The following is a 230,686-nucleotide window of genomic DNA, read 5'->3' on the forward strand; positions in this document are numbered from 1 at the left end:
CACATGGCATTTATTTTTCGCAATTAGCCAACATCCGTAATCCACGACTTTTGCAGTCTTTAACGGCTTATTTACAGCAGCATCCTAAAGTTCAGATTTATGAACATTGCCCTATCCACCAATTAAACCGTTCGGACTATCGTATCCAGTCCATCACCACCGCAGATGGCAAACAACATACAGCTGATCAATTCGTTATTGCCACGGGCGCTTGGTCAGCCGCATGGAGTGAACAACTAGACATTCAGATACCCGTACAACCCGTACAAGGACAAATGCTTCTCTTTAAAACTCCGCAGAACTGGTTGCCGACCATGTGCATGAATAAAGTCATGTACTTGATTCCACGCCAAGACGGTCATGTGGTTTGCGGCTCAAGTATGCGCCAATGTGGCTTTGATACTCAGACAACAAATACAACCTTGCAGCATATTCAAAAATCCTGCTTTGACATGGTGCCAGAGCTTGCCAACTTTCCAATTGTGCAGTCTTGGGCTGGCCTGCGCCCATCTTCCCCTGAAGGGATTCCGTATATTGGGCAGATGCCAAATTACGACAATCTATGGGCAAATTTTGGGCATTTTAGAAATGGTTTATGCATGGGACCTGCTTCAGCTCAGCTATTGGCTGAACTGATGACTGGGCAAACACCTTCATTCAATGCAGACCACTATAGTCCGACTCGCCTGTTTCAAGATGCATTGTTAAGCGTCGAATAATGCTCAATAGGTCAATTTCAACTAAGCCAATAAATCCTGCAAAGCTTCTTTTAACGTCGGAAATTTAAACTCAAAGCCTTGCTGTAATAATGCGGCTGGCTGAACCAATTGACCATTTAAAATTAATTGCGATTGCTCACCTAATAAAATTTTAAAGATAGTTGCAGGCACATTGAGCCACGGCTTTTTCGCTAATTGACGTGCTGCAATCTGCGCAAACTGAGCCTGCGTCGTTTTTTCCGGCGCAACTAAATTAAAAATATGCGGATCGATTGGCGTGGGTTCAAGCAACCCATATTTTTTCTCTGCTTGTTTCATTAAAAACAGCATACTTCGGATCACATCTTGTATATGTATCCACACAAAAGGCTGCCGACCGGAACCTATTTTGTTGACCAAATTGAGCTGAATCGGTCGCAGCATTTGCGGTAAGATTCCGCCACCTTCAGCCAAGACCACACCTAGTCGTGTGATAATGGTATTTTGTTCAGGAAATTGGCGTGTGACTTGCTCCCAACTTTGGCATAGCTCTGACATAAAAATGGCTTGTGGTGCAGCATTTTCATCGCACACTTTTGTCCATTGTTCTTCAATATCAATACCATAATAACCAACAGCCGAACCTGAAATAATGCATTTCGGAAAAATTTTACGTTTACGTAAATATTGATACAGCGCTTCTGTGGTTTTGACCCGACTTTCTAATAATTGCTGTTTACGCGTCTCTGTCCAGCGACCTTTGCCGATACTTTCACCTGCAAGATTAATCACATAATCAATTCTGTCATGAGGAATTTGATCGAGCTGCTGTACCCAAGTTAAATGTGGTGATTTAGAAATACGCCCAGCCTTACGACTGAGCCCAATCACTTTATAATCCGCAGCTAAAAGTGCCTTGATGAGATGTGTGCCAATAAAACCGCTGCCACCCGTCATCAGTACTGTGGGCTGATGCATAATTTGTTCTTATCTATATGAAATAATACTATTATCTATAGAACAAGATCACCAAACGATCAAGCTTTATGCACCAAACTTTTGAGCAGCCATCCGCTGTGCTTGCGGACCATAAAACCAATAGGTTATTAAATACAAAGGGATAGCCATCAGTAACAACATGATCACCATTAAACTCATAAACTGAGGATGTTGAACATAGAGCATTAAATTTTGCCAAATTTCAGGATCTTTTCTTGAAAAAATTGCGATACCCAAAAGTACAAAAGCTAAATTATATAACCAAAAAATCAGGCTAAAACCTAAGGTAAATTTTTTACGCTCTGCCTGTGTCGGTGCTCTCTGATTTTTATTTAAAAACCTAAATAACACCACGATCATGGCAATCAGGTAGGGTACGACTGTTAAAATACCACCTACACCCTGTGGCAATAATGCAGCGATCACACCGCAAATACAGGTCATGATTAAACAAATGAAAAAAAACAATAAAAAATAACGTGTTAAAGACACCATGACCCTAACCCAAGAAGAAGTTGACACCTAGTATAAAAAAAAATGCATTTTTTTTCATTTTCATGTCAACCAATCTGTAATCGGCTACGTTATATAGGGTACAAGGTCTGTAGCAACCGATGATTTGGACGGCATCCACAATGTTTCGGTGACCTTTTTAAAAGCAATAAGTTTCATTTTGAATTTAAGTATGAACAGCAGCCATGACTTAAATTTGAAATCGATTTTTTGACCGACGATTTCATCATCACTCGAATCGTCGGTCTTTTATTTTGTGCCTCATGCATTTAGCATCGAATTTTATTCTTATATTCTACACCCAAAAAAAATCAGCCGATAAAATATCGACTGACTGAAAATTTTATGCAAGTTTAAAATAAGTCACAACTGCAAATCTATGTTATGCAGCACAGTAGCGATTACGCCCCTGTCTTTTGGCTACATAAAGGTTTTTATCAACTTGATCCAGAAATTGCATTGGATTATCCAGATCTGAAGGAATAATGGTTTTTACCCCCATGCTGAGTGTGACGAGTTCCGACACTGCTGAGGCTTTATGCGGTAATCGTGCAGCACGCACGGCATCCATAATTCTATCAGCCATCACTGCTGCTGCGGCTTCATTGGTCTCTGGTAAAATCCAAGCAAATTCCTCGCCACCAAAACGCGCAACTAAATCACGAGGTCGTGTACAACAAGATTCCAAACTTTTAGCAATTTGACGCAGACAGGTATCCCCAATCACATGACCATTCAAGTCATTGTATTGTTTAAAATAATCTAAATCGATCAAAATTAAACTCAGCGGCTTTTGCGTTCGGATTGCGTTTAACCATTCACGCTGGTAAAAGTCATCAAACAAACGTCGATTTGCAATACCAGTTAAGCCATCTTTATATGAATATTCTTCGAGCTGACGTTGCAATTTTTGTAGTTGTTCCTCTTGTTTTTTCCGCTCGGAAATATCAAACATAAAGCCGACAAGACAATCTACATCACCATTTGGTTTACGCACGACATGAACAACATCACGTATCCAAAGATATGAACCATCTTCTTTAAGTGCACGATAATCTGCTTCATGATCTATACCAGCCATCGACTGTGAAACACAATAATTCAGTACATAATTACGGTCTTCCTCGTGCATACGTGATGCCCAATCATCTACCGTTTTCCAACTACTTTGTTTCCAACCGAGTAACTTTTCAATTTGCGGTCCAATATAACTAAATGTTTTACTGTCCCAATCAATACACCAAGGAATGGCTAATGTAGACTCTAATAAAGTCTTATACACCATACTATTTGCAAGTTTTTCTTCATCAAAAGGATTATTTGGCATGTTGCATCTCCTGCTACCCCAAATGCAGGCAATATACCCGCTGTACAATAATTCACCTATATACAGGATTAGAACAACATTTTATATTCCTAGTTCTTGGTATTTTTTTAACCTAATTTCAGATCTCTACTATTTGAAATGTGTAATCCATCAAAGAAAATATAATTACAATGAACCAGCCTACTATTTTGAAATTCAAAGTTCTGATACCAAGCTTTAAGTTGTGTATTATTCTGCCGTTTTTGGTTGGTCATTTACACGAGTTACAGGATTCCCTAATCAGTAACCCCAGACTTCATGGTGACCTCTTAGAATGCTCTGTACAGCCTCCACCGATGCATTGCATTACCAATACATTTACTCGTAGTTTTGAAGTTAAAGATTTCGACCAAATCACTAAGAAAATTCTAGTACAAGATGGCCAAATTGCTATAGAAAAATTTGTGATACTTGGATAATACTAGCAAGGCTATTTCATAAATCCAGCCCATAATACTTTTTGCCTCCTGCAAGTAGATGCACATGCACATGCACATTAATGCAGTTATGACATAGTTTAGATTGGATACTTTGTAACTGTCGAAAACGACTTAGTTGGACTGATGAATGATTAATCTCCCTCGTAAACATAACCATCTGTGATACTTTATAGCCCAATCAATTTTTTGATTTTTTGGTGCTTGCATGACTGTTCGTTTTTTTCATACTTCTGATTGGCATTTAGGACAATTTTTCTATAACCACTCACGTGACTACGAACATGAACAGTTTCTCAATTGGCTGCTTGAACAAATAGCACAAAAACAGCCACATGCCCTGCTCATTGCAGGCGATGTTTTTGATGTGATCAACCCCGCTTCCAGAGCGCAAAAACAGTTGTATCAGTTTCTAGCAGATGCACATGAGCGGGCTCCGCACATGCAAACCCTGATGATCGCAGGCAACCATGACTCAGGCTACCGTATTGAACAAGTTGAGCCTTTATTAGAAAAATACCATGCCAAAGCTGTAGGCGTGGTCCATAAAAATACCGAAGGTCAGCTCGATTTAGACCGACTGCTGGTACCTATTTATGATGAACACAAAAATGTAGTGGCATGGTGCCTGACTTTACCTTTTCTACGTGCTGCCGAGATCACCGGTTTCAATGATCAAACCACCAATAGTCAAAATGCCATTGCCTATGTACATCAACAATTAATTGCTGAAGCCAATGCACGTAAAACTCCAGATCAAGCCTTAATTTTAATGTCCCATGCCCACATGCAAGGCGGTGAAACGTCAGACTCAGAGCGCCCGATTATTATGGGCAATGAAGAAGCAATTTCAACCGCCCTGTTTGATGATGTAATTGACTACGTGGCTCTTGGGCATTTGCATAAACCGCAAAAAGTTGGACAAACTCATATCCGTTATAGCGGCTCACCGATTCCCCTGTCATTTAGTGAAATCAATTATAAGCATCAAGTGCTTGATATCAGTATTGACCCGACTCAAAGCGATGAATCACGCTTTCAAATAGAGTCCTTAGCGATTCCGCGCAGCGTGCAATTGCATCGCATCAAAGGCACAATTCCAGAAGTTTTGGCACAATTATCCGCTTTGCCGAGCGGTGAAATTGAAGATATTGATCAGCGTGAATATGTCGAAATTGAATATCATACCGACACTCCGCCTGCACCGAATTTACGACAGCAATTTGAAGAAGCGCTAGCGCCAAACCGTTATCGTTTGGTGCGCATCAGCCGCCGTTATTTAAATTCAGATCAAAATAATCCGCAGCAAGCCGCAATCAACCTTGATCCGCCTACGCCTGAAAAATTATTCCAAAACCTTTGGGAAAAACAGGGCTACGGTGCTGATGACACCGTAATGAAAGATTTTTTAAGTTTGGTCGATGAAGCACAAAAATCACTTGAAGATGATGCGAACACTTAAGGAATTGCCATGAAAATTTTATCTATACGCATTAAAAACTTGGCATCTTTAGCGGGTGAGCATTTTATTGATTTTGAATCTGAACCCTTAGCAAGTGCAGGCTTAGTGGCAATTATTGGTAAAACAGGTGCTGGTAAATCGACTATTTTAGATGCCATGTGTTTGGCGCTGTTTAACCGTGTGCCGCGCTTAAAAGACAGCGATGGCAAACTCATCGATGCAGATGGTTCAGAGCTGCCGACCAACTCACCGCAAACAGTCTTGCGCCGTGGTACAGGCCAAGGCTTTGCCGAGCTCAGTTTTATTGCTCAAGACCAAAAAGTCTATTCTGCACGTTGGGAAATTAAACGTGCCCGTGAAAACCCAAACGGTAAATTGCAAAGCGTACAGCGCTCACTGAAATGCTTAACAGATGGCACTGTTGTTGCGGATAAAACCAAAGCGGTTGAGAGCCAAATTTTACGCATTACTCAACTCAGTTTTGAACAGTTCACCCGTGCCGTTTTACTGGCTCAGTCAGAAGTGACCGCTTTTTTAAAAGCGCGTGATAATGAACGTGGCGAGCTATTGGAGTATCTAACCAATTCCAGTATTTTCGGGAAAATTGGTCAATTGGCCTTTGAAAAAACCAAGCAAATTGCCAATCAGCGTAAGGCTTTGGAAGTTCGACTCGGTGATATTGAAATTTTATCGGATGAAGATCTTGCCTTATACACGGCGAATTTTCAAAGTCATACAGAGTCTTACCAAAAATTCGAAAGTGAAAAGCAGCAATTGCTCAAACAGCAGCAATGGTTTCAACACAAAGATAAACTGATTGCGGATATTCAGCAACGTGAGCAATATTTGGCTGTTCAACAGCAGCAACTCGATGCACTGCAGCCGCAGAAGCAGCAATTGCAGCAACTGGAAAAATTCGCCTCAATCCGTCCAAGCATCATTCAACGCAAGAATTTAAGTACTGAAATAGCAACGCTGCAGCCTCAATTGGCTCAAGCACAGCAGCAGTTCAGCGCAATTGAAATTAAGTTTAATCATGAAAAAACTCAATTTAAACAACTTGATCTACAGCAAAAACAGCAGCACCAATTTGAAGTTGATCATCAAGATCAAATTGATTTAGTACGTGCGCGAATTGCCGACCGCCGAGTGCTAGGCGATCAGCTAATTGCTGTAAAAGATGAACTCAAAAAACTGCAAGATCAGCATGCCCCGCTGCTTCAAGCCGAACAGCAATTGTTACAAGTACAGCAGCAGTTAGAACAAAATATAGCGCAGCAAAATACCCTACTCTCGCAAACAGCACATTTTCAAATTTTGGATGAAGCACTGTCTGCACATCTCAGCCCTTTACAGCGTTTTATTCAAAGTTATGTGCAATTTGAGCAGCAATATGGTGATGTCGCTCAAGCCACGCAACAAGTGGCACAAAAACAACAGCAACTTGACCAGCTCATTCAGCAATTTGGGCAAGACCAAGCACTTAACTCGAAAATTACGGGCTTGCGTACAGCGCGTGAAGACTTATTAAATCGCATCAATCAATTAGATATCACCAAGAGTCATTGGCAGCATTACCACGCCATTCATGTTGAACATCAGCAAAAATTGCAAGACCAGCACCAACTGCAAAGTGATCTCACACAGAATCAGCAGCAATGCAGCATGGCTGAAACTGAATTTCATGCACAAAAAGCAGCTCGAGAGAATTTGCAAACTGTACTGCAGCAGCAGCGATTACTGCATGCAGAAAATATTGAACAGCTCAGAGCAAATCTGGTTGCAGGTGAAGCATGTTTGGTCTGCGGCAGCACCGAGCACCCTTATACATATAACCAAGATGTGCTTTCCCATGAACTATTGAAACTGCAAGTACAGCAGGAACAGCAAGCACTAGCGCAGGAAAAAATAACGTTTGATCTGTGGCAGCAACTGCAAAAAAAATGCACACAGCAGTCCACTGCCTTTGAAGCCAATGCACAGCAACTCACCGCAATCAGCACGCAACAGAGCAATGCCCAAACCCAGCTTGAGCAATCACTTAATACACTGAATATTCCATACGATTTGCACTCAGATTTGAGCTTGCTTGAAACGACTATAACGCATCATATTGCACAAACACAGCAATCTTTGCAGCAAACAGAAGCTGATTTAAAAACCCATGAACAGGCGCAGCAAAACAGCCATACTTTGACTCAATACATTCAGCACACGACAAAGCAGCTGACAGAAATACAGCATGCGGAACAAAATATTCAACATATTTTGTCTTTATTGGATGACACTGAAAAATACGCATGGCAGCAGTCAACCCGCACCGCTGCTGAAGAAATTTATATTCAATTACAGCAACGTCTTAACACCTTAAAACAACGTAATGAACTAAATGCTCAGCTGAATCAAATAACACATCAGCTGGAACAGGCAAAACAGCGCAGTAAATTCAGTCTAGAGAATATTGCTGCAACTGAAAAACGCATTTCGACACTGTTAGAAGAAGGTAAACAAAATAGCGATCTTGCAATCCAAGCTATTTTTACCATGACTCAAGTAACTGTTGAAAAACCGCATGAATGGTTATTACAGTTTGAGCAAAACCGACAACAGCTGCAGACTCAGTTTAATACGGTACGTCAACAATTTGAGCAGCGACGCCAAGCCTTTGATACGGCACAAGCAACACTGCAAAAATATCAGGCACAGCAACTACAGTTGCAAACTCAACAAAATGCAGCCGCGTTGAGTATTCAACAGTGGTTAGCGCTGCATATTGATTTTAATGACGCCTTGTTACAGCAGCTCAGTGAAATTACACATGAGCAAGAGCTGCAACTGAAACAGCAAATTAGCTCGGCTGAACGTGCATATAGCGATGCTCAGTCTGCTAAGAAAACATTGGATGAGCAACTACAGCAGCACTTAATGCTGCAGCCTGAAATCGAATTTGAAGCATTACTCTCACAATTACAAAGTTTGGTTGAACAAATAACCCAAGTGATGGAACAGCGTGATGAAGTGAAACTCAAACTCGAAGTACATCAACGCAATTTAGCAAAACAGCAGCAATTTACCGATCAGATTCAACAGATCCAATCTGAGGAACATCGTTGGAATAAGATTTCGAGCTTAATGGGCGATGCAACGGGCAAGAAATTCCGTGATTTGGCACAGCAATATAACCTCGATATTTTAATTGAATATGCCAATCAGCAATTGGCGATGCTTTCACAGCGCTATACCTTAAAGCGCCTTGAAAACTCATTAAGCCTAGCCATTGTCGATCATGATATGGATGGTGAAACCCGCTCGGTCTCTTCGCTTTCAGGCGGTGAGTCTTTCTTAACCGCGCTCGCTTTATCCTTAGCCATTGCGAGCATGGCATCAGGTACAACAAAAATTGAAAGCCTATTTATTGACGAAGGATTTGGTACGCTAGACGCTTCAAGTCTGCACATGGTGATGAATGCTCTGGATCAGCTACAAAACCAAGGGCGTAAAGTCGTGCTAATTTCTCACATTCAAGAAATGCACGAACGAATCCCTGTGCAAATTCAAGTCAATCCTGTCGGAGCAGGTGCAAGCGCCATCCAAATCGTATCTTAAAAAAAGCCTGCTTAAAGCAGGCTTTATAATTTTTGATTCTCTAGATCATTACGTCCCGAGTGGACGTAGCGTTAAAATCTGTTCACTACGCCCAAATGGGCCATGGACATCATGCAATACAGAACTACTCAAACCAACACCATCCGCTCCATACTGCTGCACGGTTTCCAGACCTAACCACTGTCCCTGTGGTAAACGGTGCAAATGGATTTGTAGATCCAGATTTGGAAAGCCCCAGCCAAATGGCCAATCCTGACGCGGAACAATACCATTGGCGGTATCAACCATGCCCATTAAACGGACAAAATCAGCAGTCGGCTCACCTTCAACCATGTCATGCTGTGTTCTCAGCCACACAATGCCTTGACCTGCACGGCGCCCATGGCTTCTTGCTTCAATCGACTGAATATATCCCCCCGGCCACTGACGGATACCGTCCCAAATCGGCGCAGTTTCTGGCCCAGTCACATCAGCATCCTCCAAACCTTTCACGGACTGGCTATTTTGCGTCATCATGCGCCAAGTGCGTGCCACAATGCAGGTTTTGCCCTGAGCCCGCATTTCAGATTCAATCAGTTCAATGGTTTTTCCCGGACGAATCACTTGCGTGATTATTTCAAACTCGCCAGCAGGAATTAAGCCCAAAATATCGAGGCTAATGCGCCCGATACGCATATCATGACGTGGTGAAAAACGGTCTAATTCAGCACAAATAATGCCTGTAGCTGGTGCCATGTGTTGCTCATGTGCATTCCATGCACCTTGTGCTAAATTGGTCGAATGGTAATGTGCCGTGACACAGCCTTGCGCATCTACGTCGCGTTGAATCAACTGATAATATGCCGTCATGAACTTCCCTATTTGTCCAAGTGTGAATTACTTCAATATCAAAAACATCCTGATTATTTTGTACTCAACTTTAATGGAAAGTTCAAATTAAAAGGCTCACTTTGAACCCATAGGTTTCATCTATTGTGAAAATTTATCTGCTGTGCTTACACTTTATAAGCCTAGTTTTTGAAAGCAGGCTGAATCTTCTGTCCTATTTTGAATAATCACGTGCGCCAAACAATGCTGTCCCCACGCGAACCATCGTTGAACCCGCAGCAATCGCATCAGTCATATCGCCTGACATCCCCATACTTAATGTATCCCAATCTTCAGGTTTCGCATGCTGTGCTTTGACGTGTTCAAAGAGCATTTTGGCATCAGCAAACGCTTGCGGATTGTTTGGAGCAGGAATCACCATCAGTCCACGTAAGCGTAAATTCGGTAGCGTAGAAATCTGTGCGACCAAATCTGCTACTTCATTCGGCTGACAGCCATCCTTCGTATCTTGCGCATCAATATTGACTTGTAGGCAAATATTCAAAGGTGCTTGCGTCGCTTCTCGCTGGCTTGATAAACGCTCCGCAATAATCAAACGGTCTACCCCATGCACCCAAGCAAAGTTTGAAGCCAAATGTTTGGTTTTATTGCGCTGTACATGACCAATGAAATGCCATTCAATCTCTAAATCTACCAAAGCCTCAATTTTTTCAAGCGCTTCTTGCAGATAATTTTCACCAAATGAGCGTTGCCCCGTTGCATACATTTCTCTTAGCATTTCAGCAGGATGCGTCTTAGATACAGCCAACAATTCAACCGACTGCTGTGGTCGACCCGCAAGTTGGCAAGCCTGCTCAATTTGCTGCAAGACTTGATTTCGTGCTTCTTGAAGTTTATTCATTGACGGGGTTCTCATTTCATTCATCTTTTTTTGCATTGCCCTGCAACTAAGTGTTGGTTAAGCTGTGGGAAAGCCTTATTATTCTATCAAAATAATTAAGATTTAATTTTTATCTCGGGGATTTTATGGACATTACAGAACTATTGGCCTTTGCTGCCAAAAATAACGCTTCGGATTTACATTTATCTTCTGGTATGCCACCAATGATTCGTGTGGATGGTGAAGTTCGTCGTATCAACCTTCCTGCTCTTGAACACAAAGAAGTGCACAAATTGGTTTACGACATCATGAACGATAAACAGCGTCGTGATTACGAAGAAAAATTAGAAACTGACTTTTCATTTGAAGTACCTGGTGTGGCTCGTTTCCGTGTGAACGCATTTAACCAAAACCGTGGTGCTGGTGCCGTATTCCGTACCATTCCTTCAAAAGTACTAACCATTGAAGATCTTGGTATGGGCCAAATTTTTAAAGATATTTGTGAATATCCACGTGGCATCGTATTGGTGACCGGTCCAACAGGTTCGGGTAAATCAACCACGCTTGCTGCGATGGTTGATTACATTAACGACAACCGTTATGACCATATTTTAACGGTCGAAGACCCGATCGAATTTGTACACGAATCAAAAAAATGCTTGGTCAACCAACGTGAAGTACACCGTGATACGCACGGCTTTAACGAAGCACTTCGTTCCGCACTGCGTGAAGACCCGGATATTATCTTAGTCGGTGAGATGCGTGACCTTGAAACCATTCGTTTGGCGCTGACAGCTGCTGAAACCGGTCACTTGGTCTTCGGTACACTCCATACAACCTCTGCCGCAAAAACCATTGACCGTGTGATTGACGTATTCCCTGCTGAAGAAAAAGACATGGTTCGTGCCATGTTATCTGAATCACTTCAAGCCGTAATTTCACAAACCCTACTCAAGAAAAATGGTGGCGGTCGTGTGGCTGCGCATGAAATTATGATTGGTATTCCTGCGATCCGTAACTTGATTCGTGAAAACAAAGTTGCGCAAATGTATTCTGCGATTCAAACGGGTGCCAACTACGGTATGACCACACTCGATCAAAGCCTAAAAAATCTTGTCGCAAAAGGCATTATTAGTACGCAGACTGCACGGACTGCAGCGAAGCAACCCGAATCTTTCTTGTAATTTTTTTATTTTTTTGGGGCGATCGTTATGGATTTTAACGGCTTACTTGATTATATGGTGGAGAAAAAAGCATCGGATTTGTTCATTACAGCCGATGTTGAACCCTCGATTAAGATCAATGGGCAAATTTTGCCAATTGGCTCGACTAAGTTACCAGGGCCGACTGTCGGTCAAATCTTACATTCGATAATGTCTGAAAAACAGCGTAAGGAATTTGCCGATACGCGCGAATGTAACTTTGCCATTAGCAATACCAGTAAATCTGCTCGTTTTCGTGTCAGCGCATTTCAACAACGTGACCAGCCAGGTATGGTGCTGCGTCGTATCGAAACCGTCATTCCAACGATGGATGAGTTGAAATTACCGCCGATTTTAAAAGAATTAGCGATGACCAAGCGTGGAATTATCATTTTCGTAGGTGCAACGGGTACAGGTAAATCAACCTCTTTGGCATCTTTGATTGGCTATCGTAATGAAAATAGCAAAGGTCATATCATTACAATTGAAGACCCGATTGAATTTGTACACCAACACCGAGGCTGTATCATTACCCAACGTGAAGTGGGTATTGATACCGACTCTTTCGAAGTTGCCTTAAAGAATACGCTACGTCAGGCACCTGACGTGATTCTGATTGGTGAGATTCGTTCACGTGAAACCATGGACTATGCGATTGCCTTTGCTGAAACCGGTCACTTGGTTTTTGCAACACTGCATGCCAACAACGCCAACCAGGCCATCGACCGTATCATTCACTTCTTTGAAGCGGATCGTCATAGTCAGCTATTCATGGACTTATCTTTGAACTTAAAAGCAATGGTTGCGCAGCAGTTGATTCCAACCATTGATGGTAATTCACGTCGTGCTGCCATTGAGATTTTGATCAACTCACCTTTAATTTCAGATTTAATCCGTAAGGGTGAAGTGCACGAAATTAAAGACCTGATGAAGCGTTCTCGTGAACTGGGTATGCAAACCTTTGACCAAGCTTTATATGACCTTTATAAAGCCAAGCAAATTAGCTACAAAGATGCGCTCAAACATGCCGATTCACCGAACGACCTGCGTCTACAAATTAAATTGTCTGAAGAAGGCGGTGAGCATTTACTGCGTGCAAATTCAAATATTACCTTTGATGGTCAACATTAATTTTGCTTAAACGCTTTCGGAAATAAAAAACAGACTTCATATGAAGTCTGTTTTTTATTCATTCTCATCCGCATTGGATTATTTTTTACGATATGCTTCTTGGCATTCAGGCGCATCACAATAGCCATAAAGATTTAATGAGTGACCTGTAAGTTGGAAACCAAATTTTTCTGCCACTTGATGTTGCTCATGCTCAATCACATCATTAGTAAATTCCACCACTTTATTGCAGTTTTGACACACAATATGGTCATGGTGATCTTCTTGCATAATCTCAAAAACAGAATGATTGTTTTCAAAATGATGGCGTTGAATAATACCTGCAGCTTCAAACTGTGTTAACACGCGATACACAGTTGCTAAACCCACATCTTCACCTTGTTCAAGTAAAGTCTTATAAATATCTTCTGCGCTTAAGTGATGTTGTCTTGAATTTTCAAGCAATTCCAATATTTTAATTCGTGGAAGTGTAACTTTAAGTCCAGCTTTACGTAAATCTTGATTTGAAATAGGCATGAAAAAAGGTCTCTCAACAAAATTAAAGTTGGAATATGCAACAAAGTGTAGATGCAGTATGATCTATCCTTGGATCAAATGCATCATAATTAATTTGGGATAGTTTAGCAAAATGCAAAAAATCATGCTGACGTTATTCGTCACTTCATTGCTCGTAGGCTGTTCAACCTTGGGCGTTTATAAAGTTGATATTCCACAAGGTACACCTTTAACTCAAGCACAAGCGGCTAAAATTCAAGTGGGAATGAGCCACCAACAAGTTCGCTTTTTGCTAGGTAGTCCAACTGTTGCCGATCCAATGAATCCGTTACGTTGGGACTACATTTATAAGTATACCCCAGGAACATATGCTAAAAAAGCCAAGATTCCTGCTGCACATGGTCAACACTTAAAAATCTTCTTTGACCAAAACGGTATCGTTCAAAAAATTGAAGGCTTAGAAACCATTCCAGAGTCACAACCAGGCTTACCAGGTTCTAAAGAAGCGATTTTAACTGCGCCACCACTATAGTCGCTTTCAGATAAAAATAAACCCCTAAATTTAGGGGTTTTTTTTATAAGTACAATTGTTTGAAACGATTGCCTCGACAATAACGGCCGACGGGATTTTTCTTGGCGCGATTACGACGAATATCTTTCGGATTAATGGTTAATGCACGATAGATTTCGACGCGATCACCTGCTTCAAGTAACTGAGATGAATCGCTTACACGCGCCCCGAAGATTCCTAGTGTTAATACTTCTGGTAAATCCACTTGTTTTCGAATGCCACTTTGCACAATAGCATCTTCAACCGTCATACCGGGCTTAAAGCTCAGAGGAATTAATATCTGCTGTTCCACGCTCGCATAAGCGACCCATACTTGTAACTGAGCTGTCATTAGAATAACTGCCCAATCACAGCTACCAATGCCAATATTATTGACAAGGGCACTACGATACGTACGGCAATACGCCAAATATTATAAAAGGTTTCATGACTGAAGTTCATTGACTTACGTAGATGACTAATCTTCATAATCCAACCTGCGAAAATCGCATAAATCAGACAAATAATTAAGCCCCAAATCAACAAGGCAATATTAAATACTGGAACAACTGTGCTCAGTGCCCATACAAAAACCGCAACCAATAAAATCGCCCATTGCACCACTACGGCCAATTGGCGTTGTTGTAATTGTTCACGTGCCATCTGAATCAGCAATGCTGAGGCTGCGACTAAACCCACAACCAGTGCTAAAGCAGGTACTTGTGCTTTTGCTGCGAAAAAGGCAAAAGCAACCACTGCCAAAAGTTGAGCGATCCAAATTGGAAATACCGTTTTGCTTGCAATCTCTTGTTGCTTCACAGCTGGCAAACTTGACTGCCAGTACAAGCCCATCCCCAAACCACTTGCTACGAGCGCCAAGACGGTTGCATTGCCCCACTCACTAAATTCGAGCGCAGTCATTTTCCACTCTGGTAAGGCAGTTCCCATAACATTCGCTAAGACTACTGCAGCAATCACACCAATAGCGGTCAAAATCACTAAAAATTGGCGTGGTACAAACGACAATGCAAATGCAATGACCGCAAGGACAGCCAAAATAATGCTATAGGCAAAACCATTAGCTGTAAAAATTGCCACATATTGCGACGCGGCTGAAAGCATGGCACCTGCTAAAAATGGAATAAATACTACGGCAAGCCAACCGACTATACGCCATTTGGGTGAAGCATCCGCATCACGTGTTAGCGAAGACAGTGCTTGAACTGCTGTAATTTTTGAACGCTTTGCTAAAGCAATTTCCAAATAACATAGCGGTAAAGCTAAAATAAGCATTGTACCTAGCCACAACAGCCAGAAATCTAGCTGACGTTCAATTTGAATACCTGTTACCGGTGCTAAAGTTGCAATAATGATAAAAGATAAACAGAACGCCATCAGTGGCGATAACCATTTCGACATCGCATTGTCCTGCATGACAAATTCCTTTGAAAATTCTAGCGCTATTTTGCCTTGCTGTGCCTTGAAAATCAAAAACAAAAAGCAAATCACCTTAAAGGTGATTTGCTGCGCAAATGATATTATTAGAATTTAATTGTTTTTATTTCATTTTTTGAGGTTATGAAAAGAAACGTGCAAACCAATTTTTACCTTTTTTCTTTTCTTTTTCTTTGATGATACCCATCATATTTTCTTTAACAGCACCGACATAATCAGCATCATCGTGCTGGATATGGTTAATCAGCCATTTTGAAAGCACTTCATGTAATTCATTTTCAATCGCATGACCCATTTCAAAACGGTCGCGGTAAGATTCAATTTTTTTAATAAATAAATCATGTACGCGTTTATGTGGCACACGATATTTATAACCCGCTTCTTCTTGTAAAGATTCTTCGAAGGTAAAATGTGATTGCGTGTAATCAATAATGTTCTCCAGAATTTGTTTTACACGATCACGATCTGTATTTGCGTCAATGCCATCAATTTCATTGATGTAGTCAAGAATCCGTTTGTGCTGATCGTCAATCACATCGATACCAGTATTGTATTCTGGAACCCATTTCATTTTCATTACGACCACCTATAAATATGAAGGACTTATCACGTAAATTTCATCATATAATTAAAGGACTTAAATAAAAATGAAGTAAAAAGGTTGGTTTTAATTGAAATACTGCTATTTATAATGTAATCAATTGTTTTTATTATGTTAATTTATTTAATCCCGAGTATAAAGCTAAGATATTTTTTAATCAATTCAATATCTTATAAAATACGCCTAATTCAATAAAGTGTAAGATATTCATTTTTATAATGAATATCTTTCATTCAAAATTAATACTGATCTGCACGTGTGACACGTTTTAAAGATGGGTCCAGCCACTCACGTTCTAAACGTTCAACAACCGTCTTTGCAGCACGTATTGGACGACCATGTTGAAATAAAATCATTTCACCCGGCTCAAATGCTGTCCAAACTTCATTTTGCGTTAAGGGTTCCGTGGTAATCACGGCAACACGGTCTTCAGGCGTGGTGACTTCACTAAAATCGACTTCAACATCAATATCAATCAACTGTGCAGGCTGAAATGGGAACTCTCGAACCAGCCAATGCAGCTTGGTAATCGCATAACTAAATAGCGCCTGCCCATTCGACAAACAAAAATTAAAGGTGCCATGTTCTGCAATTTTCGGAGAAATTTCTAATAACAGATCAAACACCTGATCGAGTGTAGGTTCGGTATAACCAAAACGTTTCACCATTTGCTCGAGCAAATAGCAAAAGGCCAATTCACTGTCGGTATTGCCAACAGGGCTGAAGCGCCCCGTGAGCTCAGGCTGAAAGCCATGTAGGTCGCCATTATGCGCAAAAATCCACTGTCTGCCCCACAATTCACGACTAAATGGATGTGAGTTTTCAAGATTAATTTTGCCTTGTGTCGCTTTACGAATGTGTGCAATCACATTGCGAGATTTAATCGGATAGTTTCGGATCAGCTCGGCAATCGGAGACTCTACAGCAGATTGATTGTCGACAAATAAACGACATGCTTTATCTTCAAAAAAAGCGATACCAAAGCCATCACAATGATCTGAGGTAATTCCTGCTCGCTGCGAAAATCCCCGAAACGAAAAAGTAATATCGGTAGGAGTCGCACAATTCATTCCGAGCAGCTGGCACATATCGATCATTTCTGCAGTAAATCTATGATTTCTCTATTGTGCATGACAGTTTTAGTTGTTGTAAATCTAAAATCGGCGCCATTATAAGAGTTTTTATAATCCAACAGGGCAAATACATTATTTGATCTTTTCAAATCTCACTTAGCCAACTGATAAATAATAAAAAAGCCTCAAAAGAGGCTTTTTTATATCAAAAAATGCTAAGTATCTTAAGCTTTTTTCACATTGGTTCGATTGGTGATTAATGTACCCACACCATGATCCGTAAAGATTTCAAGTAATGTTGCATGAGGTACACGACCATCAACAATATGCGCGCTGATTACGCCACCTTTGACTGCATCTAATGCACAGCCAACTTTCGGAATCATGCCGCCATAGATCACGCCAGTTTCAATCAAACGATCGACTTCTTGGGTGGTTAACCCAGTCAGCAGATTTTTATTTTCGTCTAAAACACCCGTGATATTGGTCAATAAAATTAGCTTTTCCGCACCCAATGCTTCCGCCACTTTACCTGCAACCAAGTCAGCATTGATGTTATAGGTATTGCCGTCTTCGTCTACACCTAATGGTGCAATCACAGGAATAAAATCGCTTTGGGTAAACATTTCAAGTACGTCAGTTTTCACACCAACCACTTCGCCAACTAGACCTAAATCAATCTGTTTTACTGAACCATCTTCGGCAGTTTTTTCCATCAATAATTTTTGCGCACGGATCAAATTACCATCTTTACCGGTTAAACCAATCGCACGGCCACCGTGTTTATTGATTAAGTTCACAATCGATTTGTTCACGCTGCCGCCCAAAACCATCTCAACAACTTCCATCGTTGCAGGATCAGTCACGCGCATACCGTCGATACGATCAGACTCACGGCCTAATTGTTTGAGGAATGAATCGACTTGTGGACCACCGCCATGCACCACAATCGGGTTTAAACCAACCGTTTTCAGCAGCACGATATCACGTGCAAATGAGCTCTCAAGCTCAGGATCGGTCATGGCATTACCACCATACTTCACTACCAGCGTCTTACCCGCAAAACGTTGAATATACGGCAAAGCTTCCGTCAGGATTTGTGCTTTGTCGATGCCAGTATGTTGATGTGGCATTTGCCTCTCCTTATTGAGCATCTGGAATGTCATGAGCAATGTCTGGATAGTGCTCAACTAACATAGAAACAAACAGATCTCGTATTTCTTTTAAGCGTGCTGATGAATTGGCATCAAAGCGTAAAGTGAAATACTCACCTGTATTCGATGCTCGAATGATGCCAAATCCATCATCAAAATCAAGGCGTATTCCATCAATTTTACTGATTTGTGCTGGAATTCGCGCAGAATTGGCTTCAACCTGCGTTAAAACTTCCGCTGGATCATGCTGATGTGTACTGACATATAAATCTTCGGTACTAAAGCGCTCCGGATATTTCGCCAAAGCTTCTGACAATGTCAGTCCTTGAGCCTGAATATATTCTATAACTCTTAGTGCAGCATATAGACCATCGTCATAACCGCCGCCGCGGCCGTCATTAAAAACATAATGCCCTGCGTACTCTCCGCCAAAAACCGCTTTGCCTTTAGATTGGGAAATATATTTTCGCAAGAAACTACTGCCCGTTCGAATCATGACAGGCTGCGCATCTAAATCGCACACGGTATCTCGAATCATTGTTGAACATTTCACATCAAATACCACTTCTACATGTGGTTTTTGAGTCAAACAAATTTCAGCAAATAAACACAATAATCGATCTGCAGAAACCACTTTGCTAGTTTCATCAATCAGTACTAAACGATCACCATCACCATCTAAAGCAATACCAATATCAGCCTTTTGCAACTGTATGGCTTGGCGAAGGTGAGTTAAATGTTTTAGCTGTGATGGATCTGGAGCATGATCAGGGAAATGTCCATCAGCTTGGCAACGTAATGCCAAAACTTCACAGCCTAATTTATTTAATAATAAGGCTGCACAATGCCCAGCTGAACCATGCATGCCATCGATCACAACTTTAAGTGGTTGCTGTAAATGTATGTCATCTAAAATAAATTTCTGATAGGCCAAACAATATTCAGGCTTGATTTCGTGTGGCTCAAGTTCAGTCATCAAATGCACACGTTCCGATGAAAAACAATTTCGTGCTTCGACTGCAACGTGTTGAATCATCTCCGGACAAGGTGGCTCACCTTTGATAATCCACTTGATACCATTATCTGATTTAGGATTATGGCTCGCCGTCACCATAATGCCATTGCCTTGAAATTGTCCCGCAATAAAATACAACATCGGGCTTGAGCAGCAGCCAATAATTTCCGCTTCAAGGCCAGCCTCATGGCAGACTTTTTGAATTATTTTTGCATAGGTTGGACTGGTTAAACGCGCATCATAGCCAATGGCAAGTCTCTTTTGCCCTGCATCTAAATATTGTTTGACTAAGCCACAAGCAATTGACTGAACTAAATCAGCATTTAAGAGCGATATTTTCCCGCGAATGTCATATGCACGAAAAATATGTTGCGGAAAGTGACTAAACAGTGAACCCATACTATGTTCTTCTAATTACATCTTTATTAATTAAAAAATCTAAAATTCTATTGAGAATTTAAGCTTTTAATTAAAGGATAAAATCCTGAAAAAAAGTGTAGCTTTTTTTATAACAAATTTAGTTAACAATCAATTAATAATATTTAAATACTGATCTAAAAATTACACTCGCATTTATCCAATAATTTATTTTTAAAATTAAATCAATATCTTACGTTAATAAAAATATCAAATTATCATTTAATCTTAAATATTTTACTTTTCAAATATTTTTGATTATTTATTCAAATGTGTATAAATATAGTAAATCGATCAAATTTAAACCAATACACAAAATTCTAATTATTCTTTACCCTCACCCCTAAAATATAAACCAAGTAAACTCATCAGAATTAAAAATCCTTATAAGATCCAAAATACTCTAAATATAGATTTGAATTTGAATAAATTAAAATTTAAATAAAATGATATAAATAAAAACCATCACGAGGATGGTTTTTTATTAGCTACTTGATTGTAGGCATTTACTTGTCAACACACTGGATCAAAAGTCTCGCGCTGATTAGTTTTTACCTGTATGACCAAAACCGCCTGCACCACGTTCAGTGGCTTCAAACTCATCTACAATATCAAACTGAGCTTGTACAACTGGCACTAAAACATATTGTGCTAAACGCTCACCCGGCTCTAGGCTAAATGCAGTTTGGCTACGGTTCCAAACAGATACCATCAATTCACCTTGGTAATCTGAATCAATCAAACCAACCAAGTTACCCAACACGATTCCGTGTTTATGACCTAAGCCTGAACGTGGCAGAATTAAACCTGCATACTGCGTATCTTCGATATAAATCGATAGGCCTGTTTTTACCAGAACAGTTTGACCCGGTTCAATTACGGTGGTTTCTTCTACACATGCACGGAGATCTAGACCTGCCGAACCTGCTGTTGCATAAGTTGGCATTGGCCATTCCGTACCTAAACGTGTGTCGAGAACTTTAACTTGAACTTTCATGGTTCATTCCTGTTTCAATAAAACGAATTTCAAAAAAATAAATAAAATATTCTACGCATTAAGCTTTAACGCTTAATCAGCGCGCGTAAATTTTCTAAATAATGCTGTGCTTGCTGTTTAGGATCGATATCCCCAGCCAGCTTTTTCTTGCGCCCTAACCACTCCAATTCATCTTGTGGCAGTTCGTCCAAGAAACGGCTTGGTGTCATTTGTCGCATTTGACCACCGGCTTTACGTTGCTCTGCTAGAGTCATGGTTAAGCCTTGACGTGCACGAGTAATCCCCACGTACATCAAACGTCGTTCTTCCTCGACCGTGTCGGCAGCAATGGAATTTTTATGCGGTAGAATTTCTTCTTCCAGACCAATCAAATAAACGAATGGAAATTCCAGACCTTTCGACGCATGAAGTGTTAACAAATTGACTTTATCGGTGTCTTCTTCTTCTTGTTGCTGTTCTAACATATCGAGCAGCACCATTTTACGAATCACACTTTCAATGTTCTTTTCATCTACATCTTCAGCGCGGTTTATCAAACTTTGAATACTGCTATATAGCACTTCAATATTATCCAGTTTGGTTTTTTCCTGCGCAGGAGTAGCTGCAGATTCTTTAACATAGTCGATATAACCTGCTTCAATCATCATGCGACGAATGATCGGAACAGGTTCATCATCTTCTAATAATTCACGAGTAAAGGTCGAAATAAAGTCCGCAAATTCGGCCAATTGGGTTGTGGCTTTTTTCGGAATCGCCATGCTTAAGCGCTGGTCACCTGCCGCACTGAGTAAGGATAAATTACTTTCCTGCGCAAATAAGCCAAGCTTTTCCAAAGTCACAGGACCAATCGCACGTTTTGGCGTATTGATAATTCGTAAAAATGCACTGTCATCTTCAGGGTTGATGATCAAACGTAAGTAGCTCATCAAGTCCTTAATTTCAGCACGAGCGAAGAAAGACTGACCACCCGATAATTTATACGGGATCTGCATTTGGCGTAGCTGTGTCTCTAGAGCACGCGCTTGGAAATTACCACGGTATAAAATGGCGTAGTCTTTCCAATTTTTACCGTTCATCAGCTTGTGCGTAATCAAGTCTTTTACGACGCGTTCTGATTCATCATCGTCATTACGACAAGTAATCACGCGGATCACTTCACCATGGCCTTTATCTGACCAAAGCTTTTTATCGAAAATATGTGGGTTATTGCCAATAACTGTATTGGCAGCTTTTAAAATACGACTGGTCGAGCGATAGTTTTGCTCAAGCTTAATCACTTTCAGATTACGGAAATCTTCCTTCAATAAAGCCATGTTCTCAGGCTTAGCACCACGCCATGCATAAATCGATTGGTCATCATCACCTACCGCGGTGAACTGTCCCATGACACCCACGAGTAATTTCACCAAAATATATTGCGCGGTGTTGGTATCTTGATATTCGTCGACCAATAAATAGCGGATTCGATTCTGCCAACGATCACGCACTTCTGCATTTTCTTGTAATAAGCGCGTCGGCATGACAATCAAATCATCAAAATCCACAGCATTGTAGGCACGTAAATTACGCTCATACAGTTGATACAGATGTGCAAACTGAACGTCTTCTGCTGTTTCACAGGTGGTATGCGCTTGCTCAGGTGGAATCAGATCGTTTTTCCAATCTGAAATCATTTTCATGGCTTTGGCAATCAGCTCTTTACTTTCTGCACCGGATAAATTGTCGCGATGCATTAAGTCCATCAAAATGCGTTTGCAGTCATCTGCATCTAAAATTGAAAAGTTATTTTTTAGCGGTGTATTTTTTAATTCCAAACGGAGCATGTTTAGCCCGAAGTTATGGAATGTAGAAACCGACAGCCCTTTTGCCTCTTCACGGCTCATCAGCTTCGTCACACGCTCTTTCATTTCACGCGCAGCTTTGTTGGTAAAGGTCATCGCGGTGATACGGTGCGCAGGAATACCACAATGCTTCACCAAATAGGCAATTTTACGGGTAATCACCGATGTTTTGCCTGAACCTGCCCCTGCAAGTACTAACAAGGGTCCTTGAGTGTATTTCATTGCTTCAAGTTGCTTGTCGTTCAACTGACTTGCCAGTGACATAGTCTTTCCTCTTATTAATTCGAGGATGATTATAGTCATCTGAAACGATCTTGCCTAATGCAAAATGTATTTTATCGGTCATTAAAAATGCCATAAAAAAAGCCACCCGAGGGTGGCCTTTCGTTTCGAACTAAAACTTATTTAGTTTCGTAAACTGAGATTTCTACGCGACGGTTTTGTTCACGACCTGCAGCAGTTGAGTTATCCGCTACTGGAGAAGTTGAACCGTAACCACGTGCAGTAATACGAGTTGAAGAAATACCTTGAGACGCTAGGTAGTTTTTCACTGAGTTTGCACGGTTTTGAGAAAGTGGGTTGTTGATCGCATCAGTACCAGTGTTATCTGTGTGACCATGTACAACGATTGCAAGTTTGTTTGCAGTACCGTCTTCACGCAATACTTTAGCAACATCATTCAATGCAGATTGGAACTGAGATTGAATAGTTGAAGAGTTAGTTGCGAAAGTTACTGATGGCATAACAAGGTTGATCGAACCATCTGGATTACGACCTACGTCAACACCAGTACCAGCCAATTCTTGTTTAAGACGTTTTTCTTTCTTATCAAGAAGAAGACCTGCACCACCACCAACTACAGCACCAATTGCAGCTGCTTGACCCATTTTGTCTTTATCAGCATTAGAATAAGCAATACCAGCGCCTAAAAGAGCACCTAGACCAGTACCGATTGCTGCTTTGTCATATTCCATGTTTTGACAACCAGTAAGTGCCATTGCCCCAACTACTGCCGAAATTACTAGTGCACGCATTGCATGCCTCCTTCTTTGTGTTTTGTTGTATGGTTGAAATGATGAAGTAAAACAAATGGCTGAACCATTGATTTTTTGTTAATAATAAAACGTTTAGTTACAATTTGTAATATGAATACGAGATTTATTTGTTAATTCCATCACAATTTCTTCACAGTTCTGCAGATGCCCTTTTTTATTTAATCAACTCGAACTATATTTATTAGAATAAATCATTATTTGGACAATTTCCGCTAGGACTTTTTATATGTCATCTCAAACAAATAAGCAACCGACACTAAAAAAAATTAGCAAAGGACTTACCGTCGGTTCAGTTATGACAGGCAGTACTTTTTTCCATGGTCCTCCTGTACTTGCCCTTGGTCTAACCAAACTCTTTAAAAAATCAAAAAAGGTTGATGAAACCAATATAAAAATTACCAACAGTTGGCTCACGGTCAACAACTGGTTAATTGATCACGTTTTACCCAACACAAAATGGGATATCACCATCGATGAAGGCCTCGACTTAAATTTGCAGGGTCGCTATCTCATGACCTGTAACCATCAGAGTTGGGTCGATACAACAGTTAACCAATATTTTGGTTTAACCCGTATGCCACTGACGCGTTTCTTTACCAAATGGGAACTCATTTTCATTCCATTTGTTGGACAAGCTTTTAAAATTTTAGGCTTTCCAATGATGAAACGACACAGCAAAGAACAAATCGCGAAAAATCCTGAACTTAAATATCGAGATATGGAAGAAGCGCGTAAATCTTGTGAACAGTTATTGAGCCAGCCTTTTACCCTGCTGAACTATTTGGAAGGCACTCGCTTCACCCCTGAAAAACATGCGCAGCAGCAATCACCGTATCAAAACCTTCTTAAGCCGAAAGCGGGTGGTTTAGCACTAGCACTCAATATTTTAGGGGATCAAGTTGATGCTCTCGTAGATATGACCATCGTCTATCCAAATGGTGCACCAGCTTATGGCGAATTTTGGCTCGGTGAAGTTCCGCGTATCGCCGTGGATTTACGTAAAATTGAAATTCCAACGTGGGTGTATGGCGGCAACTATGAAGATGATGCAGAATTCCGTGAAAAATTTCAGCATTGGGTAGATGAGCTGTGGACGGAGAAAGACCAACTCATTACTCGTATGAAAGCTAAATACTCAGTTACTGAATAATTAAGAAGAAGTTTTATGTCGCAGAACAGCATGCCGCAAAACAAGAAATCTAAATATCATCATGTCAATCCAAACAGTTGGTCATTCAAACTGTTTTTGATTTATGACATATTCATGGTGTTTATTATTGTTTTTAACTTGTTCTGCCTGTGCATGAACTTTTTCCTCATGAGCAATCTTGGTAGTTGGTTCTTTAACAGTATCCACCTGCCCGATGTGCTGAGTTTTTACCGTGAACATTTGCATCCATGGGTGATTACCACCGAAGCGTGGTTTATTATCTTTTTGATTGTAGAATTGTTGGTGCGCTGGGCGATTGCTATTATCAACAAGCACCATCAGCGCTGGTTCTTCTTCCCGTTTATACATTGGTACGAAATTTTAGCCATTGTGCCGCATTTACGTTTCCTGCGTTTATTTCGCGCGGGCGTGATTGCCTATCGACTTTATGAAATGGGTTATCAGATTGTGCCATCGGCATGGCAAAAGAAAGCTTTGTTTTATTATCGTGTGGTGATGGAAGAATTGTCTGATCGAGTGGTACTCACCGTACTCGATGGAGTTAGACATGAGTTAAACACCAGTACCACACATAAAGATTTGATTAGCAATGTCGTTCAGCATCACCGCGAATTATTTACCCAAGTCTTGGCCGAAATTTTGCAAGAAAATTTAAGCAAAGAACTCCGTGCTGAACGTGAATTGATCGCCAAAAATGTCGGACAAATCGTCAGTCAGGCCATCGAAGACACCCCAGAACTCACGCAGCTATTGCGCTTAGTGCCAATCGTTGGCAGCCGCATTGAACAGCAGATTCAAAGTATCGGGCAACGTTTGGGTGAAAATATTACCCAAGGTTTAATTTCCCCGTTGGCTTATCCCAATACATCGACGGCTCAGAAACCCAATCTATATTTAGACATTTCACAGCGTGTTAGCCGTATTGAAATCGAAAATAATGCCCAGCTGGATGAGTTGGTTCGCTCTGCGGTTTTTGAAAGTCTAGAAGCTATTCGTAAGCAAGTGAAAGTAAAACAGTGGCAGCAGATTATGCAGGAGCAGGACCAAGCTACAGAATAAACACTTAGTCAAAAATAATTGCGAACTCCGCTAGAGTATTCATGCAAATTGTTCTAGGATTTGCTCTATTTACAACATAACTACTTCGGCACAAAAGTAATAGTTAGAAGTCTCAAGGATTCAATATGGCTGATATACGGATAAAAGGCAAAATGGTCAATGCGATTCGCATTCACCTCGATACCAATGATCATGATGCGATCCGCCAGCAACTTACTCCAATGTTCCAAAAGGCTTTTCCACCCGGAACATTAGCCGTGATTGAAAGTACGGTTGATCAAGAACTAATTGCACTGATTCAACTACTCATTAGTATTGAAATTCAACCGATTGGTGTCACTGAAGGTCCGCTATCGGACCAAGCACGTGCCATCCAATTTCCCGTAGTTCCTGCGGATCGTAAATTACAACAAGTTAAACCGACACGCGAACAAGTGGTTGAAGAGCCCGCGCCTGCAGAAGAAAAAACCGAAGATAAAATTGCTGCAGTCGAAGTACCGACCATTCGTCATGCTACGTCGTATCACAATGAAATCTTGCGTACAGGTCAATGTTTAGTCCAAGACCATGGCGATATCATTATTAATGCTGGTATTAATAGCGGTTCGGAAGTCATTGCTTCAGGAAATATACATATTTATGGTAGTGCTCGTGGTAGAGTCATTGCCGGAGCTGGTGGGAACACGGCTGCACGTATTTTCTGCCATTCATTAGAAGCTGAATTGGTTTCAATTGCAGGGACTTACTGTGTCGCTGATGACATTCCACCTCATGTGGTCAAACAGCCAGTACATATTTATTTGAATGACCAGCAAGAGCTAGTATTTGAAGCTTTGCAATTTTAATGTATAAATAATCACCAAACCCCTAATTAAAAAAGGGGATTTAAACCATAACAGGAGTGGATTCGGTGGCGAAAATTGTTGTCGTAACATCAGGTAAAGGTGGCGTAGGTAAAACAACTACAAGCGCATCTTTTGCAACAGGTTTAGCCCTTCGCGGCCACAAAACTGTTGTGATCGACTTTGATGTGGGTTTACGTAACCTTGACTTGATCATGGGCTGTGAACGCCGCGTTGTATATGACTTTGTAAACGTATTGAATAACGAAGCTCGATTACAACAAGCGCTTATTCGCGATAAAGATATTGAAAATCTCTACATTTTGCCAGCATCTCAAACACGTGATAAAGACGCGTTAACAGATGAAGGTGTAGCACGTGTGATGGACGAACTTTCTCAAGAGTTCGATTACATTATTTGTGACTCACCTGCGGGTATTGAACGTGGTGCAATTTTAGCAATGTATCATGCTGATGAAGCGATCATTGTGACGAACCCAGAAATTTCTTCGGTACGTGACTCTGACCGTATTATTGGTATGCTCGACAGCAAAACCAAAAAAGTAGAACAAAACGAAGGTCGTATCCGTAAGCATCTCTGTATTACACGTTTCAATCCAGAACGTGCGGATAAGCAAGAGATGTTGACGATTGATGACATTTCAAAAGATATTTTACGCGTACCGACTTTAGGTGTTATTCCTGAATGTAAAAGCGTTCTACAAGCATCAAACGAAGGTAAACCAGTGATTCTGTTTACAGAAGAAGCGGCTGGCCAAGCGTATGATGACCTTGTTGCACGTTTCCTTGGTGAAGAGCGCCCTTACCGTCATATTACGGTAAAACCTAAGGGTTGGTTAGCACGTCTATTTGGAGCGTAATCATGGCAGGATTCTGGAGCAAACTTTTTAGCAGCGACGAGAAACCGTCAAGCGCACAAACGGCAAAAGACCGTTTAAAAGTCATCGTGGCATCTGAAAATGGTTTAGGTAAACGCCTCAGCCAAGATAAGATTGACATGATGAAAAAAGAAATCATGCAAGTGGTAAACCGCTATGTTCGTGGTGTAGATGAGCAACATATTCAAATGTCTGTTCGTTCTGAAGCGAATATTGAAATGCTTGAAATGAATATCAATTTGCCTGAAGAACGTTAATCTGAATTCTGATTAGCCAAGTAAATTGAATCAAGGCAAAATGTGAGGCTGGATCAGTAAAGCGCTGCTTTACCCAGCCGCAAGATGAGAAGCTTTGCTTCGAGTGGGCTGGATTAGTTTTATTCCTTTGTTAGATCAAAAGCTTTGCTTCGAGTAAACGGGATAAAAAATAACTTTTGATCCAACCATAAAATGAGTCGCTTAACTTAGAGATGGCGAATAAAACCATTTTACTTGCGTACTCATTTTTGCCTTTTTTGTATTTTAAATCAGCAAGGAGATTGCGATGGCATTATCTCAGCCAGCAACGTTCAACGAAGAATGGTCAGATGAGCGTGTTTTTGCCTACCTTACTCAGCTTCCTCCTGAAGGAGTGAATGGCGACTTTCACGTGCTTTACCATGCTTTCAAACATATGCGTCCAAATGACTATGAGCGTCTTTTGACTCAATTCGTTGCCGATGGCCGTGATGTGAACGCAACTAATCCTGAAGGTCAGCGTATTCATGACGTGATTGCTCAATACCCACGTCAAAGCGCAGGTTTCCTCGAAGTATTGGCAAAATTTGCTTAATTTCGAGTAACAAAAAAAAGCCCGCATCATGCGGGCTTTTTTTATCTGATTTAAAATCAGCGTGATAGTATTTCATCATGATCAATGCACGATCAACATGAGCGATGGAAACATCAAGCCAAAACCAATGGTTTGTACACTAATAATGGCCGCCATCAGTTGTGAATCACCCTGATAATAGCGTGTCAAAATATAAGACGATGATGCAGTCGGCAAAGTAAAAAAGACCACTAAAATCATCCGCTCAAAATCAGTCAAACCCATCCAAGTACTCAATAGATAAGCAATACATGGCATTAACATGAGACGCCCTATCGTATTTAAACTTAAACGACGTATATCGGCGCGCATTTGCTGAAACTGTAATGCTGCCCCAACGGAAAGTAGTCCGAGCGGTAAACTCATGGCTGCCAATATTTTTAAGAATTCAGGTAAGCCTTTAAATAGACTCAAGCCTGATAAATTAAACAATACCCCTGCCACACAGCCTAAAATTAAGGGATTTTTTGCGATGGACTGACAGGTCTGCCCCAATTGCTTCAGGCTTAAATTTGAAAAGGCCAATACTGAAATAATATTAACTAAGGGCACTGCAACGGCAATTAACATGGCAAACATCTGCATGCCTGTAGAGCCAAATAAAGCGCCCATAAGAGATAAACCAATATAGGTATTAAAACGGATATGACTTTGGATATACACGCCAAAACGCTGCACGGGGATATGCATAAACTGCTTGATCCCCCACAACACAATGCTGATCAAACTGGTGCCCGCAACCAGTACTGTCAACATTCGTGAAACCGTGTTCATATCCAATTGCACGGCTGATACATTCAAAAAAAGCAGCACAGGAAATAAAACGTAGTAATTGAGTTTTTCTGAATTTGCCCAAAATTCATCCTGAACAAACTGTGTGTATTTAAGCACATAGCCCATCGCGATTAATGCAACGAGGGGAAACAATGCGACGACGATATTCATGCTGTACGCCTTGAAATAAAGTAGCTATTTCATCTTTAACCATTTATGTAGCACAATATAATCCTCATCTAGACTCATAACAAAATGAGTAATTACTCATGGCAATGACATTTTCTCAGCTTGAAATCTTTATTAAAGTCGCAGAACAACAAAGCTTTACTCTCGCTGCTCGACAGCTGGGAATTACTCAGTCAGCTGTCTCTCATGCCCTAAAGTGTTTAGAGCAACATTGGAATGTCAGCTTATTTAGCCGTGAACAAGGCGAAATTAGCCTGACCCACATTGGTCAGCAGTTATTGCTGCATGCCAAAGAAATCATCAATACGGCACAAATCATGCAACAAGAAGTGCATGCCGCACATGGTATTCAACAAGGAACGCTGAGAATTGGCTCTTTTGGTTCTTCTAGTTCGATTCATCTGCTTCCAGAGCTATTAAAGGCATATAGAGAGCGCTATCCGCACATTGAGATCTATGTCGAAGAAGGTACCGATGCAGAAGTGTCTCGTTGGATTTCTGAACGTCAGATTGATGTGGGTTTTGCCGTACTCCCTAAGCCGCAGCTGTTCACCTTCCCGTTAATTCAAGACATTTTCATTGCCTTGATTCCAGATAGTTATTCAGTTTCCAAACACAGTCATTTAAATATCCAAGACCTGCAAAATTACCCCTTTATTATGACCCGTGCGGGCAGCCAGTCCCATGTCGAAAAACTGCTTAAACAACACCACATACAACCTAAAATCACCTATCAAATGTCGCAACTGTTAACCATTTTAAATATGGTTAATTTACAGGAAGGGATTGCTATCGTTGCAGATATGGCGATGCCTGCTGAGCTGTTGGCGCTACATCCACATGTGGTCAAACGTCCACTCTTTCCAAATACCCAACGGCAAATTGGACTCGCCGTAAAAAATCAAAAACTCATGAGCCCTGCCTGCAAAGCCTTTATCGAACTGGCCCAGTCCATGTTCTACCAAGAAGAGTTCTCAATCTAAAAATAAAAAAACCTGCCGAAGCAGGTTTTTTGTTTTAGGACTTAGACCAAGATATCTCGTTTACCATTTGGCCCCATCCCACTGACGATGCCATTTTCTTCCATCTGATCAATAATCCGTGCAGCACGGTTATAGCCGAGACTGAATTTACGCTGTAAAGATGAAGTCGATGCTTTACGTGTTTCCAAAACGAAACTAACACATTGATCATACAGCGCGTCACGGTCTGATCCACCATCACCATCTTCAAAACCGCGAGATGTCGGCTCTTCATCATAAGGCGTGAGGATCTCATCGACATAATTCGGTTCACCGCGCTCTCGCCATGCATCACAAATACGGTTCACTTCATCGTCTGAAATAAACGCGCCATGTACTCGTTCAGGTTCAATTTTACCCGGTCCGAGGAATAACATATCACCATGACCCAGTAAGTCTTCCGCACCACCAGCATCTAAGATAGTACGTGAATCCAGTTTACTGTTCACACGTAACGCAGCACGGGTTGGAATATTGGCTTTGATCAAACCTGTCACCACATCTACGGTTGGACGCTGTGTCGCCAACAGCAAATGAATCCCTGCCGCACGTGATTTTTGTGCAAGACGGGTAATCATTTCTTCAGCTTTTTTACCCACTTGCATGATCATATCGGCAAATTCGTCGGCAACAATTACGATCAACGGCATCGGCTGTAAACGTGGCGCACGACTTTGCGTTGCAGAGTCATCTGGCTTCCAAGTTGGATCGATCAGATCTTCACCATTGGCCATTGCTTCTTCAATTTTGCGGTTAAAGTCAGTCAGCTTACGCACTTTCATCAAAGACATTAGCTTATAACGACGCTCCATTTCATTCACACACCAATTCAATGCACTCACTGCATCTTTCATGTCGGTTACAACAGGCGTTAATAAATGTGGAATATCGTTATAGTTAGCAAGTTCCAACTGTTTTGGGTCAATCATGATGAGTCGCAGTTGCTCAGGTGTATATTTCAACAACATCGATAGCAACATGGCATTGACAGCGACTGACTTACCAGAACCTGTAGTACCTGCCACCAACATATGCGGTGCTTTCGCCAAATCTGCCAAGACAGGATTACCGGAAATATCTTTACCCATCGCCATACTAAGCAAGGCATTTGGATCACGGTATGCCGGCGTTTCTAACAGCTCAATAAGACGAACCATTTCACGTGAACTATTTGGGACTTCAATCCCGATATACGGTTTACCCGGAATAACTTCCACCACACGTACAGAAGCCATAGACATCGAACGCGCCAAGTCACGTGAAATATTGGTGACTTTAGACGCTTTCACACCAGGTGCCAAATCAAGTTCAAAACGTGTTACGACTGGCCCCGGCTGTGCCTCTACAACTTTGGCTTTGACATTAAACTCTTGCAGTTTAATTTCTAAAAGTTCAGACAAGCGAGACAATTGCTCTGCAGTGAAATTGACTTTCTTATTCGGATCAACCGGATCTAATATTTCCAAGCCTGGCAAAGTCGGTAAATCCAAGCGTTTTTGTGCCACTTGCATCGCACGTGACATTGGACGACCAGAAGCATCAGTTAAAGGTGCATCAAAGTCAAAATCATCTTCGAGATCTAAATCGACGTCTTCAGGTTTGCCCGCTGTTTCTTGCCACACTTCACGGAAAGCATCTTTATTCGAGCTGATTAAGGCTTTTTCATCATCAGATACAAAAGTCTGCGGCTGTGTATTGATTTCAGCACGAACCAAAGGCGTAGATTGCGCATAACTACTGGTTGTACGAACTGGCTGTACCTGTTCTATCACTCGCTCTGCTTCTTCAACCAGCAAATCATCGAGATCATTAAATTCGGTTTCAACACTGATATTTTTCGGTGTGCTCAGCGGTGCAATCTGTGCAGCAGCTACGCCTAAACCTGCAACGGTTGCAGCAGCACCTGTAGCAAATTCATTTGAATGCGTTGCAGGACTTTCACTTTGTGCTGTATTAAATGGGCTATGCACATCAGTCGCTGTTTTACCATTTGGAACAGCGGCTAACAGCTCATCGAAGATCTCATCATCATCCCAATCCACAGATTTTTTAGCTGCCGGCGCCGCTTCTGTCGGAGAAGTCAAATGCACATCTGCTGCTTTATTGAAATATTCAGTTTGATTGGCAGGCTGCTCTTCTTCTGCAGCTTTCAGTAAAGCATCAATATCTTGTTTATGCCTTTGGTCATCATTTGAATGCAAGGCACGCCAAACCTCTCCTGTCGCAACAACACGTTGTTGATCTTGCTCAAACTGACGCACTTTCGCCAAAGTATGTTCAAAATCATCATCGGATGGTGTAGCAGTCTCCATCGAATCTACCGTAGATAAATGCTGTACATTGCCTTCTTTGTCTGCCCATTCTTTATCAGCAATATCATCAAATAAACGCTCAGCAACACGATCGCGTACTACAGGGTCAACCTCTACAGCATGATGCTCATGGGCGGGTGTAACTGGTGCAACCACTTTTGATGCATGCGCAGCAGCACTCTCTTTTTTAGTCGTTGGTACTGTACGGTCAAATGCGGTGTCGCCTTCAGGCACATTGCGATAGAACAAATCTTGGAGATAAGCAGGTGTCGATTTCATGGTTGCCCATGTCTTATTCCACTTGATACCAAAGGCCAAAGTGAACAACATGATCCAAAATGCAATGAGAAATACTGCTGCACCATAGACCGTTAAAATTTGTTCAAGACTTTGACCCAGTTCATAACCAATAATCCCGCCCGATGCATTTTCTAAAGTATCTTCGGGAACATTCCAAAACAGGAAAAGTAAACTTGAAGTTGCCAGTAAAATAAAGAACTGAGCGGCATAGCGAAATGGACGGTTTAGAAAACTACGTGGCCACCAGACTTGAATTGCTTCGAGAAATAAATAGACAGGTATCAGCAGACTTGCCCAACCTAAAAATCCATAGAGTAAGTCAGCTATCCATGCGCCCGCGACGCCGCTGGCATTTGAAACTTGCTGAGTATCACTGGATAAATGCATCCATCCCGGATCAAATGGCGTATATGTGACTGTTGCAAGGAACAGATATATCCCAAATGAAACAAGGAATAATGTCATTATTAAGCGCTGTGCATATGCACCCGACACCGCTGTCATATACGTTCCTGTAACCAATTCTTCATGAATGTTTTTGTCATTACCCACAACAAAAATGGGCTGAATCTAAACCTGTTATTATGCACCTGTTCAATAAAAAAGATGCAAGATAATTTAAGTATAGTTGTTAACTTTATTGTATATAGCTCAAAACGATTTTGATGATCAATAATATCGACTTTAATCTCACACAATCGTTTCAAACTTTGACGTATAATTCCACAAATTATCATATAAAAAAAGGATTCTACGGATGAGCGCTCGTCACTCACGTCTAATTATTTTAGGTTCTGGTCCTGCAGGTTATAGCGCTGCGGTATACGCTGCCCGTGCGAACCTGAAACCGACACTCATCGCAGGTATTCAATTAGGCGGTCAATTGACTACAACGACAGAAGTAGACAACTGGCCAGGTGGTGCAGAAGGTTTAACAGGCCCAGCCCTAATGGAACAAATGCAAGCTCATGCTGAACGTTTTGGTACAGAAATTGTGTATGACCATATCAACGAAGTGGACCTCAATGTTCGTCCGTTCGTGCTTAAAGGCGATATGGAAGAGTTTACTTGTGATGCATTGATTATTTGTACAGGTGCAACTGCACAATATTTAGGTCTTGAATCAGAAGCTGCTTTCATGGGTCAAGGCGTGAGTGCATGTGCAACATGTGACGGCTTCTTCTACAAAAACCAAAAAGTTATGGTTGTCGGCGGCGGTAATACTGCTGTGGAAGAAGCGCTTTATCTTTCAAACATTGCTTCTCGTGTCACTCTTGTACACCGTCGCGACACTTTACGATCAGAGAAAATTCTGCAAGATCATCTTTTTGCAAAAGAAAAAGAAGGTAAAATCAGCATCATCTGGAATCACCAAGTGGATGAAGTGATTGGTGATACGACGGGTGTGACTTCTGTACGTATTAAATCTACGCAAGATGATTCAACTCAAAATGTTGATGTCACTGGTATGTTTGTGGCTATTGGTCACAAACCAAACAGCGGTATTTTTGAAGGCCAATTAAACTTACGTGACGGCTACATCCAAGTTCAAAGTGGCACAGCGGGTAACGCAACACAAACGTCTATTCCGGGTGTATTTGCTGCGGGTGATATTGCCGATAGTATCTACCGTCAAGCGATTACTTCTGCAGGTTCAGGCTGTATGGCTGCACTCGATGCTGAAAAATACCTTGATGCACTCGGCGAATAATCTTTTGCTTAAGTCATTTGCTTAGCTAAATAGTTTTAAAAATTAGTCGACCTGATGGTCGGCTTTTTTATGTATGATAAATATCCGTGTACCTCAATAAGAAGCTTGGCATGCCGATACTCCCTCCTTCTGAATTTACTTTCCCCGATCCAGTTGAATGCGATCCCGAAGGTGAAGGCTTAATTTGCATCGGTGCTGACCTTTCCCCTTCCACACTGTTTGAAGCCTATAGTCACGGTCTTTTCCCATGGTTCAGTGAAGGTGATCCGATTTGTTGGTGGTGTCCTGAACCCCGCTGCATTATTCAACCGCAGGACTATCATCCGAGCAAATCGTTATTACGCAGCATGAAAAAAATGGACTATAAGATCACCATTAATCATGCGTTTGAAACTGTGATTCGCTCATGTTCACTGCCGCGTAGTTATGCCAATGAAACATGGATTTCAGAAGATATTATTCAGGGATATTCTGCGCTGTTTGACGCAGGCTATGCTTATAGCATTGAAGTTTGGGAAAACGAGATCGTTGTCGGTGGCCTCTATGGCGTTAATATTGGTCATGGCTGCTTTGGCGAGTCTATGTTTAGTACACGAACAGATGTCTCTAAAATGGCGTTTTACACCTTAATGCTCATCGGGCAAGAGAATCAACTACCATGGATTGATTGCCAATTAGTCAACGATCACCTCTTAAGCTTAGGTGCGAGTACACTTTCTCGCCAACAATACCTTAATTCGTTACAAGATGTTGTTAAACAACCCTCTATCGATTGGAAAAAGTATCAGGACAGTGTATTTTCAAGTAAAACAATAGCGCAATGGGCAAGTCTCAGCGCATGACAATAAAAGAGGGATATTACGATGAATTCCTATCAACCGAAGTCCCTGTTGAACGAATTACAGTACTACATCACGCCTCCGCATGATTGTAGCTACTTAGAAAATAAATCTGCCCGGATGGTCTTTCTTGATCCTGTCCATCGTATTGATGTGGTCACGTTATCTGAACTTTCCCGCATGGGTTTTCGTCGTAGTGGGGATTTTGTCTACCGCCCTGAATGTCATCTTTGTCGCCAATGTCTGTCCTCTCGCGTTCCTGTTCATGAATTTCAAATGAACAGCGTGCAAAAAAAAGCGTGGAAACGGAATCAAGATTTAACGGTGAAAATTAGCCGCCCTCAAGATGCCGATGCAAAGCATTATGCCCTGTACGAACGCTACATTAATGAGCGGCATGCTGATGGTGATATGTACCCACCCAGCCAAGATCAATTTGAAAAATTTTTAATCAATAGCTGCACTGACAGTTTCTTTTTAGAGCTGTGGTTGGATGAGCAACTGATCAGTGTATCTACCTGTGATCCACTCGATGATGGTATTTCAGCGGTATATACCTTTTTTGATCCTGATGAAAGCCGTCGCTCACTAGGTACTTTTGCCATTCTGAAACAAATTGAGCATGCACAAAAGCTTGGACTGCAATATGTTTACTTGGGCTATTGGGTGCCCGATTCGCAAAAAATGAATTATAAATCTCAGTACATTCCACTGGAACTTCTGCTTGATGGACAATGGCGTCGACTCAACCGACCACTGACCCAAGAAGAAATTAGCCAACTGGGGGATTCCCTGATGACCACCTTACCTTCCGGCTGGAACAATCCTATTATTAAATAAAAGGGATCAAACAAAAGATATTCAATAAAATAGCATCCGTTTATTCACGGATGCTTTCTTTAAATTTGATCACTCTTCACCGCTTTTATTTAAATAAAGCTGCAAAATCATCACCACAAGTCTTCACCATAATAATGGCGTGCTCACGAGTTCCATCGGCATTTGGATAATAATTCTTTCGCAAATCGATTTGATGAAAATCCGCTTTTTCATATAAACGGATCGCTGGTTGATTACCTTCTCGCACTTCTAAGAAGATTTGAATGGGGTTATTTTTGAGTAAAGCAATAGAGTCATCGAGTAATTGAAAACCTAATCCTTTGCCTTGCTGGCTCGGATCGATCGCCATTAACAATAAATTTGCTTCATCTAAAACGGGTTGTAAAATGCAAAAACCTACAACTTTTCCTTGTCGCTCAATCACCGTACTTTGATAGGCAGCAATCGATTCTTGAAATTGTTTTATGGTCCAAGGATGGCTTTGTACACGGCGCTCGATATCGTAAACCTGCTGGACATCAGCGTCTTGCATCAAACGAATCATCTTCGTTTATCTTTCTATAGCTAGGGTATGCGCATTATAAAAAGTTTGTCTATAAAGTTGAATAAAAAAAAGAGCGATTTACATCGCCCTTCTAAAAAAGTCACCAAAGCGCTGTGATTAGAGACCCAAATATGCTTTCCACGTTTTTAACAAACCTGAAGTATCTAAATCATTCGGGTGAAAACCTGGTTTAAAATACATCAGCATTTCTTTACCCATACCAGTGATGATGCCTTTTGAAGGGCTATAACCATAGGTATAAATATCTTTTAATGCTTCAAAATTAAGCTTGTTATCTTCTTTTAATAAACGAGCGACAAAATAACTTTGTACGAAGAATAAAGTCACCATTGCGCCAATCAATGAACCTGTACGGAGTGCGTAGGCCTTTATTCCCTGACCAAAGACACCTTCAAATACATCATAAGCTACGGCTTTATGCTCATTTTCTTCAATCGCATGCCATAACCACATATTTTTCATGGTTTCATCAGTCATTAAGGCTTGAATATGTGGGTTTACCAATAACTGTGAAGCAATCGTTGCAGTGAAATGCTCAAGTGCCGTAGTTGCAGTAAGATCCACCATTTCTTGAGTAATACCAACAGGTTTACCAATACGTGCAAAGACTTTACGCACACCTTGGATAACACGACCCGTTGCCTTATCAAGTGTTTCGACATCATGACCGTATTTTTGTGCAGAAGCATTAAAACCCTCATGCTCTTGCGTATGCATTGCTTCTTGACCAATGAAAGCACTAATTTCTTTTTGTAGGGCTTCATTATTTGCGATCGCGGGGTGTTTACGTACTGCACGCACACTATCAATAAAGAACATTTCACCCGCGGGAAATAAAGCAGACAATGCGGTCATAAAATGTGTCAAACCTGCTGAGCCATTCATCCAGTACTCTGGTACCGCATCAAAATCAAAATTCATGCGACGTACAGGGAAACTTGCACCTGCTCGATTAGTAATCTTTACTTTAGCGTTCATGCCTAACTCCTTTTTGAGTTATGAAATACTCAAACTTTTATTGGTTTTCTTGAGTTCATATTACGGTTTTATTGAAGCGTAATTATTTCAGTTAAGGACAGTGAATTATCACTAAAGGACAGCTTTAAAAAATATTGTCAGACAATTTCCCTATCACATTGAATAAGCATAAAAAAAAGCGCCTCAAAGAGGCGCTTTTTTACACACATTTAGTGATTATGCAGTTACTTTAGAAACTACACCCGCACCAACTGTACGACCACCTTCACGGATCGCGAAGCGTAAGCCAGCGTCCATTGCGATTGGGTGGATTAATTCTACTGACATTTCTACGTTGTCACCAGGCATAACCATTTCAACGCCTTCTTTAAGCGAGATCGCACCAGTTACGTCAGTTGTACGGAAGTAGAACTGTGGACGGTAACCGTTAAGGAATGGAGTATGACGGCCACCTTCGTCTTTAGAAAGTACGTATACTTCTGCGTCGAATTTAGTATGCGGTTTGATTGTACCTGGTTTAGCAAGTACTTGACCACGTTGAACGTCTTCACGTTTAGTACCACGTAGAAGAACACCACAGTTCTCGCCCGCACGACCTTCGTCAAGAAGTTTACGGAACATTTCTACGCCAGTTACAGTTGTTTTAACTGTATCTTTAATACCAACGATTTCAACTTCTTCGCCTACTTTCACGATACCAGTTTCAACACGGCCAGTTACTACTGTACCACGACCTGAAATTGAGAATACGTCTTCGATTGGCATAAGGAATGCTTGGTCGATAGCACGTTCTGGTTCTGGGATGTAAGAGTCAAGAGCTTCAACAAGAGCAACTACAGCATCTTCGCCGTATTGACCAGCTTCACCATTAAGCGCTGCAAGAGCAGAACCACGGATTACTGGAGTGTCGTCGCCTGGGAAGTCATAAGTAGAAAGAAGTTCACGAACTTCCATTTCTACTAATTCAAGAAGTTCTTCGTCGTCAACAAGGTCGCATTTGTTTAAGAATACAACGATRTAAGGTACACCTACCTGACGAGAAAGCAGGATGTGTTCACGAGTTTGTGGCATTGGACCATCAGTCGCAGCACAAACAAGGATCGCACCATCCATTTGCGCAGCACCAGTAATCATGTTTTTAACATAATCGGCGTGACCTGGGCAGTCTACGTGAGCGTAGTGACGGATTGGAGAATCGTATTCTACGTGTGAAGTATTAATTGTAATACCACGTGCTTTTTCTTCTGGTGCAGAGTCGATTGCAGCGTAATCTTTCGCTTCACCACCGAATTTTTTTGCACACACAGTTGCAATCGCAGCTGTTAAAGTCGTTTTACCATGGTCAACGTGACCGATTGTGCCCACGTTAACGTGCGGCTTATTACGTTCAAACTTAGCCTTAGCCATGCTTTTCTTCCTCGTTTACGTCGAACACAATTCTGAGTAAAACCCAGCTCCGACATATCGCCTAAAAAAATAAACACCCAATACTTGAAAAGCAGACTAAAAAGCCTGCTTCTGGAATCTTGCGCAACATTTAAAGTTGCTAAACTGTAAAATCTGGAGCTCTTATCGAGATTTGAACTCGAGACCTCTCCCTTACCAAGGGAGTGCTCTACCACTGAGCTATAAGAGCAAATATAAGCACTTCAATAGATATGGAGCGGGAGACGAGGGTCGAACTCGCGACATGTAGCTTGGAAGGCTACCGCTCTACCAACTGAGCTACTCCCGCACGATGTTGGTACAAACCACTTATTGAAGTCTTAAAATTGGTGGTGAGGGAAGGATTCGAACCTTCGAAACTTTCGTAGCGGAGTTACAGTCCGCCCCCTTTGACCGCTCGGGAACCTCACCATTTTACACTTACTTCAGTGTTGTTCTTTCTACTCACTCTCAAACTTTCTAAGATGGTGCCGGCACACGGATTCGAACTGTGGACCTACTGATTACAAGTCAGTTGCTCTACCAACTGAGCTATGCCGGCGTTTCCTAGTGTTTCGTACGTTTCGTATCGGAACGGTGTGCAGTTTAGCAAATCTTGAAATCCTTGCAAGTGTTTTTTCTAAAAAAAACGTGAAAAACTCATAAAATCAATCCATTTGATGATAATTCAACCGCTTTGATCACTGCGCGAGCTTTTATTTGGGTTTCATTCCACTCTGATTCAGGATTTGAGTCGTACACCACCCCTGCTCCAGCTTGAACATAGACCTTATTTTCACGAATTACACAGGTACGAATCGCAATCGACATGTCCATTTCGCCATGCCAGCCTAAATAACCAACAGCACCACCAAAAATTCCACGTTTTACTGGTTCAACTTCGTCAATAATTTCCATAGCACGGATTTTTGGTGCGCCTGAAAGCGTACCCGCAGGGAATGTTGCCTTAAAAACATCCAAAGCATCGACATCATCACGTACTTCACCTTGCACATTTGACACAATGTGCATGACATGCGAATAACGTTCGATCACCATTTGATCAGTCACGTGAACTTTACCGATTTTAGAAACGCGTCCAACATCATTTCGCCCCAAATCGATCAACATCAAATGCTCTGCAATTTCTTTTTCATCAGATAGCAAATCTTTTTCTAGCGCTAAATCTTCTTCTTTTGTTTTACCCCGTGGTCGCGTTCCCGCCAAAGGACGAACTGTTGCCACACCATTTTCTAAACGGGACAAAATTTCAGGTGATGAACCGACGATATGAAAAGGAATGTCATTTTCTAGTGTCTGCCCTTGCACCAAGAACAAATATGGCGATGGATTGAGGTGACGTAGTGCACGATAGACCTGCAAAGGCTCACCATCAAAATCGGATACCATACGATGGCCCGGCACAACCTGCATCACATCACCGGCCTTAATGTACTCTTTTACTTTCGCAATAGAGTCAATAAAGTTGTCATGTCCAGTGATGGATTCAAACTGTGGTGCAGTATGCTTATTTGCTTTGAGTGCAATTGGGGTTGCCAAAAGTTCTTCTAGCTCATCCAATTGCTGCTGCGCCTTGGTATAGGCCTCAGCATCATTTACATCGGCATGCACAATTAAGAATAAGGTATCCTTAAGGTTATCAAAGACGATGACGGTTTTTGATAGCATCATCCAAATATCCGGAATCCCGACCGGGTCAGCTTCTGGAACGTTATTGAGCTTTGGTTCGATATAACGTACAGCATCATAACCAAAGTATCCAACCAATCCACCGGTAAAGCTCGGCAACGCTGGCAAATCTTGCTGTGTAGGCACTTTATATTGTGCTTGGAAGTCACGAATGTATTGAAATGGGTCAGCACATTGTTGTTTTTCAACCGAGCCATCAGCATGTTGAACGGTCAACTGCCCTTCATTACACGAAAATACGGTGGACTCGCCCAAGCCAATAATGGAGTAACGCGCCCAGTTTTCGCCACCCTCTACAGATTCAAATAAATAGGCTTGTTTATGTTGTTTTAATCGCGCAAAGACAGAAAGTGGAGTTTCTGTATCCGCCAAGCGCTGACGATATACTGGAATCAAGTTATATCCAGCAGTTTTCAGTTGTTCAAATTGAGTTTGTGTAGTCATTTGGGTTTCTCTATATTTCGCGTGGTCAATTTCAGTTAATTTCTTCTCATGCTGATTGAGTGACGCCATCGAAATACTACACACTTGCTCATTTTCACTTCCTTAACCCTACTTATTTCAACCCAATAATTCTTTTAAGTTATCAACCACGTGCTGCGGCTGACAATCTCGAATATTTTCACCATGATTATAGCCATAGCTGACCACAATACAATCAATACCCGCACGACGTGCTGCCTCTACATCATTGACAGAATCACCCACCATCAAAATTTGCTGTTTCGGCAAGGCATAATGCTCCGCACAATACTCTAGCTGCTTGGGATGTGGTTTACGCTCTTCAAAACGATCTCCGCCAATCACATCATCAAAGTATTCATGCATACCTAGTGCCTGCACAATACTGCGTGCCGGTTGCTCTGGTTTATTGGTCACACAAATCAGAATTTTCTGTTCTGCTTTTGCCCAATCCAAGAACGCTAGAATGCCATCAAAGGGCTGCGTCAAGACACAAGGATCTGCATTGTAAATCTTTAGAAAAGTTTCCAGTAAAAGATGGTGCTGTGCGGCATCCACCTTCCCGGTCAAGTATTCAAGTACGCTATGACAAAACAATGAAGTTCCTTTCCCAATCCAGTTTCGCACCTGCGCTTCTGTGACCAACGGTAATTGCAACGCATTTAAACTCATATTCATCGCACGATGTAAGTCAGATGCTGAATCGACTAGCGTTCCATCCAGATCAAATAAAATCATTTGGCGTTCTGCTAAACGAACTTCAAACATAATGTCCCTCTATTTTTTTGTAAATTTTCCCCATAAAAAAGGCATGCCCATGCATGCCTTTTGAGGAATGTCTCGGTTTATTTAAACAAGACCCATGCAATAATTGCAAGAATGATTAAAACAATGACTGAGATTAAGCCCACAGAGGCATTTTTTTGCGCTTCACGCTCTTGCTCTACACATGTCGCTGGAATTTCTACATCACATGCTTCATTTTTCGGAACAGCAGTTACGTCAATTCCCTCAGGAATTGGTGCAGGTTTAGGCACACCTACATTGGTCGGCATACCATCACGAGTCAATTGAACCGAACCATCTCGCTCTTTCAACTCTGGCATACCTTGATCATTCATTTGTTGTGCTGCGGTTTTAACGACAGGCTCTTGTACCTTAGTTTCAGACGTGTTTGCTACAGACTCTTGTGCCACAGTTTCAGAAACTGCAACAGCTTCAGACGGCTGCTGAACAGATGTAATTTCTTCTGTTTGCAATGCTTCAACGCTTTGTTCGATATCCGCTGGGATCTGAACAGCTTTAGCTGGAGCCAATAAACTAAACTTCACACTGGCAAACTGTACAATATCACCTTCTTTTAAAAGTGATTCACCAGTCAAACGGACATCATTAATAAACGTCCCATTGGATGAATTAAGATCTTGCAACCAGAGTGCCTGATCTTTCAGTACAAAGGCAGCATGTTTACGCGATACATCAGATTCTTGCAAAACAATATCTGCTTGTTGATGGCGACCCACCAACATATCTCGCTCAATACTAATTTCCTGTCCTGTTAAATCACCAGAAATTGCTTGAATTTTCCAAGTCATGAAGTTAATTCTCTATTGCTCGTTTTTTTCATCATAGCATGCTGTGGTTTCAAAGCTAAACCACTCTGCTGTCTAACCTAAGGCATGCCCGCCACTTTGCCATTCGGTACGGTAATGGTTTGGCGCTTCACCGCAGGTTCAATGGCGACTGGCGTGGAGACCACTGCCGCTGGCTGTGTCATTTGTGGTGCTGTCGGTACCGTCTTATACACAGGGGCAGGTGCTGTACCTTTTGAAACAGGTATGCGCTGTTGATACACATCATCCACATTTTCAGGTAATTTCGCAAAATTACCGTCATTATCCAATGCCAGTTGCAGACTATAGAGCTGACTGTAGCGCTGCTGAGACATTTTCTTCACATCAGCAGAATTTCCAACAATAGTCGGATGAATAAAGATCAGTAAATTGCGTTTACTGTTGGATTTTCCTTCCGAGCTAAAGAGTTTGCCCAGTACAGGAATAGCCCCTAGCCCAGGAACAGATTGACGCCCATGCAATGTATTGTCAGAGATCAACCCCCCCAACACAATCGTTTGACCATGCTCTGCCAAGATCGAGGTTTTGATCGCGCGTTTAGTCGTAACCAAATCCGACGCTTGGCCTTTATTGTCTTTTACATCAGAAACTTCTTGCTCTACCTCTAAACGCACCGAACCACCGTCGCCAATATGCGGCACAACTTTCAACGTCACACCGACATCTTTACGCTCAATCGATGTGTATGGATTGGCTGTGCCACCATTGGTGGTGACCGAACCTGTCACAAATGGAACGTTTTCACCCACCACAATATAGGCTTCTTCGTTGTCCATCGTCACAATAGACGGTGTAGATAATAAATTAGATTTGGTTTTTTCTTTTAGGGCCTGAATCATCGCACCATAGAGTTTGCGTGAACCATCACTGCCTTCACGATAATCACCAAGGACCAAAGAAGTACCCGCACTCACCGCGCTACCTACACCCGCAGCGCCACCAGTTAAATAACCTGCGGCAATATTCTTTAAACTAGAACCAAAGTTATCAAAGTTAATTAAGCCGATACCACTACTGATATCACCCAACGCCCATTGCACACCGAGTTGATCGGTATCCGTGCCTTCGACTTCAATAATCGCCGCTTCAATCAGCACTTGCTGACGACGAATATCCAGCTGAGAAATCGCAGATTCAATTTCACGCATGAGCTGCGGATCTGCTTTCACAATCAGTGCATTTTGTGTGGTATCGGCAATAATACTGACGCCATTGGCATTAAAACTTGAAATACCTTTTTGCGTATTATTGGAAGAGTTATTGCTGTTGAGGTTAATGCCAGAACTGGTGTTGTTTTGTGAACTGAATGACTGTGAATTCGAGCTGTTATTATCATTCATTAAGCTGTTCATCGTGCTGCTGTTTGAGCTATTCGACGAATTCGTACTCGAAACAGCCTGCCCCGTGACCAAGCCTTGTAAGATTTCTGACAGGTTTTTGGCACTTGCATACTTCAAACGGAAGACTTTCAACCCACCCAATCGATCTGCCGCAGGCACATCTAAAGTTTCAATAATCTTACGAATGCGTTTACGTGTCGCTGTATCACCTTTAATGATAATACGATTGGTTCGATTGTCCGCAATAATACGAATTCGTGAACCTTTCGGATCTTTTGATGCGCCGGTCGAACTCATCGACTCTAACAGTCCAATCATTTCTTCGGCCTGACTCGATTGCAGCGTCACTGCTTCGATATCATTTTGACCCGTTCCATCTAAATTACGAATAATCGTTTCGAGCTGATAAATATTACTTGCACGATCTGAGACGATCAGCGCATTGGTCCCCGCCACTGCTGACAAATGTGCAAATTGCGGCATCAATGGGCGCAACGCTGGAATTAAGTCGTTGGCATTAGTGTTATCAAGCCAAATCACTCGAGTGACAATTTGGTCTCCAGACGCACGGTGGCGCGCATCATAAGGAATGCCCGAGCTTTTTACATTACTGTCTGGAACTAGTTTAATGGTGTTGCCCGATGGAATCGCCACCACGCCATTGACATTCAACACACCGAGAAACAGGTCATAGACTTCATTTTTATTTAAAGGCTTATTGGAAATAACCGTTACATTTCCTCGTACCCGTGGATCAACTGCAAAATTTTTCCCCGTGATATCTGCGACTTCATTAATGAATGCCGTAAGATCTGCATCACGTAAATTGATTTTCCATGTTTGTGCATAACTTGCTGTGCTGACCATAGCAACCAAGGGCACCATGGCATAGGCAGCTAAAGTTGAACGGTTATTATTAAATAAAGCCATATACGCCTGTGTTTCCTAACCCTATAAAGTGATGAAACATCACTAAAAATCCTGTTGTATGGTCATCACTTGATCACCACGTTTGACTTCAAGTTTCACCTGCCCTTCACGGCGGGCTTGTTCTAATAATTGCGCCTCAGATTGTCCTGCACCGACCGCCTGCCCATTTAAAGACATGATGCGGTCACCCGGCTGCAAACCCAATTTATTTCTTAAGGCTGCAGGTGTTCGATTTGAAACTTCAAACCCACCATTAACTGATGGATTTACCCCCATTTCCTGCATATATTGTTCACGATTTTCAGTCATGCGTTGTACGGCCTGACCAATCGCGGACTGCGTTGTGCTTTGCCCTAAATTTGCAGGATCAGTTGTATTTTGCATGCTGTTATTCTGCAAAGATCCGCCTGATGTTGCATTGGCTGTAGGGACAATCGGTTGATCTAATCCGTTTTCAATACCTTGGAACGCCAATTCACGCCGTGCACCATTACCCTGCGTTAAAATCACCTTATCCCAATAAACTTCAGCTAGTTGATATGATGAACCTTGAATGGTTTCTCCAACCAAGTAGCGATCTGAACTCTCATTGACCTTAATCACTGCCGACGAGTAGCGACTTGGCTGTCCAACCACCACACCTTGTAACACCATATTTAACTGCGCGTCAGCTGCTAAACTGCGATTTTCCTGAAACAAGGCAAAAGAACTAATATTAGGAACTTGCGTTTGCTGTGAACCCAATTCAACTCGGTCTAACTGCATGGCTTGTGGCGGTGCAATCAATAACCAAAATAAAGCGGCTAACTTCCAGCACAGGTACAAAATTATTAAAACCAAGACCACAGGTGCAAGTCGATCTGTTTGCTTCCAATTGATCTCGCGGATTTTTTCTAAATAGTCAGCCATCAGTTCACCCCACTCAATAGAGGTTGACGCGAACTAATCACATACGTATCTAATCCAGCCTTACCTTCATAGGAAGCAACATTCATCAAAAAGCGCTGGGTTAATTGCACATCCAACATGAGGTCTGGCTCAAGTGACAAATTTATCATTTTTTGTTCACGTTGATCTCGAACATCAATCGACAATTTGCCATTATCATCTTTTAATTGGGCCAACATGGCAGGCACATTCATTGACTCTTGACGCTGTGCAAAGCTAAAGGATAAATCCCCGCCTGCCCACTGCATCTCACCTGATGACTGACTAAATCCCTGTTGTGGCTTATATTTAAACTGCACATCTTTTAATTGAATGGCATTCGTTGGCCATTGCCAATCGGCAAAACTTTTTAAGGTTTCAGGGGCAATTTGACCCTCTAAGTTTTTGATGCTGATACTTTTGCCAAAACCATACCCCATCACACCTTGCAGTTTGGTATTGCCACTATGAATTTCAACATTTGCACCCAAGCGCAATAAAATCAAGTCCCACGGGCGCGTGTTCCAGTTTAACGAGCCTTTCAAATTTCCTCGTGTCCAATCTGCTTGCCCGTGCCAAATATTGCCACTGACGTTATGTAGCATTTGGTTATTTTTATAAAACTTTGTAATGAGCCACGCTGCTGGTACTTGCAGCATAACGAAAATTAAAAAACTGATCGCAGCAAAAATGAGCCACCGAATATTATTAGTTTTATTGATCATCCCACCACAACCGATCCATCAATTTTTTTCCATCATTTAAACATTTTTCTTTATAGACACATTATGCATACTTTTTCTGCATAGCCAATTCAAAGAGATAAAAAAACCAGGCATTTGCCTGGTTTAATTATCCTGAACTCAGGATATGACGATTTCATGAATTATTCTTAAATTAAGAAATCTTCTAGTTTCGCGCCTTTTTCCAACTCAGCCACTAACCAACGTGGTTGCTTACCACGACCAGTCCAAGTGTCATCTGCATTGGTTTTGCTACGGTAACGTGGCTCAACCGCTTTACGAGTTGATTTTTTACGTTTGCTTGAACCAAATTCAAGGATTTGTTCAACGCTTAAATCTAAATTTTCTGCAATTTCAACAATACGGTTGTACGCATCTTCAATCGCTTGATCTTTTTTAGATGCAATCAGTGCTTCAGCTTCTACTTGAAGCTTCTTTAACTCTTCAACTGATAAATTACTAATATCAGGCATAATCTTTAACTCCGAAATTTCATTTTAATAATGCTTATGAAAACTCGCTCATAATATTATAATAAAATTTTTATTCAATAAATAATTTTCATTTTACTACAATATTTTAACACGACTCCTTAAAATATATAAAGTTAAATTGTATTTAAATATTATTTCCCACTGAAATCTCTAAAGCTTTTATTTTAGTTTTTATACTTTCTGGAATTGAAGTTTTTTGTAGGGTAGTTTTATCCACGCACACAATAACTGCATCGCCTGTTGCAACGATTTTTTGTTGCTTTTCACTCCATAATATATAACTCATACGAAATGCACTATTCCTTAATTCTTCAACGCGCGTTGCCACTTTTAAAATATCAGGATAAACCACTGGGCTTAAATATTTACATTGGCTTGAAGCCACAACCGTAACCACAGACTGATTAAATATATCCAACTGATCTAAATAACCAATCCGCGCACTTTCCATATAACGATAATAATGCACGTTATTTACATGACCAAAAGCATCCATATCCCCCCAAGCGACGTGTTGAGTATGAACCAATGAATATTGAGCTAAATCTTCTTGCATATAATGTCCTTATATTCGAATTTCCATAAAATTGGCATTATTTTCAAATATTAAATTTAATTGTTTGATCAAGTCATCCTGCTGATTTAAGGCTGACTTGATGCGTAAATAACTCATTAATACATCATTTGGATATAATTCTAACAATGCATCTGCTTCAGCTTGACGTGCTGTCGCTTGGTAAATATTCCATTTTGCAAAACTAAAAACAGGCAGCGCAGGATACTTTTCTTCCCAACGTTGAATCTGCTGTTCTACAGCCACATAGTCAGGGTTTTGCTTCAGCATTTTTTGCTGGAACCACAAAAAGAACACTTCTTTGTTAAATTGCTGTTCCAGCAAATGAATGGCCAATTGCTCATGCTCCTGACTCATCTCTGGCATACGAGACAAGACTTTCAACCATAGCACCTTGACCGCATATTTACGCTCTGTGATTTGATCTTGCAAATCCAAATAACGCTGCTTTAAATGCTGTAAGTCATCGACATCAGCTTGATCAAATGCAGATAATAATTGTTCCAACCAAGCTTGTTTTGTCAGCTCATCTAAATGTCCATAACGTGTCGAACGCAAATACAACCAAGGAAACTGCAACGCAAACATGCCCCATAGCGTGGTTAGGCGCTGCTCATAGGCACTACTGACTTTTTGCAACCATGGCGATAGTTCATGTTGATTTAAAAATTCAAGATGCGTTAAAGCCTTTTCACCCTCTTGTTGGGATAAATAAATTTCAATCCGTTGCAATTCTGCAAGTTCAAAAGCCATTGGATTGGTCTGAGTTAATGCATTTAGTGCTGTTTCATATTGCTGCTGAATCCAATATAAACGCGCATCGATCACCCCTTTTAATAATCCAGACTCAGTAAAAGCTTGCTGAATAAAGTTTTTTTGATCTTGTGCAGCATTTAAAAGCCAAATGACAGCCAATTGCTCATAGGGATGTAGTTTATTAAAACTAAAGACCGTTTCAGATTTACGTTGTTCTCGACTTAAATAGCGTTTAACCGCATACCAAAGCATTTGCACGACTAAACTCAGTAATGCTAGCAATAATGCTAAAAACCAAATATTGGATTGAACTTGCCATTCACGCCAGTATAAATACACATAACCTGCACCATGTCCAAAACTCAGCAAACTAATAATGGCGACAACCAATAAACTAATAAATAAATAGGCCAATAAAATATGTTTCATAGTCGATTATCCTATGAGTGCCCGAGTATTTAACAGCGGTACAGAAATAACCGGAATGTCCTTTAATTGTTCTAAACGTTGGCGTATCAATTTTAATGAAGCATCTGGCAATTGCTGCATAATTTGCATAATTTCAGTGATTTCTTGTTGAAATTGAGGATATTGTCCTTGATTTAAAACCTGCTGAGCCAAAATTAAACGTAACTGCATTTCTTTTAATACCAAGCTACGCTGCATTAATACGGGACTCGGTTGTTCGACTGATTCGACTTGAATCCATTTTTGCCAAAAAGAAAGACCTTTTTGCTGCTCTTTTGAACTATAGGGCTTTAATATTTCTTTTTCTAACAATTGATCGATCGATTGCAGAGTATTTTTCACTTTATCAGACTGCAACTGACGCTCTGTCACATATTGCTTTAAGGTTTCACGGTCTTTTTGAATTACCTGATGCAAACTCATGCGCAGTGCAGGTGCCAAGCTCAACTGATCTAATTGTTGATCTAATTGGTTTAATTTTTCCAAGGCGACAGCAAATTGTTGTTGCTGCATGGCAAATTCAACCAAATCAAGTTGCTGGTCCACAACCAACATCGGCTCAATACTATGGGTCGCCTCAGCAGCAATCGAAGCATTCGATGTCTTTGCAGCCGACATCTCGGTCGTTGTGCCGCTCAACTGACGTTTCAAAGCCACGACCTGATCATTCAAACCTGCATTGCGCTGTTGCAATAAAGTTTGTTGTTGCATCAGTTCGGTTTGTTGAGCATTGACCTGAAACAAATCAAAACTGAGTTTAGCCAACCAAAGTACGGCGACAATGACCACAACGACAAACAACTTCTTCATGTATTTCCCTGCACGACTTGCACATGCTGCAATATGTGTGTCGCGTTTAAATCTTCGAGTTGAATAATTTTAAAATCTTTGTTCAGTGTTATACGACTTTGCTCAAGTAGCTCGAACAACCTTACACCTAAAACTAAAAAATGTGCATGACTCAGCACTGATAAATGCGACTGAATCAGGTCAAGCCAATTGAGCCAACTGGCCTCACTGGTGATCAACATACAATATGGAGATGACAACTGATGTTCAGAAATGAGTGTTTTTACTTTTTGAGTGGTCTCTTCCGGTAGATGCCGTTCGTATAGCACAAAATTGAGAACCTGAATGCCACGTGCTAGCAACTGCTGCATCATAAATTGACGACCGCCTTCACCGCGCCAAAATGCAACGCAAGCCCCGGCCTCTAATTGTTCTAAATGGCTTAAGGTGAGCATTCCCTCCGAGGTTTCCACCTGCGGTACGACACTGTGAATGCCATAATCAGCTAGCTTTGCTGCGGTTGCATCACCGACTGCAACCCATTGAATATGTTCAAGCTGATCAAGTAAAATGCCTGCCTTACGCAAACCCTGCATACCAAAGGTGACCGCAGATGGGCTCACCACAACCAATACATCCGCAGCACTCAACTGGGCGTAGCACGCTGCCAATGCTTCTGACCATGCCCGTGGCTTGAGCTCAAGTAATGGAAGCTCAGCCACAGCAACACCCGCAGAGCGCAGCGTCAAGCTAAGCTGCGTTGCACGATCTGCTGGACGTGTATTGATAAAAAGCATGTATTAATACAGTGCCTTTAAAATTTCACCTGCACCTTGGGCTAACAAGTCTTGTGCCAATTTGACACCGAGCTGTTCAGCTTGTTCAGGAAGACCTACTTGCTGTGCTTTCAACAAGGTTTGACCGTCAACACTACCGACACGACCTTCCAAATGAATCTGACCATTTTCTAAGGTTGCATAACCTGCAATCGGTACTTGGCAGCCACCTTCTAGATATGCATTAAATGCACGTTCTGCGCGTACACAGGCATTGGTCTCTGTATGCATTAAGGGCAAAATTAAATCCAATACAGTTTGATCTTGGCTACGACATTCTAGGCCCAATGCACCTTGGCCAACTGCAGGTAAACTCACAACAGGCTCAAGAGTATGACGAATACGCTCTGCTAAACCCAGACGCTTCAACCCTGCACTGGCCAAAATAATCGCATCATAGTTACCCGCATCGAGTTTAGATAAACGCGTACCCACATTGCCACGCAGATCAATAATCTCAAGATCAGGACGTTGTTTTAAAATTTGGCATTTGCGGCGCAAGCTCGACGTTCCCACCTTCGCACCCTGTGGCAACTCATCAAAACTGTTATAGGTATTTGAAACGAAAGCATCTAATGGATCTTCACGCTCACAAATCACGGCCAAGCTTAAACCTTCAGGCAATGCCATCGGCACATCTTTCATCGAATGAACTGCTAAGTCTGCACGACCATCCAACAACGCCGCTTCTAATTCTTTTACAAATAATCCTTTTCCCCCAATTTTGGCTAAAGGGGTATCTAGAATCTTGTCACCTTGAGTCACAAAGGTCACCAACTCAACTTTCAAATTTGCATGAAGTGCTTCTAAGCGTGCACGAATATGTTCCGCCTGCCAAAGTGCAAGCGGGCTTTGTCGAGTTGCGATCTTAAGGATATTCATAAATTTTAAAATACAGTCTATAGGGCTATTATTCTAAACTTAACTTGCTCAGTTGAAAATGCAAGCTTAATTCGCAATGTGCTTTAACCCTTGCCCTATAATTTTTGTATTCGCTCGCGTAAATTCGGTAAATGCCGACGGCTGACCGACAAGCGCTCGTCTAAATCTCGACAACGCACTTGATATTGCCCTGAGCTTACAACCTCTAAACCATCTAAAAAGCTCACAGACACCAAGGCATTACGATGGATGCGTATAAAGCGATCACCAAATTCATGCTCTAAATCTTTCAGCGTTTCATCAATGAGTACGCTGCCATTTTTGTGCCGAACAGTGACATATTTCTGATCTGCAAGAAAATAGTAAATATTTTCCACAGGTACCAACTCTACACCACGATAGGTCTTTGCCGCGATTTGATGGCGGCTGATTTTAATTTCGTCCATATTTTCTTTTTGTTTTATCGTGCTCAATTGAGCTTGGGTTAATTTAGTTAAATGATCTAAAACCTGCTGCAATTCCTGTTGCATAACCGGTTTTAGTAAATATCCCTCTGCATTCGATTTAAATGCATCAAGTGCATGATGATCATATGCAGTGCAAAAAATAATAGCGGGCATGGGGTCTAATTCACGCAACAATTTCGCGCAAGTCAACCCATCCATTTCAGGCATTTGTATATCTAGTAAGATGACATCAGGCTCGAGGCTTTGAGCCAAGTCAATCGCTTGTTGACCATGTGAAGCTTTCGCAACCACTTGATGTCCAAGTTGAGTGACTAAACGTGACAATCGCTCTACTGCTAGAGGCTCATCATCACAGATTAGGATGTCCATTTCTCCTCCTTATCTCGTTAACGTCATTTATTTTTATTGGTCAACTGAGATTTCTATTTATATTGATATTGCACCACAGTCGTATACATTCCCTCGCCTGCGTAGGTTTGAAAAGTGACATGCTGACCAAAATATGCCTCAAGTCGCTGTTTCACGTTTTCGATGGCAATACCATTCCCCTGACGTAATTTAATTGTATCCTGTGTATAGGGATTTGTAATAACGATATTAATTTGATTTTGTAATATTTCAATCAATATATTTATCGTACTCTTTGTCAAAATCTTTTCAACTCCATGAAAAATACTATTTTCTAATAAAGGTTGTAAAGTTAATAGTGGAATTTGTACTTGAGCGTATTGTTCAATACCTTCTAGTTTCCACTCCACCTTAAGCCGATCACCTAAACGCATTTGTTCAATGGCCAAATAACGCTGACACAGATCGATCTCATCTTTGAGGCTTACCAACTTCAATTCTTGAAAACTTGCACGGAACAATCGAGATAAATTCAGTAGCATTTGCTCCGCTTTATCTGGGTCAATCGCAATCAAGCTAATCACATTGTTTAAGCTATTAAATAAAAAATGTGGATGAATCCGAGCTTGCATAGCCTGAATGCGTGAGTTTAATTCACTATGATGTTGTCGACCCCACTGTTCTCTTAAATATAAATATCGAAAACAAAATGCCCCAAGTAATACCCCATAGCTCAGATTTAAAACCACGCCAGCAGTTAAAACGTCTACACTCAAGCCAGCTAAACTGAAATTTTCACCCAAATAGATCAAAACATTTAAAGGTATGGTGGTGAATAACACCAAAGCTTGCAATAAAACAAACCCGCTAAACATGAGCATTTTCATGCTTAAACCACGCGTCTTGCTCTGCAAAAGCTCTGAAAATGCTGCAAATGCCAATAAAATCCAGTTAATAAACAACACATGCTGCATGACACTGGAAACACTTAAGGCATGCCACGATTGAGCTTGGGCCAAGGCCAAGACCAAAGCCACAATATTGCCCGCAAGAAACAGCTCCCACAGATAGTGCCAGCGGCCCATTTTTCCTGAAAATACAGAAATTGTCATAGACCTAAACCCTGTCTAAAAGTTTGATCAACTTGCCCTTCGGCAACTGGGTTCGAATTTGCTATACTCTTGCTCAGTTCTATGCTTTTTATCTTATTGAGCCGACATGACCACATCTTCTAATTCCTCAAATCCGTCACAAGCCCAAACTTCAGGCATGTGGGGCGGTCGTTTTTCCGAAGCTACTGACGCTTTTGTTGCTGAATTTACAGCATCTGTACAGTTTGACCAACGCTTTTATAAACAAGATATTGCAGGTTCAATTGCACATGCAACCATGCTTGCAAAAGTTGGCGTTCTAACTGAACAAGAGCGTGACGATATTATTAATGGCTTAAACACCATTAAAGCAGAAATTGAAGCGGGTAACTTCGAATGGCGCATTGACCTAGAAGATGTGCACATGAATATTGAGTCACGCTTGACTCAACGTATTGGTATTACAGGTAAAAAACTACACACCGGTCGTAGTCGTAATGACCAAGTTGCAACCGATATCCGTCTGTATGTTCGCGACGAAATCGATGCGATTTTAGAATTATTGAAAAAATTACAAAAAGGCATCCTAGGCTTAGCGGCGAAAAATACCAATACCATCATGCCGGGCTTCACGCATTTACAAACTGCACAGCCAGTGACTTTTGGTCACCATTTAATGGCATGGTTTGAAATGCTGGTACGTGACTCAGAACGTTTAATTGACTGCCGTAAACGTGTAAATCGCCTACCTTTAGGCTCTGCTGCACTTGCAGGTACAACCTATCCAATCGAACGTGCGTATACAGCAGAACTCTTAGGTTTCGAAGCTGTCTGTGAAAATTCATTGGACGCCGTGTCTGATCGTGATTTTGGTATTGAATTCAATGCTGCAGCATCGCTGATCATGATGCATTTATCACGTATGTCAGAAGAAATGATTCTTTGGACATCGGCACAATTCAAATTTGTGAACATTCCTGACCGTTTTTGCACTGGCTCTTCAATCATGCCGCAAAAGAAAAACCCAGACGTTCCTGAGTTGATCCGTGGTAAAACTGGCCGTGTATATGGTGACTTGATGAGCCTATTGACCCTGATGAAAGGTCAACCATTGGCATACAACAAAGACAACCAAGAAGATAAAGAACCGCTATTCGATGCAATCGATACTGTTCGTGGCTCACTCATGGCATTTGCCGACATGATCCCTGCACTAGTACCAAACATTGACATCATGCGTGAAGCAGCTCTTCGTGGCTTCTCAACTGCAACTGACCTTGCCGACTACCTCGTTAAAAATGGCGTGGCATTCCGTGATGCACATGAGATTGTGGGTAAAGCAGTTGCTCTCGGTGTTCAAGAAGGCAAAGACCTTTCAGAATTAACCCTTGAGCAACTTCAACAGTTCTCTGACTTGATTCAAGCGGATGTCTTCGAAAAAGCTTTAACACTCGAAGCATCTGTCAATGCACGTAACCACATTGGTGGTACTGCACCTGCTCAAGTTGAAGCAGCAATTGAACGCGCGCATGCACGTTTAGAAAAACTTTACGCATAACTTTTTCAAGTTAAATGGAGTATTGATATGTCTCGACAAGTTTTTTGCCGTAAATATCAGGCTGAAATGGAAGGTTTAGACTTTGCACCATTCCCGGGTGCAAAGGGACAAGAATTGTTTGATACGGTATCTAAACAAGCTTGGCAAGAATGGCTAAAACACCAAACTACGTTGATCAATGAAAAACGTTTAAACGTGTTTGAAGCTGACGCGAAAAAGTTCCTTGAAGAGCAACGTGAAAAATTCTTCAGCAATGATGAATCTTTAGAAAAAGCCGAAGGCCTAAAGCCTGAGGCGTGATAAAGCGGAGCACTGCTCCGCCACGCCGCAAGACAAGCAGCTATGCTGTGCGTAGGCTTTAATTGAAAAGAATCTCCAATCTTGGGGATTCTTTTTTATTGCTCTAAAAATTACGCAAGACAAGCGAAGCGCTTAGCTTCAAATGTCATGAAGGAGTCCAAAGGGGCTCCTTTTTTTGTGCTTCGGAGCACTGCTATTTTCGCAAAACAAAGATGACGTCTGTGTAAGCTTTCATTGGGAAATGATCTTCATCATTGCTGAAATATCTTTTATCCATTGATCAATTTTATTTAAACTTAAATAAATGTATTTATTATTTAAATAATGTTAAATGTATTTTTATCATCACATATATCGATTTTCATTGTTTAAATCCAAACAAAACCTACCAAAGTTATCGGCCAATTTGTATCAAAAATTCTTAATGTAAATTTGTGATACATTTCTCAATAAAACACAACATTACACTACAATAAACTCCATGTATTTCTAAATCTGCTTTCCTATAATAGCAATCAAGAAGATGGAAACATCTTCCATAATAGCGATAAGTAACCCCGATTTTCCTTCCCAGATTTCCCCCAAAATCTGGGAATTTTTTTATCCAAAATTTGCGCCAACGTCTCACATTTAACTTCAAGCTCTAATCAAATGAAGCGCTGTTCAAACTAGTCAAACCCTCAATTTTTTCTAAAAACTCGGCAATAAAAAAGCCCCGATCACGGAGCTTTTAATAACTTACTTTAAATCAAGGTTGCTTTAAATACGGCCATGCGGCTTTCAAATATATAAACATCGACCATAACGTTAAAACTACGGCTGTATAGAGCAATCCATACGCCAACATTTCTAGAGGTTGCCAATTCAGCAAGAATACTGAAATCGCAATCATCTGAAATGCTGTTTTATATTTACCAACGGTTGAAACCGCAACACTGGTACGTGCGCCTAATTCAGCCATCCACTCACGTAGCGCAGACACCGTGATTTCACGTGAAATAATTACAATCGCTGCAAAGGCCATCGAAATGGTCGGTTGCCATTGCACCAAGACGATCAACGCAGTTGCGACCATCAGTTTATCTGCAACAGGATCGAGAAAACGCCCAAATGCTGAAGTCTGATTTAAACTTCTCGCAAGGTAGCCATCAAACCAGTCCGTGACAGCTGCGATCACAAAAATAGCGGTCAGCAATATATGACGTGACATGCTTGCAGCATGCTCACCCACGCCCATTGCAGGTGGCCAGTACGCCACCAACAAAAACACAGGAATTAAAGCAATTCGTGCCAATGTTAAAATATTAGGAATATTCAGGATTCGACCTGTTGTCATAGACACCCCAGTTTTCCCCTCATGCACGATGAAAATGCAAAATAATTTGAGGATTTATCCATCGTTAGTTGCACTCACTTTATACGAAATGCCCCTCAGTGTCACTAGGCAAACACCGTAACAGTCTGTCGCGCAATCGCTATCAACTGGTTATTTTCATCCCATAAATGAGCATATTCTGTAGCGTATCCATCCGCTGCATAATCGGTAAATACTTTATATTTAAACCAATTATGCAAGCTTGATTGCAAGGGATGTACATAAGTCAATGTCCACGTTAAAGAACTCGCAGGTGCCATGGTTTTGTACATAGGCAGTACACCGGGCGGCCACATATCCATCGAGACCAGTAAATCAGCGACGGTCATCTTACGGTTATCATGGCGTTCTGGATTAAAACGCATCCAACCACTAAAGTCAGGCTTTTGACTTGCTGTACACGGATACTGCCCATCTACCCAGGCCAAATCCATTTGCTGAAAGCACTGGGGTGCAAGTGGATGATGTTCGGCTATCTTTAAGCTGCTCACTTCAGGAAAATCGGGTGCTTGACGCTCCTGATTGACGACAATGCTTGATTCACGTGGAACACCAAAGCTCGCCAATAAAATGCTTTGTACGGCATCATCTTGCCAAAGTCGAACTTCAATGGTGGTGACGGATTTGCCCTGTCTTAAAATTTCCGCACTTAAACGCACGGGCGCCAATTGTACTGGCCCAACAAAGGTCACATTACAACTGAGTAAACGTCGCTGCGGATCTGCAATGAGGGCAACGGCTTTGTGCATCATCATGCCAGCCACTAAGCCGCCATAGATCGTACGTCCTTGCAACCATCCTTCTGGAATCTCAACCCATTCATTGTGTTCAATATGTTGATACAACTGCGCGAGTGACATCATCATCCCTGATCATATTTTTGATTTTTATATCATTGTATAAAAATCAAATGATGTGAATGATCAGTGACTCATGCGTCAATGAGCATTTTGGCAAATTCAGACTTGATGCGTCATCGATTGAACTTAGTTCGCTCTATTCATGCAGGATTTTATAAATGGTGCGCGCCATCACATCGCCTAATCCCGGTACAAGTTTTAAATCATTTTCAGAAGCCTTCAACACCCCTTGAATGCCACCAAAATGGGTCAGAAGATCCCGACGACGTTTTGGCCCTAAGCCCGGGATCACCTCAAGTACCGAAGAGCCGCGCTTTTTATCTCGTTTCGCTCGGTGTTTGGTAATGGCAAAGCGGTGGGCTTCATCACGAACCTGTTGAATCAAATGCAGGGCTTTATGGTCTTCGGGCAATTGGATTTTTTCACCATCGGTAAAGTGCAATGTTTCCAGACCCGGTTTACGCCCCTCACCTTTGGACACCCCGACCATAAAGGCGTCAAGCTCGAGTTCTTGCATGACTTCCATCGCCATGTGTAATTGACCTTTACCCCCGTCAATTAGTAGCAAATCGGGCAGCATATGCTTTTTATAGCGGCGGGTCAGCGCTTGACGCATTGCAGCATAATCATCGCCTTCGGTAATGTCATTGATGGAAAATTGGCGATAGTCGCGCTTTCTTGCACCGCCAGCATCAAAGACCACACAAGACGCGATAGTTGCCTCACCCATAGTGTGAGAAATATCAAAACACTCAATACTGTCAATCGGCCGCCCAACGACTTGCTCTAACTGATGAAAGCGCTCATTCAATTCAAAATGATCAGCCAATTTACCTTTAATGGCGTGTTGCACATTCATTTGTGCAAGCTCTTGCCACTCTGCACGGGTTTCACGCACTTTATGTTTGATTTGAATTTTTTTATCAAAGTGCTGATGTAGTGCATCTTCCATGTCTTTGCGATCTGGAATATCGACATTGATGATGAGTTCAGTTGGAATCTCATCTGCAACTTGAAAGTAGAAATTGGCAATGAAGTCCGAGAGCATTTGACCTAGATCATCACCCTGCATATCAGGGAAATAACTCTTTCCGCCGAGCATTTTGCCATTGCGCACATGCATGATTTGCACACAGGTCACACCGGCTTGATAAGCAATGGCAATGATATCAGCCTCACCTTTGACTTTATAAATCGCTTGCTGAGTTTGCACATCACGCAGCAGCGCCATACGATCACGATAAAACACCGCCTTTTCAAACTCGAGTGCTTCGGCCGCAGCTTCCATTTTCCCAATCAGCTCTTGATTAAGCTCTTTAGTGTCGCCTTGTAAAAACCGAATCGAGTTATTGACATCTTCTTTGTAATCTTCGGGTGAGATCAAACCCACACAAGGCGCGGAACAGCGTTTAATTTGGTATTGCAAGCATGGTCGTTTGCGCTGCGAAAAATAGCTATTTTCACACTGACGCACATTAAACAGTTTTTGCAGCACCACCAACGTATCACGCGCGTTATAAGCACTCGGATAAGGTCCAAAAAACTTACCAGCTTGATGCTTACCTTTCCCACGTCCTGCGGCAATTCGCGGATAGGGTTTATCGGCAGAGATAAAAATATAAACATAAGACTTATCATCACGCAGCATGATGTTATACGGCGGACGATGCAACTTAATCAGGTTTTGTTCGAGCAATAGGGCTTCCGTTTCAGAACGCACCACCAAACTTTCAATATCATAAATACGGGCAACCAAAGCCTGCGTCTTGGGATGCTCAATAGTTTTCACAAAATAACTCGACACACGATTTTTTAAATTCTTTGCTTTACCCACGTACAGCAACTCACCGTCTTTACCCAGCATGCGGTAAACACCGGGTAGAGTCGTCATATTGGCAAGAATTTTTTCAATATGTTCGCGTGCGTTTTCGTTCACTTTTGCCTTGTTCCGTCTTCGATATTGCTCTTTGACATGATGTGATGCTTTTACCTACATTTTCAAGCAATCCCGCAAATTTATTGTTGCTCATAGCAATGATCTGATTGCTAAAAGCTATTAATGCAAAATTCTAAATTTGCTATGCTCAAAACATCACGCTTTAGGAACATGATGCATGACGAACGCCAATCCCGCCATCCATGTCGTACACCCGACAACTTCGACGCAGAGCACTGCTGAAAAAAACCGTTTGATGGGTAAGCCGCGTTTTCATTTTGAACCGCATGACGTTATGCAACGCTTAAAGCAACGGATCATTGGACAAGAAGCAGCATTAGACGAAATTGAAAAAATGCTGCATGTGGTCAAGGCTGATTTTTCCAGTCCTGAACGACCGCTCTCCGTAACCTTAATGCTTGGACCGACAGGTGTTGGTAAAACCGAAACTGTGCGTTTAATCAGTGAAGTGATTTATGGCCGACCTGATGCCTTTTGCCGTATTGATATGAACACGCTCGCACAGGAACATTATGCGGCTGCCATTACTGGTGCGCCTCCGGGCTATGTCGGTTCTAAAGAAGGTCATAGTTTATTTGATGAAGTTGCCATTGCAGGTAGTCATACCCGTCCGGGCATCGTGCTTTTTGATGAACTGGAAAAAGCGTCAACCGAAGTGCTTCGCGGCTTAATGAATGTGCTAGATAGCGGAAAATTAACCCTAACCTCAGGTACAAAAACCATCGACTTTCGTAATTGTATGATCTTTATGACCAGCAATGTAGGTGCACAAGCGGCACAGCAATATCTAGATAAGTTAAATTTTTTACCCGAAAAAATACAGAAGGTTTGTCTCAAACGCGTGCCGGTCAGCAGCATTATTGAAAAAGTCATGCAACGTAAATTCGACCCTGAATTTATTAACCGTATTGACCGTGTACTGCAATATCAACCCGTTCAAGATGATGCCTTGCCCCGTTTGGTGGAGATTGAACTGGAAAAACTTAATCAACGCCTACAACATCAAAAACGCAGTATCAAACTCACAGATGCAGCCAAAGCACATTTTTATCAGAACCATGATATTCAGTATGGCGCACGGCATTTAGCACGAAAAATGCGGGTCGAGCTTGAGCCTATTTTGGCGGTGTATTTTTTGAATCATCCCGAACGAACTAAAATACACCTAGATGCACAACTTGGACAATTGGTTATTATTAAATAATTCACTGGTCTTTAAAAGGCATGCTCACATACCTTTATGCAGCATTCTTATATTTATTGGATTGGAACACCAATCGCTTTAGCAAAAGCTTGCGGATCTTTCGGTGAAACCATGACGAATTTGCGTTGTCCATTCTGTATATATTCAATTTTTAACCGTTTAATGGAAAGCGCAGGTGCCGCAGACAAATCCTGACTTGCACTGATGCGTTGGATATCCTGCAAAGGAATCTGCCAACGTAGAAACATGCTACGGATATTTAATTCTGTAGCGGAAATTTGATAACGTGTATTGAATATTGGCCACCACAGCAATAACACCGTCAAAATATACACCGCGGTATGAAGAGGATATTGTTGCATCGTGCCTTTGGCATGCATGGTGAGTAATAATTGAATGAGTAAACCGCTCATACAAACAATAAACGCCACCACCCACCAATCTTTTTTTGAACGAAAAACTTGCATCTTATCCCCCATCAACTGCTTTTATTCTATACAAGATTTTGAAGGATGCATCTGCTATTTCAGCTTTTATTTTTGCAGGAAATAAGCGTATTTATCACATTATTTTCAAGAATATAGAGATCCATTTAGCTCAAGTTTCGCTATTCATCTATTGTTATTTTTGGCGTTCTTTAAGCTCGGATCACGCTTCTTTCGGAAAGGGTTGTTCCTGCAAACGTTTATAATTCTTTTTCTCTTGATACATTTTAGCATCGGCTTGTTGTACCAAGCTCATGGCATCTACATAGCCTTGTTGATGGTCTGTTTGGCACAGCCCAATACTCAAACTCAAGCCACTTTCCATTTCTTCCACGGTTTCAAGTAATCGCGGGATAAAACTCCCTTCCACATGCTTTTCACTGCAACCAGGCAAGACCAAACAAAATTCGTCTCCGCCATAACGGAAGCAATGATCATCTAAACGTGCAACCGACTTTATGGCCGCAGCAACCGTTTGTAGTACCTGATCTCCACGTGGATGACCTTGTTCATCATTGATCTTTTTAAAATCATTGATATCAATAAACACTACTGTTACGGGTTCATGATTACGCTGTGCGGTATATAAAATACTGGTCAATAAGGTCGATAAATGCCGGACATTTAACAGTCCTGTTAATGGATCGCGCTGTGAAAGTTCTTCCATTTCTTGTGCACGAAACTCTAGCGCATGCGCATACTGTTCCATTTTTTCACGGGAGACCTTCACCTCATTAATCAAACTCCATACATAGGTTTCCACCACCAATGTAGTGTCGAACATAAAGAGCTTTTCCAAGGTGTTAATAATCCGCTGATACTGTTCCGTATCATTAAAGGTACGCTGAATTAAGCGGAACAACATAGTCTTTAGGGTATGCACCGCAGAGAGATACAATTTCGGCTCTACACCTATACGCTTATGAACCAAACCAATCCGTAAACGGTTATTCACATAAGCGCTGTCATAGCGTCCCGAAAATAAGTCCAATAAATACTGGTGCTGCGCGCGTTGCAAACGCTTCAAGGTATCAAGATCACCAATCAAAGTGGCAATTTCTGGAATTGAGGTCTGATTTTCATAAAATTCATCGACCATACTGTCGAGTATTGGCGCCACAATTCCACCAATCGAAGCCAGTTCCGCCAGCTCTAAATCAGTCAAGCCAAGCAACTGTTTACGTCGTTCTATATCTTGCATCGAAATATGCATTTGATGCATCAATGTTTGGTTGGTTGCTTTCATGAATCGGATACCCTTCCCGCCAAATCAATCCCTTCAGGCGTTTACACAGGGTTTCTATGCAGTAGGTCTTCATGCCTGCATGCAAAGCTTCCACCGTTTTCACCCTTGGGTTTTGGCTATCATTGATGATGACGCTTTTCTTTCAGCTCAACGGTTTTGCATGGGCTTAAGTTCGGACGTCAACATCATATTCCTCGTCTATTGGCTCATTTTTTCTGGCTTATTCTGATTCTGGCTTATTTTGGCTAACACGATTCCTGTATTTAGCTGATTTGCTCTGCATAATTATTTTTATTCTGCTTCCACGATAACTGATATTTCACTGACTGTCAGCATAAAAAAACGCCCCTAAGGGCGCATTTTTTCGATATTTATTACACTTTTAAAATAAATATGGACGTACAAAAATCAGGAAGAACAGCCCCAACATCAGGAACCACTTTAAAAAGTAATACAGTGAACGATTGGTTTTTTTCAAGGCTTTGGCTTTTATGCGAATTTGATAGACATAGCCAAATACTTTATTTAAACCACCTGTTTTATCACCGCTTTCATTCGGTGAACTTGCAGCAGTCATGACATTTTTACCAAACCAATGGTTAAAAGCTTCCATCCACTTTGACTTTAATGGCCGTTCAACATCTGCAAAGAAAATGATCCGGTTCTGATCCGTTTTATTTTCAGCATAGTGAATATAAGTTTCATCAAACACCACACTCTCGCCGTCACGCCATGAGTACCGCTGACCATCGACATCAATAAAACAACGGTCATCATTGGGCGTCAGTAAGCCCAAGTGATAACGCAATGAACCTGCATAGGGGTCACGATGACGAACTAAACGACTGTCGGGCGCCAACTCAGTAAACATCGCGGCTTTAATAGTGGGTAAATTTTTTAACAAGGCCGTAGTTTTTGGGCAAAGTTCAGCAGCCGAAGGATGGGCTGAGTCATACCATTTTAAATAAAAGCGTTTCCAACCTGTTTTAAAGAACGAGTTAAATCCAAGATCATCATAAGTACTCGATGCTTTGATGCCCCCTTTTTCATACAAGGCCTTGGCTTCATCACGAATCATTTCCCAGTTTTCATCTAAGACTTTTAAATCTTTAAAATGCTGCGTGTCGATATAGGGTTGACTCGGCACTTTTGAAAACATGTACATGAGAAAATTGATCGGTGCGAGCAATGTCGAATGATCAAAAAACTGACGATAAAATGAATGACGGACTTTACCGCGTTGCTGAATATAAAACGCAGAAATGACAAAGACCGCCAGGATAATCCACTTAATCATATGAGGACCTGGTGCTAATAAGCATTGTGCTTAATGAAAAATTAACTTTTGAGAACGCGGCGAGTATAGCATAGTGCTCAGTGATGCCTAAATAAGCAGCATAGAACACTGTGTCTCAGCAAAGATGGATGACAATGTTAAAAGTGAATTGACCATTCTGCCGAAAAATACACTTGTTTTTTTCTTGAATTTTTCATTCGCATCTCAATCTATAGCTTACATTTATAAAAAAATGTGAACTGAAACATAAGCTTCAACATATTTAATTAGAGCGATAGCGTTTAAAGGCAGATCCAAAGTCTATTTCCAAAAGAAATTTTGATGACCCTAGCGTCACGGCTTGATACAACTTGTTATGTTCTTTTTAGATATAGTTATCGTAAGATTAGCGAGGCATAAAGTGTACGCAGGAACCGCGTACTCGCTTCACAACATCAACTTAGAAGTCCTCCAAAATAAAGGAGATCAGGCATGATCCACGCTGGCAATGCCATTACCGTCCAAATGCTTTCGGACGGAATTGCAGAATTCCGCTTTGACTTACAAGGTGAGTCGGTCAACAAGTTTAACCGCGCAACAATTGAAGATTTTAAAGCTGCAATTGACGCTGTTAAAGCAAACGGTGACATCAAAGGTTTAATCGTTACTTCAGGTAAATCTACATTTATCGTGGGTGCAGATATCACTGAATTCGGTGACAACTTCGCTCAAGGCGAACAAGCGATTGTGGATTGGGCATTGCCTGTTCACGACATCTTCAATGCGTTTGAAGATCTAAACGTTCCTAAAGTTGCTGCAATCAATGGTATGGCATTGGGCGGCGGTTTTGAAATGTGCTTAGTGTGTGACTATCGTGTGATGTCAGATGCTGCACAAGTTGGCCTTCCAGAAATCAAACTGGGTATCTACCCTGGTTTTGGTGGTACGGTTCGTTTAAGCCGCGTGATTGGTATCGACAATGCGGTTGAATGGATGGCAATGGCTGCACCGAAAAAGCCGGCTGCTGCGCTCAAAGACGGTGCTGTTGATGCAGTTGTTGCTGCAGACAAACTACAAGACGCTGCAATTGACCTTGTGAAACAAGCAATTGCTGGCCGTGTAGACTGGAAAGCAAAACGCCAAGAAAAATTAGATCCTGTTAAATTGAACATGCTTGAACAAATGATGGCATTCAATACAGCGAAAGGTGCAGTGCTTGCAAAAGCAAATCCTGCTCAATACCCAGCGCCAAAACTTCTTCTAGACTCATTACAAGCAGGTGCAAGCCTTCCACGTGATGAAGCATTGAAAATCGAAGCGCAAGGTTTTGCTAAAGCGGCTGTGACTCCACAAGCAGGTGCGTTAATTGGTTTATTCCTTAACGACCAAATTGTGAAGAAAACTTCGAAGAAATATGAAAAAGGTGCTCACCCTGTCAACCAAGCAGCTGTATTAGGCGCGGGTATCATGGGTGGTGGTATTGCTTACCAAGCAGCAAGCAAAGGCACACCAATCATCATGAAAGACATTGGTAACCCACAATTGGCGTTAGGTATGTCTGAAGCGAACAAATTGTTGACTAAACAAGTTGATCGCAAAAAAATGACTGCGGCGAAAATGGGTGAAACTCTTGCGCGCATCCGTCCGACTTTAAGCTATGATGAGTTTAAAGAAGTGGACATCGTGATTGAAGCAGTAACGGAAAACCCGAAAGTTAAGGGTATCGTACTTGCTGAAACTGAAAAAAATGTTCGTGAAAACACGATCATTGCGTCTAACACGTCAACCATTTCAATCACACGTTTGGCTGAAAACCTACAACGTCCTGAAAACTTCGTAGGTATGCACTTCTTTAACCCAGTTCACATGATGCCATTGGTAGAAGTGATCCGCGGTGAAAAGACTTCTGCTGAAGCGATTGCAACGACTGTAGTTCTTGCTCAAAAAATGGGTAAAACCCCAATCGTTGTCAATGACTGCCCGGGCTTCCTTGTAAACCGCGTATTGTTCCCTTACTTCGGTGCATTTGACCTTCTACTGAAAGACGGTGCTGACTTCCAGCAAGTTGATAAAGTGATGGAAAAATTCGGCTGGCCAATGGGTCCTGCTTACCTCATCGACGTTGTGGGTATCGACACAGGCGTACACGGTGCGGAAGTAATGGCGGAAGGTTTCCCTGACCGCATGAAGCCAGACTACAAAGGCGCAACTTTAACCATGTACGAAAACAAACGTCTTGGTCAAAAGAACGACGTTGGTTTCTACAAATACGAACTTGACCGTAAAGGTAAGAAAGCCAAAGTGGTTGATCCTGTGGCTTACGAACTTGTGGCTTCTGTTGCAACTGCGGAAAAACGTGAATTTGATGCTCAAGAAATCATTGACCGTATGATGCTGACGTTCTGTAACGAAACTGTTCGTTGCCTAGAAGACAACATCGTAGCGACTGCTGCTGAAGCAGATATGGCGATGATCATGGGTGTAGGTTTCCCTCCATTCCGTGGTGGTCCATGCCGTTACATCGACCAAACAGGTGTCGCTGAATACGTAGCGCTTTGCGACAAATATGCGTATTTAGGTAAGGCTTATGAAGCGCCACAAATGTTGCGTGACATGGCTGCTAACAACAAAAAATTCTACGGTTAAGGAGCAACGTGAATGGCTACTTTAAATCCACGTGACGTTGTCATCGTTGATGGCGTACGTTCAGCAATGGGTAAAACCAAAAATGGTATGTTCCGTAACGTCCGTGCTGACAGCTTATCTGCTGAATTAGTACGCGCGCTTGTTGCTCGTAACCAGTTTGATACCAATGAAGTTGAAGACGTAATCTGGGGCTGTGTAAACCAAACCCTAGAGCAAGGTATGAACATTGGTCGTAACATTGCGTTATTGGCTGATCTTCCAAAGACTGTTGCAGGTCAAACAGTGAACCGTCTTTGTGGTTCTTCTATGCAAGCAATCCACACAGCGGCTGCGCAAATTGCAACCAACCAAGGTGATATCTTCATCATTGGTGGTGTAGAGCACATGGGTCACGTTGGCATGATGCACGGCATCGACATCAACCCTGAAGCGTCTAAGCACTATGCAAAAGCATCTAACATGATGGGCTTAACAGCTGAAATGTTAGGTCGTATGAACGGTATTTCGCGTGAAGAACAAGATGCGTTTGGTGTTGAATCACACCGCCGTGCTTGGGCTGCAACACAAGAAGGTCGTTTCAAAAATGAAATCGTGGGCGTTGAAGGTCACGATGCGAATGGCTTCAAAATTCTGTGCGATATCGATGAAGTGATTCGTCCTGATGCAAACCTTGAAGCATTCCAAGCTTTACGTCCAGTATTCGATCCGAAAGGCGGTACAGTAACTGCTGCAACATCTTCAGCTTTGTCTGATGGTGCTTCTGCAATGTTGCTGATGTCTGCTGAACGTGCTCAAGCTTTAGGTCTTAAGCCACGTGCTGTGATTCGTTCTATGGCGGTTGCAGGCTGTGATGCTGCGATCATGGGTTATGGTCCTGTACCAGCAACTCAAAAAGCGCTTAAACGTGCTGGCTTGTCAATTGCTGACATCCAAACGTTTGAATTGAATGAAGCGTTCGCTGCGCAAGGTTTGTCTGTTCTTAAAGGCTTAGGCATTTATGACCAACAAGACCGTGTAAACTTGAACGGTGGTGCAATCGCTTTGGGTCACCCATTGGGTTGTTCTGGCGCACGTATCACAACGACTTTGCTGAACGTTATGGAACAGCAAGATACACAAATCGGTCTTGCGACCATGTGTATTGGTCTAGGTCAAGGTATCGCAACAGTGATTGAACGTGTTTAATTCTTAAATACGTGACTAAAAAGAACCCCGCTTTTGCGGGGTTTTTTAATAAAGATTTAATTAGATTATTAACACAATTTATGCATAATATGCATAGAAATCAAACAAAACCAAACAAGAGTTTCTATGAAAAATATTGTGTTACCACTGATCGCCAGTCTTGCATTTACAGGTTGTGCAACAACAAAAATCTCCGAAGAGTCGCGCCAAAAATTAAATCAGACCCAAGCTGCAATCCAAGTAAAACCTGTAGCGATTTTTGTGAACTCATGCCTTTTAACCAATGAATTAGGGAAAGATTTAGTACTCATCGAGCCTACTAAACTTACAAGTGAGAAGTTTATTCAAACTTTTACACAACAGTTAAACCAACATAATGTCACTGTTAGTACCTCTGCTACGCCGTTTATTTGTGGTTCAATGCCTGAAGAACAGCTTAAAAAATACGAATTTCAGGTTGATAGCAATTCTAAAAGAGCGCCTATCAGCACATATCCTCTTCTAAATCAAAATAGCAATATGACTGATGATCAACGTGCAGCAGCATTTGCACTTACTCAGTTTATAGCCAAAACAGATGCTGTAAATTTATCAAATGTTCGAAATAGAAATGCAAAACTAGATATGCCTCAGCTTGATGAAACAACTGTCAAGACTTTAAAAGAATGGGCAAACTCAAACTATATTTTTTTAGTTTCGCTTGATGGATTGAATGCATCTGTAGGAAGTAAATTTGCAATGGGTGCCTTAAGTGTAGGTGTAACACTAGCAACTATGGGTGCAGGTGCTGGAATAGTTACAGCATACATGCCTAAGGAGGGTCAGCAATACTCAGTTCGTTTATTAGACTTAGATAAGCAAACATTCGAATGGCATAAAGCTGACTTACTTAAAGGTAGAATCTACTCTACTAATAACCATAATTTACAAGCAGACCAAATCCTTAATCCATTGTTTGAAACTAAAGTAAATTAAGTTCAGGCTCAGATATAAAGTTGCATGCTGAGTACAACGCTTTTCAGCATGCAACAACAGAGATTAAGTGTTCAAATTTACCACATTTAGGCTTAACAAGGGTCAGCTCTAAATAAGTTTAAAAATTCATTTCGTTAAAATATTCTATGACCACTAAAAAATAATCAACATCATTTATTAACCTAAATTACTAATTTGGTTACATTTTATTAAATTACTCGACCTAAATATAAATACTGCCAAACTAACTCAAAAATGTTTCCATTATTTCAGTTTAAGTAAAGTAAGTGTTGAGTTGATCCCCAACTCTTCAACTCAACATCCTAAAATACTAGGCTTAAATTTTCTGCGCCAACAACGTCGCAAAATGCTGTTGAATTCGATTTCCCTCTGCATCCACCCGATGCAACTCACCGACATTTTCATTGTATTTCACGATCTTCCAGCCCTCGTATAGCGCACTTAACTCCCCTGCTTTAAACGTAAATGGAAAGTCAGGCTGTGCAGGTAAATCAGGCGTATCCATCGCGCAAACTATAAGGTTATAACCATTGATATTTGTCGCTTTCTGAATCTGCTGAATCAGCGGCTTGACTGTATTGGCCTCTAAAAACATCATCACCACAGTACAGCAAATAAAGTCGTATGTACCTATAATGCTTGGGTCAGCGTTTAGATCACGCTGCTGTACATGAATATTTTCAATGCCTTCCGCAGCGATCACCTCTTGCAGCTTATGCAAACTGTGTGGATTGACATCCCATGCATCCACCTCAAAACGCTGCTCAGACAGCTGACTTAAGTACAGCGAATTACGCCCCTGCCCACAGCCGACATCCAAAGCACGACCACCTTGCAAATATGGTGTTGCTGCCAAAATTTCTGAATGTGTTGGACTGAGCTGATACTTCTTATAAAAATAATCCTGTGCTAAGCAATAAAAACTTAACTGACATTGCACATCGTCACTCGCAGACACAATCTTGTGCCACGCCTGCGGTTCTATAAACGGTGGTGGCTGGTCTGGACTAAATACATGCGTGGAAAGGACATTTCCTGACGCATCTAACATGGCAAAATTTACTTCACCTTGCAGCACGGTGAGTTTTGCCCATGTGCCTGCTTTGGTATTGTGCTGTTGTTTAAAACCGTGTGGAATCGACTGCTGCGTCCACACAGGGAACTGTTTATAACAAATAAGCTGCTGCATCTGTAGTTATACCTCATGCGACGTTATTTTTATGCCATACCAATAGCGGAAATGTATATTCACCATAACGGCTTTAACAATGATTTTAAATCAGCTTTGAATTGAAAATTTCGAATGCTGTGCAATGTACGCTGTTTTTGTTTGTTTTTCTGCGTTACACCATGTTATCCGTTTGTAACATTGGGGGAATATTCACACAATCAAATCTCTTACTCTGTGCAGTGTAACCTAAGGGCTGTTGATAAGGCATAAAATTTACAATGCCTTATTTTAACTAAGTTTTATAGAGTGATGACTATGAACGCGATCAAAACTACTTTAGCTGTTGCTTTAGTTGCTGCTACAACTTCTGCTATGGCAACTACTGCTGTAGAACAAAAACCTGCGACTGCTGTTGAAGCTGTAAAAGCTCAAGCTGCACAAGCGAAAACTGCAACTGTAGCTGCTGCTCAAGCAACTAAAGATGCTGCTAAAACTCAAGTGGCTGTTGCAGAAAAAGCGACTCAAACTAAAACTTTAACAGTAAAAGAAACCACTAAAGCAAAAACTGCTGACATGAAAAAAGCAGTTGTAGAAAAAGCAGCAGCAACTAAAGAAACTGCAGTTGCAGCAAAAGATGCAACTGTAGCAAAAACTGTAGCGACTAAAGACGCTGTTGTTGCGAACACTGTTGCAGCAAAAGACGCGACTGTAGCAAAAACTGTAGCAACTAAAGATGCTGTCGTTGCAAAAACTGTTGAAGCAAAAGATGCAGCTGTAGAAAAAGCAACTGATGCAAAAGAAGCTGTTGAAACTAAAACTGAAGAAGTAAAAGCTGAAGCGAAAAAAGACTGCGCTAAAAAATGTGCAGAGAAAAAAGCTGAAGCAGCAAAAACTGAGAAAAAAGGTTTCTTTTCTTGGTTCAAAAAAGCAGCTTAATCGTTGATTAAATGCTAAAAAAAGATGCCTTCACGGCATCTTTTTTTGCCCATTTAGACTGCAATACTGCTTTCTGCTAACGGAATAATCTTTTGATAAACAAACTGATTTTTCCCCTGTGATTTCGCCTGATATAGGCAGGCATCGACATGCTGTAGAGTCGTGGAGTAATTAGACAAACTCAACTGTTGAAACTCGGCCAAGCCCATACTAAAGCTGACATCTAGCCTTAATTGATCTTTTCGAAACGGTACATGTTCGCAGCGTTCCAAAATTGTTTCACACAACATTTTACCCTGCTCCAAATCGGCACCTTCGAGCAAAATTAAAAATTCTTCACCGCCCCAGCGACTGATAAAACTCGCGCGAGGACTACAATTTTTTAAGATTTTTGCCAAATGCACCAAAACACTGTCCCCCATTTGGTGTCCATATTGGTCATTAATTTTTTTAAAATTATCGACATCGAGCAAAATGACACAGCCTTTATCAACCGCACCCTCTATAAATATTTGTTCTTTAAAAGCATGGCGATTTTTCAGCCCCGTCAACTCATCGCAAAAACTTACACGTTGCAAAGCCAAATACAGGCGTTTATTTCGTGCATATAGCTCACAAATAAACAGAAAAATGATCAGATAAATACCCAATGCCAAACGATAAGAACTGATCCGCGAGAGCATATGTACTTGTGCATCCGACCAATATTCCCCAGCCAATGGCATGGCACCATACCAGCCACAGATCAGCGTCATTAAACCAATCAGCCAGCAAAAGGTTTTGAGTTCGTATTTGATCGCGTAATAACACATCAATAAAGGCAAGACCATGCAAGCATAGAAGATCTGATCATTTGAGATCACATATTGCACGGCCAGTGCCACGATCAGATAGCCATAATCTATCCACGGCACATTCACCCAACGCTGAACACCAAATAATAAACATACCACAGCCAAACTTGTTGCAAATTGCTCTAGAAAATAATCAACAAAGGCAAAGTATTGGTTGTCCATCTGAAAGCACGCTACAAACAAGAGACTGCCTGCAAAAGCACTCACGATACTCGGAACAGCTAACATTAGGGTTCGCTTAAAGCGGCGTTTTTTTAAATGGCTCAGTGCCAAATAGGCTTTAATAAATACCCAAATTTGAAATGCCGAAATCGCACACAGGAGAAATTTATCCTCTAATGTCTTGGCGGGATCGACCATCAGCGAAGCCACAAAAATCGCACTAAAAGCATAGAGTACGATCAGTAAATCGTGGCTTAAATGCTTCCGCATTAAAATCATGCCATAGGCAGCGAATGCATTTACCACCCAAACAGGGCTAATGAATAATTCATAGGTATAGCCTATCGACACCAATGAAACCGCACATATGGCAAGCCATAGCAGTATTAATTTTTTCATACGCTAAAAAAAATCGTCTCTAAAAATGGCGATAAACCTTTCATTCAAAGCCAATCGGTCTAAGGTTAGAATGCTTGCAAGTTCAATACAGCTCAGCTTCTTATGCGATATGGGCTGCTGGCTAAAAATTTATGTTTAAATTTTCGGCGTATTTTAAGTGATTTAAGTCACACTATTGATTAATAGTTGTATTAAATTTGCAATTTAAACAATCAAAGACTGTTTTAAAGCCAATGTTTTTTGCGTTATTCATGCTAGTTCGGAACTCAGTTCCCAAAATGATGCTCGATAACAACAAAAAAGCCATCCGCTAAAGGATAGCTTTCACTTGTATAACATGTCTTGAAGCTGTGCTGAATAATTTGAATGAAAAGGACTTATTTTAATATTTGTAATTGTTCCATCAACCAAGCCATGTATTTGTCTTGATCCATAAAGTCAGGCGCCGTCCCTGTATCCAAACTATAAAATTGTTGATTAAATTCAATCACAATCTGTTCAGTCAGATGCCAATCTTCAATCATGCGAAAATACTGACTGAAGAAAAAACGGTTCTTGCCCCAATTGTTTAAACTTTCCAAACGTGGATATTGGCGGTTCGCGATAAAGTCGATATAGACCTGCTGAATATCATCAAAAATCTGAATAGCTCGCATGAGCATGGACCTCTATATGATGTAAAACCCTGCTATAAGCCACTTTATCGCGCAAATTTGAAAGAGTGATGACAGTCAGTTAAAGCTTTTGTTTCAACTCTGAACGGTTCTTTTGGCGGATTTCATCCATTTGCGCATTGAGCGCTAACATCTCTGTATAAAGCTGATTAAACTGCTTTAAAGGCGCATCTTCATAGAACATAAATAATTTATTTTTCTTTTCCCATTTATTGGCTTTCAGCACAGCAAAGAGCTCATCAGCCTTCGCCAAGCTTTGCTTTTCTAACTCAAATAAAGCATGCGACTCATCACTATCACGACTGTCTCTTAAACTCTGGGCAATTTGCTGACGAAACACCTGTTTGACCGCCAACTGTTTGGCCTGAGCTAAACCATTTTCCTCTTGCTGAGTGGTTTTTTGCTCATAAGCATCGACCACAGCATGCACCTGTTGCAACATTTGCTCAGTCTCTTGATATTGGTCTTTTTTATCTTTTAATAAGCGATCGATGTCGAGAAATTTATCCCAATTCAGTGCTTTAAGATCACGAATATATTGATTTCGCGCTTCTGCACGCTGCAGCATTTGGCTCAAAATAAAATCCGACATGATTTTATAATCACCCGTTAGCCGTGCATCTGTCACATTAAGTTGTATCGGTTCTTCCCAGTGCTGAGCTTGCTGAAAAATTTGCTCGGTTTTTTCGCGCAAAACCGTTTCATAGGTCGAGAGTTGCACAGCTTCTTTTTGCTGTACTGAATATTGATAAAACATCCATCCAAAGACCAATACCGTAGCACTGGCTAAGACAACAAAGATACGCGGCATAATGAGCTCCGAATGCCCTTTTATTCAGTTTAACCAAAAGTTTGAAGACTGACGATAAAATAGCCATGCTTTTTAAGGAGGCTATTTGAAATCATCAATATAGAAAGTCTTAAATTGCGCATGTCATCAAAACGAAAATTCATGGATAAAACATGAATTTTCGCCTTCAATTTGCTGTAGAGATGTATTCGATTATGGGGTCTTGATCGGATTGGTATTTAACTGACGGTCAATATTGCCAAGATTAATTTGATCACGACTGATTTGCACATTGGTCGCATTTCGGTCTATCCCAAAGGGTTGCAACATAATATATAAACCATTGCGTGGGTCAGAAGACTGCAAACCTGCGGCAATATCTAAAACATGCTGCTGCATCAAAGGTGATAAATTGGACATATCAGGCACTGCTGTCGCAGGCAAGACATCTACATTTGACACGATTGTTGCATCGACACCTTTGTTTTGCGTATCGCGCTCAAGTTGCATTACCCGTTGCTGTAAGGCTTTACGGCGATCGACCTGCTCTTGATACTCAACAATGCCCGTCTCTGCACGCATTTCACGCTCTGCCATAATGGTTAAAGCAGGCATCTGAATAGCTTGTTGTTCGGTATCCTCAGCTTTTGTAGTGGCTTTTTCCGCAGCCAAAGTACTCATAGCCGTCATTGCTGCACTAACAAAAACCAAAACGGAAACAGATTTAGGGAGATTCATCATGTTCATTCCGAGAGATTTAAAAATAAAAAATTGAAAAAATTTACACTGCTATTATTGTACAACAATTAATCAATTTACTAGATTTAAGCCCGACAAACGGCAGGAGAGCACAGCTTATTTAAACCTCACGTTGCTCATTCTAGACTTGAGATATCATCTTTTATCTATCTATATTGCGGCTACTTTTTCTTTTTTATACGGTCCCGATTCTTAACAGCACAGGAAATGACAAAGCAAACTCTTGCTGCGGATGACAGCTAAAGAAGTCATGCAAAGCTGCACATGGCTGAAGTGTCGGATGTTGCTGTTGGTAGTGTTTTAACCCAGACCATGTTTGCAGATAGTCTAAAATTTGCTGTGAACGCCACCTGTAATTTAAAAACAGCTGAGGTGTCGCTAACTCCTGAAATGGAAACGGAATACTACGATATTCTTCATCGATGTAACGACGTTCAACGTCCCAATAGCCCTTTAACGTGACAAAATACAGATCCAGTAAAAGCTGGTTTAATTCCGCATGTTCAAATTGCATCAGACCATAGCCCACAATGGCGATGTGACCATGGGGTTTCAATACTCGTCGTACTTCCGCATAAAAGGCAGCAAAATCGAACCAATGAATCGCTTGCGCAACTGTGATTAAATCCACTGAATGGTCAGCAAGCGGACAATGTTCTGCGCTGGCTTGCTCATAACGTACATTGTCTAAATTGGGTGCTTGTGCCAATTGTTCAGCACTCAGATCTGTCGCTAAAACCTGTTGAAAATAGGGTGCCAAACCTTTGGTAAATTGACCTGAACCTGCACCGCAGTCCCATGCCAGTTCACGCACGGCAACATGCTGCAAGATGCTATCGACGACTTCAGCAGAATAACTTGGACGTGCTTGTTGATACAGCGCACTCCCTGTAGAGAAAAGGTCTTTCATTGCGGAGATTCATTAGTTGTTTTTTTATCAGTTTAATCGAATTTTTAGGGTCGGAAACTAGCACTTAAGTCATAGCTTCAGCGATAACATTTGAGCTTCAAATATTTACTCAATCACTCAGCGATAACATTTGAGCTTCAAATATTTACTCAATCACGTGCTGTATATAAAAACTGGTCTGTGCAATCGGGCTTAATTGATCATTCATTTGATAATATTTCACATCATAATGACCAGTTTTCCATCCAGTCATAGGATAGAAACTCACCCAGTTTTGTTGCTGTTGCTCACTAACTTTGCGTGGCGTAAAGAGCAGCACTTCACCGCTATCACGATGCGTCCAACGCACCATAACTTGCGTATTGTTTGGAACTTTACCCATGGTATCAAAATGTGCATACAACGGCTGTGTGACATAGATTTCACGAGGTAAAACTTGATCTACATCTGTCTGTGATTGATCAGTCACATACGCTTGCCCTGCCAATCGCTGCTGCGGATCATTTTTGGCTTGTAGAAATTCGTCTAACATCTGCTGCGCAAACTGCTGCTTATTTTGAATCCCTGCAAAACTGTAATTGGGAAATGCCTGCTGTAAATATTGCCCCAATTGTTGATCTGAAGTCTGCTGAATAATCCTCTTTAGCTGAAGATGTTGGCCTTTGAGTTGTTGCTGTATATCTTTAGAATGAGGCTGATCCGAGGCATCTCGATCTAAAGCCAAGAGTGCCACAGGATTATTCGTCGCCAAAGAGACAAGCGAGTGCTCAGGTGGCGGTGACGTCAAGCTTGGTTGGTCATTCCACGATGCCGCAATATAGCCCAGTGCAAAACAGAGCAGTCCAAGCGCCGCATATTGAAGTCGCTTCACCTGTCACTCCACGAACCTATGTTCATTTGATTAAAAGCCACAGCGGAGCACTTCTGTGCCGACAATATACTCACCAGAGCTCATCGTAGTACCCGTATTAATCACCTGATTTAAGCTAAAGTTAGATCCAACTTTTAATTTAAGCAGACCATTATCACATGCTGCAGTTATTCTGCTGCCCGATTTCATATTGGATACACAGCCCGTTTTGGTCACGGCATAAATTGTTTGCCCCGCAGAAATACTGGTGCTGCATGATGCTGTAATTATTTTATCGAGCGATGATTCACATGAAGAACAATTGCCATTATCACAAAGCGCTGCTGCATTTTCACTTTTACATTCATAGGTCACACCATTTTGGATAATGGTTTTAGAATAGGAAGAATCGACATTACTGCCGCCCCCGCCACCACATGCGCTCAGCAAGGCACTCATACCGATCAAAACAGGAAATAATATTTTTTTCATAACCTTAACCCTTATTTTTTAATAATTTTCTTATAGCCATTGGGCTCATCATCTGGCATCGATTGTATCAGTTAAACTGTGCGAAATATCAACAACTAAAAAACAACAGACGAAAAAAAACCTCAAACAATGGTTTGAGGCTTTTTCGAATATGGTGGCGAGACCCAGGATCGAACTGGGGACACACGGATTTTCAATCCGTTGCTCTACCTACTGAGCTATCACGCCGATGCGGTGTATTAAGCCGTATCTTAGTTAATTAGTCAATCATATTTATAAAAATATTTTTTGTATGCATATTTTTTAGGCAAAAAAAATCCCTGATGGGATCAGGGATTGATAAACTGAAAAATCAGTTTTGAATATGGTGGCGAGACCCAGGATCGAACTGGGGACACACGGATTTTCAATCCGTTGCTCTACCTACTGAGCTATCACGCCGATGGGGCGTATTAAACAATTTAAGCTGTATGCCGTCAAGTATAAGCATGGGCTTTTTTCTCAAATGTTTATTTTTAAATCAATATTTCACACTAATCGCTTACTTTTTGTCTTATTTACATTTAAGTCTGAGTCAATTTAATTATTCAGACGAAAAAAAGACAGCACGGAGACTGTCTTTTAAAAATTGAACTTTACTCAACTACGTCAATTTTACCAATGTGTGCCAAACAGCGGTGGATCGCGCCACAACCCGGCTCAAAAGTCTTCACCCCTTTTTCTTCTTCCATACGTGTCGCTTCACTCACTAGACGTTCTGCAACACCACGCCCACGATTTGCAGGGTGTACCACAATATATTCAAGGGTTTTGCTTTCGCCTTGGCCTGTACACCAAATCGCGCCAATCAATTTTGTATTAAATTCTGCAGTGTAAACTAAGGTATACTGAGCTAAGTTCTGCTCAAGTTGTTCAATGGCATCTGAACCGTCGCTAAACTCAGGGCTGGTGTCATACAGTCGCTCAAGCTGGCTGCGCACTTCATCATTTTCCAAAGAAGTATAGGCATGTACGGTAATAGGCATTGATAAACCCTCCTGAGCAATCTAATATGCGGTGACTTTTCGTCACAGCGAAAATATTTTTTACATCAATCATTTTGACGTATTTGAGGAACGTGTCTATGACAGATCGTATCAGTGAAGTGGTAAGAAACACCAACGAAACCAAAATTCGAGTTCGTGTGAATCTTGATGGTACTGGTCAAGGCACTTTAAACACTGGTGTTCCATTTTTAGATCATATGATTGATCAAATCAAGCGACATGGTCTGTTTGATATTGATATTCATTGTGATGGCGATCTTGAAATTGACGATCATCATACCGTAGAAGACTGTGGGATTACACTTGGCCAAGCCTTTGCTCAAGCATTGGGCAATAAAAAAGGCTTACGTCGCTACGGTCACTTCTATGCGCCACTTGATGAATCACTGAGTCGTGTTGTGGTGGATTTATCTGGCCGTCCGGGTCTTTGGATGGATATTCCATTCACTCGCGCGCGCATCGGGACTTTTGATGTGGATCTTTTCTCTGAATTTTTCCAAGGTTTTGTGAACCATGCGTTAATGACGCTGCACATCGACAACCTAAAAGGTAAAAACAGCCACCACCAAATTGAAAGCGTATTTAAAGCCTTTGCCCGTGCATTACGTATGGCGTGTGAAGTTGACCCTCGTGCCGAAAATACTGTTGCGTCTACCAAAGGAACATTGTAATGACCCGTATTGCCCTTCTTGACTATGGCATGGGAAATCTTCACTCAGCAGCAAAAGCCCTTGAACACGTGGGTGCAACTGTTGATGTCACCAATGATCCTAAGCTGATTGCACAAGCAGATAAAATTGTGTTCCCCGGTGTGGGAGCAATGCGTGACTGTATGCAAGGCATGCATGATGCAGGGATTGATGAAGTCGTCCGTAAAGCGGCATTTAATAAACCTGTGCTTGCGATCTGTGTCGGCATGCAAGCCCTAATGCAGCATTCCGAAGAAAATGGCGGTGCAGATGCATTGGGTATTTTTGAAGGTTCGGTTAAACGCTTCCCTGATGTAGAGGGATTAAAAGTGCCGCACATGGGCTGGAACCAAGTGCATCAGGCAGACCCTAGCCACCCGATGTGGAAAAACATTGAGCAAGATGCACGTTTCTATTTCGTACATAGCTTCTATGTAGAGCCGCAAGACTCAAGCATTGTTGCTGCAACCTGTGACTATGGTTTGGAATTTTGTACCGCAATTCACAAGGAAAACTTGTTTGCGACACAATTTCACCCAGAAAAAAGTCATACAGCCGGTCTGCAATTGCTGAAAAACTTTGTGGAATGGGATATTTAAAATTCCTTCGCCGCAAAAAAGCCCGCTCCTTGCGGGCTTTTTTGTACTGTTTATTTTTCATTCTTTTATTTTCTATATATTCATTTTAGAATTTGCCTACTTATAAAAATACCAAAGCCTAGGAATAATAATGAATACCTTCACATCTGACTCACCGACCCAAGCCAGTGGTCGCTTTAGCCGTCGCGCTTATCTTGCATGGAATCTACTGCTCGGCATTATTTTTACACTAATTGCTGTTGTAGTCGGCCTGCTCATACCCGGCGCGCAAAATGCGCTGACTGAGGGTGCAATGTCGACGCCACTCATGATTATTTTCTTTATCATGTATGCCATCGTCATTTATTACAGCGTCATTTTCTTAATCCGTCGTTTACATGACCGAGACCATTCTGGATGGCTTGCACTGCTGATCTTAGTTCCTGTAGTGAATATATTGTTTGCGCTCTATGTGTTATTTGCGCCGGGTAATAGCGGTAGCAATAGCTTTGGACAACCACGCCCGACCAAAGGCTGGGAAACAGTACTCGCTGTTTTGTATATCGTGGTGTTTATACTCGGTATACTCGCTGCGATCATGATTCCGTCTTACCAAAACTATGTGATCCGCTCTCAGCAAACCACGATTCAACAACAATAATGATAAATCATTAGATGCCGCCTAGATCGCTCTAAACAGTAATACATCTACTCAAACAAGCTCACACATGTGGGCTTTTTTTGTACTTTACCTTTATAATCAACGCGCTTTTTATGTTCAGGATCAAATCCTGTACTTTTTCACATTTTTATGTCGTTTTTAGCTCAATTTTTTTGCGGCTAAAAATGAATGATAACTATACTTTTTACGATAATTTAAGATCATTTAATATGAATAATTCACCCAATATAAACTCTGGTTGGAACCGTGACGGTCGTTTTAATCGCATGTCTTTTATCGGTTGGAATGTCTTCTATGGCCTCATGCTAAGCATACTGATGCTACTGATCGTCAGCATGATGCCCAATACCCTCCATGCCCTAATAGCTCATGCTGAAAATCCAATGACGCAAGTGATTGGATTGATCCTAAATATTTTAATGCTGATCCCTTTGATGATTTTTTCAGTGCGTCGTTTGCATGACTTTAATCTCTCAGGCTGGTTTGCACTCTTAGAGCTGATTCCGTTGCTCAATATCGTTATGTGCATTGCGCTGATGCTCATCCCGGGGTCTGCAAATGCCAATCAATATGGTGAGCCACGTGAATCCAAAACATGGGAGGTGGTCCTCGCCTTTCTCTTTATCGGTTTATTCTTACTGATCTTGGTAAATGTATTATTTACTGCGCGTTTTCTGTTTTAAGTTACTGTCTTTAAACCTCTTGGTCACTGTGTTTAAGTGCCCTCGTCACTGTCATAGCAACGCGCTATGACAGGCAGGTGAGTCAATGGCTCATGCTCAACGCCACATCTCGGTATTTGCATTTCCCTACTAAACGCTCTAGGCTGCAACAACAAGCCTTTGAATTGAATCACAATGACTGATGCTCTACTGACACCTATTTTGCCAACAAAAGAACAGATTAAAGATTTTCCATTGTTCCAAAATTTAGTGCCAGAGCAGATCCATGTCATTCACAATGCCGAACAATGCCAACACTGGTCCGATGAATTACAGACAACTGCCTTATTCGGTTTCGACTCTGAATCTAAGCCGACTTTTCGTAAAGGTGAGGTCTCTACCGGTCCACATTTAATCCAACTCGCTACGGCGCAACAGGCGTGGTTGTTTCAAATGAACGAATGCACTTGGGAGTTTTTAAAGCCGATCTTGAGTAATCGTGATCAAATTAAAGTGGGTTTTGGCTTAAAAAATGATGCGCATTTATTTCGTAAAAAAGGCATCGAACTGAATAGTGTATTGGAACTCTCCAAGTGCTTTGCTTCTTTTGGCTTAAGCCAACCCGTCGGTTTAAAAAATGCCATGGCACTGCTTTTTCGTGTGAATTTTCCAAAATCTAAATCGGTCAGCACCTCGAATTGGGCCAAAAAGCGCTTAAGTCCGGAGCAAATTCGTTATGCCGCTGCCGATGCCTATGCCCCTGTTTTGGTCTTTGAAGAATTATTACAACGTGGCTTATTACCCAAAACCATTCCCAATACGTCTCTCAAACTAAGAATTCGTCCGCACATGAATTTATAAATCCTTAATTATTTTAATGATTTAATTTATATTCAGCGATGTAACCGCTCTGTAACTGGATATTGCCCCAATCTATGGCATGACCAAGTGCAAAGATCGGCTGAAGAGTGCCAATGAATTTGCAGTTTATTTGCACTAGAGATTTAAACAGTACGTTATTGCCTTAAAAATAGTCACAGCACAGTCTAAAAAAAATAAAATCGCACCTTTTAAGTACATTTATATCTTTGATTTAGCTCATTTTAATTACATTAATATACATTTATATTTTTATTCAACTAAGGTTTTGATCTCTCTAAGTTTTCTAGCAGAATTACATGATTTATCTCATTCTTTCTATACTTTCATAATTTGTTTTCATCAATCTCCTTTTGCTAAAACAAGTCTGCCAAATACATAACACATCATAATTTAAAAGCTTGGAGAACCTGACATGTTGAACTTATTTACAGGAAAAATCAGCGGTGTACTCAGCCTGACTTTACAAGGGATCAGTAAAGCGGTTGGACTGGTTTTAAATACTGTTTTGGATACAGTAGACACCGTATTAGAGACCGTAAGTAGCTTAACAGTGCCCTTAACGAATGCACTGACTGAGCTTCCGCTCATTGGTGGGACCATCGAAAAAGTACTCGCGGTTGAAAATCAGTTGGTCGGCACCTTAGGTGATGGCTTACATGCGGTAGCCGATCAACTAGCGACAGGTGATCTTCTCGGCGGTGTACAAACCGCTCTCAATGGTGTAACTGGTGTGGTCGGTCAAACCGTGACAGAAGCTGCAGGTTTGGTTGATCATATAAGTGGTGTTGCTGCACCAATCACAGACGCACTTTCTGACTTGCCATTGCTGGGCGGTCTATTGGATGCAGTAGGCGAAACTACGGGTAATTTAACTGGCTTGTTGGCTGAAACGGGCGACTATGTAGCCAGTATTGATCCTAGCGAATTATTAACAGCCGTCCTGAATGATCCATTAGCAAGTGTGGGTGGTGTCGTGCAAGATGTTTCAGGCACTTTAGATACCTTACTGGATGACATTGCACCGATTACATCGATTGCTACTGAACTTCCTGTGGTCGGTGATCTCGTTCAAGTGGTCGGTGAAAGTACTACAGCCCTCAATCAAGGCTTATACGATGTCGGTAGCTTACTTCAATCCGTAAACATCGATTTATTACACACAACCGCTTATGTTTAATGACTAAAAACACTAATACACAGCGCATTTTTATAGACCAACAATAAAATCCAATCCTCTATTTACACTGGCCTGACACATGTCAGGCTTTTTTAATTCATCAATTCTGATATTAGCATTTAGTGAATAGCCGTTTATTTGATAAGATTAGGCACAAATTCATTCTTAATTTGATTGAGCAAGGAGCGAAAGCATGCTGATCATCCCTGCAATTGACCTGAAAGATGGCAAATGTGTCCGTTTAAAACAAGGTCGTATGGAAGACGATACCGTATTTTCTGACGATCCAGTGGCAACTGCACAGCATTGGGTAAATGAAGGCGCGCGTCGCTTACATTTGGTAGATTTAAACGGTGCTTTCGCTGGTACACCGATTCATAAGCCTGTGGTTGAAGCGATTGCTAAAGCACAGCCTGAATTGCCAATTCAAATTGGTGGTGGTATCCGCTCTCTTGAAACCATTGAACACTACCTTGATGCAGGCGTCTCGTTTGTCATCATTGGTACAAAAGCGGTAAAAGAGCCTGAATTTGTTGAAGAAGCGTGCAAAAAATTTGCAGGCCATATCATTGTCGGTATCGATGCCATGAACGGCATGGTAGCAACGGATGGTTGGGCAAATGTCACTGATGTGAAAGCTACTGATTTGGCAAAACGCTTTGCAGATGCCGGCGTATCGAGCATCGTCTACACCGACATCGCACGTGATGGCATGATGCAAGGTGTGAACGTTGAACAAACCGTAAACCTTGCAACATATTCAGGCTTACCTGTTATTGCATCGGGTGGCGTGACCAACCTTGACGACGTGCGTAACTTAAAAGGCCAACCGGGCATTTTAGGTGCGATTACCGGTCGTGCAATTTATGAAGGCACATTGAACCTTCGTGAAGCTCAGTTACTGCTTGATCAACAAAGCTTGTAATATACCCGAGCAGAAAAGAGGTCTTCGGGCCTCTTTTTTATTTCTCCTCTTCGAATAATCAAATACACATGCCAACCGTACAATCTGCTTGGAAAGCCAAGTTTCCGCAGCTCGCACTCATCCTGATTACCATGATTTGGGGCGCCAGTTTTATCACCGTGCAATACGGTTTAAATTTTAGCAGTCCCGTGCTGTTTGTCGGTCTACGTTTTGCCGCAGCAACACTGGCTGTGAGTCTTTTATCACTCAAATATCTTAGACACTTTTCTCAATATGATGTCATTGCGGGCGCAAGTATCGGCGCGGTGATTGCGATCGGCTATGCGACGCAAACAATCGGCCTGCAAAGCATCAGCAGCAGTGAATCGGCTTTTTTAACTGCATTGTATGTGCCACTGGTTCCGATTTTTATGTGGCTGTGTTTTCGGCATAAACCGCATGTGATGACATGGCTAGGTGTGTGTTTGGCTTTTGTTGGTTTGGTCTTTTTAACTGGTAATGGTTTTGGCGCCATTCAGCTCAACTTTGGACAAATCATTACGCTGCTCGGGTCGATTGCCATTGCCTTTGAAATTATCTTGATCAGTTATTTTGCACCCCACGTCAATCTACGCAGAGTGACGGTTCTACAACTGGCATTTGCCTCACTGTTCTGTTTTTGCTTTGCTCCACTGGTAGGTGAAACCACATTGCCCAAATTTGAATGGCCATTAATCGCTGTACTCTGCGGATTGGGGCTGGCCAGCGCCGTGATTCAACTGGTGATGAACTGGGCGCAGCGTATGGTTGATCCTGCACAGGCGGCAATCATCTATGCAGGTGAACCGGTTTGGGCCGCAATCATTGGGCGACTTGCGGGTGAACGCTTAACACCGCTCGCTCTCATTGGCGGACTGTGTGTAGTGCTCGGTGTGATTGTGAGTGAATGGCGGCCGAAATGGTTAAAGAAACGCTAATTTCAGCTTCCTCTCTTAAATCAAAAAAGCGGCCCATACAGCCGCTTTTTTGATGCCAAGATTTTTATGCCAAAAAGTTCTGAACTCGCATTAGTCATACATCGGTCTGTTGTCATTGACACGAATTAAACCTTTAATCGCGCGGTACACAATCCATAACCAAGACAGTCCGATCACCGTGACACAGAAGGTACTCGCTCCCAGTGCCACACCCGCAAAGGCATTGGCATTATTGCCGGTAAAGAACAGAAAAATAAAAGGCACGAAAGCAATGATGTTCCAAATGAGATACCACCAAAACGTACGGATCTGCCAAATGAAATGGCTTTCAAAAATCGTGCCTCGGACATCACTGCGTTTGACGTAATTGATAATCAGCGCGAGGACCGCAAGCAAGCCGGCAGAAAAAATCGCCACAATATAAAGAATATACAAAATAATCGTGAGCAGGCGGTTTGGATCTTTATCAATGGAATAATTCATTTCGCTCTCCGTCATGATGATTTTGCGGATCATTCCACCCTAGATATGCAGGATATTAAATGGTGAAATTAGCCATAAAATCAGTAATATGTTAAAGGCTATGGTACAGAAATATATTTTTCGAAACGGTTGTTTTTGTGTTTTATGCCGCAAACGTTGCTGAGCCAGCCATGCCGCTGGCCACCCACCTAAAAAAGACAAAAGATGCAGCGTATTTTCTGGCACGCGTCGGTTCCCCATTTGCGCAGCTTCTTTATCTTGAGCATAGAACCAATAGGTCAGGACATTAATAATACTTACAAAAAGCAGCACCATGCCACTAAGCAAACCCGCCACAGACAAGCCCGCCAAGACTAGAATATAAATGATGCACACGATTTGCATCGGCTCTGCCTGACGCGGCATCTGTACCACATTTTTTTTATTGGGCCGTTGTGCAGCTTTGGTTTGTGAGGCTTTTAAATAATGCACTTGCTGCGCACGAAAGCGTCCGCGTTCGTCTAAGATCACAGCATAATCCAACGCGCAGCCCACGATTGGTCGTGGGCCGGGACGGGAAAAGTCTTTAATGTGCAAAAATACGCGATCTTTGGTGCTATCGTTCGGTTGAATGAAGCCGTAGCCCTTGTCATCAAACCATTCTACTAAGCGTCCTTGATCACGCATGCTTTTCCCTCTCGTTGTTTTTAAAATTTATGCAGTGACGAATTTTAATCGTTCAATCAGCATATTACGCATTTCAGCAGGGTTTTTCTGCAAAATATCATCACCTGTACGACCTTCTGCCGCATTTTTCTGTGCCACCTGTAAACGCATCATCCAGAAGCGACCCGCCGCCATCGCCAAATATAACTCTAGGCATGATTTTTCATCTGCGGTTAATGGACGCACGCTTTCATAGGCATTTAAAAAGGCAATGGCTTTGTCTTCATTCAAATGTACATCCGGATATTCAGTACAAAAGTCATTTAAAGTAATAGCAATATCAAACAAGAGTTCGTCTTTATTTAACTCATAAAAGTCTAAAATGCCGTTGAGTTGATCGCCGTCAAATAGAGTATTGTCACGGAACAGATCAGAATGAATAAAACCGGTAGGACGGTCTGGATACATCGCCGTTAAGATGTCATATAAGCCCAACAGATTGTTAAGTAACGTGGTATCTGCTTCATTTAATGTTGGACGAATATCACGTGAAACTTGTAACCAATAAGCATGATCACGATATTCTGCACGTTCCAAAGGGAAATCTTGTAAAGCCACATGCATTTTCGCTTGGGCTACAGCAATCGCTTCTGCTTGCGCTAAGCTCGCAGGCATGGGATGTTGACCTTGCATGCGTGGCGCAATCTGTGCAGGTTTATCCTTTAAGCTATGAATCGCTTTACCCGAATGATTCAGTGGTACAGGCACAGCTAGACCAGCCTGCCCCAAGTGTTCGAGTACAGGCACCAATTCCCCTGCACCTTGCTCGTCCATCTCTTCAAAAACGGTTAATACATACTGCGTGCCATTTTCGCAAACAATAAAATAGTTGGTATTTTGAATACCGCCTTGAATCGGAATCAGGTCAATCACCTCCAGTCCATAAGGTGCTGCAAAATCCTGAACTTCCTTTAAAGTCAAAGTGGTATAAACCGACATAGAAAACCTGCGAAAAAACTTACATATTTTTGATAGAATAACCGCTCCGACTACTAAGGTGTAGCATCTAAGTCGCGAAGTTTCATAATCGGCTGTTATTTTTGGAAAAAATTATGCTTGCTAAACGTATTATTCCTTGCCTCGACGTGGACAACGGTCGTGTAGTGAAAGGTGTTCAATTTCTTGATATTCGTGATGCAGGCGATCCAGTTGAAGTTGCACGCCGTTATAACGAACAAGGTGCGGACGAAATTACCTTCTTAGACATTACCGCAACCTCAAATGGTCGTGATACCACTTACCGTACAGTAGAGCGTATGGCTGAGTCTGTATTTGTGCCATTAACAGTCGGTGGTGGCGTGCGTAAAGTAGAAGATATCCGCCTGTTATTAAATGCCGGTGCGGACAAAGTTTCGATTAACTCTGCGGCTATTTATAACCCTGAATTTGTACAAGAAGCCTCTCAGCGTTTTGGCGCACAGTGTATTGTGGTTGCTATTGATGCGAAAAAAACCGGCGACAATAAATGGGAAATTTTCACCCACGGTGGCCGTAAAGAAACCGGTATCGATGCCATCGAATGGGCAGTAAAAATGGCGGACTTCGGTGCAGGTGAATTACTCATCACATCGATGGATGCTGATGGAACCAAAGCTGGTTATGACATTGAACTGATGCGTAATATTAATGACCGTGTGACCATTCCAACCATTGCTTCTGGTGGTGTCGGTAATCTACAACATTTGGCCGATGGTATTTTAAAAGGTGGCGCAGATGCGGTGCTTGCAGCCTCTATTTTCCACTTTGGTCAACACACCATTCCTGAAGCGAAAAAATATCTAGCAGAACAAGGCATTGAAATGCGCCTTTAATTGATTCATTTTCAATGAAGATTGAAGAAGAGCGATGATTCGCTCTTTTTTTTGCCTTGTTGCTTTGATGCCACGTCATTGACGTTGTAGCAGAGCATCGTCCATAAAATTCATTTACTATAGACATAAAAAAAGGAGCCTTGTCGGCTCCTATAAACCAAGAAAAACTACAGCACTTGGTCTGATACTTAAAACAAATGAAAAAATATACATAGCAACTTCATCAATCAACTCGTCGTGTACAAGCCTTTTGATGATTTAAATATAGGGCATTTGCACTGCATTTGATTGACAGTAGATTCATAATTTATTGACAAATTGCGACAGCTCAATTGAATGGCAAAGCTAGTTGTCAAAACCCATAGTGCGTTCATATTAGACCGTTTCAAAAAGTGCAGTTGGCTTTTCACGCTCAGCGACCCACTTTGCAGGAAATACCCGATTGACCCAGTGTGACAATGGTTTCGCAATCGCTGTCGGTAGTAACACACCTAGTGGATTCTGTTCCTGTAATTTCGCCGAGGAGATCACTCGAGTCCCTAAAATATAGTCAAACCACGGCTTAGTCACACACCAATTGGCATCCTGATTTGAGTTCATATGGTGGTCATAGTGCCATGGAATCTTTTTCATCGCCCACTCTGGCTCAAGATGTGCGCGACGATGGATATAATAATAATTCCCTGCGCAATACAGCACAGACAAACTCATTCCTTTGGAAATGGGATAAAACAGCGGGACAAATACCGCTGAAACTGCCACCAGTGACAATATTTCATTTTTCGTGCGCCAGTTCTGTACACCTTCAACATAGCCATGATCATGAAAATCTGTTTTTCGAACTTCACGATGATGCTCCCAATGTGATTTCATGCTTTTCGGTACTGGACTAAAACGTGGCTTGCCTGGCCGATGTGTCCCATGCAAAACATATTTATGTGCGAACCATTCAAAGGCATTGGCGACGACCAACCCTGCAATAAAACCTTTTAACATGACCAATATCTCCTTTTCTTAGCTCCAATATAGGTAATGAAAAGGGCTAGATATTGACCGTTTTTTTTAATATTATTGACAAAACACGACAAAATTTAGAATTAAAAAAATATGCATCAACTCAAGGACTATACAGGATCGGTCTATGGAGGACTGGGCCATTTGCTCTATGCTTATCATCAAGCTCAAGGCATTGCTATTCCTGAAAAACTGAATAAAGTTCAAAACTTAGAGCGTTTTGATTATGCCATTTGGCGTGATTTATTGATGGATTTAGATCAAAAGATCCAAAAGCCGGCGCTGGGTTTAGAAATTGCAGAACATGTTCAACCCAAACATATTGGCATTATTGCGTATATTGCCCTGTCCTGTGAAAACTTGGGCGAAGCGCTGCTCCGCTACCATGATTTTCATCGCTTAATCTTCGATGGCAGTCCATTGCTGATTGATATTCAAAATGATTTTTTTTCGATCGGTTGGAATGATTTACCCATGAATATGGCCAATCAATTGACCGATGAAATTGCGATTGCGTTAATGCTGCAGTTTCTAAAATTATTCATGCGTTTTGAAGATATCAATTTACACGAAGTGCATTTTCATAATCCTGCACCGAAAAATGTCGCTCAGTATGAACAATATTTTCGCTGCAAAGTTCGTTTTTCCCAAGAAAAGTCGAAGGTTATCGTTCCCATTCAAGAACTGTCTCGCCCTTTTTCCCAAGGCGATCAGACCTTACAAAAACTGTTGATGCAACAGGCACAGTCTTTATTAGAAAAACTGCCGAATACCACGCAAATCGACCAACGCTTACAGCAAGCCATCTTAATGGGTTTGCAAAAAAATCAGTTCCAAATTGAACATGTCGCTACGCAACTCAATCTTTCCGTCCGACAATTACAACGCCATTTACAACAACAAGGCAGCACCTATCAGCAACGTATGCAGGAAGTCCGCTGCATGATGGCTGAAGAATTTTTAAGAGACCCGCATTTAAGTTTGCAAGAAATTGCGTTACTGCTGGGTTATTCAGAACAGAGTGCGTTTCAACGTGCGTTTAAACAATGGCGAAACTTAACCCCACAGCAATGGCGCTTATCGCAAATTGAAGCAGCAAGTTAAAAATGTGACACAGTTATCATTTTAAATGTTGTGATTTTCAGCAAAATCTATTAAATCTATGCATATTCAATAAATGAATAAAACAACACTTCACAACTAGATTGCACTCATGCTGAGTGAAAGATTGAAAATCTATTCCAAATGACAAAAACAAATGGAGTTTTAAATGAATAAATATTTAGCAGAACTGATCGGTACCTTTTGGCTGGTCTTTGGTGGTTGTGGTAGTGCGGTCTTGGCTGCAGCCTTTCCTGAACTTGGCATTGGCTTCGCTGGCGTGGCACTGGCCTTCGGTCTAACCGTATTAACGGCTGCTTATGCGCTGGGTCATATCTCAGGCGGACATTTTAACCCTGCAGTGAGTATCGGCTTGTGGGCAGGCGGTCGTTTTGAAGCAAAAGAACTGGCTCCATATATTATTTCTCAATTACTGGGTGCAACCCTCGCCGCATTTATTCTATTCATCATTGTACAAGGTCAGGCCGGATTTATCGGTGTCGGCGGTTTTGCCACCAATGGCTATGGTGAGTTATCTCCTGGCAAATACTCTATGCTCTCAGCGTTAGTTATTGAAATTGTGCTGACGGCTGGCTTCCTGATTGTGATCATGGGAGCAACAGATAAACGCGCTCCTGCTGGATTTGCCCCAATTGCGATCGGTCTTGCGCTTACATTGATCCATCTCATCAGCATTCCCGTCACCAATACTTCAGTTAACCCAGCACGTAGTATGGGTGTCGCATTCTTTGCTGAAACTGCCGCGCTGTCACAAGTTTGGCTGTTTTGGGTAGCCCCTATCATTGGCGCGGTGATTGGTGCGGTCATCTATAAACTGATGGCAAAAGACGCATAAATAGAAAAAGACACCATAAAAAAGCTCACAACCTGTGAGCTTTTTTTCATTCATCCCGAATTGAGCATTGCGTCCTTCGACAGCCGATAACACAGCATTAAAGAAATGGATTTTCCACTTCGTTGTCTTCACCGCCCTGCGCTATTTTTTCAGCTAAGTTGGTTTCTGCCTCAAGCGTGGTCACCACATCATTGAAAAATGCCTGTAAAGCTTTCGCTGCAGCTAAACCTGCTTGGTCTTTCGTCACCTGTAAGTTGCCATAAATATTAATTCGATCTTGGCCATTTTCTAGTGTTAAGTCATGAATTGCATGCGACGCTGTGTCATTTTCAAATGCTTTAAACATGTTGGATATCCTTCTTTCTTTTTGTAGTGATGCAGCAATAGAAATACGTGAAAAAGATTTCAACTGCAAGCAATGATCCTCTTCATCACTCGCAGTTCAGCGCTATTAGCTGCTCGATTATTTCAAAATCTGTAGCAGATATTGCAAAATTTCTTCAATCAATTGTTTGACCAAGGCATCTTGATTGTTGTCATTTTCACTGCTTGCCATGGATGTCTCTCCCACAGAACCACCACTCGATTTAAACTCTTTTTGCAAACTTAAAATCTTGTCTTCTGCGACATCTGCAGCACACTGGCTTTCAGCATCCCAATGCAAATAAGCGATATCTTGATTTGCTTTTACTTGGGTGGCTTTGAGTGGCAAACGGTAGGTATTACGCTTTTGGTCTTCAGTTAATTCTGGAAAGAAATTAATTCCAGTCAGTTCTTCTAGCGCACAAATACTCATGACTTTGACTGTCGGTGCCGTATCTCGCAAGGTATTGTCTGCATAGTACACGCCTGCAACACCTTTTTTCGGCAAATAGATCGCCTTATAAGTAGCGGTCGGCACGATGACCCCTTGCCCGATGGTTTTTAATTTTTTCGCACTATATACCGGCCCCGTTACCACATAGACATCTTGCTTTTGTTTGGTCACTATCGCCCGTGTGGCTTCTTCTAACTCACGCCACACTTGCTGATTATTTTTTGGAGCTTGCGGCACCATATTGGCCAAAGAAAAACTGTCTAACTGCGCAGCTTTATTGGGCATATCGGCATTTGGCGCCATGTGTCCACGGTCATAGCCTGAAGATTTATAGTCTGAAAGCAAAGCCCGATATTCAGACGGCACGCGAGTCTCTTCATGAAAGTTATCTTCACGCGGAATTTTTTGACTCAGGCGTGCGGGGGTTAATGCTTCTGCAACCCAAAGCGGTGTCTTGGATATCCCTGAATACATGACATTAAAGCCATTAAAACACAGTGGAAAACTGTTTTTATGTAGGCTTTCACGGACCAAATAAGGTGGCACTTCACGATAAAATTGGTCCAAACAGGCGCTATTTGAAGTGCTGCTCATAGAAACAAGTTGTTGAATTTTTTCTTGCCCGAAAGCAATAGCAAAGCTTCCTGTTGCCACCAGACCCAACAGCACTTTTATGCCATTTTGCCCAAATAACTGTGAAAGCGGATTTGCTGAATTGCGTTTCTTTTTGACCATGACTTACAACAATGACTTCTAAAAGGACTATTTTTCCGCAGCTTAGCAAGGGTGCAAATTTTAGTACACTTTTCTTTTTTAATTTGCTTAACAATCACACAAATATTGTTTAACAAAGCAGCAGTTGATGTAACTTTATGTCGCAGTTGTGCAGTTCTTTATAGGAGGTCATGAAGCAGTTGCGTATGTTTCATTGAATTCGCCTCAAGAATTATGACAAGGTAAAAATACGAAAAATTGCGATAAAAATATACGGAGTGATTATGCATTCTAAAATTTTAGGTTTAGGTTTAATTTCAGGTTTAATGAGCGCAGCAGCATTTGCAGAGCCGCCGATTCAACCCGGTGATACATTAGAAAGCTTATCTAAAGTCAAAATTGTGACCACCGTGAATGGTCAACCTGGTTCCATTCAGGACTTAGTTTCAAGTGGCCAAGTTCAATTGGTTGAAGCTCCTGCCGGACAAGTCAATGCCGCTGCAACAGAACAGCCCTTAAACCCTGAACAGGCTCAGGCAAACCAAATCGATCCGAATGCCCCTGCAGTCCCTGCAAATGCTGAACAAGCCGTGACTGAAGCGGAAAATGCACTCGCAAATGAACAGCAAAGTGTAGCTGCCGCACCTACAGAGCAGTCTGTGCCAACTGAACAAACAGCAGTGGCCAATACACCTGAAGCCGCGGTAACTGAAGCACCTGTGGAAACAGCACAGCATGTACCTGAAGCCGTATCAACGGATGCCAACGCTGCACCCGTCATTGCCTCTTCTGCAGAAGCGCCAGTGAATGCCGATAGCGCATCGGCTGCATTACCTGAAGCCCCTCAAGCACAACAGGATGCTTTTATGGCAGCACCTGAAACTCAAAGTGCAAATCCTGCAGATGCATCAATTCAAGCCAACCCAGAAGCACCTGTTGCTGACGAAGCCATCCAAGCTGCGCCTGAAGCCTCTGCAGATGTAGACGCGACAATCAACTAATCAGCGTATTTTCAAGGATGAAATAACGCAACATCTTCATTCTGTTGTTTTGCTCGCATACTCCTCCCAGGAAAAAGCAACAGAATGATCTCTATGTCTTTGGACTAAAAAAGTTTAATTATTACAGATAAAAAAAGCCAGAATTGATCTGGCTTTTTCGTGTCTAACTTTTAAATCTATGCCTAAAAGTTCAATCTGCGTCTTAAATTTCAATCTGACTGCCCAACTCAACCACACGGTTGGTTGGAATTTGATAAAAATCGCTGACTGGACTGGTATTTCGCTGCATAGAGATAAACAGCTTTTCTCGCCAAGGTGCCATGCCTTCACCCAAGGTATGAATAATACGGTCTCTGGAAATAAAGAAACTGATTTGCATTAGATCAAATTCAAAGCCCAATTCACGATACGCATGCTCCAAAGCGGCAGGAATATTCGGCTGATCTTTAAACCCATAAAACATCGTGATTCGATAGAATCGATCATCTAGTTTTTCCGTGATCACCCGCTCATTTTCGGGTACAAATGGCACATCTCGGGTGTTGACCGTAACCATAATATTGCGTTCATGCAGAACTTTGTTGTGCTTAATATTATGCAACATGGCATGAGGCACGATCTCAGGCGTTCCTGTCAAGAATACGGCATCACCTGGAACAAACTTGGTTTCACTACCCATGCTGACACTGCGAATAAACAGGTCAATAGGCAAAGCATCTTTACCGAGTCGATTGAGCACCAATGCCCGACCATCTTTCCACGTCATTAAAATCGTAAACAATACCGCACCAATCAGGATTGGAACCCAACCGCCCGCTGCAATTTTTAATGATGTCGATGCAACAAAGATCAAATCAATCAATAAAAATGGCACTGCAAAAATCGCCACTTTCCAAACCGGCCAACGCCATAAACCATAAGCTAAAACTGAGATCAAAATCGTACCGCAGAGCATGGTCATGGTCACAGCTACGCCATACGCACTGGCCAAATTCGCACTGTTTTCAAACAGCAAGATCAAGATCAGCACCGAGATAAACAATGCCCAGTTAATAAATGGCAAATAAATCTGACCACGTTCAACTTCAGAGGTATGTTTCACTGTCAAACGCGGCAAATAACGCAATTGAATCGCCTGATTGACCATAGAGAATACCCCTGTGATCACCGCTTGAGAGGCAATCACCGCGGCCGCTGTTGCCAAAGCAATCATTGGATACAATGCCCATTCAGGAATCAGCATATAGAATGGATTGGCTAAAGCTTCAGGATTACGCAGTAGCAAGGCACCTTGGCCCGCATAGTTCAACAGCAAGCACGGCATCACCACAATAAACCATGCCAAGCGGATTGGGAGTCGGCCAAAATGGCCCATATCGGCATAGATTGCCTCACCACCCGTCATCGTCAAGATGACCGCACCCATGGTTAAAAACGCAACATAGGGCTGCTGTACCACAAAATTGAAAGCCCAATGCGGACTGATCATGGTCAACACAAATGGCGTTTGCGAAATACTCCATAGTCCAAAACCGCCAATGGATAAAAACCACATGAGCGTCAAGGGACCAAAGAATTTACCCATCGTGCCTGTGCCATGGCGTTGCACTAAGAATAGCCCCGCTAAAATACCAATCGATAAGGGTTGCAGCCATTGGTTAAACATCGGCGTCGCAATACTTAAGCCTTCAATCGCGGATAACACAGAGATTGCGGGGGTAATGATTCCATCACCAAAGAACAAAGATGCCCCAATAAAGCCAAGGGCGATCAGGTAAATTTTTTTGTTTTCGGCAATTCGTGTGGTTCGTAGATTCAAGGCCAACAGCGACATAATGCCGCCCTCGCCATTGTTATCTGCGCGCATGATGATGCTGACGTATTTAAAACTAATCGTCAGCATGATGCACCAGAAAATCAGGGACAGAATACCCAGCACAGACGCTTCGCTAATCGCCAAGTGTGCTGTGAGGAAACATTGGCGCAGCGCATATAACGGGCTCGTCCCAATGTCTCCGAATACTACGCCCAAAGCTGCCAAGGTGATGGCAGGCAATGCGGCTTTTTGTGCAGTACTTTGCATATAATTGTCTTCAATTTAGACAGGATTTTTGCGAATCATAGCACCGCTCAAGATGTTTTTGTCTAATTCAATTGTTTCTCTTGGCAGAATATATTTTTTTCGCTATTATCCACCGCGCAAAAGGTGAAGTGTCCGAGTGGCTGAAGGAGCACGCCTGGAAAGTGTGTAAACGTTTATAGCGTTTCGAGGGTTCGAATCCCTCTTTCACCGCCAAAATTCATAATTATGCAGCTACATGATGTCTTAATAGGCTTAAATCTAAAGGGTTTAAGCCTTTTTTTGTTGTCTCATGCAATCTCATAGCATTCATTGCAATCCCCCACTTTGAGGGGGATAATTGGGGGATACATTATCTCAGCGGATTTTCGTCCCCCAAATTGTATGGAAGCGCCTCAAAATGCTCACAGATGCTCAAATTAGAAAGATCAAACCACTTGAGAAGAAGAAACGCTATTCAGATGAAAAAGGCTTATATCTAGAAGTTACTCCTGTGGGCGGTAAGTTTTGGCGCTTAAAGTATCGTTTTAATGGTCGTGAAAGCACTTTAACTATCGGAAGCTATCCAGAAATCTCACTTGCCCAGGCCCGTCGTAGTCGCGATGAAGCACGTATTCAGTTGTATCAAAACATTGATCCTAATGCGGTGAAGAATCAACGCTTACAACAAATTGATGAAAGTATCCTTTTTAAATCACTTGCGATGGAATGGATGGATGACCGTAAGGGTGTTATCAAAGAAGCTACCTATTTACGCGACCTTTCCGTTTTTGAAAAAGATTTATTTCCAGCTTTAGGCAATCTACCTATTGATCAAATCAAAGGTAAAGATGTGCTTGCTTGTGCTAAGAAAATTGAGGAACGTGGTGCACAGGAGATGGCTAAGCGCTCTATCCCTCTAGCAGGCCGTATTTTCCGTTTTGCGATACGTAAAGGCATAATTGAACATGATCCTACTCCTCACCTACAAGAGGCTCTAAAGCCCCGTAAAGTGAAGCATATGGCACGTCTAGATATTTCAGAGTTCCCTGCTTTTTTACTTCGCATGGATAACTACCACGGCAACATTTTGGTTAAAACAGCTTTATTAGTAATGACATTAACTTTTGTCAGAACGTCTGAGCTTATCAATATGGAATGGAATGAAATTGACTTCGAAAATAAATTATGGCGCATTCCTGCTCATAAAATGAAAATGGCTCTACCTCATATTGTCCCACTCTCAAAACAATCCTTAGAACTAATAGAAGGCTTAAAACCTCTAACAGGTAATAAACAATTTGTATTCTATAATCACAGCACGGCAAAACCGTTGAGCAACAATGCATTATTAAGTGCTATTCGAACTATGGGCTATATGGGCAAAATGACAGGTCATGGATTTAGAGGACTTGCATCTACCACCTTACATGAACAAGGCTATTTGCATGATGCAATTGAAATTCAGTTAGCCCATCAAGTCGGTAATGCGGTGTCTCAAGCCTATAACCATGCCCAACATATGGACTATCGAATAAAAATGATGCAGGAATGGTCTGATTTCATAGATAGTTTAAGGAATAATGTAATCCCATTCCCTAAATATAGAGTCTCATAACATGTCAGATATATTGCCATACACCTTTGAAGAGGCACTAAGTAAATTAGGTCATGGCTTTGATCTCGCAAAATTACTGGATCATATTGCCAACGGTGATTTAAAAATATGCTTTAGATATGATGGTGTAATAGGTTTTTTGAACCAATTTCTATCTTTTATGCATCCTCAAATGTCATCAGATGAATTAAGAGGTGAGCTAAGTGGTTCTATGGAGTTTCATGGATGGCTAACTATTGATTGCGGTTCTGAACAAACGAATGAAATCTTATATGGTGAAAAGACAGGCATTGATATCAATTATTCAAATGAGAAGAATCCAAATATTGATGTTCATAATAAATTTGATTTCATTCTCTTAAATGAAGACTTAGAGCTTTATAATTGTAATGGGCAAAAAGTTGAAACGCCTCGCATTTTTTCTAAAAAGATTTACTTTCAAGATCTTAGGATCACTCAGAAAAGTTTCAATTCATTCTTTCAAGAAAAATTAAAATTAGAAAATGATAATGAATATTCAAAATTACTAACAAAATTCAAAGAGCTTGAAAGTGAATACAATAATCTGAAAAAAGAATTAATTAATGCAAAAAGTAAAAAAAGCTACGATCAAGCCATCTATTTGTTATGCCATTACCCCGAAATAATCGACTTAAATCAGAAACCTTATTCTAATTATGAAAGAGTAGCCAATCATTTTTCTCAACAAAGAATCACTCCTCCAATTCCTACAGATGAAACATTTGTAAAAATTTTACGTTCAGCGAAAACCGAATTTGATAATTTTTCTCCGAAATAACCCGATATCGGACATCAAAATTTAAGCCTTTTCTAGAATACACCTATCCCATGCAGTTACAACTAATTGCATGGCATTCCAACAACTTACATTGATAGGTGTAAACCATGTTTCAAGAAGAATTCTTGAGAATGAAAGATCTTGCCAATCGACCCGATAGCAAAGGACTGATTGGCGTCTCCTCCCAAACACTTTGGCGGTGGATTCAACAAAAAAAATTCCCTGCTCCCACAAAAATCGGTTCTAACATTTCTGTATTCAGAATGTCTGAAGTTCAGGCATGGATGAAGGCACAGGGCTAGAAATGACAGAGTCAAAAATTTACAACCGTAAACAGGCGTCTGAACTTCTAGCAAGCCATTTACCCCACAAAACGGTGGATCAATGGCATCACTGGCTTGTTAGAAACATTCGACAGTCAAAGCATGTTTACAAATTGACGTTTAAAGAAATTGGAAGGCAAATCTGTTACTCAGAAAACAGTTTGCTTGCCTTCATTAAATCGTCAATAAGACCCTACAATCAAATGAACAAAGGAGTTCAACATGGACGTTAAAACTAAAATTCTCAGCGCCGTAGTTTCACAAGTCGTTGCGGATTTAATGAATCACAAAGACTGGGATTCATTCATGGACTACACAGATTGGACAGCTTTCCAAGCTGAAGTAAATAACAAGGAACTTACTTCAAAAATTCAACGACTACTCCAATGTCCTGAATATAAGCAAATCATTCAATATGGCAACAAAGTCTTTAATGATGAAATGAGTCGACAATCGGAGGAATTCAATCAAATGATTCAAAACATCCCTTGTTAACACATACGTATTGAAGAACGGCTCTAAGAGCCGTTTTTTATTACATTTAAATTTAAAAGGAATACAGAAGCCATGAATGATATTCAACTGAGTCCAAAATACCAACAACTTATGAATCGATTGGATCATTTAGATTCCATTGATCCATTTCACAATGATTATTATGCAGAAATGCAAGCCATCAATTTTCAGCGTGCATTTCTCAAAGCTCAATCCGCGCGGCAGCTACATCTACCATCGACAACATCCCAAGTTTTGAGTCTCTCCATTTACACGCCGCATGCTGAAATGACCAACCTTATGAATTCATTAGATCAAATTTATGCCGAAAATGCTCAGTCGGCGATTGATTTAGAAACCTTTATTTACTCAAACATTAATAACTATGATTTCAAGGAAATGAATATTATGGTTAAAGCTCAAGTCGATTTTTTAGACCTATATTTTGAAATTGAAAAACCTTCTACACGGCATGACATTAAGAAATATTTAACGGAAAAAACTGGGATTACTCACTACATTTCAGAACATAAAAAAGGTTTCATCATTCGCCTGCATGATATGAATTCTTTGCACGAATTACGGTGCCGTATCCAATATTTAGATCATTATAAATGCAATAAAGACAGCTTTCGAATCATGGAACTTGAACTGGCAATTGATTTCTATCGTTTTAAGCACAGAGCGCTTGTTACAGCCCTTTTTAAATCTATTTGCCTCCCTAGTACAGCTGAGAACTTCCGTGTTTTTAAGAACCAATTAGGCGTATTCACCCCTATTCCGTTAACCCCTCTCACAATGATGAAAAAAATTGAAAGTGGGTATAACATCGGAATCAATCACAAAAAAGCAGATGAATACTGGCATCTTTATGTCAAAACAACGGATCAAAACAAGCAACCGTTGCCTGAACACAAATGGCGCATCCGCGCAGAAAAGAACATTAAGCTTAATATTCTAACTAAAATGAATAATCAACTGAATAATTTAAAAGGTCTATTGTTCGATGGGTTTAAAGGACTGAGCTTTACGCAATTAGTGAATAATGCGCCCCAATCTGTGAAAGATATCTATAAAGAATCGATTCTACCTTTTGGGATGGAGCAAAAAATCTACTATGACAAATCTCGTCATAAGAGGACTTTACAAGGATATATCAAAAAAAATGCAGATTTGAACCGACTCATTTCCAATACTGTTCATAATTTACTTCGCAATTTTGCTATCAGTCCTTAACAATAAGGATTCTACCGTAAGCTTTAATCCATAAGGCTTACGGTCTAAATCGTTAGTTTGATCTGCCTAATAACTTATATACCCTATATACAAGTTATAGATATGAATAAGCTTAACATTTACTTAATCTTAACTTAACAATTTTCATGCAAATGAGCGAAGTCTTAGGAAATTAGCAAAATCGTGTACGGAGACCATTTATAAAAATTGGGATTTGAAGAAAATTCTTATACTTTAAAAAATATAAAACTTCGAAAAAATATGTTAAATACATATTATTCTCATTTAAACTTTATAAATTAGATTGGAACACCGACCAAATATATATAGAATCGACAAAGTTTTTCGGAGACACTCATGCCTATTTATGTCGACAAATCCAAAGTTCCTTATAAAGGAAAATTTTGGTGCCATCTTATGGCTGATAGTCTAGAAGAATTACATAGTTTCGCAGCTGATATTGGTGTTAAAAAATGCTGGTTTCATCGCTCAGCATCTTATCCCCACTATGATATTACAGTTGAAAAAAGAGATTTAGCCTTAGTACTAGGAGCATCACTTGCAGATAGAAAAACAATTATAGCTTGTGGAAAAAAACTAAAAATACAGTTAGATATGTATAAAAACAAAACTTATAATAGGTCGCAAATTGAACTATTTTAATGATGAAATATGCATATTAAAGAAGAATCTATAGATGATTTACTACATAAAACTTATCAATATATTTTAGAACACGGAGAAAAAGTCACTCCTACGAGAGGAGCTAATCAGGAAGTCCGCAATTGCGTACTAACTCTATTAAATCCAAGATCTCGGGTTAGTTTATCTGAGGTAAGAAGCAGAGTAATTAGCTGTGTAGGAGAGTTTCTTTGGTATTTATCAAACTCAGACTCAATCGATTTTATTGAGTATTACATCAAAGACTACAGAGATCGTATTAATTTCAATGAAGAAACCACAGATCCTGTTCCTGGTGCTTATGGTCCAAGAATATTTGGTCAACCATGCCAATTTGAACATATTGTAAAATTACTAGAAAACTCATATTCAAGTCGCCGTGCGGTTATAGCTCTCTATTCTAAGACTGATCTAACGGGAAATGACACTAGAGATATCCCATGTACCTGCACCCTACAATTTTTTATAAGAGATAATAAATTACATTTAACTTGCTACATGCGTTCAAATGATGCTGCATTGGGATTAGTACACGATATTTTTAGCTTTACCCTTTTTCAAGAGCTGATGCTTGCTAGATTAATATCAACGTATCCTAACCTCGAATTAGGAGAGTACACTCATATAGTTGGTAGTCTCCATATTTACGATGATTCTTTACCTCAAATACATCACTATTTGACTAAAGAAGGTTGGCAATATCACGCTTCAATGACACCAATCAATCCTATAGTGTTAGAAGATAGTTTAAAAAAATTATTAGAAATTGAATATGATCTTAGAGTTAATAAAAATTGTGATGTTAGCCAGTTAGATCTTTTAACAGATCCAATATTTAAAGAAATGGCTATTATTCTATTTGCCTATTTTTTTATTAAATTTGAAGAAACCAATATCTCAGGTTTACAGGCTCTAGAGACTAAATGCTCGAGTCTCCCCATTAAAGCATTTATCAATAAGCGCATCCAAAACTTGTTAAGTAAGGCTATTTAAATGAATTTTAATCAAAAAGATGTAATGGCTAATGCAATTGCTATACAAATTAATGACTTTAGTCAAAATATAACCTCTATACCAGCTGCTGCATTCCCGATCGAAATAGATGTTTTAAGTCGACAATTAGTGGATAGTATCAATCGTGTTTACTATTTTCAATTAATTCAATCTAGACAAATAGATATAAAACGTACAGATCCGAATTGCTCACTATTTGATCCTCTTCGCGCGATTTTATACTACAAAAATAATAACTTAGATGAAGCATTTTGGTTGGCATTTTTAACAACTCATTTTGGAGAAAATTACCATTCCAATTGGATTCTAACTAAAAATTTTTATAACAATTTAGGTCAGTCACCTCGTCTAACCTGGGCGAATGTCAGTAATAACCCAACGTTTGTAGACGACTGGGTATCTCGCTATAACTCGTCAGGCATGAAACTAAAATTTGGTAATCACAGAAAATATGAGTCATTCTCTCAATTAAGAGATGTTATAGATACCTACATCGATATTGTAAATAATAGCGGTGGACACCAACAGCTATTTCAGCCAAATCAAAATGAACAACCAAAGGAACAATTCAAACGCTTATCTAAAGAATTAAAATTTTACAGATTCGCAAGATTAGGTATGTTTGATTATCTATCATTAATTTACAAGACTCAGCTAGCTCCTATACAAGCTAATTCTTGTCATATAGCAGGATCAACAGGACCCAAAGCTGGAGCTAAAAGGCTTTTTGGACAACTTTCCAACCATGATCTAGATCAACTTTCAATTCAATTGGCAGATCACTTAGGTGTCGGCTATCAAGAATTCGAAGATGCTATCTGTAATTGGCAAAAATCGCCTGATAAATATGTTTCATATACAGGCTAATCATAAAATATTCTGATGCCTATCCGAATAGTAAGAGTAAGGGATCAGTGCCATTTTTTTTAATATACCTGTTAAGAGGCTAGCGGAGATATTAAGCTCTCTAGCTTTTTTACATATTTCCTTCCAGCCTTCTAATTTACTTCTTCTTATTAGTCTTAAATCAACATAGTTTTCTAAGTCTTCATGATTAATTGGATGAAGTAACGTATTAAACATGAAATGATCTGCTTCTATCTCAATAGATGCTTTCCCTTCTTGTGTATCATCTTCATCACAAAATATCATTTCATTTTCATGCAATATTAAATGACCAATTTCATGGAATAGTGTTTGCCAAAATACATAGTCTCTATTGTATTTAGGTGTTAATGCTATAATAGCCTTTCCATTTTCTAAAAATTTGGCCAATCCACAAATAGGTGTTTTCGAAAGTGTTGGGGCAAAAACTAAAGCCACACCGCATTGATTTAATATATTAATTAGCTCGGGAAGAGTATCCAATATATTACGACTTTTAGTGAGTTCTTTTATTTCACCTAGTTTTAATAAAAGTTTATCTTTATTCCAAATTAAATTACTAAGACCGAACTGTTTTCTCGCCTCAAGCTCAACTTTCCTAATGTAAGTTGCTAAATTCAAATCAGAAACTGAATATTTTCCAATAGTTTTAAGTTTAGAACCCAAAACATTGGATACTATAGTCTTGCTTTCTAAAGCCTGAAACTCACTAATTCCATAAAAAGCTTTTAAATTGATCTGATCCAAATAATTTAAATCAGTCAATGGTAGCCACTTCTCAGACTTTAACTCACTTATAATATTTCTAAACTCATTAAAATTTGGGTCAATTTTTTTATGTGAAAACCGCTCAACATGTTCATCATATTGATATTGTAAATTCAACCAAAACTCATCTGATCCACCAAAAATTTTAGATAAAGTATCAATATTTCTTATATTAATTTTTTCTTTTTCTGTTTTAATTTTTTCCAATAAATCTAAGTCATCCTTGCTAATTGATTTAAGGTCAATATTAGATAAAAGAATATATTGATTAATTACTTTGCCAGGGGATTGAATCCAATTCGGCTGAAAACCATTAATTAGCATTTTTTTCCCCTATATTGATTAATTGCAAACGAGAAATCACATCCCAATTGATTGTACCACTTTGAGTCTTTGGAGGCTTCTCATGGGCAATACTAAAATGTAAAACAAAATTATCAATATTAAGTAAGATATGGTTTTCTTTAGTGTAAATTACCTTACTCACTAAAAAAAATGGCAGATCCTTCAAACTTGTAGCAACGCTGAATGATGTTAAAATTGTTTTTAAGATTGCTAATGATTTCGGAGGGTAGTGTTGCATTCCCAGAAACTCATTGATTGCATTATCTCGTAATTCTTTTGATCTAAATGAAATTATCATATCGGTCGAAAAACACTCGTGAACTGAGGTTTAAGTTGAAATATATTGAAGTTGTAGCTGCCGTTGTAAGAGACGATAATAAATTTTTATGCGCCCAACGTAAAGACAATAAATTTGATTACTTAGCATTCAAGTTTGAATTTCCTGGAGGCAAAGTCGAGCCTAATGAATCTTTAGAAGAATGTTTGATCCGAGAAATAAAAGAAGAACTTAATACCTCCATACATTCTTTGAGTTTTTTACTGGATGTTTATCATCACTATCCCGATTTTAGTGTTCATATCACCTTTTTTGAGGGTTTAATCAATAATAAACAAATTACTTTATCTGACCATCGAAAAATTCTCTGGCTATCAACTAATGAATTAAAAGGCTTAGATTGGGCTGAAGCAGATCTACCTGTTGTAGATTTGCTATGTAACAATTACCTACCCTAAGACAGTCTGGGGGGACAATCGGGGGACAAAGAGCAGAAGAATAAAAATAAAACAATATATATTAAATACTTAAATTAAAAATACGACTCCCTCTTTCGCCAGAATAAACTGCTATACCAAGCAGAACGAAGGTCTAAATTGATAAAATTTAGGCCTTTTTTAATTGTAATATCCTCAATATTAAATATCCCCCTAATTCATCTTTTAGCCTTTTAGCTCAATAACTTCACAGTATTTAAGTCCTGATTGATGGATTTAAATCACACGTTTTTTTCGTAATGCACGACTTATGGATTTTTTATTGGCAGCAAGAAAGACACGTTTATTTACAAATACAAATTTTATATTCTAAAGACAATTACTTAAGCCTATGCTAAAAATTAATCATCCTCTCAATATAGGTGCTATTCAAAAAATTATTCATTAATTTAAACATCATAGAACTGAAACGCGATTGCGGTACTTTTAACTTGATCAACGAAAAACTTAAAAAACACCTTTCATATATCACTGCTATTCGGGAGAGAACATGAATAACAGCCAGAATTATGTTAAGCAGATCAAGAACGCCAAACGTGGTGGCTATACCCCAACCCTTGCCAAAGACATCAATAAACATAAAATTCAAAAAGCACAGCGTCTGATTGACGAATGGCGAAAGCTCGCCAATGAACTCCGCCCCCAAATGCAACTGGAGATGGCATATACACTTGAAGAATGCGCACAGGATCTAGACCAAATTTTAAGAATGAAATAGCACCCAACGTTCATCTATCCTACTTTTTCGCCCACATCTTGTGGGCGAAACATTGCCTAATTTTATTTCTCTGGTTTTTAGAGCCAAACATCGGTCGAATGCTGAATAAATCAAACGTATAAATTACATTCGATTTGCTGTTTTTTTAACTTGCACCACTTCAAAAAATCTGTAGAATGCATTCCACAACGCCGGCATAGCTCAGTTGGTAGAGCAACTGACTTGTAATCAGTAGGTCCACAGTTCGAATCCGTGTGCCGGCACCATTTCTTAGCCTCGCTTTTTAGTGAGGCTTTGATGTTTTTAGAGCCGCTCTTTTATGGCTTCCTCGCGCTAATCTGCACATAACGAATCAGCCCGTCTCGATACAACTTTTCGCACAATTTTGCCGTCATCTTGATTTTGAATTGATCCACATGACTCAGGCTCATCTGACTTTTTTGTTCTTGAATATAATCGGCAAAACCCTGAAATACGAATTCGCTGATATCTTCAATCTGGATATTTTCGAAACCTGCCTGTTGCACTTGGTGTTGTAAATTTTGCTTTGAATTTAAATTTTTCAAATTCACATCTGCTGCTTTCAACAGACTTTGATATTTCAGTCGCTGTAATGAATTTAAATTCAAAAACGCATCGGATAACATTAAATAGTGAAAAGCAAAGCGTCCTTTTGAATTCAAAACATCAATGACCGATAAAAGCAATAAATTCAAATCACTATGATACGCAGCATCAATACACAGTACGGCATCCATACAGTTTTGTGGATAAATATTTTTTAAATTCAAAAATGAATCTTGTTGTATTTTGATTTTTGAATTTAAATTTTTTTGGATTTTTTCCACACATTCGGTTTGCAATTCGACTGCGGATAAGTTTTGAATTTGAAAATGTTCCATCCAAAAAACCAAGCTCGCGCCCTGCCCACAACCAAGGTCTAAAACACGATCTGTAGATTTTAATTGAATGGATTCGGCAAGATGGAAAGCGAGTTTTTGACAAGCTGCAGGATAGGATGATTTTGCATCATCCCAATAGCCCAAATTACTCCAAGCAAGTTCCGCATCATCTCCGAGTAGTCGACTGTTAATCGCATATTTATGGCTAGGGATGTGCTGACGAATTGCTTGAAGCCATTTCATGTTAGTAACCGAGTTGAGGGGCAACCTCCACTTTAGGTTTTAAACCTACAAACGGCAATGGCGCACCAAAAATTTCTGCAATATGCATAGCAGACGTTACCGCAGATTCTAAAATCGGCAGACCGTCACAAGACCATGAGCCACAGAAGAAGACTTTACGCTCAGGCGATAAATGTCGTTGCTGTAACTCTTTATTCAGCGCCACGGTATGAGAATCCACCACTGCGCGTGTCAAACTAACCGAAGAGATCACTTTTTTAGGATCAATCGGTGTCACTGGCTGCCAAGTTTGGAACACTGGAGTTTTACCCACCAAGCTCGGCTCGATTGAGTTCAGCCACACGGTAAATTGCTGACGAGTAAATTTACGATCCATCATATAACTTAGTACAGACCAATCTTTGCGCTTCGGCGGCATCACGGTTTGATCGGTGTGAATCACCAACTGACCTTGCTCAAATTTAAATTTCTTTAAGAGCTCAATATCATCAGCAAACTGGGTTGGATCTAAAAATTCTTCCGTATTGGTGGTTGGTGTCGCAACAACCACGCGATCGAATAGATGATGTGCTCCGGCCTCAGTTTCCACCAAGACCTTATCGTTTTGCTCGTGCACTTTGGTAATTGCCGTACCACTTTGAATATTTAAACCTTCAATCAGCTTATCAACCAACGCAGGTGTACCACCTTGGATACGCAACAAGGCATCGCCATTGGTCAATTGACGCAAGAAAATCAACAACGGTTTCGCAGGCCATTCCCCAATCGTTTTCGGGTTACAGGTGCAAATGGTATACAACACAGGCATGACCGCACCATGCCAAAATACTTCTTCAATTTCATTTTTATTAATGAACTCGGCAAGCGTGATGTCCTGATTTTTTGATTTAAAAAATCGAGTGATCGCGGCTTTGAGTTGCAACATCCCTTTGACTAAACGCCAGCCATATTGTTGTAAGCCTTTACGGTTATTAATAATTGGGAAATTACCAATACGGCTACGACTGGTGGTCAACCACGTTTCTGTACGATCTTCAAAGAGCCAACTGCATGCCATATAGGTACGGACGGGGAAGGTTTTAATCCCTAAATGGGTCGCCAAACTTAAGGTATTTTTCCAGAGGTGTGGATTCATCACACGCAAAGGGGCATCGATCAAGCCACCTTCAAACTCAGTGCTGTGGCTATCCATACCACGACCAGGCAGAGCTTCGAAAATTGTAATGTTATGCCCTGCGTCTTTAAGAATTCTTGCGGTAGCCAGCCCAGCCATGCCACTACCGATGACTGCAATTTCCAATTTTCTTTTCCATCTATAAAACACAGTTTAAAAGTATGACTGATCAGAAGTTAAAAATAGCTATTAAAAAATACCAGATTCGCATTTTTTGTATGGATTTCAGTACAGCGGTTTTTAAGTTAAATTTACAAATATTTACAGTCAAAAAGCACACAATTTAAGCTTTGTTTTTTAAACATATTTTTCTTTAAAATTTTAATTACCCTATAAAACCAAACAATTAAATTAACCATTTTTATAACTTTCGGTTTACTTTAAAGCCAAGTACCGCTAAGATGCGCCACATAAGAAAGTGATAAATTCATCACAATTTATAAAAAGTAAAATGATATTTAAATCATGACAACAATAAATACTACAGCGCTCAATAAAAAAGCCTCTGACTATTCAGAGGCTTTTTTTTCGGCTATTTCAATGTCATGAATTTCGCTTAAGCTTCATGCGCCACTGCAATTTCACCAAATTTTCCGTTATTGAAATCATCAAAGGCTTGAATGATTTCAGCTTTGCTATTCATCACAAATGGGCCATAACCTTGAATCGGCTCATTTAGTGGCTCACCGCTAAGTAACAGAAATTGTGTGTCCTGCAACGCTTGTAGCTGAATGGCGATATCGTCTTTGGCAAACATGACCATCGAACTGTCTTGCACTTTATGGCTTTCATTCACCACAACCTCACCCTTCAAGACCACCAAAATGGTGTTATGCCCTTCAGGTACATGTAAGGTGGTTTCATATTGAGCTTTCAACTCACCATCCCAGACATTCACTGGACTAAAGGTCTGTGCTGGCCCAAGGTGACCACCCATTTCACCGGCAATCACCCGAATATGGCCTGCACCTTCATCCATGTCTATGCGTGGAATATCTTGGCGCGTGATCGCTTGATAACGAGGCTGAGTCATTTTGTCTTTTGCCGGTAAATTCACCCACAATTGAACCATCTCAAAAAGACCACCTGCTTGAGCAAATTCAGGCGAATGAAATTCTTCATGTACCAAACCCGAACCTGCGGTCATCCATTGCACATCGCCCGTTTGAATTGTGCCGCCACCACCACTTGAGTCTTTATGAGTCACTTCACCGCTGTAGGCGATAGTCACGGTTTCAAAACCACGATGTGGATGTGAACCCACGCCATGCTGTGCAGTGGTGGGATCGAACTGATAAGGTGCCGCATAATCCAAAAGCAAAAATGGGCTAATGGCCTGACCTAGACGATCATAGGAGAATAAGCTTTTGACTGGAAAACCATCACCCACCCAATGCATTTGCTGATTACGATAAACACCAATTACTTTTTTCATTTCTTAGCTCCTATATTCATACGATAGGATGAACATAGCGCTTATTTTAAGCTTTGAAATACTTGCTGACCATCATCCAAATAGCATTATATATCTCAAATATAGAACAATAATCAGTAATACAATCTAAAATCCACTCAAAAACAAGCATTGATTTGGAAAATATAGGGGTTTAAGTCATATTCAACAATGAATTATCCCAATATTATGATTGTTTTTCTCATTTAAACCCATTCCATTATCCCATTTTTATAGCTATGCTAAATCGAGTTAACACGCAGACTTCATCTGATCCTGCGTACTTGCAAACAGGAAAGAGGACAATAAAATGGGCAAACCTTACGTTCGTTTAGACAAAGATAATGCCGCGGTACTTTTAGTTGACCATCAAACGGGTCTACTTTCATTGGTTCGCGATATTGATCCAGATAAATTTAAAAATAATGTGCTCGCACTTGCTGCAGCTGCTAAATATTTTAATCTTCCAACAATTCTCACCACCAGTTTTGAACAAGGTCCAAACGGGCCATTGGTTCCAGAACTCAAAGAAATGTTCCCTGACGCACCTTATATTGCACGACCAGGTCAAATTAATGCTTGGGATAATGAAGATTTTGTGAAAGCCGTCAAAGCAACCGGCAAAAAACAATTGATTATTGCCGGTGTAGTGACTGAGGTTTGTGTGGCATTCCCAACCTTGTCTGCTTTAGAAGAAGACTTTGACGTCTTTGTGGTGACCGATGCTTCAGGTACTTTCAACCATTTAACCCGCGACTCAGCGTGGGAGCGTATGACGCAAGCGGGTGCACAGCTCATGACGTGGTTTGGTACCGCATGTGAATTACACCGCGACTGGCGTAATGATATTGAAGGTTTAGGTGCGCTTTTCGGCAACCATATTCCAGACTACCGTAACCTCATCAACAGCTATACGCAAAATACTGAAAAGAAATAATCCTCCAGTAGTAAAAAGCGGCTTCGAGCCGCTTTTTTTATACCTGATGTATAAATTGACGTATGATAATTGGAATTGAAATAATTTTTCACTGCATAAGGTGATCCATGCATTCATTTGATGACTATTACTACTTTTATTTGGTGGTGAAACATGGCGGTTTTAGCGCTGCAAGTGAAGCATCGAATATTACAAAATCAAAATTAAGCCGACGTATTTTAGATCTCGAAGCCAAATATAATGTCACCCTTATTCAGCGTTCTACCCGACACTTTAAGGTCACGACATTAGGCCAAGAATTGTATGAAGAATGCATAAAAGTGATCGAACAAGTCGAATGTGCGCATCAGGTGCTCTTGAAGCAAAAAAGTGAACTTGAAGGCTTGGTTAAAATTAGCTGTCCACCAGTCATGATGGAACATCAAATTCGCCCCTTGTTAAATCAGTTTTTAAAAGATCATCCCAAAGTTCAGGTCGAACTCGAGCTGTCTAGCCGCCGTGTGGATGTCTTACATGACGACATTGATTTGGCGATTCGCACCAATTTTAGTAAGAATGAAGACTCGAGCATTATTGTACGTGACGTGATTAAAACCGTGCATTGCTTAGTGATTAGTCCTGAACTTTTACAAGGACGCGAGTTAAAGCATATTACCGAATTGACAGAATTTCCGAGTATCGTTTTGGGCACACAGAAAAACCGCTATCAATGGCATTTGCATCATACAGGACAGCAAGAACAGATTGAAATTGCCTTACAGCCTCGGATTAAAAGCAATGACTTAGCCGGTACTTATTATGCAGCACTCGATGGTTTAGGCATTGCAGACTTACCCTATTTAACCGTGCAAGCAGATATTGAGGCAGGTCGTTTAATTCACCTCTTCCCCGAATGGTGCTCAAATGTCGGTACGGTGCAATTGGTATATGCTTCGCGCAAAGGTCAACGCCTAGTCATGGAAAGATTAATTGACTATTTAGTGGATGGAGTTCGTAGCTATGCTCCAGAACATGATGGCTATTTAGTCTAATGATCTAAACCACAAAAAAGCCAGAACTGAGTTCTGGCTTTTTTAAATCTACGGTTGGATCACCAAATTAGATTTTACCCACTAGGTCGATCGATGGTGCAAGCGTCGCTTCACCTTCTTTCCATTTTGCAGGACATACTTCACCTGGGTGTGCATGTACATATTGAGCAGCTTTTACTTTACGCATCAATTCAGAAGCATCACGACCAATACCACCTGCATTGATTTCAACGATTTGGATTTTACCTTCAGGGTCAATTACGAAAGTACCACGGTCAGCAAGACCATCCGCTTCAATTAAAACATCAAAGTTTTTCGCAAGTGTCCAAGTTGGATCGCCAACCATTGGGTATTCGATTTTCTTAATTTCTTCAGAAGAATCGTGCCAAGCTTTATGCGTGAAGTGTGTATCAGTAGATACTGAATAAATTTCTACGCCCATTTTTTTGAATTCAGCATAGTGATCAGCAAGATCGCCTAATTCTGTTGGACATACAAAAGTAAAGTCAGCAGGATAGAAAAACACCACAGACCATTTACCGTAGAAGTCTTTTTCTGAAACTTCAATAAATTGACCGTCTTGGTAAGCGGTAGCGTTAAATGGTTTTACTTCAGTATTAATTAAACTCATTTGATATTCCTCTAACTCATTTCAGGGATTGCTTATCTGTTGAAGCTAGAATACGACTTATCAAATCATAGGTAAAACCGAACTTTTTTATAAAAACTATCGGATTTTTAGATTTATTATTTATATTAATATTAGATTTTAATCGACGCTACCAATCAATAATCTATTCGCTCAATGCTGAACACAGTACTGGCAAACATTTAGATACACATAAAAAAACCCTCAAGATTGAGGGCTTTTTTTGATGATGATCTACCGTTTTAAACGCTGTGTTTAAGGTTCATTAAAACGGTAAGTCATCATCTAAATCTGCTGCTGCAGGAGCCGGTGTCGGTGCAGGCTGTTGTTTTGGCGCAAAACCACCTGGGTTGTTATTGCCATAGCTATTGCCTTGAGCCGGTTGGTTATTGCCATAACCGCCTTGGTTTGAGCTATTACCGTAGCCACCTTGGTTTTGGTTATTGTTATAACCACCTTGTTGATTATTAAAACGAGGCTGACCAAAATCACCGCCTTGACCTTGTTCGCCTTGTTGGCGATTATTATCAAGCATTTGCATTTGTTCACCACGAATTTCAGTCGTGTAACGCTCTTGACCGCCTTGATCTGTCCACTGACGAGTACGTAATGAACCTTCAATATAAACTTTAGAACCTTTGCGCAAATATTGCTGTGCAATTTCACCTAAGCGGTTATGTAACACAATACGGTGCCATTCTGTTTGCTCTTTACGTTCACCTGTATTTTTATCTGTCCATGAATCACTCGTTGCAATTGAGAACTGAGTGAGAGAACCACCATTTGGGAAAGTTTTTGTTTCAGGGTCACGACCCAAAGTACCAACTAAAATGACCTTATTTACACCACGCATCAGACGTATTCTTCCTATTTGTTTCTATTATTTACTTTATAAGAGTTATGGTTAAATGGCTACCTCTTTCCCTAACAAGTGCGTTAAATGTTGTCGCGCAGATTCATCCATCTGCTGCTTATCCACTTTTACATAAGCCACTTGCTGGTCAGACATCACCACAACTTCTTCAATACCACGAATTGCTAAAAGCTGAGAAGTCCATTCATCCGTTTCTTTATCTTCAGGCAAACTAAACACCATAGACGATAAATAACGCGGCTGAGCCAACCCAAAACTAATGATCAACCATAAAATGGCTAGCCCTGTCAGGATGCCCCATCCCATTGCCGTATCATTTAGCAACAGAAGTTGCCCACCAATCATACCACCAAAAAATGCCCCCAGAAACTGACTGCTGGCGTTCACCCCCATGGCAGTCGCTTTGGATTGAATTGGAGCTGCTTTCGATAACCATGACGGTAATAATGCCTCCATCACATTAAATGCGATAAAGAATAAACCTAAGCCTGTCAGCAAAATATATTTTGATTCGAAACCAAAAATTAAGATGCCCAATCCTAAAATAATGCCACCAATGGCGGTCAAGAAAATGCCGCGCATTTTGCGATATTTTTCCGCCAAAATAATACTTGGAAAGGCAAAAAACAGGCTCACGACCAAAAGCGGCAAATACACCAGACCATGTGAATGTAATGGAATATTGGCAAAGTTAATCAACTGAGACGGCACATAGATAAACATCGCTGTGAGCAGTAAATGCAATGAAAAGACTGAAACATGTAAACGATTTAGATCAGGCATTTTCAGTACTTGCTTTAACTGCGTCAGATAACCTTGTTGAAAATTTTTATGATGACGCGTTACTTTCGGTACCAATAGCAACATCGCAATCGCGGCAAGTCCCATGATGGTGGTCACCCAAAATAAACCCGAGATGCCGACTAAACCTGTGAGCCAAGGCCCAAGGCTGAACGCGACCACAAAGGACAAACCGATACTCATCCCCATCATGGCCATGGCTTTAGTACGTTGTTCTTCACGTGTGACATCGGCTAACAAAGCCATCACTACGGCAGATACAGCACCACCACCGGCAATCGCACGCCCGATAATTACGCCATAGATGCTATCGGACATCGCCGCAATTGCACCGCCTAAAGCAAACAACAGCAGCCCGATCACCACCAACGGTTTACGGCTATAACGGTCTGCAATCAAACTAAACGGAATCTGTAAAATCGCTTGGGTCAACCCATAGACACCCACCGCTAAACCAATGAGTGCCGGTGTTGCCCCTGCATATTGCTGACCTGCCACAGAGAAAACAGGAATAATCATGAACAGCCCCAGCATACGTAAGGCGAAAATACTACTCAAAGCAAAAGTTGAGCGTCGTTCAAGAGCATTCATCATAGCTGGTTAAAAATTCATTAATCTTGGAATGGGATTATAGGACATTCAGCTTAAAGCGAAGCAGGATTTTTATTGATTTTAAATATCCTGATGATTGGACAAATAAAAAGCGCAGCTGACGCTGCGCTTTTTGGGAGATTTTAGGCAAATTTAAATTAGCCTAGATTTTCTTGACGCTTTTTATATTGAATTGAGGCAATCACAGCCCAAACAATAAATGCCACACCAATTAGACCCGTTACCACTTCAGGGACATGAAGACCTGTGCCACTCGCCAACATAATGAAGGCCAAAGCACCAATCGCATAATGCGCACCATGTTCAAGGAAGATATAAGCATCTAAGGTGCCTTTATCCACTAAGTAAATGGTCATTGAACGCACGAACATAGCACCAATAGCAAGACCGAGCATAATGATTACCACATCAGAGGTAATCGCAAATGCACCAATCACACCATCAAAACTGAATGAGGCATCGAGTACTTCAAGGTAAAGGAAACCACCAAAACCTGCTTTGATCACGCCCGTCGGTACGCCATTTGCGTCATGTCCAACCGCATTACCGTTTTCATCAACTTCAGGTTCACCACCCAATAAATGACTCAGTACTTGGACACCGATATACACCACGATCCCCCAGATACCCGCCATCACTACCGCTAGACGAGAGGCTTCGGCCACGTTTGCTGCCATTATCAATAACGCAATTAGGGCAATAAACACGGACATCGCAGGAACGTTTGCAAGATTGGCCAAACGGCGCTCTAGCCAACGGAACCAATGGGTATCTTTCCCTTCATCTAAGAAGAAGTTCAGGAACACCAACAATAAGAAAGCACCACCAAAGGCCGCAATTTCTGCATGATGGGCCATCAATTTTGCAGAGTATTCAATTGGATTATTCAATGCCAATTGCACCACTTCCATAGCGCCCATGTCTGCAGTAACAGCCACGATCACAATTGGGAAAATCAGACGCATACCAAAGACAGCAATCACGATCCCGACGGTTAAGAAAATCATTTTCCAAAAATGATCCCAACCACGGAGTACAGATGCATTGACAACGGCATTGTCAAAAGACAAAGACACTTCCATCACCGCTAAAATGGCAGTGATGGTCAGTGCTGTCAGCATGGCTTGCACACCTGCATTTGGGCCATGATTCAGACCCCAATATGCAGAAATGGCAAGACACACGATCGTAAAGACGATTGAGAAACCAAAATGTTTCATCATGATAGATCGACCTATTCATTCAATAAGATTTCAAAATGAGGGAATACCCAGTTTGAAGCTAAGTTTATGGCGCAATTATGCCGCTTTTCAGGATTGAAACCAAAAATTATTCGTTACATTTTGAATAAACACTCTAAGATGGAGGCTCTCAATTACATCGCATCATGGTGTAGACCCGTCTTTCATTTTTAACGACAGGAATGTTCAATGCGTTTTTCTGAAGAAGTTTGGCAACGTAATACCGCGTTATATCAGCAGATACTCCATCTACCTTTTAATCAGGAATTGGCTCAGGGCAGTTTAAGCCGCGACGCCTTTTGTCACTATGTCATTCAGGATGCCCATTATTTATTGGCCTATGGTCGTGCACTTGCAGTGTGTGCAGCCAAGGCATTTGATGCCGACGATGTGATTCAGTTTTCTGAAGCGGCAAAAATTGCCATCGTGGTGGAACGCAGTCTGCACAATGACTTTATGCAAGGTTTCAATATTAGCAAAGAACAGTTTGAAAATACTCCACTGACCCTTGCCTGCCATCATTACACTTCATTTCTAACAGCGACAGCATGGTCAGAAAGTTACCCTGTGGTCCTTGCCTCACTCCTGCCTTGCTTTTGGATCTATGCTGAAGTCGGCAAAGCCATTGTCAGCCAATCTGTGCCTAATAACCCTTACCAAGCATGGATCGACACCTACTCAGGTGAAGACTTCAATACTGCTGTGCAAAACGTGATTCAAACTATTGATCGAGTGGCGGCTCGCTGCGATGCAGATACACGTGAAAAAATGCATGCGGCTTATACGAACGGCGCAAAATTAGAATGGATGTTCTGGGACAGCGCGTATCAACAGCGCACATGGCCCGTTGAATAAACCTGTGATTTAAGCTGTATAAAAAATTAAGGATCTAAAATTGCTTTTAGATCCTTTTTTAATATGGTTAGATTCGGTTTTTAGAATGACCTTGCACGATCATTTTAGGCATTAGCGTTTAAAACGATACCATCCGAGAAAAATCCCCATCGCGATAATCACCAAAAAAATCGCAAAACGTGCTTCACGCAACTCACTGCGTGCTGCTTTGCGTTCCTGCATCTCTTCTGAATGAAATTGTGATTTGATCATCGGATCTAGTTGAGTAATAGCCAATAAATCCTTAGGTTTCTCACCTTTACCTAAAATGAAATACAGCCCTTTCACCTGCATTTCATTGAGTTTACCCAGTTCAATATTCAGTTGGGTAGCTTGTGCATTATAGTCAGGCACCCAATCTTCTACGCGGGCATATACATGGGCACGACTAATATCAAAGAGCGATGCATCCTGCACTTTCTTGCCAGTTTGATCTTCCAGTTGTTCACTCAAATCGGAGAATTGGGACAGTACATAGTCTTTTTTCTGTGCCAACTGTACACCATCAAAAGCATACTCTTGTATTTTTTGTGCAGGATTATTTTTCGATAATAAACCTTGGGGAACGACTTTAAAGTCCAGAACAGTATTGTCAGGGACTTGGTTGGTTTGCAGCACCATATAGACCACAGACCATAGCTGTTCATTTTGCCCGACCGCAGGCACGCTCACGCTATAACGCTGCTCGGCTACCGGGTCAATAAACTGTTCAAACGCGAGGATTTGACTGTCTTCAGCCCACAAGATTTGGCTTGAAAACATGAGGCAGATGATCACCCAAAATTGTTTTAACATTATTTGCTCTTATCATGATTATTTGCTGTTCTGTCAGAATTATAATTAATTATTCAAATACTTACATTTAAAATCACACATTTAACGATTGGAAATTCATCATAATTTTAGCCAAATCTATAGTTTTATAAATGATCTGAATCAGTACCGATATTGGCTTTGCTGCTTACTGAAAACTCTGCCATGCATAAATCAAAACAGCCGCAGCAAGCACCCAACTCAACGTTGCTACACTCAAACATGCCGTTAAACTCATACGTGTTACGAGCAGATACACCATCAATAAATAAATGAAATAGGGGATGAGAGACCAGAGTCCAAACAGTGCAGTTTTTTGTAATGCGGCTGCACCCTGATCATTTGCCACGATCACATGGGCAATCAACGCAAAAGTCGGAAACAACGGGACCAGTCCTGCAATATAAAATGCCTTACTTTTAGACAGCAAAGCAATTAATACCACAACAAAGGCACCCATTAAGCTTTTGAAAAATAAGGACAACATGGCATTCTATAGTTTCGAGAAAACTGCATTTTACGCCTTTTCTGCGATAGTCCTGAGATTTTCCAATGGATTGTTATGCGCATGACACAGGAGATTTAAACGATGAACTCAAAACAGTCACAGCGCTTTTATATTTATGCACCTTTACACCACAGGCTAGATGTAAAGCGCGCCTTTTGTTGCTCAGCCATTTGCTTAAACTGCGCTTGAACTTTTAAATCTTCAGTACTCATCAAATGTTGATTGTTTTCAACAATTGCCAAAACCAAATCAAACTGTTGAGGAATTTTTTCGCAAGCCAGCTGCTTTTTTTCAGCTTCTGTTTTGGCTTGACCTAATTTCGCAATATATAGATCAATTTTTTCACTTTCGGTATTCAGCGCCAAAGTTGCTTGTTCTAAGCTGTCATATTTTTGCGCTTTCGGTGTGTGGTTCGGGGTACATGCACTCAAAAACACACTACACATCAATAAACCCATCACACCTAATGTTGGATTGAGATGAAGTTGCCATTTCATGTTAAAAGTCCTAGATTGCTGATTTGCAGATGTTTTAGGGCATCAGCACAGACAGCTATATTTTGATTCGGCCATTTTTCTCACAAAGTCACGCATAAATCTAGGTTTAAATTACACTTGAACATTTTTCATGCGCTATCATATATAGGTTTTTCGATGAATATTTTAGGACCCCTTGCATGAGCCAAAGCCATATCCGTATTCGAGGCGCACGTACCCATAACTTAAAAAATGTGTCACTCGATATTCCACGCGACAAGTTTGTGGTCATTACGGGTCTTTCTGGTTCAGGGAAGTCCTCTTTGGCTTTTGATACCTTGTATGCTGAAGGTCAACGTCGCTATGTCGAGTCCTTATCTGCCTATGCACGCCAATTCCTTTCGCAAATGGAAAAGCCCGAAGTTGACTCGATTGAAGGCTTGAGTCCTGCGATTGCCATCGAACAAAAATCAACGAGCCACAACCCACGCTCAACAGTGGGAACAATCACCGAAATTTACGACTATTTACGTCTACTCTATGCCCGTGTCGGCACGCCGTATTGTCCTGAACATGACCTCCCGATGGTGGCTCAGACTGTGTCTGAAATGGTTGATACCGTCAAAGGTCTAGAAGAAGGTACGGCGCTTATGTTGCTTGCCCCTGTGGTCCGTGACCGTAAGGGTGAATACACCAACTTATTTGAACAATTACAAGGTCAGGGTTTTGTCCGTGCCCGTGTCGATGGTGAAGTTATTGATATCGACACACCACCCGAATTAGACAAAAAGAAAAAGCACACCATTGAAGTGGTCGTTGACCGTTTTAAAGTACGTGATGATCTTGGTAACCGGATTGCAGAAAGTTTTGAAACGGCTTTACGCATGGGCGGCGACATTGCCATTTTGTCGTGGATGAAAGGCGAACAAGAAGACCGTGTCTTCTCTGCGAAACACTCCTGCCCTGAATGTGAACGTGCCGTAGGTGAACTCGAACCGCGTCTATTTTCCTTCAACAATCCATTCGGTGCCTGCCCTGTTTGTGATGGTTTAGGCACACGCAGCCATTTTAGTGCTGACAAATTGATTCCTAATAATGAAGTTTCGATTAGCCAAGGGGCGATTCGCGGTTGGGACCGTCAACGTCCGTATTACTATAGCATGATCCAAAAAGTTGCCGATCATTTTGGTTATTCTTTAGACACACCGTGGAATGAACTCGATGCCGACACCAAAAAGAAATTCCTTTATGGTACAGGCAAGGAAAAAGTTGACCTCAGCTATATTGATGAGCGTGGTCGTTCGCACAAACGTGTGCAAGCCTTTGAAGGGATTCTACCTCACCTAGAGCGTCGCTACCGTGAAACGGAGTCAAACTATGTGCGTGAGGATTTAGCACAGTATTTATCCAATGCTGCATGTGATGCTTGCGGTGGCTCACGTCTCAATGAAATTTCACGTCATGTCCGAGTTAAAGATAAAACCATCGCGCAAATCACCAAGATGTCGATTGGCGATGCTGAAAGCTATTATCAAGACCTCAACTTAAGCGGTGCCAAAGGCGAAATTGCTGACAAGATTTTCAAAGAGATTCGTGAACGTTTGCACTTCCTCGTCTCTGTCGGTTTGAACTATTTAAGTTTATCGCGCTCGGCAGAAACACTGTCGGGTGGTGAAGCACAGCGTATCCGTCTGGCTTCACAAATTGGCGCGGGCCTTATGGGCGTGATGTATGTCCTTGATGAACCCTCAATTGGTCTACATCAGCGTGATAATGACCGCTTGCTTGAAACCTTAGTTCGCCTACGTGACCTTGGTAATACCGTGCTCGTCGTTGAGCATGATGAAGATGCAATTCGAGCGGCTGACCATATTATTGATATTGGCCCGGGTGCAGGTGTGCATGGCGGTCATGTGATTGCCGAAGGGACGTATGACGAAATTTTGGCAAATCCAGATTCATTAACCGGTCAATATCTATCAGGAAAACTCAGTATTGATGTGCCGAAAACACGAACACAACCGCCAAAACCTGAAGAACAAATCAAATTGATGGGCGCTGCGGGTCATAACCTAAAAAATGTCGACCTGACCATTCCTTTAGGGGTAATGACCTGTGTGACAGGTGTATCAGGTTCAGGTAAATCGACGCTGATTAACCGTACTTTGTTACCACTTGCAGCAACTCAATTAAACGGTGCAACCACACTGACTGCGGAAAAATTTGACTCGATTGATGGCTTACAGTTCCTCGATAAAGTCGTCGATATTGACCAAAGCCCAATTGGTCGTACACCACGTTCAAACCCAGCAACTTACACTGGTTTGTTCACCCCTATTCGTGAACTGTTTGCCCAAACCCCTGAAGCTAAAGCACGTGGTTATGCGGCGGGTCGTTTCTCATTTAATGTGAAAGGTGGTCGCTGTGAAGCCTGCGAAGGTGACGGGATGATTAAAGTCGCAATGCATTTCTTACCTGATATGTATGTGCCTTGTGATGCCTGCCACGGCAAGCGCTATAACCGTGAAACTTTAGAAGTTGGCTATAAAGGTCGTAACATTTCTGATGTATTAGAAATGACGGTTGAAGATGCAATGCATTTCTTTGACGCTATTCCTGTGATTCACCGTCGTTTGGAAACATTGAACCAAGTGGGCTTGGGCTATATCCGTTTGGGTCAGTCTGCAACCACACTTTCAGGTGGTGAAGCACAGCGTGTGAAATTGGCTCGTGAGTTGGCAAAACGTGATACAGGTAAAACCTTGTACGTGCTTGATGAACCGACGACAGGTCTGCACTTCCATGATATTGCCAAATTGCTCGACATCCTGCATGAGCTACGTAATAAGGGTAATACCATCGTGGTGATTGAGCATAACTTGGATGTGATTAAAACTGCCGATTGGATTGTGGACTTAGGCCCTGAAGGTGGTGCAGGTGGCGGTATGATTATTGCTGAAGGTACACCTGAGCAGGTGGCTAAGAATAAAGTGTCGCATACAGCGAAGTTTTTAAAGCCGATGTTGAAATAACGCGATTTATTGTACTTAATCCTCCCCAACCCTCCTTTAAAAAGGAGGGAGTTTCAATTACCAGCAAAATGCTGTTCCCCTCTTTGAAAAAGAGGGGTTAGGGGAGATTAAAAATAAAATATAAGATTAAAATTTTTGGGGAAAATAATGCGGTTTTCAGAACGATATGGATATAAACCTGTACGAGAGATTATTCAAAAGGAAAGTATGGATGATCACTTAAAAAATGGATTATGGAGTCTTTTTGATACTTATATTTGGAAAAAAGTTACTCATGAATATTGGCAATACAAACATACCAACAGCTCTAACATATATACTCTCATTTATAATTATTACTTTAACTTTTTTAAAAAACCTACTGATTCCATTCCCCTTTTAACAGCTGATACTCTAAAACAAATTCGGGAATATTTTTTTAGTACAAACTGGCATGAAATTTATAGCTTCCTCGAAGAAACTTTACAAAATTATCCACCCTCTTTAATAAAGCAAAAAATAGATTTCATACATTCAATCAACAATATTTTAGAAAGAGAGAATAGTGCCTATCGCTTAATTGGTAATGAAATAACTCCTATTACCTCCGAACAAGAAATCCAATCCATCGAAGAAACATTAAAAAGCACCAATTCATATTCAGTTGTTCAGCAGCACTTAAATCAAGCTTTAAAATTGATGTCAGATCGTCAAAATCCTGATTATCGAAATTCAATTAAAGAGTCCATTAGTTCCGTCGAATCTATTTGTAAGATCGTCATGAAAAATGATAAAGCAAGTTTAGGTCAAGCTTTAAAACTTATTGAAGATAAATATGGATTGCATGAAGCATTAAAGAAAAGTTTAAGTCAACTCTATGGGTACACTTCTGATGGAGATGGTATCCGCCATGCCATGCTTGAAGAATCGAATTTAACTTATATAGATGCTAAATTTATGCTCGTTGCATGCACAAACTTTATTAACTATTTAATTGATAAAACCAAAGATCAAAACTGAAATTCAATCACATGACGGCGACATGGATGTCGTCTGTTTGACTGGGGCAGCACGGATGTGCCCTCAGTCAAACAAAAGCATTTTGCTTACTTTTGTGCTTTCAAAAGTAAGATAAATCCTACGCAATGGAAACTCAAACCCAATGCAAAGCGAGGACGTGCCAACTCAAAATTCAAAATTCAAAAAATTAACGTAAATAATGAAACACACCCAACTTATCCAACACATCCAACGTCAACTGCTTACGCTCCGCCACATCATCCCCTGCAGCCATCTGCAAATTCAAACTAAACGCCGTGATCTTGCCATGACCATCATCTACCCAACCGGTATACCACCCAACTTGCGGCTCTACATCCATACCCCAACCACTCTTGGCATATAACTTCGCATCCCCACGGCTTTCAATATAAAGCATATCTTTGACTTGCTTTTGTACCGCGACATCAAACGGTAATTTCTCTGTCGCAAGCTGATACGCAAATTTGACTTCTTGTTCAGGCGTAATCTTTAACGGCCCAACCAACCAAAAATTATCCACCTGTTTGCCAATATTGGCATTGCCAAAACCGACCCGTTTGACTTCTTGTTGCATTAACGCCAAACCTATTCGCCTTGCCAGTTCCTGATATACAGGAACTGCAGATGCTTGCATCGCTTCACCCAAAGTCAGGTCTTTTTCCCATGACGGGAAAGCACGTTTTTCACCTTTCCATTTAAAAACTTCAGTGGCTGTCGCCTTCTGATGCTGTAAACCAATTAATGCATTTAACATTTTAAAAGTAGATGCGGGAATGTATTCGGTGTGGGCGCGCTGTAAGTCATTGCCATAATGGCTCAAACGCTGACCATCAAATGTGACAAATACCGCCTGTGTCTGTGCTTGATTAAATAAAGACGGAATCTCTCTCACCCGTGAATTTACTAAATTGGCTTGAGCCGTTTGTTTTAAGTGTTGAGATGAATCCAACATGCCTTCATTTGTTGTACATGCTGACAAACTCAGGACAGTCATCAACGATAGATATATTTTTTTCATTGCACTATTTTTATGGCGTTTAAAGTCCACAGTATAAGATGAAGTTCAAACCTGAATTGTGTACTTTTCAACAGTCTTGTATCTGTTGCAAACTTAGCATATCAACTATTTATTTTTAAACAAAACATCCTTATGATGACGCCTATCGTGAACTCAACAACGAATAATTTTTAACTTTTTAAAATATAAAAGCATACTAACAATGAATAAATTTATCTTAAGTTTCAGTCTCTTATTATGTCCAATATATAGCTTTGCCGATGGCTATCTAAACGAATACATGGTGCTGTTTGTCTCACAAGAAGACCCTGATCTTAGCCCATGGAAAGATAAGCCGCAGTGTAAAGCCCTCAGCACCCCGACTTCACACAAAGGGATCTATGAAAATCAATATGTCTATGCCAATGGCAATGCCCTAACCACCATCTTTCTGAGCAACAGCAAAATTAAAAATGGTGAATGTGAACATCTCATTCACTTTCCAGATGGTATTCAAGGCTCAGGCGTATTTGAAAGTTTCTTCCCCAACGGTAAATCCCGTAGCCGCATTGCCTATAAAAATGGGGAGTACGAAGGCAAACTCGAGTTTTGGTTTGCCAATGGGATAAAAGAGCAAGAAAGTAGCATCATCAATGGTGAATCTCAGGGGGATTACAAAATTTGGCATCCGAATGGGCAACTGGCTTTTTCTCAAAATTATAAAAATGGTATCGAAAATGGCCTGCGCCAACGCTGGTATAGGGATGGTAAACCATGGACCTATGCCAATTTTCAAAACAATAAACTGATTGGCGAGCTGAAAATGTGGTTTGAAAACGGCAAACTAGAACGCCAAGGTTATTATCGTAATGGCGTTCGTCATAACAGTTATAAAATTTGGTATGACGATGGGCAACCTGAAGCGGTGCTTCAGTACGATTTAGGCAAAATTACCCAAGCCCAGTGTTGGAATGAAGACGGCAGTCAAATGAACCAACAAGCCTGCAATAAATTATATAAAGATGAAGATTAATTCATTTGTCTGGCTAACTTTATGAATCTGCCAAGCTGCGTTTAGACTGAAACACGATCACGCCCCGCAGCTTTGGCTTTAAACAATGCTTGGTCTGCTCGCTCTAATAAATCGATCCAGTTTTCAGCCCCCACTGCCACACCAATACTCACCGTCACAATGAGATCGGCTTCGTCCTTTGCCAAATTAAAATTCACATTCTGAATATCGTGCCGTATAGTTTCGGCAATGTGTTGGGCTTTGAGCATATTAATCCCCTCGATCAGGACTAAAAACTCATCTCCTCCATATCGCACCACCAAGTCGGATGAACGAATATGTTTTCGTAATTGATTGGCAACATGTTGAATCACCAAATCGCCGACAATATGCCCATAGCGATCATTCACCTGTTTAAAGTGATCAATATCAATCACGATCAGTGCTGTATGTAAAAAGCCTGAATTTTGGCTGTCGCGAAATTTAATATATTCATCTAAGGCAAAACGATTGGCGACATTGGTGAGTGAGTCAGTATTGGCAATATGTTTAAGCTGAAATTCAAAGGCATCACGCTGTTCCAGCATGTTTTCAATATGCTGAATGGCATCAAATAAACTGAGATAACCTACTTTGGCAGGTTCAATCACACCTTGATCCATTTGTCGGTGCCGAGCCAGTTTAAATAACTGATTACGAGCACGAATTAAAGGTTCAAACACCCATTTCTTGGCATAGAACATCGTTAATAATGCAGTCAGTAATGACACGAGCGAGACAAAAAGCGTAAAGATCAATTTATTTCGCGCTTCACGTTGTTCATCCGCAGCTACTTTGAGACTGTAATCTAAAATATAACTTTGCAATTCCACCACTGTGACAAATTTATTGACCATTGCATCAGTGAGCTGGGTGCCATCCATGTGATAACGCTGATGTTGAAGACTTTTTTGAGTCAAACCATCAATAATTGGCAAACCTTTATCTAAAAATTCCGTCCTTACCGCATGATGTAACTGTTTAAACTCGGGAGTTTTGTCATGTTCAGACTGCACGACATTGATCAATTCCCATAGATAGCGTGTTTGACGCTGGGTTTGTAAACTCCGCGCTAAATTTTGCTCTGGAATTTCCTGTTGAAATGATACCGCAGCCATAATATTTGATGCGACTCTTCCCGCCTGATCACGTAATTCTGCCAGTAATAAAATCAGCGTGTAATAATTCGATACACGAGTATCTTTACCATGAGAATGATTGACCAATTTCTGCATGGCAATATAGCTTTGATCCCAAGCTTGGAACATCGCCAAAATGGCATGATCCAATTTTTTAGCTTCACGTTGTTGTGTCGGCAGCGCAATATATTGATCGACCGTTTTGCGACCCTGCAACAAATATGGATATAAATTGGACTCTAACTGCTGGGCGATCGGTGCAAAGCCCGTTTCTTTTAAAACTTTCAGTGTATCTTGATATTGCCGATCAACGCCTTGACGATATTCAGCCAACTCAATAATTTTTTGCTCGCGCTGTTCACCTTGACTCGACATTGCACTGTTAGCTGGCGCACGTTCACGGGAAATTTGGTTGGTTAAATCTGCCACCATTTTCAGCATCTGAATTTCTTTCAGCGCTTCGGCACTTTTGAGGTAATGTTGATTGCTGCTCACAATCAATGGAACACTGATAAATACGATAGACAAGACGATTACTAGCATCGCAAGTTGCAAGCGCTTACTAATATGCTCTGTTCGTAATGTTTCCATCTATTTTATGCCCCACACTTGTTGCATACCCCAACCCACTTCTCAACTAAACGCGGGAATATTTAAATTAATGACCAATAATTTATTAATTTGTAAAGTGAACATTTATAGCTCTAAATTCTATATAAATGTGCTTAATCTGTCACATTTTTATCACTTTAGAACGAGATAATTTGCTAAAAAACAGCAGCATATTTCAAAGCGAAATATTTTTTATTAACTTGTTTAAATAAATATTTACAATTGCAATAAATTGGTGCAGAATGCACCGTATTAGGGCACACTAGATTTCTTCCTCAGCAGAATATTTTAGTTTCCCGAAAATTTTGGCTAAAAAATCCTGATTTTCCTTGAAAATCAGGATTTTTTTTGTCTATATCACTTTAATTGAAAGATAAATAGAATTATTAACGCACCATAAAAGTGCATTTATTTCTACAAGATATTTGCTTTATATTTTATCTTTAATATAAAGTTGCATTTTTGAATAAAAAAAAGCCCAACCTTGGGGAAAGCTGGGCGAATAAAAAACAATAATGGAGAATCAGGGTCAAAGTCACACTTTTAAACCGTGTGACGACTCGATTGGCAAATTATGAATCAAATAAAACCTGATGTAAAGCCAAGTATTTCACTAGGATATTAAAAATATCACAAAGACACATATTTAAGTGACATATCCCTCAAACTTAAAACAAAAATGTCTATTTAATATACAAATAAGTGGTTTTAGCCCAACAATTCAGCAGTCAAAGTCCCGATTTATTACCTCAAATGCGTGAAAAGCGTTAGAATTTACCCACTACAATAAATGTTATTTTGAATTAAAATAACAATAATAATTGTTATTTTAGATTGAAAAGTTGTGTATTTTTTCAAGTGTATTTTTTTAATTAAGAATTTAATCAAACTTACTTAATTGTTCTCAATGATTTTTTTTCAGTGACTTATTAGTTAGAGTAAAAACTGAATTTCTTATTATGAAATAAAGATCTGAGTCAGAGACTGAATAATAACCTTTAGGATCATTGACTTAATATATTGTTACAATACAATGCTCAATGTTTAATCCATTTGTAACAACTGGTAGAAAATCATGAAAAAACTCGGTTTAGCCACTGCTTTATTATTAGCCATGACCGGTGCTCAAGCTTACCAATTTGAAGTTCAAGGCCAAGCAGAATACATCGACACAACTGCAAATGACAAAGATTTCATTGGTGGTGTTCAAGGTACTTACTACTTCAAAAATGTTGACTCTACAAAAGGTCCTTTAGCAGAAGCTGCATTCTTAAACCAAGCTTCTAACGTATCTGTTGCTTACAACTACGGTGAAGTTGGTTCAAAAGGTACTGACGTAATTGCTCATAACTTCGGTGCTAAAGCTGAAGCTTACGTTCCAACTAAAGTTGTTCCTGTATACGCTAGTGCTTCTTACAGCCACACTATCCTTGACAGCAAAAATGCAAACAATACTGATGACAACGGCGACCGTTATGCATTAGAAGTTGGTGCACTTCCAACTCAAAACTTCTTAGTTGCTGTTGGTTACACTAGCGTTGCTGACCAAGCTGCTGTTGACGCGTTCAACGTTATGGGTAACGGTGTTGCTAAAGCTGTTGCTGAAGCTACAACTATTGGCCAAGACCAAGACGCAATCACTGCACGTGCTAAATATGTTGGCGCAATCGACGACACTAACATGGCAATTGGTTTCGAATCAGGCATCATCTACGGTGATGACACTGCTTACCAATTCAAAACTGATCTTTTCGTAACTCCTAAATTAAGCGTTGGTGCTTCTTACGCTGAATCTAGCTTTGCTGGTACTCCAGACTCAGCTTGGGGCGCGAACGTAAACTACTTCATCACTCCTGCTGTTGCAGTTGGCGCTAGCTATGTAAATGCTAATGCTGAAGAAGTTGCGCTTGACACTCAAACTGTTGGCGTAAACGCTAAATTCCGTTTCTAATTCATATTAGATACTGAATACCAAAAAGGACGCATTTGCGTCCTTTTTTATTCTGCCATTATTTGTCTTTGGGCTCATGGCGTTCCGGTAAATGGGCAATATATTGCAAAGCAATTAAACGTGAAACGATGAGAGCCAAATACATCACCCCACAGAACATTTGAAGCATAGCTAAGACCCGTGCTGGCGCACTCACAGGCATGAGATCCGACAAGCCCGTGGCAGACTGCAAACTAAAACTTAAAAATAATAAATCTAACCACGACTGCATGTCCGGCTCTGCAGGATTTACAAAACTATCCGGATAAATCAGCTGACAAATACTATAGAGAAAAGCAAAACCCCATGCGATGAGGGTAAATACTGCCCCTGCTGCAAAAAGTTCATCTTTGGTTAAATAACGATCGGCAAACATATAGCGTAATAAGCCATAGGCTGCACTAAAATACGCACAGGCTTCAAAACCATGCGCAATAATTTGAATATTGGGATGATTTACACCGAGCATAATCAAAGTAGAAAACAATACGGCGCAGCCAACAAAACTCAGTCCTAGAATCGTAAACATTGGAGTTTGGCGAATCACTTTGGCAATGATCAATAGTACCGACACCCCAAGTACCCAAATTAGCGCACGAAAAGACAGACTTTCTCGGGTAATCGCGGTTAAAGCCAAGATCAGAAACTGCACGAGTAACAGCCATGCTGAGGGTAAAAGTCTAAAGCTTTTCCAAAAATCTACAAAACCTTGCATTATTTTCAATCTCTATATTTTTTTCATGCGCTGAAATGATTGATCTGAAGCATCATCAACTGATTGATTTTAAATTAGCACGAAGTGAGTTTTTTTTATTGCAAAAATTTGTTGATCTTAATCTGAAAAAGCATCCATATGAGCACTGTTCTAGCTGGGTTTCTTATTACCAAAGAGGTTCAAAAAGCCTACTGTAAGTTTCAGTTTTCAGGCACATATTCAAAGGAATCTCCTACGTGGTAGATTTCATTATGAAAAAACATCTCGTATTTGCACCTCTCTGTCTGCTCATGCTCTCTGCCTGTACACAAAACAGTCCGCTCCTCAAAGGCCATGAAAATTATGTGGGGACTTGGCAAAACAACCACAGTGAATTAGTGATCAAATCGTCGGGCGAAGTGACGTATTACCATCAAGAACATACTGAAAAAAGTATTGCCAACCAAACCTTCAGTGGTGCTGAACAGTCGCGAATAAAAGCCCATTTGAGCAGTTTTGGTGATCAGGGCTTTAGCATCGGTCAGGATGATTTCTCTCAACAATTCACCATTCAGCGCTCGCCTTATCAAGATGATCAAGGCCATTGGAAAATGTCGATCAATGGAGAAAATTATACACGCAAATAGTACAGAGATTTGTCTACAAACCTCTGCGTCATATCATTCACTCAAATATAAAAAAAGCCCCTTATTAGGGGCTTTTTAGGCGATTCAGATTAGTGATCTGAAGCACCAGAGATACCAATGCCAGTTTGTGAACGTACATACTGTGCATCGAATGCTTTACGCTCAGCTTGTGCTTGTGCTGAATTATCAGTTATAGAGAACAACCAGCAGCAGATGAATGCCAATGGCATTGCAAAGATAGCAGGACCATTGAATGGGTTAATTGGTGTTTCAGAGATTGCGAATGTATCTACCCAAACTGCTTTAGACAATACAATTAGAATCACGGCAGTTGCTAGACCAACCACACCACCAATCACCGCACCACGCGTCGTTAAACCTTTCCAGAACATCGACAATACAAGCACTGGGAAGTTTGCACATGCAGCTACAGAGAATGCAAGACCGACCATAAATGCAACGTTTTGTTTCTCGAACAAGATACCTAAAATCATTGCGAAGATCGCAAGACCTAAAGTCGCGATTTTAGACATACGAAGTTCAGATTCAGGTGTAGTTTGACCTTTCTTGAATACGTTTGCATACAAGTCATGTGAAATTGCTGAAGCACCTGACAATGTTAGACCTGCAACTACTGCAAGAATCGTTGCGAATGCTACCGCTGAAATAAAGCCCATGAACAAGTCACCGCCCAATGCATCAGACAAGTGAACCGCTGCCATGTTGTTACCACCAACAAGTTCTAACTTGCCAGTTACCGCCATTTTCGCTACATCAAGAAATTGTGGGTTGTTCGATACATAAAGGATCGCACCAAAACCGATGATAAAAGTTAATAGGTAGAAGTAACCAATAAAACCTGTAGCAACAACTACTGATTTACGTGCTTCTTTTGCATCTTTTACAGTAAAGAAACGCATCAAAATGTGTGGAAGACCTGCTGTACCGAACATCAATGCAAGACCTAGAGAGATCGCATCAATTGGGTTGGCTGCAAGTTTACCTGGACCCATAATGTTTGCAGCTTCAGCTAAAGATACGTCATGTACTTTAGAGAAAACTTGGATCGATTGAGTGAACATTTCAGAGAAGCTGAAGCCCACGCCTTTCATGACCATGAATGCCATGAAGCTTGCGCCAGAAAGTAGCATCACTGCTTTAATGATCTGTACCCAAGTTGTTGCCAACATACCACCGAAGATTACATAAGCCATCATCAGTAGACCAACGATCACAACCGCAATGTTGTAGTTCAAACCGAATAGCAGTTTAATCAACTGACCTGCACCCACCATCTGTGCAATCAGGTAGAACGCTACAACCACAAGCGAGCTTACTGCTGCAAGGGTACGGACAGGTTTCTCAGCTAGACGGAATGACACCACGTCAGATAAGTTGAACTTACCTAAGTTACGCAGACGCTCAGCCACCAAGAACAATACAATTGGCCAACCTACCATAAAGCCCAATGAATACAGCAAGCCGTCAAAGCCTGAACTGAATACCATTGCGGAAATACCGAGAAACGATGCTGCTGACATGTAGTCACCGGCAATCGCTAAACCATTTTGGAAACCCGAAATACCACCACCGGCAGTATAGAAGTCTGCAGTGTTAGTGGTTTGCTTCGCTGCCCATTTGGTAATAAACAAAGTCAAGCCAACAAAAATTGCGAACATGATAATCGCATGCCAGTTGGTCGCTTGTTGCTGTGCTTCACCTAAATCTGGCCCAGCCATTGCCATGCTTGACATGAGCAGAGCAGGAGCCGCTAATACTATTGCTTTCAATGAATTCCATTTCATCTTAGTGCGGTCCTTTTTCTTGAGTAATTGCTTCTACTTCACGCATTGCTTCTGCGTTTAATGCATCCAACTTGTTGTTTGCAATATACGAATAAACACCACACAGTAAGAATGACAATACGATAATGCTTAGACCTAATGGCATACCAATCGTGGTCACACCACCACTCACGGATTGCATCAAGAACTCTTTGTTATAGCCCACAAGGAGCATAAAGCCGACATAGACCACCAACATGATGATCGTCAAAGTCCAGCTCAACTTACTTTTACGGCTGACCATTTCCTTAAATTTTGGATTCTGTAGAATTTGTTCTACCTGTCTCTCATCCATAATATTCTCCTTACGCCGAACCTTGGCGCGCAATTTTTTAATTCGAATTATTTCGAAGCTAAACTTACCAATGTTCCTTATCTCTTGTAATTTAGACTTTGGTCGTTAAATTTTGAGCAATAACCTCCCTAAGCCTATGGATGCGTTATCATTAAGCGAGAATTAATATGCTGCAGGCTTTATGAATAGTTGGCTTATCGTCGGGGTATTGGCCCTTTACATCGCATTACTCTTTGTATGTGCATTCTTTGGTGAAAAGCATGCCAGCAGGCTCAGTACTCGCGGCAGAATGCTTCTCTTTAGCCTAACTTTAGGGGTTTACTGTTCATCTTGGACATTTTATGGCGCAACAGGTGCCGCCGTTCGTGAGGGCATTATTTTCCTGCCAATTTATCTGGGACCGCTGCTATTTGTTGCGCTCGGCTATGATATTTGGCGACGTTTAGGGCGTGTCCGTCAGCATCATGCCATTTCATCGATTGCCGACTTTGTAGCAGCACGATATGGTAAAAGTGGCCCCTTAGCATCACTGGTCACGATCCTTGCCGTAATTGCCATTATTCCCTATTTAGCCTTGCAGCTACGTGCGATTGCCTTAAGTGCAACGGTCATTTTAGAACCGACCGCTGGTCTGACAGGTACCACCAATAGTGTGCTGTTTTTGACCGGTGTATTGGCGATTTTGGCGATGATGTTTGGGACACGACAGATTGCCAATACTGAACAGCACGGCGGCTTAATGTTGGCTGTGGCATTTGAGTCTTTCGTCAAGCTGTTTGCACTACTTGCAGTCGCATTTTTCTTTGTTTTTGAATCACCTGAAAACATGGCGCAAATCAGCCATGACATTAGCAGTACATTTAAAGATGTCCAGCTCAAAGGTGTGCCAGAAAGCTTTTGGATTCAAACATTATTGGCTGCTTTAGCGATTATTTGTCTACCACGTCAGTTCCATGTCGCGGTGGTTGAACTACGTGATGAAAAGCATATCCGTGGTGCTCGTCGTTGGTTCGCCATTTATCTGATTTTAACCATTATCGCGATCATCCCGATTGCCAGTTGGGCGCTGCATGCAGCGCCTGCCTACTTGGCAATCCCCGATGTTGCTGTGCTCTCACTACCTTTGAGTTATAACCAAGACTGGTTGACCTTACTTGCCTTTCTCGGCGGGTTTTCAGCTTCGACAGGTATGCTGTTGGTGTCTTCAGTGGCCTTGTCGATTATGCTCAGTAATGACTTGATCATGCCTGCACTGTGGCGTACACGCTTATTGTCACGTCATGACAAACGCCTACCACTCGTACTGAAATTCACACGTCGTGTGTGTATTTTAGCGGTCATGTTATTGGGCTTCTTGTTCTTCCATTTCTTCAATGACATTGACCAATTATCAGTATTTGGCCTATTGGCCTTCAGTGCTGTGGCACAGTTTGCACCGGCGCTAATTGGTGGTTTGTATTGGCGTGGCGGAAGTAAGCAAGGTGTATATGCGGGTCTGTTGGTCGGTTTTGGCATGTGGGCTTATACCCTGTTATTACCAACCGTATTGCGTAGCTTACCTGAACAATTTAAAACATTTACCGAAAATCTTTTAAGTCAGGGTCCGCTAGGCTTGAGTTGGTTACGTCCTGAAGCACTGTTAGGGTTTGAATCTTTCGATCCACTTACCCATGGCGTAGTTTGGGCGCTCGGTTTAAATATCACCCTCTATATTTGGATTTCCCGCGTCTTCCGTCCAAGTGTTGCCGAGCAAATTCAGGCCGAAAGTTTCTTTTATTATGAAACCAAGCCGCTCCCTGCTCAAAGTACATCAAACGACATCAGCTATATTCACCATGATGTGGCGCGTCTAAAAGTAGGTGATTTGATTACCTTGGCAAAACGTATTACCGGTGAAGGTCCAACCATGCGTGCCTTCAACCAGTTCTGCGCACAAAACAATGTCGTTTTAAATGAAAATAGCAGCGCCAACGGCATGTGGTGGCGTTTTACCGAACAGTATCTTGCAGGCACCATCGGTGCGGCATCTGCCCGTACCTTACTCACCACAGCCATGGTCAATAATGGTTTAGCACTCGGTCAGGTCGCCAATATTCTTGACCAAGCCTCACAGTGGCAGCGCTTTAACCAAAACCTGATCATGACCATGATCGACCATATGACTCAAGGTGTGTCTGTGGTTGATGAAAATATGTGTTTGGTGGCATGGAACAATCAATACCTCAAACTGTTTGATTATCCAAAAGACATTGTCTACGTCGGTTGCCCAATTTCAGATTTGATTCGTTATAACGCTGAACGCGGCGAATGTGGTCCCGGTTCAGTCGAGGAACATGTGCGTAAACGCATGCATTGGATGCAAGTCGGCAGCGCACACGAATTTGAACGGATTCGTAAAGATGGTCGTGTGATTCAGATGCGCGGCAACCCAATCGAAGGCGGTGGTTTCGTGACGACCTTTGCCGATATTACCGCATTCCGTGAAAATGAAGCCTTGCTTGAAGGGCGTGTACAAGACCGTACCCAACAGTTGGCAGATGCCCTGTCAGAACAACAATTGGCACGTGAGCAAGCCGATAAAGCCAATATGTCGAAAAGCCGCTTTATTGCTGCTGCAAGCCATGACTTATTGCAACCGATGCATGCTGCGCGTCTGTTTAGTACCGCCCTCGAGCAAAGCGTACAAAATGACGATGATCGTAAAACGCTTCAGCAACTTGATCGTGCGCTGCATGGTGCGGAAAGTATGCTCTCTGCCCTCTTGGACATTGCTCGACTCGAAGGCGGAACGATCCAACCGAAACGTCAGCCTTATCCACTACATGACTTACTCAGCGATCTTGAACTGCAATTTAAATCGATTGCAGCACAGCGTAATATCAAACTGACCGTACATGATGCTCAGTTCTGGATTGACACCGACCCACAGTGGATTCGTCGTATTATCCAAAACTTCGTCAGCAATGCCCTACGCTATACGGCGCGTGGTCGTGTTGTGGTGGGTGTGCTACGTTCAGCACGTCCGGGGCATATTCGTATTGGCGTTTGGGATACAGGTCCTGGGATCGCGGAAGAACAGCGCATTAAGTTGTTCCAAGAGTTCGAACGCTGTGGACACACCTCTCCATGGGGCGAACAGGGTCTAGGTTTAGGTTTAGCCATCGTGCAAAGAATGACCAGCCTACTCGACTATCCTGTGCATGTGTTCTCAGAACTTGGTCATGGTTCGTGCTTTATGATTGAAGTGCCGGTGGTCGCTGCGCCAAAAGTGGTCGCTGCACCGACCCAAGCGGTTCCGCTGAAAACCAAAGCCTATAAGATTCTGTGCTTAGACAATGATGAAACCATTTTGGAAGGGATGTCGACCTTACTGACCAAATGGGGCTATCAAGTCTTTAAAGCCACTGAACCTGAACAGGCCATGGAGTTGATTCAACAAGAGAATATTCAAGTTTGGTTGGTTGACCAACACTTGAATAACAACAAGATCGGTCTCGACTTTATTTTAGATAACCGTCAGGAAAATGTCCCTGTGGCACTGATTACTGCAGATTCTGATCCTGAATTACCGCAACGTCTAAAAGAGTTAAACATCGTCTTACTGAAAAAACCGTTGAAACCGGCTTCACTGCGTTCATGGTTATCTGGTTTGAAGATTTCAAATCAGTAGCGCTGTTACAGGATACCGCTCTGTGAAAAATAGCCCATTTCATTCACATGAAATGGGCTTTTGTTTACCTTACTTTTACTTAAACTTACCTAACTGGCAAAAAAATTTGTCTCAGCGGCAAGATCATTCAAAATAGCCCCGATATTTCGTCTATTTATTAGCCATAAATATCAAATTTTGATTGCCTATGGCAAAAGATATCGAATGCATGAGTGAACACTTGTACACTTAGTTACAATTAAAAATATATTTGATTTAAAAAAGATTTTTACAAGCAAAAATAAAAACTAAAACTTTAGTCTTATATTTAGCTGCCGCCATTCGTTTTAAAAATATTCATAAGAAGTTGATCAGTTTCAAGCCAATTCAAGAAGCGTCATAACTCAACACTTGAGAAGCTGATCTCCCCCGCATATTAGGAGTGATCTTGTGAATATTTCAGAAACAATGCCGCATGGTTTTGATCAAAATCTACAGTTTCATCGTCAGTATGGTGCCAATGCCATTTTGCCAGAGATCGATTGGCGTCAGCTATTTAAGTTCAGCAAATTAAGTGATGTGCATGTCGAAGCGCTAGAAACGCTCTATCGCAGTGCCGTTCCTCTCGCGTTGCAGGTGTTTGACGAACTGAATTTTGATGTCTTTGCACCGAATGCCTACAAACCCCAAGGTCTTGGCTTATTCGATCGACTGGCAGAACAGGAAGATCTACTACTGCAAAATTTAGAAGCAGAATCCAATTGCTTAGGTTTGGACACCCGTCATCAGATTTGGAGCATGCTACTGCGCGGCGGTGCGGTATTGGTGTTCAAAGCTTGGCTCGGTAAAGTCAAAACCGACCAAAACCAGCTGGATAAAACACAGTTTGATGAATTATCCGATTTACTGTTTATTAAAACAGCGCCATTTGAATTGGCACAACGTTTAAATGTCGATGCCAACTCCAAGCAAGACCATATCTTCCTGATGTATGACAATGATGTCTATCTGGACCGTTTTAACAGTTTAGAAACTGCAGCCCTATTTGTGGATTTGGGCGTTTATGACGCTGCCTTTTTGAGTTTACGTGATGACCGTGTCGCGGATTATCTCAAAGCGCGCGGCTATGTGACCGATGAACAAATTGATGAATTGCAATGTGCGCTCAACCCTTTGTACTGTACCGATCTGACGCCTAAGCAAGACTATATTGCTTAAGTTGAAGTGGTCTGTTTAAGTCATTGTTAAGTTGCATTGCTCTATTGCATTTAAACCGCATGTAAAGACCAAACGGCATTTAAAATGCGAAATGATCATGCGCTAGCATTAGTACTTAAATAGCATAAAAAAAGACCTCACGATGGAGGTCTTTTTTTATGGAAAAAATCCTTAGATTTTCTTTTCTTCAATATTCAATGCATTAATTGCCAATACAGCTTGAGTTCGGTTTTGTACGCCCAACTTACGGAAAATCGCCGTTACATGCGCTTTAATGGTTGCTTCAGACACATCCAACTCATAGGCAATTTGCTTATTCAACAAACCTTCCGCCACCATCATTAACACACGGAATTGTTGCGGTGTTAAAGACTGAATACGTTCTGCCAATGCCGTTTCATCTGCAGCACGTGGATCAAAGTTCATATTGGCTGGTAAATTTGGTGGCAACCAAATCTCGCCTTCTAAGACTTGACGAATCGCTTCACCAATGTGACTTGGATGCGCAGATTTTGGAATATAACCCATCGCGCCATGTGCAATCGCACGTTGGATAATCGACGCTTCTTCATGCGCAGAGACCACAATGATTGGAATCGATGGATATTGTGCGCGAATATGCACCAAGGCAGAAAAGCCTGAAGCACCCGGCAAGTTTAAATCCAATAACACAAGATCAGGCTCAGGGCCATTTTCAAGACGTTCATAGCATTCATTGACTGCTGCAGTCTCATGAATTTGCGCCTGAGGCAAACTATAACGAACCGCCTGAATTAAAGCATGACGAAACAGCGGGTGATCATCAACGATTAAAATATTCATAAGCAACGTGAGAGATCTTGTGCACAATGACCCTATTCTAACCACACATGCTATGTGAAGGATATGCAAGAACTTATTTTTTTGCATTTAAAATGTAGATTTTCACCTAAAATGCGTCTTTTTTCGCATTTTCTATAAATCTTTAAATCTAATCATATTTTCATATAAATTTTATCAACACAGTAAAAATGCTTATATCTAAGCATTATATGTTGAAATATCAACAGTTTAAAATTTGAAATTTCACGAATCTTGTGGTTTTTCCAACATATCTAAAAATCAGATAACTTTTCTGATTTTCGTTATTTTACAGTGATCCACCCGTCGGGATTAATAAAAGGCATTCCGAGAAACCACACTTTTAGGTTTAAAAAATGTCTCAAGTTAATCTACAAAAACCCCTGAATATTGTTGCTGTATCAGGTGGCCTAAACAATCCATCTAAAACTGAAGCTTTGGTGCAAGCCATTGTTGATGAACTCGGTGATGCGACTCCAATCAATGTGCATTTTATTAAGTTTAGTGAAATTGGCAATTTATTAGGTGGCGCGATTTACCGTAACCAATTGCCACAACGTGTACAAGATGACCTTGCTGCCGTTGAAGCTGCTGATGCACTGATTGTTGGAACGCCAGTTTACCGTGCTTCATTTACAGGCCTGTTTAAACACTTCTTTGACTTTGTCGAACAAACTGCATTGGTGGATGTACCTGTCTTGCTTGCAGCTTCGGGTGGTTCTGAACGCCATGCTTTAGTGCTTGAACATCAATTGCGTCCATTGTTCAGTTTCTTCCAAGCGCAAACATTACCAATCGGAGTCTATGCAACAGACCGTGATTTCACCCCTGAATATACCATTCATAGTGAATTACTCCGTGACCGCATTACTTTAGCTGTAGCACGTGCGCTGCCGATTTTGGAATGGGCTCCAGCCAAAGGTCAGCGTGCTGAAGTGGTGAAAGCCAAGTCTCAACAAGCCAACCAAAACTTGGGCATTAATAAACAAATCGAGCAAGAAGAAGTCCTTCCTTCTGCAGCTGTTCCAAGTTTGGATGCCGCTGAAGCTCGACTGCATAGTAAAAAGCCAAAAACGCAAGTGGCCTAAACACCACAGCATAACAATTCGATCCCGAGGGTTTGCAAAATGTCAGTACAAGAAAAAAACATTACATTTGCGTACTGGGTACCAAACGTGAGTGGTGGTTTGGTGGTCAGTAATATTGAACAGCGTACCGATTGGAGCTATGACTATAACGTGCGTTTGGCACAAGCTGCAGAAAAAAGTGGCTTTGATTATGCGCTGACTCAAATTCGTTTTACCGCAGGTTATAACGCAGAAAATCAACACGAATCGGTTAGTTTCAGCCATGGAATTTTGGCCAAAACTGAAAAACTCAAAGTCATTGCAGCGATTTTACCCGGCCCTTGGAAACCGGCTCTGGCTGCAAAACAATTGGCGACCATCGATCATCTTACCAATGGCCGTATTGCAATCAATGTTGTAAGTGGTTGGTTCCGTGGAGAGTTTGATGCGATTGGTGAAGAATGGCCCGAGCATGATCAACGCTATGCGCGCTCTGAAGAGTTCATTCGTAGCCTAAAAGGTGTTTGGACGCAGGATAACTTTAGTTTTGATGGTAAATACTATCAATTTAAAGACTACACTCTATCTCCGAAACCGGTACAAAAACCGCATATTGAAATCTTCCAAGGTGGCAGTTCACGTGCAGCACGTGACATGGCATCACGTGTTTCCGATTGGTACTTCACCAACGGCAATACCCCTGCTGAGTTGAAAAAGCAGATCGATGATATTCGTGAAAAAGCCAAGGCCAATAACCATCAGGTCAAAATCGGGGTGAATGCCTTCATCATTGCCCGAGATACTGAGGAAGAAGCCCAAGCGGTGCTTCAAGCTATTATCGACAATGCCAATACTGAAGCGGTCAATGCCTTTGGCGATGCAACTCGTGAAGCAGGTGCATCCACAAAAGAAGGCGAAGGTAACTGGGCAAAATCTACTTTTGAAGATTTGGTTCAATATAACGACGGCTTTAAAACCAATCTGATTGGCACGCCACAACAAATTGCCGAACGCATTGTGGAACTCAAAAGTGTAGGTGTCGATTTGGTTCTCTCAGGTTTTCTCCACTTCATTGAAGAAGTGGAATACTTTGGCGAAAAAGTGTTGCCACTGGTTCGTGAACTGGAAGCTCAACAGCAGCAAGTTGTGCAGGCTAAATCAGCATAATTGTTGATGGAGTCACAGCTCATGTAATCAGCATAATAATCACAATCGGCTCACTTCACTTTCCTCCCCTAAGGCTCGGCTTAGGGGATTTTTTATCTCGAGTACCATTTAAAGACATGCTCTGATTCTAGAAAATGAGCTGACCTGTAGACAAAGAAAAAGCCCGACATCCTGTCGGGCTTTTTCTATATGGATACTTAAGCATGACTCCTGTCTTGCTTCACAGTCCTGATGGTGAACACTTTGTTATTGTTTTATGTTCCGGAACATCCTGTTCCTGTATGAGTTCATCTTAGGTAAAATTTAAAAGTGCGCCTAGCGTCAAAAACTTCGTTGCTTGTACGCTTAAGCTGACAGCATTGTGCGCAATCGGTTAAGTTAAACCATAGATATTGTATGGTTTTTTTATAGAAATCGATTTTTTAGATAATTTCATTACCAATAGATACCCCCGTAATTCTGGTGATATTTCCAACAAAACGAGGCAATAAACATGCAACTGGTTTGGTTTCGACAAGATTTAAGACGACATGACCATAGCGCACTGTGGCAGGCGACACAGTCTGGTCAAACGGTTGCATTTATTGCGCTTTCTCCTGAACAATGGGCAAGGCATGATGATGCCCCCATTAAAATCCATCGCTATCTTGCCCAACTGGAACTTTTGCGACAGCAATTGGCTGAACTAAATATTCCACTGATTATTCAGCATATTCCCCATTGGTCAGACATCGCCACTGAGCTATTAACCTTATGTACTCAGCTCAATATACACACTGTTCATGCACATATTGAACATGGTGTGAATGAGCTTAAACGAGATTGCGAAGTACAACAGTTATTAGAACAGCAGCACATCTCTGTTGAGCTGTACCATGACCGCACCCTGTTTCCTGTTGGCAGTATTCGCAATCAATCTGGACATCCTTATCAAGTTTTCGGTGCATTTAAGAAAAATTGCTACGAAAAATTGAGCATCAGTTTGCCTACTTGTTATCCCGCTATTAAAGCCCAAGCGGCTCTCGAACCGCATCCGCTGTGGCAAAATCAATTTGATTTAAGTCCTTTTTATCCCACATCGCTGTTAGCTACTCAAATCGAGCTTTGGCCGATTGGAGAAGATCACGCACTACAGTGCTTAGATGAATTTATTGAACAACATCTGCATCGTTATGCTGATGATCGGGACTTTCCTGCGCTCAATGGAACCAGTCGAATTGGCATGTATTTAAACTTGGGCATCTTGTCTATTCGCCAATGTCTGCAAGCCCTGTTTCGTGAACAAGGCGGCTATTTCCAGATCGACCACAGAGGACAACAAACTTGGCTCGATGAGCTGCTTTGGCGTGAATTTTACCAGCACATTTTATTTGACTACCCGCAAGTTTCTCAGCACCAGCCGTTTCAAACCAAAACCTTAAAAATAAAATGGCGCCATGCACCACAAGACTTTGCTGCGTGGCAATACGGCCAGACGGGCATTCCGATCGTCGATGCAGGGATGCGTCAACTACTGGCTACGGGTTGGATGCATAATCGGGTGCGGATGATTTGTGCCATGTTCCTCAGTAAGAATCTACTGATCGATTGGCGGTTGGGGGAACAATGGTTTATGCAGCACCTTGTCGATGGTGACTTAGCAGCCAATAATGGCGGTTGGCAATGGTGCGCCTCGACGGGTACAGATGCTGTACCTTATTTTCGGATTTTTAACCCGATCAGCCAATCTCAGAAATTTGATCCGAACGGAGATTATCTACGTCAATGGCTACCTGAGCTGGCAGATTTGGATGCAAAGCAAATTCACCAACCCTTTGCCAAAAATCCTCAATTGGAATTGAACTACCCTCAGCCGATCGTTGACTTAAAACAGTCTCGCCTAGCGGCAATTGAAACATTCCGAGCATTGTAGGCCATTGCCAAAATCGAACTGCGACAGATCAAAATGCTGTACTGAAATGGTCACTCTAAGGCATAGCCGAGCGTTCGTTTTGTCCCTACAATACAGAAAACGCAAATCATTTTAGAGACGCTCCCATGTATACAGGCATCGTGCAAGGTTTAGAAAAAGTCTTAGAGATTCGTCAAAGTAATGGCTTCACAACCTTGGTGATTTCAAATCATCAGAATTTTTTTCATGATGTCTTTATCGGGGCAAGTGTGGCGATTAATGGCGTGTGTTTAACGGCTACACATATTGATTTGGCAGCCAACCAAGTGCATTTTGATGTCTCTGATTTGACCAATCAACTCACCACATTAAAAGCACTCAAGGCCGGTGATGAGGTCAATGTCGAACGCTCAGCCAAAGTTGGAGCAGAAAATGGTGGTCACAATCTATATGGTCATATCGAAGGCACAGCCACGATCAAAAACTTAGAGCATCGCGGGGAAACCTTTCATCTCGATATTCACATTCCGGCAGGCAATATTAAATATTTTTTTCTCAAAGGTTTTATTGGGCTCAATGGTTGTAGTTTGACTGTGAACCGTGTTGATCGTGCCAGCAGTGAAATTTCAATCGATCTTATTCCTGAAACACTGCGCCTCACTACATGGAAAGATGTCCAAGTCGGTGATGCCGTGAATTATGAGATTGATCAAACAACGCGAACCTTAGTCGATACCTTAGAAAATATTCATCAGCGTTAAGATCGACTGAAATTACATTGCAAAAAAGCCTCCAAAACGGAGGCTTTTTATTGGCTCATTTGCAATATACGTTTAAGAATAAAAACTTGGATCTGGCACTTTGGCTGTGAGCACCCATTCACCGACCTCCTGATATTTATAATCAATCGGATCGTGTAAGGTCTGGGTACGTACATTGCGCCAGAAGCGATCTAAATTTAGTTTGGCAGTTGTGGCACGTGCGCCCATCACTTGGAAAATATTTTGCGTAATGTATAGCGAGCTATTGGTGGCTGCTATTTTGGCTGTTGCAATCGCAATAGAGACTTCTCCACGTTGTTCCGCCGTCAAAGCTTCACCAATCTCCCAAGCCCATTGCAAACTCTGAACCGCTTTATCTGCCAATAAACGTACACTTTCTAATTGCACATAAAACTCAGCAAAATGCTTTTGAATAAATGGGTCATTCACAGCATTTTCAACCAATGATTTTGACCATGCTTTTTGGTTTTGAATCGTCTGTTTTGCTGTTTCAAAAGCCCCTTCTGCCACCCCTAAAAACATATGCACAAAGATCAACTGTGCAATCAACGGACGTAAGCTTGAATACGGTGTACTCAAAGGCCCCGGGTTCAGTAGTAATTCATCTTTGGAAATTTTAACTTGTTCAAAATGGCTACTTCCACTGTCGGTTTGACGTTGTCCCATATTGTCCCAATCGCCGAGAAAACTGACGCCTTCACGTGCTGTAGGAATCACCCCGATCAATAATTTTCCATCTTCATTGAAGCCAGAACACAGCAAAATGTCTGAATCCATAGAACCCGAACAGAAGCTTTTATCGCCATGAAAGACGTATTCGTGTTCAGACAGTTGCGTCACTGTAGTACGACGGTCTAAGGGGTTTAAGGTATTGCCCCAAAATAAATGCTCACGTGCAGTCTGTTCAAACCACGGGCCATATTGCTCGGGCTGCGCGAACAACTGCACGGTTGCAATCAATAAATGATGAAAACCATAAACATGCGCCAATGAGCTATCCACTTGAGCAATGGTTTGAATGGTTTTAAAAATCGTCTGCCAATCTGCACCCTGTCCACCGTATTGCTGTCCAATGGACAATGCAAGTAAACCACTTTGACGAATCAAATCACGTTCAGCTTTGGGATTTCCCCCCTGCTTATCACGCTGAGCAGCCGTCGTGGCAAATTCTGCCGCCAGTTTTTGGGCAATATCGATCGGATCTTGAGTCAATGGAGTTGAAGCATTCATATGTCTGTCTGATTATTCTGTTACAGTTTTAGCTTAACAAAGTAGAGGCATTCAGCTTATCTCAATGCCTGCAGTCTATATCTGTAAAATCTATATCTAATGAAATCTAAGTCACCAACATTCAAGCGACTCATGGCTTGGTCTTTGTTATCCGTCGTATGTACGATGGATAAAATGCATCATGAACGGCCCTTCATCCTAATCAACTTTTCTAGGGGAAAGGACGTTCAATATTGCCTTAATAACCCATCGCATGAGCGATAGTGAACTTTCATCAGAACGCTATCACTCACGCTCAAATGGTTCTTATGACTTCGGATAAACCGTAGCAATCAAATGTTCAACCACTTGAGGTTCTGCCAAGGTCGAGGTATCACCTAAAGAGTCCAATTCATTGGCCGCAATTTTTCTTAAAATACGGCGCATGATTTTACCAGAACGGGTTTTCGGTAAGGACGGCGCCCAATGCAGTGCATCTGGCGTTGCCACTGGTCCAAGGACTTTGCGTACCCAAGCCACCAGTTCCTGACGTAACTCATCCGTCTCTGCTGTCCCTGCTTGTAAGGTCACAAAGGCGCAAATCCCTTGCCCTTTAATATCATGTGGCATACCCACCACAGCAGACTCTGCCACAGCATCATGTGCAACCAGCGCACTTTCAATTTCAGCCGTTCCCAATCGGTGTCCTGAAACGTTCAAGACGTCATCCACACGACCCGTAATCCAATAGTAGCCAGACTCGTCACGACGTGCGCCATCACCTGTAAAATACGTCCCCGGATAAGTGGAGAAATAGGCCTCAATAAAGCGCTCAGGATCACCCCAAATGGTTCGCATTTGTCCCGGCCAAGAATCCTTAATCACCAAGTTACCTTCTACGGCGCCTTCAAGCTCATTGCCTTCAGCATCGACAATCGCAGGTTGTACACCAAAGAATGGACGCGTCGCTGAACCCGGTTTTAAATCGGTTGCTCCCGGCAATGGCGTAATCATGAAACCACCCGTTTCTGTTTGCCACCATGTATCTACCACTGGGCAGCGGCTTTCACCTACCACGGTGTAGTACCAATTCCATGCCTCTGGGTTAATGGGTTCACCCACTGAACCTAGTAAACGCAGACTACTGCGGTCACTTTCTCGGACAAAGGCATCCCCTTCTCGCATCATGGCGCGAATTGCAGTCGGTGCCGTATATAAAATAGTGACGTTGTGTTTATCGACAATATGTCCGGTCCGAGCCCAACTTGGATATTGTGGTACACCTTCAAACATCACGGTCGTGGTGCCATTCGACAATGGCCCATACAACACATAAGAGTGTCCCGTAATCCAACCAACATCGGCAGTACACCAAAACACATCATCTTGTTTAAGGTCAAAAACTTCACGGAAGGTACAATTCACATAGGTTAAATAGCCGCCTGTGGTATGCAATACACCTTTCGGTTTTCCTGTTGAACCTGATGTATACAAAATAAATAGCGGGTCCTCGGCATTCATGGGTTCAGGTGGGCAGAGATCATTGACCGACATGATTTCCATGTGATACCACAGGTCACGCTCAGGCTTCATTTCAATCGGGTTACCTGTACGGTGCACCACAATGACATTTTGAACCGAAGATGTGCCTTCAATGTCGAGTGCAAGATCGACATTTTCTTTGAGTGGAATGGGCTTACCACCACGCATCCCACAATCCGCAGTAATCACGACTTTCGCCTGACTATCATCGATACGACTTGCCAATGAGTCTGGTGAGAACCCGCCAAAAACCACGCAGTGTACTGCTCCAATTCGGGTACAGGCCAACATAGCAATAGCCGCTTCGGGCACCATTGGCATATACAGCACCACACGGTCGCCTTTGCCCACGCCATGTTTTTTCAGCACATTGGCAAAACGGCAAGTTTCATCATGCAGTTCTTCAAAAGAAATGATTTTATGCCGTGAAGGATGATCACCTTCCCAAATAATGGCCGGTTTATGTGGATGTTCTTTTAAATGTCGATCGAGACAGTTGGCACTGACATTCAGTTCACCATCAGCAAACCACTCGATCTTAAAATCATCTTGCTTAAAATTTGTATTTTTAACTTGGGTAAACGGTTTGATCCAATCGATCTTTTGCGCTTGCTCCGCCCAAAACTCATCTGGTTGTTCAATCGATTTTTGATAACGCTCAAAGTACTCCGACTCGTTGATGCGTGCGGTTTTTTTGAAACTGTCAGGTACTGGATAGATCTCTTTCATATTGTATTTTCCTTGATCTGATTCATCTCATCACGAGATGCCATGCCACATTTCTACTTTTATAATTCCTGCATCACAGCAGTATGACGATTAATTTTTAATCGCAGCAATCATGCTTTGGTCGTATTATTCTTTCCCATTTAAAGCACATCTATAACCAAAATTTCAACAAAAACATGTTTTAATTCAGTATCTGACCAGTTCAATTAAACCTATACTGCAAAGGTAATTTTACTCAGCACTCCGCTTTTTCATTCTTTCATATACGTTGAGTTGATCCGATCATGAACACCAATGACTCTTCTTTCTTTTCCCGTCAGACGACCACTACATCGGATAATCCCCTGAAACCTGATGGACGTTTTGGTCGACTGAGCATGATTGGTTGGTATGGCTTTCTCAATATCATCAGCTTTTTTGCCATAATCGCTTTAAGCCTTGCCGTGGGTATTTTTAACATCAATACCATGGCGTTAAATGAGCAATTTGTTGGCATATTCACCGGGGTATCTGGCCTCGCCTATTTGGCAATTATTATTCTCTATATCTATTTCTATTGTGTCTTTGTCGTCCGTCGACTGCATGACCTCAATAAAGCCGGTTGGTTGCTACTGCTTTTATTTATCCCCGTGATCAATCTGTTCTTTATCCTATATTTATTATTAGCCTCAGGTACACCGACCGTAAATCAATACGGCGCGCCACGCCCTGCTGCAGTTTGGGAAAAAATTCTGGCATGGTTGATGATTTTAATCAGTGTCTTGTCGCTCTTGGCTACAGGTAGCATCACCTCGTATATGATGGGTAGCGGTGAAATTGAATCGCCGACAGAAATCATTCAACAAGGCACTGAATATTTCTAAGCCACTGACCGAATCTGAGCCTGTCTGAATTTTGATACATCTGTTCGCAAGCCTGTAAATGAGGGTTATTTTCGCCACTAATTTCAGGCAAAATAGCGAAAAACCGGAACATTTGGAAAACTCGTGGCTGAAAAAGAAAATGCCCTGAGTGATGTCACTCAAGGCACGACTCAACTTTTGCAAGAGGCAACAGAAAAAACCGCACAAACCGTGCTGGAACATACCTCTAAATATAATGACGCATACTCAACGATCGATAAATTTGTCGATGGATTTTGGGAACGCCTGCCATATATTTGTATCGCATTAATTGTTTTTACGATCTTCTATCTACTGTCTAAGCTCTTTAGATTCTTTGTTCGTAAAGCGCTCACTGACCGTTCTTACTCAAAACAAAATCTAGTTTTGGTCCTGAACCGTGTGGGTAGCTCAGCCATTATGTTCTTCGGTTTCCTAATTGCAATGGTCATTGCGATCCCTGGTTTCACACCGGGTCAGCTCATGAGTGCATTGGGGATTGGTTCGGTCGCAATCGGTTTCGCGTTTAAAGATATTTTCCAGAACTTACTGTCGGGTATTTTGATTCTCCTCGGTGAACCTTTCAAAATCGGTGACGACATTATTGTGTCAGGCATGGAAGGTACGGTTGAAGATATTCAGATCCGTGCAACCTTCCTACGTTCTCCAGATGGTCGTCGTATCGTGATTCCAAACGCGACGGTTTACACCAGTGCGGTAACGGTGAATACCGCTTATCAGCGTCGTCGTTGTGAATTTGTGGTGGGGATTGGTTATGAAGATGACATTCAGAAAGCTAAAAATATTGTTTTGGCTATTTTGGACAAAGACCCAACCATCTTGAGCCAGCCTGCATTTACCGTAAACGTGAATGCTTTGGCTGATTTCTCGGTCAATCTGAATGTCCGTTGGTGGGTAGATACCACTGAAACCACCACTGCAAACTCAATCAGTGAAGTGCAAGAACACGTTATCCAAGCATTCAATCAAAATGGTATTTCAATTCCTTACCCTGTACAGGAAGTTAAAGTTTACCGTGGTGATCAAGCTGAGACAGAAGCTTCAACAGCTAAATAATCGCCCTAAAACGTACGGAATCACAGTTTCTGTACGGATAATTCGGTTGCCTAAGCTGACTGCTTGGCAACCGTTTTTTATGAGTAAATCGACCTCATAAGGGATAAATCCACCTTCAGGTCCAATGATGATCGTACATCCATGTTGAATCCCTGCAGGCATCACATCTTCGACATAAGGGTGCGCCACATAAGCGGGATAGTCCGATGAAATCATGCTCGGCAAAACATCCTCCACAAAGGGTTTAAAACGTTTATACAGTTCAATTTTGGGCGCAATGGTGTCACCTGCCTGCTCCAAACCCAACGTCACATAGTGATCGAGCTGCTGTAAAAATGGTGTCTGCCAATAGCTTTTATCCACGCGATAACTGTGCAGCAAAATGATTTTTTCTACACCTAAGGTGACGGCATCCATGATCAGACGGCGCAACACTTTCGGACGAGGCATTGCCACAATTAAAGTCACCGGATGCTTTGCAGGTACTTCTTCTTCTTGTAAGGGTTTAAGTTGAATGCGCTCATCACTGATACTGATGATTTGGGTTAAATAACGCTTTCCTTCCCGAATCCCGACTTTGAGTGTATCGCCCACTTGTACATCGACATGGGTTTTTAAATGCTCAATTTGACGTTTGGCGCTAATACTCCAAAGTTCAGATTCAGTTTGACGAGGATCAAGCAAGACGATGTTCATAAATAACCATATCAATTCACGCAAAGCATATGTCATTGAGGACAGGCGACATGGATGTCGCCTGTGCGCTGAGGTACAGGAAGTACCTTCAGCGTACAGAGGATTTTTGCTACTTTTAATCCTTTAAAAGTAGATTATGCCTACGAATAGGATGTTCAACGATCACCATAAAATAAGGCCGTGATAAAACTTGCCTAATAAAAATTAATGTATCGCAAAATTAAAACTTAAAGGTACTGATCAATCACTTGAATATGTTGAGCCAATGACCCTGTATTCTTTTGCATAATCTGCTGCGCTGCAGCATTCAAACACTGAGCTTGAAGCTTATCTTCGATTAACTCAAACAACACCTGAGCAGCCTGTTCTGCATCTTGCACTACTCTCACGCCTTGAGCAGCAACGAACTCATCCACAATGGTCTGGAAATTAAAATAATTCTTACCCAAAACTGTCGGCACATTTAACGCGATGGGCTCCAAAATATTATGTCCACCGCCCGGTTCATTTAAAGACCCGCCGACAAAGCAGGCCTGACTCATTGCCAGCCAAAGCCATAACTCACCCATACTGTCTGCTAAATACACTTGTGTATCAGGCAAAATGGTCTGATTAAGGCTGCGGCGCTGTGTGCGTAAATTCAGTTTCTGCGCTTCTACAAAAACTTCATCAAAGCGTTCAGGATGCCGTGGTACGACGATACATAACAGCTCAGGCTGTTGTTGCAAAATTGGCTGCAGCGCTGCGAGTAGTTTTTGTTCCTCGGGCGCATGCGTACTGGCAATGGTGATGATTTTACGCTCTTGCAAAGCCCAATCTTGACGCAACTGCGCTGCTTGTTGTACAAAGCTATCAGGCGCATGAATATCAAACTTGATACTACCGACGACTTGACTGGTATGGGGGTTTGCACCCAACTCAATAAATCGTGCTAAAGTTGCCTGATCTTGCGCCAACAATTGTTTCAAACTCTTTAGCATCGGCTGCGTCAAACTCGGGACTTTGCCATAACCCTTCGCCGATTTTTCAGATAATCTGGCATTAATCAATAAACACGGAACGTTGGCCTGATCGGCTTCAATCATCAAATTTGGCCAGAGTTCAGTTTCGACCAGAGCCAACATTTTCGGTTGATATTTTTCGATAAAACGACGGACTAATTTTTTTTGATCTGCTGGCAGATACACGGCCTGAAATAGCGATTCATACGGTGCTTTTAAAAATAATTGTTTCGCACGCGCTTGTCCGGTTTTGGTGGTATTGGTAACTAAGACCGGATGACCTACTTTGAGATAATGTTCAATCAGCGGCTGCGCAGCGTTAGTTTCTCCGACGGAAACCACATGAAACCAAATTGCATTACGGTTTTTAACTGGCTGAAATGGCCCAAAGCGCTCAAGACACTCTTGCTGATATAGTTGGAAATCTTCAGCACGTTTTTTGATGCGCCATTGATATAGCGGCTTAATCAGCGCCAAAGCTGCGTTATACCAAAAAGGAGTAGTCAAATTATTACGCTCAAAAACGGTTTGAATCGGCAGAATATATCAGAGCATTATCCACATGTTAATGGATAATGCGTATTCAAGTGTCGATTAATAGGTTGAACGACCTGAACCAAATTTATTTTTCATGCTTGGATAATCAATATAGCCTTCGGCAACATCTGTTCCAATCATGTTTTCCAACTGCAATTCATTCAATGCAGCATTCGCCATTAAACGTTCAAACAAATCTGGATTGGCAATATAGGCTTTACCAAAAGACACCGCATCGGCTTTACCTGAGGCTAATAAATCTACAGCATCTTCACGGCTTAAACGCATATTGGCAATATATGGCACACCATTTGAGCGCTGTTTCAGATAATCACTAATACTGTCATCCGCCAGATATTCACGGGTAAAGAAAAATGCAATCTTCCTCTGCCCCAACTGCTCTAAGGCATAGCCAAAGGTTTCACGTGGATCATGATCGCCCATGTCGTGTTCATCACCACGCGGCGCAAGATGCACACCTACACGACCTGCCCCCCACACGTCAATCAGCGCATCCACCACTTCAAGCAATAAACGTGCGCGGTTTTCTACAGAACCACCATACTCATCTTCACGTAGGTTGGTTTTGCTTTGTAGGAATTGATCGATCAAATAACCATTGGCCGCATGCAATTCCACACCATCAAACCCCGCTTCTTTGGCTTTGATCGCAGACTGTTTGTATTGTTCTACAATGCTTTTGATTTCTGCAATCTCTAATGGACGTGGCACGACATATTCACGTTTTGGGCGAAGCAGACTGACATAACCCGCCTGTTGTACCGCACTGGCAGAAACTGGTGTATCACCATTCAAAAGATCGGGATGTGAGACACGTCCGACATGCCACAATTGTGCCACAATTAAACCTTGCTGTTCATGTACGGCTTGGGTCACCAATTTCCAGCCCTGAACTTGAGCATCGGTAAATAAACCCGGCGTCTGCAAATAGCCATTAGCTGCTTCTGAAATGACTGTTGCTTCTGAAATGATTAATCCAGCACTTGCACGCTGTGCATAATATTCAGCCATCATCGGCGTTGGAACACGGTCAATGGTTGCACGACTACGGGTTAGTGGCGCCATTACAACGCGATTTTTGAGGTGTAAATCACCCAAAATGAGAGGAGTATTAAGTTCAGCCATATATGTCTCGCCTGACACTTCAAATGCGAAAAATGATTTAAAGTGAGTTCTGCAGATAATCAATATATTGCTGAATGAGTTCTTCATTGCGCGAAAAATACGACCATTGACCATATTTCTCGGCTTGAATTAAGCCCGCCTGTTGTAACACAGACAAATGATTAGACATCGTAGACTGCGAAACATTACCGAGTTTTTCGATATTGCCAGCGCATACACCACGATTAAAGCCGCCACATTGTTCTTCTGACAAAAACTGTTCAGGTGTTTTCAACCATTCCAAGATTTGACGTCGAGTCGGATTGGCAAGTGCTTTAAAAATTAAATCAATATCCATAATTTAAACGGGTTTAATTAAATAAAAATTTGGACAACAAAGTTCTATTCAGCATCTTGAATACACTATATCGTATTTTTTCGATTTTTATATCGATTTTTATAGATATATTAATCAAAAACAGATAGAACTTTGTTTTCTATATAAATTTAAATTACAAACCTTGTTTGAGGCTGGCTTCAATAAACTTATCTAAATCGCCATCAAGCACTGCACCGGTGTTTGAACTTTCTACACTGGTACGTAAGTCTTTAATACGCGAGTCATCTAAAACGTATGAACGAATTTGGCTGCCCCAACCGATATCTGACTTGGTGTCTTCCAACGCTTGTGCCGCATCATTACGTTTTTGCATTTCAAGTTCGTACAATTTTGCACGTAACTGTTTCCATGCATGGTCACGGTTGGCGTGCTGTGAACGTTGGTTCTGACATGCCACCACAATCCCTGTTGGAGCGTGAGTTAAACGTACCGCAGAGTCTGTTTTGTTAATGTGCTGACCACCCGCACCAGATGCACGATAGGTATCAGTACGAACATCAGCAGGATTGATTTCAATTTCAATATTGTCATCAATTTCAGGCGATACAAAAACCGCTGAGAATGAAGTATGGCGACGATTACCCGAGTCAAAAGGTGACTTACGGACTAAACGGTGTACACCAGATTCTGTACGTAACCAACCATATGCATACTCACCTTCTACACGGATCGTTGCAGACTTGATCCCTGCCACATCACCATCAGACTCTTCCATCACTTCTGCTTTAAAGCCATGACGTTCAATCCAACGTAGATACATACGCAGTAACATCGATGCCCAGTCCTGTGCTTCAGTACCACCTGAACCTGCTTGAATTTCGACATAGCATGGGTTCGGGTCCATCGGATTACTGAACATACGACGGAATTCTAATTTCGCAAGTTCTGCTTCCGCTGAAGTTAACTCTGCTTGTACATCTGCGAGTAAGCTTTCTTCTTCTGCTTCAACCGCAAGATCCAACATCGCTTGGGCATCTTCTAGTTGAGTTGAAAGCCCTTCGAGCACGTTAATGACGTTTTCGAGTTCACCTTTTTCTTTTGCCATTGCTTGCGCACGGCTTTGATCATTCCAAATTGCTGGGTCTTCCAGCTCACGTAGAACCTCTTCTAAACGCTCTTTTTTCAGATCGTAGTCAAAGATACCCCCGTAATGTTTGACCACGGTCGTTTAAGTCTTTTAGCTGTAATAGATACGGATTAATTTCCACGTGAATTACTCTCAATCAAAAAATTTGGCTTAAATAGCCGCCTATTATATCACAGAGAATTTGCACAGTTTCAGCCAGATTGAGCATCCAAATCATTGACTTCAATGCACATAATATGAACAATACGCTCGCATTACTATTTATTACATTTTTTTTACAACAATAATGTTTCGAGGGTTTTATGAAAAAGACATTACTTGCACTAGGATTAGCTGTTATCACTTCATCAACTTTTGCTTATGATGCGCAAATTGATGGTGGCTATACATATACTGATTGGGATGATGACTATACAGATTCAGATCATTCTGTTGATGTAAAAGGTACATTGTACTTTGAGTCAGTAAAAACTGGTAATGGTCCGTTAAATGAAGCCGCATTCCTTGGGCATAATAGCAACGTCTATGCTCAATATGCTTTTAATCGTAAAGAAAGCGTTGATTACGCAATTTTTGATGGCGTTGAACTTGGTACTGAAACTGATGAACAAGATGTACATTCAATTTCGGCTGGTATCGAATACTACTATCAACAATTTTATGTAAATGGTGAAATTGGTACTTCTCGAGTTAAGTACAAAGAAAACTATAAATTCCCAAGTTGGTCAGGTTCTGATAAAGACGACTATGATGTAACGACTTATCGTGCATTGGTTGGCTTCTTACCTGTTTCTAATTTACTTTTAGCTGCTGGTGTTGACGGCGTTAAAGTTGAAGATGGTGATGACGATAACCGTTTTGCTGTAAAAGCAAAATATGTTGCTCCTCTTAATAATGGTCAATACATCAACCTAGAAGCAGATGGTGCTTTTGGTGATTTAGATTCTGTTACGATTGGTGCAGACTACTACTTCGACCAAGCTTTTAGCATTGGTGCATCTTACAACATCGAAGATGATGGTGATGAAGACACGGATTACTTCGCTATCCGTTCAAAATACTTCCTTAACCCGAACCTAGCAATCGGTGGTCAAGTTGGTTTTGGTGACGACGTTCAAGCGTTCAACATCAATGCAACTTTCCGTTTCTAATTTCGTTTGAATTAGGAATGTGCATAAAAAAGCACCTCAAAATTGAGGTGCTTTTTTCTTTTGGATGTAATATTTACTTTAAAAAAAGTCGAGTTATTGACCAAATAATCTACAAATTCATAATATCTACACAGTTTTAATAAAACAAAACATTAATAATAATTATATATTTTTCAACATCTTAAGTAATTGAAATTACATAAAATTACCGAATACACAGTTCTGCAACTTTGCAGCGATTGACCATCTTTAAAAATTCTCTAGACTAAAACTTGTAACAAAAAATGTATTAAATTTAGCCAAACAATTTAGAGGGGTAGTTTCCATGAAAAAACTCGCAATTGCTTCAGCACTTCTTTCTGCACTTGCTATTACAGGTACAGCTCATGCTTATCAAGCAGAAGTAGGCGCTTCAGCTGGTTACATCGACCCAGATAATGGAAGCTCTGGCAGTGAATTTGGTGTAAACGGTACTTATTACTTCAACCCTGTTCAAACGCGTAACGCTCCTCTTGCAGAAGCTGCATTCTTAAACCGTGCAAGTAATGTAAATGCACATGCAACTTTCGCTGACCGTGGCGATGTTGACGACAATACTTATGGCGTTGGTATCGAATACTTTGTACCAAACTCAGATTTCTATGTATCTGGTGATGTAAGCCGTAATAATGTCGAAGTTGACACTCCATTCGGCACAGTAGACAACGATACAACTTACTACGGCGCTGAAGTCGGTTATCTTCCTGCACCAGGCTTCTTAGTTGCAGCTGGTGTGAAAGGTTGGGATAACGATGAAGATGATGGCGTAGATCCAACTTTACGTGCTAAATACGTAACAACTTTAAGCAATGGTAAAGACATCAACCTTGAAGCGGGTGCAGCATTCGGTGATCTAGATGAATTCAATCTAGCAGCGGATTACTTCATCGACAAAACATTCAGTGTTGGTGCTGACTACTACAACAACGATGTCACTGATCGTAACGAAGTAGGGATCAATGCACGTAAATTCTTCAACCAACAAGTAAGCCTTGAAGGTCGTGTTGGTTTCGGTGAAGTTGGCAACAATGACTACAATTCATTTGGTGTAGCAGCGAAATACCGCTTCTAATCCATTGAATTCAAAACCATAAAAAACCGCTCTTCTGAGCGGTTTTTTATTTGCCTGTAAAAATAGAATTTATTGAGCCAAGTGTAGAACTCTCAATTGAACACTGACATTTCCTCTAAATTCATTTTTATCGAGTTCGTAGACCAAGCGGATTTGATCTTGCATAGGATTAAATTCATACTTTTCTGCCGCATTAAATGCAATTGCGTCCACCATTAAGCCATTATCTAAAGCAAGTTTTAATTTCAGATGCACATCTTTCAACCAACGATAATCTAAAATTTTAAATAGACCTTCATAGACCGGTGCAGGAAATTTTTGTCCCCATGGACTTAAATTTTGCAGAAGATCGACAGTTTCGACATTAATGGCTGAATCAGGCAATTCACCATCTGTCCAAATAGTCGCCTGAAATAAACTTTCATCTTGCGCAGCGATCAGTGCCTCAAAGGCAGTTTTAAATTCAGAAAAATGCTGCTTTTGAATGGTTAGTCCTGCCGCGGCAGCATGCCCACCAAAATGACTCACCAAATGCGGATGTAATTCAGCAATACGCTCAATACTGTCTCGAATATGAATACCTTCAATCGAACGCGCAGAACCTTTAATATGTACGCCATCTTCATCTGCGGCAAAGACGATTGCAGGTCTATGGAATTGTTCTTTTAAACGCCCTGCAACAATCCCAATCACCCCTTGATGCCAATGCTGTTCAAACATGATCAAGGCTGCAGGTAGATTATCCTGATCAAGCTGAATATGTTCTAACTCAGCCAGAGCTTCCTGTTTAATCTGCCCTTCGACTTGGCGTCTTTCAATATTGAGTTGATTCAACTGCTGCGCAATCGGATAAGCCGTACTTAAATCCGCCGCAATCAGACACTCAATCCCAATATCCATGGTCTCCATACGCCCAGCGGCATTGAGTCGCGGGCCGACCACAAAGCCCAAGTCCTGTGCTTTTAACTGTGCAGGATCACGACCAGCGATATCCAATAATGCACTGATCCCTGGACGACATAGTCCTTGCTGAATCCGCTTCAAACCAGCATCGATCAAAATCCGATTATTCAGATCTAGACTTGCAACATCGGCATAAGTGCCTAAAGCCACCAAGTCCAAATATTGGCTGAGGTTGGCTGTGGATTTAGCATTTTTTTTACGCATACTGGCCAAATTGGCCAACACATAAAATGCAACACCTACGCCAGCCAAGGCTTTACTTGGAAATTCACATCCCAACTGATTCGGATTCACCACCGCTTCTGCTTGTGGTGTTTCCTTCGTAGTCAGGTGATGGTCTGTAATGATCACCTGCATACCATGCGCCTGTGCCTGTGCTACACCAGCATGGCTCGAAATACCATTATCGACTGTAATCAGCACATCTGGGGTAAAACTCACGAAGGCTAAATCGGCAATGGCGGGTGTCAGGCCATAACCATACTTAAAACGGTCTGGAACCAGATATTCAACATCCGCGCCCATGTCACGCAGTGCCAAGACCATCAATGCAGTACTGGTTGCACCATCGGCATCATAGTCGCCCACAATGACAATTTTTTGCTGTGCATCAATGGCTTGGTCGATCAACTCTATGGCTTGCTGCATGCCTTTTAAGGTCGGGGCATGTAAATGCTTAAGCTTCAATTCCAGTTCTTGCGCGGAAGAAACCCCGCGACGTGCCAATAAATCCGCAATAAACGGCGCAACGCCCTGAATACCTTCAGGGCGCGTCAAATAGGGTCTTTGTTGAATTAAAAGTTTAGACATTTATGGCATCAGTCGCTGTAGAACCCATTGACCATCCTGTTGTTCATAACTCAAGCGGTCATGTAAACGATTCGGACGGCCTTGCCAAAATTCATAATAATCCGGAACTAAACGATAGCCACCCCAAAACTCAGGTTTCGCCAATACGTCTTTGCTTTCCACTTGATCATGCAAATTTTGGAACCGCAGTTGTAATTCTTCACGACTGGCGATAACACCACTTTGTGGAGTGCTAATGTGTGCTGCGATTTGGCTGTCACGCGGTCGTTTATGGTAATAATCCGTCGATTCTTCAAGAGAAATCTTTTCCACACGACCACTGACCCGAATTTGACGTTCCTGCTCTTGCCAATAAAACAATAATTCTGCATAAGGATTATCGAGCAGATCATTGCCTTTTTGACTGCCATAGTTGGTGTAGAAGTCATAACCTGCATGGGTCGCACCGCGCAACAAGACCGTCCGCACGTGCGGACGACCTTGGGCATTTGCCGTAGCCAAAGACATAGCATAGGGTTCATGCAGTTGTGCTGCTAAGGCATGGTTAAACCATAATAAAAACTGCTCATGTGGATCACGGTTCACCTGATCTTCATGCAACTCACCTTTTTGATAAGTTAAACGCAGTTCACTTAAGTCCTTAATCACATCATTCATGCAATTTCCCCTCTTGATTTAAGCTGCATTGGCACGAACAGCATCAGCCAAATGATTTGCCAAAGCGGTGACTTCTTCAAGGTCATTACCTTCAACCATGACACGAATGACCGGTTCTGTGCCTGATTTACGAATCAAGATGCGACCACGCCCTTTAAGCTGAACTTCAGCTTTTTCAAACTCGCTCACCAGTGCAGGTACAGCGTAGGGATCAAACATCGCAGCCAAGCGAACATTTACCAGAACGTTAGGTAATAACTCAAAACCTTCCACCAATTCATGTAAGGCTTTACCTTGCTCAACCATTACCGTTAACACCTGAAGTGAAGCAATGATCGCATCACCTGTGGTGCTCTTGTCCAAAGTCAAGATATGACCTGATGGCTCACCGCCCGTTACCCAACCCTTTTCTTCTAGGCCTTGTAGAACATAGCGGTCACCAACTTTGGCACGAAGCAACGGCACTTTGGCTTGATCTAAAGCAATTTCAAGCGCCATATTGCTCATTACGGTACCCACGATACCCGCAGGTTTTTGACTCGCTTGAGTGGCTAAAATATAAAGAATATGGTCACCAGTAATTTGCTGACCGTTTTTATCGACCATAATCACGCGGTCGGCATCACCATCAAAAGCGATCCCTAAATCTGCCTGATGTTCAACCACTGCTTTTTGTAAAAACTCAGGATGTGTCGAACCACAGTCTTTATTGATGTTTAAACCATCCGGTTCGTTAAACAGCGCAATCACTTTTGCACCGAGTTCACGATACACCGAAGGGCCGACGCTATAGGCTGCACCATTGGCACAGTCCACCACAATTTTTAAGCCTGTCAGGTCAAAATGGTACGGGAAGGTTGATTTACAAAACTCGATATAACGACCATTGGCATCTTTTACACGCACACTTTTACCTAAGTTTGCAGGGTCTTCGATCACCAAGTCATTTTCAAGTTCTTTGTTAATGGCTTCTTGAATTTCATCCGGCAATTTTTTACCTTCGCTCGAGAAAAACTTAATACCATTGTCAAAATACGGATTATGCGACGCCGAGATCACGATGCCTAAGCTGGCATGTAATGCACGGGTTAAATGGGCAATTGCGGGTGTAGGTAATGGACCCAACAAGTGAACATAAACACCTGCTGCGTTTAAACCGGCTTGTAATGCTGACTCTAAAATATAGCCCGATAATCGGGTATCTTTACCTAGTACAACGATGGGCTTTGCTTTTTTACTGTATTGTTTTAATACTTTACCTGCGGCAAATCCTAGTTTTAATGCAAATTCAGGGGTAATAGGCAATTCACCGAATTTGCCACGAATGCCATCTGTACCAAAATAACTCATGTTGTACTCACTTCTTAATGGTGATCTTAATCATCACTTTTTACTGCAAATACTTTACACCAAAAACAAAAAGGCCGTCATATTAATGACGGCCTTTTCGGCTAAAAGCTACTAAATATCAACCAACACGGTAGTTTGGTGCTTCTTTAGTAATAGTCACGTCATGTACGTGAGATTCAGACATACCTGCCGCAGTAATTTTGACAAACTGTGCATTTTTACGTAAGTCATCGATCACCGCAGAACCGGTATAACCCATAGATGAACGTAAACCACCCATCATTTGATGAACGATGTTACCCATTGGGCCTTTGTAAGGTACGCGACCCTCAATACCTTCTGGTACAAGTTTTTCAGCGCCTGCTTTTGAGTCTTGGAAATAACGGTCAGCAGAACCTGTTGCACCTGCCATCGCACCCAATGAACCCATACCACGATAGGCTTTGTAGTAACGACCTTGGAAGAATTCAACTTCGCCCGGTGCTTCTTCTGTACCCGCCATCAATGAACCTACCATGATGGTACTCGCGCCTGCACCAATCGCTTTTGCCATATCACCAGAGAAACGGATACCACCGTCTGCGATCAATGGAATTTGATCTTTTAGTGCATTGGCAACGCTGTCAATCGCAGAGATTTGCGGCATACCAATACCAGCCACAATACGTGTAGTACAGATTGAACCCGGGCCAATACCCACTTTCACTGCATCTGCGCCAGCATCTAATAATGCAAGTGCTGCATCACCAGTCGCGATGTTACCGCCAATCACTTGAACTTGTGGATAGTTGGCTTTTACCCAACGTACACGTTCAATTACACCTGCAGAGTGACCATGTGCTGTATCAACAACAATCGCATCAACACCCGCTTCCACCAATGCTTCTACACGGCTTGGTGTTTCTGCACCTGTACCAACTGCAGCACCAACGCGTAAACGACCTAAGTCATCTTTGCAACTGTTTGGATAGTTTTCAGCTTTACGGAAATCAGTAACCGTGATTAAACCTTTCAGTTCGTTGTTGTCATTTACAACAAGGACTTTTTCAATACGGTGTTTTTGAAGTAATGCTTGGATGTTTTCTTTTGATTCGTTTTCACGAACAGTCACCAAACGATCATGGCCTGTCATGATGTTACTAACAGGTTGCTCAAGATTGGTTTCAAAACGAGTGTCACGACCAGTAACAATACCCACCACTTGACCGTCTTTCACCACTGGTACACCGCTGATGTTATTTGCTTGAGTTAAAGCAATCAGCTCACGTACAGTCGTTTCTGGTGTAACGGTAATTGGGTCTTTCACCATACCTGCTTCAAATTTTTTCACGCGGCGAACTTCTGCAGCTTGTGCAGCAATATCCATGTTTTTATGCAGGATACCGATACCACCATTTTGCGCCATTGCAATCGCCATACGTGATTCAGTCACAGTATCCATTGCAGCAGAAACAAGTGGAATATTCAAATTGATGCCACGTGTGAAACGTGTCTTAAGAGAGACATCTTTTGGGAGAACAGTAGAATAGGCAGGGAGTAATAAGACATCATCAAAGGTTAGGGCTTCTTGAACGATGGTCAACATAACAGTCTCGCTGGTAATTTCCGTGAGCCATTATATACAAATTTCCGTTCAATTTTCATTTTAATTGCGGCAATTCTTTACGGAGTTTTTAATATTAACCATCGAATATGCTGTTTTCAGCAAGAATACTCTGGGGGTTGGTCAGCATCCAGTGCAATATAGGCAGAATCCGAAGATTCTACCTCTTAGATTTCAATAAATTTATTCTGGAAATAAAGCCTTAACTGACTTGATCGAAATCTTCGTCATTTTCAGCGTCATGCAGTGGAATACTGATCAATGGAATCATTTGATGCGCGATGCGTGCTTTATTACATTGCTCATCGGCGATTTGAACTTCTTTACAAGATGAACTACGTGCCTCATACATGTTACAACTCACCTGTTTGCCTACTTCTCCACCCAAAGCAATACAACGTGGATTTGCCTGATTCGTACCCACCATACATGAATACACCGATGTCACAGGTTCCGTATAATGTTCAGGCATATTTAGCCCTTCTGCCCAATAAAAAGAAACGCGATAGTGGGCACAACATGCTCCACAGGTTAAACATGCATCCTGAGTCGGTATTTGAGACAACATTTTTATCTATTCTCGTCATCTAAAAGCTTATTTTATGGACGAAAAATATTAAAAAATGTTATCTGCAAACTCAATTATTTTTTGAAATTTTCAAGTCATTATACTGGGCAAGTAAAAACTGTCTCATCCATTAAATCGACACCACATTGTAAGGTTTCGATCCAATCTAAGAATTGGTTGATCTGTTCTTTACCAATAAATGGCGTGCCGTGCTGCGGTACGATCATTTCCACATCCATCGTCCGTACCATGTTGACCCACAGACGGATCACTTTGTTTGAACACATATAGCGCTGATGGAAGCCTTTCATTTTAGGAATATGAGCGGCAAAATTTTCTAAAGGTTTAGAGGCATCATCCACCATAGATGCGCCCATATCCCCTGAGAATAAAATTTTGGCAATCGGGTCATAAAATTGGAAGTTACCAACCGAATGTAGGAAGTGTGCAGGAACAGCCACCAAATGGCTGTTGCCTAATGGAATCACCTGCCCATGATCTGGCAGTTCGATCAGACGATCCAACCAGTTGCCTTTCATGCGGTCACTCATGAATGCAGAGTTTAAATGTGGTAAGAAACGCGCCCACAGTTTAGATGCCACCACTTTGGCGTCGGTATAAACCAACCAACGTGGCATCGAAGTAATAATGTCAGGGTCCTGATGCGAGGCCATCACATAGTCAAGATTGGTCAAACGGGTATATTTATTCAGTTCCATAGTCAGTGGGACATAGGTCAAGTCACCACCCGGATCGAGCACCGCTGCGCGCTCATTATCCAAAATCAGGAACTGGTTCGCCTGTACGCCCTCGCCTTTTACCAAGCTGGTAAAGCTAATACATTTATGCTTTCCATCATCATAAAGTACCTGTGATGTTGTGCGTTCGAAAGCCATTCCCATTCCCCAAATTTTTTATCAAAAAATATATATTCTATAGGTGAATAACATATATTTATTTAGGGAAACTTACAATAAATATTCAGTCAATATTATCTGAAATATCAGTGAATTGGGTCTCATTTATTGGCAAATAATCCTGAGTTTTTAACTCAGGATTTCATGTATTTTTAATATGGTGAGATCATTATTTAAAATAAATAGTGTTGTGCCAACGCAGCCAAACCAATCACCAAGAATACCAAGGCGCCAATTTTATGAATCAGTGAAATCGGTAGTTTTTCTGCTAGTTTGTTGCCAATAAATACCGCAGGCGCATTAACCAACATGATGCCTAATGTCGTCCCCAAAGTCACCCAGCCAATACTGTCAAAGCGTGCAGCCAGTGCAACAGTGGCAATTTGGGTTTTATCTCCAATTTCAGCCAAGAAGAACAAAACGAAAGTGGCGCCGAAAACCCCATATTTTTGCCACTTATTGATACTTTCAGATTCATCATCCAATTGATCGGGGATCAACATCCACACCGCCATGGCAATAAAGCCCAGAGAAACGATCCACAATAAAACGATTGGGCTTAAAACGGTGGTAATCCATTGACCCAGCACAGCAGAAACCCCGTGGTTCACCACAGTCGCGAGGAAAATTGCAATTAAGATCGGAACGGGTTTACGAAAACGTGCAGCAAGCAGTAAGGCAAGTAGTTGTGTTTTATCGCCCATTTCTGACAGGGCAACAACAGCAAGGGAAATGAAGAAAGCGGTTAACATGGTGCATTTCTCTGGCTAGCAATAACATATACCGATGACTTATCCCTCCTGCTAGCCAATGTGCAGAGTGATAAATCAAAGGTCTTGCCAACAAAAGAAAGCTACGAAGAGCTCATTTGGTTCTTTGCTATGATGACCATGCTCGTTTTAGAACAAATATGTTGACCATCACCTTTTTACTTTGCGTAAAAAGCGGCTACTCCCCAATGAAGTAATGCTATTCTAGCGAGGAATGCATGTTTTCGCAATTTTAATTTTCGATGACTCAATTTGATATGCAATACAATAATCAAAAATTTCAAGAATTTATTCAACACTATATACATGTGCAGGATGTATTAATTATTGCAGGTGGTCCATCTCAGCTCAATTTCGACTTAACCACCATTCAGCCCTCAAAAAAGCTGCTAATCATTTGCTGTAATCAAAGTTTTCTTCAACTTCCTCAGGCTCAAATTGCCCATCATTCAGACTATGCATGGTGGTTGCAGTATCAACCCATGCTTAGTGCATTCTTTCAAGGTGACATCATTAGCGGATGTGGTTTAGGTCACAACCGTCCATATCCTGAACATGAAGTGATTAACTTTAAAACCGTGCGTATCGATACGCAAGCGGAGTTATTTCATTCACCGTACTTTGTTTATGGTAATAATTGCGGCCTTCAAGCCTATTCACTCGCACATCTCTTTCAACCGCAGCGTATTTGGCTGATGGGCTATGACTTTCAGCATCAACACGGTCAAACACATGCATATCAGCATCAACATGTGCAAGAACTTGAGCATTATGAAAAGTTTTGGGGCTTATTTTTAAAAGACTTCCAACGCTTTGAACATTTACGACATAAGCTTTGGTCGACAGCGCACCCGCATCATACGCTTCCACTCACCTATAACCTCAACGCAAACTCAGCATTAAAGCTCTACCCCTCACCCATTGAGCTTCCTGACTGGCTTCGTCAGCCCACCACCACGACACCATAAAAAAACCCTGCCAACGCAGGGTTCATTTTGAAACTTAAACAGGTCAGATTAGATCAACAAAGTTCGGATATCTTTGAGCAGCTTCGTCAGTTTATTGGCAAAACGTGCAGCGTCCGCACCATTAATTACACGGTGATCGTATGACAATGACAGCGGCAGCATCAAACGTGGATCAAAGCTTTCACCATTCCATACTGGCTGCATGGTTGCAGGTGAAATACCCAAAATCGCCACCTGTGGCCAGTTGACCAACGGTGTAAATGCCGTGCCACCAATTGAACCCAGACTGGTAATGGTAAAGTTCGCACCTTGTAGATCTTTTGGCGACAGTTTTTTGTCACGTGCTTTTTGACTCAGTTCACCCAGCTCAATTGCAATCTGCTTAATCGATTTTTGATCTGGATTACGCAGTACAGGCACGGTCAAACCATCAGGCGTGGCAACGGCAATCCCCATATGGATTTCATTACGTAACAATACTGACTTGCCATCATCAGACAAATGACCTGCAAATTCACGCTCTTCTTTCAACAAATAAGCCACTGCTTTGATGATGAAAGCCATAATGGTTAAGCCAATACCTTCTTTCTTAAAGTTAGCTTTTAAATCATTACGCCAAGCTTCAAGATCAGTAATATCCGCTGCATCGAACTGCGTCACTTGCGGGATAAAGTTGTTTAAAGACAATTGCGGAATCGACACTTGTTGTAAACGTGTCAAAACTTTCTCTTCGACACCACCAAAAGCATCAAAACTTGGCAATTTCGGCAAGCCTGAAACCTGTGCCACAGCTTGCGCTGCTGGCGCAGCTTGCGGAGTGGTCAAACGGGTTTTCACATAAGCGAATAAATCTTCTTTCATTAAACGCTCATGCGGACCAGATGCTTTGACTTCTGCTAAAACCACACCCAATTCACGTGCAAGCTTACGAACGGCCGGACCTGCATACACTTTGGCATTGGCAGCATTTTGCTCTTTGGTGAGCTTATCTGCGCCTTGTGGTTGCGGTACTGCTGCTTCAACTTTGCTTTCAGCTTTAGGTGCAACTGTCGCAGGCTGTGCTACAGCTGGTGCAGGTTTCGCTGCTGGCGCGGGTGCTGCAACAGCTTGACCTTCAGCTTCAATCGTCACTAAAGCGACGCCTTCAGAGACACTTTGCCCTAACTGAACATGAATCGCGGTGATTTTACCAGCTGTAGAGCTTGGCACTTCTACCGTTGCTTTGTCTGATTCCACCACGATGATGCTTTGGTCTTTTTCAACCACATCACCCACAGCGACTAAAATTTCAGCCACTGCTGCTTTATCAACACCTAAGTCAGGCACTGCAATTTCAACAGGTCCAGACGCTGTAGCCGTAGACGGCGCTGGTGTTGCTTCTGCAACAACAGGTGCAGCAACAGGCTGTGCAGTTTCTTGCACAGCAGCCGATTCAACCGCAGCAGATGAAGCCGCCGTTTTCACCGTTAAAATCACTACACCTTCTTTCACTACATCGCCAGCACTGATCGTGATCGATTCGACACGGCCTGATACAGTACTTGGGACTTCGACTGTCGCTTTATCTGATTCCACCACGATAATACTTTGATCAACATCAATCTCATCACCAACAGAGACCAAAATCTCACTTACCGTAGCTTTTTCTACGCCAATATCAGGGACTTGCACATCGACACTTTGCGACTGAGGAGCATTGGCTGCAACAGGTGCTGCTGCAGCTTGTTCTGCTTCCACAACCGGAGTTGGTTCTGCTGCTTGGTCTTCAGTTGCATTTTGTACTGGCTCAGCGGTAGCAGTACTTTGACCTTCTGCTTCCAACTCGATCAGCACAGCACCTTCAGCAACACTGTCACCTAGATTAACTGCAATGCTTTTCACCACGCCTGCCGAAGTGCTTGGCACTTCAACAGAGGCTTTGTCAGACTCTAACAACACAATGCTGTCATCAACGCTAATGGTGTCGCCGACTTTCACTAAAATCTCAGCGACCGTTGCTTTATCTACACCAATATCAGGAGTCGTAATTCGCATGATTAGTTCTCCTCTTTGTAGTCAGCCACAGCATGCAGTTCCGGCGTTTCCTGCGGAGCCCATGCCACTGGACGGTCAGTATCTAGTTCAAAGCTTGAGATGGCATCTTTGACTAAACGCGCATCAACTTCGCCTTCATCCGCGAGTTTTTTCAATGTTGCTACCACAATATGTGCGGCATCAACACCAAAATAGCTACGTAAGTTGCCACGTGTATCTGAACGACCATAACCATCTGTGCCTAATGCAACGAACGGACGATTGTCTGGAAGATAAGCACGGATTTGTTCGCTATAAGCACGCATGTGATCGGTTGCCGATACCACAATACCGTCTTTTTCACGAAGTAATTGAGAGATCCAAGCTTCTTTCGTATCTTCAGCCAATGGATGTAGGCGGTTGTATTCTTCACACGCCATACCATCACGAGCTAATTCGTTAAAGCTAGTGACGCTCCACACATTTGAATGAATTTGATATTCATCACGAAGGATTTTCGCTGCTTTAATCACTTCACGCAGAATCACACCTGAACCCATCAACTGAACCGTTGCTTTCTCATCTTCTTCGAAGAGATACATACCACGTTTAATGCCTTCTTCAGCACCTTCAGGAATAGCTGGATGTTCGTAGTTTTCATTCATTACTGTTAAGTAATAGAACACGCGCTCTTGGTTCACGTACATGCGTTTTAAACCATCATGTACGATCACTGCTAGCTCATAACCAAAACATGGGTCATAAGAGATACAGTTTGGAATCGTATTTGCCAAGATATGTGAATGACCATCTTGGTGCTGTAAACCTTCACCATTCAGTGTTGTACGACCCGCAGTTGCACCTAACAAGAAACCTTGCGCCTGTGCATCACCTGCCGCCCATGCAATATCACCAATACGTTGGAAACCGAACATCGAGTAGTACATATACATCGGAATCATTGGCAAGTTATTGGTTGAATAACTGGTTCCTAACGCAGCCCAAGCACTCATCGCACCCGCTTCGTTAATCCCTTCTTGTAACATGTGACCATCTTTGGCTTCACGGTAATGCATCAACTGTTCTTGGTCTTCAGGGGTATATTTTTGACCATGCGCAGCATAGATCCCTAACTGACGGAACATACCTTCCAAGCCGAAAGTACGCGCTTCATCTGGCACAATTGGTACGACACGATCTTTAATGGCTTTTTCTTTCAATAATGATGAAATCAAACGTACCATCAACATGGTCGTCGATTGCTCTTTACCGCCACTGCCTTTGAGTACCGCATCAAACACAGACAATTCAGGAATCGCCAGCTGTTCACTTTCTTTACGACGTGCAGGTAAATAACCACCCAATGCCTCACGACGCGCCTTCATGTATTTCAATTCAGGCGAGTTTTCACTCGGACGATAGAATGGCACTTCTTCAAGCTGTTCATCGGTAAATGGCAAGTTGAAACGGTTACGCACGTATTTCAACGACTCAAGCTGCATTTTCTTGATTTGATGCGTCTTATTGACTGCTTCGATCTCTTCCGACAAACCATAACCTTTGACTGTTTTTGCCAAGATAACTGTTGGCTGACCTGTTTCCTTCATCGCTTCGGCATAAGCCGCATACACTTTGAATGGGTCATGACCACCACGGTTCAGGTTATCAATATCTTCATCGCTTAAGTTGCGCACCAACTCTTCAGCTTCAGGATACTTACCAAAGAAATGTGCACGCGTATACGCACCACCTTTCACTTGATAACGCTGGAAGTCACCATCGACCGCTTCTTCCATCACCGCTTTTAAGGCACCTGAATCATCTTTTGCCAGTAGCGGATCCCAATGACGCCCCCAAACCACCTTAATTACGCGCCAGCCTGCACCACGGAACAATGATTCAAGTTCTTGAATAATTTTACCATTACCACGAACTGGGCCATCAAGACGCTGTAAGTTACAGTTCACGACCCAAATCAGATTGTCGAGCTTTTCACGACCTGCAAGTGAAATGGCACCTGTACTTTCAGGTTCATCCATTTCACCATCACCGAGGTAAGCCCAAACTTTACGATTTTCTTCTTTGATCAGGCCACGATTCATCAAGTACTTTTGAATGTGTGCTTGATAGATCGACATGATTGGACCTAGACCCATCGATACGGTTGGGAACTGCCAATAATCTGGCATCAAATATGGATGTGGGTATGAAGGCAAACCTTTACCCCCCACTTCGCGACGGAAATTATTTAAGTGTTCTTCAGTCAAACGACCTTCTAAGAACGAACGTGCATAGATACCCGGTGCACAGTGACCTTGATAATAGATCATGTCACCGCCAAAGCTGTCGCTATTGGCACGGAAGAAGTGGTTAAAGCCCACGTCATATAAAGTTGCAGATGATGCAAAACTTGCCAAGTGACCACCTAAGTCATCACCTGTTTTATTGGCACGCAGTACCATCGCTAAGGCATTCCAGCGGATCAGCGCACGAATACGGCGCTCCATATCCGAATCACCCGGCATAGGCGGTTGTTCTTCAACTGAAATGGTATTTAAGTAAGGAGTATTTAGTCGCTGAATGGGAACGTGCTTAGCAATCGCTTGTTGATAGAGTTTTTCAAGCAAAAATGCAGCGCGGTCAGTTCCCATGTGCTGTAAAACTGAATCAAATGCGTCCTGCCATTCTTGGGTTTCTTGCGCATCTGTATCGCCATAAAACGCCATACTTCACCTATCCTATGTGCTAAATATATGGCTCTATTAGTACCATATTTTGGCTAGGCTCAGTTATCGCCACAAATGAATACGAAATAGCTCTGTTATTTATTTACTAAATACTCATTGATTAACAATTACACAAATTTACATTTTTGGGTCAATTTTCGCCATTTTTCATACAGACAATATTTTTTAAAATGATAATTTTATAGTTATTAGCGATAAATAAAAAAGCCATTGTCTGTAGAGGTTCAGACAATGGCTTCGTATATAGATGTTATATGTGCTTATGGCAACATCGCTAAATACGTTGATGGGTTTTTACGTTGACCATCTTTCACTACTTCGTAATGTAAATGTGGGCCAGTACAACGACCAGTACAACCAACGTTAGCAATATGCTCACCCGCAGCAACACGGTCGCCTACACGTGCTATTAAGCGTGATGCATGTGCATAACGTGTCAGGTAACCATTACCATGGTTAATTTCAACATATTGACCATAACCTGTGCCCCAACCTGACTTTGTTACAATGCCTGGACCCGTTGCATAAATAGGTGTGCCACTAGCCGCAGAAAGATCTAAACCTGAATGATTTTCTGCACGGCCACCCATGGTACGACCACCATAGTTTGAACTTACACGCTTCATGTCTGGAAGTGGGTGGGCAATTAACCATGAATATGGATTATTTGAACTTGCTGAATAGTTTTTAGAGGAATTGCTTGAACCGTATTTTTTTGCGATTGTCGCATTGTTGAGCTCAATTGATTTTTCACGAATTTTAACATTCAACTTAGTTTCTGCTGGAATATCAATATCATTGCTTTCAGAGTAAGCACCTTGAGACAAAGTGCGAGTTAACTGTTCAATACGATCTGATGATGAATCTGCTTGATTTAATTCAACTAAATCTGCAAAAGCGACTGAAGCGGCCGAAGCAGCCAATGAAAACGCCAATAAAATACGTCGTAAATGCATAAAAAACCTCTATAAACTGTTCTCTTTTGTTCCTTGTGTGATTTCGTCCTTGATATCAGCCAAAAGGAGCGCATAAGATTAAGACATAAACATGTAGGAAATATGTATGTCAGAACCTGTCAACGTCTTTCAACCAACAAGAAAACACATAAAAACAGGAAACTTTTCGTTTCTCTCAACGCAAGTTGCTGCATGGCAGAAGCTTACGAAAATTGTCCAACCGCTATTGCCCCAACCGGATCAATGGCAAGTCGTTTGTTATATAAATGGTGTACTTATATTAACTGGAGAAAATCAGGCACTGATAAGTCAGTTGGCCTATTTACAAAAGCAATATATTGCACAGTTATCACAAATATACGAATTCAAGGATTTACACAAGATTCAAGTTCGTTTGAGAACTCCGTCTCCAACGCCCCATTCCCCTGAAAAAATTTCAAGAACCCTCAGTACAGAAACTCAGGATTTACTCCGTAGTGCTGCTGACTTTGTGAGCGACCCTAAGCTTAGCCAAGCAATGCTGCGTTTGGCAAGCAATAAAAAGTAACTACCGAGTTGTAACAGATAAATTTGAATATTCAGAATGTGACAGACTTAACACTTGCAAATGATACAATATAACATCACTATTATAAGACAATGACTTATGTCACATTCACATAACTAATTGGGCAATCTTTAATGTCATCAAATGTTACAATTTCATAGCTGTCTGGATCACTTTTGACATTGCGTAATAACTGATTATTTAATGCATGACCCGACTTATAGGCATCATATTTCGCAATAATTTGATGACCGAGCAAATATAAATCACCCACGGCATCTAATATTTTGTGACGAACAAACTCATCTGAGAAGCGTAAACCTTCTTCATTGACCACACCATTGTCATCTACGCCAATGGCATTTTCGAGACTTGCCCCTAAAGCCAAATTATTGGCTTTGAGGTAATCCAAATCTTTCATAAAGCCAAAAGTCCGCGCTTCACTGACTTCATAAACAAAAGTTTCGGTTGAAAAGTCGATAGTTGCCGACTGAAATTCTTTCTTAAATGCAGGATGGTCAAAATCAATCGTAAAATTTAATTGGAAACCATCATGCGGTTGGAAGGCAGCACGTTTATCATCGATCAGTGCTTCGACAGGTTTGCGTATTTTTATGAATTTTTTAGGTGCATTTTGTTCTTGTAGTTCACCTTGCATAAGCAAATAAATGAACGGGCCGGCACTCCCATCCATAATGGGCACTTCAGACGCCGACACTTCCACGATCAGGTTATCAATCCCTAAACCAGCAATCGCACTCATAATGTGCTCAATTGTGCCCACCTTGGCATTTTCTTGCACCAAGTTAGAACACATGAATGCTTCTTGAATCAGCATAGCATCGGCTGGAATATCAATCGGTGGATTTAAGTCGATACGACGAAACACAATCCCCCCATCGGCATGATGTGGCACAAAGTTTATCATCACTTTTTGCCCACTATGCAGTCCGATGCCACTCGCTTTCACGATGCGTTTCAGGGTACGTTGTTTCAACATGTGTCTTCTATCATCAGTTCACAAAACCGCTATACGTTAGCATATTTAGCCATTGATAAAAAACAAAAAGGTAGCTGATCAGCTACCTTTTGTAATCAACAGACATTTAAGTCATTGAATTTATGTTATTTACGCTGCTGATTTTTCAAATAGTCTTGAATACTCATTGGCGTAGGGCGTGAATTGGATGCTGACGCCGCTGCTGCAGCTGGAGCTGCTGCTTCATTGTGCTGACGTTGAATCGCTGGCACATCATCTTCATCTACAGGTACTTGTGCAGAAGCGACTGTACGCGTTGCTTGTGCGACAGGGCGTTTCACTGGCTCAGCAGAATCGGCAGAATTACGAGTTAAACCCGTTGCGATCACCGTTACGCTAATTTCATCACGTGCATCTGGATCAAATACCGTACCGTAGAACACTTGACCTTCATCAAGATCCACAATTTGGTTCACCACATCAGTGATTTCTTCAATTTCACCGAAGGTTACGTCATCGCCACCTGTAACGTTAATCAAAATGCCTTTTGCATTCATGATGGTCACGTTATCTAACAATGGGCTACGGATCGCTTGTTCAGCAGCTTGACGCGCACGGTTTTCACCACGACCAGAACCTGCACCCATCATTGCATAACCACGTGTACTCATGGCAGTTTTCAAATCGGCGAAGTCAAGGTTGATATGACCTGGACGTACCACCAAATCAAAGATACTACGCACCGCATTTAACAATACATCGTCTGCCTTTTTATAGGCATCTTTCATTGAAATATCGCGGAATACTTTAAGTAGACGTTGGTTCGGAATAATAATCAGAGAATCAACATGTTGCTCAAGTGCTTCAATACCTTTCTCAGCAGATTGCTGACGACGTTTACCTTCAAAGTTAAACGGAGTCGTCACCACACCTACAGTTAAGATACCCATTTCTTTGGCAATTTCAGCAACAACTGGCGCAGCACCGGTACCTGTACCACCACCCATACCTGCAGTCACAAACACCATGTCCGTACCTTCAAGGTGTTGGCGAATCAACTCACGGCTTTCTTCAGCAGCAGTTTGACCCACTTGTGGATTTGCACCTGCACCCAAACCACGCGTACTTTGCTCGCCGAGTTGGATTTTAAATTGTGCATTCATGCGGTCGAGTGCTTGTTTGTCTGTATTGGCACAAACAAATTTTACACCCTCGATATCTGATTCCAACATGTGTTGCACAGCGTTACCGCCAGCACCACCTACACCGAATACTGTGAAACGGGCTTGACCGTTGCTGTCGCTTTGATCATCTTCTAAAAATTCAAATGAGGCCATGCCTAAAAAATTCCTAATCCATAATTGGCAGACACTTCAGCCCGTATACTGCCTTGATCTTAATAAAAATTGTTTTTTAGAATGCTGTCCAAGTTCCAGCTTGTCAAGTACAAGCAATAATCCGTACAACTTCCCAACAATATTCCCAAATATTTCAACTTAAAAGATCGACTTCAAGGTGTCATTGAAGCCCGACCATGCACGTTTTACCCGATTCAATACTGAAAGTTTTTCCGTATCTTCTGGCTCAACGATCGTATCTTGTGTTTCACTTTGACTGAAAATTAACAGACCTGCGGCAGTCGCGTATTGTGAACGACGTAAAGCGGCTTGCTGTTGATCATCAGCATACACTTGCATAGGTGGATTACCTAAATGTGCAGAAACACCTAACATCCGACGCGCAAATGTCACCATCCCTTCAATTTGGCAGGCATCACCTGTGAGTACAACACCATGGTATAAACCATGAATCGCACCATGATCCACCAACTCATTACGCACTTGATTAAGAATTTCTTCATAGCGCGCAATAATGATTTCGGTCAGTTCAATACGGCTAATGGTTTGTGGACCATCAATACCTTGGAACTGAATCATACTTTCAGGTTTAACCACTTTCAGATCAACACAACCATACAACAGCTTAATACGTTCAGCTTCTTCTGTTGTGGTTTGCAATACAGCAGCAATATCACGCGTTACATGCTCACCGCCACGTTGCAAAGTGTGTGTCATCGCCAAGCGACCATCTAAATACACCGCAATATTGGTCGTACCAGCACCAATATCAACCAAGCACACACCATATTCTTTTTCATCTTTAAGCAAACTGGCTTCAGCTGTTGCTAATGATGAAATGACCATGCGTTCAACACCAATATTGGCACCTTTTAATGCACGATCCAAATTCTGCATGGTGCTGATGGGCAACATCATCAAATGATAATGTCCTGTCATACTCCGTGCTGACATGCGAATCGGGTTTAACACCCATTCAGGTTCATCATCTAGTTCAAAACCTAAAGGTACAGCACTCACCAAATAATGGTCAGACGTTAAATGACTGGCTTTGGCCAGTTCTAAAGCACGCACCACTTCATTGGTGGTAATCGCATGGTCATTATTTTCAATTGGAGTGCGACCAGAGGCATAAAAACTTTTTAGTTCAGCACTTGGAATGGAAATCCACGCAGAATGTACGCGACATTCCGCCATATCTTCGGCTTCCTGCACTGCATTTTTAATTGCGGTAACAACTTTATCGAGACTGACAATTTTCCCTTTATTCATGCCGCGGTTACGAGCGGTCGCCATCCCTACCACTTGGATATTGTCTGGCGCGTGTACCTTACCAATCAAAACTGAAACTTTGTGTGTCCCAATGTCAATCGCAACAACCGAGGGAACAGCTTCATTCATTATTTACTACTACCATTCACATGTTTGTTTAATTTATGGCTCAAAGCCTCTACTTATAAAGCCGATCATTATGGCTTTACAGGCGCTGCATTCGCAATGCCTATGTCATCACTGGTTACAACAAACTGACCATTTACCGACTTTGCTGGCACAGAGTTTTTCCATTGAATCGCTAAACCATTTCGGTAGCGCAAATCGATGGCAGAAATTCGTGGCCAAACAGGTTTTAAGTCACTGTGTGCGAGATAACTTAAACGCTGCAACTTACTCATGGTCTGATCTTGATCGACAATCACGCGTAAGCCTGAATCAAACTGCATAAACCAAGTCATTCGTTCGGTTAAATATAATTCTTTTAAACGAATGCCAACAGGTATAAATAGTTGATTAATTTCATTATAGCGACGCATCATCATTTTGGACTGACTCGTCGGCCCATGCAATAACGGTAAATTCTGATGATTGGTCGGGGTTAATTCGGCAAATACATCACCACTGTCGCTTAACAGTCGCCCAGTTCCCCAACGTGCAATCGCTTGACGCGGCATCACCCGTACACGAATTGCATTTGGCCAAGCACGCGATACCACCACGCGATCGACCCAAGAGATTTCTAAAGTACGGTCACGAATGACACGTAAATCAGAGGTAAAATAGTTTTCAGTCATCATCGGCGAAACGTATGATATGACTTGTTGTTTTTCTTGGGCGCTCCGCACACCCACCACATCAAGTTCAGCCACACGTGCATCCGTCATGACTTTATATAGCCCCCAAATTCCGGCAATCAAAACCACACATGCAATAAACAACAACAGCCATCCACCCACATTGGTAAGTTTTTCCTTACGTGTCGGTGGTTTGTCATGTATCGATGTCGTTGCTGCACGTTTACGGCGCATAGACGCAGGAAGTTGAGCCATAATTTAGTGTGCCGCACCTGTCAGGGTTTGTTCCAAAATCGCGACACAAAGATCATCAAAACTATAGCCTACAGCATTGGCAGCTTTTGGCACTAGAGAATGACTAGTCATACCCGGAACAGTATTTACCTCAAGTAACCAGAAGTTTCCTTCTGCATCTTGCATCGCGTCAATACGGCCCCAACCACTCGCACCTACCGCTTGGAAAGCGCGTAAAGATAAAGCTTGTAGACGCTTTTCTTCATCTTCAGTCAAGCCACATGGAATACCATATTGCACATCGTTACGGTTATATTTCGCTTCGTAATCGTAAAAAGCCACATCTGCAGGCGGTTCCAAACGGATCACCGGTAATGCCTGACCATTTAAAATCACAATGGTAAATTCACGTCCGGTAATCCATTTTTCAGCCATCACGACTGCATCATGCTGGGTCGCTTTTGCAATTGCGGTTGCAAAGTCTTCAATTTTTTCAACTTTGCTCATACCAATGCTTGAACCTTCATGCACAGGCTTGATAATAAATGGCAAACCAATTGAATCTACAATTTCTTGTAAATCTGAGTCTTTGCTGACAATACGATAAGGTGCTGTCGGTAGTTCTGAACCTTGCCAAACTTGTTTAGTTTTGACTTTATCCATACCAATCGCCGAGCCTTGAACGCCCGTTCCAGTGTACGGAATGTTTAACCATTCCAAAGTACCCTGAATTTGACCATCTTCACCACCACGGCCATGAAGTACGATAAATGCACGGTCATAAGCCACCAACTCAGTCACACTGCGTTGCTGCGGATCGAATGCTTCGGCATTTACACCCGAACGCACCAATGCTTCAAGTACAGCTTTACCACTATCGAGAGAAACCTCACGTTCGGCAGATTTCCCACCTAATAACACGGCAACTTTGCCGAATTTTGAAGCATTTGACACGTTTATATCCTTAAACTTTTATCTACGGTCTAAACAAACTTTGGATCACCAAGCGGTGATCATTTTACATAGAGATTGTTTTGAGCAAGTTCGATTGAGATTGCTCCAACATTACCTGCGCCCTGTGTTAATAACAAGTCATTTGCTTGTAACACTTTTTTCATTACTGCTTGTAAGTTGCCTTCTACTGGATCGATGAGAATCGGTTCAACTTCACCACGTAGACGAATGCTTCGAGCCAATGCACGACTATCTGCACCCACAATTGGTTTTTCACCCGCAGGATAAACTTCCAATAACAAGAGTTGATCGACTTGTGACAAGACATCGACGAAGTCATCAAAACAGTCACGCGTACGGCTAAAACGGTGCGGTTGGAACATCATCACTAAACGACGATCTGGATGACTTGCACGTGCCGCTTTAATGGTCGCTTCGACTTCTTTTGGATGGTGACCATAGTCATCGACCAATTTCACCAAGCCATCTTCAACTTCAAATTCGCCTTGTACTTGGAAACGACGACCTACACCACTGAAGCTTTCTAAGGCACGCGCAATCGCAGCATCAGAAACACCTTCATCCGTTGCAATACCAATCGCTGCCAAGGCATTTAAGATATTATGAAGACCCGGCAAGTTAATGGTTAAACGTAACGGCTCACGGTCTTTACGCAAAACTGTAAAGTGTGATTGCATGCCTTCTTGAGCCACATCAACAGCACGAATGTCATTGTCTTCATTGAAACCATACGTCACGACAGGACGACCAATACGCGGCATAATTTCACGGATGTTGGCATCATCACCACACATCACGGCTAAACCGTAAAATGGAAGACGCTGTAAAAATTGCACAAAGGTATCTTTCAATACATCAAAGCTACCGCCATAGGTATCCATATGGTCAGCGTCGATATTGGTAACAATCGTTGCCATCGGCTGTAAATGCAGGAATGACGCATCTGATTCGTCCGCTTCAGCCACGATATAACGGCTTGCACCCAATGCAGCATTCACACCAGTACGATTTAACAAACCACCAATGACATAAGTTGGGTCTAGATTTTCTTCTGCCAACATGCAGGTCACAAGACTGGTTGTCGTAGTTTTGCCATGCGTCCCCGCAACGGCAATACCATGACGGTAACGCATTAATTCACCCAACATTTCTGCACGACGCACGACAGGTGTACGAGTTTCAATCGCCGCTTTCACTTCCGGGTTTTCAGAATCAATAGCTGTTGATACCACGATTACATTGGCGCCTTGAATATTTTCAGCAGCATGACCGATGAAAACTTGAATGCCGTTTTCTTCAAGCTGAGCCGTGGTTTTCGACGCTTTAATATCTGAACCTGAAACTTTATAGCCTTGGTTTTTCAATACTTCGGCAATACCGCACATGCCCGCACCACCAATCCCAATAAAATGGATGTGTTTAATACGGCGCATTTCTGGCACTTTAATGAGCTTTTTCGCTTGATCGGCAGGCGTTGATGGAGACATAGATTACTCGAATTTTACAAATCTTGAATTAAACCAACCACGTGCTGTGTCGCATCGGGTTGTGCCTGTTGTCGAGCCTTAACCGCCATTTCCATAAGTCGTTGGCGATTCATCAGCGGCTTCAACAACGCTGTTAAACTTTCTGCGGTCATGTCCGCTTGTGGGCAAATTTTTGCGGCATTGATATTGGCCAAGAATCCGGCATTTGCAGTTTGATGGTCATCCACTGCACTTGGCAGAGGAACAAACACGGCTGCTACACCCGCTGTCGCAATTTCAGTGACGGTTAGCGCACCAGCACGGCAGATAATCAAATCCGCTGCAGAATAGGCTGCTGCCATATCTTCAATAAACGGCTGAACTTCAACTTGTATATGTTCAGGTGCGTTTGCATAACGAGCCAATGTGCTTTCAGCATTATTTTGACCACACTGATGATATACACTCAGGGGCTGTTCTAATTGCTGCAAAGCAGCCGGCACACATTCATTTAAGGCACGTGCCCCCAGTGAGCCCCCTACAATTAAAATCCGTAATGGCAAACCAGCTTTTTCACGCTCTTGGTAACGCCATGACGGATTTAAAATTTCTGTAATTTCTTTACGTACAGGATTACCTGTGGTCACGATTTTATCTTGTGCAGGAAAGGTATTTGGAAATGCCTGACACACCGTTTTCGCCACACGCGATAATTGCGTATTGGTAAAACCTGCCACCGCATTTTGTTCATGGATAATAACCGGAATACCCAATGCACGAGCGGCCAAGCCACCCGGCCCAGCCACGTAACCCCCAAAGCCTGCAACTGCATCAACTTTGAGTTGTTTCATATAACGCATGGCACTCAAAGTAGCTTTGAGAATTTTAAACGGTGCCATCAGCTTACGCACGACTCCATTGCCGCGTACGCCTTGGATATCAATTTGATAAATTGGAATATGATGATTTTTAAGCAGGCGATTTTCCATGCCTGTTGGCGTTGCGAGCCAAGAAACTTCACAGCCTTGTTGTTGCAACTCTTTAGCAACAGCGAGCGCTGGAAAGACGTGACCACCGGTTCCGGCAGCCATCATCATGACATGTTTCGGCTTTACTTGCGTTACTTCGGTCACTGTCTAATTCTTCAATTCTAAAAAGAGGCTAATGATATTCGATTTTAAGCAAACAATTGTAATCACAAACGCATGACCGTGAAAGGTAATTTACTTTTTTTCAACAGGCGTATGATTGTTTTTTTCTACTATTTTAAAAGTTTAAACTAGTTTTATTATTAATCTATGAGAATTGAAAAAAAATCAGACAATTTTTCACTTTAATTGCATTCACTTACATTTTTTTTGCTTTTTAAGCTCCCCTCCCCTGAGGGCAGGACAAAAAAAGAGCCCGTGGAGGACTCTTTTAAATCTAGTGCAAAATTAAGCTTTTAAACCTGCCTCAAGGACATCGAATAAATCATCGGCAATCGAGGTGCCAAATTGCGCATCAATTTCACGTACGCAGGTTGGACTGGTGACATTAATTTCAGTCACGTAATTACCAATCACATCCAGACCGACAAACACTAACCCTTTTTCACGAAGGAATGGCCCAACTTTGGCTGCAATGGCTTTATCATTTTCGGTCAATGGACGCGCCTCGCCCAAGCCACCTGCCGCCAAATTGCCACGCACTTCACCATTTTGCGGAATACGCGCCAAACAATACGGTACGGGCTCGCCATTGATCATCAAGATGCGCTTGTCGCCATCCACAATTTCGGGGATATAACGCTGCGCCATAATCGGCTGTGTGCCGTTGTTAGTCAGGATCTCAATGGTTGAACCAATGTTTACGCCATCTTGGTATAAACGGAAAATGCCCATACCACCCATGCCATCTAATGGTTTCACGATCACATCGCCATGTTCTTGTAAAAATTCACGAATCAGACTTTGCTGTGAAGTCACCAAGGTTGGTACTTGAAGTTCAGGGAATTGTGTCGCAAACAATTTTTCATTGCAGTCACGTAGGCTTTGTGGCTTGTTAATAATCCATGCACCTTCGCGTTCAGCCTGTTCCAAAATATAGGTGGTGTAGACAAAGTTCATGTCAAACGGCGGATCTTTACGCATCAAAACCACATCATAAGCAGCAATCGATTCTTTTTGTTTTTCGCCGAGTTCGTAATAGTGGTTGTAGTCTTCAAAAACTTTTAGCGGAGAAATCAAACCAAAGGCTTTGCCTTGATCGATATATAAATCTTGCTGTAATGCATAGCCTAGCTCATGTCCACGACGTGCTGCTGCCCATAGCATCGCCATTGAGGTATCTTTTTTTAGGTTTACATTTTCGATGGGATCCATCACAACAAGTACACGCATTATTCAGTGCTCTGTTCATTATCAATTTATGAACGAGTATAGCCGAGATTTTTCTTTTGTTTATTCTGATTTTACATGTGTATGTATGGATTCGTGTGATGCAGGCGATAATTCAAAACATTTCTATCATCTGCCTTATCTCTATAACGGAAATAAGCCGTGAAAGCATTATGGTGTTAGGCCTGCGTAAATAGATGCCAAACAATTGAGACAGATATTCATCACACCTACATCTCACTCATCACTATTTTTGGTGAAAAAACACGTGCTTTTTATTTTTTTAGCTATTGTGTTAATTATTGTAAATAAAAAATAGAATTCATTGATGATCAACATTGAGCAGATGGCTATCATTCTTGATGCTTTACCAGACCCTGCATTTGTCATATCACGTAGTGGAAAATACGTTGCAGTTTTTGGCGGGCGCGATAATCGTTATTACCACGATGGTTCCGGTCTTGTTGGTAACTATATTTCAGATGTGATCAAGCCAGATAAAGCCAACTTGTTTATGCAACTGATCGACCAAGCTCTAGCGTCAGGAAATCTACTCATCGAAGAGTACGAATTGAGCAATAGGGATGTAAAAGGTCTGCCTGATTATGGCCCTGAAGAGCCCATTTGGTTTGAGGTGCGCATCCAAGCCCTCAGTTTTTCGGTAGATAAAGAAGACGTTGTACTTTGGGTCGCAAGTAATATTTCAGCGCGTCACAACTTGGAAATCAAGCTGAAAGAACTCAGCCATACCGATCAGTTAACCGGTCTTTTCAACCGAAGAAAATTAGAGCATGACTTAGCATTACATTATGAGTCATACCTACGGCATTCCATACAGACCTCGATCTTGATGTTCGATCTTGATAACCTCAAAAAAATCAACGACAGCAAAGGTCATCATGTCGGTGATGAGGCAATCCGAGCAGTCGCAGATATTCTTCGTTTAACGCTGCGCAAGACCGATTGCGCCTGCCGCTTAGGTGGAGATGAGTTTGTGGTCGCATTACCCAATACGGGCTGCGAACAAGCCATTCAATTTGCCAAACGGATACATGAACATTCCAGAAAAGAATTAAGTCGGTTTTCAATAGATAACGCGCATGTCACCGTGAGCATAGGAGTGACAACCATCATGCCTGAAGATTGTACCTACGAAGATACAATTAAACGTGCTGATCTAGCGCTGTATAAAGCCAAACATGGCGGGAAAAATAGATTTGTCGCGGCCTAAGCGTGCGGCAGAAATAAACCAAATTTCACTGTTTATTTAGTAATTTGATATTCAAACCGTTGTGATTGCTCAGCATGAGCTCTCTCCCCTTTTCAACATAAGTTCAGTTTAGATAGGTGCCCGATATGCAGCAAGCCATTGTTGATTTTGCCTTGGATGATGAAAATCATTGGTATGCTATTTTAGCTTGTGGCCATACACAGCATGTCCGGCATGATCCGCCTTGGCAAAACCGTCCTTGGGTTTTGACGGAGCAAGGACGGAATGAAAAGTTAGGGGTAATGTTGGAATGTAAGAAGTGTGATGAAGAGGGTTTCGTATAAGAGATTTTATGTTAAATACCAATAAAGTGGAAATTTACATCCATTTAACTTTATTTTTAATATATAAATCAAATACATAATTATAAATTATTCACGATTTTAAATATCCTACACTTTAACTTGTACTTCTTCTTTCAACCACGTTACTTTTAGACAATGCTGGAAGGAAATATGCCATGAAAAATATATTGGATAAGCAAAGAGAGTGCTGTGAGTTTTATGATAAAGAATTTAACCCAGTAAATTTAAATCAGTTGGTGGTTGTATCAAAAGGAGTGCTTACCAGCAATAGCGCTGTTGAAGGGGTGAGATATAAATCTCCAACTCATATGAGTGGATGGTGGTTAACAACAGATCAATATGATGGTGATTTTAATACTCTAGAAAATGTCCACTTTTCTCATATAATCCACAAAAGGCCTGACCTAGCTATTTATATGGCACTACCTTATGGCTATAGATTTATTTTAGGTACAGAGCAAGAATATGTATGGTTAGATGAGGCCCTTAGTCATGAATAAAGCGCATCATTAAATCTTTCTGTGCAGATTTAATTTTAATTAGATCAATTTAATAATTTACTTTCATATAGATACAAAAAAGGAAGCTATCGCTTCCTTCTTCAAGTTCATGGCTTAGCTTAGATCCCATACTTCACACGGTACGCTTCCATTTTCGCCAAGGCTTCAGTTTCGCCTTTTGCATCTAAGAAAGTCATTAAATCTTTCATAGTGATTAAAGCATGTACAGGAATTTCTAACTCTTTTTGTACTTCTTGAATCGCAGACAAATCGCCCTGACCTTTTTCTTGACGGTCTAGCGCCACCAATACGCCCGCAATTTGTGCACCGGCATTTTTCAGAATAGTTACTACTTCACGAATCGCTGTACCCGCAGTGATCACATCATCAATGATCCAGACTTTTTTACCTTCAACAGACGCACCAACCAATACACCGCCTTCCCCATGGTCTTTCGCTTCTTTACGGTTAAAGCCCCAAGGTACGCTCACACCATGGTTCTGTGACAGTGCGACAGCCGTTGCTGCTACAAATGGAATACCTTTATAAGCTGGGCCAAAGACCACTTCCACATTATCGCATTCTGTTAATTTAGCTGCATAGCCAGAAGCCAATAATGATAAGGCTTCGCCATCGTTTAGTAGACCCGCATTAAAAAAATAAGGACTCACACGACCCGATTTTAAAGTAAACTCACCAAATTTAAGCACACCACGTGATAATGCCAGTTCGATAAAAGCTTGTGGATTAAATGCCGCTTGCGCTGTCATGAGGTGCTCCATTTTTTTAAGTTTGAGGTTAAACCTGAGCATGATACCAAAGAGTAGCTATCCAAGTGATCAAAAAATTTTACGTGTCGTTTCAATTAATGTGAATGGCCTGCGTTCCGCTGAAAAAAAAGGTATTTTTGACTGGATGGCAACTTCAGATGCCGATGTCATCTGCATGCAAGAAAGCCGCATTACCCATGAACAATGGACCGATAAATTTAAACCCGAAGGTTGGTTTACACACCTTTTCCCTGCAGAACGCCCAGGCTATGCCGGTACTGCGATTTATAGCCGCCTACCTTTTGTTTCAGTGACAGATGGTTTAGGTTTTGAATTGGCAGACACTCAAGGCCGCTTTATTTCTGCTGAGTTCGATTTAGGACTTGGTCAAACTGCACATATTTGCTCGCTCTACCTGCCTTCTGGTTCATCGGGTGAAGAAGCTCAGGCGCGCAAAGACCTATTTTTAGGCGAATATCAACAAATTTTGAAGCAATGGCGTGCTGAAAATAAGTCAGTGATTGTTTGCGGTGACTACAACATCGTACACAAACGTATTGATATTAAAAATTGGTCTGGGAACCAAAAGGCTTCAGGCTGCTTACCACATGAACGTGCATGGCTCGATCATATTTATGATGAGCTTGGCTATGTCGACACCTTCCGTGAGGTACGTAAAGAAGCCGAGCTTTACTCTTGGTGGTCTAACCGAGGACAAGCGCGTGCCAAAAATGTGGGTTGGCGTATCGACTACCATGCATGTTCACCAGACTGGAAAGAACGTACAGTCAATGCTTGGATATTTAAAGATGAATGGTTTAGCGACCACGCCCCTGTGATTATTGATTATAAAATTTAAGCTTCCAACAATTAATTGAGTGAACAATTGTTTACTCAATTAGAGCTTATTTCTCACATTACATGACGAATTTGTGGATTTATCTCATAACTTGAACATAGCATTATGGTCGCACGGCAAAGGGACATGTCAGGATGACATAAAAGGATTGGACGCCGAAGGAAGTATAAAAACAAACTAAATGATTTAGCTTGTTTTCAAGGATGTGACAATGGACGTTGGATTGAGACCCGCATGATCAGGATGATTAAATGCGGGTTTTCTCTTATCTAGTCCCCACATCTATAGACTCAAACATCCCCCAAATAAAACAGCTAAAAATTCGATCTGCACAGCATTTTCTTATTCTCGCTTTCTTTCTACTTTTGACTGTGCAACCTTAAGCTGAATTTTCTTGTTATTGCATCGCTTTCTTTTCTGAGCATCGTTTTGTTCTGTAGGCTATTCTAAAAGACCAAAATGTCGTTTTGATGACAATACCCAATATTTATTACATGCGACTTTTACAGCAAAATATTTATTTCTCAATCCACATCACGATCGAGCTTTGAGCATTGATGAATTAGCCTGTAGGATAATGCTGAATTGTATTTTTTATCTTATTGTTTGAATAATTAAGGACACCTGTTCATGCTTAAAATTTATGGCATCAAAAACTGCAATACCATGAAAAAAGCTTTCGACTTGCTCAACGAATTAGGCCTAAGCTACGAATTTCATGACTATAAAAAACAAGCGATTGATGCTAAAACCGTAAAAAAATGGCTTAATGCCAAAGGCGCTGATGTGATTCTCAACAAAAAAGGCACAACATGGAAAAAACTGAGTGAAGAAGAGCAACAGACAGCCTTAGCCAGTGAAGAAAATTTGATTCAGTGTTTAACAGCGCATAGCAGCATGATTAAACGTCCTGTACTCGATACAGGTAGCGATTTATTGGTTGGCTTTGATGAAAGCGCTTACCGTGCATTGAAATAAATTTTTTTATCACACTCATGCACGGCTCTAGTTCAATTGTGGCTGAAAATAGGCTATAAAAAAGCCTGACATTGTCAGGCTTTTTTTGTTTGAATCATGTCAAATTAGTTGGCGCGAATCCATGTTTGGTTACGACCTAAAGCAGCAACGCCAATAAAGCCGCGAAGCTCTAGTTTTTTGCCACCATCAGCCAATTGACCTTTTAACTTGTAAGTTTTACCTGATTGAGGATCCAAAATTGAACCGTCTTCATAGCTTGTACCACCTACATTTTTAAGACCTGTCACAATACGTAAGCCTTTTAATGATTTATTGTGATATGGGCCTTCACATTTTTTACAAGCGTTCTCTTCACCTGGTGTCAAAACTGACTGAATGCTCGCAGAAAGCGTACCATTTTTTTGCTCAGTGAATTTTACAATCGCTTTTGGCTGCTTGGTTTTATCATCAATGGTTTTCCAAGTTGTACCATTTAGCGGATCTGCAGCATTTGCAAATGCGGCTAAACTCATCAATCCTAATGCTAGTGCAATTTTTTTCATTTTTGTTTATTTCCCTGGTCTGATATAGACGACATTAGTATCCAAAAGTCACAACAATTTATCAATTTTTGTATGTGACCGTTTAGTGTAACCTTGTAATTTGTGTTGGTAAATATGCTCACACGATTCCAAAAATAGAAAAAGATGGAAAGACAATGAAGATATCGCCACTGACGAAACAACTGATTACAGAAAGCATTTTAAAAACCACAATTCGTGGGCCGAGCCAATTCAATTTACCGCCCAATACTTTAAGGTTTGCTTTGGAACAAATGTGTCGTGCATTTCCCCAAAACCCGGATGTACAAATTCGTCCTATTCGCTTAGCCGGCTTAAAAGCCGAAGAAATCAAACCACAACAGGCATCGACCCAACTCATTTTTCATATTCATGGGGGCGCATTTTTCTTGGGTTCGATGAACACGCATCGGGCGTTTCTGACTCAAGTTGCGGCACGCACGCAAATGCAAGTGTTACATTTGGATTATCCTTTATCCCCTGAAGCACAGTTCCCTGAAGCACTCGATGCCCTTTTTGATGTGTATGCGGTGTTATTAGATCAAGGGGTTCAAGCCAAAGATATTATTTTGTCAGGCGACTCTTGTGGTGCAAACTTGGCGCTTGCCTTAGCCCTTAAAATTCAACAGGACCAACTTCCACAAGTCAGTGGTTTGGTGTTGATGTCACCGTTTTTAGACCTTACGCTGAGCAGTGAGTCTTTGCGTTATAACCGTAAGCATGATGCGCTGTTAAGCATAGAAGCCCTCGAAACCGGCATTGATTATTATGTACCACGCTCGGTCGATCGAGCTGATCCATTGGTCTCGCCTTTTTTTGCAGAGCTCAAAGGACTACCTCCGATTCATATTCAAGTGGGTTCTAAAGAAATTTTATTGGATGATGCGCAGCGTTTTAAAGTCAAAGCAGAAGAAGCCGGCCTAGATGTCGAATTCAAGTTATACACTGGCATGTGGCATAACTTCCAAATGTTTAGCCCATGGTTTGAAGAAGGACAGCGTGCGCTGAGTGATTTAGCCGATTTTGCACACCGACTAGATCAGGACTAATCCCTGAAAACTAATTCCCTAAGAACAGATCAAAGTCACCATAAAAAAAGGTCAGCAGATGCTGACCTAAGAGGGAAATGTCAATCTATTAAATGGCTTGAATTTGAGTCTGAGCTGTCGCCATTGCCTGTGCTTTCATATCTGGTCCCATATTGACACCTTCGGCACGAATCACATCAATATCGCTGACACCTGTGAAATTAAACACGGCTTTTAATAAACCTTCTTGATAATCTACAGGGCTGTTATCGCCATACACACCGCCACGACTGCTGGCAATGTAGACTTTTTTGTCACCTGCCAAGCCCACTGGACCTTGTTCTGTATATTTAAAAGTACGACCTGCAACACTGATACGGTCAATCCATGCTTTCAAAGTTGATGGCAAACCGAAGTTATACATAGCAGCACCAACCACAACCACATCGGCATCTAAATACTGTTGTAACAGTTGCTCGCCTAAAGCCGATTGTTCTGCATTTTGACCCATCAAAATTTCATTGCTGAGATGTGGAATCTGCTGTACTGCTAAATCGAGATATTGAACCTGTGCAGCATCCCCATGTTTTTGCTGTAGCTGTTGTACAATTTCAGCGCTAAGTTGACGCGAAACTGAAGCGTCGCCCATGATGCTTGAATCAATATGCAAAATTTTCATGACTAAAACCTAAAGCTGTTGTTATTAACTTGAGCCTAGTGTAATCACTTTTCATAAATAGAATAATCCCGATCCTTATGACACTATGTTTTATTTTTAGAACAATCTTTTTAAACTCGTAAAAAAATTTAAAATTACTGAGCGGTTCTTGACCGTTATCAAGTGTAAATTTTCATGCTAATGTAAGCCTATAAAATGATATCTATATAAACTTTAAGAAAAAAACTGATAACTCGAACAGGGCAATGACACAGGATGACGGTGAAATCAAGCATACGTGACATGATCCTTCGCAATAGAATCGCCCAGTATTTACTGGAAGATGAAGTGGTCATGAATTGGAGCATCCTGAAAAAGTGTATGCTCATGCTGATGCTTGGCTCAGCCATTCATCTGCTTTGGATCATTTGGAAATTTTATGTTTATGTCACGCCAGAACTTTGGCAGTGGGTTAACCTTGAGCTCATCCACTCTCAATTGTGGACTAATATCGTCTTTTTTTGCTTGATGGTCCTACTGATTTGGCCTTGCTATGCTGGAAAAGAAAACCCAAAAATTCAGCTTGTTTTACCTTATCTTTCGGTCGGCTTATTCGTCATTTCTTTATGTCGTGATGGTTATTTAATTGGTGTCATGAGCCCAGCCACCATGATCTCCTATGTGAGCCTAGTGACCGTTGGATTAGTGCTATTTACACGAAAAATCGTCTATAGCATGCTGATTCCAGCCACGATTTTTTTATCTATTTGCATGTATTTAAGTATTCGCGGCATTATTCCCTACGCCCCGATTTTTCAACCTCATGCCTATGGCTATCAAAATAGTTTTTGGCTCTTCTCAATGATCTTTTTCATTGTTCCTATTTTATTAACCTGTCTGGCTTTATTTGAAATCTTACTGAGCCAATGGCGTCACCGTGAGCATTTGATTCAAAAACTCAGTCAAGTCGACCCACTGACCAATTTATTTAATCGACGCAGTATCAATCAGTGTTTGGAACAGCTCGATAGTGCTAAAACAGATACATATGCACTGGTCTTGTTGGACTTAGACCATTTTAAACGCATCAATGATGAATACGGACACGATAAAGGCGATGAAACCTTGATTCTCGTCAGCCAAGTATTAAACCAACATTTACGCGGTAGTGATGTAGTTGGGCGTTTTGGCGGGGAAGAGTTTATTTTGGTGTTAAAAAATTCTAACTTAGAACAAGCGATTTTCATTGCAGAGCGCTGTCGAAAAGCCATTGAACAGCTTGAAATTTGGGGGCATGACGGTCAGTCAATTCATGTGACAGCTAGTTTTGGCATTGCAATTTCTACGCCTGAATTGGTACCGCAACAATTGCTGACCCATGCTGATCAGGCGCTATATGCAGCTAAAGCTGGGGGTCGTAACATGGTCATGGCCTACACCGAACAACAAAGCTTTAGCCATTTGGTTTAAAACTTTTATATAGCTCAGATGCGGCATTAAGCTTTTAACGTGGATACTGTTCCATACGGCGGACTGGCTGTTCCAGTTGAGCAGCCGTGATCCATGCCACCACAGAAGGATGCTGCAAAATCTTTTGCATATAACGCTGTGTGTTGTCACTCACAGGTAGCTGGAAGGTCTGTAAACGTGTCACTACGGGTGCAAAAAATGCATCGGCAATACTAAATTCACCGCATAGAAAGCCATCCACCGCAGGATGACTCGACCAAATCTGCTCGATTCGAGTCACTTCAGCACGCAATTCAGCATGTTCAGACCATAATCTCTGACCATGACGACCATAATCCGCCTGCAGATTCATACTGCATAAGCTACGCAATTGCATAAAACTACTGTGCATTTCCGCGCAAATACTCCGTGCCCATGCACGTTGTGTAGCATCTTTTGGCCACAGTGGAAGCTCTTGAAACTGCTCTGCCAAATATTCACAAATCGCCAATGAGTCCCAAATCATCATACCGTCATGTTGCAGTAGGGGCACCTTGCCATTGGCATGTAGGGCTAACATTTGCTGCTTGAATGCTCCGCCATCTGCTTCTTCAGAAAAAGGAATCAAGATCTCTTGAAAGGGTAAATTAAACGCGTGTAACACCAACCACGGTCGCATAGACCACGTCGAATAGTTTTTATTGGCAATATATAATTGCATCATTTTTATTCTCCACGCGATTTAAATTTTTCCAATTGCGCTAGCAATTCTTTCTCGCTAAAAGCACCCGTCAAACGCAGTCCACGTATCTCTTGATGCGCTGTATCTAAAAATAAATAGGTCGGTGGCCCTAAAATATCCCATTGATTGAGCAGTACTTGATGGGTTGCATCATACTGACTCAAATCTAACTTAATTAAGTAATACGGTGCCAAAGCCTGTTGTACCGCAGCCGATTTTAAAACTTTATGTTCAATCGGCTGGCAGGCCACACACCAATCGGCATAGACATCAATAATCGCGGATTGACCTTGAGGAATTTCACTTAACAAACGTTGAAACTCTTCCGCTGTATGTGCCACATGCCAAGCACTTTGTTGTTGACTTTCTTCGACTAAAAAACGTTGGCTGTGTTGATATTGACTGTACACAATATAAGGTACAGCTGCACAGAACACCAAGATATACAACCATTTGAGCTGAGTACTGCGCCATAAAATGCGCCAAAGCACATAAGCGCTAAACACCAGCCCCAGAGCAAGGGATAACCACTGTAACCAAGCTTCACTGATCAATGGTCGAATAAAATACAAAGCTAATGCCAACATGATGAAAGCAAAGAGCACCTTGATTTGATTCATCCACAAACCCGCTTTAGGCAATACCCGTGAGCCAAGGACACTGGCCAACAATAGCGGGGTCCCCATGCCAAAGCCGAGGGTGAATAACAATAATGCACCCTGCCACTGACTTTGGGTTTGGGAAATGAATAATAATGCACCTGCCAACGGTGCTGTCATACAAGGACCGACTAGTAATGCTGAAATCATCCCCATGACTCCAGCGCCAACGAGACTACCACCCTTTTGCATCGACTGAGCTTGGTCTAAGCGATTGACCCAACTGCGTGGCAATTTCAGTTCAAATAAACCAAATAAATTCAGAGCAAAAACTACAAAGAGCACGCTAAAGGCAATTAAAGTCGAAGGCTGTTGCAACCAACGCTGGAAATTCAAACCTGCAGACGACGCCACCAAGCCAAGAATGGCATACACCATCGCCATACTGGTGACAAAAGTCAGTGCAATCATCCACGCTTTTAAACCTCGGCTGTCGCGGACAATCAGTGAGGTTAAAATCGGCAGCATTGGCAATGAACAAGGGGTAAAAGCCAGCAAAAAACCCAGTCCAAAAAACAGCAAAAGTCCATAAAATATGGAGCTTTGCGCTAATTTTTCAGACCACATTTGGTCAATTGCTGTATAGCGATCAGAAGCCAGTGCAGCATTATCTGCCCGCTGCTGATCTAAACGATTCGCCGTAGGCTGTTCGGCATTATTTTCTGCTGCAAAGTCGAGTAAGCGTTTACTTGGAGTGGCTAGATTTTGCTGTGTGACCAAGCCAGAAGCATCCGTTTCAAAGCTGATGTTCTGTGGTGGATAACACACCCGATCCTTGGCACAGCCTTGCCAACTGACTTGATAGGTCTGCAGTTTTTGAGTCGGAATTTTAAAACTCAACTGTTGGTAATACACCTGCGTATGACCATAGTTATCGTCTTTTAAATCCTCAGCAGCAGGCAAATCCAAAGCTAAAACTTGATTGCCCTGCTTCACCTCTATTTTGTGCTGATACAGATAATAATGCGCTGGAATATCCCAACTCAGCTCCGCCTGATCTGCACGATCGGAGACGACCGAGAAAGGAAAAGCATCTTCAGCTGAAAGTAATGCATCCTGAGCAGAGACGCCCATACTGAACGACAGCACAGCCGCTGCCGCAACATAAGTCCATTGTTTCATTCAGCTGAATTCATCCTCAGTCTGTATTTATACGTTTTAAAATTTAGGATTCTTTTAGAACAGGTAAGATACACCTAAACCTGACTGATAATTTTTATGACCGCCAGTGAGTTCTAGACCAACGCTCGCATCCAACTGCATACGATCTGAAACGGCATACGTCAAACCTGATGCTAATGACACTTCCTGATCGGTACTCTCTGCTTTGCGATAAACCAGCTCAGAAAAACCCGATAAATTACCCGCTATTTGATATTCCAATCCAGGAATAGCACTCACAGCCCAATCACCATCTTGAACTTCATAACGCATGGTTATTGACGTACCAATCATATCGCTATAATCATAAGCCACGGCTGAAGTCAGACTATAAATGTCATCTTCAGCACTAGAGCCTTGATTGCCTGTTGCAATAATGGCTTCAGCAAGAATGGCCATCGATAATTTCTCATCATTCAAATCAATGGCTTTTTTCAGGCCAATGCTGACATCACCCAAACCATTTTCTTCAACTGAGCGACCCGCAACTTTGGTTTTAGACCATGCAGGACCTTGCCAACCCAATTGCAATTCCAAATCTTTTGCCAAACCAGTACGGAATAACATGTCTGCATTTAAAGTGGTGTTTTTTACTTTTTCACCATTGTCATCACGACTTTCACTATAGCTCGCTGCTGGCAAACTTTGTTCCCACGCCAAACGACCGACAGGGGTAATGCCTGTGCCCATACCCGCGCCCGGACGGTCAAATGAAAAATCCGCCGCAAATGCAGACAGGCTCAAACCGGATAATGTTGCAATGCTTAAAACTTTAAATACAGTCATGTTTTTACTCACAATTATGCTAATTCTTTGGTCATTTTTGCGCCATGGCTACGCAAAAGCTCCAAGGTTTGTTTTTCTTCTTCCAATGCTTCTGACCAATTTACCGCGTCAAAATCACAGTCAAAAAATAATTCACTAATCGACGATAAAATGGTTAAACCATCGCTATCAATCATATTTGGATTCACTTTTTCATCCAATAAGCGCTGTACCGCAGGGACACATGCTGCACTCGCGGCGTCCCATAATGGACCATAAATTTCTTCAGCATCCCATAAATGCACATTGGCTTTGGCTTGAATCAGCGCTTCCAAGATTTGCATATGTACGTCTAAATGTTGTGCTTTCTGTTCAGCTGTTAAGGGTTGACCTGCTTCATACGCTTCGCAAACCATTTCCCACCATTTAAACAAACCATCAGACCATACAGAAACCGCAGGTCCTTTTTCAAAGTCGATAAAATTTGGATTAAGACCATCTGCCAACAGGCGTTGCACCTGTGCAAGATCTTGTTCTTCTAACGCTTGCACAAAAAGCTGTTGTTGCGCTGTTAACATCTGGAAAGCTCACTTCAATTTATTTTGATCTATTATGCCGAATAAAGCTGCGTTTGTTTGAATTTCATGTAAAACAAAATACAAAACACACAAAAAAAGCCCCGCAGGGCTTTTTTAAATTTTGAGACTTATTCGTCGTCTACGCTGTCATCTGCTTCAGCAAAAGCAGGTTGTGTACTGCGTGGGTTCTCTTTCTTTTCGAACACATGTTCAAGACTACGTTTAAGTCGATCAATTGCACCGTGAATAGCTGTATCTACATTATGACCACGATGGTTGACCACGACAGGCTTCAAACCTGCTGGACGTGCTTCAATCATACATTTGATGTCGTCGCTGCCGCCCTTATCCCCATTTTCATCACTTAAATGCACCGAAAAGTGGGTAATGCGTTCACTATGGCGCTGAAATTCTTCATTAAGTTCTGCACGAACGTATGTAATTAGTCGATCACTGTTTATAATGTTTTTATCTGTACGGATTTCAATGTTCATAATATCATCCTCATATCTATCTGTATTAGCTATAAAAATTTGTGCAAAACTTATTATCTTGGCACGTTACATTTGCTGTAAATGTTACAGCAATGACCATCTTCAACTTTGTATGGAACGTCGTCCTCCACATTGAATGATGAACACTTTAGAGTCTGCAGATCCGTGTCCTTATACTTCGAATATCGGTCTTAAGTTAGAATTTTGCAAGTGCTATTTTGATATTTTTTTAATATCCATACAAAAAGTAAGACTTTATTGTAAATTTGCATTGTTTTAATTGATTTGGGTCATATTTTTGTGCATTTCCTCGACGTCCACCTTCTATTTGCACAATTCCATTCAAACTCAAAATCTCGCTTTTACCGTCATTGATCATTCACAGCATATTTCCCCTTCAAATTACAAAACAATTTTGCCGTTGAGTAAAATTTGGCTTTATTTTTGCTTAATAATCTGTATGCTTTCAGTGCTTCTCGGGGGAGATATTTTTTAATGAAACTTACACAAATCGTTGCATCATGTGCATTAGCATCTGCTGCTGCTTTCACTCAAGCTTCACCTATCGTATGGCAAGATTTCAGCTTAACTGGCTTATATGGTGAAAACTATGAAGTTGGTACTGAAGACCGTACAACGATCACAGCCGAATATGCAGCTAAACTGAAATATTCAGATGTATTCTTCTTCGTTGACCAACAATTGGATGGTAACGATGATCAATCAACTTATGCAGAATTTGCGCCACGTCTAAGCTTAGGTGAAGTTTCTGGTAAAGACCTTTCTATGGGTCCAATCAAAGATGTTCTTATTGCAACGACTTGGGAACATAATGCGGGTTACGATCACCACAACTCTGAATTTAACAACTTCTTGTACGGTGTAGGTTTCTCTCTCGATATTCCATATACACAATATGCGAATGTGAACTTCTATAAAGCAGCAAACGACAAGACTAAAGATGATTATCAAATGACAATCACTTATGCCGTGCCGTTCAAATTAGGTTCAGAAGAGTTTTTAGCAGATGCCTTCCTAGACTGGTCTACTGCTGAAGCAGACCATGCAAGTGAATTAAACTGGACATCTCAGTACAAATGGAATGTGGGTAAACACATTTCACCAAAAACTAAATTATATGTTGGTATCGAACATTCTGTTTGGAACAACAAATTTGGTATTAAAGGCGTAGACCAAAACGATGTCAGCGCATTGGTGAAATACCACTTCTAAGTTCGACTCAGAACGCTATGAAGAAAAAAGCAAGGTTCATCACCTTGCTTTTTTTATGCCTAAGTTTTTAAATTGACTTTATTTTTATCAGAAAATTGCGCATGTCTTTTCTCATTCGACCTGCAACTCCACAAGACTTAGCAGCCATTCTCGCAATCTATAATCATGAAGTTCTCAACGGCTTTGCGACATGGAATGATCAAGCTTATACCTTTGACTCTTTTCAACAGAAATTGCTGGATTTCCAAAAGCAAAATTTTCCTTTTGTGGTGATTGAAGATCAAGATCAACAGCAAATCGCCGGTTATGCTGACTATGGTTCTTTCCGTAATTTTGCTGGCTATCGACATACTGTTGAGCATTCTGTTTATATTGACCCAAACTATGCTCGACTGGGTCTTGGTCAGCAATTATTAGAGCACCTAATTCAGCATGCCAAAAGCCAAAATATGCATGTCATGATTGCAGGCATTGATCACGGCAATAGCGCCTCGATTGCCCTGCACAAAAAATTAGGCTTTAAGCAAACAGGTTATATGCCTGAAGTGGGACAAAAGTTTGGTGAATGGCGTGATCTCGTCTTAATGCAACTTCAGTTATAGCCCGTGTTGAGGCTGTGTTTATGGTAATTTATCCAAACGAATACCATCTTGAATTACACTTAGCACCGATAAGTTATGACGCACCGCATCACGATAAAGGTCTTGTAACTGTAAAAAAAGCAGTTTTAATTCGGCCAATTTGAGCTCTTGCTCAGGTGCGTTTTCTGCAATCGTGACCAAATAACGTTTTTTGATTTCATCCACGCTTAACTGTTGTAATGCCTGATGGATTTCTGCAACGCGAACTACAGTATTGTAATGCACTGCAAGGCTCAGTCCCGGTCGTCGCTCTGACAATGGATGTTCTGCCTGAATGGCATAATTCAGTGCAGCAGCTGAATCACTGTTCATGCTTAATAATGGATTCAACTCTTGCCACGCTTCCCCTAAAAAAAAGGAGTGTTGTACAAAGGGTGAATCCAAGACATCTTGAGGGGTTTCTGCTTCTAAAATCAGTGTTTCCAAATCATTCGGTGGGATCAAATATAATATCGCGTCCATATTCTTATCTTCTTGTTATGTCGTACATTTAGATTAATGTAATCCACACAAAAATAAAGCAGATATTTTGTATATTCGGCCGCATTTGATCGAATACTGATGGATGCCCATTCGCCCTTTACCCAAGTTTCAGTACTGCACTTAGCATCACTTAAGCACGACATGCTGAAGCTTCAAATGACAATACTGAGAACAACTTAAGCTTATGGTTTAAAACAAAAAAAATTTATGCCACTCGTTTTATTGATGCCACTGCCATGACCAGCAACGATTTTTTGAGCGTAGTAAATTGAATTAAAAGAGTAACGAGCTTGCTTAATACAAGCCCGCCACACATCGCAGTCAACAAAATGTTAAATCGCCACCAATTCCCGAATGCCTTTTTCAGGCATTTCACTACCGACACCTTGTGCAATCACTTGCCCCCGCGCCATCACAGTATATTCATCTGCCAGTTCTTCTGCAAAATCATAAAACTGTTCAACCAAAACAATCGCCATTTCTCCGCTATCGGCTAACTGACGAATCACACGACCAATGTCTTTAATAATCGACGGCTGAATGCCTTCGGTCGGTTCATCTAAAATCAATACCCGTGGTTCGGAAGCGAGCGCACGGGCAATCGCCAATTGTTGCTGCTGACCACCAGATAAATCTCCACCTCGACGATGTTTCATTTCATCCAATACGGGGAAAATCTCATAGAGAAGTTCTGGCACTTTTCGGGTTTTAGTGCCTTTAAATTTTGCCATCCCAATCAAAATATTTTCTTCAACGGTCAAGGTCGAGAAAATATCCCGTCCTTGCGGTACATAAGCCAATCCTTCGCGTACACGTTGCTCTGGACTCAGTTTAGAAATATCTTTGCCATCCAGTAAGATCTGCCCAGACTTGATCGGTAAAATACCCATTAAACATTTTAAGAGGGTGGTTTTACCCACACCATTTCGCCCGAGCACCACCGAACATGCGCCCACGGGAGCGGCAAATGTCACATCTCTTAAAATATGACTGCCGCCATAAAACTGATTGACGTCTTTGACTTTTAACATGGTCTGCTCCTTAACGTCCGAGATATTTTTCAATGACATCTTCATTGGCTTGGACTTCGGCCAATGTACCCTCGGCCAAAATCGCACCTTGCGCCAACACGGTGACTTTTTCACTGATGGTGTCAATAAAGCTCATGTCATGTTCAACCACGATAAGGGTATGGTTCTTTTTCAACTCTAAACACAGCTCTGCAGTGCGCTCTGTTTCAGCATCGGTCATCCCTGCTACAGGTTCATCCAGCAAAATCAACTTTGGACGCTGCATCAGTAGCATGCCTATTTCTAACCACTGCTTTTGACCATGTGACAACAGCCCTGCCGGTTTATGGATCAATTCTTCTAAGCGGATTTGTGCTAAAGATTCATCCAAGGCATTTTGCGCATCTGGATCAAGCTTGCTGAAAAAACTCTTTTTCACCCGTTTATCTTTAGGTGCAGCCAATAACAGGTTTTCCATCACAGTAAAATTTTCAAATACGGTTGGCTTTTGAAATTTACGACCGATCCCGGCTTCTGCAATTTGCTCTGTGCTCATTTTTGCCAAATCATAGGTTTGCCCAAAAAAAGCCGAACCTTCTGCTGGGCGAGTTTTCCCCGTAATCACATCCATCAGCGTGGTTTTTCCTGCACCATTGGGACCAATGATGCAGCGCAGCTCACCTTCTTTGATATATAACGACAAATCATTTAATGCACGGAAAGAATCAAACCAAACGCTGACTTTTTCTAAATACAAGGCAATCCCGTGACTGAAATCCGCACCCTGCTCCTTTGGTCGTCCATAACCTTCAACAGCATGACCGCCATGCGGTTGAACCCATTGATCATTCATTCGCTGCGCTCCTTTTTAAACCGCTCTAATAGCCCAATCACGCCTTTTGGCAGAAATATCGTTACCACAATAAACAGCGCACCTAAAATCAATAGCCATGCCTCTGGATAAGCCACCGTGAAATAGGTCTTCACCCCGTTGATTAAACCTGCACCCAATATCGGGCCAATCAGCGTACCGCGCCCCCCTGCAGCCACCCACACCGCCATTTCAATCGAATTGACAGGGTTCATTTCACTCGGGTTAATAATGCCGACTTGAGGGACATACAAAGCACCTGCAATCCCTGCGATTACAGCGGACAACACCCATGCAGAGAGCTTGTACCATAAGGTGCGGTAACCTAAATATTGCAAACGGTATTCACTGTCACGAATTGCACCAAGTACACGACCATAGGGTTTATTCATCAGGTGGCGTAAACCGACAAAACAGACCAGCAAAGTCAGTGCAGTGAGGAAACACAAGATTGCGCGCATTGGTGCAGAGGTAATATCTAGACCTAAGATGGTTTTAAAACCGGTAAAGCCGTTGTTACCGCCAAAGCCGGTTTCATTGCGGAAAAACAGTAGCGCAGCGGCAAAGGTCATGGCTTGGGTGATAATCGAAAAATACACGCCTTTAATTTTGGAGCGGAAGGCAAAGAAGCCAAAAATGAAGGCAATCAATCCCGGAACTAAAACCACCAAAGCCAATGCCCACACGATATGTTCAGTGCCCATCCAGTACCACGGTAGCTCGGTCCAACTCAAAAAGCGCATAAAATCGGGTAAGCCATCGCCTGCCGCTTCACGCATGAGATACATGCCAAAGGCATAGCCGCCCAAAGCAAAGTACAAACCATGCCCCAAACTTAAAATGCCGGCATAGCCCCAAACCAAATCTAAGGCCAATGCCACCAAAGCGAGACACATAATCTTGCCAATGAGCGTGACCCAATACGCAGATAAATGCAGTGCTGAATCGGCTGGCAATACATGTAGCCAAGGCAAAATCAGCAATATGGCAAAGCACACGGCAACCGCCATACCGCTATAAGGTTTATTCGATAATAACGAAGTGATTTTCATGCGCTTACTCCACAAAACGGCCTTTGATAGCAAACAAACCTTGTGGACGTTTTTGAATAAACAAAATCACAAGAACCAGTAGAATAATTTTCGCTAAGACCGCACCCATGCCGATTTCCAGCACTGTGCCACTGACACCTAGACCTAAGGCCGCCAGTACTGCACCCCATACTTGACCAACACCGCCAACCACAACCACCAAAAACGCATCGATAATATAGTTTTGTCCTAAATCAGGACCGACATTGCCGACTTGTGCTAAGGCACAACCTGCCAAACCTGCAAGCCCTGAACCTAAACCAAAAGCCATCATGTCAATGCGGCTAGAACGGATACCTACGGCCTGTGCCATTTGACGGTTTTGCGTCACGGCACGAACAAATAAACCAAAGCGGGTTTTATTCAGCAAGTAAACCAGCAACAACAGTACCGCAACGGTAAAGCCAATAATGGCAATGCGGTTATAAGGCAGCATCAGGCTCGGTGTCACAGCGATCCCTCCTGACAGCCATGAAATATTCGACACCTCAACGTTCTGCGCACCAAAAACCATGCGCACCAATTGCATCAAAATTAAGCTCACACCAAAGGTGGCTAATAGTGTTTCCAATTGACGGCCATACAAGGGACGAATAACGGTACGTTCAATCAACATGCCGATCAAAGCACTGACAATAAATGCAGCAGGAATCGCGGCAATGAGGTACCAGTCGACATAGCTACTGAGATGACTCTTAAACAGGCTTTGCACCACATACGTGGTATAGGCCCCGATCATGATCAGTTCACCATGCGCCATGTTAATCACGCCTAGCAGACCATACGTAATGGCTAAGCCCAACGCCGCAAGCAATAAAATACTGGCCGTGCTCAGTCCAGAAAAGACATGTCCAGTCCATTCACTGGCCTGAATACGGGTTTTAATATTGCTCTTGGCTTCTGTCAGTGCGGCTTTTAACTCGGGATGCAGGTTGGCTTGTTGTAATTCCTGTTCCACCATCGCCAATACATCGGGACGGTTAGAATCTTGCAGCACTTTAGCCGCCTGTATTTTTTGTAATACATCGGGATTTTGATAATCCAAGCGTGCTTTGAGCTGCGCTAAACGGGCTTTAACTTTGTTATTTTTTTCATTTAAATACAATTGATTAATATTTTTAACATCCAACTCAGCCAAGTTATTTTCTAAAATATCGATCGCATCTAAACGCTGGTTTAAATCATCCGATTGCAGCTTTTCTTTCGCTTGCGCAAACGTTAAGGCTTTACGAAGGGTATTCACCAAGGTGACTTGAGATAAATCGGCAGGCCAATCCGTCACGGTTTGCAAATCTGGATAGCTCAATAATTTTTCGTCAGTTTCTAAAATATAGGTTTGACCGCTTTGACCACTATATAACTGATCTTTTTCAACCAATGCGGCCAACTGATCTAAGGATTCAATATCGCCCGGCCATTGATTGAGTAAGCTGCGTCGCTCGGTAAAACTCCCGCGAACAAATTGCTGAATGGCGTCACCTTGCTGCACAGATTGCACCGTAGGCACCACATCCGCTGCTGTTTCTGCATGCACGATTTGCAGACAGAATAATTGACTCAGGAATAGAAAAAGGATCGGAAAATTGCGTAATTTTTTCATCTTATAAGCATCCCTATTGAGTAATAGAACAACCCCATTTAGGGATCACATCAAAAAATGCCTGTTACACAATGGCAGCAGGCATTCGGATTGAATTATTTAGGGATGTACGGACTCCATGGCTCTGCAGCAATGGTTTTTGCGGTTTTGTGTACCACATCAAACTGACCATCGGCACGGATCTGACCAATCATGACTGGTTTATGCAAATGATGGTTCGACGCATCCATTTGCAAGGTATAGCCCGATGGCGCTTTAAATTCTTGGCCGGCCATAGCTTCACGCACTTTATCGACATCTGTGCTTCCTGCTTTTTCTACCGCTTGTTTCCACATATTGATGCCGACATAGGTAGCCTCCATCGGGTCATTGGTCACAAATTTATCGGCATTTGGCAGTTTGTATTCCACGGCATACTGCTTCATTTTATTGGTGAATTCAGTATTCACTGGATTTTTCACTGACATGAAGTAGTTCCACGATGCCAAGTGTCCGACCAGCGGCTTGGTGTCGATACCGCGTAATTCCTCTTCACCTACAGAGAACGCCATCACTGGAATGTCCGCAGCTTTGATGCCTTGGTTGCCCAATTCACGATAGAACGGCACATTTGAATCGCCGTTAATGGTCGAGATCACAGCAGTCTTTTTCCCTGCCGCAAACTTCTTCACATTGCCCACAATGGTTTGATAGTTGCTATGACCAAATGGCGTGTATTCTTCCATGATGTCTGCATCGGCAATGCCTTTCGACTTTAAGAATGCACGTAAGATTTTGTTGGTGGTACGTGGGTAAACATAGTCTGTGCCCAACAGTACAAAGCGTTCTGCCTTACCGCCCTCTTCACTCATCAAGTATTCAACAGCAGGAATCGCTTGCTGATTCGGTGCCGCACCTGTGTAGAAAATATTTTTAGACTGTTCCTGACCTTCATACTGAACGGGATAGAACAATAAGCCATTTAATTCTTCCACCACGGGTAGAACTGACTTACGAGATACCGACGTCCAGCAGCCAAAAATCACGGCCACTTTGTCTTGGGTAATCAACTGACGGGTTTTTTCTGCAAATAATGGCCAGTCCGATGCCGGATCAACCACCACAGGTTCTAGTTTTTTGCCCAATACCCCGCCATTGGCATTAATTTCATTAATCGCCATCAAGGCCGTATCTTTCAGAGAAGTTTCTGAGATCGCCATCGTGCCTGACAGCGAATGTAAGATCCCGACTTTAATAGTATCGCCACTTGCTGCAGCGGCTTTTGGTTCAGATACAGCACTTTCTGTTTTTTCTTCTGCAGGTTTTGAACAGCCCGTTAAAGCAATCGCCCCAGTCATCGTTGCTGCTAAAATACTTTTAGCAAATACATTGCGTTGAAACATTATTCACACTCCCAACCTAAGCTTGTAAGTCACATTTTTAAAATGCATTTGTTGTCTTTCATCACAACAGAGCAATTCAATAACTGTGCCAAGCCTTATTTTTTATTTTGATTGAGTGCTTTTATTTATTTTTAAATATTATTTTTCATATAGTTACAATCATAAAATCTGCTTTTAATTTTTTATGGGTCGATTCAAATACCATAAAATCACCGCAAAGATGCATACAAACTTGTATCCAACACTTGACCTATAATTGAACAATTTTGCGACGTTTTTCAAAAAATACGGTTTATTAGCACACAAATCATGCAGCTTTTCCTAAATTTAAAGCAAAAAAAACCACTTGCGTGGTTTTTTTCTTATTGCAATTTTAAACCGCCAAATCGGCCAAATTACCCTTCTGCTCCAGCCAGTGTTTACGGTCTGAAGAGCGTTTCTTCGCCAATAATTTGTCGAGTAAACCTGAAGTAAACTGTACGTCATCCAAGTCCAGTTGCACTAAACGACGTGTATTGGGATCCATAGTCGTTTCACGCAGCTGACTCGCGTTCATCTCACCCAAACCTTTGAATCGAGTAATTTGTGGATTTTTGGTTTTGCATTTTTTCAAAATGCTATTTAATTCTTCCTCATCCAGCGCGTAATGAACGTCTTTATTATCATCAATACGGAACAGCGGTGGCATCGCCACAAACAGATGTCCTTCCTCAACTAAAGTATGGAAATGTTTGACGAATAGTGCGCAAAGTAAAGTTGCAATGTGCAAACCATCCGAGTCGGCATCGGCCAAGATGCAAATCTTGCCATAACGTAGTTCTGACAAGTCGTCACTGCCCGGATCAACGCCAATGGCAATTGCAATATCGTGTACTTCTTGCGATGCCAAAACTTCGTCTGAAGACACTTCCCAAGTATTTAAAATCTTACCGCGGATCGGCATGATCGCTTGGAAGTTCTTATCACGTGCTTGCTTTGCAGAACCACCTGCAGAATCCCCTTCCACAATAAACAGTTCTGATTCTTCGAGGGTATGCCCCACACAGTCAGCCAATTTACCTGGTAAAGCTGGACCTGAAACAATCTTTTTACGTTCAACTTTTTTCGCAGCTTTTAAACGGCGACCGGCCTTGGCAATCACCATTTCTGCCAGTTGCATAGCAATATCAGAATTTTGATTCAGCCACAGTGCAAAGGCATCTTTAGCAATATTTAACACCACACTAGAGGCTTCACGGCTTGAAAGTCGTTCTTTGGTCTGACCCGAAAATTGTGGCTCTTGGAATTTTAAAGACAGAATAAAGTTGACGCCATCCCACACATCTTCGGCAGAAAGCTTCATATTCCGTGGTAATAAATTCCGTAATTCACAGAATTCACGAATCGCATCTGTCACACCTGAACGTAAACCGTTGACATGAGTACCGCCTTGCGCAGTTGGAATCAAATTGACATAACTTTCTTGAATCTGTTCGCCGCCTTCAACGTTCCAGCAAATGGCAAATTCAGCACTGGCACGTTCAGCTTCACCAGTCGCCACAAATGCAGGAACAGGAACGATGTCACGGTCTTGCAGCTCATCCATCAAATAGTCGACTAAACCATTTTCAAATTGCCATTCGATCTTTTCGTTGTTGATTTGATCGATATAAATAATCTGCAAGCCTGCCGCCAAAACAGCCTTGGCTTTTAAGTTGTGTTTTAAGGCTTTCAGCGCAAATTTAGGCGAATCAAAATATTTGGCTTCAGGCCAAAAATGCACGGTAGTACCGGTTGCACGTTTAGCGCATTTACCTTCCAACACCTCAAGCGGTGCCACAGGAACGCCATGTTCAAAGGCCATTTTATATAGATTGCCTTGACGCTGAACTTCCACTTCAACACGATCTGACAGTGCGTTCACCACCGAAATACCCACACCGTGTAAACCACCTGAGAATTGGTAGTTATCGGTACTGAACTTACCACCGGCATGTAATTTGGTCAGAATAATTTCAATCCCGCTTTGACCATACTCAGGATGAATATCAACAGGCATACCGCGTCCATTGTCTTCTACCGACAAAGAACCATCTTTATAAACCGTCACAGTAATTTTGTTGGCATGACCTGCAAGCGCTTCATCGACGGAGTTATCTATCACTTCCTGCGCCAAATGGTTTGGTCGTGTAGTGTCTGTATACATACCCGGACGGCGACGTACCGGATCCAGGCCAGATAAAACTTCAAGTGATTGAGCCGTATATTGCGTCACGTTGCAAAATTCCCTGCTTTTTGGTTAAAACATTTCTTCGAGCGCTACAGTATATGCTTTTTTATTAAAATGCATATCTCTTGCGATCAGCCGCCATTTTCTTAAACAATTTAAACGTCAAATGATGTCGTAACTGCCTATTTGTGTATGTTGAATCTAGCTGGTCAGCATTTGTATTGGATCATTTTATTGAGGCATATTTTTGACAGCATCAGATAAAAACTGCAAGAGCATCGGTATTTTTTCTGCAAAATCATCCATGCCATGCGTTCCACCCACCTCAGTGATCAGCATAGCCGTGCCGGCTTGAACCGCACTATAAAAACTAGTGGCATCACGATAATCCAAGGTTTCATCTCCTTGTTGGAGCAAGACCAACAGTTGATCTGCATTTTCAACCTTAGATACAGCCAAAGCCTGCATTTGATTGAGCTGTGCATCATCCAAGCACCACGTTTCAGTTACCTGATAAGGCAATGCCGTCTCACCAAATAAATCACGAAATAATAGCCATGGATAGACCGCGGGATTGATGAGCACCGCAGGAATATGATGCCGCGCCATCAACTGCGTCGCATAAAAACCACCTAAACTACTCCCCACCAAAACCACATCATCCAAACCTTCAATCAGTTCTGACATCTTTTGCATCACCTGTAGCGGTGGCATATTCAAATCTGGCAAATGCACATGCAGACCATTTAAGTCTGCGCAATGGCGCCGCAGTATCTGTCCTTTCACTGAATTTGAGTTACTTTGAAAACCATGCAAATACACAATATTCATCATTTTGATTCCAAATTGATCTTTAAATTGCTTTAAAAGTGGCATATAAGTGCTAACTGCGTCACATTTTCTAAATTTGAATTTTTAGTAAAATTGTCAGACAAAAGGCATTCACCGACAGGTCTGTTATCGGTATTGTAAAAGCTGTTCGTGAGAATTTTATAAAATAAACAATGAAACTTCAGGCTATTCCAGTAATAAATACAATCGAGGGATAGCATTGAATGTAAGGATAGGAACATTATGCCTAGCTTAACACCATTGCATGAAACCTATTGTAAATGGGACCGCACTCCACCCAGTCAAGCAGATGTGCTGGAAGGTTTGGCACAACTCGTGACAATGCGTTTTAGTGATGTCGTGCATGACTTGATCAAAAACATTCAACGTGAAATTTTAATCAGTATTTTTGGAATGAGCGAACAAGGCTCGAAAGCCTTTCATAAGCAGCCGACCATTGCACGGATTTACGAATTTTCTTACAACACTTTTTTCAATTATGGCAATTATTTACTTGCGCCAACGCTGCGTAGCATTATTGAAAAATTCCCACGCTTACACGACAAACCCCTCACTCCGTCTTTACATTTTTTAGTGGGCGCACTGAATGGGGTCTTGGGCGACTATTTACTGAAATATCACAACCCGATGGCCTTACCGATGGTGGTTTACGACCATTATGGTGCGGTACAAAAAGGCGAATTAAACGGTCGTATTACCCTGTTAATTCATGGGCTGTGCATGAATCATCTGTCATGGTCGACAGCCAAATATGGCGGCATTGGTGAAAAATTACTGTCACAACGTGACCACAACACCATGCTGTATTTAAATTACAATACGGGTCGTCGTATTTCGACCAATGGTCGCAGCCTCGCCAATACATTAGAAGATTTGGTCCGTCGTAACCCGGGTATTACCAGTATCGACTTAATTGGTCATAGTATGGGGGGCTTAGTGTCCCGTAGTGCCATTTTTTATGGCAAACAAAATATGTATCAATGGATTCATCAAGTAGAAAATCTAGTCTGCTTAGGCTCACCGCATCATGGTGCTGTGCTTGAACGTATCGGATTTCATCTGCAAGATCAATTGGGGCGTTTCCCCTTGGTCAAAATCGTGGGCCACGTGGTGAATATTCGCAGTAACGGCATTTTAGATTTGCGCTATGGCAGCGTGCGTGATGATGATTGGGAACATAATGATGTCCGTATTGGACTCATGGACGACAACCGTAAACCAGCCCCGATTCCATCGCATATCAATACCTACCTCGTTGCAGGGACCATCGAATATGAACATCGTCGCAATAAAACGCGACATGTGATTGGAGATTACTTGGTCAGTGTGAAAAGTGCGTTAGGAGAACACCCAAATGCACGGTATCAACTGAAAGTGCCAGATTCACATAAAGCAATTTTTTATGGCTTGAACCATTTTGAAATTCAGCATCATCCGCAAGTGGCTGAGCAAATCGTGCATTGGTTCTATCCAAACAATGACGATAAAGCTTGTGATCATATCTATGAATTTATGATGGACTTGGAAAGTGTGGAAGGCATTGCCCTGACCTAAGGTAAACTTCCCCCATGCAGACTCGTATAAAAAAGCCCTCTGTTGAGGGCTTTTTTTGCTTCATAGAATTAGAATTTATCACGTAAACGTGGCACTGGTTTGCTTGGGTATTTACGTAATAACTGCCAAAGACTGAGCAAGGTTAATACCGCAAAAAACACCAATGACCAAACCGGTAAGGATTGTCCCAAGAAGGTCCAATCCACTTTGGCACATTCACCAGAGCCGGTCAGTACTTGCTCAAAGACCGATTTTAAAGGCAGCGTTTCTACCCAATAATCCAGTCCCGGACCACAACTCGGTATTTTATCTGGCGGTAAGTTTTGCAGCCAAATATGACGCGCAGCCACCCCAGCAGACCATAGAATTGACAGTGTCCCCAACAATGCGTAAATTCGTTTACCCCAATTCGATGCTGGATTGTGAATCAATGCAATCAATGAAATGATGCCAAGTCCAATCAAACCAATACGTTGGAAAACGCACAACGGACAAGGTTCTAAGCCTTGTACATGTTCTAAAAACAGCGCAAAAGACATACCGATCACGCTGGCTAAAAACAACAAACCACTCACGAAGCGGAAACTCCATTTCATGGTAAATCCTCTTAAAATTTTTTATCTGAAGTTTTTCAAATATTCTTCAAAACTCAAGGTACAGTCTTGCTCAAGTTGAGCCTGTTTTTCTAAAGACTGCTCAGCAGCTTGTGCAAAATATGCAGCAGCTTCAGGGCTCAAGACATGCTGCTCATACACTTCAGCATGTTGTAAGGCCATAAAGCTACCAAAGCCCCAAGTTCCACCTTGTTCTAAAGTATCGCTAATCATACGTGCCGACAATGTTTCATCGACTTCATCGATGCGTGATTGCATCACAGCCATTGCCTGAGTGTAAATATCTGTATTGTAAGAATCATCCAGCAATTCAGCCAACGGTTGCATCGCAGCAACATGTGTACGACACCATGTTTCAATTGGAATCGCTTGGCCTTGCTGTAAAATCACTGCATTTGGCGCACGACCACGGTTCACTACTTCCGCTTGATTTTTCTCAATTTCATTTTGTTCGGCGTCTAACAATGCTGGGCTGTCTTGCAATAAACAGTATAGAGCCACCACTTCAAGCAAGCCTGCCGTGTCTTCATTGATTCCAATCGGGCTATAAGGATTGACATCAACCGCACGTAGTTCAACATAACCTACGCCACGATTTTGCAGGGCTTCAGATGGTGTTTCACCATCCTGCGGCACTTGTTTCGGACGAACCAAACTGTAGTATTCATTTTCAATTTGCAATACATGGTCATTAATTTGAATCGGATCACCGTGTTCATCATTTAAACCTAAATGACTAAATGCGGCATACGGGGTATGCACCGCTTTTTGCAAACCTTCCAAATACGCCTGAATGTCGTTGTAGTGAATCCCTAACTGTTTTTGTGCTGAATTTTGATAGCCAAAATTTCCCATACGCAGTGCCGTCGCATAAGGTAAAAATAGCGTGCCTTTTAAGAGCGGTAACAGCTGATGTTCTCGTCCAGTCATAAAACATTTACACACCGACGGGCTCGCTCCAACCAAAAACATCACCAATGGCGTTAAACGGATAAAATTACGGATCAGGCCAAAATAACGATGACTGCGATAATCCTGTAAGCTCAATGCTTTAAGGGCATCATCAGTTTCGTGTTGTTGCAGTGCTTCAAAGAAATGATCTGGGAAGGATAAATTATAATGCACCCCTGAAATGGTCTGCATCCGGCGACCATAACGCACCCCTAAACCACGACGGTACAAGGTTTTAAAACGTCCTATATTCGAGCTGCCATATTGCGCTAAACGAATACTGTCTTCATCTTTATCCAACATGCATGGCATCGACAACGGCCAAAGTTTTTCACCATGTTCTAAATGCGTATGCGCAACAGCATGAATATCTTGCAGATAGTTCAACGCCTCTGTAATAGTTTCTTTTGGTGGCGTGATAAATTCCATCAAAGCTTCAGAATAGTCTGTCGTAATATGCGGATGAGTCAAAGCCGCACCCAAGGCTTGGGGATGGTCGGCCTGAGACAAGAAACCGTTGCTTTGCATACGTAAGCTTTCACGCTCAATACCGCGCAACATTCCTTTAATCAGCGAAGAATCTACCCAAGTCGGTAAAATGTCTTGAGAGGTCGATTCGGGTTGACTCATTGCTATCTCGCTTAAATGGAAGAAACTACTAAAATAAAATCATCAGTTTATATCAGTATAACGCGATTTGAAGTGGGCATATGACCCACTGTATAGTTTTGAGACAAACCGTGATTTTATTTTGGCAATTTTTTATCACAAACTTACTCTATATGACATTTGAAATTTGTGATTTTATAAACAAATATATGCTAATAATGCTTAAAACTTATGAATTATCAAGATATTCTCGAATTTTGGTTTAACCCAGAAAATCAGCCCAATTGGTTCGCTAAAAGCAATAATTTTGATGTTTTAATCGAAAAAAAGTTTAAAGACATCCATCAAGCGGCCAGTCAAGCAGAACTGTGGCAATGGCGTACTACTGCCGAAGGTCGATTGGCTGAAATTATTGTTTTAGATCAATTTTCTAGAAATTTATTCCGTGACTCTGGCTTGGCTTTTGCCCAAGATGCACTGGCTTTGGCGCTTGCACAAGAAGCCATCGCGCAGGGTTTAGATCTACAATTAAGCCCTGAACAGCGCTCATTTTTATATATGCCCTTTATGCATAGCGAATCGACAAAAATCCATCAAAGCGCGTTAAAATTATTTGAGCAACTGGGCAATCCGATCAACTTAGAATTTGAAAAAAAGCATAAAGTGATTATCGATCGATTTGGACGTTACCCGCATCGCAATGCGGTATTGGGCAGAACATCTACAGCAGAGGAATTGGAATTTTTAACCCAGCCCAATTCTAGCTTTTAATTGACGGCTTTTGGCCAGTATCTCCCCTTGCCATGAACCGATTAAACAGGAGTATGCGCATGAACAAACTCATTATCGCAGCAGCCATAACCGCAGCACTCGGTTTAACTGGCTGTGCCACAACCCCATCAAAACCTTTGACCTTTGAACAACTCGGTCAATATTCTGCGACACCATTAAATGCTCAAAGCTATCGGATTAGCTTCCAAGCTAGACCCAATATGAGCTATGGTACTGCCGAAGAAATCACCTTGGTTAAAGCCGCTCAAACCACCCTACACAATGGCTTTCAATATTTTAAAGTCATGGATGACCCGAGTAATCGGAGTCAAAAACCGCCGCGCCAAGCGGTGATTTACCCAGACCCTATGCCTTATCCATATGGCTATTATCGTCGCCATCCCGGATTTTGGCCAGGCCCGTTTTATGACGTTCCACAGGTGGTCACACTCGATCCAACTCAAGTTTCCTACAGTATTACTTGCTATAAAGATCGTGCCAAAGCCCCTCAGGATGCCTTTGATGCTCGCTTGATTTTGCAGTCACTCGGAGCTAAATATGGTTTAGACAGCCAAGGAAATCCTTTGCCTGTAGCCGCTGAGCCTACCTCTAAATAAGTCAACCCATAGAGACCCGATCATTGATGAGCCCAACTGAACAGCCCGCTGTTTCACCTAGTCTGCAACGCAGTAAACGCTTCGCCACCATTGCTTTGGTGGTGGCGGTGCTGGCGTGGATTGCATTGATGATCGCAGCTAAATTACTGCCCGAATATGTTTGGCTCATTCATATTTTGATGCTTTCAGCAGAAGCTGGCGTGGTTGGTGGTTTGGCAGACTGGTATGCGATAACCGTTTTATTTCGCAATCCCTTTGGTCGTATTCCGATTCCTAAATTTTTACGTGACCACACAGAAATTATTCCACGCAATAAAGCGCGCATTGCTGAGTCCATGGGCCGCTTTGTTCAGGAAAATTTTCTTTCACCACAAGTGGTTGAAAAAAGTTTAGCGGAGACGGATCTCTCTCTTGCCGTCGGGAAATGGTTGGCCAATCCGCACAATAATGCGCAAGTGACTCAAGTCATTCAGCAAACGGTACCGAAAATTTTCGAATTTGTCGGTCAGGAACAAATTGGACGATTTATCCAAAATAACAGCGTGCAATGGGTACGCAATACGCAAGTCAACCATCTTGCCAGTGAAATGCTACGAGCAGTTTTAGAAAATGACTTCCATCAAGATGTCCTGCAACGTGGACTGGATTTAGCCCATGATTGGATGCTACAGCATCCTGAACAAACCCGTGATTTATCACGTCAGTTGTTTAAAGAACTTGGGGTATGGAAGCTAGCTAAAGGCGCCAGCTGGATCGGCATTGATGTACAACAACGCACCATTGATTCACTGGTCAGTCGTGTCGAGTCGATGCTTGCCGACCATGAACATCCGTGGCGCCGTAAAATCGAAGACATGGCACAGCAGCTTATGCAGCAACTGGCGGACAATCAGAGTGTTGCCAGCCAACGCCTGAACAGTACCAAAGATGCCATGCTCGATAGTCCACAAATGTTGAATTTTATCAGTGGTGCAGTGGTGATTTTATGCGACGCGATTCGTTCTGATTTAGAAAAACCCGACTCTGGGATTGCACAAAACCTACGAGTCGCCATTCAACAAGTGGGCGAAAATATTGTCTCTAATGTCGCTGTACGCCAATTGCTGAATGAAAAAATGAGTGATATTGCCATCAATCTCTCCGATCAATATAGCGAAAAAGTTATTCGGTTTATCAGTGAACGTATACATGAATGGGACTCACGTGAAATGATCGATAAGATCGAAAACGAAGTCGGTGGCGACTTGCATATGATTCGAGTCAATGGTGTCGTGGTCGGTGGTTTTATTGGCCTTTCACTGGGGATTATTCGTGCCTGTGTAGAATGGCTGCTTTAGCCGCCTGCAGCAGTCCTCCTCAAAGGAGATTGGCCGCAGGTTTGAGCTTTATGTGTAGAACCGTTAAACTTTGCCGATCCGAAAATTTAATAGAACAATAAAATCTATGCACTTACCTGCCATCTATACACTACCATTCATTCTAATCATCAGTAGCTTAAGCGCTTGCCAGACCATTTCCAAAACCAGTAGCACAGTCAGCGACAAAGTGATGGGCATGCTCGGTAAAGAAAAAGCCCCTGAAATCGATAAAAAAGGCACTGTCGATATCAGCAAAAGTACCCAACAACAGTTAGAAACCCTACTGACCAATATGCCGAAAAATCAGTGGATCTATATTGAAAATGATCAACAAGGCACATCTACCCTCAAAAATAAATCGGCAGATAATTTCACTTTGAGCTTCAAATTAAATTGCAAAATCAGCACTCAGCGCCCAACTTTCAGTATAAGCAACGCGGATGGCCAAGAGATCCTAAAAGCACATGATACAAATGTGGGGCAAATTCAAATTCTGCTCGACAATAAAAACTTTGGAAATCCGTTTGAGACAGCCCATCAGCAAAAGTTCCAAAGCTTTAAAACCGCTGTCGCTCAGGCCAAAGTCATTAAAGTGTTTAATGCCTCAAAACTCTATACCTTCCAAAACAACAAAGCCGAATTACTCTCTAAAGCAGTAAGTTGTCGCGATAGCCTATAAATATTTAAAGCGAAATGCAGTAAGTCACCGTTTTACTCAACTGTGACTTACATGCAGGCTTATTTTGCAGGTGGCTGTGGCCCTGACATATCAACCAGCAGGCCTGTAAACTTTCGAACAAATGGCAATAAAATCAGTACAATGGGAAAAGCAATTGCCCATGAAATCATCCAATTATGCAGCCATAGAGTCATAAATCCCTCAAACCAGCCTAAATTTCTGAGCATATTAATAAACGAAATAATGCCGCTCATAAGACAGGATAAAATAAACGGCACGATAATCAGCGCCCAGCGTGCAGCTAACTTCGGCACATTGCCAAAAATTTTAGGGGTGGGTTGTGACATGTCCATATACTCAAGCAGTGATCCTGAATCGCTAAACTACTTATATCGTTTTACTTCGATATAAGCAATGCTTCCACTTTTATCGAATATTTTTTATTCGCAACAAATGGGTTCACCTAAAGAGTCTGAAATTTGCTATATTTACCGTTTTTCTGCGACATTTATTTTTCGACTGATTATGAATACGGCAATACAAGCAGCGCTCGATCATGCAGTGCAATCCCTTCAAGCTGAAGGTGTACTCCCAACTGACTGGAACAATACTAGCAATTTGACCCGAACCAAAGACCGAAGCCACGGTGACTTTGCGTCGAACATTGCCATGATTGCCTCTAAAGCTGCAGGTATGAAGCCGCGTGATTTAGCCGAAAAAATTCTGGCAAATCTTCCAGAAGTCGCAGATATCAGCAAAGCAGAAATTGCAGGTCCTGGCTTTATTAACTTCTTTTTAAATGCTGACCAACGTTTTGCTGTCTTAGACCAAATTCAAGCTCAGAAAGATCAGTTCGGTCGCACACAGGCCAATGCTGAAAAACGTGTTCAAGTGGAATTCGTTTCAGCCAACCCAACGTCTAGCCTACACGTTGGTCATGGTCGTGGCGCAGCTTACGGTATGACCGTTGCCAATCTCCTTGAGGCAACAGGTGCTAAAGTTGACCGTGAATACTATGTCAACGATGCTGGCCGTCAAATGGATATCTTGGCGACATCGACTTACTTGCGTTATTTAGAATTGACCGGTCAACAACTGGTCTTCCCTAAAAATGCATATCAAGGCGACTACGTTAAAGAAATCGCACAAAGCATTATCGACAAAGATGGTGATGCTTATGTACGCCCTGTTGCCGACATCTACAAAGATGTTCCAGAAGATGTGCAATATGCTGCTGAACTCGATAGCGAAGGCAATAAAGTCGTTGTTTCAGGCGATAAAGAAAAACACATTGATGGCCTAATTCATAATTCACAAAACCATTTGGCTGCGGGTTACCGTGTGTTCCATCAAGCTGCGCTGAAAGCCATTCTCGATGACATTAAAGATGACCTCGGTGAATTTGGCGTGACTTTCAATCAATGGTTCAGCGAAGCAACCTTGACTGAAAAAATTGATGAAGCATTACAAATGCTCGATCAACGTGGTTTCTTATACGAAAAAGATGGCAACATCTGGTTCAAATCAACTGATTTTGGTGATGAAAAAGACCGTGTTGTGAAACGTCGTAATGGTCAAACTACATACTTCGCATCCGACATTGCTTATCATTTAAATAAACTACAACGCGGCTATACCGATATCATTGATATTTGGGGTTCAGACCACCACGGTTATATCGCACGTGTGAAAGCAGCGATTGATGCGCTTGGCTATGATTCTAAAAAATTGACGGTGCTTTTGGTTCAATTTGTGAGCCTATGGCGTGGCGGCGAGATGGTTCAAATGTCATCTCGTTCAGGTCAATTCGTGACTTTACGCGACTTACGTAAAGAAGTAGGCAACGATGCTGCTCGTTTCTACTATGTCATGCGTAAATCAGAACAACACATTGACTTCGACTTAGACCTTGCTGTGTCTCAAAGCAAAGACAATGCGGTGTACTACATCCAATACGCACACGCACGTATCTGCCGTATGCTCGAAAAAGCCGCTGCGACAGACGTTCAATTCTCTGCTGAAGCTGCACGTCAATTTGCAGCTAAACTTGAGTTAGAAGCTGAAACTGAAGTTCTTGCTAAACTTGCGGCTTACCCTGAAATTGTGGTTCGTGCAGCAAACAGCTATGAACCACACCAAGTGGGTAACTACTTGAAAGAGTTGGCGGCGTTGTTCCATGGTTGGTACAACGAAAATAAAGTCTTGGGTGATGATGCAGAACTGACTCAAGCGCGCTTATTACTGTCTGTAAATGTACAGCAAGTTTTACGCAATGGTCTTGAATTATTGGGTGTGAGTGCGCCTGAATCAATGTAAGCAATTCTTAGCATACGTTAGAATCCGTCCATGTATGACCATATACATTGACGCCAATACAGGCTCTTTATGAGCCTGTATTTTCATGGATATTCAGTCATCTTTTTATGAAAAATTGAAGATGTTGAAATTGTGAAAATTAAACATAAACAGCATGACAGTCATGTAATATATAATAATCAGAACTTGGTTTTGGGTCAGTTCCCACTAGGTTCGTAACAATTACAATTAAAGAGGTTTCCTCGTGTTTGGAAAAACGCAACGCGGTGTATCAGAGCGGCCAAATCAGCCTAAAAAACCATTGATTCCTGCATGGTTAGGTACACTTGTGATCATTTTAATCGTGTTGAGTTTCTTGGTGGCCTTGATGTTATGGAAACCATGGGAGCCGGTAAAACCGAAAGGTCAAATTACCTCTGAACACTACCAAGAAGAAACCAATAAAGATTACCGTTTTTATGATCTGTTGCCTCAGCAACAAGTCACCCCGATTCCAGATCAAGCTGTGCCTGAAACAGATACCAAAGAAACCGTGGTGATCGTTGAAGCACCTGAAACGGATACCACTACACCGACTGAGCCGGGTATTGAAGCCACAGAAACAACACCTGCCCCTGCAAGCTATATTTTGCAAGTGCGTAGCTATGATGACCCTGACCAAGCCGATGCCCGTCGTGCAGAAATTATTTTAAATGGCTTATCTGCCGATGTGATCCAAAGTAATGAAAATGGCAAAGTTTGGTATCGCGTCGTGTCTGGCCCCTATGATTCACAAGAAGCTGCTGTGATTGCACAGCAAACTTTACGTCATAGCAGTATCGACTCGATTGTCGTAAAACGCTAAATTTTGCAATTAAAAAAAGCGCCTGATGGCGCTTTTTTTTATTCATTCCTTCAATAAAGGGAGGTTAGAAGGGATTCTTTTTTGAATACATCAGCTTAGCTCAAAAACCTCTCCCTAACCCTCTCCTAAAAGGACAGGGAATTCATTAAATGGTATGCCCTAAAGCTTCGCCCATCACCACAGTCGAGTTGGCTTTAAAGGTCGCATCCCATTGCATTTTGTTTTCTTCAAACAACACTACCGCTGTTGAACCTAAATAGAAACGGCCCAATTCTGCACCTTTTTCTAAGAATAAATCGTGTTGATTGAGTTCCAAACGCCCTGTCGGTTTAACTTTACCTGTAGCCACGGTTTCAATACCTGCCACGATCATTGCACCTACCAGTACGACCGCCATACGACCAACTTCTGTATCAAATAAGCAGACCATGCGTTCATTACGAGCGAATAAACCCGGAATATTTTCAGCAGTGGTTTGGTTTACAGAGAATAATTCACCCGGTACATACAAAGTTTCTGTCAATGTCCCTGCAAATGGCATATGTACACGGTGGTAGTCTTTTGGAGACAAATAAACCGTAGCAAACTGACCATTTTTAAACGGCTCAGCCAATTGTGGATCGGCAATCAGGTTTTCAACAGTGAACTTCTGCCCTTTGGCCTGAAATACATCACCATTTTCAATTTTACCCAGTTGTGAAATCGCACCATCTGCGGGTGAAACAACACTGTTGGCATTTGCATCAACTACACGTACGCCTTCTTTTAAAGAACGAGTGAAAAATTCATTGAATGATTTAAATTTCAGGGCATTACTTTGCTCAGCAATCGACATGTCGATGCCATACTGTGCTTTAAATGCGGTAATCACAGCATTTTTCACCACAGGGTTTTCGCTTGCAGCCAATTTACCGACGATACGTGATAATTTGTGCTGTGGAACAACACGCTGAGCTTGAATAAAAATTTGTTTTTTTAACTGAGATGTAAGGCTCAAGACGGCAACTCTCCGGTGATCACAGGACTATCGAGTCGGTTGCCCCACTCGCTCCACGCACCATCATAAGCTCGAATATTCCAACCGAGTAAACGTCCTAGTATATAAGCTAGGCCCGACCGATGATGGGACTGACAATATACCACCACAGGTTCGTTTAAATTGAATCCCAATTGTTCTAAGCGTTGTTGTGTGCGTTCTAAAGGATGCAATTTTAAATGATTTTCTCGGTTAAGGGCAGTACTCCATTCGAAATGTCGTGCCCCCGGAATGTGACCGCCGCGTCGCGCTGCTAAACGTAAGCCTGTATATTCATCTTCGGTACGGCAGTCCCATACTTGGATCTGCTCCTGCTGTACACGAGCCAATAGCTCATCATAATTTGTTTGATACTGAGCACGCGCCTCTGCACTTACTTCAACCAATGGGCTCACGGGTTCAAATTGCTCAATTTCAGACGAGGTCGGTAAGCCTGCCCCAAGCCAAGCATGGATGCCACCATTGAGGAGACTGGTATTTTCAAAACCGAGGCAATGCAAGTTCCAAATCAGTCGGCCAGCCCATGCCCCACCTTCATCGTCATACACCACCACATGATGATCTGGACTGATATTCAGATAGCTGATGAGCTGTTCTAAACCGGCTTGGTCAGGTAAAAGCCCCATCGCTTGTTCTTCTTGACGCACTAACAGTTTCGGCTGCACATGCAGTGCATGTGGAATATGCAATTGGTCATAAACCGAACGACGACTCAAATCGACGATCCGTAGTTTTTCATTACCAAGATGTGAAACCAATTCTTCCGCTTCAATCAGCAGACCAAAATTCAGTGTAGATGCTGTCATCGTTGTTCGTGTTGTATTTTGTGCGATTAAATTCGATCTTAGCATAAGTCATTTTCACTATTATTCTGAATCTTTGCATTCCTTTAGCAATATTTTAGATATAAAAAAGCCGAATCATTGATTCGGCTTTTTTAGTTTTATCTAATGCTGTGTTTAAGCGCTAACTTCAGAGATGTCAAACACCTGACGCAGATACGCCAAGAAAGTATCGTTATCTGTCATGGTTTTACCCGGACTATCTGAAATTTTTGCCACAGATTGACCATTACATTCAACCAGTTTCAGTACGATATTCAGCGCAGTTTGCCCCATATCATTGGTCAAGTTGGTGCCAATACCAAAGCTAACTTGGAAACGGTCTTTGAAGTAATTATGCAAATCCCACGCTTTTTCGATATTTAGACCATCACTAAAGGTCAGCATTTTACTTTTGCTATCGACTTTAAGCTTTTTGTAATGCGCATAGGCTTTATCGCCCCATTCATACGGGTCGCCACTGTCATGACGTAAACCGTCGAATAGTTTGGCAAAGTACAAATCGAAGTCACGTAGGAACGCATCCATACCGACAACGTCCGTTAAGGCTATTCCTAAGTCACCGCGGTATTCCTGCACCCATGTTTCTAGCGCAGACTTCTGGAAGTTACGTAGACGAACATCAAGCGCTTGGAATGCTTGTAGAAACTCATGCGCCATCGTACCAATTGGAGTAATGTTCAAGTCTTTGGCAATCAGAACATTACTTGTACCGCGGAAAATATACGGTGAAGCCTGATTTAATTCTTCAATTACATGCTTTTGCCATGCATAACTATAACGACGACGCGTGCCAAAATCAGAGACCAAGAATGGTGGATCATTTGGATTTTGCCGTGCTTCATACTGCTTCAGCAAGGCAACCTTATGTTGTAAACGGCGCTCACCTTCGGCTAAAACTTCTGGTGTACGAATACGTTGGAAATATAATTCATTGACGATGGCTAAAACAAAGATTTCAAACATCATCGCTTGAACCATTGGGCCTTCTACCCAAATGTCGAGTCGACCTTCATCATCAATACCCGCTTTAATAAAACGGCGTTTAAGCTGAAATAATTCAAGATAATCAACAAAATCGCTTTTAATAAAACGTAAACTGCGTAAATACTGCAATTCATCTTCTTTAAACTTCAACTGACAAAGCATGTCGAGCTGCATGTTTAAATCATCCAAAATTTCAACCAGTGGATAGGCTGTATCATCCAAGTTACGGCAGCGAAAGTGATACACACTATGGGTTTGCGGAAATTTGTGTAACACCACCTGAAGCATGGTGAATTTATACAGATCTGTGTCTAATAAGGATTGGATGATTGGAGACATAAAGACTTTCAGTTTTTTATCAACTCTTTGCATTAAAGCATACTTTATTGATAAAAAGCCGATTGATTTAGTGGAATAACTTATAAATCACCGCGATTCGTCGACTTTTTTCAATTTTTTTGCTGAAGCTGAGCGCGATCAAGCTCACTATTTTTTGAGTAACTGTCGATATTTTTCTTCTTGACCAAATTCACGCGCAAACTGTTCTGCAGTCTTTTGCCCCATTTTTTTGGCATTTGCATCGCAATCCACTTGGCGTAATTGCTTTGCAATCGCCCATTCTAATTTAAACATGGCACCCATCAATGCGGTGTTGCCTTTATTGTCACGTGCGCAGCGGTCTGCACCTTGTTCCAGCAAACGAGTCACAATATTTTGATGACCATAATAGGTCGCCATCATCAGTGGTGTAAAACCCGAAGCATTGCGCACATCGACCGGAAAACCGTGCTTAAGAAATTCATTGATGACTTCTTCATTGCCAGTTTTGGCTGCAGCAAAGAAAATTGCGATCAATTCCTGTTGTGAGGTCATCTGATCGCTTGCAGTTGCTTTAGCGGGGGAGATATCTTCCGCGATTGCCACGTTTGCGAATGCGGAACCAAACGCTAGAAGACTGGCTAAAGTCAAATGTTGCATAACTTTCATGATGAACTCCAACAGAAATCGAATGTAGAATTGAATTAGAAATAATTCATTTCATAAAAATGAATATTTAAGGAGTGCCTATGAAACTCCCCCTAGGGTGCAGGAAAGGTATGGAGCTTCATAGGACTTTTTTGAGGTAACGTTCTAGACCCTAGTTACCAATCCTTAAGACTGATCGAAATTAGTCTTTCAGTTGTGCTGCTTTAGCTTTTACAGTTGCAAGGTTACCGTTTACTGCTTTAGTCATACGTGTACCGTAGTCTGCATCTGCTTTATAGAAGTAAGACAACATGATGTGCTTGGTTTCAGAATCTTTTACGTTGCCAAGATCCGCAGCCAAGTTCATGATTAAATCGTCTTTTTCTTTAGCAGAGTATGAACGGTAAAGCTCACCCGCTTGCTTGAAGTTTTGCTCTTTGGTACCGATCTGTTGAACTGTGCCTGTCAGCGGAGTTTGAACAGCGCGTGCTTTCTCAGTGGCAGCTTTAGGCACTTTACGGCTTGGCTCGTAGTTCACATCAGAATCACGCTCGCTAACATTCATGTAGCCATCTTGGTTGTTGTTGTTTACAGCAACTAATGGACGGTTGACTGGAATTTGCTGGTGGTTCGCGCCTAAACGGTACATTTGAGTATCTGAGTAAGAGAAGATACGACCTTGTAATAGACGGTCTTCTGAAGGCTCGATACCTGGAACTAAGTTACCTGGAGCCAATGCCACTTGTTCAGTTTCATTGAAGAAGTTTTTCGGCATACGGTTCAGCGTTAACGTACCGACTTTAGTTTCTGGAACTAGGTTCGTCGGCCAGATTTTTGTTGGATCAAGCGGGTCAAAATCAAAGCTGTTTAAATCTTTAGGATCTAACACTTGGATATAAAGATCCCATTTCGGGAATTTGCCCGCGTTGATGTTGTTATAAAGATCGTTAGTCAAGTGATTAAAATCTTTACCTTGTTGCTCAGCAGCTTCTTTAACGTTCAGACCTTTCACGCCTTGTTTAGAGCGGAAGTTGAATTTAACGTATTTGTATTCGCCTTTGTCGTTATAAAGCTTGTACGCATGTACACCAAAGCCGTCTTGTTCGCGGTAGCTGGTAGGCACGCCTTGGTTACCATACACATAAGTCAACATGTTGGTTGCCCATGGCTGGCTAGACAAGAAATCAAATACGCGGTTTGCGTCTTGAACGTTGTTGATTGGGCTAGGCTTCATGGCATGGATGAAGTCTGGGAATTTGATCGCATCACGGATGAAGAATACTGGAGTTTGGTTACCCACTAAGTCCCAGTTGCCTTCTTGTGTATAGAACTTGATCGCAAAACCGTGCGGGTCACGTAAAGTTTCTGGAGAACCTTTACCATGAATTACAGTAGAGAAACGTAAGAAAACTGGAGTCTTAGTACCTGCTTTGAACAATGAAGCAATGGTGAGATCAGATAAATCTTTAGTTGCAACGAATTCACCATAAGCACCTGTACCACGGGCATGTACCACACGCTCAGGAATACGCTCACGACCAAAACGTTGTAATTTTTGAACCAATTGTACGTCTTGAAGTAGAACTGAACCATTTGGATCCGCAGTAATCGAGTTTTGGTTATCGCCTACTGGTGCACCATTGTCTTTGGTTAATGGCGCTGCTTGAGTCGCCGCTGTTGCTGTTGCTAACATCGCAACCAATAAAGAACGCTTAAACATCGTCTTAATCTCTCTGTTAAATACCTTTCCTGCCCCGCAAAGATACTGATATTTAATAAATAGATAAAACAGATTATTTTTATAAATTCAATCGCATTATTAGATTTATAAAAAATATACATTTCATTTTCAAATGTTTGAGCCCAAAATTTTCTAAACATCGCTTCGAAAGAATGCTGTCTTTGCTACAATCCCTGCCCTATGTTCAATTTTCTACTCGGAAGAATTTATGCGGGCCTTGTTACAACGTGTTTTGGAAGCCAAAGTGGTGGTCGATGGTGAGATCACGGGTGAAATCAATCACGGTATTTTGGTGTTTTTAGGACTTGGCAAAGCTGACGATTTAGAAAAAGGCAAAAAGCTGATCGATAAAATCTTGAAATACCGTTTTTTTGATGATGAACAAGGCAAGATGGGCTGGAATGTCAGTCAAGCCGGCGGCGGTATCCTCTTGGTGTCTCAATTTACCCTGATGGCACAAACGCAAAAAGGCCTGCGCCCTGATTTTGGCCCTGCCATGCCGCCAAGCGATGCCAAAGCACTGTATGAACAGCTGGTCGATTACACCAAGAGCCAATATGACCATGTACAAACAGGCATCTTTGCTGCCGACATGAAAGTGCATTTGGTCAATGACGGTCCAGTGACCTTTAATTTAGAAGTTGAATAACCACTGAAGCATTAAAAAAGCCCTCAAAAGAGGGCTTTTTTATTACTTAAATTAAATCTCAGCTTTTACAGCGTTGTAATTAATTTTGCGCGTTGCATCATATCTACTGGAATATCTTTCACAAGCATAACTGTTAATGATTGCTCATTTTTCTGTGCAGCAGTTGTTTGATTCGCATCTAATACCGCATTTACATCAGACGGATTCAATGTATACATTGCACCCGTTGCTGGATCAACAATTAACAGACCAATAAGTCCGCCAAAAATAATATTAGCGACATACCAACCATTTACCGTTCCTGTCACCTGTACAGTCTTTGTTTGATAGCCATCTTTTTTAAATGTCACATCATAAGCTGCAGGTTTAAAGTATCCAGTGCCACGTTTTAAAGTAACAGTTGCAGGTGTGATGCCAGTATGTACTTTTTCTCCAGCTTTATTTGTAATCGAAATCGATGCTTCATCTGGCACTGACTTAAACGTTAAAGTTTGAGTTGACCCCGAAATAATGCTTGCACAACCTGTCATTGTTAATGATGCGGCAATTAAACCCGACGTAATTAATTTTTTCATAAAAATACCCCCTAAAAAGTGAGGGTATTTTTACCAAAAAAACGTTAATTTTCAACGAAAATTAAAATTATTTTCCTGTTTTTTCTTTAATAAACGCACGTGCGATTTTGATTTTTTCTTTAACCGGTTTTGGAAGTTTAGGTGGAATTAACTTCGCCACTTGGTTAAACCAAACCAGTAGACCAAAATCACCTTCCATTTTAATACTGCCATTTTGCATCCCCGTCATGAATGCAGTTGGGTCACCTTTCATCAGGGTTTTTACGCCCTGTTCACTGTCCGCAAATTGCAAAATAAAGTCTGCTTTTTCAGCATCGCCTGAAACAGTATCAATCTGTCCATTATTTACAATAATTTGACGCGCAACACCTAAATCCGTGCCGATTTGAATACGGAATTGACGTTCATGAACCAATTCAATGAATTTAGGGCTAGTACGTGCAAGCTGTTTCATACGAAGCGCTAAACCTGCCACGAGTAAATCAAGTGGATCCGTACTGACATCAACTAAAGGTAGTTTTACGACAGGAATTGATGATAGTTTCATGACTTAAAGCCTATTGTAATTGTTGGAAAATTGACTGGCTTCATCCTACCATAACTTGGCTTTTGAGAAGTAAGGCTTTGTATCTCAAATCGGACTAATGCGTTCATAAAAAAATGCGCCCTTAGGCGCATTTTCATTGAAATTTTGTTCTGGCACTTATCGGCTCGAACATTGCTGTTCTTCATCATATACAGGCGTGTGCTCTATACATTGGCGCTTTGCCATCGCACGCTCTGCACGGCGGTCTTCACGTAACAATACTAAAGTGAATACCACCATTGCGGTCATTAATGCCGTTAAATAACTATAGGTCACTGATAATTCAAACATGGTTTGTGTGCCAAATCGAATCACTTCAATGAGTCCCCACACCAGCATCCCCGCCAGCATAAAACTTAACCAGCGACGATAAGGCGAGAAGAAAACAGCAATCACAGCCGCCGATACCAAGCTCAGGCCAACGATTGTTGCTAAATTCGCTGTTAACATAAAAACCTCCGTCATTTGACAGCTGACATCTCTTGTCTTACAGGATGCTGAGCCGTCTCACTACTGTATCTTCAGTAAATAGATTTGGTCGATCTCAATCTCTTGCAAGCATTATGCTGAGTTTTTTGCATAAAAAAAGTCTCGTTTTTTGTCCATGCGACACACCTTGTCGCAACATTATTTTGTCATTACATTTTTTCTTTTTAAAGAATTTCTAGAACAATGATGGCATCTCGTTTCGAGTGTCATTACAAAAAAAACAGCTGGTTTTAGGCTAAAAAAATTAATTTTTCGAATGCTGTTAATCGTTGTTTTTATCGACAATTTTCTTCTACCGTTCATCGGATGAGCTGAATTCTTGGCATAAAAAAACGCAGCCTTTTGGCTACGTTTTTGACTGTGCCTTAAATGGTTTTAAGCACGATTTAAATCTTTATCATGCACCCCAAGCAGGTAAAGAACACCATCTAGACCCACGCTTGAAATGGCTTGATTGGCATTTTGACGCACTAAAGGTTTCGCACGGAAAGCAACGCCTAAGCCGGCTAAAGACAACATTGGCAAATCATTCGCACCATCACCGACTGCAATGGCTTGTTCTAATGAAATCCCCATTTCTTCAGCGATTTGTGTCAATAAGAAGGCTTTGCGAGCACCATCCACAATATGGCCTTTGACTTCACCCGTTACTGCACCATCTTGGACGTCCAGTACATTGGCATGGACTTCATCGATACCCAGTTTTGCTTGTAGATATTCAGCAAAATACTGAAAACCACCTGACAAAATAGCCGTGCGATAGCCCAGTGATTTAAGCGTTGAAATCAGACGTTCCGCACCTTCTGTGACAGTCAGACGTTCTGCAATTTTAGGCAATACAGAAGCATCCATACCTTTGAGCAGTGCCACACGTGCACGGAAACTTTGTTGGAAATCAAGCTCGCCTTGCATAGCACGTTCAGTGATTTCAGCCACTTGAGCGCCAACACCCGCTTCAATCGCCAATTCGTCAATCACCTCTTGCTCAATCAGCGTCGAGTCCATATCAAAGCAGACCAAACGACGATTACGACGGTAAGCATTGTCCTCTTGAACGGCAACATCTACCCCAAGTTCGGTAGATAGACGTAAACATGCTGCACGCATCGCAGTGGCATCCAACATTTGGCCTTTTAAACCAAATTGAACGCAGGCACGGCGCGGACCTTCACTTGATCCATCTAACTCTGGACGGCCAGATAAACGAGTCACAGTTTCAATATTGAAGCCTTGGCTCGACACAATATTTGTAACTGCCTGTAAATGAGACGCCTGTAATTCTGGCGCAAGTGCCGTAACGATATAGCGTGTGCGGCCTCCCTCATTTACCCATTGTTGATATTCTGTTGTAGAGATTGGTTTAAAGCGCACAGTTAAGCCAATATCATGTGCTAAAATCAACATCTCCTTCATGGCTAATGCTGTCGCAGTCTGGTCTTCCGACGAAACAACAATACCTAAAGTCAGCTGATTGTGGATGACTGCTTGTCCGACATCTAAAATCTGTAAGGAATGTGCGGACAAAACCTGCATTAATCGTGTAAATTGATTAGGTTGGTCAGGTCCTAAAAGTGATATAAGAATGATTTCTCGCATGAATTGACTCGGGTCTGAGCTACAACTAATGTAAGAATCATAATCTAAATTGAATAGAAATGCCTTGGAAGTTTACGTTGAATGCGCCTAGACAAGGGCTATTTGCTAGCCTATTAGTAGTTTGTTTTGCTTTGCATACCTTTTTATTGGTATTGGCAACAACCCACCAACTGAACGAAAACCGTGCCAGTCAGGGACAACTGATGACCAGTCAATTGGTTACAGACAGCCTATCTGAGCTTGAGCCGGCCAATACCGTATCATTAGCCTTACTTGCTGACCGCTATGCAACCAACCCGAGCGTGGCTTCCATCCGCATCTTAAATGCCAATAATCAAGTCTTGGCTACAGGCGGTTTGACCAAAACCCGTGACGGTGAAATCTTTGTTCGTGATGCGCTGCAAAACGAAAAGAAAGTCGGAACGGTTGAAATCACTTTAATTAAACCAAGTATTGGTGAAATCTTACGTACGCAATGGGCCGCGATTCTATTTTCATTATTCTTACATGGCTTGTTATGGTTGGCGTATCGCGCTATTGCACGTCCAAGTCGTACTGAATATTTAGCGCGAATCAACAATGAATCACGTCTAAAACACGAAATTCAAACGCTAGCGCAGGCTTTAGAACAAGAAAAACATAATGCCGCTGTGGCGATTGCTCAAGCGCAGCAAAATGCGCAAGCCAAAGCAAAACAGCATAAAGACATGAAACCAGTGGTTCTCGACAGCAACAGCTTGGCATTAAATATTCAATTTTATGATCCGAAACAGCTGCTCGATAGCGTCAACAAAACCGTGTCTGTGCCGTATTTTAATCTCTGCCAAATTTTCTTGAATAAAACCACAGAACTCTGTGTTCAACATTATAAATTGAACAGTTCTGACATCAGTACGGTACATAAGTTTGATGAACATGGCGCAACCATCAGCATGACCGCTGACACTCCAGATGCGCTGCGTTGCCTCACCATGATCAGCTCAGTATTCCAATTGCTTTCAGATGTTTTATATAAACGCTACCGTGAAGAAAAACGTTTCGTTTTACAAACCCGTAGCGCGATTTCAAGCTCTGTCGAAGCCATGCAATTGTCTTCTGTGCAAGCGGCTGAACGTTTAGTCCAACAATTGGTTGCTAAAGAAAGTGCCATTCATGTGCCGACAACTTTGCTCAAAGAGATTTCAGATCATTTCCAATTGGTCAGTTTGCCAAATCCGACCAATGTGCTCACTCGTCATGCATTTATGCTCAATGGGATGGACAGTGATGCCGCTGAATTGGCTCAAAACTTCAGAACTGAAATTTTAAAATCCAAACAGTCAAAAGCCTCGTAAAGGTTTTAGCGCAATCAAAAATCCCGACTTAAGTCGGGATTTTTTGTCTTAAACAGTCGAAATTTTCTGTGCAATCAAATATTTTTGCGCGTTATGCGGTTCGGTACCTGCTTCAACCGCGACTTTCTCCCATTGCCCATTCGACTGCATTTCCCATGCATTTTGATTATCTTCCAAATAGTTAAGTAAACAATCTTTCATAATGCGTTTTTTCAAACGGCTTTCCAAAATGGGAAAACAGGTTTCGACCCGTGAAAATAAGTTACGTCCCATCCAATCAGCACTGGCACAGTACAATCGTTTTTCGCCTGCATGCTCAAAATAATACACTCGAGTATGCTCTAAGAAGCGTCCGACGATAGATCTCACATGAATATTCTCAGACATACCTTTGACCTGAGGAATCAAACAACAAATCGAACGGATAATTAAATCTACAGATACCCCTGCTTGCGATGCACGATACAAAGCAGCAATCAGTTGCGGTTCCGTGAGTGCATTGACCTTCACAATAATTCGTGCGTATTTTCCCGCTTGTGCGGCAACAATTTCCTGTTCAATCAGTTTCAGTAATTCAGTATGCAGGGTAAATGGTGCATGCAGTAAGGCTTTCAGCTTCGCCATCTTGCCCATACCGGTCAATTCCTGAAACATACGATGCACATCTTCGCAAATATCGGGATGCGTCGTCATCAGGCCATAATCGGTATACATCCGCGCATTGCCTGCGTGGTAATTACCTGTTCCCAAATGGGCGTAGCGTAACAGCTGATTATTTTCACGGCGCACAATCAAAATCATCTTGGCATGGGTTTTATAGCCCACAATGCCATACACCACGACAGCCCCAGCTTCTTGCAATATATTGGCCACGGTAATATTGGATTCTTCATCAAACCGCGCCCGAAGTTCGATGACGGCGGTTACTTCCTTGCCGTTGCGTGCCGCCTCCGCTAAAACTTGTACGATGTCCGAATCTGGCCCACTACGATAGAGCGTTTGCTTAATGGCTAATACCTGAGGGTCTTTTGCAGCTTCACGTAATAAGTTGATGACCGGTTGAAAGGAGTCAAACGGATGATGTAACAACACATCTTGTGTTTTTAATACATCAAAAATCGCGGTTTGTTTACGAAAAACTTTAGGAATAATCGGTGTATAGACCGGATATTTCAGTTCAGGTCGATTAAAACTGGTACTGAGACGCGATAAATTGATCGGGCCGTCAATGCGATAGAGCTCCTGCTCACTCAAATCAAATTCATCTAACAAATAATCAATAATGCTTTGCGGACAATCATCTTCAATTTCTAAGCGAACTGCTCGACCAAATCGGCGTGAAGACAATTCATCTTTTAAGGCCACAGCCAAGTCATCCACATCTTCAGCCAGAACCAAATCTGCATTGCGTGTCACTCGAAAGGCATAACAGCCCGTTGCTTTCATCCCCGGGAATAAATCATTAATGTGTTGCTGAATAATGGCGGTCAGGAAAATTTGTGTCTCTGCACTGCCTTCAACCTCGGCGGGCATTTTGATTAAACGCGGCAATGAGCGTGGCGCAGGCACAATTGCCATTTCAATGGCACGACCAAAGGCATCTTTGCCTTCTAGGCTCACAATGAAGTTGAGGCTTTTATTGACCAAGCGCGGAAACGGATGTGATGGATCTAAGCTAATCGGCGTTAAGACCGGTTGAACTTCTTTACTAAAATAATGGCTAATCCACGCCCGATGTTTTTCTAAAATATCTTTAAATTGAATAAAACGAATGCCTTCACTTTGTAGTGCAGGCAATACAGCATGATTGAGGGTTTGGTATTGCTGTGCAACCGTGTCATGAATCACTTGGGAAAGTTCATCTAAGACCACTTCAGTCGGAATGGCATCTGGCGTCCGTGCAATTGCATTCAAATCTCGTTGTTTCATTAGCCCCGCAATGCGAATTTCAAAGAATTCATCTAAATTGCGTGAAAAAATGATGAGAAAATTCAAGCGTTCAAGTAACGGTAAACTTGAATCGAGTGCCTGAGCCAAGACCCGCCGATTAAAATCTAAAAGCGACAATTCACGATTATAATAGGTCTCTGATGAATGCTGAAAATGTTGCATACCCTCTCAATGCTGTTTCAAACAGTCTATATCTAAAGTGGTTGCCGGCATGTTAGGCAGCGGAGATGACACTTATGTTACAAATAGCATTAATCAATTAAAAAAGCATGCAACTCCCTAAAGCCGTGTTCATCAAATCGTAAAATTTATTTTCGACATAAAAAATAGAGGGACATTGCCCTCTATTTTACTGAATTGTTTTTTGTTTATTGCACAGGCTTGTCTTGTTCCGATGCTTTGGGCTCACTCGTCCGCGCTGCCCAATAGGTTGCCAGTGCAGGACCCGAAATATTGTGCCACAAACTAAAAATCGCACTCGGCACAGCGGTCAGAGGTGAAGCGGCAAAATGGGTCGCCGCCAATGCCACACCCAAACCTGAGTTTTGCATCCCAACTTCAATCGACACTGCTTTACAGTCTGCATAGGGCAATTTAAACAGTCGGCTGGCCCAAAAACCCAATAGATAGCCCAAGCCATTATGTAAGGCCACTACCCCAAGAATCAGTAAACCTGATTGCAAAATCTGTGTTCGACTACCCGCAATGATTGCTGCCACAATCGCTACAATTGCCACAACAGAAACCAATGGCATGACCTGTATATAGGCATCCACTCGGTGCTTAAAGACAGTTCGAATCATTAACCCCACAATGATCGGAAATAAAACCACTTGTAAAATTGAAACCAACATCGATGCCGCATTAATTTCGATCCATTGGCTTGCTAACAAATAGAAAATCGCAGGGGTTAAAACCGGTGCGAGTAATGTCGAAACAGAGGTACAGGCAACAGATAATGCGGTATTACCTTTTGCCATATAGGTGATGACATTAGAAGCCGTTCCACCCGGACAGCAACCGACAAGAATGACCCCGATCGCGATTTCTGTCGGCAGTTGTAATAATTTACACAAGAAAAAAGCCAATCCCGGCATCACAATAAACTGTGCCAAAACCCCGATCATCACAGCTTTAGGGCTTTGCAATACACTTTTAAAATCTTGCAGTGTCATGGTCATGCCCATACCCAACATAATGATGCCTAGCATCCATGGGATATATGCTTTTAACCAAACAAATACATCGGGAAAAAACATGGCGAGCGCTGCAAACAGCACCACCCAAATCGCAAATGTTTTCTGCACAAATTGAGTGAATTTTAAGAAAGCCGACATAGGCATCTTCCATTTAAATACAGGGACAAAAAAGGCACACCCTTGTGCCTTTTCTCAACTGAGCCCACTGGGTCATGCCAAAGATAATGCCTGTGCATGCTGCTGCACAATATCTTTCAGGTAAATACGCTTCACCCCATTCGCCAACATGTCTTGCCATGCATGCTGTAAAGAACCCTGTAAATCGATCCCTTTGGTCAAATCAGCAATCACAAAAGTTTCAAAACCAAGCTTACGTGCATCCATTGCCGTCCATGCAACACAGAAATCCGTGGCAATGCCCACCACAAAGACTGTATCAATACCACGTTCGCGCAAATAGCCTGCCAAACCTGTTGAAGTTTTCTGATCTGCTTCCATAAAAGCAGAGTAGCTGTCGATATGCTGATGAAAACCTTTACGAATAATTAGCTGCGCCGTTGGTAAATTTAAATCAGGATGCAATTCGGCATCCTGTGTGCCTTGTACACAATGCGTCGGCCACAATACTTGCGTTCCATAATTCAGCTCTATGCTGTCATAAGGTACATGCTCAGGATGATTTTCAGCAAAAGAAATATGGTCGGCTGGATGCCAATCTTGAGTCAGCACAATATTCGTAAAGTATTGTCCCAGTTGATTAATCCCTGGAATAATTTGATCGGCATTGGCAACAGCCAACTGACCACCTGGGGTAAAACCATTTTGTACATCGACCACAATCAGCGCTGTATTTTTTTGCATATCTCTCCATCCGTTGTCATGCATTGTCGGCGACTCTACTGATTCGCTCATATTTTAAAAGCCTTAGTATTCAGTCCTGTGCGTAAAAATAAAATGACTGTCCTTCCTGACAATACCGATACTTGGGCAAATGCTCAACCAAACGTTGTGCAAAGCGTGGGTAAATACGGGCTTTTCGCCGAGTCGAATCATGAAAATAAAAATATCGCGGTTGATGTTGAAAGATATATTTTAATAAATGGCTGCGTGTCTGTTGCATGACCTCAAATGCATTAATATTTTCAGCAACATCTTCTAGGGTAGGTTCATCGGCAAAGGCTAACCACGCATTTTTTCTCGGCTGTTGGCGATTTCTTTGAAATACAGGTTTGAGTTCCAAGATCAGTTCGTATTGATGTAGATACAAACTGAATTCACGTTGATCAACTTTAAAAATTGCGATCAGTTTTCTTGCTGACATAGCCCCTCTACGTTGATTTTTTATTTTCTCATTCTGCTGCATTTTTACATAAAATACGTTTATTTATCTTGGCTTAAAGCATTAGTGCGACTTCTATTGTCGCCATAAAAAAGCCCGCATGATGCGGGCTTTTTTTGATATAACATGTTCCTTATGATGGAATACGACGTACCAATAACAACATAAATATTGCAGAGATTGCGATACATGGAATTGCCGCGGTAATCACCCCTGCCGCACCAAAACCTGCTGCCAATAACTGACCCGCAATTGCAGGGCCTAACATTGCACCGACACGACCAACGGCTGAAGCTACACCAACACCCGTACCACGTAACTGTGTTGGATACACGATACCACCGAAGGCATACAATACACCTTGGCAACCAATCACGAATGCACCGACTAAAGCTGACGCCATGTACATTTGGGTCAATGAACCTGCACCATTCAGCGCAAATAGACCTGCCAAAATACCGCCGTACATCAAAATGATCACATAAGCTTTCTTCCAACGGTCAGTCAACATACCTAAAATGATCGTACCAATGGTTGCACTCACCATGAAGTAGAACTGCGCAGTTGCACCATCTTTACGAGTGAAACCGAGTTCGGTGAACAACGACGGTAACCAGCTCAACATGATGTACACCACCATCAAGGTGAAGAAGTAGCTCACCCAAATTGAGAAAGTACGTAAACGGTTTTCTGTGTTAAAGAGGTTTTTGAAAGCACCTTGTTGCACTTCGCCATTGGCGGTCGCTTGAACCGCTTGATCTTTGGCTTTCAAGAATTCACGCGATTCGGGCAGGAACCAAATCATCAATGGAATCACAACAATCGGTAATAAACCGCCTAAATAGAAAATATTTTTCCAGTTTGCACCGAAGTCCGTCATTGCAACTAATGACAAGATTGCCGCACCCACAGGCATACCACAGTACATCAAACCGACTGCACGACCACGATTTTGTGGCGTTACTGCTTCAGATGCCAAGGTAATTAAAATTGGCATTGCTGCACCTAAACCTGCACCTGCAAGAAAACGTACAGCGAGTAAGCTATGGAAGCTATTTACCCATACCGTACATAAGGTAAAGATGGCGAACATCCCCGTAGACCAAATTAATACTTTTTTACGGCCCATTCGGTCTGCAATCCGACCACCCAACAAAGCACCAGGTAATAATCCTAAAATACCGGCACTAAAAAACACCCCTAGCTGCGAGCTATCCAGCCCGAAATATTCACGAATCCCTGCTGCTGCAATACCTGCAGCCTGAATATCCAGACCTTCGATTACGGCAATAAGGAAGCAGATTGCTACCGTGACAATAGCATGCTTGTTATCTGACTTTTCCATTGGAGAATCCTTGTTGTCATCAGCGTTCAAATTAAGTCGCATCATCGCTGAGCCTTATAAAGGATATAACTACCAATAAGTTGAAGCCTTTCGTCCAAAATTGGATTACGTGCATGGTGTAATAGTTTTTGTGCTTTAAGTCACAAAGTCGTAAAAACAATTAAAAATTTAAAATAAAAAAATATGAATCGTGCAATGAACAGTCAAATCAAGCGATCTTTTTAAACACTCATAAAAACATGTCTATTTCTATTAGATATAAAAAAGATTATTACCCAAGTTTTTAACAATCATTTGTAATAAAACCCGAGCGAATTGATATAGTTTTTAAATCTTTAGTCATTGTTATTTAATCTTAAATTCTGATTAAAAAGCACGGAATACACATGATCAACCTTTTGCTGATGATTTAATCAATCCCATCAACCATGCCAACCCTCTCGATTGAATAACACATTTTCAAGATTCAGCCCTTGCTGAACAATTTTCAGGCTGCAAAAAAACCGCTATTTTACACTTGATTGTTTTAAGTTTGATTTGTATAAAGAATTTTATGGCTTTGACCAAAGCATATTGTTCTTATGCGTTTGATCAGTCATAATTTGCGTAAGCATTATTCAACTTGGGTATAGCCCAATGAACATGCTACAAATCAAAATTCGAAACCATCCAGAAATCAATATTTCATCTTGTCGGATGGACAAATAGGATAGCTTTTCAAAATGACTCAGCAAGCTCAGACCATTCAAGGTTCAATTGTCGCAATCGTCACCCCAATGTTTGAAGATGGCAGCGTAGATTGGAAGAGCCTCGAGAAGCTGGTTGAGTGGCATATAAAGCAAGGCACCAATAGTATTGTTGCTGTTGGGACTACAGGTGAAGCTTCTACCTTGAGCATGGCCGAACACACTCAGGTGATCAAAGAAATCATCCGTGTGGCGAACAAACGCATTCCAATTATTGCCGGCACAGGTGCAAACTCAACCCACGAAGCAATTGAACTCACCAAAGAAGCCAAAGAATTAGGTGCAGATGCGGCATTATTAGTTACACCATACTATAACAAACCTACCCAAGAAGGCCTGTATCAACACTACAAAGCGATTGCTGAAGCTGTTGATTTACCTCAAATTTTATACAATGTACCTGGCCGAACCGGTGTAGACATGCACAACGACACCGTGATCCGTCTTGCTGATATTCCACAAATCGTGGGCATTAAAGACGCCACTGGCGATGTTCCTCGTGGTCAA

General features: G+C 41.7%; 215 protein-coding genes, 8 tRNA genes, 1 pseudogene and 1 riboswitch (2 of these 225 cut by a window edge). Of the genes and pseudogenes, 86 read left to right on the forward strand and 138 right to left on the reverse strand.

Annotated elements, in window-relative coordinates; all coding sequences use genetic code 11:
- Positions 1-719, forward strand: the 3' portion of a protein-coding gene (gene thiO, locus B1201_RS08215) for a glycine oxidase ThiO (RefSeq protein ID WP_078193092.1). It extends 406 nt beyond the left edge of the window; the window shows 719 of its 1,125 coding nt (coding positions 407-1,125); its start codon lies off the left edge, out of view; it ends in the stop codon at positions 717-719.
- A gap of 21 nt (positions 720-740) precedes the next feature.
- On the opposite strand, the gene B1201_RS08220 is transcribed toward thiO, so the two are convergent.
- The 3 genes from B1201_RS08220 to B1201_RS08230 all read right to left on the reverse strand — a co-directional run bounded on the left by B1201_RS08220 (position 741) and on the right by B1201_RS08230 (position 3,537).
- Entirely contained in the window at positions 741-1,676 is a 936-nt protein-coding gene (locus B1201_RS08220; protein ID WP_078193093.1) for a TIGR01777 family oxidoreductase, read from the reverse strand.
- 66 nt (positions 1,677-1,742) lie between these two features.
- A complete protein-coding gene (locus B1201_RS08225) occupies positions 1,743-2,192 on the reverse strand; it encodes an ABZJ_00895 family protein (protein ID WP_078193094.1) in 450 nt (149 codons plus the stop codon).
- 400 nt (positions 2,193-2,592) lie between these two features.
- A complete protein-coding gene (locus B1201_RS08230; protein WP_078193095.1) occupies positions 2,593-3,537 on the reverse strand; it encodes a GGDEF domain-containing protein in 945 nt (314 codons plus the stop codon).
- Between the two features lie 684 nt (positions 3,538-4,221).
- On the opposite strand from B1201_RS08230, the gene B1201_RS08240 reads away from it, so the two are divergent.
- Entirely contained in the window at positions 4,222-5,475 is a 1,254-nt protein-coding gene (locus tag B1201_RS08240; RefSeq protein ID WP_078193096.1) for an exonuclease SbcCD subunit D, read from the forward strand.
- A gap of 9 nt (positions 5,476-5,484) precedes the next feature.
- Positions 5,485-9,081, forward strand: coding sequence for an AAA family ATPase (locus tag B1201_RS08245; RefSeq protein ID WP_078193097.1), 3,597 nt, complete (start codon positions 5,485-5,487; stop codon positions 9,079-9,081).
- Between the two features lie 48 nt (positions 9,082-9,129).
- Here B1201_RS08245 and B1201_RS08250 read toward each other — a convergent pair whose 3' ends face one another.
- Positions 9,130-9,930, reverse strand: a complete 801-nt coding sequence (locus tag B1201_RS08250; protein WP_078193098.1) for a thioesterase family protein — start codon at positions 9,928-9,930, stop codon at positions 9,130-9,132.
- A 193-nt stretch (positions 9,931-10,123) separates the two neighbouring features.
- Positions 10,124-10,810, reverse strand: a complete 687-nt coding sequence (locus B1201_RS08255) for a YggS family pyridoxal phosphate-dependent enzyme (protein ID WP_078193099.1) — start codon at positions 10,808-10,810, stop codon at positions 10,124-10,126.
- A gap of 125 nt (positions 10,811-10,935) precedes the next feature.
- On the opposite strand from B1201_RS08255, the gene B1201_RS08260 reads away from it, so the two are divergent.
- Together B1201_RS08260 and B1201_RS08265 are read left to right on the forward strand one after the other, a co-directional pair.
- Positions 10,936-11,973, forward strand: a complete 1,038-nt coding sequence (locus tag B1201_RS08260) for a type IV pilus twitching motility protein PilT (RefSeq protein WP_078190026.1) — start codon at positions 10,936-10,938, stop codon at positions 11,971-11,973.
- Positions 11,974-12,000: 27 nt separating this feature from the next.
- Positions 12,001-13,122, forward strand: a complete 1,122-nt coding sequence (locus B1201_RS08265; RefSeq protein ID WP_078193100.1) for a PilT/PilU family type 4a pilus ATPase — start codon at positions 12,001-12,003, stop codon at positions 13,120-13,122.
- Between the two features lie 78 nt (positions 13,123-13,200).
- Here the strand turns inward: B1201_RS08265 and fur are convergent, their stop codons facing one another.
- Positions 13,201-13,638: a ferric iron uptake transcriptional regulator gene (gene fur / locus B1201_RS08270; protein ID WP_078193101.1), complete on the reverse strand. Its 438-nt coding sequence runs from the start codon at positions 13,636-13,638 to the stop codon at positions 13,201-13,203.
- Between the two features lie 112 nt (positions 13,639-13,750).
- On the opposite strand from fur, the gene B1201_RS08275 reads away from it, so the two are divergent.
- Positions 13,751-14,149, forward strand: a complete 399-nt coding sequence (locus B1201_RS08275; RefSeq protein ID WP_078193102.1) for an outer membrane protein assembly factor BamE — start codon at positions 13,751-13,753, stop codon at positions 14,147-14,149.
- Positions 14,150-14,192: 43 nt separating this feature from the next.
- Here B1201_RS08275 and B1201_RS08280 read toward each other — a convergent pair whose 3' ends face one another.
- The 9 genes from B1201_RS08280 to B1201_RS08320 form a co-directional block, all read right to left on the reverse strand.
- A complete protein-coding gene (locus B1201_RS08280; protein ID WP_078193103.1) occupies positions 14,193-14,519 on the reverse strand; it encodes an RnfH family protein in 327 nt (108 codons plus the stop codon).
- On the reverse strand, positions 14,519-15,601 hold the full coding sequence (locus B1201_RS08285) for a hypothetical protein (protein WP_078193104.1): 1,083 nt from the start codon (positions 15,599-15,601) through the stop codon (positions 14,519-14,521). Before B1201_RS08285 ends, B1201_RS08280 begins: the two co-directional genes overlap by 1 nt.
- A gap of 142 nt (positions 15,602-15,743) precedes the next feature.
- Positions 15,744-16,199: a bacteriohemerythrin gene (locus B1201_RS08290; RefSeq protein ID WP_078190032.1), complete on the reverse strand. Its 456-nt coding sequence runs from the start codon at positions 16,197-16,199 to the stop codon at positions 15,744-15,746.
- Between the two features lie 263 nt (positions 16,200-16,462).
- Positions 16,463-17,311 carry a class II glutamine amidotransferase gene (locus B1201_RS08295; protein WP_078193303.1) on the reverse strand — a complete coding sequence of 283 codons (849 nt, stop codon included), beginning with the start codon at positions 17,309-17,311 and terminating at the stop codon, positions 16,463-16,465.
- A gap of 209 nt (positions 17,312-17,520) precedes the next feature.
- Positions 17,521-18,429, reverse strand: coding sequence for an acetylglutamate kinase (argB, locus tag B1201_RS08300; protein WP_078190033.1), 909 nt, complete (start codon positions 18,427-18,429; stop codon positions 17,521-17,523).
- Between the two features lie 10 nt (positions 18,430-18,439).
- Positions 18,440-19,864: a phosphomannomutase/phosphoglucomutase gene (locus tag B1201_RS08305; protein WP_078193105.1), complete on the reverse strand. Its 1,425-nt coding sequence runs from the start codon at positions 19,862-19,864 to the stop codon at positions 18,440-18,442.
- A gap of 562 nt (positions 19,865-20,426) precedes the next feature.
- The gene (gene dut, locus B1201_RS08310) at positions 20,427-20,879 is read right to left on the reverse strand and encodes a dUTP diphosphatase (RefSeq protein ID WP_078193106.1); all 453 of its coding nucleotides are present in this window, start codon (positions 20,877-20,879) and stop codon (positions 20,427-20,429) included.
- 65 nt (positions 20,880-20,944) lie between these two features.
- Positions 20,945-22,984, reverse strand: a complete 2,040-nt coding sequence (locus B1201_RS08315; protein WP_078193107.1) for a UvrD-helicase domain-containing protein — start codon at positions 22,982-22,984, stop codon at positions 20,945-20,947.
- A 137-nt stretch (positions 22,985-23,121) separates the two neighbouring features.
- Positions 23,122-23,754, reverse strand: a complete 633-nt coding sequence (locus B1201_RS08320) for an OmpA family protein (protein WP_078193108.1) — start codon at positions 23,752-23,754, stop codon at positions 23,122-23,124.
- Positions 23,755-24,001: 247 nt separating this feature from the next.
- On the opposite strand from B1201_RS08320, the gene B1201_RS08325 reads away from it, so the two are divergent.
- The 6 genes from B1201_RS08325 (at position 24,002) to B1201_RS08350 (ending at position 28,577) form a co-directional block, all read left to right on the forward strand.
- Positions 24,002-24,925 carry an acyltransferase gene (locus B1201_RS08325; RefSeq protein ID WP_078193109.1) on the forward strand — a complete coding sequence of 308 codons (924 nt, stop codon included), beginning with the start codon at positions 24,002-24,004 and terminating at the stop codon, positions 24,923-24,925.
- Positions 24,926-24,940: 15 nt separating this feature from the next.
- A complete protein-coding gene (locus B1201_RS08330) occupies positions 24,941-26,005 on the forward strand; it encodes a preprotein translocase subunit SecA (protein WP_373684743.1) in 1,065 nt (354 codons plus the stop codon).
- A 125-nt stretch (positions 26,006-26,130) separates the two neighbouring features.
- Positions 26,131-26,850: a septum site-determining protein MinC gene (gene minC / locus B1201_RS08335; RefSeq protein ID WP_078193110.1), complete on the forward strand. Its 720-nt coding sequence runs from the start codon at positions 26,131-26,133 to the stop codon at positions 26,848-26,850.
- A 65-nt stretch (positions 26,851-26,915) separates the two neighbouring features.
- On the forward strand, positions 26,916-27,728 hold the full coding sequence (gene minD / locus B1201_RS08340; protein WP_067670152.1) for a septum site-determining protein MinD: 813 nt from the start codon (positions 26,916-26,918) through the stop codon (positions 27,726-27,728).
- A 2-nt stretch (positions 27,729-27,730) separates the two neighbouring features.
- On the forward strand, positions 27,731-28,003 hold the full coding sequence (gene minE, locus B1201_RS08345; RefSeq protein ID WP_078190039.1) for a cell division topological specificity factor MinE: 273 nt from the start codon (positions 27,731-27,733) through the stop codon (positions 28,001-28,003).
- 286 nt (positions 28,004-28,289) lie between these two features.
- Positions 28,290-28,577 (forward strand): PA4642 family protein, encoded by a 288-nt coding sequence (locus tag B1201_RS08350; RefSeq protein ID WP_067766167.1) that lies wholly within the window; start codon positions 28,290-28,292, stop codon positions 28,575-28,577.
- Positions 28,578-28,658: 81 nt separating this feature from the next.
- Here B1201_RS08350 and B1201_RS08355 read toward each other — a convergent pair whose 3' ends face one another.
- Positions 28,659-29,561 carry an AEC family transporter gene (locus B1201_RS08355; protein WP_078193111.1) on the reverse strand — a complete coding sequence of 301 codons (903 nt, stop codon included), beginning with the start codon at positions 29,559-29,561 and terminating at the stop codon, positions 28,659-28,661.
- A gap of 104 nt (positions 29,562-29,665) precedes the next feature.
- On the opposite strand from B1201_RS08355, the gene B1201_RS08360 reads away from it, so the two are divergent.
- Positions 29,666-30,562: a LysR family transcriptional regulator gene (locus B1201_RS08360; RefSeq protein ID WP_078193305.1), complete on the forward strand. Its 897-nt coding sequence runs from the start codon at positions 29,666-29,668 to the stop codon at positions 30,560-30,562.
- 41 nt (positions 30,563-30,603) lie between these two features.
- On the opposite strand, the gene B1201_RS08365 is transcribed toward B1201_RS08360, so the two are convergent.
- Positions 30,604-33,717: a DNA translocase FtsK gene (locus B1201_RS08365; protein ID WP_078193112.1), complete on the reverse strand. Its 3,114-nt coding sequence runs from the start codon at positions 33,715-33,717 to the stop codon at positions 30,604-30,606.
- Between the two features lie 253 nt (positions 33,718-33,970).
- Here B1201_RS08365 and trxB point away from each other — a divergent pair, with 253 nt between their 5' ends.
- The 3 genes from trxB to B1201_RS08380 all read left to right on the forward strand — a co-directional run bounded on the left by trxB (position 33,971) and on the right by B1201_RS08380 (position 36,603).
- Positions 33,971-34,924, forward strand: coding sequence for a thioredoxin-disulfide reductase (trxB, locus tag B1201_RS08370; protein ID WP_078193113.1), 954 nt, complete (start codon positions 33,971-33,973; stop codon positions 34,922-34,924).
- A gap of 110 nt (positions 34,925-35,034) precedes the next feature.
- Positions 35,035-35,766: a leucyl/phenylalanyl-tRNA--protein transferase gene (gene aat / locus B1201_RS08375; RefSeq protein ID WP_078193114.1), complete on the forward strand. Its 732-nt coding sequence runs from the start codon at positions 35,035-35,037 to the stop codon at positions 35,764-35,766.
- 21 nt (positions 35,767-35,787) lie between these two features.
- On the forward strand, positions 35,788-36,603 hold the full coding sequence (locus B1201_RS08380; protein ID WP_078190044.1) for an arginyltransferase: 816 nt from the start codon (positions 35,788-35,790) through the stop codon (positions 36,601-36,603).
- A gap of 85 nt (positions 36,604-36,688) precedes the next feature.
- Here the strand turns inward: B1201_RS08380 and rimI are convergent, their stop codons facing one another.
- The 21 genes and pseudogenes from rimI to B1201_RS08485 form a co-directional block, all read right to left on the reverse strand.
- Entirely contained in the window at positions 36,689-37,147 is a 459-nt protein-coding gene (gene rimI / locus B1201_RS08385; protein WP_078193115.1) for a ribosomal protein S18-alanine N-acetyltransferase, read from the reverse strand.
- A 117-nt stretch (positions 37,148-37,264) separates the two neighbouring features.
- Positions 37,265-38,146: a metal-dependent hydrolase gene (locus B1201_RS08390; RefSeq protein WP_078193116.1), complete on the reverse strand. Its 882-nt coding sequence runs from the start codon at positions 38,144-38,146 to the stop codon at positions 37,265-37,267.
- 216 nt (positions 38,147-38,362) lie between these two features.
- Positions 38,363-39,553, reverse strand: a complete 1,191-nt coding sequence (gene tuf, locus B1201_RS08395; RefSeq protein ID WP_078193117.1) for an elongation factor Tu — start codon at positions 39,551-39,553, stop codon at positions 38,363-38,365.
- A 154-nt stretch (positions 39,554-39,707) separates the two neighbouring features.
- Positions 39,708-39,782, reverse strand: a tRNA-Thr gene (locus B1201_RS08400).
- 23 nt (positions 39,783-39,805) lie between these two features.
- A tRNA-Gly gene (locus B1201_RS08405) sits at positions 39,806-39,881 on the reverse strand.
- Between the two features lie 38 nt (positions 39,882-39,919).
- Positions 39,920-40,003 (reverse strand) — tRNA-Tyr (locus B1201_RS08410).
- 54 nt (positions 40,004-40,057) lie between these two features.
- Positions 40,058-40,133, reverse strand: a tRNA-Thr gene (locus B1201_RS08415).
- Between the two features lie 98 nt (positions 40,134-40,231).
- Positions 40,232-41,725, reverse strand: coding sequence for an anthranilate synthase component I (trpE, locus tag B1201_RS08420; protein WP_078193306.1), 1,494 nt, complete (start codon positions 41,723-41,725; stop codon positions 40,232-40,234).
- Positions 41,726-41,842: 117 nt separating this feature from the next.
- Entirely contained in the window at positions 41,843-42,511 is a 669-nt protein-coding gene (gph, locus tag B1201_RS08425) for a phosphoglycolate phosphatase (RefSeq protein WP_078193118.1), read from the reverse strand.
- A 77-nt stretch (positions 42,512-42,588) separates the two neighbouring features.
- Positions 42,589-43,338, reverse strand: coding sequence for an FHA domain-containing protein (locus B1201_RS08430; RefSeq protein ID WP_078193119.1), 750 nt, complete (start codon positions 43,336-43,338; stop codon positions 42,589-42,591).
- A gap of 77 nt (positions 43,339-43,415) precedes the next feature.
- Entirely contained in the window at positions 43,416-45,647 is a 2,232-nt protein-coding gene (gene gspD, locus B1201_RS08435) for a type II secretion system secretin GspD (RefSeq protein ID WP_078193120.1), read from the reverse strand.
- 42 nt (positions 45,648-45,689) lie between these two features.
- Complete coding sequence (locus tag B1201_RS08440) at positions 45,690-46,556, reverse strand: type II secretion system protein N (protein ID WP_078193121.1); 867 nt, start codon at positions 46,554-46,556, stop codon at positions 45,690-45,692.
- Entirely contained in the window at positions 46,556-47,299 is a 744-nt protein-coding gene (gene gspN / locus B1201_RS08445) for a type II secretion system protein N (RefSeq protein WP_078193122.1), read from the reverse strand. Before gspN ends, B1201_RS08440 begins: the two co-directional genes overlap by 1 nt.
- A 167-nt stretch (positions 47,300-47,466) precedes the next feature.
- Positions 47,467-47,793 carry an H-NS family nucleoid-associated regulatory protein gene (locus B1201_RS08450; RefSeq protein WP_078190459.1) on the reverse strand — a complete coding sequence of 109 codons (327 nt, stop codon included), beginning with the start codon at positions 47,791-47,793 and terminating at the stop codon, positions 47,467-47,469.
- 142 nt (positions 47,794-47,935) lie between these two features.
- Positions 47,936-48,367 (reverse strand): acyl-CoA thioesterase, encoded by a 432-nt coding sequence (locus tag B1201_RS08455; protein ID WP_078193123.1) that lies wholly within the window; start codon positions 48,365-48,367, stop codon positions 47,936-47,938.
- A gap of 9 nt (positions 48,368-48,376) precedes the next feature.
- On the reverse strand, positions 48,377-49,570 hold the full coding sequence (locus tag B1201_RS08460; protein ID WP_078193124.1) for a hypothetical protein: 1,194 nt from the start codon (positions 49,568-49,570) through the stop codon (positions 48,377-48,379).
- Between the two features lie 6 nt (positions 49,571-49,576).
- The gene (locus tag B1201_RS08465; protein WP_078193125.1) at positions 49,577-50,419 is read right to left on the reverse strand and encodes a hypothetical protein; all 843 of its coding nucleotides are present in this window, start codon (positions 50,417-50,419) and stop codon (positions 49,577-49,579) included.
- Positions 50,416-51,195: a uroporphyrinogen-III synthase gene (locus B1201_RS08470; RefSeq protein WP_078193126.1), complete on the reverse strand. Its 780-nt coding sequence runs from the start codon at positions 51,193-51,195 to the stop codon at positions 50,416-50,418. The genes B1201_RS08465 and B1201_RS08470 overlap by 4 nt, the downstream gene beginning before the upstream one ends.
- 3 nt (positions 51,196-51,198) lie before the next feature.
- Positions 51,199-52,116 (reverse strand): hydroxymethylbilane synthase, encoded by a 918-nt coding sequence (gene hemC / locus B1201_RS08475; protein ID WP_078193127.1) that lies wholly within the window; start codon positions 52,114-52,116, stop codon positions 51,199-51,201.
- Positions 52,117-52,211: 95 nt separating this feature from the next.
- Positions 52,212-52,952 (reverse strand): LytR/AlgR family response regulator transcription factor, encoded by a 741-nt coding sequence (locus tag B1201_RS08480; RefSeq protein WP_078193128.1) that lies wholly within the window; start codon positions 52,950-52,952, stop codon positions 52,212-52,214.
- A 53-nt stretch (positions 52,953-53,005) separates the two neighbouring features.
- A pseudogene (locus B1201_RS08485) lies at positions 53,006-54,159 on the reverse strand (sensor histidine kinase).
- On the opposite strand from B1201_RS08485, the gene argH reads away from it, so the two are divergent.
- Together argH and B1201_RS08495 are read left to right on the forward strand one after the other, a co-directional pair.
- Positions 54,150-55,580, forward strand: coding sequence for an argininosuccinate lyase (gene argH / locus B1201_RS08490; RefSeq protein WP_171263765.1), 1,431 nt, complete (start codon positions 54,150-54,152; stop codon positions 55,578-55,580). The pseudogene B1201_RS08485 and the gene argH sit on opposite strands and share 10 nt — an antisense overlap.
- A gap of 27 nt (positions 55,581-55,607) precedes the next feature.
- Positions 55,608-55,880, forward strand: coding sequence for an oxidative damage protection protein (locus tag B1201_RS08495; RefSeq protein ID WP_078193129.1), 273 nt, complete (start codon positions 55,608-55,610; stop codon positions 55,878-55,880).
- A 748-nt stretch (positions 55,881-56,628) separates the two neighbouring features.
- Here B1201_RS08495 and pgsA read toward each other — a convergent pair.
- The 3 genes from pgsA to uvrC form a co-directional block, all read right to left on the reverse strand.
- On the reverse strand, positions 56,629-57,216 hold the full coding sequence (pgsA, locus tag B1201_RS08500; RefSeq protein WP_078190467.1) for a CDP-diacylglycerol--glycerol-3-phosphate 3-phosphatidyltransferase: 588 nt from the start codon (positions 57,214-57,216) through the stop codon (positions 56,629-56,631).
- A 104-nt stretch (positions 57,217-57,320) separates the two neighbouring features.
- Positions 57,321-58,115 (reverse strand): thioesterase family protein, encoded by a 795-nt coding sequence (locus B1201_RS08505; protein WP_078193130.1) that lies wholly within the window; start codon positions 58,113-58,115, stop codon positions 57,321-57,323.
- 136 nt (positions 58,116-58,251) lie between these two features.
- Positions 58,252-60,051, reverse strand: coding sequence for an excinuclease ABC subunit UvrC (gene uvrC / locus B1201_RS08510; protein WP_078193131.1), 1,800 nt, complete (start codon positions 60,049-60,051; stop codon positions 58,252-58,254).
- Positions 60,052-60,229: 178 nt separating this feature from the next.
- On the opposite strand from uvrC, the gene B1201_RS08515 reads away from it, so the two are divergent.
- Entirely contained in the window at positions 60,230-61,276 is a 1,047-nt protein-coding gene (locus tag B1201_RS08515; RefSeq protein WP_078193132.1) for an AAA family ATPase, read from the forward strand.
- Positions 61,277-61,329: 53 nt separating this feature from the next.
- Here B1201_RS08515 and B1201_RS08520 read toward each other — a convergent pair whose 3' ends face one another.
- The 3 genes from B1201_RS08520 to lpxO form a co-directional block, all read right to left on the reverse strand.
- Positions 61,330-61,743 carry a PH domain-containing protein gene (locus tag B1201_RS08520; protein ID WP_078193308.1) on the reverse strand — a complete coding sequence of 138 codons (414 nt, stop codon included), beginning with the start codon at positions 61,741-61,743 and terminating at the stop codon, positions 61,330-61,332.
- A gap of 181 nt (positions 61,744-61,924) precedes the next feature.
- Complete coding sequence (locus tag B1201_RS08525; protein ID WP_078193133.1) at positions 61,925-63,007, reverse strand: diguanylate cyclase domain-containing protein; 1,083 nt, start codon at positions 63,005-63,007, stop codon at positions 61,925-61,927.
- A 382-nt stretch (positions 63,008-63,389) separates the two neighbouring features.
- Positions 63,390-64,304, reverse strand: coding sequence for a lipid A hydroxylase LpxO (gene lpxO, locus B1201_RS08535; RefSeq protein WP_078190472.1), 915 nt, complete (start codon positions 64,302-64,304; stop codon positions 63,390-63,392).
- A gap of 471 nt (positions 64,305-64,775) precedes the next feature.
- Here lpxO and fadB point away from each other — a divergent pair, with 471 nt between their 5' ends.
- From fadB to B1201_RS08550, 3 genes are all read left to right on the forward strand, one after another.
- Positions 64,776-66,929: a fatty acid oxidation complex subunit alpha FadB gene (gene fadB, locus B1201_RS08540; RefSeq protein WP_078193135.1), complete on the forward strand. Its 2,154-nt coding sequence runs from the start codon at positions 64,776-64,778 to the stop codon at positions 66,927-66,929.
- Between the two features lie 12 nt (positions 66,930-66,941).
- Complete coding sequence (fadA, locus tag B1201_RS08545) at positions 66,942-68,114, forward strand: acetyl-CoA C-acyltransferase FadA (RefSeq protein ID WP_078193136.1); 1,173 nt, start codon at positions 66,942-66,944, stop codon at positions 68,112-68,114.
- Positions 68,115-68,240: 126 nt separating this feature from the next.
- The gene (locus B1201_RS08550; RefSeq protein WP_078193137.1) at positions 68,241-69,089 is read left to right on the forward strand and encodes a hypothetical protein; all 849 of its coding nucleotides are present in this window, start codon (positions 68,241-68,243) and stop codon (positions 69,087-69,089) included.
- A gap of 337 nt (positions 69,090-69,426) precedes the next feature.
- Here the strand turns inward: B1201_RS08550 and tehB are convergent, their stop codons facing one another.
- The gene (gene tehB / locus B1201_RS08555) at positions 69,427-70,299 is read right to left on the reverse strand and encodes an SAM-dependent methyltransferase TehB (RefSeq protein WP_078193138.1); all 873 of its coding nucleotides are present in this window, start codon (positions 70,297-70,299) and stop codon (positions 69,427-69,429) included.
- Positions 70,300-70,596: 297 nt separating this feature from the next.
- Between tehB and B1201_RS08560 the strand changes: the two genes are divergently transcribed.
- The gene (locus B1201_RS08560; RefSeq protein WP_078193139.1) at positions 70,597-71,217 is read left to right on the forward strand and encodes a hypothetical protein; all 621 of its coding nucleotides are present in this window, start codon (positions 70,597-70,599) and stop codon (positions 71,215-71,217) included.
- Positions 71,218-71,270: 53 nt separating this feature from the next.
- Here the strand turns inward: B1201_RS08560 and B1201_RS08565 are convergent, their stop codons facing one another.
- From B1201_RS08565 to B1201_RS08610, 10 genes are all read right to left on the reverse strand, one after another.
- Positions 71,271-72,632 (reverse strand): GGDEF domain-containing protein, encoded by a 1,362-nt coding sequence (locus B1201_RS08565; protein WP_078193140.1) that lies wholly within the window; start codon positions 72,630-72,632, stop codon positions 71,271-71,273.
- A gap of 377 nt (positions 72,633-73,009) precedes the next feature.
- On the reverse strand, positions 73,010-73,288 hold the full coding sequence (locus tag B1201_RS08570) for a hypothetical protein (protein ID WP_078190480.1): 279 nt from the start codon (positions 73,286-73,288) through the stop codon (positions 73,010-73,012).
- Positions 73,289-73,367: 79 nt separating this feature from the next.
- Positions 73,368-74,117, reverse strand: coding sequence for a hypothetical protein (locus tag B1201_RS08575; protein ID WP_078193141.1), 750 nt, complete (start codon positions 74,115-74,117; stop codon positions 73,368-73,370).
- 192 nt (positions 74,118-74,309) lie between these two features.
- Positions 74,310-74,837, reverse strand: a complete 528-nt coding sequence (locus B1201_RS08580; RefSeq protein WP_227591847.1) for a hypothetical protein — start codon at positions 74,835-74,837, stop codon at positions 74,310-74,312.
- 193 nt (positions 74,838-75,030) lie between these two features.
- The gene (locus tag B1201_RS08585) at positions 75,031-75,765 is read right to left on the reverse strand and encodes a class I SAM-dependent methyltransferase (RefSeq protein ID WP_078193143.1); all 735 of its coding nucleotides are present in this window, start codon (positions 75,763-75,765) and stop codon (positions 75,031-75,033) included.
- 145 nt (positions 75,766-75,910) lie between these two features.
- Positions 75,911-76,636, reverse strand: coding sequence for a hypothetical protein (locus B1201_RS08590; protein ID WP_078193144.1), 726 nt, complete (start codon positions 76,634-76,636; stop codon positions 75,911-75,913).
- Between the two features lie 30 nt (positions 76,637-76,666).
- Positions 76,667-77,107, reverse strand: a complete 441-nt coding sequence (locus B1201_RS08595; RefSeq protein WP_078193145.1) for a hypothetical protein — start codon at positions 77,105-77,107, stop codon at positions 76,667-76,669.
- 152 nt (positions 77,108-77,259) lie between these two features.
- A tRNA-Phe gene (locus B1201_RS08600) sits at positions 77,260-77,335 on the reverse strand.
- 137 nt (positions 77,336-77,472) lie between these two features.
- A tRNA-Phe gene (locus tag B1201_RS08605) sits at positions 77,473-77,548 on the reverse strand.
- Positions 77,549-77,742: 194 nt separating this feature from the next.
- On the reverse strand, positions 77,743-78,132 hold the full coding sequence (locus tag B1201_RS08610) for a GNAT family N-acetyltransferase (RefSeq protein ID WP_078193146.1): 390 nt from the start codon (positions 78,130-78,132) through the stop codon (positions 77,743-77,745).
- 98 nt (positions 78,133-78,230) lie between these two features.
- On the opposite strand from B1201_RS08610, the gene hisB reads away from it, so the two are divergent.
- The 8 genes from hisB (at position 78,231) to B1201_RS08650 (ending at position 84,704) form a co-directional block, all read left to right on the forward strand.
- Positions 78,231-78,824 carry an imidazoleglycerol-phosphate dehydratase HisB gene (gene hisB / locus B1201_RS08615; RefSeq protein ID WP_078190487.1) on the forward strand — a complete coding sequence of 198 codons (594 nt, stop codon included), beginning with the start codon at positions 78,231-78,233 and terminating at the stop codon, positions 78,822-78,824.
- On the forward strand, positions 78,824-79,441 hold the full coding sequence (gene hisH / locus B1201_RS08620) for an imidazole glycerol phosphate synthase subunit HisH (RefSeq protein WP_078193147.1): 618 nt from the start codon (positions 78,824-78,826) through the stop codon (positions 79,439-79,441). The genes hisB and hisH overlap by 1 nt, the downstream gene beginning before the upstream one ends.
- Before the next feature lie 130 nt (positions 79,442-79,571).
- Entirely contained in the window at positions 79,572-80,081 is a 510-nt protein-coding gene (locus B1201_RS08625) for a DUF805 domain-containing protein (protein ID WP_078193148.1), read from the forward strand.
- Positions 80,082-80,311: 230 nt separating this feature from the next.
- Positions 80,312-80,785: a DUF805 domain-containing protein gene (locus B1201_RS08630; protein WP_171263766.1), complete on the forward strand. Its 474-nt coding sequence runs from the start codon at positions 80,312-80,314 to the stop codon at positions 80,783-80,785.
- 174 nt (positions 80,786-80,959) lie between these two features.
- Positions 80,960-81,625 carry a 3'-5' exonuclease gene (locus tag B1201_RS08635; protein ID WP_078193150.1) on the forward strand — a complete coding sequence of 222 codons (666 nt, stop codon included), beginning with the start codon at positions 80,960-80,962 and terminating at the stop codon, positions 81,623-81,625.
- Between the two features lie 433 nt (positions 81,626-82,058).
- Complete coding sequence (locus tag B1201_RS08640; protein ID WP_078193151.1) at positions 82,059-82,823, forward strand: hypothetical protein; 765 nt, start codon at positions 82,059-82,061, stop codon at positions 82,821-82,823.
- A gap of 193 nt (positions 82,824-83,016) precedes the next feature.
- Positions 83,017-83,748 (forward strand): 1-(5-phosphoribosyl)-5-[(5-phosphoribosylamino)methylideneamino]imidazole-4-carboxamide isomerase, encoded by a 732-nt coding sequence (hisA, locus tag B1201_RS08645; protein ID WP_078190493.1) that lies wholly within the window; start codon positions 83,017-83,019, stop codon positions 83,746-83,748.
- A gap of 68 nt (positions 83,749-83,816) precedes the next feature.
- Positions 83,817-84,704, forward strand: coding sequence for a DMT family transporter (locus B1201_RS08650; protein ID WP_078193152.1), 888 nt, complete (start codon positions 83,817-83,819; stop codon positions 84,702-84,704).
- Between the two features lie 90 nt (positions 84,705-84,794).
- On the opposite strand, the gene B1201_RS08655 is transcribed toward B1201_RS08650, so the two are convergent.
- Genes B1201_RS08655 through B1201_RS08665 form a run of 3 tightly spaced genes read right to left on the reverse strand, consistent with a single transcriptional unit; the run spans position 84,795 to position 86,831 of the window.
- Entirely contained in the window at positions 84,795-85,187 is a 393-nt protein-coding gene (locus B1201_RS08655; RefSeq protein WP_078193309.1) for a DUF4870 family protein, read from the reverse strand.
- Positions 85,188-85,226: 39 nt separating this feature from the next.
- Complete coding sequence (locus B1201_RS08660) at positions 85,227-85,853, reverse strand: DUF1294 domain-containing protein (RefSeq protein WP_078193153.1); 627 nt, start codon at positions 85,851-85,853, stop codon at positions 85,227-85,229.
- Between the two features lie 27 nt (positions 85,854-85,880).
- Positions 85,881-86,831 (reverse strand): homoserine kinase, encoded by a 951-nt coding sequence (locus B1201_RS08665; protein ID WP_078193154.1) that lies wholly within the window; start codon positions 86,829-86,831, stop codon positions 85,881-85,883.
- Positions 86,832-86,941: 110 nt separating this feature from the next.
- Between B1201_RS08665 and hisF the strand changes: the two genes are divergently transcribed.
- Positions 86,942-87,703: an imidazole glycerol phosphate synthase subunit HisF gene (gene hisF / locus B1201_RS08670; protein ID WP_320109244.1), complete on the forward strand. Its 762-nt coding sequence runs from the start codon at positions 86,942-86,944 to the stop codon at positions 87,701-87,703.
- A gap of 375 nt (positions 87,704-88,078) precedes the next feature.
- Here the strand turns inward: hisF and B1201_RS08675 are convergent, their stop codons facing one another.
- Positions 88,079-88,699: a hypothetical protein gene (locus B1201_RS08675; protein ID WP_078193155.1), complete on the reverse strand. Its 621-nt coding sequence runs from the start codon at positions 88,697-88,699 to the stop codon at positions 88,079-88,081.
- 111 nt (positions 88,700-88,810) lie between these two features.
- Here B1201_RS08675 and B1201_RS08680 point away from each other — a divergent pair, with 111 nt between their 5' ends.
- Positions 88,811-89,821, forward strand: coding sequence for an AraC family transcriptional regulator (locus B1201_RS08680; protein WP_078193156.1), 1,011 nt, complete (start codon positions 88,811-88,813; stop codon positions 89,819-89,821).
- A gap of 166 nt (positions 89,822-89,987) precedes the next feature.
- Complete coding sequence (gene aqpZ, locus B1201_RS08685; protein ID WP_078193157.1) at positions 89,988-90,674, forward strand: aquaporin Z; 687 nt, start codon at positions 89,988-89,990, stop codon at positions 90,672-90,674.
- A gap of 97 nt (positions 90,675-90,771) precedes the next feature.
- On the opposite strand, the gene B1201_RS08690 is transcribed toward aqpZ, so the two are convergent.
- On the reverse strand, positions 90,772-91,020 hold the full coding sequence (locus B1201_RS08690; protein ID WP_078193158.1) for a hypothetical protein: 249 nt from the start codon (positions 91,018-91,020) through the stop codon (positions 90,772-90,774).
- A 117-nt stretch (positions 91,021-91,137) separates the two neighbouring features.
- Entirely contained in the window at positions 91,138-92,226 is a 1,089-nt protein-coding gene (locus tag B1201_RS08695; protein WP_078193159.1) for a DNA/RNA non-specific endonuclease, read from the reverse strand.
- 263 nt (positions 92,227-92,489) lie between these two features.
- On the opposite strand from B1201_RS08695, the gene B1201_RS08700 reads away from it, so the two are divergent.
- Complete coding sequence (locus B1201_RS08700; RefSeq protein WP_078193160.1) at positions 92,490-93,206, forward strand: hypothetical protein; 717 nt, start codon at positions 92,490-92,492, stop codon at positions 93,204-93,206.
- A 202-nt stretch (positions 93,207-93,408) separates the two neighbouring features.
- On the opposite strand, the gene B1201_RS08705 is transcribed toward B1201_RS08700, so the two are convergent.
- Entirely contained in the window at positions 93,409-95,289 is a 1,881-nt protein-coding gene (locus B1201_RS08705; RefSeq protein ID WP_078193161.1) for a potassium transporter Kup, read from the reverse strand.
- A gap of 122 nt (positions 95,290-95,411) precedes the next feature.
- Here B1201_RS08705 and B1201_RS08710 point away from each other — a divergent pair.
- The 9 genes from B1201_RS08710 to B1201_RS08755 all read left to right on the forward strand — a co-directional run bounded on the left by B1201_RS08710 (position 95,412) and on the right by B1201_RS08755 (position 102,298).
- Positions 95,412-95,502: transfer RNA gene (locus B1201_RS08710), tRNA-Ser, on the forward strand.
- Between the two features lie 184 nt (positions 95,503-95,686).
- Positions 95,687-96,883 carry a tyrosine-type recombinase/integrase gene (locus B1201_RS08715; protein WP_078193162.1) on the forward strand — a complete coding sequence of 399 codons (1,197 nt, stop codon included), beginning with the start codon at positions 95,687-95,689 and terminating at the stop codon, positions 96,881-96,883.
- A 1-nt stretch (position 96,884) separates the two neighbouring features.
- A complete protein-coding gene (locus B1201_RS08720) occupies positions 96,885-97,682 on the forward strand; it encodes a hypothetical protein (protein WP_078193163.1) in 798 nt (265 codons plus the stop codon).
- A 107-nt stretch (positions 97,683-97,789) separates the two neighbouring features.
- A complete protein-coding gene (locus tag B1201_RS08725) occupies positions 97,790-97,984 on the forward strand; it encodes a helix-turn-helix transcriptional regulator (protein WP_228144768.1) in 195 nt (64 codons plus the stop codon).
- A gap of 243 nt (positions 97,985-98,227) precedes the next feature.
- Positions 98,228-98,500 carry a hypothetical protein gene (locus tag B1201_RS08735; RefSeq protein ID WP_078193165.1) on the forward strand — a complete coding sequence of 91 codons (273 nt, stop codon included), beginning with the start codon at positions 98,228-98,230 and terminating at the stop codon, positions 98,498-98,500.
- A 72-nt stretch (positions 98,501-98,572) separates the two neighbouring features.
- A complete protein-coding gene (locus B1201_RS08740; RefSeq protein ID WP_078193166.1) occupies positions 98,573-99,736 on the forward strand; it encodes a hypothetical protein in 1,164 nt (387 codons plus the stop codon).
- Positions 99,737-100,093: 357 nt separating this feature from the next.
- Positions 100,094-100,399, forward strand: coding sequence for a DUF4031 domain-containing protein (locus B1201_RS08745; RefSeq protein ID WP_078193167.1), 306 nt, complete (start codon positions 100,094-100,096; stop codon positions 100,397-100,399).
- Between the two features lie 9 nt (positions 100,400-100,408).
- Entirely contained in the window at positions 100,409-101,410 is a 1,002-nt protein-coding gene (locus B1201_RS08750) for a thymidylate synthase (RefSeq protein ID WP_078193168.1), read from the forward strand.
- Complete coding sequence (locus B1201_RS08755; RefSeq protein WP_078193169.1) at positions 101,411-102,298, forward strand: hypothetical protein; 888 nt, start codon at positions 101,411-101,413, stop codon at positions 102,296-102,298.
- Here the strand turns inward: B1201_RS08755 and B1201_RS08760 are convergent, their stop codons facing one another.
- Both B1201_RS08760 and B1201_RS08765 read right to left on the reverse strand, forming a co-directional pair.
- Entirely contained in the window at positions 102,299-103,408 is a 1,110-nt protein-coding gene (locus B1201_RS08760) for an ImmA/IrrE family metallo-endopeptidase (RefSeq protein WP_078193170.1), read from the reverse strand.
- Positions 103,398-103,667: a hypothetical protein gene (locus tag B1201_RS08765; RefSeq protein ID WP_228144769.1), complete on the reverse strand. Its 270-nt coding sequence runs from the start codon at positions 103,665-103,667 to the stop codon at positions 103,398-103,400. Before B1201_RS08765 ends, B1201_RS08760 begins: the two co-directional genes overlap by 11 nt.
- Positions 103,668-103,762: 95 nt before the next feature.
- On the opposite strand from B1201_RS08765, the gene B1201_RS08770 reads away from it, so the two are divergent.
- The 3 genes from B1201_RS08770 to B1201_RS08780 all read left to right on the forward strand — a co-directional run bounded on the left by B1201_RS08770 (position 103,763) and on the right by B1201_RS08780 (position 105,187).
- Entirely contained in the window at positions 103,763-104,164 is a 402-nt protein-coding gene (locus B1201_RS08770; RefSeq protein WP_078193310.1) for a (deoxy)nucleoside triphosphate pyrophosphohydrolase, read from the forward strand.
- A gap of 529 nt (positions 104,165-104,693) precedes the next feature.
- Positions 104,694-104,921 (forward strand): hypothetical protein, encoded by a 228-nt coding sequence (locus tag B1201_RS08775; protein WP_078190515.1) that lies wholly within the window; start codon positions 104,694-104,696, stop codon positions 104,919-104,921.
- Between the two features lie 190 nt (positions 104,922-105,111).
- Positions 105,112-105,187, forward strand: a tRNA-Thr gene (locus tag B1201_RS08780).
- Positions 105,188-105,238: 51 nt separating this feature from the next.
- On the opposite strand, the gene B1201_RS08785 is transcribed toward B1201_RS08780, so the two are convergent.
- The 3 genes from B1201_RS08785 to B1201_RS08795 all read right to left on the reverse strand — a co-directional run bounded on the left by B1201_RS08785 (position 105,239) and on the right by B1201_RS08795 (position 108,675).
- Positions 105,239-106,066, reverse strand: coding sequence for an SAM-dependent methyltransferase (locus tag B1201_RS08785; protein ID WP_078193172.1), 828 nt, complete (start codon positions 106,064-106,066; stop codon positions 105,239-105,241).
- A gap of 1 nt (position 106,067) precedes the next feature.
- On the reverse strand, positions 106,068-107,366 hold the full coding sequence (locus B1201_RS08790) for an FAD-dependent oxidoreductase (protein ID WP_143221683.1): 1,299 nt from the start codon (positions 107,364-107,366) through the stop codon (positions 106,068-106,070).
- Between the two features lie 430 nt (positions 107,367-107,796).
- Complete coding sequence (locus B1201_RS08795; RefSeq protein ID WP_078193173.1) at positions 107,797-108,675, reverse strand: pirin family protein; 879 nt, start codon at positions 108,673-108,675, stop codon at positions 107,797-107,799.
- 328 nt (positions 108,676-109,003) lie between these two features.
- On the opposite strand from B1201_RS08795, the gene ycaC reads away from it, so the two are divergent.
- Together ycaC and B1201_RS08805 are read left to right on the forward strand one after the other, a co-directional pair.
- Positions 109,004-109,630 (forward strand): isochorismate family cysteine hydrolase YcaC, encoded by a 627-nt coding sequence (gene ycaC, locus B1201_RS08800; RefSeq protein WP_078193174.1) that lies wholly within the window; start codon positions 109,004-109,006, stop codon positions 109,628-109,630.
- Between the two features lie 107 nt (positions 109,631-109,737).
- Positions 109,738-110,661, forward strand: coding sequence for a LysR substrate-binding domain-containing protein (locus tag B1201_RS08805; RefSeq protein WP_078193175.1), 924 nt, complete (start codon positions 109,738-109,740; stop codon positions 110,659-110,661).
- Between the two features lie 67 nt (positions 110,662-110,728).
- Here the strand turns inward: B1201_RS08805 and ahpC are convergent, their stop codons facing one another.
- The 4 genes from ahpC to B1201_RS08825 form a co-directional block, all read right to left on the reverse strand.
- The gene (ahpC, locus tag B1201_RS08810; RefSeq protein ID WP_078190520.1) at positions 110,729-111,292 is read right to left on the reverse strand and encodes an alkyl hydroperoxide reductase subunit C; all 564 of its coding nucleotides are present in this window, start codon (positions 111,290-111,292) and stop codon (positions 110,729-110,731) included.
- Positions 111,293-111,575: 283 nt separating this feature from the next.
- Positions 111,576-112,163 (reverse strand): single-stranded DNA-binding protein, encoded by a 588-nt coding sequence (gene ssb, locus B1201_RS08815; RefSeq protein ID WP_078193176.1) that lies wholly within the window; start codon positions 112,161-112,163, stop codon positions 111,576-111,578.
- 51 nt (positions 112,164-112,214) lie between these two features.
- Positions 112,215-113,579 carry an MFS transporter gene (locus tag B1201_RS08820; protein ID WP_078193177.1) on the reverse strand — a complete coding sequence of 455 codons (1,365 nt, stop codon included), beginning with the start codon at positions 113,577-113,579 and terminating at the stop codon, positions 112,215-112,217.
- Positions 113,580-113,734: 155 nt separating this feature from the next.
- Positions 113,735-114,820 (reverse strand): DUF475 domain-containing protein, encoded by a 1,086-nt coding sequence (locus B1201_RS08825; protein WP_078193178.1) that lies wholly within the window; start codon positions 114,818-114,820, stop codon positions 113,735-113,737.
- A gap of 207 nt (positions 114,821-115,027) precedes the next feature.
- Between B1201_RS08825 and tenA the strand changes: the two genes are divergently transcribed.
- Positions 115,028-115,693, forward strand: a complete 666-nt coding sequence (tenA, locus tag B1201_RS08830; RefSeq protein ID WP_078193179.1) for a thiaminase II — start codon at positions 115,028-115,030, stop codon at positions 115,691-115,693.
- 111 nt (positions 115,694-115,804) lie between these two features.
- On the opposite strand, the gene B1201_RS08835 is transcribed toward tenA, so the two are convergent.
- The 3 genes from B1201_RS08835 to B1201_RS08845 form a co-directional block, all read right to left on the reverse strand.
- Positions 115,805-116,527, reverse strand: a complete 723-nt coding sequence (locus B1201_RS08835; protein ID WP_078193180.1) for a hypothetical protein — start codon at positions 116,525-116,527, stop codon at positions 115,805-115,807.
- Between the two features lie 166 nt (positions 116,528-116,693).
- The gene (locus B1201_RS08840) at positions 116,694-117,032 is read right to left on the reverse strand and encodes a GlpM family protein (RefSeq protein WP_078193181.1); all 339 of its coding nucleotides are present in this window, start codon (positions 117,030-117,032) and stop codon (positions 116,694-116,696) included.
- Positions 117,033-117,166: 134 nt separating this feature from the next.
- Complete coding sequence (locus tag B1201_RS08845; protein ID WP_078193182.1) at positions 117,167-117,550, reverse strand: hypothetical protein; 384 nt, start codon at positions 117,548-117,550, stop codon at positions 117,167-117,169.
- Between the two features lie 179 nt (positions 117,551-117,729).
- On the opposite strand from B1201_RS08845, the gene uvrA reads away from it, so the two are divergent.
- Both uvrA and B1201_RS08855 read left to right on the forward strand, forming a co-directional pair.
- Positions 117,730-120,561: an excinuclease ABC subunit UvrA gene (gene uvrA / locus B1201_RS08850; RefSeq protein WP_078193183.1), complete on the forward strand. Its 2,832-nt coding sequence runs from the start codon at positions 117,730-117,732 to the stop codon at positions 120,559-120,561.
- A 147-nt stretch (positions 120,562-120,708) separates the two neighbouring features.
- Positions 120,709-121,560 carry an AbiJ-NTD4 domain-containing protein gene (locus B1201_RS08855; RefSeq protein ID WP_078193184.1) on the forward strand — a complete coding sequence of 284 codons (852 nt, stop codon included), beginning with the start codon at positions 120,709-120,711 and terminating at the stop codon, positions 121,558-121,560.
- Positions 121,561-121,747: 187 nt separating this feature from the next.
- On the opposite strand, the gene blaOXA is transcribed toward B1201_RS08855, so the two are convergent.
- A complete protein-coding gene (gene blaOXA, locus B1201_RS08860) occupies positions 121,748-122,599 on the reverse strand; it encodes a class D beta-lactamase (protein ID WP_111884528.1) in 852 nt (283 codons plus the stop codon).
- Between the two features lie 202 nt (positions 122,600-122,801).
- Between blaOXA and B1201_RS08865 the strand changes: the two genes are divergently transcribed.
- A complete protein-coding gene (locus B1201_RS08865) occupies positions 122,802-123,611 on the forward strand; it encodes a toxin-antitoxin system YwqK family antitoxin (RefSeq protein WP_078193186.1) in 810 nt (269 codons plus the stop codon).
- A 41-nt stretch (positions 123,612-123,652) separates the two neighbouring features.
- Here B1201_RS08865 and B1201_RS08870 read toward each other — a convergent pair whose 3' ends face one another.
- A complete protein-coding gene (locus B1201_RS08870) occupies positions 123,653-125,359 on the reverse strand; it encodes a sensor domain-containing diguanylate cyclase (protein WP_078193187.1) in 1,707 nt (568 codons plus the stop codon).
- Between the two features lie 1,096 nt (positions 125,360-126,455).
- Between B1201_RS08870 and omp33-36 the strand changes: the two genes are divergently transcribed.
- Entirely contained in the window at positions 126,456-127,331 is an 876-nt protein-coding gene (gene omp33-36 / locus B1201_RS08875) for a porin Omp33-36 (RefSeq protein ID WP_078193188.1), read from the forward strand.
- Positions 127,332-127,389: 58 nt separating this feature from the next.
- Here the strand turns inward: omp33-36 and B1201_RS08880 are convergent, their stop codons facing one another.
- On the reverse strand, positions 127,390-128,085 hold the full coding sequence (locus B1201_RS08880) for an ion channel (RefSeq protein WP_078193189.1): 696 nt from the start codon (positions 128,083-128,085) through the stop codon (positions 127,390-127,392).
- Between the two features lie 251 nt (positions 128,086-128,336).
- Here B1201_RS08880 and B1201_RS08885 point away from each other — a divergent pair, with 251 nt between their 5' ends.
- Positions 128,337-128,711 (forward strand): hypothetical protein, encoded by a 375-nt coding sequence (locus B1201_RS08885; protein ID WP_078193190.1) that lies wholly within the window; start codon positions 128,337-128,339, stop codon positions 128,709-128,711.
- Positions 128,712-128,800: 89 nt separating this feature from the next.
- Here B1201_RS08885 and B1201_RS08890 read toward each other — a convergent pair whose 3' ends face one another.
- Positions 128,801-130,516 carry a cation acetate symporter gene (locus B1201_RS08890; protein ID WP_078193191.1) on the reverse strand — a complete coding sequence of 572 codons (1,716 nt, stop codon included), beginning with the start codon at positions 130,514-130,516 and terminating at the stop codon, positions 128,801-128,803.
- 1 nt (position 130,517) lies between these two features.
- Complete coding sequence (locus tag B1201_RS08895; RefSeq protein WP_078193192.1) at positions 130,518-130,850, reverse strand: DUF485 domain-containing protein; 333 nt, start codon at positions 130,848-130,850, stop codon at positions 130,518-130,520.
- A 181-nt stretch (positions 130,851-131,031) separates the two neighbouring features.
- On the opposite strand from B1201_RS08895, the gene B1201_RS08900 reads away from it, so the two are divergent.
- Both B1201_RS08900 and B1201_RS08905 read left to right on the forward strand, forming a co-directional pair.
- Positions 131,032-134,520, forward strand: coding sequence for a PAS domain-containing hybrid sensor histidine kinase/response regulator (locus B1201_RS08900; protein WP_078193193.1), 3,489 nt, complete (start codon positions 131,032-131,034; stop codon positions 134,518-134,520).
- Between the two features lie 429 nt (positions 134,521-134,949).
- Complete coding sequence (locus B1201_RS08905; RefSeq protein WP_078193194.1) at positions 134,950-135,717, forward strand: hypothetical protein; 768 nt, start codon at positions 134,950-134,952, stop codon at positions 135,715-135,717.
- Positions 135,718-135,888: 171 nt separating this feature from the next.
- Here B1201_RS08905 and B1201_RS08910 read toward each other — a convergent pair whose 3' ends face one another.
- Positions 135,889-136,539 carry a response regulator gene (locus B1201_RS08910; RefSeq protein ID WP_078190543.1) on the reverse strand — a complete coding sequence of 217 codons (651 nt, stop codon included), beginning with the start codon at positions 136,537-136,539 and terminating at the stop codon, positions 135,889-135,891.
- A 374-nt stretch (positions 136,540-136,913) separates the two neighbouring features.
- On the opposite strand from B1201_RS08910, the gene msuE reads away from it, so the two are divergent.
- The 4 genes from msuE to B1201_RS08930 all read left to right on the forward strand — a co-directional run bounded on the left by msuE (position 136,914) and on the right by B1201_RS08930 (position 141,443).
- Positions 136,914-137,645, forward strand: coding sequence for an FMN reductase (gene msuE, locus B1201_RS08915; RefSeq protein WP_078190544.1), 732 nt, complete (start codon positions 136,914-136,916; stop codon positions 137,643-137,645).
- A 39-nt stretch (positions 137,646-137,684) separates the two neighbouring features.
- On the forward strand, positions 137,685-138,791 hold the full coding sequence (sfnG, locus tag B1201_RS08920; RefSeq protein WP_078190545.1) for a dimethylsulfone monooxygenase SfnG: 1,107 nt from the start codon (positions 137,685-137,687) through the stop codon (positions 138,789-138,791).
- A 493-nt stretch (positions 138,792-139,284) separates the two neighbouring features.
- A complete protein-coding gene (locus B1201_RS08925) occupies positions 139,285-140,703 on the forward strand; it encodes a cryptochrome/photolyase family protein (protein ID WP_078193195.1) in 1,419 nt (472 codons plus the stop codon).
- 125 nt (positions 140,704-140,828) lie between these two features.
- Positions 140,829-141,443 (forward strand): riboflavin synthase subunit alpha, encoded by a 615-nt coding sequence (locus tag B1201_RS08930; protein WP_078193196.1) that lies wholly within the window; start codon positions 140,829-140,831, stop codon positions 141,441-141,443.
- A gap of 72 nt (positions 141,444-141,515) precedes the next feature.
- Here the strand turns inward: B1201_RS08930 and B1201_RS08935 are convergent, their stop codons facing one another.
- Positions 141,516-142,694 carry an acyl-CoA dehydrogenase family protein gene (locus B1201_RS08935; RefSeq protein ID WP_078193197.1) on the reverse strand — a complete coding sequence of 393 codons (1,179 nt, stop codon included), beginning with the start codon at positions 142,692-142,694 and terminating at the stop codon, positions 141,516-141,518.
- A gap of 306 nt (positions 142,695-143,000) precedes the next feature.
- Entirely contained in the window at positions 143,001-144,944 is a 1,944-nt protein-coding gene (gene acs / locus B1201_RS08940) for an acetate--CoA ligase (protein ID WP_078193198.1), read from the reverse strand.
- A gap of 284 nt (positions 144,945-145,228) precedes the next feature.
- Here acs and B1201_RS08945 point away from each other — a divergent pair, with 284 nt between their 5' ends.
- Positions 145,229-145,807 (forward strand): DUF805 domain-containing protein, encoded by a 579-nt coding sequence (locus B1201_RS08945; RefSeq protein ID WP_078193199.1) that lies wholly within the window; start codon positions 145,229-145,231, stop codon positions 145,805-145,807.
- A gap of 123 nt (positions 145,808-145,930) precedes the next feature.
- On the forward strand, positions 145,931-146,902 hold the full coding sequence (locus tag B1201_RS08950; RefSeq protein ID WP_078193200.1) for a mechanosensitive ion channel family protein: 972 nt from the start codon (positions 145,931-145,933) through the stop codon (positions 146,900-146,902).
- Here the strand turns inward: B1201_RS08950 and B1201_RS08955 are convergent.
- The 5 genes from B1201_RS08955 to prfB all read right to left on the reverse strand — a co-directional run bounded on the left by B1201_RS08955 (position 146,888) and on the right by prfB (position 151,869).
- Positions 146,888-147,598, reverse strand: coding sequence for a 16S rRNA (uracil(1498)-N(3))-methyltransferase (locus B1201_RS08955; protein ID WP_078193312.1), 711 nt, complete (start codon positions 147,596-147,598; stop codon positions 146,888-146,890). The two genes, B1201_RS08950 and B1201_RS08955, sit on opposite strands and share 15 nt — an antisense overlap.
- Before the next feature lie 227 nt (positions 147,599-147,825).
- A complete protein-coding gene (locus tag B1201_RS08960) occupies positions 147,826-149,106 on the reverse strand; it encodes a 3-deoxy-D-manno-octulosonic acid transferase (RefSeq protein ID WP_078193201.1) in 1,281 nt (426 codons plus the stop codon).
- Between the two features lie 87 nt (positions 149,107-149,193).
- Positions 149,194-150,282: an alkene reductase gene (locus B1201_RS08965; protein WP_078193202.1), complete on the reverse strand. Its 1,089-nt coding sequence runs from the start codon at positions 150,280-150,282 to the stop codon at positions 149,194-149,196.
- Positions 150,283-150,319: 37 nt separating this feature from the next.
- Positions 150,320-150,619, reverse strand: a complete 300-nt coding sequence (locus tag B1201_RS08970; protein ID WP_078190555.1) for an ArsR/SmtB family transcription factor — start codon at positions 150,617-150,619, stop codon at positions 150,320-150,322.
- A gap of 154 nt (positions 150,620-150,773) precedes the next feature.
- Positions 150,774-151,869 (reverse strand): peptide chain release factor 2 gene (gene prfB / locus B1201_RS08975; protein ID WP_111884474.1). Its coding sequence is split into 2 segments (ribosomal slippage): positions 150,774-151,796 and positions 151,798-151,869, totalling 1,095 coding nucleotides; the frame shifts between segments, so codons are not numbered across the junction.
- Between the two features lie 181 nt (positions 151,870-152,050).
- On the opposite strand from prfB, the gene B1201_RS08980 reads away from it, so the two are divergent.
- Positions 152,051-152,899 carry a putative porin gene (locus B1201_RS08980; protein ID WP_078193203.1) on the forward strand — a complete coding sequence of 283 codons (849 nt, stop codon included), beginning with the start codon at positions 152,051-152,053 and terminating at the stop codon, positions 152,897-152,899.
- 325 nt (positions 152,900-153,224) lie between these two features.
- Entirely contained in the window at positions 153,225-154,010 is a 786-nt protein-coding gene (locus B1201_RS08985) for a putative porin (protein ID WP_078193204.1), read from the forward strand.
- Positions 154,011-154,079: 69 nt separating this feature from the next.
- Here B1201_RS08985 and recJ read toward each other — a convergent pair whose 3' ends face one another.
- The 7 genes from recJ to B1201_RS09020 all read right to left on the reverse strand — a co-directional run bounded on the left by recJ (position 154,080) and on the right by B1201_RS09020 (position 161,630).
- On the reverse strand, positions 154,080-155,783 hold the full coding sequence (gene recJ / locus B1201_RS08990; protein ID WP_078193205.1) for a single-stranded-DNA-specific exonuclease RecJ: 1,704 nt from the start codon (positions 155,781-155,783) through the stop codon (positions 154,080-154,082).
- The gene (pdxH, locus tag B1201_RS08995; protein ID WP_078193206.1) at positions 155,784-156,440 is read right to left on the reverse strand and encodes a pyridoxamine 5'-phosphate oxidase; all 657 of its coding nucleotides are present in this window, start codon (positions 156,438-156,440) and stop codon (positions 155,784-155,786) included.
- An 18-nt stretch (positions 156,441-156,458) separates the two neighbouring features.
- Positions 156,459-157,790, reverse strand: a complete 1,332-nt coding sequence (gene glmM / locus B1201_RS09000; protein WP_078193207.1) for a phosphoglucosamine mutase — start codon at positions 157,788-157,790, stop codon at positions 156,459-156,461.
- A 118-nt stretch (positions 157,791-157,908) separates the two neighbouring features.
- Positions 157,909-159,375 carry an IMP dehydrogenase gene (guaB, locus tag B1201_RS09005; protein ID WP_078190562.1) on the reverse strand — a complete coding sequence of 489 codons (1,467 nt, stop codon included), beginning with the start codon at positions 159,373-159,375 and terminating at the stop codon, positions 157,909-157,911.
- Between the two features lie 220 nt (positions 159,376-159,595).
- Positions 159,596-159,961 carry a YkgJ family cysteine cluster protein gene (locus tag B1201_RS09010; protein WP_078193208.1) on the reverse strand — a complete coding sequence of 122 codons (366 nt, stop codon included), beginning with the start codon at positions 159,959-159,961 and terminating at the stop codon, positions 159,596-159,598.
- Positions 159,962-160,059: 98 nt separating this feature from the next.
- Complete coding sequence (locus B1201_RS09015; RefSeq protein ID WP_078190564.1) at positions 160,060-160,857, reverse strand: MBL fold metallo-hydrolase; 798 nt, start codon at positions 160,855-160,857, stop codon at positions 160,060-160,062.
- Between the two features lie 194 nt (positions 160,858-161,051).
- Positions 161,052-161,630: a TMEM165/GDT1 family protein gene (locus B1201_RS09020; protein ID WP_078193209.1), complete on the reverse strand. Its 579-nt coding sequence runs from the start codon at positions 161,628-161,630 to the stop codon at positions 161,052-161,054.
- Positions 161,631-161,704: 74 nt separating this feature from the next.
- Positions 161,705-161,847, reverse strand: a riboswitch (yybP-ykoY riboswitch).
- A 58-nt stretch (positions 161,848-161,905) separates the two neighbouring features.
- Here B1201_RS09020 and B1201_RS09025 point away from each other — a divergent pair.
- A complete protein-coding gene (locus B1201_RS09025) occupies positions 161,906-162,616 on the forward strand; it encodes a methyltransferase type 11 (protein WP_143221684.1) in 711 nt (236 codons plus the stop codon).
- Positions 162,617-162,664: 48 nt separating this feature from the next.
- Here the strand turns inward: B1201_RS09025 and B1201_RS09030 are convergent, their stop codons facing one another.
- From B1201_RS09030 to B1201_RS09040, 3 genes are all read right to left on the reverse strand, one after another.
- A complete protein-coding gene (locus B1201_RS09030; protein ID WP_078193211.1) occupies positions 162,665-164,650 on the reverse strand; it encodes a 2-oxo acid dehydrogenase subunit E2 in 1,986 nt (661 codons plus the stop codon).
- A gap of 2 nt (positions 164,651-164,652) precedes the next feature.
- Complete coding sequence (gene aceE, locus B1201_RS09035; protein WP_078193212.1) at positions 164,653-167,355, reverse strand: pyruvate dehydrogenase (acetyl-transferring), homodimeric type; 2,703 nt, start codon at positions 167,353-167,355, stop codon at positions 164,653-164,655.
- 281 nt (positions 167,356-167,636) lie between these two features.
- Positions 167,637-168,332, reverse strand: coding sequence for a M23 family metallopeptidase (locus B1201_RS09040; protein ID WP_078193213.1), 696 nt, complete (start codon positions 168,330-168,332; stop codon positions 167,637-167,639).
- A 106-nt stretch (positions 168,333-168,438) separates the two neighbouring features.
- Between B1201_RS09040 and B1201_RS09045 the strand changes: the two genes are divergently transcribed.
- Positions 168,439-168,879: a DciA family protein gene (locus B1201_RS09045; RefSeq protein ID WP_078193214.1), complete on the forward strand. Its 441-nt coding sequence runs from the start codon at positions 168,439-168,441 to the stop codon at positions 168,877-168,879.
- Between the two features lie 97 nt (positions 168,880-168,976).
- Here the strand turns inward: B1201_RS09045 and lpxC are convergent, their stop codons facing one another.
- The 8 genes from lpxC to gshB form a co-directional block, all read right to left on the reverse strand.
- Positions 168,977-169,879 (reverse strand): UDP-3-O-acyl-N-acetylglucosamine deacetylase, encoded by a 903-nt coding sequence (gene lpxC, locus B1201_RS09050; RefSeq protein WP_078193215.1) that lies wholly within the window; start codon positions 169,877-169,879, stop codon positions 168,977-168,979.
- Positions 169,880-170,004: 125 nt separating this feature from the next.
- On the reverse strand, positions 170,005-171,195 hold the full coding sequence (gene ftsZ, locus B1201_RS09055; RefSeq protein WP_078193216.1) for a cell division protein FtsZ: 1,191 nt from the start codon (positions 171,193-171,195) through the stop codon (positions 170,005-170,007).
- Between the two features lie 159 nt (positions 171,196-171,354).
- Positions 171,355-172,617, reverse strand: a complete 1,263-nt coding sequence (gene ftsA, locus B1201_RS09060; RefSeq protein ID WP_078193217.1) for a cell division protein FtsA — start codon at positions 172,615-172,617, stop codon at positions 171,355-171,357.
- A 68-nt stretch (positions 172,618-172,685) separates the two neighbouring features.
- Positions 172,686-173,540, reverse strand: a complete 855-nt coding sequence (locus B1201_RS09065; protein WP_078193218.1) for a cell division protein FtsQ/DivIB — start codon at positions 173,538-173,540, stop codon at positions 172,686-172,688.
- Between the two features lie 3 nt (positions 173,541-173,543).
- Positions 173,544-174,473: a D-alanine--D-alanine ligase gene (locus B1201_RS09070; protein ID WP_078193219.1), complete on the reverse strand. Its 930-nt coding sequence runs from the start codon at positions 174,471-174,473 to the stop codon at positions 173,544-173,546.
- 59 nt (positions 174,474-174,532) lie between these two features.
- Positions 174,533-175,981 (reverse strand): UDP-N-acetylmuramate--L-alanine ligase, encoded by a 1,449-nt coding sequence (gene murC, locus B1201_RS09075; RefSeq protein WP_078190576.1) that lies wholly within the window; start codon positions 175,979-175,981, stop codon positions 174,533-174,535.
- Positions 175,982-175,995: 14 nt separating this feature from the next.
- Positions 175,996-177,093 carry an undecaprenyldiphospho-muramoylpentapeptide beta-N-acetylglucosaminyltransferase gene (gene murG / locus B1201_RS09080; protein ID WP_078193220.1) on the reverse strand — a complete coding sequence of 366 codons (1,098 nt, stop codon included), beginning with the start codon at positions 177,091-177,093 and terminating at the stop codon, positions 175,996-175,998.
- A 303-nt stretch (positions 177,094-177,396) separates the two neighbouring features.
- Positions 177,397-178,341, reverse strand: a complete 945-nt coding sequence (gene gshB / locus B1201_RS09085; protein ID WP_078190578.1) for a glutathione synthase — start codon at positions 178,339-178,341, stop codon at positions 177,397-177,399.
- 325 nt (positions 178,342-178,666) lie between these two features.
- Here gshB and B1201_RS09090 point away from each other — a divergent pair, with 325 nt between their 5' ends.
- The 3 genes from B1201_RS09090 (at position 178,667) to B1201_RS09100 (ending at position 180,413) form a co-directional block, all read left to right on the forward strand.
- A complete protein-coding gene (locus tag B1201_RS09090) occupies positions 178,667-179,569 on the forward strand; it encodes a GGDEF domain-containing protein (RefSeq protein ID WP_078193221.1) in 903 nt (300 codons plus the stop codon).
- Positions 179,570-179,694: 125 nt separating this feature from the next.
- Positions 179,695-179,892 (forward strand): DUF3565 domain-containing protein, encoded by a 198-nt coding sequence (locus B1201_RS09095; protein WP_078193222.1) that lies wholly within the window; start codon positions 179,695-179,697, stop codon positions 179,890-179,892.
- A gap of 176 nt (positions 179,893-180,068) precedes the next feature.
- Positions 180,069-180,413, forward strand: coding sequence for a hypothetical protein (locus B1201_RS09100; protein ID WP_078193223.1), 345 nt, complete (start codon positions 180,069-180,071; stop codon positions 180,411-180,413).
- A 119-nt stretch (positions 180,414-180,532) separates the two neighbouring features.
- On the opposite strand, the gene pyrE is transcribed toward B1201_RS09100, so the two are convergent.
- Positions 180,533-181,183 (reverse strand): orotate phosphoribosyltransferase, encoded by a 651-nt coding sequence (gene pyrE / locus B1201_RS09105; RefSeq protein ID WP_078193224.1) that lies wholly within the window; start codon positions 181,181-181,183, stop codon positions 180,533-180,535.
- Positions 181,184-181,223: 40 nt separating this feature from the next.
- Here pyrE and B1201_RS09110 point away from each other — a divergent pair, with 40 nt between their 5' ends.
- Both B1201_RS09110 and B1201_RS09115 read left to right on the forward strand, forming a co-directional pair.
- Complete coding sequence (locus B1201_RS09110) at positions 181,224-182,042, forward strand: exodeoxyribonuclease III (RefSeq protein ID WP_078193225.1); 819 nt, start codon at positions 181,224-181,226, stop codon at positions 182,040-182,042.
- Between the two features lie 630 nt (positions 182,043-182,672).
- A complete protein-coding gene (locus B1201_RS09115; protein WP_078193226.1) occupies positions 182,673-183,020 on the forward strand; it encodes a Spx/MgsR family RNA polymerase-binding regulatory protein in 348 nt (115 codons plus the stop codon).
- A 104-nt stretch (positions 183,021-183,124) separates the two neighbouring features.
- Here the strand turns inward: B1201_RS09115 and B1201_RS09120 are convergent, their stop codons facing one another.
- Positions 183,125-183,562 carry a DUF2147 domain-containing protein gene (locus B1201_RS09120; RefSeq protein ID WP_078193227.1) on the reverse strand — a complete coding sequence of 146 codons (438 nt, stop codon included), beginning with the start codon at positions 183,560-183,562 and terminating at the stop codon, positions 183,125-183,127.
- 155 nt (positions 183,563-183,717) lie between these two features.
- Here B1201_RS09120 and B1201_RS09125 point away from each other — a divergent pair, with 155 nt between their 5' ends.
- Entirely contained in the window at positions 183,718-184,629 is a 912-nt protein-coding gene (locus B1201_RS09125) for an alpha/beta hydrolase (protein ID WP_078193228.1), read from the forward strand.
- An 88-nt stretch (positions 184,630-184,717) separates the two neighbouring features.
- Here the strand turns inward: B1201_RS09125 and B1201_RS09130 are convergent, their stop codons facing one another.
- Positions 184,718-185,287 (reverse strand): FMN-dependent NADH-azoreductase, encoded by a 570-nt coding sequence (locus B1201_RS09130; RefSeq protein WP_078193229.1) that lies wholly within the window; start codon positions 185,285-185,287, stop codon positions 184,718-184,720.
- Positions 185,288-185,569: 282 nt separating this feature from the next.
- Between B1201_RS09130 and B1201_RS09135 the strand changes: the two genes are divergently transcribed.
- Entirely contained in the window at positions 185,570-186,736 is a 1,167-nt protein-coding gene (locus B1201_RS09135) for a GGDEF domain-containing protein (RefSeq protein ID WP_257227391.1), read from the forward strand.
- A 34-nt stretch (positions 186,737-186,770) separates the two neighbouring features.
- Here B1201_RS09135 and B1201_RS09140 read toward each other — a convergent pair whose 3' ends face one another.
- From B1201_RS09140 to B1201_RS09160, 5 genes are all read right to left on the reverse strand, one after another.
- On the reverse strand, positions 186,771-187,439 hold the full coding sequence (locus B1201_RS09140) for a glutathione S-transferase family protein (RefSeq protein WP_078193231.1): 669 nt from the start codon (positions 187,437-187,439) through the stop codon (positions 186,771-186,773).
- Positions 187,440-187,441: 2 nt separating this feature from the next.
- Positions 187,442-189,238 (reverse strand): protein-disulfide reductase DsbD, encoded by a 1,797-nt coding sequence (dsbD, locus tag B1201_RS09145; RefSeq protein ID WP_078193232.1) that lies wholly within the window; start codon positions 189,236-189,238, stop codon positions 187,442-187,444.
- 54 nt (positions 189,239-189,292) lie between these two features.
- The gene (locus tag B1201_RS09150) at positions 189,293-190,063 is read right to left on the reverse strand and encodes a transporter (protein WP_078193313.1); all 771 of its coding nucleotides are present in this window, start codon (positions 190,061-190,063) and stop codon (positions 189,293-189,295) included.
- Positions 190,064-190,077: 14 nt separating this feature from the next.
- Positions 190,078-190,620 carry an ankyrin repeat domain-containing protein gene (locus B1201_RS09155; RefSeq protein ID WP_078193233.1) on the reverse strand — a complete coding sequence of 181 codons (543 nt, stop codon included), beginning with the start codon at positions 190,618-190,620 and terminating at the stop codon, positions 190,078-190,080.
- Between the two features lie 128 nt (positions 190,621-190,748).
- Entirely contained in the window at positions 190,749-191,114 is a 366-nt protein-coding gene (locus tag B1201_RS09160; protein WP_078190593.1) for an HPF/RaiA family ribosome-associated protein, read from the reverse strand.
- Between the two features lie 495 nt (positions 191,115-191,609).
- On the opposite strand from B1201_RS09160, the gene B1201_RS09165 reads away from it, so the two are divergent.
- Both B1201_RS09165 and B1201_RS09170 read left to right on the forward strand, forming a co-directional pair.
- Complete coding sequence (locus B1201_RS09165; protein ID WP_078193234.1) at positions 191,610-192,347, forward strand: outer membrane protein OmpK; 738 nt, start codon at positions 191,610-191,612, stop codon at positions 192,345-192,347.
- Between the two features lie 101 nt (positions 192,348-192,448).
- Entirely contained in the window at positions 192,449-192,949 is a 501-nt protein-coding gene (locus B1201_RS09170; protein ID WP_078193235.1) for a GNAT family N-acetyltransferase, read from the forward strand.
- A gap of 18 nt (positions 192,950-192,967) precedes the next feature.
- Here B1201_RS09170 and B1201_RS09175 read toward each other — a convergent pair whose 3' ends face one another.
- From B1201_RS09175 to B1201_RS09210, 8 genes are all read right to left on the reverse strand, one after another.
- Positions 192,968-193,450 carry a DUF1877 family protein gene (locus B1201_RS09175; RefSeq protein WP_078193236.1) on the reverse strand — a complete coding sequence of 161 codons (483 nt, stop codon included), beginning with the start codon at positions 193,448-193,450 and terminating at the stop codon, positions 192,968-192,970.
- 353 nt (positions 193,451-193,803) lie between these two features.
- Entirely contained in the window at positions 193,804-194,502 is a 699-nt protein-coding gene (urtE, locus tag B1201_RS09180; protein WP_078193237.1) for an urea ABC transporter ATP-binding subunit UrtE, read from the reverse strand.
- Between the two features lie 10 nt (positions 194,503-194,512).
- The gene (urtD, locus tag B1201_RS09185; protein ID WP_078193238.1) at positions 194,513-195,334 is read right to left on the reverse strand and encodes an urea ABC transporter ATP-binding protein UrtD; all 822 of its coding nucleotides are present in this window, start codon (positions 195,332-195,334) and stop codon (positions 194,513-194,515) included.
- Entirely contained in the window at positions 195,331-196,404 is a 1,074-nt protein-coding gene (gene urtC, locus B1201_RS09190) for an urea ABC transporter permease subunit UrtC (protein ID WP_078193239.1), read from the reverse strand. Before urtC ends, urtD begins: the two co-directional genes overlap by 4 nt.
- Positions 196,405-196,408: 4 nt before the next feature.
- Positions 196,409-198,043, reverse strand: coding sequence for an urea ABC transporter permease subunit UrtB (urtB, locus tag B1201_RS09195; RefSeq protein WP_078193240.1), 1,635 nt, complete (start codon positions 198,041-198,043; stop codon positions 196,409-196,411).
- 95 nt (positions 198,044-198,138) lie between these two features.
- Positions 198,139-199,425, reverse strand: coding sequence for an urea ABC transporter substrate-binding protein (gene urtA, locus B1201_RS09200; protein WP_078193241.1), 1,287 nt, complete (start codon positions 199,423-199,425; stop codon positions 198,139-198,141).
- A 373-nt stretch (positions 199,426-199,798) separates the two neighbouring features.
- Complete coding sequence (gene parE, locus B1201_RS09205; protein ID WP_078193242.1) at positions 199,799-201,679, reverse strand: DNA topoisomerase IV subunit B; 1,881 nt, start codon at positions 201,677-201,679, stop codon at positions 199,799-199,801.
- 186 nt (positions 201,680-201,865) lie between these two features.
- Positions 201,866-202,465 (reverse strand): YqiA/YcfP family alpha/beta fold hydrolase, encoded by a 600-nt coding sequence (locus B1201_RS09210; protein WP_078193314.1) that lies wholly within the window; start codon positions 202,463-202,465, stop codon positions 201,866-201,868.
- A gap of 243 nt (positions 202,466-202,708) precedes the next feature.
- On the opposite strand from B1201_RS09210, the gene B1201_RS09215 reads away from it, so the two are divergent.
- Positions 202,709-204,040, forward strand: a complete 1,332-nt coding sequence (locus B1201_RS09215; protein WP_078193243.1) for an alpha/beta hydrolase — start codon at positions 202,709-202,711, stop codon at positions 204,038-204,040.
- 68 nt (positions 204,041-204,108) lie between these two features.
- Here the strand turns inward: B1201_RS09215 and B1201_RS09220 are convergent, their stop codons facing one another.
- Positions 204,109-204,636, reverse strand: coding sequence for a disulfide bond formation protein B (locus B1201_RS09220; RefSeq protein WP_078193244.1), 528 nt, complete (start codon positions 204,634-204,636; stop codon positions 204,109-204,111).
- A 21-nt stretch (positions 204,637-204,657) separates the two neighbouring features.
- Positions 204,658-206,235 (reverse strand): glutamate--cysteine ligase, encoded by a 1,578-nt coding sequence (gene gshA / locus B1201_RS09225; protein WP_078193245.1) that lies wholly within the window; start codon positions 206,233-206,235, stop codon positions 204,658-204,660.
- Positions 206,236-206,445: 210 nt separating this feature from the next.
- On the opposite strand from gshA, the gene B1201_RS09230 reads away from it, so the two are divergent.
- The 4 genes from B1201_RS09230 (at position 206,446) to B1201_RS09245 (ending at position 209,639) form a co-directional block, all read left to right on the forward strand.
- Positions 206,446-206,985, forward strand: coding sequence for a DUF924 family protein (locus tag B1201_RS09230; RefSeq protein ID WP_078190604.1), 540 nt, complete (start codon positions 206,446-206,448; stop codon positions 206,983-206,985).
- Between the two features lie 59 nt (positions 206,986-207,044).
- Positions 207,045-207,602, forward strand: coding sequence for a CC0125/CC1285 family lipoprotein (locus B1201_RS09235; RefSeq protein ID WP_078193246.1), 558 nt, complete (start codon positions 207,045-207,047; stop codon positions 207,600-207,602).
- A gap of 26 nt (positions 207,603-207,628) precedes the next feature.
- On the forward strand, positions 207,629-208,939 hold the full coding sequence (locus B1201_RS09240) for a DUF445 domain-containing protein (protein ID WP_078193247.1): 1,311 nt from the start codon (positions 207,629-207,631) through the stop codon (positions 208,937-208,939).
- Positions 208,940-209,045: 106 nt separating this feature from the next.
- The gene (locus B1201_RS09245; protein WP_078193248.1) at positions 209,046-209,639 is read left to right on the forward strand and encodes a hypothetical protein; all 594 of its coding nucleotides are present in this window, start codon (positions 209,046-209,048) and stop codon (positions 209,637-209,639) included.
- 59 nt (positions 209,640-209,698) lie between these two features.
- Here B1201_RS09245 and B1201_RS09250 read toward each other — a convergent pair whose 3' ends face one another.
- The gene (locus tag B1201_RS09250; protein WP_373684756.1) at positions 209,699-209,986 is read right to left on the reverse strand and encodes a DUF2798 domain-containing protein; all 288 of its coding nucleotides are present in this window, start codon (positions 209,984-209,986) and stop codon (positions 209,699-209,701) included.
- Positions 209,987-210,164: 178 nt separating this feature from the next.
- Between B1201_RS09250 and argS the strand changes: the two genes are divergently transcribed.
- The gene (gene argS, locus B1201_RS09255; protein ID WP_078193315.1) at positions 210,165-211,955 is read left to right on the forward strand and encodes an arginine--tRNA ligase; all 1,791 of its coding nucleotides are present in this window, start codon (positions 210,165-210,167) and stop codon (positions 211,953-211,955) included.
- A gap of 244 nt (positions 211,956-212,199) precedes the next feature.
- A complete protein-coding gene (locus B1201_RS09260) occupies positions 212,200-212,799 on the forward strand; it encodes an SPOR domain-containing protein (protein ID WP_078193250.1) in 600 nt (199 codons plus the stop codon).
- A 145-nt stretch (positions 212,800-212,944) separates the two neighbouring features.
- Here B1201_RS09260 and asd read toward each other — a convergent pair whose 3' ends face one another.
- The 5 genes from asd to B1201_RS09285 all read right to left on the reverse strand — a co-directional run bounded on the left by asd (position 212,945) and on the right by B1201_RS09285 (position 218,350).
- Entirely contained in the window at positions 212,945-213,796 is an 852-nt protein-coding gene (asd, locus tag B1201_RS09265) for an archaetidylserine decarboxylase (RefSeq protein WP_078193251.1), read from the reverse strand.
- Positions 213,793-214,641: a sulfurtransferase gene (locus B1201_RS09270; RefSeq protein ID WP_078193316.1), complete on the reverse strand. Its 849-nt coding sequence runs from the start codon at positions 214,639-214,641 to the stop codon at positions 213,793-213,795. Before B1201_RS09270 ends, asd begins: the two co-directional genes overlap by 4 nt.
- 153 nt (positions 214,642-214,794) lie before the next feature.
- The gene (gene pncB / locus B1201_RS09275) at positions 214,795-216,003 is read right to left on the reverse strand and encodes a nicotinate phosphoribosyltransferase (protein ID WP_078193252.1); all 1,209 of its coding nucleotides are present in this window, start codon (positions 216,001-216,003) and stop codon (positions 214,795-214,797) included.
- Between the two features lie 147 nt (positions 216,004-216,150).
- Positions 216,151-216,651 carry an ankyrin repeat domain-containing protein gene (locus B1201_RS09280; protein ID WP_078193253.1) on the reverse strand — a complete coding sequence of 167 codons (501 nt, stop codon included), beginning with the start codon at positions 216,649-216,651 and terminating at the stop codon, positions 216,151-216,153.
- Positions 216,652-216,832: 181 nt separating this feature from the next.
- Positions 216,833-218,350: a catalase gene (locus B1201_RS09285; RefSeq protein ID WP_078193254.1), complete on the reverse strand. Its 1,518-nt coding sequence runs from the start codon at positions 218,348-218,350 to the stop codon at positions 216,833-216,835.
- 229 nt (positions 218,351-218,579) lie between these two features.
- Here B1201_RS09285 and dtd point away from each other — a divergent pair, with 229 nt between their 5' ends.
- The gene (gene dtd / locus B1201_RS09290; RefSeq protein WP_078193255.1) at positions 218,580-219,020 is read left to right on the forward strand and encodes a D-aminoacyl-tRNA deacylase; all 441 of its coding nucleotides are present in this window, start codon (positions 218,580-218,582) and stop codon (positions 219,018-219,020) included.
- Positions 219,021-219,085: 65 nt separating this feature from the next.
- On the opposite strand, the gene B1201_RS09295 is transcribed toward dtd, so the two are convergent.
- The 4 genes from B1201_RS09295 to serB form a co-directional block, all read right to left on the reverse strand.
- On the reverse strand, positions 219,086-219,595 hold the full coding sequence (locus B1201_RS09295; RefSeq protein ID WP_078193256.1) for a hypothetical protein: 510 nt from the start codon (positions 219,593-219,595) through the stop codon (positions 219,086-219,088).
- 67 nt (positions 219,596-219,662) lie between these two features.
- Positions 219,663-220,142 (reverse strand): SCP2 sterol-binding domain-containing protein, encoded by a 480-nt coding sequence (locus B1201_RS09300; RefSeq protein ID WP_078190615.1) that lies wholly within the window; start codon positions 220,140-220,142, stop codon positions 219,663-219,665.
- Positions 220,143-220,298: 156 nt separating this feature from the next.
- Positions 220,299-220,631 carry an AciT family ciprofloxacin tolerance protein gene (gene aciT, locus B1201_RS09305; RefSeq protein WP_078193317.1) on the reverse strand — a complete coding sequence of 111 codons (333 nt, stop codon included), beginning with the start codon at positions 220,629-220,631 and terminating at the stop codon, positions 220,299-220,301.
- A 414-nt stretch (positions 220,632-221,045) separates the two neighbouring features.
- Positions 221,046-222,266 carry a phosphoserine phosphatase SerB gene (gene serB / locus B1201_RS09310; protein WP_078193257.1) on the reverse strand — a complete coding sequence of 407 codons (1,221 nt, stop codon included), beginning with the start codon at positions 222,264-222,266 and terminating at the stop codon, positions 221,046-221,048.
- Between the two features lie 77 nt (positions 222,267-222,343).
- Between serB and B1201_RS09315 the strand changes: the two genes are divergently transcribed.
- The gene (locus tag B1201_RS09315; RefSeq protein ID WP_078190618.1) at positions 222,344-223,600 is read left to right on the forward strand and encodes a hypothetical protein; all 1,257 of its coding nucleotides are present in this window, start codon (positions 222,344-222,346) and stop codon (positions 223,598-223,600) included.
- A 48-nt stretch (positions 223,601-223,648) separates the two neighbouring features.
- Here the strand turns inward: B1201_RS09315 and ppk1 are convergent, their stop codons facing one another.
- The 5 genes from ppk1 to mhpT all read right to left on the reverse strand — a co-directional run bounded on the left by ppk1 (position 223,649) and on the right by mhpT (position 229,433).
- Positions 223,649-225,712: a polyphosphate kinase 1 gene (gene ppk1 / locus B1201_RS09320; RefSeq protein WP_078193258.1), complete on the reverse strand. Its 2,064-nt coding sequence runs from the start codon at positions 225,710-225,712 to the stop codon at positions 223,649-223,651.
- Between the two features lie 206 nt (positions 225,713-225,918).
- On the reverse strand, positions 225,919-226,887 hold the full coding sequence (locus B1201_RS09325) for a bile acid:sodium symporter family protein (RefSeq protein ID WP_078190620.1): 969 nt from the start codon (positions 226,885-226,887) through the stop codon (positions 225,919-225,921).
- A 72-nt stretch (positions 226,888-226,959) separates the two neighbouring features.
- Positions 226,960-227,610 (reverse strand): bifunctional nicotinamidase/pyrazinamidase, encoded by a 651-nt coding sequence (gene pncA, locus B1201_RS09330; RefSeq protein ID WP_078193259.1) that lies wholly within the window; start codon positions 227,608-227,610, stop codon positions 226,960-226,962.
- Between the two features lie 70 nt (positions 227,611-227,680).
- Entirely contained in the window at positions 227,681-228,070 is a 390-nt protein-coding gene (locus B1201_RS09335; protein WP_078193260.1) for a hypothetical protein, read from the reverse strand.
- 151 nt (positions 228,071-228,221) lie between these two features.
- Positions 228,222-229,433: a 3-(3-hydroxy-phenyl)propionate transporter MhpT gene (gene mhpT, locus B1201_RS09340; protein ID WP_078193261.1), complete on the reverse strand. Its 1,212-nt coding sequence runs from the start codon at positions 229,431-229,433 to the stop codon at positions 228,222-228,224.
- A 722-nt stretch (positions 229,434-230,155) separates the two neighbouring features.
- Here mhpT and dapA point away from each other — a divergent pair.
- Positions 230,156-230,686 carry the 5' portion of a 4-hydroxy-tetrahydrodipicolinate synthase gene (dapA, locus tag B1201_RS09345; protein ID WP_078193262.1) on the forward strand. The gene runs 369 nt beyond the window's last position, so 531 of the gene's 900 nt are visible here — the first part of the coding sequence; its start codon is at positions 230,156-230,158; the stop codon falls past the right edge of the window.

The organism is Acinetobacter sp. ANC 5600, assembly GCF_002018395.1.
GTDB classification, from domain to species: Bacteria; Pseudomonadota; Gammaproteobacteria; order Pseudomonadales; family Moraxellaceae; genus Acinetobacter; species Acinetobacter amyesii.

Bases quoted from the DNA above. Each gene is read 5' to 3' on its own strand.
- B1201_RS08825 (WP_078193178.1), bottom strand. From the start codon at position 114,820: ATGATGAAACATTTTGGTTTCTCAATCGTCTTTACGATCGTGTGTCTT.
- B1201_RS08570 (WP_078190480.1), bottom strand. From the start codon at position 73,288: ATGCGAGCTATTCAGATTTTTGATGATATTCAGCAGGTCTATATCGAC.
- B1201_RS09245 (WP_078193248.1), top strand. From the start codon at position 209,046: ATGCACTTACCTGCCATCTATACACTACCATTCATTCTAATCATCAGT.
- B1201_RS08680 (WP_078193156.1), top strand. From the start codon at position 88,811: ATGCATCAACTCAAGGACTATACAGGATCGGTCTATGGAGGACTGGGC.
- aceE (WP_078193212.1), bottom strand. From the start codon at position 167,355: ATGGCGTTTTATGGCGATACAGATGCGCAAGAAACCCAAGAATGGCAG.
- B1201_RS08285 (WP_078193104.1), bottom strand. From the start codon at position 15,601: ATGCAGGACAATGCGATGTCGAAATGGTTATCGCCACTGATGGCGTTC.
- B1201_RS08225 (WP_078193094.1), bottom strand. From the start codon at position 2,192: ATGGTGTCTTTAACACGTTATTTTTTATTGTTTTTTTTCATTTGTTTA.
- B1201_RS09090 (WP_078193221.1), top strand. From the start codon at position 178,667: ATGATCAACATTGAGCAGATGGCTATCATTCTTGATGCTTTACCAGAC.
- fadA (WP_078193136.1), top strand. From the start codon at position 66,942: ATGGCTACTTTAAATCCACGTGACGTTGTCATCGTTGATGGCGTACGT.
- aqpZ (WP_078193157.1), top strand. From the start codon at position 89,988: ATGAATAAATATTTAGCAGAACTGATCGGTACCTTTTGGCTGGTCTTT.
- gph (WP_078193118.1), bottom strand. From the start codon at position 42,511: ATGTTTGAAGTTCGTTTAGCAGAACGCCAAATGATTTTATTTGATCTG.
- B1201_RS08465 (WP_078193125.1), bottom strand. From the start codon at position 50,419: ATGAAGAAGTTGTTTGTCGTTGTGGTCATTGTCGCCGTACTTTGGTTG.
- B1201_RS08355 (WP_078193111.1), bottom strand. From the start codon at position 29,561: ATGAATATCGTCGTCGCATTGTTTCCCCTCGTTGCATTAATCGCGATG.
- aat (WP_078193114.1), top strand. From the start codon at position 35,035: ATGCCGATACTCCCTCCTTCTGAATTTACTTTCCCCGATCCAGTTGAA.
- rimI (WP_078193115.1), bottom strand. From the start codon at position 37,147: ATGATTCGTTTGATGCAAGACGCTGATGTCCAGCAGGTTTACGATATC.
- B1201_RS08930 (WP_078193196.1), top strand. From the start codon at position 140,829: ATGTATACAGGCATCGTGCAAGGTTTAGAAAAAGTCTTAGAGATTCGT.
- B1201_RS08320 (WP_078193108.1), bottom strand. From the start codon at position 23,754: ATGCGTGCACTAGTAATTTCGGCAGTAGTTGGGGCAATGGCACTTACT.
- B1201_RS08935 (WP_078193197.1), bottom strand. From the start codon at position 142,694: ATGAATGCTTCAACTCCATTGACTCAAGATCCGATCGATATTGCCCAA.
- B1201_RS08260 (WP_078190026.1), top strand. From the start codon at position 10,936: ATGGACATTACAGAACTATTGGCCTTTGCTGCCAAAAATAACGCTTCG.
- B1201_RS08580 (WP_227591847.1), bottom strand. From the start codon at position 74,837: ATGATGAATCTCCCTAAATCTGTTTCCGTTTTGGTTTTTGTTAGTGCA.
- B1201_RS08550 (WP_078193137.1), top strand. From the start codon at position 68,241: ATGAAAAATATTGTGTTACCACTGATCGCCAGTCTTGCATTTACAGGT.
- recJ (WP_078193205.1), bottom strand. From the start codon at position 155,783: ATGTCTAAACTTTTAATTCAACAAAGACCCTATTTGACGCGCCCTGAA.
- B1201_RS08745 (WP_078193167.1), top strand. From the start codon at position 100,094: ATGCCTATTTATGTCGACAAATCCAAAGTTCCTTATAAAGGAAAATTT.
- B1201_RS08585 (WP_078193143.1), bottom strand. From the start codon at position 75,765: ATGAAAGACCTTTTCTCTACAGGGAGTGCGCTGTATCAACAAGCACGT.
- B1201_RS08840 (WP_078193181.1), bottom strand. From the start codon at position 117,032: ATGTTGTCCTTATTTTTCAAAAGCTTAATGGGTGCCTTTGTTGTGGTA.
- aciT (WP_078193317.1), bottom strand. From the start codon at position 220,631: ATGTTAACAGCGAATTTAGCAACAATCGTTGGCCTGAGCTTGGTATCG.
- minC (WP_078193110.1), top strand. From the start codon at position 26,131: ATGGCTGATATACGGATAAAAGGCAAAATGGTCAATGCGATTCGCATT.
- B1201_RS09240 (WP_078193247.1), top strand. From the start codon at position 207,629: ATGAGCCCAACTGAACAGCCCGCTGTTTCACCTAGTCTGCAACGCAGT.
- B1201_RS09325 (WP_078190620.1), bottom strand. From the start codon at position 226,887: ATGTCGGCTTTCTTAAAATTCACTCAATTTGTGCAGAAAACATTTGCG.
- B1201_RS08240 (WP_078193096.1), top strand. From the start codon at position 4,222: ATGACTGTTCGTTTTTTTCATACTTCTGATTGGCATTTAGGACAATTT.
- murC (WP_078190576.1), bottom strand. From the start codon at position 175,981: ATGTCTCCATCAACGCCTGCCGATCAAGCGAAAAAGCTCATTAAAGTG.
- mhpT (WP_078193261.1), bottom strand. From the start codon at position 229,433: ATGGAAAAGTCAGATAACAAGCATGCTATTGTCACGGTAGCAATCTGC.
- B1201_RS09115 (WP_078193226.1), top strand. From the start codon at position 182,673: ATGCTTAAAATTTATGGCATCAAAAACTGCAATACCATGAAAAAAGCT.
- B1201_RS09150 (WP_078193313.1), bottom strand. From the start codon at position 190,063: ATGACTGTATTTAAAGTTTTAAGCATTGCAACATTATCCGGTTTGAGC.
- B1201_RS09120 (WP_078193227.1), bottom strand. From the start codon at position 183,562: ATGAAAAAAATTGCACTAGCATTAGGATTGATGAGTTTAGCCGCATTT.
- B1201_RS08675 (WP_078193155.1), bottom strand. From the start codon at position 88,699: ATGTTAAAAGGTTTTATTGCAGGGTTGGTCGTCGCCAATGCCTTTGAA.
- ftsA (WP_078193217.1), bottom strand. From the start codon at position 172,617: ATGAATGAAGCTGTTCCCTCGGTTGTTGCGATTGACATTGGGACACAC.
- ftsZ (WP_078193216.1), bottom strand. From the start codon at position 171,195: ATGGCCTCATTTGAATTTTTAGAAGATGATCAAAGCGACAGCAACGGT.
- B1201_RS08835 (WP_078193180.1), bottom strand. From the start codon at position 116,527: ATGTTAAAACAATTTTGGGTGATCATCTGCCTCATGTTTTCAAGCCAA.
- B1201_RS08755 (WP_078193169.1), top strand. From the start codon at position 101,411: ATGAATTTTAATCAAAAAGATGTAATGGCTAATGCAATTGCTATACAA.
- trxB (WP_078193113.1), top strand. From the start codon at position 33,971: ATGAGCGCTCGTCACTCACGTCTAATTATTTTAGGTTCTGGTCCTGCA.
- glmM (WP_078193207.1), bottom strand. From the start codon at position 157,790: ATGAGTTATTTTGGTACAGATGGCATTCGTGGCAAATTCGGTGAATTG.
- urtE (WP_078193237.1), bottom strand. From the start codon at position 194,502: ATGTTAAAAGTCAAAGACGTCAATCAGTTTTATGGCGGCAGTCATATT.
- B1201_RS08480 (WP_078193128.1), bottom strand. From the start codon at position 52,952: ATGGACATCCTAATCTGTGATGATGAGCCTCTAGCAGTAGAGCGATTG.
- B1201_RS08910 (WP_078190543.1), bottom strand. From the start codon at position 136,539: ATGAATATTTTAATCGTTGATGATCACCCGCTGTTTCGTCATGCTTTA.
- B1201_RS09025 (WP_143221684.1), top strand. From the start codon at position 161,906: ATGCAATACAATAATCAAAAATTTCAAGAATTTATTCAACACTATATA.
- B1201_RS08855 (WP_078193184.1), top strand. From the start codon at position 120,709: ATGCGGTTTTCAGAACGATATGGATATAAACCTGTACGAGAGATTATT.
- B1201_RS08460 (WP_078193124.1), bottom strand. From the start codon at position 49,570: ATGAAACATATTTTATTGGCCTATTTATTTATTAGTTTATTGGTTGTC.
- B1201_RS08970 (WP_078190555.1), bottom strand. From the start codon at position 150,619: ATGGATATTGATTTAATTTTTAAAGCACTTGCCAATCCGACTCGACGT.
- ppk1 (WP_078193258.1), bottom strand. From the start codon at position 225,712: ATGCAACATTTTCAGCATTCATCAGAGACCTATTATAATCGTGAATTG.
- gshA (WP_078193245.1), bottom strand. From the start codon at position 206,235: ATGAGTCAACCCGAATCGACCTCTCAAGACATTTTACCGACTTGGGTA.
- B1201_RS08900 (WP_078193193.1), top strand. From the start codon at position 131,032: ATGAATAGTTGGCTTATCGTCGGGGTATTGGCCCTTTACATCGCATTA.
- B1201_RS08280 (WP_078193103.1), bottom strand. From the start codon at position 14,519: ATGACAGCTCAGTTACAAGTATGGGTCGCTTATGCGAGCGTGGAACAG.
- B1201_RS08430 (WP_078193119.1), bottom strand. From the start codon at position 43,338: ATGACTTGGAAAATTCAAGCAATTTCTGGTGATTTAACAGGACAGGAA.
- lpxO (WP_078190472.1), bottom strand. From the start codon at position 64,304: ATGATTAAGTGGATTATCCTGGCGGTCTTTGTCATTTCTGCGTTTTAT.
- argS (WP_078193315.1), top strand. From the start codon at position 210,165: ATGAATACGGCAATACAAGCAGCGCTCGATCATGCAGTGCAATCCCTT.
- B1201_RS09135 (WP_257227391.1), top strand. From the start codon at position 185,570: ATGATCCTTCGCAATAGAATCGCCCAGTATTTACTGGAAGATGAAGTG.
- B1201_RS08760 (WP_078193170.1), bottom strand. From the start codon at position 103,408: ATGCTAATTAATGGTTTTCAGCCGAATTGGATTCAATCCCCTGGCAAA.
- B1201_RS09010 (WP_078193208.1), bottom strand. From the start codon at position 159,961: ATGTTGTCTCAAATACCGACTCAGGATGCATGTTTAACCTGTGGAGCA.
- B1201_RS09125 (WP_078193228.1), top strand. From the start codon at position 183,718: ATGAAGATATCGCCACTGACGAAACAACTGATTACAGAAAGCATTTTA.
- B1201_RS08660 (WP_078193153.1), bottom strand. From the start codon at position 85,853: ATGCGTGATCAAGGACGCTTAGTAGAATGGTTTGATGACAAGGGCTAC.
- B1201_RS08330 (WP_373684743.1), top strand. From the start codon at position 24,941: ATGTCGCAGAACAGCATGCCGCAAAACAAGAAATCTAAATATCATCAT.
- gspN (WP_078193122.1), bottom strand. From the start codon at position 47,299: ATGATCAATAAAACTAATAATATTCGGTGGCTCATTTTTGCTGCGATC.
- B1201_RS08690 (WP_078193158.1), bottom strand. From the start codon at position 91,020: ATGTTTAAAGCATTTGAAAATGACACAGCGTCGCATGCAATTCATGAC.
- B1201_RS08390 (WP_078193116.1), bottom strand. From the start codon at position 38,146: ATGAACGCTAAAGTAAAGATTACTAATCGAGCAGGTGCAAGTTTCCCT.
- dtd (WP_078193255.1), top strand. From the start codon at position 218,580: ATGCGGGCCTTGTTACAACGTGTTTTGGAAGCCAAAGTGGTGGTCGAT.
- B1201_RS08955 (WP_078193312.1), bottom strand. From the start codon at position 147,598: ATGAACATCGTCTTGCTTGATCCTCGTCAAACTGAATCTGAACTTTGG.
- B1201_RS09155 (WP_078193233.1), bottom strand. From the start codon at position 190,620: ATGTTAACAGCGCAACAACAGCTTTTTGTGCAAGCGTTAGAAGAACAA.
- B1201_RS08325 (WP_078193109.1), top strand. From the start codon at position 24,002: ATGTCATCTCAAACAAATAAGCAACCGACACTAAAAAAAATTAGCAAA.
- B1201_RS08560 (WP_078193139.1), top strand. From the start codon at position 70,597: ATGAACGCGATCAAAACTACTTTAGCTGTTGCTTTAGTTGCTGCTACA.
- B1201_RS08525 (WP_078193133.1), bottom strand. From the start codon at position 63,007: ATGAAAGCAACCAACCAAACATTGATGCATCAAATGCATATTTCGATG.
- B1201_RS08470 (WP_078193126.1), bottom strand. From the start codon at position 51,195: ATGCTTTTTATCAATACACGTCCAGCAGATCGTGCAACGCAGCTTAGC.
- B1201_RS09335 (WP_078193260.1), bottom strand. From the start codon at position 228,070: ATGTCAGCAAGAAAACTGATCGCAATTTTTAAAGTTGATCAACGTGAA.
- B1201_RS08360 (WP_078193305.1), top strand. From the start codon at position 29,666: ATGACATTTTCTCAGCTTGAAATCTTTATTAAAGTCGCAGAACAACAA.
- B1201_RS08245 (WP_078193097.1), top strand. From the start codon at position 5,485: ATGAAAATTTTATCTATACGCATTAAAAACTTGGCATCTTTAGCGGGT.
- B1201_RS08890 (WP_078193191.1), bottom strand. From the start codon at position 130,516: ATGAAATGGAATTCATTGAAAGCAATAGTATTAGCGGCTCCTGCTCTG.
- pdxH (WP_078193206.1), bottom strand. From the start codon at position 156,440: ATGAATGATGTGATTAAGGACTTAAGTGAACTGCGTTTAACTTATCAA.
- urtA (WP_078193241.1), bottom strand. From the start codon at position 199,425: ATGTTTCAACGCAATGTATTTGCTAAAAGTATTTTAGCAGCAACGATG.
- ycaC (WP_078193174.1), top strand. From the start codon at position 109,004: ATGGGCAAACCTTACGTTCGTTTAGACAAAGATAATGCCGCGGTACTT.
- B1201_RS08965 (WP_078193202.1), bottom strand. From the start codon at position 150,282: ATGGCTGAACTTAATACTCCTCTCATTTTGGGTGATTTACACCTCAAA.
- B1201_RS08455 (WP_078193123.1), bottom strand. From the start codon at position 48,367: ATGCAAGAAGATTTAGCTCAATATTCATTGGTTCATACTCAACACGTC.
- dsbD (WP_078193232.1), bottom strand. From the start codon at position 189,238: ATGAAACAATGGACTTATGTTGCGGCAGCGGCTGTGCTGTCGTTCAGT.
- B1201_RS08720 (WP_078193163.1), top strand. From the start codon at position 96,885: ATGTCAGATATATTGCCATACACCTTTGAAGAGGCACTAAGTAAATTA.
- lpxC (WP_078193215.1), bottom strand. From the start codon at position 169,879: ATGTTGAAACAACGTACCCTGAAACGCATCGTGAAAGCGAGTGGCATC.
- B1201_RS09045 (WP_078193214.1), top strand. From the start codon at position 168,439: ATGTCAGAACCTGTCAACGTCTTTCAACCAACAAGAAAACACATAAAA.
- B1201_RS08785 (WP_078193172.1), bottom strand. From the start codon at position 106,066: ATGAAATGGCTTCAAGCAATTCGTCAGCACATCCCTAGCCATAAATAT.
- B1201_RS08775 (WP_078190515.1), top strand. From the start codon at position 104,694: ATGAATAACAGCCAGAATTATGTTAAGCAGATCAAGAACGCCAAACGT.
- guaB (WP_078190562.1), bottom strand. From the start codon at position 159,375: ATGTTGACCATCGTTCAAGAAGCCCTAACCTTTGATGATGTCTTATTA.
- B1201_RS08740 (WP_078193166.1), top strand. From the start codon at position 98,573: ATGAATGATATTCAACTGAGTCCAAAATACCAACAACTTATGAATCGA.
- B1201_RS08290 (WP_078190032.1), bottom strand. From the start codon at position 16,199: ATGAAAATGAAATGGGTTCCAGAATACAATACTGGTATCGATGTGATT.
- B1201_RS08250 (WP_078193098.1), bottom strand. From the start codon at position 9,930: ATGACGGCATATTATCAGTTGATTCAACGCGACGTAGATGCGCAAGGC.
- B1201_RS08715 (WP_078193162.1), top strand. From the start codon at position 95,687: ATGCTCACAGATGCTCAAATTAGAAAGATCAAACCACTTGAGAAGAAG.
- B1201_RS08315 (WP_078193107.1), bottom strand. From the start codon at position 22,984: ATGTCACTGGCAAGTCAGTTGAACGACAAGCAACTTGAAGCAATGAAA.
- B1201_RS08870 (WP_078193187.1), bottom strand. From the start codon at position 125,359: ATGGAAACATTACGAACAGAGCATATTAGTAAGCGCTTGCAACTTGCG.
- B1201_RS08255 (WP_078193099.1), bottom strand. From the start codon at position 10,810: ATGAATAAACTTCAAGAAGCACGAAATCAAGTCTTGCAGCAAATTGAG.
- gshB (WP_078190578.1), bottom strand. From the start codon at position 178,341: ATGCGTGTACTTGTTGTGATGGATCCCATCGAAAATGTAAACCTAAAA.
- B1201_RS09300 (WP_078190615.1), bottom strand. From the start codon at position 220,142: ATGAAACTATCATCAATTCCTGTCGTAAAACTACCTTTAGTTGATGTC.
- B1201_RS09270 (WP_078193316.1), bottom strand. From the start codon at position 214,641: ATGACAGCATCTACACTGAATTTTGGTCTGCTGATTGAAGCGGAAGAA.
- hisA (WP_078190493.1), top strand. From the start codon at position 83,017: ATGCTGATCATCCCTGCAATTGACCTGAAAGATGGCAAATGTGTCCGT.
- B1201_RS08565 (WP_078193140.1), bottom strand. From the start codon at position 72,632: ATGAAAAAATTAATACTGCTATGGCTTGCCATATGTGCGGTTTCATTG.
- B1201_RS08695 (WP_078193159.1), bottom strand. From the start codon at position 92,226: ATGGTCAAAAAGAAACGCAATTCAGCAAATCCGCTTTCACAGTTATTT.
- pncB (WP_078193252.1), bottom strand. From the start codon at position 216,003: ATGTCTCCAATCATCCAATCCTTATTAGACACAGATCTGTATAAATTC.
- B1201_RS09100 (WP_078193223.1), top strand. From the start codon at position 180,069: ATGAAAAATATATTGGATAAGCAAAGAGAGTGCTGTGAGTTTTATGAT.
- B1201_RS09015 (WP_078190564.1), bottom strand. From the start codon at position 160,857: ATGGCTTTCGAACGCACAACATCACAGGTACTTTATGATGATGGAAAG.
- B1201_RS08700 (WP_078193160.1), top strand. From the start codon at position 92,490: ATGCATTCTAAAATTTTAGGTTTAGGTTTAATTTCAGGTTTAATGAGC.
- B1201_RS08865 (WP_078193186.1), top strand. From the start codon at position 122,802: ATGAATAAATTTATCTTAAGTTTCAGTCTCTTATTATGTCCAATATAT.
- B1201_RS08795 (WP_078193173.1), bottom strand. From the start codon at position 108,675: ATGAAAAAAGTAATTGGTGTTTATCGTAATCAGCAAATGCATTGGGTG.
- B1201_RS08705 (WP_078193161.1), bottom strand. From the start codon at position 95,289: ATGCAAAGTACTGCACAAAAAGCCGCATTGCCTGCCATCACCTTGGCA.
- B1201_RS09140 (WP_078193231.1), bottom strand. From the start codon at position 187,439: ATGATGCAATTATATATTGCCAATAAAAACTATTCGACGTGGTCTATG.
- B1201_RS08845 (WP_078193182.1), bottom strand. From the start codon at position 117,550: ATGAAATGGCAACTTCATCTCAATCCAACATTAGGTGTGATGGGTTTA.
- B1201_RS09175 (WP_078193236.1), bottom strand. From the start codon at position 193,450: ATGGACGCGATATTATATTTGATCCCACCGAATGATTTGGAAACACTG.
- B1201_RS08495 (WP_078193129.1), top strand. From the start codon at position 55,608: ATGTCTCGACAAGTTTTTTGCCGTAAATATCAGGCTGAAATGGAAGGT.
- B1201_RS09215 (WP_078193243.1), top strand. From the start codon at position 202,709: ATGCCTAGCTTAACACCATTGCATGAAACCTATTGTAAATGGGACCGC.
- B1201_RS08725 (WP_228144768.1), top strand. From the start codon at position 97,790: ATGTTTCAAGAAGAATTCTTGAGAATGAAAGATCTTGCCAATCGACCC.
- pncA (WP_078193259.1), bottom strand. From the start codon at position 227,610: ATGCAAAAAAATACAGCGCTGATTGTGGTCGATGTACAAAATGGTTTT.
- B1201_RS09130 (WP_078193229.1), bottom strand. From the start codon at position 185,287: ATGAAAATTTTGCATATTGATTCAAGCATCATGGGCGACGCTTCAGTT.
- B1201_RS08765 (WP_228144769.1), bottom strand. From the start codon at position 103,667: ATGCAACACTACCCTCCGAAATCATTAGCAATCTTAAAAACAATTTTA.
- B1201_RS08575 (WP_078193141.1), bottom strand. From the start codon at position 74,117: ATGCCGCGTATCTTTGTTGTCTTAGCCAGTGCTACGGTATTGGTCTTT.
- B1201_RS08945 (WP_078193199.1), top strand. From the start codon at position 145,229: ATGAACACCAATGACTCTTCTTTCTTTTCCCGTCAGACGACCACTACA.
- B1201_RS08635 (WP_078193150.1), top strand. From the start codon at position 80,960: ATGACTGATGCTCTACTGACACCTATTTTGCCAACAAAAGAACAGATT.
- B1201_RS09160 (WP_078190593.1), bottom strand. From the start codon at position 191,114: ATGAACATTGAAATCCGTACAGATAAAAACATTATAAACAGTGATCGA.
- hemC (WP_078193127.1), bottom strand. From the start codon at position 52,116: ATGAATATCCTTAAGATCGCAACTCGACAAAGCCCGCTTGCACTTTGG.
- dut (WP_078193106.1), bottom strand. From the start codon at position 20,879: ATGAAAGTTCAAGTTAAAGTTCTCGACACACGTTTAGGTACGGAATGG.
- tenA (WP_078193179.1), top strand. From the start codon at position 115,028: ATGCGTTTTTCTGAAGAAGTTTGGCAACGTAATACCGCGTTATATCAG.
- serB (WP_078193257.1), bottom strand. From the start codon at position 222,266: ATGCGAGAAATCATTCTTATATCACTTTTAGGACCTGACCAACCTAAT.
- B1201_RS08650 (WP_078193152.1), top strand. From the start codon at position 83,817: ATGCCAACCGTACAATCTGCTTGGAAAGCCAAGTTTCCGCAGCTCGCA.
- urtB (WP_078193240.1), bottom strand. From the start codon at position 198,043: ATGAAAAAATTACGCAATTTTCCGATCCTTTTTCTATTCCTGAGTCAA.
- B1201_RS08735 (WP_078193165.1), top strand. From the start codon at position 98,228: ATGGACGTTAAAACTAAAATTCTCAGCGCCGTAGTTTCACAAGTCGTT.
- B1201_RS08610 (WP_078193146.1), bottom strand. From the start codon at position 78,132: ATGCCTATTACCGTACATGCCTATACTTCTTTGGAAAATGATGAAGTG.
- B1201_RS08665 (WP_078193154.1), bottom strand. From the start codon at position 86,831: ATGTCGGTTTATACCACTTTGACTTTAAAGGAAGTTCAGGATTTTGCA.
- msuE (WP_078190544.1), top strand. From the start codon at position 136,914: ATGTCTCAAGTTAATCTACAAAAACCCCTGAATATTGTTGCTGTATCA.
- B1201_RS09230 (WP_078190604.1), top strand. From the start codon at position 206,446: ATGAATTATCAAGATATTCTCGAATTTTGGTTTAACCCAGAAAATCAG.
- B1201_RS08630 (WP_171263766.1), top strand. From the start codon at position 80,312: ATGAATAATTCACCCAATATAAACTCTGGTTGGAACCGTGACGGTCGT.
- B1201_RS09220 (WP_078193244.1), bottom strand. From the start codon at position 204,636: ATGAAATGGAGTTTCCGCTTCGTGAGTGGTTTGTTGTTTTTAGCCAGC.
- B1201_RS09210 (WP_078193314.1), bottom strand. From the start codon at position 202,465: ATGAATATTGTGTATTTGCATGGTTTTCAAAGTAACTCAAATTCAGTG.
- B1201_RS09170 (WP_078193235.1), top strand. From the start codon at position 192,449: ATGTCTTTTCTCATTCGACCTGCAACTCCACAAGACTTAGCAGCCATT.
- hisB (WP_078190487.1), top strand. From the start codon at position 78,231: ATGACAGATCGTATCAGTGAAGTGGTAAGAAACACCAACGAAACCAAA.
- tehB (WP_078193138.1), bottom strand. From the start codon at position 70,299: ATGCAGCAGCTTATTTGTTATAAACAGTTCCCTGTGTGGACGCAGCAG.
- B1201_RS08985 (WP_078193204.1), top strand. From the start codon at position 153,225: ATGAAAAAACTCGCAATTGCTTCAGCACTTCTTTCTGCACTTGCTATT.
- B1201_RS08305 (WP_078193105.1), bottom strand. From the start codon at position 19,864: ATGGGTTCACTGTTTAGTCACTTTCCGCAACATATTTTTCGTGCATAT.
- B1201_RS08880 (WP_078193189.1), bottom strand. From the start codon at position 128,085: ATGCAAGGTTTTGTAGATTTTTGGAAAAGCTTTAGACTTTTACCCTCA.
- urtD (WP_078193238.1), bottom strand. From the start codon at position 195,334: ATGAATGATCAATGGGTTCAACCGCATGGCGGTCATGCTGTTGAAGGT.
- fadB (WP_078193135.1), top strand. From the start codon at position 64,776: ATGATCCACGCTGGCAATGCCATTACCGTCCAAATGCTTTCGGACGGA.
- B1201_RS08595 (WP_078193145.1), bottom strand. From the start codon at position 77,107: ATGAAAAAAATATTATTTCCTGTTTTGATCGGTATGAGTGCCTTGCTG.
- B1201_RS08820 (WP_078193177.1), bottom strand. From the start codon at position 113,579: ATGATGAATGCTCTTGAACGACGCTCAACTTTTGCTTTGAGTAGTATT.
- B1201_RS09250 (WP_373684756.1), bottom strand. From the start codon at position 209,986: ATGTCACAACCCACCCCTAAAATTTTTGGCAATGTGCCGAAGTTAGCT.
- B1201_RS08805 (WP_078193175.1), top strand. From the start codon at position 109,738: ATGCATTCATTTGATGACTATTACTACTTTTATTTGGTGGTGAAACAT.
- B1201_RS08515 (WP_078193132.1), top strand. From the start codon at position 60,230: ATGACGAACGCCAATCCCGCCATCCATGTCGTACACCCGACAACTTCG.
- B1201_RS08895 (WP_078193192.1), bottom strand. From the start codon at position 130,850: ATGGATGAGAGACAGGTAGAACAAATTCTACAGAATCCAAAATTTAAG.
- B1201_RS08925 (WP_078193195.1), top strand. From the start codon at position 139,285: ATGCAACTGGTTTGGTTTCGACAAGATTTAAGACGACATGACCATAGC.
- minE (WP_078190039.1), top strand. From the start codon at position 27,731: ATGGCAGGATTCTGGAGCAAACTTTTTAGCAGCGACGAGAAACCGTCA.
- B1201_RS09020 (WP_078193209.1), bottom strand. From the start codon at position 161,630: ATGTTAACCGCTTTCTTCATTTCCCTTGCTGTTGTTGCCCTGTCAGAA.
- B1201_RS09040 (WP_078193213.1), bottom strand. From the start codon at position 168,332: ATGCATTTACGACGTATTTTATTGGCGTTTTCATTGGCTGCTTCGGCC.
- B1201_RS08230 (WP_078193095.1), bottom strand. From the start codon at position 3,537: ATGCCAAATAATCCTTTTGATGAAGAAAAACTTGCAAATAGTATGGTG.
- B1201_RS08655 (WP_078193309.1), bottom strand. From the start codon at position 85,187: ATGAATTATTCCATTGATAAAGATCCAAACCGCCTGCTCACGATTATT.
- B1201_RS09280 (WP_078193253.1), bottom strand. From the start codon at position 216,651: ATGAAAGTTATGCAACATTTGACTTTAGCCAGTCTTCTAGCGTTTGGT.
- trpE (WP_078193306.1), bottom strand. From the start codon at position 41,725: ATGACTACACAAACTCAATTTGAACAACTGAAAACTGCTGGATATAAC.
- ssb (WP_078193176.1), bottom strand. From the start codon at position 112,163: ATGCGTGGTGTAAATAAGGTCATTTTAGTTGGTACTTTGGGTCGTGAC.
- argH (WP_171263765.1), top strand. From the start codon at position 54,150: ATGACCACATCTTCTAATTCCTCAAATCCGTCACAAGCCCAAACTTCA.
- B1201_RS09295 (WP_078193256.1), bottom strand. From the start codon at position 219,595: ATGAAAAAATTAATTACGTCGGGTTTAATTGCCGCATCATTAACAATG.
- B1201_RS08365 (WP_078193112.1), bottom strand. From the start codon at position 33,717: ATGACAGCGGTGTCGGGTGCATATGCACAGCGCTTAATAATGACATTA.
- uvrA (WP_078193183.1), top strand. From the start codon at position 117,730: ATGAGCCAAAGCCATATCCGTATTCGAGGCGCACGTACCCATAACTTA.
- B1201_RS09235 (WP_078193246.1), top strand. From the start codon at position 207,045: ATGAACAAACTCATTATCGCAGCAGCCATAACCGCAGCACTCGGTTTA.
- pyrE (WP_078193224.1), bottom strand. From the start codon at position 181,183: ATGACAGCGCAAGCGGCATTTAATCCACAAGCTTTTATCGAACTGGCA.
- ahpC (WP_078190520.1), bottom strand. From the start codon at position 111,292: ATGAGTTTAATTAATACTGAAGTAAAACCATTTAACGCTACCGCTTAC.
- B1201_RS08350 (WP_067766167.1), top strand. From the start codon at position 28,290: ATGGCATTATCTCAGCCAGCAACGTTCAACGAAGAATGGTCAGATGAG.
- gspD (WP_078193120.1), bottom strand. From the start codon at position 45,647: ATGGCTTTATTTAATAATAACCGTTCAACTTTAGCTGCCTATGCCATG.
- B1201_RS08440 (WP_078193121.1), bottom strand. From the start codon at position 46,556: ATGGCTGACTATTTAGAAAAAATCCGCGAGATCAATTGGAAGCAAACA.
- B1201_RS09285 (WP_078193254.1), bottom strand. From the start codon at position 218,350: ATGTTTAAGCGTTCTTTATTGGTTGCGATGTTAGCAACAGCAACAGCG.
- B1201_RS09165 (WP_078193234.1), top strand. From the start codon at position 191,610: ATGAAACTTACACAAATCGTTGCATCATGTGCATTAGCATCTGCTGCT.
- B1201_RS08980 (WP_078193203.1), top strand. From the start codon at position 152,051: ATGAAAAAGACATTACTTGCACTAGGATTAGCTGTTATCACTTCATCA.
- blaOXA (WP_111884528.1), bottom strand. From the start codon at position 122,599: ATGAAAAAAATATATCTATCGTTGATGACTGTCCTGAGTTTGTCAGCA.
- omp33-36 (WP_078193188.1), top strand. From the start codon at position 126,456: ATGAAAAAACTCGGTTTAGCCACTGCTTTATTATTAGCCATGACCGGT.
- pgsA (WP_078190467.1), bottom strand. From the start codon at position 57,216: ATGACAACAGGTCGAATCCTGAATATTCCTAATATTTTAACATTGGCA.
- B1201_RS08380 (WP_078190044.1), top strand. From the start codon at position 35,788: ATGAATTCCTATCAACCGAAGTCCCTGTTGAACGAATTACAGTACTAC.
- acs (WP_078193198.1), bottom strand. From the start codon at position 144,944: ATGAAAGAGATCTATCCAGTACCTGACAGTTTCAAAAAAACCGCACGC.
- urtC (WP_078193239.1), bottom strand. From the start codon at position 196,404: ATGAAAATCACTTCGTTATTATCGAATAAACCTTATAGCGGTATGGCG.
- sfnG (WP_078190545.1), top strand. From the start codon at position 137,685: ATGTCAGTACAAGAAAAAAACATTACATTTGCGTACTGGGTACCAAAC.
- hisH (WP_078193147.1), top strand. From the start codon at position 78,824: ATGACCCGTATTGCCCTTCTTGACTATGGCATGGGAAATCTTCACTCA.
- B1201_RS08220 (WP_078193093.1), bottom strand. From the start codon at position 1,676: ATGCATCAGCCCACAGTACTGATGACGGGTGGCAGCGGTTTTATTGGC.
- fur (WP_078193101.1), bottom strand. From the start codon at position 13,638: ATGCCTATTTCAAATCAAGATTTACGTAAAGCTGGACTTAAAGTTACA.
- B1201_RS08750 (WP_078193168.1), top strand. From the start codon at position 100,409: ATGCATATTAAAGAAGAATCTATAGATGATTTACTACATAAAACTTAT.
- B1201_RS08275 (WP_078193102.1), top strand. From the start codon at position 13,751: ATGCAAAAAATCATGCTGACGTTATTCGTCACTTCATTGCTCGTAGGC.
- B1201_RS09095 (WP_078193222.1), top strand. From the start codon at position 179,695: ATGCAGCAAGCCATTGTTGATTTTGCCTTGGATGATGAAAATCATTGG.
- B1201_RS08505 (WP_078193130.1), bottom strand. From the start codon at position 58,115: ATGTCACTCGCGCAGTTGTATCAACATATTGAACACAATGAATGGGTT.
- B1201_RS08265 (WP_078193100.1), top strand. From the start codon at position 12,001: ATGGATTTTAACGGCTTACTTGATTATATGGTGGAGAAAAAAGCATCG.
- B1201_RS09110 (WP_078193225.1), top strand. From the start codon at position 181,224: ATGATACCAAAGAGTAGCTATCCAAGTGATCAAAAAATTTTACGTGTC.
- B1201_RS08295 (WP_078193303.1), bottom strand. From the start codon at position 17,311: ATGTGCCAGCTGCTCGGAATGAATTGTGCGACTCCTACCGATATTACT.
- B1201_RS09065 (WP_078193218.1), bottom strand. From the start codon at position 173,540: ATGGCTCAACTTCCTGCGTCTATGCGCCGTAAACGTGCAGCAACGACA.
- B1201_RS09030 (WP_078193211.1), bottom strand. From the start codon at position 164,650: ATGCGAATTACGACTCCTGATATTGGTGTAGATAAAGCAACGGTCGCT.
- argB (WP_078190033.1), bottom strand. From the start codon at position 18,429: ATGCCACATCAACATACTGGCATCGACAAAGCACAAATCCTGACGGAA.
- B1201_RS08885 (WP_078193190.1), top strand. From the start codon at position 128,337: ATGAAAAAACATCTCGTATTTGCACCTCTCTGTCTGCTCATGCTCTCT.
- B1201_RS08520 (WP_078193308.1), bottom strand. From the start codon at position 61,743: ATGCAAGTTTTTCGTTCAAAAAAAGATTGGTGGGTGGTGGCGTTTATT.
- B1201_RS08625 (WP_078193148.1), top strand. From the start codon at position 79,572: ATGAATACCTTCACATCTGACTCACCGACCCAAGCCAGTGGTCGCTTT.
- B1201_RS08640 (WP_078193151.1), top strand. From the start codon at position 82,059: ATGTTGAACTTATTTACAGGAAAAATCAGCGGTGTACTCAGCCTGACT.